The 221,522-nt window shown below is 68.6% G+C and carries 227 protein-coding genes and 1 pseudogene (2 of these 228 cut by a window edge); 109 read left to right on the top strand and 119 right to left on the bottom strand.

The window, feature by feature from the left end:
* The 5 genes from AB8M85_RS08665 to AB8M85_RS08645 all read right to left on the bottom strand — a co-directional run.
* Window positions 1-504, bottom strand: the 5' portion of a protein-coding gene (locus AB8M85_RS08665; RefSeq protein ID WP_372698374.1) for a TM0106 family RecB-like putative nuclease. 3,216 nt of this gene lie to the left of the window's left edge; 504 of the gene's 3,720 nt are visible here — the first part of the coding sequence; its start codon is at window positions 502-504; its stop codon lies beyond the left edge, outside the window.
* Window positions 505-728: 224 nt separating this feature from the next.
* Window positions 729-2,495 (bottom strand): MFS transporter, encoded by a 1,767-nt coding sequence (locus tag AB8M85_RS08660; protein ID WP_372698373.1) that lies wholly within the window; start codon window positions 2,493-2,495, stop codon window positions 729-731.
* The gene (locus AB8M85_RS08655) at window positions 2,492-2,995 is read right to left on the bottom strand and encodes a MarR family winged helix-turn-helix transcriptional regulator (protein WP_372698372.1); all 504 of its coding nucleotides are present in this window, start codon (window positions 2,993-2,995) and stop codon (window positions 2,492-2,494) included. The genes AB8M85_RS08660 and AB8M85_RS08655 overlap by 4 nt, the downstream gene beginning before the upstream one ends.
* 179 nt (window positions 2,996-3,174) lie before the next feature.
* Window positions 3,175-5,001: a glutaminase A gene (gene glsA / locus AB8M85_RS08650; protein WP_372698371.1), complete on the bottom strand. Its 1,827-nt coding sequence runs from the start codon at window positions 4,999-5,001 to the stop codon at window positions 3,175-3,177.
* 90 nt (window positions 5,002-5,091) lie between these two features.
* The gene (locus AB8M85_RS08645) at window positions 5,092-6,093 is read right to left on the bottom strand and encodes an iron-siderophore ABC transporter substrate-binding protein (protein WP_372698370.1); all 1,002 of its coding nucleotides are present in this window, start codon (window positions 6,091-6,093) and stop codon (window positions 5,092-5,094) included.
* Window positions 6,094-6,145: 52 nt separating this feature from the next.
* Here AB8M85_RS08645 and AB8M85_RS08640 point away from each other — a divergent pair, with 52 nt between their 5' ends.
* The 3 genes from AB8M85_RS08640 to AB8M85_RS08630 are packed head-to-tail and all read left to right on the top strand — an operon-like array spanning window position 6,146 to window position 9,134.
* Complete coding sequence (locus tag AB8M85_RS08640; RefSeq protein ID WP_372698369.1) at window positions 6,146-7,240, top strand: iron chelate uptake ABC transporter family permease subunit; 1,095 nt, start codon at window positions 6,146-6,148, stop codon at window positions 7,238-7,240.
* Complete coding sequence (locus tag AB8M85_RS08635) at window positions 7,237-8,289, top strand: FecCD family ABC transporter permease (RefSeq protein WP_372698368.1); 1,053 nt, start codon at window positions 7,237-7,239, stop codon at window positions 8,287-8,289. Before AB8M85_RS08640 ends, AB8M85_RS08635 begins: the two co-directional genes overlap by 4 nt.
* Entirely contained in the window at window positions 8,286-9,134 is an 849-nt protein-coding gene (locus AB8M85_RS08630; RefSeq protein ID WP_372698367.1) for an ABC transporter ATP-binding protein, read from the top strand. Before AB8M85_RS08635 ends, AB8M85_RS08630 begins: the two co-directional genes overlap by 4 nt.
* Before the next feature lie 12 nt (window positions 9,135-9,146).
* Here the strand turns inward: AB8M85_RS08630 and AB8M85_RS08625 are convergent, their stop codons facing one another.
* The 10 genes from AB8M85_RS08625 to AB8M85_RS08580 all read right to left on the bottom strand — a co-directional run bounded on the left by AB8M85_RS08625 (window position 9,147) and on the right by AB8M85_RS08580 (window position 19,236).
* Window positions 9,147-10,325: a serine hydrolase domain-containing protein gene (locus AB8M85_RS08625; RefSeq protein WP_372698366.1), complete on the bottom strand. Its 1,179-nt coding sequence runs from the start codon at window positions 10,323-10,325 to the stop codon at window positions 9,147-9,149.
* Between the two features lie 11 nt (window positions 10,326-10,336).
* On the bottom strand, window positions 10,337-12,061 hold the full coding sequence (locus AB8M85_RS08620; RefSeq protein ID WP_372698365.1) for an ABC transporter ATP-binding protein: 1,725 nt from the start codon (window positions 12,059-12,061) through the stop codon (window positions 10,337-10,339).
* 2 nt (window positions 12,062-12,063) lie between these two features.
* On the bottom strand, window positions 12,064-12,960 hold the full coding sequence (locus tag AB8M85_RS08615) for an ABC transporter permease (RefSeq protein ID WP_372698364.1): 897 nt from the start codon (window positions 12,958-12,960) through the stop codon (window positions 12,064-12,066).
* Window positions 12,957-13,916, bottom strand: a complete 960-nt coding sequence (locus AB8M85_RS08610) for an ABC transporter permease (RefSeq protein ID WP_372698363.1) — start codon at window positions 13,914-13,916, stop codon at window positions 12,957-12,959. The genes AB8M85_RS08615 and AB8M85_RS08610 overlap by 4 nt, the downstream gene beginning before the upstream one ends.
* The gene (locus tag AB8M85_RS08605) at window positions 13,913-15,427 is read right to left on the bottom strand and encodes an ABC transporter substrate-binding protein (protein WP_372698557.1); all 1,515 of its coding nucleotides are present in this window, start codon (window positions 15,425-15,427) and stop codon (window positions 13,913-13,915) included. The genes AB8M85_RS08610 and AB8M85_RS08605 overlap by 4 nt, the downstream gene beginning before the upstream one ends.
* A gap of 144 nt (window positions 15,428-15,571) precedes the next feature.
* Window positions 15,572-16,012, bottom strand: a complete 441-nt coding sequence (locus AB8M85_RS08600) for a thioesterase family protein (RefSeq protein WP_372698362.1) — start codon at window positions 16,010-16,012, stop codon at window positions 15,572-15,574.
* On the bottom strand, window positions 16,013-16,981 hold the full coding sequence (locus AB8M85_RS08595; RefSeq protein ID WP_372698361.1) for a 3-hydroxyacyl-CoA dehydrogenase NAD-binding domain-containing protein: 969 nt from the start codon (window positions 16,979-16,981) through the stop codon (window positions 16,013-16,015).
* Between the two features lie 3 nt (window positions 16,982-16,984).
* A complete protein-coding gene (locus AB8M85_RS08590) occupies window positions 16,985-17,872 on the bottom strand; it encodes a 3-keto-5-aminohexanoate cleavage protein (RefSeq protein ID WP_372698360.1) in 888 nt (295 codons plus the stop codon).
* A complete protein-coding gene (locus AB8M85_RS08585; RefSeq protein ID WP_372698359.1) occupies window positions 17,862-18,746 on the bottom strand; it encodes a TetR family transcriptional regulator C-terminal domain-containing protein in 885 nt (294 codons plus the stop codon). Before AB8M85_RS08585 ends, AB8M85_RS08590 begins: the two co-directional genes overlap by 11 nt.
* A 190-nt stretch (window positions 18,747-18,936) precedes the next feature.
* Window positions 18,937-19,236 carry a hypothetical protein gene (locus AB8M85_RS08580; RefSeq protein ID WP_372698358.1) on the bottom strand — a complete coding sequence of 100 codons (300 nt, stop codon included), beginning with the start codon at window positions 19,234-19,236 and terminating at the stop codon, window positions 18,937-18,939.
* 70 nt (window positions 19,237-19,306) lie between these two features.
* On the opposite strand from AB8M85_RS08580, the gene AB8M85_RS08575 reads away from it, so the two are divergent.
* Window positions 19,307-20,713 (top strand): sugar porter family MFS transporter, encoded by a 1,407-nt coding sequence (locus AB8M85_RS08575; RefSeq protein WP_372698357.1) that lies wholly within the window; start codon window positions 19,307-19,309, stop codon window positions 20,711-20,713.
* Window positions 20,714-20,802: 89 nt separating this feature from the next.
* Here AB8M85_RS08575 and AB8M85_RS08570 read toward each other — a convergent pair whose 3' ends face one another.
* Entirely contained in the window at window positions 20,803-21,594 is a 792-nt protein-coding gene (locus tag AB8M85_RS08570; protein ID WP_372698356.1) for an SGNH/GDSL hydrolase family protein, read from the bottom strand.
* Window positions 21,595-21,745: 151 nt separating this feature from the next.
* On the opposite strand from AB8M85_RS08570, the gene AB8M85_RS08565 reads away from it, so the two are divergent.
* The 3 genes from AB8M85_RS08565 to AB8M85_RS08555 all read left to right on the top strand — a co-directional run bounded on the left by AB8M85_RS08565 (window position 21,746) and on the right by AB8M85_RS08555 (window position 25,273).
* Entirely contained in the window at window positions 21,746-22,483 is a 738-nt protein-coding gene (locus AB8M85_RS08565; RefSeq protein ID WP_372698355.1) for a M50 family metallopeptidase, read from the top strand.
* Between the two features lie 100 nt (window positions 22,484-22,583).
* Window positions 22,584-24,113 (top strand): TIGR01777 family oxidoreductase, encoded by a 1,530-nt coding sequence (locus AB8M85_RS08560; RefSeq protein ID WP_372698354.1) that lies wholly within the window; start codon window positions 22,584-22,586, stop codon window positions 24,111-24,113.
* Window positions 24,114-24,538: 425 nt separating this feature from the next.
* Window positions 24,539-25,273: a transglycosylase family protein gene (locus AB8M85_RS08555; protein WP_372698353.1), complete on the top strand. Its 735-nt coding sequence runs from the start codon at window positions 24,539-24,541 to the stop codon at window positions 25,271-25,273.
* A gap of 243 nt (window positions 25,274-25,516) precedes the next feature.
* Here AB8M85_RS08555 and AB8M85_RS08550 read toward each other — a convergent pair whose 3' ends face one another.
* Genes AB8M85_RS08550 through kynA form a run of 3 tightly spaced genes read right to left on the bottom strand, consistent with a single transcriptional unit; the run spans window position 25,517 to window position 28,607 of the window.
* Window positions 25,517-26,380: a PaaX family transcriptional regulator C-terminal domain-containing protein gene (locus AB8M85_RS08550; RefSeq protein WP_372698352.1), complete on the bottom strand. Its 864-nt coding sequence runs from the start codon at window positions 26,378-26,380 to the stop codon at window positions 25,517-25,519.
* A complete protein-coding gene (locus AB8M85_RS08545) occupies window positions 26,377-27,630 on the bottom strand; it encodes a kynureninase (protein WP_372698351.1) in 1,254 nt (417 codons plus the stop codon). The genes AB8M85_RS08550 and AB8M85_RS08545 overlap by 4 nt, the downstream gene beginning before the upstream one ends.
* A 17-nt stretch (window positions 27,631-27,647) precedes the next feature.
* Window positions 27,648-28,607, bottom strand: a complete 960-nt coding sequence (gene kynA, locus AB8M85_RS08540) for a tryptophan 2,3-dioxygenase (protein WP_372698350.1) — start codon at window positions 28,605-28,607, stop codon at window positions 27,648-27,650.
* 102 nt (window positions 28,608-28,709) lie between these two features.
* On the opposite strand from kynA, the gene AB8M85_RS08535 reads away from it, so the two are divergent.
* The gene (locus AB8M85_RS08535) at window positions 28,710-29,258 is read left to right on the top strand and encodes a DUF488 family protein (RefSeq protein WP_372698349.1); all 549 of its coding nucleotides are present in this window, start codon (window positions 28,710-28,712) and stop codon (window positions 29,256-29,258) included.
* 5 nt (window positions 29,259-29,263) lie between these two features.
* Here the strand turns inward: AB8M85_RS08535 and AB8M85_RS08530 are convergent, their stop codons facing one another.
* Genes AB8M85_RS08530 through AB8M85_RS08515 form a run of 4 tightly spaced genes read right to left on the bottom strand, consistent with a single transcriptional unit; the run spans window position 29,264 to window position 32,631 of the window.
* Window positions 29,264-30,439, bottom strand: coding sequence for an FAD-dependent oxidoreductase (locus AB8M85_RS08530; RefSeq protein ID WP_372698348.1), 1,176 nt, complete (start codon window positions 30,437-30,439; stop codon window positions 29,264-29,266).
* Window positions 30,436-31,134, bottom strand: coding sequence for a class I SAM-dependent methyltransferase (locus AB8M85_RS08525; RefSeq protein ID WP_372698347.1), 699 nt, complete (start codon window positions 31,132-31,134; stop codon window positions 30,436-30,438). The genes AB8M85_RS08530 and AB8M85_RS08525 overlap by 4 nt, the downstream gene beginning before the upstream one ends.
* 8 nt (window positions 31,135-31,142) lie before the next feature.
* Entirely contained in the window at window positions 31,143-32,351 is a 1,209-nt protein-coding gene (locus AB8M85_RS08520; RefSeq protein ID WP_372698346.1) for a type III polyketide synthase, read from the bottom strand.
* Between the two features lie 52 nt (window positions 32,352-32,403).
* Window positions 32,404-32,631 carry a DUF4287 domain-containing protein gene (locus AB8M85_RS08515; RefSeq protein WP_372698345.1) on the bottom strand — a complete coding sequence of 76 codons (228 nt, stop codon included), beginning with the start codon at window positions 32,629-32,631 and terminating at the stop codon, window positions 32,404-32,406.
* A 193-nt stretch (window positions 32,632-32,824) separates the two neighbouring features.
* Between AB8M85_RS08515 and AB8M85_RS08510 the strand changes: the two genes are divergently transcribed.
* Window positions 32,825-33,925, top strand: coding sequence for an alanine--glyoxylate aminotransferase family protein (locus AB8M85_RS08510; protein WP_372698344.1), 1,101 nt, complete (start codon window positions 32,825-32,827; stop codon window positions 33,923-33,925).
* Window positions 33,926-33,983: 58 nt separating this feature from the next.
* Here the strand turns inward: AB8M85_RS08510 and AB8M85_RS08505 are convergent, their stop codons facing one another.
* The 4 genes from AB8M85_RS08505 to AB8M85_RS08490 all read right to left on the bottom strand — a co-directional run bounded on the left by AB8M85_RS08505 (window position 33,984) and on the right by AB8M85_RS08490 (window position 35,835).
* Window positions 33,984-34,199 (bottom strand): DUF2945 domain-containing protein, encoded by a 216-nt coding sequence (locus tag AB8M85_RS08505; RefSeq protein ID WP_372698343.1) that lies wholly within the window; start codon window positions 34,197-34,199, stop codon window positions 33,984-33,986.
* A gap of 75 nt (window positions 34,200-34,274) precedes the next feature.
* On the bottom strand, window positions 34,275-34,664 hold the full coding sequence (locus tag AB8M85_RS08500; RefSeq protein WP_372698342.1) for a CrcB family protein: 390 nt from the start codon (window positions 34,662-34,664) through the stop codon (window positions 34,275-34,277).
* Window positions 34,661-35,218: a CrcB family protein gene (locus AB8M85_RS08495; RefSeq protein WP_372698341.1), complete on the bottom strand. Its 558-nt coding sequence runs from the start codon at window positions 35,216-35,218 to the stop codon at window positions 34,661-34,663. Before AB8M85_RS08495 ends, AB8M85_RS08500 begins: the two co-directional genes overlap by 4 nt.
* Window positions 35,215-35,835: a DNA-3-methyladenine glycosylase I gene (locus tag AB8M85_RS08490; RefSeq protein ID WP_372698340.1), complete on the bottom strand. Its 621-nt coding sequence runs from the start codon at window positions 35,833-35,835 to the stop codon at window positions 35,215-35,217. Before AB8M85_RS08490 ends, AB8M85_RS08495 begins: the two co-directional genes overlap by 4 nt.
* A gap of 126 nt (window positions 35,836-35,961) precedes the next feature.
* On the opposite strand from AB8M85_RS08490, the gene AB8M85_RS08485 reads away from it, so the two are divergent.
* A complete protein-coding gene (locus AB8M85_RS08485) occupies window positions 35,962-36,477 on the top strand; it encodes a PGPGW domain-containing protein (RefSeq protein WP_372698339.1) in 516 nt (171 codons plus the stop codon).
* 175 nt (window positions 36,478-36,652) lie between these two features.
* Here the strand turns inward: AB8M85_RS08485 and AB8M85_RS08480 are convergent, their stop codons facing one another.
* The 4 genes from AB8M85_RS08480 to AB8M85_RS08465 all read right to left on the bottom strand — a co-directional run bounded on the left by AB8M85_RS08480 (window position 36,653) and on the right by AB8M85_RS08465 (window position 38,961).
* Window positions 36,653-37,555, bottom strand: coding sequence for a hypothetical protein (locus AB8M85_RS08480; RefSeq protein WP_372698338.1), 903 nt, complete (start codon window positions 37,553-37,555; stop codon window positions 36,653-36,655).
* A gap of 175 nt (window positions 37,556-37,730) precedes the next feature.
* The gene (locus AB8M85_RS08475; RefSeq protein WP_372698337.1) at window positions 37,731-38,195 is read right to left on the bottom strand and encodes a GatB/YqeY domain-containing protein; all 465 of its coding nucleotides are present in this window, start codon (window positions 38,193-38,195) and stop codon (window positions 37,731-37,733) included.
* 92 nt (window positions 38,196-38,287) lie between these two features.
* Window positions 38,288-38,575 (bottom strand): hypothetical protein, encoded by a 288-nt coding sequence (locus AB8M85_RS08470; protein WP_372698336.1) that lies wholly within the window; start codon window positions 38,573-38,575, stop codon window positions 38,288-38,290.
* Entirely contained in the window at window positions 38,572-38,961 is a 390-nt protein-coding gene (locus tag AB8M85_RS08465) for a DUF4190 domain-containing protein (RefSeq protein ID WP_372698335.1), read from the bottom strand. Before AB8M85_RS08465 ends, AB8M85_RS08470 begins: the two co-directional genes overlap by 4 nt.
* A gap of 211 nt (window positions 38,962-39,172) precedes the next feature.
* Between AB8M85_RS08465 and AB8M85_RS08460 the strand changes: the two genes are divergently transcribed.
* Together AB8M85_RS08460 and AB8M85_RS08455 are read left to right on the top strand one after the other, a co-directional pair.
* A complete protein-coding gene (locus AB8M85_RS08460; RefSeq protein WP_372698334.1) occupies window positions 39,173-39,784 on the top strand; it encodes a hypothetical protein in 612 nt (203 codons plus the stop codon).
* Between the two features lie 9 nt (window positions 39,785-39,793).
* Window positions 39,794-40,828 (top strand): HNH endonuclease family protein, encoded by a 1,035-nt coding sequence (locus AB8M85_RS08455; RefSeq protein ID WP_372698333.1) that lies wholly within the window; start codon window positions 39,794-39,796, stop codon window positions 40,826-40,828.
* Window positions 40,829-40,955: 127 nt separating this feature from the next.
* On the opposite strand, the gene AB8M85_RS08450 is transcribed toward AB8M85_RS08455, so the two are convergent.
* The 3 genes from AB8M85_RS08450 to AB8M85_RS08440 all read right to left on the bottom strand — a co-directional run bounded on the left by AB8M85_RS08450 (window position 40,956) and on the right by AB8M85_RS08440 (window position 44,404).
* Window positions 40,956-41,429, bottom strand: a complete 474-nt coding sequence (locus AB8M85_RS08450; protein ID WP_372698332.1) for a hypothetical protein — start codon at window positions 41,427-41,429, stop codon at window positions 40,956-40,958.
* A 282-nt stretch (window positions 41,430-41,711) separates the two neighbouring features.
* Entirely contained in the window at window positions 41,712-42,086 is a 375-nt protein-coding gene (locus tag AB8M85_RS08445; protein WP_372698331.1) for a nuclear transport factor 2 family protein, read from the bottom strand.
* The gene (locus AB8M85_RS08440; RefSeq protein WP_372698330.1) at window positions 42,083-44,404 is read right to left on the bottom strand and encodes an FdhF/YdeP family oxidoreductase; all 2,322 of its coding nucleotides are present in this window, start codon (window positions 44,402-44,404) and stop codon (window positions 42,083-42,085) included. Before AB8M85_RS08440 ends, AB8M85_RS08445 begins: the two co-directional genes overlap by 4 nt.
* A 237-nt stretch (window positions 44,405-44,641) precedes the next feature.
* Between AB8M85_RS08440 and AB8M85_RS08435 the strand changes: the two genes are divergently transcribed.
* The 5 genes from AB8M85_RS08435 (at window position 44,642) to AB8M85_RS08415 (ending at window position 48,647) form a co-directional block, all read left to right on the top strand.
* Window positions 44,642-44,929 (top strand): type II toxin-antitoxin system ParD family antitoxin, encoded by a 288-nt coding sequence (locus AB8M85_RS08435; RefSeq protein ID WP_372698329.1) that lies wholly within the window; start codon window positions 44,642-44,644, stop codon window positions 44,927-44,929.
* Window positions 44,929-45,288 carry a type II toxin-antitoxin system RelE/ParE family toxin gene (locus AB8M85_RS08430; RefSeq protein WP_372698328.1) on the top strand — a complete coding sequence of 120 codons (360 nt, stop codon included), beginning with the start codon at window positions 44,929-44,931 and terminating at the stop codon, window positions 45,286-45,288. The genes AB8M85_RS08435 and AB8M85_RS08430 overlap by 1 nt, the downstream gene beginning before the upstream one ends.
* A 118-nt stretch (window positions 45,289-45,406) precedes the next feature.
* On the top strand, window positions 45,407-47,905 hold the full coding sequence (locus AB8M85_RS08425; protein WP_372698556.1) for an ABC transporter: 2,499 nt from the start codon (window positions 45,407-45,409) through the stop codon (window positions 47,903-47,905).
* Between the two features lie 113 nt (window positions 47,906-48,018).
* Window positions 48,019-48,249, top strand: coding sequence for a hypothetical protein (locus AB8M85_RS08420; protein ID WP_372698327.1), 231 nt, complete (start codon window positions 48,019-48,021; stop codon window positions 48,247-48,249).
* On the top strand, window positions 48,246-48,647 hold the full coding sequence (locus tag AB8M85_RS08415) for a type II toxin-antitoxin system VapC family toxin (RefSeq protein WP_372698326.1): 402 nt from the start codon (window positions 48,246-48,248) through the stop codon (window positions 48,645-48,647). Before AB8M85_RS08420 ends, AB8M85_RS08415 begins: the two co-directional genes overlap by 4 nt.
* 67 nt (window positions 48,648-48,714) lie before the next feature.
* Here AB8M85_RS08415 and lgt read toward each other — a convergent pair whose 3' ends face one another.
* On the bottom strand, window positions 48,715-49,764 hold the full coding sequence (lgt, locus tag AB8M85_RS08410) for a prolipoprotein diacylglyceryl transferase (RefSeq protein ID WP_372698325.1): 1,050 nt from the start codon (window positions 49,762-49,764) through the stop codon (window positions 48,715-48,717).
* Window positions 49,765-49,855: 91 nt separating this feature from the next.
* On the opposite strand from lgt, the gene AB8M85_RS08405 reads away from it, so the two are divergent.
* Together AB8M85_RS08405 and hrpB are read left to right on the top strand one after the other, a co-directional pair.
* Window positions 49,856-50,794, top strand: a complete 939-nt coding sequence (locus tag AB8M85_RS08405; protein ID WP_372698324.1) for an NADP-dependent oxidoreductase — start codon at window positions 49,856-49,858, stop codon at window positions 50,792-50,794.
* Between the two features lie 31 nt (window positions 50,795-50,825).
* Window positions 50,826-53,486: an ATP-dependent helicase HrpB gene (gene hrpB, locus AB8M85_RS08400; protein ID WP_372698323.1), complete on the top strand. Its 2,661-nt coding sequence runs from the start codon at window positions 50,826-50,828 to the stop codon at window positions 53,484-53,486.
* Window positions 53,487-53,710: 224 nt separating this feature from the next.
* On the opposite strand, the gene AB8M85_RS08395 is transcribed toward hrpB, so the two are convergent.
* From AB8M85_RS08395 to AB8M85_RS08385, 3 genes are read right to left on the bottom strand one after another with little or no spacing between them, the layout of a single operon-like run.
* Window positions 53,711-54,685, bottom strand: a complete 975-nt coding sequence (locus AB8M85_RS08395) for a thiamine pyrophosphate-dependent enzyme (RefSeq protein WP_372698322.1) — start codon at window positions 54,683-54,685, stop codon at window positions 53,711-53,713.
* A gap of 9 nt (window positions 54,686-54,694) precedes the next feature.
* A complete protein-coding gene (locus tag AB8M85_RS08390) occupies window positions 54,695-55,183 on the bottom strand; it encodes a hypothetical protein (RefSeq protein ID WP_372698321.1) in 489 nt (162 codons plus the stop codon).
* Between the two features lie 47 nt (window positions 55,184-55,230).
* Window positions 55,231-55,554 carry a thiamine pyrophosphate-binding protein gene (locus AB8M85_RS08385; RefSeq protein ID WP_372698320.1) on the bottom strand — a complete coding sequence of 108 codons (324 nt, stop codon included), beginning with the start codon at window positions 55,552-55,554 and terminating at the stop codon, window positions 55,231-55,233.
* Window positions 55,555-55,908: 354 nt separating this feature from the next.
* Between AB8M85_RS08385 and AB8M85_RS08380 the strand changes: the two genes are divergently transcribed.
* Complete coding sequence (locus AB8M85_RS08380) at window positions 55,909-56,661, top strand: ANTAR domain-containing protein (RefSeq protein ID WP_372698319.1); 753 nt, start codon at window positions 55,909-55,911, stop codon at window positions 56,659-56,661.
* 329 nt (window positions 56,662-56,990) lie between these two features.
* Complete coding sequence (locus tag AB8M85_RS08375) at window positions 56,991-57,743, top strand: sulfite exporter TauE/SafE family protein (RefSeq protein WP_372698318.1); 753 nt, start codon at window positions 56,991-56,993, stop codon at window positions 57,741-57,743.
* Here AB8M85_RS08375 and AB8M85_RS08370 read toward each other — a convergent pair.
* Both AB8M85_RS08370 and AB8M85_RS08365 read right to left on the bottom strand, forming a co-directional pair.
* Window positions 57,740-58,429: a class I SAM-dependent methyltransferase gene (locus tag AB8M85_RS08370; protein WP_372698317.1), complete on the bottom strand. Its 690-nt coding sequence runs from the start codon at window positions 58,427-58,429 to the stop codon at window positions 57,740-57,742. The genes AB8M85_RS08375 and AB8M85_RS08370 overlap by 4 nt on opposite strands.
* Window positions 58,426-59,373: an NAD(P)/FAD-dependent oxidoreductase gene (locus tag AB8M85_RS08365; protein WP_372698316.1), complete on the bottom strand. Its 948-nt coding sequence runs from the start codon at window positions 59,371-59,373 to the stop codon at window positions 58,426-58,428. Before AB8M85_RS08365 ends, AB8M85_RS08370 begins: the two co-directional genes overlap by 4 nt.
* A gap of 71 nt (window positions 59,374-59,444) precedes the next feature.
* On the opposite strand from AB8M85_RS08365, the gene AB8M85_RS08360 reads away from it, so the two are divergent.
* The 11 genes from AB8M85_RS08360 to AB8M85_RS08310 all read left to right on the top strand — a co-directional run bounded on the left by AB8M85_RS08360 (window position 59,445) and on the right by AB8M85_RS08310 (window position 73,521).
* Window positions 59,445-60,008 (top strand): helix-turn-helix domain-containing protein, encoded by a 564-nt coding sequence (locus tag AB8M85_RS08360; RefSeq protein WP_372698315.1) that lies wholly within the window; start codon window positions 59,445-59,447, stop codon window positions 60,006-60,008.
* An 89-nt stretch (window positions 60,009-60,097) separates the two neighbouring features.
* Window positions 60,098-60,724: a phosphoribosylanthranilate isomerase gene (locus AB8M85_RS08355; protein ID WP_372698314.1), complete on the top strand. Its 627-nt coding sequence runs from the start codon at window positions 60,098-60,100 to the stop codon at window positions 60,722-60,724.
* An 87-nt stretch (window positions 60,725-60,811) separates the two neighbouring features.
* On the top strand, window positions 60,812-61,699 hold the full coding sequence (locus tag AB8M85_RS08350; RefSeq protein ID WP_372698313.1) for a Rieske 2Fe-2S domain-containing protein: 888 nt from the start codon (window positions 60,812-60,814) through the stop codon (window positions 61,697-61,699).
* Between the two features lie 272 nt (window positions 61,700-61,971).
* Entirely contained in the window at window positions 61,972-63,243 is a 1,272-nt protein-coding gene (locus AB8M85_RS08345) for a hypothetical protein (protein WP_372698312.1), read from the top strand.
* 195 nt (window positions 63,244-63,438) lie between these two features.
* Entirely contained in the window at window positions 63,439-64,632 is a 1,194-nt protein-coding gene (locus AB8M85_RS08340; protein WP_372698311.1) for an acyl-CoA dehydrogenase family protein, read from the top strand.
* Between the two features lie 45 nt (window positions 64,633-64,677).
* Window positions 64,678-66,807 carry a 3-hydroxyacyl-CoA dehydrogenase NAD-binding domain-containing protein gene (locus AB8M85_RS08335; protein WP_372698310.1) on the top strand — a complete coding sequence of 710 codons (2,130 nt, stop codon included), beginning with the start codon at window positions 64,678-64,680 and terminating at the stop codon, window positions 66,805-66,807.
* Window positions 66,804-67,460: a TetR/AcrR family transcriptional regulator gene (locus AB8M85_RS08330; RefSeq protein WP_372698309.1), complete on the top strand. Its 657-nt coding sequence runs from the start codon at window positions 66,804-66,806 to the stop codon at window positions 67,458-67,460. Before AB8M85_RS08335 ends, AB8M85_RS08330 begins: the two co-directional genes overlap by 4 nt.
* A complete protein-coding gene (locus AB8M85_RS08325) occupies window positions 67,457-68,995 on the top strand; it encodes a long-chain fatty acid--CoA ligase (protein ID WP_372698308.1) in 1,539 nt (512 codons plus the stop codon). Before AB8M85_RS08330 ends, AB8M85_RS08325 begins: the two co-directional genes overlap by 4 nt.
* 506 nt (window positions 68,996-69,501) lie before the next feature.
* Entirely contained in the window at window positions 69,502-70,332 is an 831-nt protein-coding gene (locus AB8M85_RS08320) for an ABC transporter ATP-binding protein (RefSeq protein ID WP_372698307.1), read from the top strand.
* A gap of 77 nt (window positions 70,333-70,409) precedes the next feature.
* Window positions 70,410-71,399 carry an iron-siderophore ABC transporter substrate-binding protein gene (locus tag AB8M85_RS08315; protein ID WP_372698306.1) on the top strand — a complete coding sequence of 330 codons (990 nt, stop codon included), beginning with the start codon at window positions 70,410-70,412 and terminating at the stop codon, window positions 71,397-71,399.
* Window positions 71,400-71,412: 13 nt separating this feature from the next.
* Entirely contained in the window at window positions 71,413-73,521 is a 2,109-nt protein-coding gene (locus AB8M85_RS08310; RefSeq protein ID WP_372698305.1) for an iron ABC transporter permease, read from the top strand.
* 22 nt (window positions 73,522-73,543) lie between these two features.
* On the opposite strand, the gene treS is transcribed toward AB8M85_RS08310, so the two are convergent.
* Together treS and AB8M85_RS08300 are read right to left on the bottom strand one after the other, a co-directional pair.
* Window positions 73,544-75,817 (bottom strand): maltose alpha-D-glucosyltransferase, encoded by a 2,274-nt coding sequence (gene treS, locus AB8M85_RS08305; protein ID WP_372698304.1) that lies wholly within the window; start codon window positions 75,815-75,817, stop codon window positions 73,544-73,546.
* A 113-nt stretch (window positions 75,818-75,930) separates the two neighbouring features.
* Window positions 75,931-77,043, bottom strand: a complete 1,113-nt coding sequence (locus tag AB8M85_RS08300; RefSeq protein WP_372698303.1) for a hypothetical protein — start codon at window positions 77,041-77,043, stop codon at window positions 75,931-75,933.
* A gap of 86 nt (window positions 77,044-77,129) precedes the next feature.
* On the opposite strand from AB8M85_RS08300, the gene AB8M85_RS08295 reads away from it, so the two are divergent.
* Window positions 77,130-77,564, top strand: coding sequence for a MarR family winged helix-turn-helix transcriptional regulator (locus AB8M85_RS08295; RefSeq protein WP_372698302.1), 435 nt, complete (start codon window positions 77,130-77,132; stop codon window positions 77,562-77,564).
* A gap of 1 nt (window position 77,565) precedes the next feature.
* Here the strand turns inward: AB8M85_RS08295 and AB8M85_RS08290 are convergent, their stop codons facing one another.
* Window positions 77,566-77,757, bottom strand: coding sequence for a hypothetical protein (locus tag AB8M85_RS08290; protein ID WP_372698301.1), 192 nt, complete (start codon window positions 77,755-77,757; stop codon window positions 77,566-77,568).
* Between the two features lie 282 nt (window positions 77,758-78,039).
* Between AB8M85_RS08290 and AB8M85_RS08285 the strand changes: the two genes are divergently transcribed.
* Window positions 78,040-79,254 carry an amidohydrolase gene (locus AB8M85_RS08285; protein ID WP_372698300.1) on the top strand — a complete coding sequence of 405 codons (1,215 nt, stop codon included), beginning with the start codon at window positions 78,040-78,042 and terminating at the stop codon, window positions 79,252-79,254.
* Window positions 79,255-79,266: 12 nt separating this feature from the next.
* Here AB8M85_RS08285 and AB8M85_RS08280 read toward each other — a convergent pair whose 3' ends face one another.
* From AB8M85_RS08280 to AB8M85_RS08270, 3 genes are all read right to left on the bottom strand, one after another.
* Window positions 79,267-80,010, bottom strand: coding sequence for a class F sortase (locus AB8M85_RS08280; RefSeq protein ID WP_372698299.1), 744 nt, complete (start codon window positions 80,008-80,010; stop codon window positions 79,267-79,269).
* A 32-nt stretch (window positions 80,011-80,042) separates the two neighbouring features.
* Entirely contained in the window at window positions 80,043-80,819 is a 777-nt protein-coding gene (locus AB8M85_RS08275) for a hypothetical protein (RefSeq protein ID WP_372698298.1), read from the bottom strand.
* Between the two features lie 174 nt (window positions 80,820-80,993).
* The gene (locus AB8M85_RS08270) at window positions 80,994-82,019 is read right to left on the bottom strand and encodes a copper resistance D family protein (protein WP_372698297.1); all 1,026 of its coding nucleotides are present in this window, start codon (window positions 82,017-82,019) and stop codon (window positions 80,994-80,996) included.
* 272 nt (window positions 82,020-82,291) lie between these two features.
* Here AB8M85_RS08270 and AB8M85_RS08265 point away from each other — a divergent pair, with 272 nt between their 5' ends.
* Window positions 82,292-83,131, top strand: coding sequence for an NAD-dependent epimerase/dehydratase family protein (locus tag AB8M85_RS08265; RefSeq protein ID WP_372698296.1), 840 nt, complete (start codon window positions 82,292-82,294; stop codon window positions 83,129-83,131).
* A gap of 107 nt (window positions 83,132-83,238) precedes the next feature.
* Here AB8M85_RS08265 and catA read toward each other — a convergent pair whose 3' ends face one another.
* The 5 genes from catA to AB8M85_RS08240 all read right to left on the bottom strand — a co-directional run bounded on the left by catA (window position 83,239) and on the right by AB8M85_RS08240 (window position 87,635).
* A complete protein-coding gene (catA, locus tag AB8M85_RS08260; RefSeq protein ID WP_372698295.1) occupies window positions 83,239-84,099 on the bottom strand; it encodes a catechol 1,2-dioxygenase in 861 nt (286 codons plus the stop codon).
* Between the two features lie 168 nt (window positions 84,100-84,267).
* Window positions 84,268-84,546, bottom strand: coding sequence for a muconolactone Delta-isomerase (catC, locus tag AB8M85_RS08255; protein WP_372698294.1), 279 nt, complete (start codon window positions 84,544-84,546; stop codon window positions 84,268-84,270).
* A gap of 64 nt (window positions 84,547-84,610) precedes the next feature.
* Entirely contained in the window at window positions 84,611-85,711 is a 1,101-nt protein-coding gene (locus tag AB8M85_RS08250) for an enolase C-terminal domain-like protein (protein WP_372698293.1), read from the bottom strand.
* Window positions 85,708-86,601 (bottom strand): LysR substrate-binding domain-containing protein, encoded by an 894-nt coding sequence (locus AB8M85_RS08245; protein ID WP_372698292.1) that lies wholly within the window; start codon window positions 86,599-86,601, stop codon window positions 85,708-85,710. Before AB8M85_RS08245 ends, AB8M85_RS08250 begins: the two co-directional genes overlap by 4 nt.
* A 95-nt stretch (window positions 86,602-86,696) precedes the next feature.
* Entirely contained in the window at window positions 86,697-87,635 is a 939-nt protein-coding gene (locus AB8M85_RS08240) for a LysR family transcriptional regulator (protein WP_372698291.1), read from the bottom strand.
* Between the two features lie 97 nt (window positions 87,636-87,732).
* Here AB8M85_RS08240 and AB8M85_RS08235 point away from each other — a divergent pair, with 97 nt between their 5' ends.
* Window positions 87,733-88,647: a DMT family transporter gene (locus tag AB8M85_RS08235; protein WP_372698290.1), complete on the top strand. Its 915-nt coding sequence runs from the start codon at window positions 87,733-87,735 to the stop codon at window positions 88,645-88,647.
* 40 nt (window positions 88,648-88,687) lie between these two features.
* Here AB8M85_RS08235 and AB8M85_RS08230 read toward each other — a convergent pair whose 3' ends face one another.
* The 5 genes from AB8M85_RS08230 to AB8M85_RS08210 all read right to left on the bottom strand — a co-directional run bounded on the left by AB8M85_RS08230 (window position 88,688) and on the right by AB8M85_RS08210 (window position 95,572).
* Complete coding sequence (locus tag AB8M85_RS08230; RefSeq protein WP_372698289.1) at window positions 88,688-90,553, bottom strand: glycerophosphoryl diester phosphodiesterase membrane domain-containing protein; 1,866 nt, start codon at window positions 90,551-90,553, stop codon at window positions 88,688-88,690.
* Window positions 90,554-90,803: 250 nt separating this feature from the next.
* Window positions 90,804-92,312: an amino acid permease gene (locus AB8M85_RS08225; protein WP_372698288.1), complete on the bottom strand. Its 1,509-nt coding sequence runs from the start codon at window positions 92,310-92,312 to the stop codon at window positions 90,804-90,806.
* 44 nt (window positions 92,313-92,356) lie between these two features.
* Window positions 92,357-93,769, bottom strand: coding sequence for an aspartate ammonia-lyase (locus AB8M85_RS08220; protein WP_372698287.1), 1,413 nt, complete (start codon window positions 93,767-93,769; stop codon window positions 92,357-92,359).
* Window positions 93,770-93,864: 95 nt separating this feature from the next.
* Complete coding sequence (locus AB8M85_RS08215; protein ID WP_372698286.1) at window positions 93,865-94,854, bottom strand: asparaginase; 990 nt, start codon at window positions 94,852-94,854, stop codon at window positions 93,865-93,867.
* 16 nt (window positions 94,855-94,870) lie between these two features.
* The gene (locus AB8M85_RS08210) at window positions 94,871-95,572 is read right to left on the bottom strand and encodes a FadR/GntR family transcriptional regulator (protein WP_372698285.1); all 702 of its coding nucleotides are present in this window, start codon (window positions 95,570-95,572) and stop codon (window positions 94,871-94,873) included.
* 433 nt (window positions 95,573-96,005) lie between these two features.
* On the opposite strand from AB8M85_RS08210, the gene AB8M85_RS08205 reads away from it, so the two are divergent.
* The gene (locus tag AB8M85_RS08205; protein WP_372698284.1) at window positions 96,006-96,350 is read left to right on the top strand and encodes a DUF2316 family protein; all 345 of its coding nucleotides are present in this window, start codon (window positions 96,006-96,008) and stop codon (window positions 96,348-96,350) included.
* 295 nt (window positions 96,351-96,645) lie between these two features.
* On the opposite strand, the gene AB8M85_RS08200 is transcribed toward AB8M85_RS08205, so the two are convergent.
* The gene (locus tag AB8M85_RS08200) at window positions 96,646-97,398 is read right to left on the bottom strand and encodes a hypothetical protein (RefSeq protein ID WP_372698283.1); all 753 of its coding nucleotides are present in this window, start codon (window positions 97,396-97,398) and stop codon (window positions 96,646-96,648) included.
* 67 nt (window positions 97,399-97,465) lie between these two features.
* Here AB8M85_RS08200 and AB8M85_RS08195 point away from each other — a divergent pair, with 67 nt between their 5' ends.
* Together AB8M85_RS08195 and AB8M85_RS08190 are read left to right on the top strand one after the other, a co-directional pair.
* Complete coding sequence (locus tag AB8M85_RS08195; protein WP_372698282.1) at window positions 97,466-98,164, top strand: histidine phosphatase family protein; 699 nt, start codon at window positions 97,466-97,468, stop codon at window positions 98,162-98,164.
* A 152-nt stretch (window positions 98,165-98,316) separates the two neighbouring features.
* Window positions 98,317-99,048 (top strand): PepSY domain-containing protein, encoded by a 732-nt coding sequence (locus AB8M85_RS08190; protein WP_372698281.1) that lies wholly within the window; start codon window positions 98,317-98,319, stop codon window positions 99,046-99,048.
* 400 nt (window positions 99,049-99,448) lie between these two features.
* On the opposite strand, the gene AB8M85_RS08185 is transcribed toward AB8M85_RS08190, so the two are convergent.
* The 4 genes from AB8M85_RS08185 to AB8M85_RS08170 all read right to left on the bottom strand — a co-directional run bounded on the left by AB8M85_RS08185 (window position 99,449) and on the right by AB8M85_RS08170 (window position 102,666).
* Complete coding sequence (locus AB8M85_RS08185; RefSeq protein ID WP_372698280.1) at window positions 99,449-100,579, bottom strand: PLP-dependent cysteine synthase family protein; 1,131 nt, start codon at window positions 100,577-100,579, stop codon at window positions 99,449-99,451.
* Window positions 100,576-101,274 (bottom strand): transcriptional regulator, encoded by a 699-nt coding sequence (locus AB8M85_RS08180; protein ID WP_372698279.1) that lies wholly within the window; start codon window positions 101,272-101,274, stop codon window positions 100,576-100,578. The genes AB8M85_RS08185 and AB8M85_RS08180 overlap by 4 nt, the downstream gene beginning before the upstream one ends.
* A gap of 142 nt (window positions 101,275-101,416) precedes the next feature.
* Window positions 101,417-102,010: an OmpA family protein gene (locus AB8M85_RS08175; protein ID WP_372698278.1), complete on the bottom strand. Its 594-nt coding sequence runs from the start codon at window positions 102,008-102,010 to the stop codon at window positions 101,417-101,419.
* Window positions 102,007-102,666 carry a hypothetical protein gene (locus AB8M85_RS08170; protein ID WP_372698277.1) on the bottom strand — a complete coding sequence of 220 codons (660 nt, stop codon included), beginning with the start codon at window positions 102,664-102,666 and terminating at the stop codon, window positions 102,007-102,009. Before AB8M85_RS08170 ends, AB8M85_RS08175 begins: the two co-directional genes overlap by 4 nt.
* 90 nt (window positions 102,667-102,756) lie before the next feature.
* Here AB8M85_RS08170 and AB8M85_RS08165 point away from each other — a divergent pair, with 90 nt between their 5' ends.
* Complete coding sequence (locus AB8M85_RS08165) at window positions 102,757-103,197, top strand: cytidine deaminase (RefSeq protein ID WP_372698276.1); 441 nt, start codon at window positions 102,757-102,759, stop codon at window positions 103,195-103,197.
* A gap of 92 nt (window positions 103,198-103,289) precedes the next feature.
* Here the strand turns inward: AB8M85_RS08165 and AB8M85_RS08160 are convergent, their stop codons facing one another.
* Window positions 103,290-104,174: a trans-aconitate 2-methyltransferase gene (locus tag AB8M85_RS08160; RefSeq protein ID WP_372698275.1), complete on the bottom strand. Its 885-nt coding sequence runs from the start codon at window positions 104,172-104,174 to the stop codon at window positions 103,290-103,292.
* 47 nt (window positions 104,175-104,221) lie between these two features.
* Here AB8M85_RS08160 and AB8M85_RS08155 point away from each other — a divergent pair, with 47 nt between their 5' ends.
* The 3 genes from AB8M85_RS08155 (at window position 104,222) to AB8M85_RS08145 (ending at window position 107,564) form a co-directional block, all read left to right on the top strand.
* Window positions 104,222-104,839: a helix-turn-helix domain-containing protein gene (locus tag AB8M85_RS08155; protein ID WP_372698274.1), complete on the top strand. Its 618-nt coding sequence runs from the start codon at window positions 104,222-104,224 to the stop codon at window positions 104,837-104,839.
* Window positions 104,840-104,987: 148 nt separating this feature from the next.
* Entirely contained in the window at window positions 104,988-106,415 is a 1,428-nt protein-coding gene (locus AB8M85_RS08150) for a rhodanese-like domain-containing protein (RefSeq protein WP_372698555.1), read from the top strand.
* A gap of 12 nt (window positions 106,416-106,427) precedes the next feature.
* A complete protein-coding gene (locus AB8M85_RS08145) occupies window positions 106,428-107,564 on the top strand; it encodes a sorbosone dehydrogenase family protein (RefSeq protein ID WP_372698273.1) in 1,137 nt (378 codons plus the stop codon).
* A 22-nt stretch (window positions 107,565-107,586) separates the two neighbouring features.
* Here AB8M85_RS08145 and AB8M85_RS08140 read toward each other — a convergent pair whose 3' ends face one another.
* A complete protein-coding gene (locus tag AB8M85_RS08140) occupies window positions 107,587-107,967 on the bottom strand; it encodes a type II toxin-antitoxin system VapC family toxin (RefSeq protein WP_372698272.1) in 381 nt (126 codons plus the stop codon).
* A complete protein-coding gene (locus tag AB8M85_RS08135) occupies window positions 107,964-108,257 on the bottom strand; it encodes a hypothetical protein (protein ID WP_372698271.1) in 294 nt (97 codons plus the stop codon). Before AB8M85_RS08135 ends, AB8M85_RS08140 begins: the two co-directional genes overlap by 4 nt.
* Window positions 108,258-108,306: 49 nt before the next feature.
* Here AB8M85_RS08135 and AB8M85_RS08130 point away from each other — a divergent pair, with 49 nt between their 5' ends.
* The 5 genes from AB8M85_RS08130 to AB8M85_RS08110 all read left to right on the top strand — a co-directional run bounded on the left by AB8M85_RS08130 (window position 108,307) and on the right by AB8M85_RS08110 (window position 111,694).
* Window positions 108,307-108,501 (top strand): hypothetical protein, encoded by a 195-nt coding sequence (locus AB8M85_RS08130; RefSeq protein WP_372698270.1) that lies wholly within the window; start codon window positions 108,307-108,309, stop codon window positions 108,499-108,501.
* Window positions 108,502-108,638: 137 nt separating this feature from the next.
* Window positions 108,639-109,382: a phosphatase PAP2 family protein gene (locus tag AB8M85_RS08125; protein WP_372698269.1), complete on the top strand. Its 744-nt coding sequence runs from the start codon at window positions 108,639-108,641 to the stop codon at window positions 109,380-109,382.
* Entirely contained in the window at window positions 109,375-109,977 is a 603-nt protein-coding gene (locus tag AB8M85_RS08120; RefSeq protein ID WP_372698268.1) for a VTT domain-containing protein, read from the top strand. The genes AB8M85_RS08125 and AB8M85_RS08120 overlap by 8 nt, the downstream gene beginning before the upstream one ends.
* Before the next feature lie 35 nt (window positions 109,978-110,012).
* Entirely contained in the window at window positions 110,013-110,699 is a 687-nt protein-coding gene (locus AB8M85_RS08115; RefSeq protein WP_372698267.1) for a response regulator transcription factor, read from the top strand.
* Window positions 110,696-111,694 (top strand): sensor histidine kinase, encoded by a 999-nt coding sequence (locus AB8M85_RS08110; RefSeq protein WP_372698266.1) that lies wholly within the window; start codon window positions 110,696-110,698, stop codon window positions 111,692-111,694. The genes AB8M85_RS08115 and AB8M85_RS08110 overlap by 4 nt, the downstream gene beginning before the upstream one ends.
* Here the strand turns inward: AB8M85_RS08110 and AB8M85_RS08105 are convergent.
* Window positions 111,691-112,464 carry an SDR family NAD(P)-dependent oxidoreductase gene (locus AB8M85_RS08105; protein WP_372698265.1) on the bottom strand — a complete coding sequence of 258 codons (774 nt, stop codon included), beginning with the start codon at window positions 112,462-112,464 and terminating at the stop codon, window positions 111,691-111,693. The genes AB8M85_RS08110 and AB8M85_RS08105 overlap by 4 nt on opposite strands.
* A gap of 222 nt (window positions 112,465-112,686) precedes the next feature.
* Here AB8M85_RS08105 and AB8M85_RS08100 point away from each other — a divergent pair, with 222 nt between their 5' ends.
* From AB8M85_RS08100 to AB8M85_RS08085, 4 genes are all read left to right on the top strand, one after another.
* Window positions 112,687-114,054 (top strand): MFS transporter, encoded by a 1,368-nt coding sequence (locus AB8M85_RS08100; protein WP_372698264.1) that lies wholly within the window; start codon window positions 112,687-112,689, stop codon window positions 114,052-114,054.
* Between the two features lie 9 nt (window positions 114,055-114,063).
* Complete coding sequence (locus AB8M85_RS08095; protein ID WP_372698263.1) at window positions 114,064-114,957, top strand: transketolase; 894 nt, start codon at window positions 114,064-114,066, stop codon at window positions 114,955-114,957.
* Window positions 114,954-115,946 carry a transketolase family protein gene (locus AB8M85_RS08090; protein ID WP_372698262.1) on the top strand — a complete coding sequence of 331 codons (993 nt, stop codon included), beginning with the start codon at window positions 114,954-114,956 and terminating at the stop codon, window positions 115,944-115,946. The genes AB8M85_RS08095 and AB8M85_RS08090 overlap by 4 nt, the downstream gene beginning before the upstream one ends.
* Before the next feature lie 108 nt (window positions 115,947-116,054).
* Window positions 116,055-116,717, top strand: coding sequence for a GntR family transcriptional regulator (locus AB8M85_RS08085; RefSeq protein ID WP_372698261.1), 663 nt, complete (start codon window positions 116,055-116,057; stop codon window positions 116,715-116,717).
* A gap of 77 nt (window positions 116,718-116,794) precedes the next feature.
* Here AB8M85_RS08085 and AB8M85_RS08080 read toward each other — a convergent pair whose 3' ends face one another.
* A complete protein-coding gene (locus AB8M85_RS08080) occupies window positions 116,795-117,025 on the bottom strand; it encodes a hypothetical protein (protein WP_372698260.1) in 231 nt (76 codons plus the stop codon).
* Window positions 117,026-117,143: 118 nt separating this feature from the next.
* Between AB8M85_RS08080 and AB8M85_RS08075 the strand changes: the two genes are divergently transcribed.
* The 4 genes from AB8M85_RS08075 (at window position 117,144) to AB8M85_RS08060 (ending at window position 120,530) form a co-directional block, all read left to right on the top strand.
* Window positions 117,144-117,518: a VOC family protein gene (locus AB8M85_RS08075; RefSeq protein WP_372698259.1), complete on the top strand. Its 375-nt coding sequence runs from the start codon at window positions 117,144-117,146 to the stop codon at window positions 117,516-117,518.
* 88 nt (window positions 117,519-117,606) lie between these two features.
* Entirely contained in the window at window positions 117,607-117,762 is a 156-nt protein-coding gene (locus AB8M85_RS08070) for a hypothetical protein (protein WP_372698258.1), read from the top strand.
* Between the two features lie 378 nt (window positions 117,763-118,140).
* Window positions 118,141-119,187 carry an MBL fold metallo-hydrolase gene (locus AB8M85_RS08065; protein ID WP_372698257.1) on the top strand — a complete coding sequence of 349 codons (1,047 nt, stop codon included), beginning with the start codon at window positions 118,141-118,143 and terminating at the stop codon, window positions 119,185-119,187.
* Window positions 119,184-120,530: an MFS transporter gene (locus AB8M85_RS08060; RefSeq protein WP_372698256.1), complete on the top strand. Its 1,347-nt coding sequence runs from the start codon at window positions 119,184-119,186 to the stop codon at window positions 120,528-120,530. The genes AB8M85_RS08065 and AB8M85_RS08060 overlap by 4 nt, the downstream gene beginning before the upstream one ends.
* A gap of 37 nt (window positions 120,531-120,567) precedes the next feature.
* Here the strand turns inward: AB8M85_RS08060 and AB8M85_RS08055 are convergent, their stop codons facing one another.
* From AB8M85_RS08055 to AB8M85_RS07990, 14 genes are all read right to left on the bottom strand, one after another.
* On the bottom strand, window positions 120,568-121,491 hold the full coding sequence (locus AB8M85_RS08055; RefSeq protein WP_372698255.1) for a LysR family transcriptional regulator: 924 nt from the start codon (window positions 121,489-121,491) through the stop codon (window positions 120,568-120,570).
* A 48-nt stretch (window positions 121,492-121,539) separates the two neighbouring features.
* The gene (locus AB8M85_RS08050) at window positions 121,540-122,238 is read right to left on the bottom strand and encodes a hypothetical protein (RefSeq protein ID WP_372698254.1); all 699 of its coding nucleotides are present in this window, start codon (window positions 122,236-122,238) and stop codon (window positions 121,540-121,542) included.
* 172 nt (window positions 122,239-122,410) lie between these two features.
* Window positions 122,411-123,688 carry an MFS transporter gene (locus AB8M85_RS08045; RefSeq protein ID WP_372698253.1) on the bottom strand — a complete coding sequence of 426 codons (1,278 nt, stop codon included), beginning with the start codon at window positions 123,686-123,688 and terminating at the stop codon, window positions 122,411-122,413.
* Between the two features lie 57 nt (window positions 123,689-123,745).
* Window positions 123,746-124,156, bottom strand: coding sequence for a hypothetical protein (locus tag AB8M85_RS08040; protein ID WP_372698252.1), 411 nt, complete (start codon window positions 124,154-124,156; stop codon window positions 123,746-123,748).
* A 2-nt stretch (window positions 124,157-124,158) separates the two neighbouring features.
* Window positions 124,159-124,491 carry a hypothetical protein gene (locus tag AB8M85_RS08035; protein WP_372698251.1) on the bottom strand — a complete coding sequence of 111 codons (333 nt, stop codon included), beginning with the start codon at window positions 124,489-124,491 and terminating at the stop codon, window positions 124,159-124,161.
* A gap of 268 nt (window positions 124,492-124,759) precedes the next feature.
* Window positions 124,760-125,230 carry a TetR/AcrR family transcriptional regulator gene (locus AB8M85_RS08030; RefSeq protein ID WP_372698250.1) on the bottom strand — a complete coding sequence of 157 codons (471 nt, stop codon included), beginning with the start codon at window positions 125,228-125,230 and terminating at the stop codon, window positions 124,760-124,762.
* A gap of 19 nt (window positions 125,231-125,249) precedes the next feature.
* The gene (locus AB8M85_RS08025; RefSeq protein ID WP_372698249.1) at window positions 125,250-125,564 is read right to left on the bottom strand and encodes a hypothetical protein; all 315 of its coding nucleotides are present in this window, start codon (window positions 125,562-125,564) and stop codon (window positions 125,250-125,252) included.
* A gap of 81 nt (window positions 125,565-125,645) precedes the next feature.
* Complete coding sequence (locus AB8M85_RS08020) at window positions 125,646-126,908, bottom strand: type II restriction endonuclease (protein WP_372698248.1); 1,263 nt, start codon at window positions 126,906-126,908, stop codon at window positions 125,646-125,648.
* A 54-nt stretch (window positions 126,909-126,962) separates the two neighbouring features.
* Window positions 126,963-128,204, bottom strand: a complete 1,242-nt coding sequence (dcm, locus tag AB8M85_RS08015; RefSeq protein ID WP_372698247.1) for a DNA (cytosine-5-)-methyltransferase — start codon at window positions 128,202-128,204, stop codon at window positions 126,963-126,965.
* A 185-nt stretch (window positions 128,205-128,389) separates the two neighbouring features.
* Window positions 128,390-129,583, bottom strand: a complete 1,194-nt coding sequence (locus AB8M85_RS08010; RefSeq protein ID WP_372698246.1) for an HNH endonuclease — start codon at window positions 129,581-129,583, stop codon at window positions 128,390-128,392.
* A gap of 138 nt (window positions 129,584-129,721) precedes the next feature.
* Complete coding sequence (locus AB8M85_RS08005; RefSeq protein ID WP_372698245.1) at window positions 129,722-130,477, bottom strand: DUF6339 family protein; 756 nt, start codon at window positions 130,475-130,477, stop codon at window positions 129,722-129,724.
* A 3-nt stretch (window positions 130,478-130,480) separates the two neighbouring features.
* A complete protein-coding gene (locus AB8M85_RS08000) occupies window positions 130,481-131,341 on the bottom strand; it encodes a hypothetical protein (RefSeq protein ID WP_372698244.1) in 861 nt (286 codons plus the stop codon).
* Window positions 131,338-133,221 carry a hypothetical protein gene (locus tag AB8M85_RS07995; protein ID WP_372698243.1) on the bottom strand — a complete coding sequence of 628 codons (1,884 nt, stop codon included), beginning with the start codon at window positions 133,219-133,221 and terminating at the stop codon, window positions 131,338-131,340. The genes AB8M85_RS08000 and AB8M85_RS07995 overlap by 4 nt, the downstream gene beginning before the upstream one ends.
* A gap of 684 nt (window positions 133,222-133,905) precedes the next feature.
* A complete protein-coding gene (locus AB8M85_RS07990) occupies window positions 133,906-135,096 on the bottom strand; it encodes an ROK family protein (RefSeq protein WP_372698554.1) in 1,191 nt (396 codons plus the stop codon).
* Window positions 135,097-135,343: 247 nt separating this feature from the next.
* Between AB8M85_RS07990 and AB8M85_RS07985 the strand changes: the two genes are divergently transcribed.
* The 7 genes from AB8M85_RS07985 to AB8M85_RS07955 all read left to right on the top strand — a co-directional run bounded on the left by AB8M85_RS07985 (window position 135,344) and on the right by AB8M85_RS07955 (window position 142,760).
* Window positions 135,344-136,147, top strand: a complete 804-nt coding sequence (locus AB8M85_RS07985; protein ID WP_372698242.1) for a sugar phosphate isomerase/epimerase family protein — start codon at window positions 135,344-135,346, stop codon at window positions 136,145-136,147.
* Window positions 136,144-137,253 carry a Gfo/Idh/MocA family protein gene (locus tag AB8M85_RS07980; RefSeq protein ID WP_372698241.1) on the top strand — a complete coding sequence of 370 codons (1,110 nt, stop codon included), beginning with the start codon at window positions 136,144-136,146 and terminating at the stop codon, window positions 137,251-137,253. Before AB8M85_RS07985 ends, AB8M85_RS07980 begins: the two co-directional genes overlap by 4 nt.
* A 94-nt stretch (window positions 137,254-137,347) precedes the next feature.
* The gene (locus AB8M85_RS07975; protein ID WP_372698240.1) at window positions 137,348-138,673 is read left to right on the top strand and encodes an ABC transporter substrate-binding protein; all 1,326 of its coding nucleotides are present in this window, start codon (window positions 137,348-137,350) and stop codon (window positions 138,671-138,673) included.
* Between the two features lie 41 nt (window positions 138,674-138,714).
* A complete protein-coding gene (locus AB8M85_RS07970; protein WP_372698239.1) occupies window positions 138,715-139,722 on the top strand; it encodes a carbohydrate ABC transporter permease in 1,008 nt (335 codons plus the stop codon).
* On the top strand, window positions 139,715-140,554 hold the full coding sequence (locus tag AB8M85_RS07965; protein WP_372698238.1) for a carbohydrate ABC transporter permease: 840 nt from the start codon (window positions 139,715-139,717) through the stop codon (window positions 140,552-140,554). The genes AB8M85_RS07970 and AB8M85_RS07965 overlap by 8 nt, the downstream gene beginning before the upstream one ends.
* A gap of 31 nt (window positions 140,555-140,585) precedes the next feature.
* Entirely contained in the window at window positions 140,586-141,707 is a 1,122-nt protein-coding gene (locus AB8M85_RS07960; protein WP_372698237.1) for a Gfo/Idh/MocA family protein, read from the top strand.
* 39 nt (window positions 141,708-141,746) lie between these two features.
* Window positions 141,747-142,760, top strand: a complete 1,014-nt coding sequence (locus AB8M85_RS07955; RefSeq protein ID WP_372698236.1) for a sugar phosphate isomerase/epimerase family protein — start codon at window positions 141,747-141,749, stop codon at window positions 142,758-142,760.
* Between the two features lie 850 nt (window positions 142,761-143,610).
* Here AB8M85_RS07955 and AB8M85_RS07950 read toward each other — a convergent pair.
* Window positions 143,611-144,132 (bottom strand): GNAT family N-acetyltransferase, encoded by a 522-nt coding sequence (locus tag AB8M85_RS07950; protein WP_372698235.1) that lies wholly within the window; start codon window positions 144,130-144,132, stop codon window positions 143,611-143,613.
* A 339-nt stretch (window positions 144,133-144,471) separates the two neighbouring features.
* Here AB8M85_RS07950 and AB8M85_RS07945 point away from each other — a divergent pair, with 339 nt between their 5' ends.
* Window positions 144,472-145,014: a PadR family transcriptional regulator gene (locus AB8M85_RS07945; RefSeq protein WP_372698234.1), complete on the top strand. Its 543-nt coding sequence runs from the start codon at window positions 144,472-144,474 to the stop codon at window positions 145,012-145,014.
* A 5-nt stretch (window positions 145,015-145,019) separates the two neighbouring features.
* Complete coding sequence (locus AB8M85_RS07940) at window positions 145,020-146,732, top strand: ABC1 kinase family protein (protein ID WP_372698233.1); 1,713 nt, start codon at window positions 145,020-145,022, stop codon at window positions 146,730-146,732.
* A 106-nt stretch (window positions 146,733-146,838) separates the two neighbouring features.
* Here AB8M85_RS07940 and AB8M85_RS07935 read toward each other — a convergent pair whose 3' ends face one another.
* Window positions 146,839-147,882 (bottom strand): NAD(P)-dependent alcohol dehydrogenase, encoded by a 1,044-nt coding sequence (locus tag AB8M85_RS07935; protein ID WP_372698232.1) that lies wholly within the window; start codon window positions 147,880-147,882, stop codon window positions 146,839-146,841.
* Window positions 147,883-147,977: 95 nt separating this feature from the next.
* On the opposite strand from AB8M85_RS07935, the gene AB8M85_RS07930 reads away from it, so the two are divergent.
* The gene (locus tag AB8M85_RS07930) at window positions 147,978-148,304 is read left to right on the top strand and encodes an ArsR/SmtB family transcription factor (RefSeq protein WP_372698231.1); all 327 of its coding nucleotides are present in this window, start codon (window positions 147,978-147,980) and stop codon (window positions 148,302-148,304) included.
* Window positions 148,305-148,437: 133 nt separating this feature from the next.
* Here the strand turns inward: AB8M85_RS07930 and fmdA are convergent, their stop codons facing one another.
* The 3 genes from fmdA to AB8M85_RS07915 all read right to left on the bottom strand — a co-directional run bounded on the left by fmdA (window position 148,438) and on the right by AB8M85_RS07915 (window position 150,770).
* Window positions 148,438-149,697: a formamidase gene (gene fmdA, locus AB8M85_RS07925; protein ID WP_372698230.1), complete on the bottom strand. Its 1,260-nt coding sequence runs from the start codon at window positions 149,695-149,697 to the stop codon at window positions 148,438-148,440.
* 53 nt (window positions 149,698-149,750) lie between these two features.
* Complete coding sequence (locus tag AB8M85_RS07920) at window positions 149,751-150,038, bottom strand: FmdB family zinc ribbon protein (protein WP_372698229.1); 288 nt, start codon at window positions 150,036-150,038, stop codon at window positions 149,751-149,753.
* Between the two features lie 99 nt (window positions 150,039-150,137).
* Window positions 150,138-150,770: an AmiS/UreI family transporter gene (locus tag AB8M85_RS07915; protein WP_372698228.1), complete on the bottom strand. Its 633-nt coding sequence runs from the start codon at window positions 150,768-150,770 to the stop codon at window positions 150,138-150,140.
* A 323-nt stretch (window positions 150,771-151,093) separates the two neighbouring features.
* Here AB8M85_RS07915 and AB8M85_RS07910 point away from each other — a divergent pair, with 323 nt between their 5' ends.
* A complete protein-coding gene (locus tag AB8M85_RS07910; protein ID WP_372698227.1) occupies window positions 151,094-151,501 on the top strand; it encodes a four-helix bundle copper-binding protein in 408 nt (135 codons plus the stop codon).
* Window positions 151,502-151,603: 102 nt separating this feature from the next.
* Here the strand turns inward: AB8M85_RS07910 and AB8M85_RS07905 are convergent, their stop codons facing one another.
* Complete coding sequence (locus AB8M85_RS07905; RefSeq protein WP_372698226.1) at window positions 151,604-151,993, bottom strand: VOC family protein; 390 nt, start codon at window positions 151,991-151,993, stop codon at window positions 151,604-151,606.
* 374 nt (window positions 151,994-152,367) lie between these two features.
* Between AB8M85_RS07905 and AB8M85_RS07900 the strand changes: the two genes are divergently transcribed.
* From AB8M85_RS07900 to AB8M85_RS07890, 3 genes are read left to right on the top strand one after another with little or no spacing between them, the layout of a single operon-like run.
* The gene (locus AB8M85_RS07900; RefSeq protein ID WP_372698225.1) at window positions 152,368-153,591 is read left to right on the top strand and encodes an outer membrane lipoprotein carrier protein LolA; all 1,224 of its coding nucleotides are present in this window, start codon (window positions 152,368-152,370) and stop codon (window positions 153,589-153,591) included.
* Window positions 153,588-154,649 (top strand): ABC transporter ATP-binding protein, encoded by a 1,062-nt coding sequence (locus AB8M85_RS07895; RefSeq protein WP_372698224.1) that lies wholly within the window; start codon window positions 153,588-153,590, stop codon window positions 154,647-154,649. The genes AB8M85_RS07900 and AB8M85_RS07895 overlap by 4 nt, the downstream gene beginning before the upstream one ends.
* Window positions 154,633-155,454, top strand: a complete 822-nt coding sequence (locus AB8M85_RS07890) for an ABC transporter permease (RefSeq protein ID WP_372698553.1) — start codon at window positions 154,633-154,635, stop codon at window positions 155,452-155,454. The genes AB8M85_RS07895 and AB8M85_RS07890 overlap by 17 nt, the downstream gene beginning before the upstream one ends.
* Before the next feature lie 57 nt (window positions 155,455-155,511).
* On the opposite strand, the gene AB8M85_RS07885 is transcribed toward AB8M85_RS07890, so the two are convergent.
* Window positions 155,512-155,880, bottom strand: coding sequence for a VOC family protein (locus tag AB8M85_RS07885; RefSeq protein WP_372698223.1), 369 nt, complete (start codon window positions 155,878-155,880; stop codon window positions 155,512-155,514).
* A gap of 138 nt (window positions 155,881-156,018) precedes the next feature.
* On the opposite strand from AB8M85_RS07885, the gene AB8M85_RS07880 reads away from it, so the two are divergent.
* A complete protein-coding gene (locus tag AB8M85_RS07880) occupies window positions 156,019-157,932 on the top strand; it encodes a DUF222 domain-containing protein (RefSeq protein WP_372698222.1) in 1,914 nt (637 codons plus the stop codon).
* A gap of 67 nt (window positions 157,933-157,999) precedes the next feature.
* On the opposite strand, the gene AB8M85_RS07875 is transcribed toward AB8M85_RS07880, so the two are convergent.
* The gene (locus AB8M85_RS07875) at window positions 158,000-158,407 is read right to left on the bottom strand and encodes a VOC family protein (protein WP_372698221.1); all 408 of its coding nucleotides are present in this window, start codon (window positions 158,405-158,407) and stop codon (window positions 158,000-158,002) included.
* 184 nt (window positions 158,408-158,591) lie between these two features.
* On the opposite strand from AB8M85_RS07875, the gene AB8M85_RS07870 reads away from it, so the two are divergent.
* Both AB8M85_RS07870 and AB8M85_RS07865 read left to right on the top strand, forming a co-directional pair.
* Entirely contained in the window at window positions 158,592-159,419 is an 828-nt protein-coding gene (locus tag AB8M85_RS07870; RefSeq protein ID WP_372698220.1) for an NRAMP family divalent metal transporter, read from the top strand.
* Window positions 159,420-159,446: 27 nt separating this feature from the next.
* Window positions 159,447-159,593, top strand: a complete 147-nt coding sequence (locus tag AB8M85_RS07865) for a hypothetical protein (protein ID WP_372698219.1) — start codon at window positions 159,447-159,449, stop codon at window positions 159,591-159,593.
* A gap of 462 nt (window positions 159,594-160,055) precedes the next feature.
* On the opposite strand, the gene AB8M85_RS07860 is transcribed toward AB8M85_RS07865, so the two are convergent.
* A complete protein-coding gene (locus tag AB8M85_RS07860) occupies window positions 160,056-161,531 on the bottom strand; it encodes an APC family permease (RefSeq protein ID WP_372698218.1) in 1,476 nt (491 codons plus the stop codon).
* Between the two features lie 227 nt (window positions 161,532-161,758).
* Between AB8M85_RS07860 and AB8M85_RS07855 the strand changes: the two genes are divergently transcribed.
* The 4 genes from AB8M85_RS07855 to AB8M85_RS07840 all read left to right on the top strand — a co-directional run bounded on the left by AB8M85_RS07855 (window position 161,759) and on the right by AB8M85_RS07840 (window position 165,062).
* A complete protein-coding gene (locus AB8M85_RS07855) occupies window positions 161,759-162,295 on the top strand; it encodes a hypothetical protein (RefSeq protein WP_372698217.1) in 537 nt (178 codons plus the stop codon).
* 9 nt (window positions 162,296-162,304) lie between these two features.
* Window positions 162,305-163,138, top strand: coding sequence for a glucose 1-dehydrogenase (locus AB8M85_RS07850; protein ID WP_372698216.1), 834 nt, complete (start codon window positions 162,305-162,307; stop codon window positions 163,136-163,138).
* A 1-nt stretch (window position 163,139) separates the two neighbouring features.
* On the top strand, window positions 163,140-163,871 hold the full coding sequence (locus AB8M85_RS07845) for an HAD family hydrolase (RefSeq protein ID WP_372698215.1): 732 nt from the start codon (window positions 163,140-163,142) through the stop codon (window positions 163,869-163,871).
* A 258-nt stretch (window positions 163,872-164,129) separates the two neighbouring features.
* A complete protein-coding gene (locus AB8M85_RS07840; RefSeq protein WP_372698214.1) occupies window positions 164,130-165,062 on the top strand; it encodes an NADP-dependent oxidoreductase in 933 nt (310 codons plus the stop codon).
* Between the two features lie 47 nt (window positions 165,063-165,109).
* On the opposite strand, the gene AB8M85_RS07835 is transcribed toward AB8M85_RS07840, so the two are convergent.
* Both AB8M85_RS07835 and AB8M85_RS07830 read right to left on the bottom strand, forming a co-directional pair.
* Window positions 165,110-165,601 carry an ASCH domain-containing protein gene (locus AB8M85_RS07835; RefSeq protein ID WP_372698213.1) on the bottom strand — a complete coding sequence of 164 codons (492 nt, stop codon included), beginning with the start codon at window positions 165,599-165,601 and terminating at the stop codon, window positions 165,110-165,112.
* Window positions 165,598-166,080, bottom strand: a complete 483-nt coding sequence (locus tag AB8M85_RS07830) for a very short patch repair endonuclease (RefSeq protein WP_372698212.1) — start codon at window positions 166,078-166,080, stop codon at window positions 165,598-165,600. Before AB8M85_RS07830 ends, AB8M85_RS07835 begins: the two co-directional genes overlap by 4 nt.
* A gap of 410 nt (window positions 166,081-166,490) precedes the next feature.
* On the opposite strand from AB8M85_RS07830, the gene AB8M85_RS07825 reads away from it, so the two are divergent.
* The 6 genes from AB8M85_RS07825 to AB8M85_RS07800 all read left to right on the top strand — a co-directional run bounded on the left by AB8M85_RS07825 (window position 166,491) and on the right by AB8M85_RS07800 (window position 173,228).
* Window positions 166,491-167,453, top strand: coding sequence for an ABC transporter permease (locus tag AB8M85_RS07825; RefSeq protein ID WP_372698211.1), 963 nt, complete (start codon window positions 166,491-166,493; stop codon window positions 167,451-167,453).
* Between the two features lie 9 nt (window positions 167,454-167,462).
* Window positions 167,463-168,386 carry an ABC transporter permease gene (locus tag AB8M85_RS07820; RefSeq protein WP_372698210.1) on the top strand — a complete coding sequence of 308 codons (924 nt, stop codon included), beginning with the start codon at window positions 167,463-167,465 and terminating at the stop codon, window positions 168,384-168,386.
* Complete coding sequence (locus AB8M85_RS07815; RefSeq protein WP_372698209.1) at window positions 168,383-170,485, top strand: dipeptide ABC transporter ATP-binding protein; 2,103 nt, start codon at window positions 168,383-168,385, stop codon at window positions 170,483-170,485. Before AB8M85_RS07820 ends, AB8M85_RS07815 begins: the two co-directional genes overlap by 4 nt.
* Before the next feature lie 45 nt (window positions 170,486-170,530).
* Window positions 170,531-172,246 (top strand): ABC transporter family substrate-binding protein, encoded by a 1,716-nt coding sequence (locus tag AB8M85_RS07810; RefSeq protein WP_372698208.1) that lies wholly within the window; start codon window positions 170,531-170,533, stop codon window positions 172,244-172,246.
* Between the two features lie 132 nt (window positions 172,247-172,378).
* Complete coding sequence (locus tag AB8M85_RS07805; RefSeq protein ID WP_372698207.1) at window positions 172,379-172,720, top strand: ArsR/SmtB family transcription factor; 342 nt, start codon at window positions 172,379-172,381, stop codon at window positions 172,718-172,720.
* A 4-nt stretch (window positions 172,721-172,724) separates the two neighbouring features.
* Entirely contained in the window at window positions 172,725-173,228 is a 504-nt protein-coding gene (locus AB8M85_RS07800; RefSeq protein ID WP_372698206.1) for an SRPBCC domain-containing protein, read from the top strand.
* A gap of 96 nt (window positions 173,229-173,324) precedes the next feature.
* Here the strand turns inward: AB8M85_RS07800 and AB8M85_RS07795 are convergent, their stop codons facing one another.
* Window positions 173,325-173,981, bottom strand: a complete 657-nt coding sequence (locus tag AB8M85_RS07795; protein WP_372698205.1) for a cation transporter — start codon at window positions 173,979-173,981, stop codon at window positions 173,325-173,327.
* On the opposite strand from AB8M85_RS07795, the gene AB8M85_RS07790 reads away from it, so the two are divergent.
* The 3 genes from AB8M85_RS07790 (at window position 173,981) to AB8M85_RS07780 (ending at window position 175,680) form a co-directional block, all read left to right on the top strand.
* Entirely contained in the window at window positions 173,981-174,157 is a 177-nt protein-coding gene (locus AB8M85_RS07790; RefSeq protein ID WP_372698204.1) for a hypothetical protein, read from the top strand. The two genes, AB8M85_RS07795 and AB8M85_RS07790, sit on opposite strands and share 1 nt — an antisense overlap.
* A 136-nt stretch (window positions 174,158-174,293) precedes the next feature.
* On the top strand, window positions 174,294-175,385 hold the full coding sequence (locus AB8M85_RS07785; RefSeq protein WP_372698203.1) for an iron-containing redox enzyme family protein: 1,092 nt from the start codon (window positions 174,294-174,296) through the stop codon (window positions 175,383-175,385).
* Window positions 175,386-175,431: 46 nt separating this feature from the next.
* Window positions 175,432-175,680 (top strand): CDGSH iron-sulfur domain-containing protein, encoded by a 249-nt coding sequence (locus tag AB8M85_RS07780; protein ID WP_372698202.1) that lies wholly within the window; start codon window positions 175,432-175,434, stop codon window positions 175,678-175,680.
* Window positions 175,681-175,805: 125 nt separating this feature from the next.
* Here the strand turns inward: AB8M85_RS07780 and AB8M85_RS07775 are convergent, their stop codons facing one another.
* Window positions 175,806-176,027 (bottom strand): hypothetical protein, encoded by a 222-nt coding sequence (locus AB8M85_RS07775; RefSeq protein WP_372698201.1) that lies wholly within the window; start codon window positions 176,025-176,027, stop codon window positions 175,806-175,808.
* Window positions 176,028-176,223: 196 nt separating this feature from the next.
* On the opposite strand from AB8M85_RS07775, the gene AB8M85_RS07770 reads away from it, so the two are divergent.
* From AB8M85_RS07770 to AB8M85_RS07735, 8 genes are all read left to right on the top strand, one after another.
* Window positions 176,224-176,832, top strand: coding sequence for a GAF domain-containing protein (locus AB8M85_RS07770; protein WP_372698200.1), 609 nt, complete (start codon window positions 176,224-176,226; stop codon window positions 176,830-176,832).
* Between the two features lie 234 nt (window positions 176,833-177,066).
* Window positions 177,067-178,551: an amidase gene (locus AB8M85_RS07765; RefSeq protein ID WP_372698199.1), complete on the top strand. Its 1,485-nt coding sequence runs from the start codon at window positions 177,067-177,069 to the stop codon at window positions 178,549-178,551.
* Between the two features lie 66 nt (window positions 178,552-178,617).
* Window positions 178,618-179,163: an RNA polymerase sigma factor gene (locus AB8M85_RS07760; protein WP_372698198.1), complete on the top strand. Its 546-nt coding sequence runs from the start codon at window positions 178,618-178,620 to the stop codon at window positions 179,161-179,163.
* Window positions 179,160-179,786: a methylated-DNA--[protein]-cysteine S-methyltransferase gene (locus tag AB8M85_RS07755; protein ID WP_372698197.1), complete on the top strand. Its 627-nt coding sequence runs from the start codon at window positions 179,160-179,162 to the stop codon at window positions 179,784-179,786. The genes AB8M85_RS07760 and AB8M85_RS07755 overlap by 4 nt, the downstream gene beginning before the upstream one ends.
* Window positions 179,783-180,457 carry an alpha-ketoglutarate-dependent dioxygenase AlkB gene (locus AB8M85_RS07750; protein ID WP_372698196.1) on the top strand — a complete coding sequence of 225 codons (675 nt, stop codon included), beginning with the start codon at window positions 179,783-179,785 and terminating at the stop codon, window positions 180,455-180,457. Before AB8M85_RS07755 ends, AB8M85_RS07750 begins: the two co-directional genes overlap by 4 nt.
* Before the next feature lie 56 nt (window positions 180,458-180,513).
* Window positions 180,514-180,753 (top strand): AbrB/MazE/SpoVT family DNA-binding domain-containing protein, encoded by a 240-nt coding sequence (locus AB8M85_RS07745; protein ID WP_372698195.1) that lies wholly within the window; start codon window positions 180,514-180,516, stop codon window positions 180,751-180,753.
* Window positions 180,750-181,190 (top strand): type II toxin-antitoxin system VapC family toxin, encoded by a 441-nt coding sequence (locus AB8M85_RS07740; RefSeq protein ID WP_372698194.1) that lies wholly within the window; start codon window positions 180,750-180,752, stop codon window positions 181,188-181,190. The genes AB8M85_RS07745 and AB8M85_RS07740 overlap by 4 nt, the downstream gene beginning before the upstream one ends.
* 74 nt (window positions 181,191-181,264) lie before the next feature.
* On the top strand, window positions 181,265-182,713 hold the full coding sequence (locus tag AB8M85_RS07735) for a plasmid pRiA4b ORF-3 family protein (RefSeq protein ID WP_372698193.1): 1,449 nt from the start codon (window positions 181,265-181,267) through the stop codon (window positions 182,711-182,713).
* A gap of 18 nt (window positions 182,714-182,731) precedes the next feature.
* On the opposite strand, the gene AB8M85_RS07730 is transcribed toward AB8M85_RS07735, so the two are convergent.
* A complete protein-coding gene (locus AB8M85_RS07730) occupies window positions 182,732-184,129 on the bottom strand; it encodes an NAD(P)/FAD-dependent oxidoreductase (RefSeq protein WP_372698192.1) in 1,398 nt (465 codons plus the stop codon).
* Between the two features lie 84 nt (window positions 184,130-184,213).
* Window positions 184,214-184,468, bottom strand: a complete 255-nt coding sequence (locus tag AB8M85_RS07725; protein WP_372698191.1) for a hypothetical protein — start codon at window positions 184,466-184,468, stop codon at window positions 184,214-184,216.
* A 76-nt stretch (window positions 184,469-184,544) separates the two neighbouring features.
* On the opposite strand from AB8M85_RS07725, the gene AB8M85_RS07720 reads away from it, so the two are divergent.
* Window positions 184,545-184,781, top strand: a complete 237-nt coding sequence (locus tag AB8M85_RS07720; RefSeq protein WP_372698190.1) for a DUF3072 domain-containing protein — start codon at window positions 184,545-184,547, stop codon at window positions 184,779-184,781.
* Between the two features lie 5 nt (window positions 184,782-184,786).
* Entirely contained in the window at window positions 184,787-185,548 is a 762-nt protein-coding gene (locus tag AB8M85_RS07715; protein WP_372698189.1) for a YggS family pyridoxal phosphate-dependent enzyme, read from the top strand.
* Window positions 185,549-185,582: 34 nt separating this feature from the next.
* On the opposite strand, the gene AB8M85_RS07710 is transcribed toward AB8M85_RS07715, so the two are convergent.
* Complete coding sequence (locus AB8M85_RS07710; protein WP_372698188.1) at window positions 185,583-186,200, bottom strand: helix-turn-helix domain-containing protein; 618 nt, start codon at window positions 186,198-186,200, stop codon at window positions 185,583-185,585.
* Between the two features lie 110 nt (window positions 186,201-186,310).
* Between AB8M85_RS07710 and AB8M85_RS07705 the strand changes: the two genes are divergently transcribed.
* The 3 genes from AB8M85_RS07705 (at window position 186,311) to AB8M85_RS07695 (ending at window position 188,835) form a co-directional block, all read left to right on the top strand.
* Window positions 186,311-187,510 carry an MFS transporter gene (locus AB8M85_RS07705; protein WP_372698187.1) on the top strand — a complete coding sequence of 400 codons (1,200 nt, stop codon included), beginning with the start codon at window positions 186,311-186,313 and terminating at the stop codon, window positions 187,508-187,510.
* A gap of 78 nt (window positions 187,511-187,588) precedes the next feature.
* Window positions 187,589-188,416, top strand: coding sequence for a hypothetical protein (locus AB8M85_RS07700; RefSeq protein WP_372698186.1), 828 nt, complete (start codon window positions 187,589-187,591; stop codon window positions 188,414-188,416).
* A 56-nt stretch (window positions 188,417-188,472) separates the two neighbouring features.
* Window positions 188,473-188,835: a VOC family protein gene (locus AB8M85_RS07695; RefSeq protein WP_372698185.1), complete on the top strand. Its 363-nt coding sequence runs from the start codon at window positions 188,473-188,475 to the stop codon at window positions 188,833-188,835.
* Between the two features lie 70 nt (window positions 188,836-188,905).
* Here AB8M85_RS07695 and AB8M85_RS07690 read toward each other — a convergent pair whose 3' ends face one another.
* From AB8M85_RS07690 to AB8M85_RS07645, 10 genes are all read right to left on the bottom strand, one after another.
* Window positions 188,906-189,154 carry a hypothetical protein gene (locus tag AB8M85_RS07690; protein WP_372698184.1) on the bottom strand — a complete coding sequence of 83 codons (249 nt, stop codon included), beginning with the start codon at window positions 189,152-189,154 and terminating at the stop codon, window positions 188,906-188,908.
* Window positions 189,151-189,456 carry a hypothetical protein gene (locus AB8M85_RS07685; protein WP_372698183.1) on the bottom strand — a complete coding sequence of 102 codons (306 nt, stop codon included), beginning with the start codon at window positions 189,454-189,456 and terminating at the stop codon, window positions 189,151-189,153. Before AB8M85_RS07685 ends, AB8M85_RS07690 begins: the two co-directional genes overlap by 4 nt.
* 88 nt (window positions 189,457-189,544) lie before the next feature.
* Window positions 189,545-190,870 carry a cytochrome P450 gene (locus AB8M85_RS07680; protein ID WP_372698182.1) on the bottom strand — a complete coding sequence of 442 codons (1,326 nt, stop codon included), beginning with the start codon at window positions 190,868-190,870 and terminating at the stop codon, window positions 189,545-189,547.
* Window positions 190,871-190,951: 81 nt separating this feature from the next.
* On the bottom strand, window positions 190,952-191,692 hold the full coding sequence (locus tag AB8M85_RS07675; protein ID WP_372698181.1) for a GAF and ANTAR domain-containing protein: 741 nt from the start codon (window positions 191,690-191,692) through the stop codon (window positions 190,952-190,954).
* 104 nt (window positions 191,693-191,796) lie between these two features.
* Window positions 191,797-192,297, bottom strand: a complete 501-nt coding sequence (locus AB8M85_RS07670; protein WP_372698180.1) for a GNAT family N-acetyltransferase — start codon at window positions 192,295-192,297, stop codon at window positions 191,797-191,799.
* 335 nt (window positions 192,298-192,632) lie between these two features.
* Entirely contained in the window at window positions 192,633-194,324 is a 1,692-nt protein-coding gene (locus AB8M85_RS07665; protein ID WP_372698179.1) for a glycoside hydrolase family 13 protein, read from the bottom strand.
* Window positions 194,290-195,843, bottom strand: a complete 1,554-nt coding sequence (locus AB8M85_RS07660; protein ID WP_372698552.1) for an alpha-amylase family glycosyl hydrolase — start codon at window positions 195,841-195,843, stop codon at window positions 194,290-194,292. Before AB8M85_RS07660 ends, AB8M85_RS07665 begins: the two co-directional genes overlap by 35 nt.
* A 193-nt stretch (window positions 195,844-196,036) precedes the next feature.
* Entirely contained in the window at window positions 196,037-196,951 is a 915-nt protein-coding gene (locus tag AB8M85_RS07655) for a glycosyltransferase family 2 protein (protein WP_372698178.1), read from the bottom strand.
* A 2-nt stretch (window positions 196,952-196,953) separates the two neighbouring features.
* Window positions 196,954-198,468, bottom strand: a complete 1,515-nt coding sequence (gene rfaE2, locus AB8M85_RS07650; protein WP_372698177.1) for a D-glycero-beta-D-manno-heptose 1-phosphate adenylyltransferase — start codon at window positions 198,466-198,468, stop codon at window positions 196,954-196,956.
* Window positions 198,465-199,868, bottom strand: a complete 1,404-nt coding sequence (locus tag AB8M85_RS07645; protein ID WP_372698176.1) for an aldehyde dehydrogenase — start codon at window positions 199,866-199,868, stop codon at window positions 198,465-198,467. Before AB8M85_RS07645 ends, rfaE2 begins: the two co-directional genes overlap by 4 nt.
* 275 nt (window positions 199,869-200,143) lie before the next feature.
* Here AB8M85_RS07645 and AB8M85_RS07640 point away from each other — a divergent pair, with 275 nt between their 5' ends.
* Window positions 200,144-201,307 (top strand): glycosyltransferase family 9 protein, encoded by a 1,164-nt coding sequence (locus AB8M85_RS07640; RefSeq protein ID WP_372698175.1) that lies wholly within the window; start codon window positions 200,144-200,146, stop codon window positions 201,305-201,307.
* A gap of 40 nt (window positions 201,308-201,347) precedes the next feature.
* On the opposite strand, the gene AB8M85_RS07635 is transcribed toward AB8M85_RS07640, so the two are convergent.
* The 7 genes from AB8M85_RS07635 to AB8M85_RS07605 form a co-directional block, all read right to left on the bottom strand.
* The gene (locus AB8M85_RS07635) at window positions 201,348-202,070 is read right to left on the bottom strand and encodes an SDR family oxidoreductase (protein ID WP_372698174.1); all 723 of its coding nucleotides are present in this window, start codon (window positions 202,068-202,070) and stop codon (window positions 201,348-201,350) included.
* Window positions 202,071-202,150: 80 nt separating this feature from the next.
* The gene (locus tag AB8M85_RS07630) at window positions 202,151-203,566 is read right to left on the bottom strand and encodes a PfkB family carbohydrate kinase (protein WP_372698173.1); all 1,416 of its coding nucleotides are present in this window, start codon (window positions 203,564-203,566) and stop codon (window positions 202,151-202,153) included.
* Window positions 203,563-204,186 carry an SIS domain-containing protein gene (locus AB8M85_RS07625; RefSeq protein WP_372698551.1) on the bottom strand — a complete coding sequence of 208 codons (624 nt, stop codon included), beginning with the start codon at window positions 204,184-204,186 and terminating at the stop codon, window positions 203,563-203,565. Before AB8M85_RS07625 ends, AB8M85_RS07630 begins: the two co-directional genes overlap by 4 nt.
* Window positions 204,187-204,275: 89 nt before the next feature.
* Entirely contained in the window at window positions 204,276-205,523 is a 1,248-nt protein-coding gene (locus AB8M85_RS07620) for a glycosyltransferase (RefSeq protein ID WP_372698172.1), read from the bottom strand.
* Window positions 205,520-206,524 carry a glycosyltransferase gene (locus tag AB8M85_RS07615; RefSeq protein WP_372698171.1) on the bottom strand — a complete coding sequence of 335 codons (1,005 nt, stop codon included), beginning with the start codon at window positions 206,522-206,524 and terminating at the stop codon, window positions 205,520-205,522. Before AB8M85_RS07615 ends, AB8M85_RS07620 begins: the two co-directional genes overlap by 4 nt.
* A 2-nt stretch (window positions 206,525-206,526) precedes the next feature.
* Window positions 206,527-207,618 (bottom strand): glycosyltransferase family 9 protein, encoded by a 1,092-nt coding sequence (locus AB8M85_RS07610; protein WP_372698170.1) that lies wholly within the window; start codon window positions 207,616-207,618, stop codon window positions 206,527-206,529.
* Window positions 207,615-208,205 (bottom strand): D-glycero-alpha-D-manno-heptose-1,7-bisphosphate 7-phosphatase, encoded by a 591-nt coding sequence (locus AB8M85_RS07605; protein ID WP_372698169.1) that lies wholly within the window; start codon window positions 208,203-208,205, stop codon window positions 207,615-207,617. Before AB8M85_RS07605 ends, AB8M85_RS07610 begins: the two co-directional genes overlap by 4 nt.
* Before the next feature lie 108 nt (window positions 208,206-208,313).
* On the opposite strand from AB8M85_RS07605, the gene AB8M85_RS07600 reads away from it, so the two are divergent.
* On the top strand, window positions 208,314-209,252 hold the full coding sequence (locus tag AB8M85_RS07600; protein WP_372698168.1) for a glycosyltransferase family 9 protein: 939 nt from the start codon (window positions 208,314-208,316) through the stop codon (window positions 209,250-209,252).
* Between the two features lie 12 nt (window positions 209,253-209,264).
* On the opposite strand, the gene AB8M85_RS07595 is transcribed toward AB8M85_RS07600, so the two are convergent.
* Complete coding sequence (locus AB8M85_RS07595) at window positions 209,265-210,050, bottom strand: sigma-70 family RNA polymerase sigma factor (RefSeq protein ID WP_372698167.1); 786 nt, start codon at window positions 210,048-210,050, stop codon at window positions 209,265-209,267.
* Window positions 210,051-210,383: 333 nt separating this feature from the next.
* On the opposite strand from AB8M85_RS07595, the gene AB8M85_RS07590 reads away from it, so the two are divergent.
* The 6 genes and pseudogenes from AB8M85_RS07590 (at window position 210,384) to AB8M85_RS07565 (ending at window position 215,315) form a co-directional block, all read left to right on the top strand.
* On the top strand, window positions 210,384-210,620 hold the full coding sequence (locus AB8M85_RS07590) for a DUF6480 family protein (protein ID WP_372698166.1): 237 nt from the start codon (window positions 210,384-210,386) through the stop codon (window positions 210,618-210,620).
* Window positions 210,621-211,364, top strand: a complete 744-nt coding sequence (locus AB8M85_RS07585; protein WP_372698165.1) for an MBL fold metallo-hydrolase — start codon at window positions 210,621-210,623, stop codon at window positions 211,362-211,364.
* A gap of 587 nt (window positions 211,365-211,951) precedes the next feature.
* Window positions 211,952-213,250, top strand: coding sequence for an acetyl-CoA carboxylase biotin carboxylase subunit family protein (locus AB8M85_RS07580; protein ID WP_372698164.1), 1,299 nt, complete (start codon window positions 211,952-211,954; stop codon window positions 213,248-213,250).
* 85 nt (window positions 213,251-213,335) lie between these two features.
* Window positions 213,336-214,190, top strand: a pseudogene (locus AB8M85_RS07575) (CocE/NonD family hydrolase).
* Window positions 214,142-214,423, top strand: coding sequence for a hypothetical protein (locus AB8M85_RS07570; RefSeq protein WP_372698163.1), 282 nt, complete (start codon window positions 214,142-214,144; stop codon window positions 214,421-214,423). The pseudogene AB8M85_RS07575 and the gene AB8M85_RS07570 overlap by 49 nt, the downstream one beginning before the upstream one ends.
* Window positions 214,424-214,541: 118 nt before the next feature.
* Window positions 214,542-215,315, top strand: coding sequence for a CocE/NonD family hydrolase C-terminal non-catalytic domain-containing protein (locus tag AB8M85_RS07565; protein ID WP_372698162.1), 774 nt, complete (start codon window positions 214,542-214,544; stop codon window positions 215,313-215,315).
* Between the two features lie 42 nt (window positions 215,316-215,357).
* Here the strand turns inward: AB8M85_RS07565 and AB8M85_RS07560 are convergent, their stop codons facing one another.
* The 5 genes from AB8M85_RS07560 to AB8M85_RS07540 form a co-directional block, all read right to left on the bottom strand.
* Window positions 215,358-216,788: a phytoene desaturase family protein gene (locus tag AB8M85_RS07560; protein ID WP_372698161.1), complete on the bottom strand. Its 1,431-nt coding sequence runs from the start codon at window positions 216,786-216,788 to the stop codon at window positions 215,358-215,360.
* Window positions 216,789-216,839: 51 nt separating this feature from the next.
* Window positions 216,840-217,349 (bottom strand): hypothetical protein, encoded by a 510-nt coding sequence (locus AB8M85_RS07555; RefSeq protein WP_372698160.1) that lies wholly within the window; start codon window positions 217,347-217,349, stop codon window positions 216,840-216,842.
* Window positions 217,350-217,388: 39 nt separating this feature from the next.
* A complete protein-coding gene (locus AB8M85_RS07550) occupies window positions 217,389-217,916 on the bottom strand; it encodes a hypothetical protein (RefSeq protein WP_372698159.1) in 528 nt (175 codons plus the stop codon).
* Between the two features lie 47 nt (window positions 217,917-217,963).
* The gene (locus tag AB8M85_RS07545) at window positions 217,964-218,215 is read right to left on the bottom strand and encodes a hypothetical protein (protein ID WP_372698158.1); all 252 of its coding nucleotides are present in this window, start codon (window positions 218,213-218,215) and stop codon (window positions 217,964-217,966) included.
* 238 nt (window positions 218,216-218,453) lie between these two features.
* Entirely contained in the window at window positions 218,454-218,855 is a 402-nt protein-coding gene (locus AB8M85_RS07540; RefSeq protein ID WP_372698157.1) for a GNAT family N-acetyltransferase, read from the bottom strand.
* Between the two features lie 300 nt (window positions 218,856-219,155).
* Between AB8M85_RS07540 and AB8M85_RS07535 the strand changes: the two genes are divergently transcribed.
* Both AB8M85_RS07535 and AB8M85_RS07530 read left to right on the top strand, forming a co-directional pair.
* Window positions 219,156-221,261, top strand: coding sequence for a catalase (locus tag AB8M85_RS07535; protein ID WP_372698156.1), 2,106 nt, complete (start codon window positions 219,156-219,158; stop codon window positions 221,259-221,261).
* Between the two features lie 159 nt (window positions 221,262-221,420).
* On the top strand, window positions 221,421-221,522 hold the 5' portion of the coding sequence (locus tag AB8M85_RS07530; RefSeq protein WP_372698155.1) for an alcohol dehydrogenase catalytic domain-containing protein. It continues 1,071 nt past the right edge of the window; the window shows 102 of its 1,173 coding nt (coding positions 1-102); the start codon lies at window positions 221,421-221,423; the stop codon falls past the right edge of the window.

Here is a 221,522-nt window from a genome sequence, read left to right as displayed (position 1 = left end):
GGCCAGTTGCAACAGCGCGGTGACCTTGGCATGGCGGGCCAGCTTCGAGTCCCAGACGGCGTAGCGGCCGTCGACATCGCGGACGATGAAGTCGGCGAAGCCCAGGAACTCGCCGTCGAAGAAGGTGGCTTGGAAGACGACGTCGGCCCCGAGCGTGAGTGCCTCGGTGGTTTCGTCGGCCAGCCGCTCGAGTCCGGCTCGGTCCATCTGCGGGGATGCCTTGTCGATCTGCCGGACGCCGGTGCCGCGCTTGCGGTCCCAGGGCCCGTGGGCCTCGAGCAGCTGGGCCAGGACGTGTTGTTCGTGGACGTCCCCGAGGTCGGCGGCGCGGGCTGCCATGGCGTCGTCCTCGAACCTGGGCTTCGGACGGCGCCCGAGTTTCACGTCCAGCCGGTACAGGCTCTGGTATTCGCACTCGCTGGCGATGACCAGGTCCGAGGCCGAAAAGACCAGCGGTCCGGCCTCCCCGGCCTCCCCGGTCTGCTCGCTGTCCAGCAGGAACATCACACCCCCTCCGCGCCCGGGAGGTTCCCGGCGTCGTTCCCCTCGAATCTAGCAGCGGGCCATGACAGATCGGTCCGCGTCCCGCCGTCCCCCGCCCGGCGTCCGCTCTCGGGTCCGCGCCGTGCGCGGTCGCGGCACCGGCCCGGAACGCCGGTGGTCCGGAACGCCGGCGGCCCGCAACGACACGGCGGTCGGTGCGGGCCGCGGGGCCGGAACGGGACCGGTCAGCTGCGCAGCGGCACGGTCGCCTCGGGCGTCACGATGCTCACGTCCGTGCGGGCTGTCCGCCAGATCTCCTGGGTCGCCGAGGCATCCATCAGGGCCGAGAGCCCGCCGTGCGTCGGGGCCCCGATGACCAGCGACCGGGCGTCGATCCGGTTCGCGTAGGAGGCCACGGCATGTCCGGCTCCGGCATGGTCGGCCGGACGTCCGGGGCCAGTGAACAGGATGAAACCGGCGGCGGGGACCCCGGCGGTGGCGAGGCGGTCGAGCTGGGCGGAGACCGCGGCCGCAGCGGCGCTGGCGTCTTCGCCGTCGAGGGCGGTGTCGCTGGCAACCGCGGATTCGAGGGCATGCACCACATGCACCTTCAGATGCTGGGCGGCGGCCACGCGCAAGGCCTTGTCCACGACGCGGTCGGCGGTTTCCGTCGAGTCGATGGCGGCGACCACCTCGCCCTCGACCGGGCCGTCGAGGGCCGCGGAGGCGGCATGGTCGACGGGGACGATGTCGCGTCCCGCCCGGGCGTCGGGTGCAGCCGGGGCATCGGAGCCCGCGGCGGCAGCGGTGTCCGCGGCCTGGGCCTCCTCGGCCTGGCGCAGCAGCTTGTGGCCGGAGGCGAGGATCGCCAGCCCGATCAGCAGGGCGCCGGCGCCGATGATGAACGGCACGTGCATGTTGTAGTGCTCGACGAGCTTGCCGGCGGCCAGAGGGGCCAGGCCGCCGCCGATGAAGCGCACGAACCCGTAGGCAGCCGAGGCGACGGGGCGTTCGACCGGGGAAACGGTCATGACGGCCTGGGTGGTGACCGTGTTGTTCACGCCGATGAAGATGCCGGTGGCGATGACCGCGGGGATCAGCACGGAGGGCTGGTGGACCCAGATGCCGATGACCAGGATGATGACGGTGAACAGCGCCAGGTTCAGGTACAGGGTGCCGGCGATGCCGAGCGTGCGCTGCAGCCACGGAGCGCCGAAGACGGAGAAGACGGCGACCAGCAGGCCCCAGCCGAAGAAGACGTAGCCCAGGTGGATCGCGTCCAGTCCCATCGGGAACGGCGCGTAGCCCAGGACGGTGAAGAACGCCCAGTTGTAGCACAGGGCCATCAGCGACATGGTCAGCAGGCCGCGGTGCTTCAGCGCCTTGAGTGGGTCCAGGATGCTGGTTTTCTTCACCGGTTTGGGTGTCGGGGCGACCATGGTGATGGTGGCGATCAGGGCGATCAGCATCAGCCCGGCGACGCCCAGGAACGGGCCGCGCCAGCTGATGTTCCCCAGCAGCCCGCCCAGCAGGGGCCCGGTGGCCATGCCCAGGCCCAGTGCGGCCTCGTAGAGCACGATCGCGCCGACGAAGCCGCCGGAGGCCGAGGCGACGATGACGGCCAGCGAAGTGGCGATGAACATGGCGTTGCCCACGCCCCAGCCGGCGCGGAATCCGACGATCCCGCCGATCGAGTCGGACAGGCCGGCCAGCGCGGAGAAGACGACGATGATCGACAGGCCGTAGATCAGCGTGCGCTTGGCGCCGATGTGGCTGGAGATCCAGCCGGTGAAGAGCATCGCGACGGCGGTGACCAGCAGGTAGCTGGTGAACAGCATGGTGACCTGGCTGGGCGAGGCGTCCAGGTCGGACGCGATCGCCGGCAGGATCGGGTCCACCAATCCGATGCCCATGAAGGACACGACGCAGGCGAAGGCCAGTGCGTACACGGCCTTGGGTTGTTTGAAGGGGCTGGCCGGCTTGGGGTGGCCGGTCCGTGGTGCTCCGCTCATTGGCGCTCCCATTTCAATGGTGTGGTTGGTTGGTTGCCCTGGGCGCCGGTGCGCCGGTCCGGGACGGCCTCGGCGAGTTTGCGCAAGGGGCCGGTCGCGGCGACGATCGCCTGCTGGTCCGCCGGGTCAAGCTGGGCCAGCAGGCCGGCGACGCGTTCGCCGCGGGTGCTGCGCCGTTCGGCCAGGGCGGCCCGGCCGGCCTCGGTGATGCTGATCAGCACCGCCCGGCCGTCGCGGGGGTCGGGGATCTGCTGGACGAGTCCGTCGCGCTTGAGCCGGCCGACGGCCTGGGTCATCGTGGGCTGGCTGACGCCCTCGTAGGCGGCCAGTTCGGTCAGCCGGGCGTCTCCGTGCCGGCTCAGCGAGGCCAGCGCGGAGTAGACCGTCAGCGAATAGGCACTGGTCGGGCTGATCCGGCGGGAGAGGCGGAACAGCTCCTCGAGCAGCCAGGCGACGTCGGAGTACTCCGCGTCGCCGGGCGTTCCTGTCGGGTTTTGCATAGGACATTTATATCAAAGTCCTATGTATATCCGGAACCTTTTGTGACCGAGGGAACGACGGCGGCGCAGGTGTCCGACTTTCTGCCGCAATCCAGTCCGGCAAGCGGCGGAAACTCGGACATCTGTACTCCGCTGCGCCGCGGGCCTGCGTCGACGGCCTGCGCCGACCGGGCGTGGACCTACTCGTCCAGGGTCTGGTCGCGTTCGCGGACCGCTGCCTCCCGGAAATTCTGCTCCACGCGCGTGTACGCATCCCGGGCGACGGCCTTCCAGAACGAGAGCGCCAGCTCCGGGGTGTCCTGCTCGAGCCGCTCGATGGCCTCGGCGGAAAGGACCTTGAGCTGGACCCGTCCATCGGCGGTCACGCGCAGCGACTGGCCGCGGTCGCCGCCGAGGGCGATCTCGCCGAACGTCATGCCCGCGCCCAGGGTCGCATGGCGGAAGCGGTGGCCGTGCTGGGTGCTGGTCGTGGCGACCTTGCCGGAGAGGATGAAGTAGATGCCGCCGAATTTCTGCCCCACGCGGCGGATGACCTGGCCGTCGTCGTAGCGGCGCTCCTCCATGAGCTCCTCGAGGGCGGCGACCTGGCCCGGCTCCAGCGGACCGACGGCCGGGAAATCCGGGATCTGCACGACGTCGGGGACCAGCCCCCTCGCGCCGTGGACGGCGATGAGCCACTCCTCGGCCCATTCGACGGCGTCGTTGCGGGTGCCGAAGACGGGGACGTCGTTGCGCCCGGTGGCCACGGCGTCGGCAATCGATCCCTCGGCCTCGATGAGCACCAGCCGGCGCCGGGCTGCGGCCAGCTCGTCGCGCAGCTCGCACAACATGGTCAGCGCGACGTCGCCGACCTCGTCGACCCGGCGCACGTCCAGGATGACGAGCTCGACCTCGTCGGGCAGAGCGCTGACGGCGCGGACCATCGACTCGGCGCCGGCGAAGAGCAGGTCCCCGTTCAGCTCGAGGATCTGGGCCCGGTGGCCGTGCTCGGCCAGGACCGCGGTGGCCTCGTCGTTGTGGCGCACGCCGGAGGGGGCCTCGGTGAGGTCGTAGCGTTCGCGGATCACGGACTTGCCCATGCGTGCTGCCCGCACGAAGTGCAGTTCCATGTCAGCGGCCATGCGCTCGGAGGCCGCGACGCCTCGCACGCTGGAGCCGTGGTCGTTCAGCGGAGGGGAGTAGACGGCCAATCCCAGCTGGCCCGGCAGGACAGCCAGCAGGCCGCCGCCGACCCCGGACTTGGCGGGCATGCCCACGGCGCTGGTCCACGACCCGGCGTCGTCATACATACCGCAGGTCATCATCACCGAGAGCACCCGTTGGATGGAGTCGATGCCCATGACCTCCTTGCCCGTCACCGGGTGGGTGCCGCCATTGGCCAGCGTGGCGGCCATCAGCGCCAGATCGCGGGCGTTGACCATGACCGAGCACTGCCGGAAGTAGTTGCGCAGTCCCTGCTCGGGGTCCCGTTCGATGACGTCGAAGCTGCGCAGCAGGTAGGCCAGGGCGCGGTTGCGGTGGCCGGTGCGCAGCTCGGAACGGTAGATCGACTCGCGCACAGCCAGCGGCCGTCCGGCGAAATCGGAGTAGAGCGAGAGGATCCTGTCGAAGCCCTTGCGGCCGCCGGAGCCCTTGATCAGCGAGGTCGCGGCGATGGCCCCGGCGTTGATCATGGCGTTGGCCGGCCGGCCGCTGCCGGCGGCCAGCGAGATCTCGTTGAAGGCGTCCCCGGAGGGTTCGACGTCGATCTTCTCGTCGACGGCCTCCGGGCCCAGGTCCTCCAGGGCCAGCCCGTACGTGAACGGCTTCGAGACGGATTGGATCGAGAACTCGGTGTCGGCGTCCCCGACCTCGTAGACGTACCCGTCGACCGTGGCCAGGCAGATCGCGAAGTCCTCCGGGTCGGCGCCGGCCATGGCGGGGATGCCCTGGTAGGGCCGGCCCGTGCGCAGCTCGGACAGCTCGGCGTGCAGGCGACGCAGGTAGCTCTCGATGGGGGATTGCATACTGCCACAGTAACGGCCGGGCGCCGGCGGCCGCCCCACCCCTGCCCGGCCAACCCCGGCCGAGCCCGACCGGCTGCGGCCGCTGCGGGGCTACGCGGCGGGCAGGGCCTTCTCGAGCAACGGGGTCAGGTGCTTGACCGTGTAGAGGGCCGCAAGGGTGGAGTTGATCGAATAAGCGGCGGAGAGGTCCCCGTCGATGACCACCGCATGCCCGGCCTGCACGGTGGAGAGCTTCTTCCACTGCGGGTCCTCGGTGATGGCGGTGGCCTCCAGGAAGATCGGGAACGCCACAATGAGGTCGGCATCCAGCACGTCGAGCTTCTCGCTGGAGATGTCAACGGAGAACCCGCCGGAGTTCACCGGCAGCGCGGCGATGGCCGGGTTCTGCTTGAAGCCCAGCCTCTCGAGGGTCTCCACCCGGCCGCCGCCGGCAATGTAGGCGCCCCAGCCCTCGCTGGTCTTGGTCGCCGCGGTGACCGTCTTGCCCTTCCACTCCGGGTGGGCATCGGCGGCCTTGGCGTAGGCGTCGTCGACCTGGCGCAGCAGGGCATCGCCCTCGTCCGGGACACCGAGGGCGGTGGAGATCATCTCGACCTGGTCCTCCATGTCCGTCAGGTAGTTTTCCCCGCCCTCGGGGATGCCCACCGTCGGGGCGATCTCGGCGAGCCGCTCGTGCCGGTCGTGGTCGCCGCTGCCGCGCACGTCGAGGATCAGGTCCGGCTTCAGGGCGGCGATCGCCTCGTAGGAGGGCTCCAGCGTGTCGATGATCTTCGGTGCCGTGTCATACATCCCCTCGGCCCAGGGCCCGACGCCCTCGCCGCCGAAGCCGAGCCAGTCCGAGGCGCCCACCGGTTGCACGCCGAGGGCCAGTGCGGTCTCGGCGTCGCCCCAGCCCAGGGCGACCACGCGTTGCGGGGCCCGGTCGATGGTCACGTCGCCGAAGGCCGTCTGGACGGTTTGGGGGAAGGTGCCCGAGGCCGCCGCCCCGGAGGGTTCCGGTCCCGTGGACGGGGCGTCCGAGCCCGACGAGCAGCCGGTCAGGGCCAGGACCACAGCCGCCAGGACTGCCAGGGACGTGCGGAACAACCTCATGGATCAACCTTTCGGGACGCAAAGTGAAGCAAGGACAGCCTAAACTAATTCGGTGACCCTCGATGCTGCTTCCCCCGCCCGCGGTGGACCGGAGGGGCCCCCGGGCCCCGGCGACCCCGCCGCCCTGGCAGCCGCGGCGCCGGCACGCACCGCCCCGGCCCGCCGGGCCACCGGCTTCGCCCTGGCCCTGGTGGGCCTGGCCGCCGTCGTGCTGTTGAGCCTTGCCATCGGCACCCGGGACATCGCACCGGCCACCGTCTGGGCGGCGGTCACCGGATCCGGCACCGGGGACGACGCCTCGGGGGTGCTCACGCTGCGCCTGCCGCGCACCGTGCTGGGCCTGTTCGTGGGCGCCGGGCTCGGCGTCGCCGGTGCCCTGATCCAGGCCGTGACCCGCAATCCGCTCGCCGACCCGGGCATCCTCGGGGTCAACGCCGGGGCGTCCTTCGCCGTCGCCCTGGGGGTCGGCGTGCTGGGCATCGCCTCGCAGCTGGGCTACCTGTGGTTCGCCTTCGCCGGCGCCCTGGCCACGACCGTGGTGGTCTACCTCATCGGCTCCGGCGCCCGGGGCTCGGTCAGCCCGGCGCGGATCACCCTGGCCGGGGTGGCGATCGGGGCCGTGCTGGCGGGCATCACCTCGGCGATGGTGCTGGCCAATCCGCGGGGGTACAACGCGATGCGCGCCTGGGAGGCGGGGTCGTTGGCGGACCGCGGCTGGGAACCGATCACGACGGCGGCGCCCTTCCTGGTCGCGGGGCTCGTCCTGGCCCTGCTGCTGGGCCGCTCGCTCAATGCGGTCGCGATGGGCGATGACCTGGCCCGCTCGCTCGGGGCGAAGGTGATGCGCACGCGCGTGCTGGCCCTGCTGGCGATCACCCTGCTGGCCGGGGCGGCGACCGCGATGGCCGGGCCGATCATGTTCGTGGGCTTGATGATCCCGCATGCCGCCCGGTGGATCGTGGGGCCGGACCAGCGCTGGATCATCGTCTACAGCGTGCTGCTCGCCCCGATCCTGGTGCTGGCCGCCGACGTGCTGGGGCGGGTGGTGATGCGTCCGGGCGAGCTGCAGGTCGGGATCGTCACCGCGGTGCTCGGCGCCCCGGTGCTGATCCTGCTGGTGCGCCGGGCCCGGGTGAGCCAGCTGTGAGGGCCCCATCCGCCGCGGCAGCCTCCGGCAGCGCCAGCCCGCACCGCCTGGTCCCCGCCTGGGGCCGGCTCGCCCGCCGGGCGCTGGTGGTCCCCGGGAGCCTGGCAGCCGCCGTGGTGCTGCTGGCATTGGTCGCGCTGGGCCTGGGGGACTACCCGATGAACCCGGGCCAGGTCATCGCGGCGTTGGGAGGGAACCAGGGCTTTGCCAGCACCATCGTGTTGGAATGGCGGCTGCCGCGGGTGCTCGCCGCCGTCGTGTTCGGGGCCGCATTGGCCGTCTCCGGGGCGCTCTTCCAGACCCTGACCCGCAACCCGCTGGGCTCCCCGGACATCATCGGCTTCTCCACCGGCGCCTACACCGGGGCGATCATCTCCATCACGCTGCTCGGCAGCCAGCTCGTCGCCGAGGCGGCCGGGGCGCTCATCGGCGGGCTGGCAACCGCCTTGGTGGTCTACCTGCTGGCGTGGCGCGGGGGCGTGCAGGGCTTCCGGCTCATCATCGTCGGCATCGCCATGACGGCGTTGCTGAACAGCGTGAACACGTATCTGCTGCTGCGTGCGCAGACCGAGGTCGCCATGGCCGCCTCGATCTGGGGCGCGGGGTCGATCTCCCTGGTGGGGTGGCCGGAGACCGCGTTCGCCCTCGTCCCGCTCGCGGTCCTGGGGCTGGCCACGGTCGTCGTCGTGCGTCCGCTGCGCCAGCTCGAGCTCGGCGACGACGCCGCCCGGGCCCACGGCGTGGCCGCCGAACCGGCCCGGCTGGCGATACTGGTCATCGGTGTGGGGCTAATCGCCACGGTCACCGCCATCGCCGGGCCGATCGCGTTCATTGCCCTGGCAGCGCCCCAAATCGCCCGGCGGCTGATCCGCGGGGCAGGAATCCCGCTAGGCGCCTCCGCGCTGACCGGGGCGCTGCTGCTGCTCGGGGCCGACCAGGTCGCCCAGCACCTGGTGCCCGGGGCGGTCCCGGTCGGCGTCGTCACGGTCGTCCTCGGCGGGATCTACCTCGTCGCCCTCCTCGTCCACGAAGCACGAAAGCACCTATGACCCGTCACGCAGACCATCCCGCCACAGCGGAGACCCACAGCGCCGCGCCCACCGGCCGGCTCGCCGCAGAAGCCGTCACGCTCGGCTACGACCGCCGCATCATCTCCACCGACCTGACGGTCACGATCCCGGAGAATTCGTTCACGGTGATCGTCGGGCCCAACGCCTGCGGCAAATCGACCCTGCTGCGCGCGCTCTCGCGGCTGCTGCGCCCCACAGCCGGCCAGGTGCTGCTCGACGGGAAGGCCATCTCGTCCTACAAGGCCAAGGAGGCGGCGCGGATCGTCGGGCTGCTTCCGCAGAGCTCCATCGCCCCGGACGGCATCACCGTCGTCGACCTCGTCGCGCGCGGGAGGTACCCGCACCAGGGACTCATTCGCCAGTGGAGCGCCGCCGACGAGGCCGCCGTCGAAGCGGCGATGGCCGCGACCGGGATCGCCGACCTGCGCGAGCGGCACGTCGACGAGCTCTCCGGCGGCCAGCGCCAGCGGGTGTGGGCGGCCATGGCGCTGGCCCAGGAAACGCCGATCCTGCTGCTCGACGAGCCCACGACGTTCCTGGACATCGCCCACCAGATCGACCTGCTGGATTTGTTCGCGGACCTGCACGAGGCCGGCAACACGCTGATCGCCGTGCTCCACGACCTCAACCACGCGGCCCGCTACGCCACGCACCTGATCGCCATGAAGGACGGCCAAGTCGTCGCCCAGGGGCCGCCGGACGAGATCGTGACCGCGGAGCTGGTGCACCGGGTGTTCGGCCTGGACTGCCTGGTCATCGACGACCCGGCCACCGGGACGCCGATGATCGTCCCGCGCGCCCGGCGGCGTCCTGGCGATGGCTAGCCCGGACGGTGGCTAGACGAGGTGCGCCAGCACCCCCAGAAGATCCTTGGCGCGCCGGTCCCGGTCCTCGGCGACCATTTCGTTGGTCAGGAAGGAGAAACCGATGTTCTTCCCCGGCCACGCCCCGTGGAGACCTCCGCCGGCGCCCGAATGCCCAAAGGCGGGGACGACCGGCCCGTAGGTGCCAAGGGGATCAGCGAGCTCGTAGCCCAGGCCGAAGCGCAGCGGGCGATCATTAACTGCGTCCACTCCCTCGCTCCACGTGGTGGTCGCGTCTGCCAGGGCGGTAGGGGAGACCAGCTGCTGCCCCGGTGCGACCAGGTGCGAGTACAGGGCGGCCATGGACTCGGCCGTGCCGATGGCCCCGCCGGCAGCCAGTTGGCCTCGTCGCATGGCCACCGAATTGAAGGCATCGCCGTCGCCGCTCAGGGACCCGGCGTACATGCGATCGACGATGCGACGCCGCTCGGGATCGGTCAGGAAGGTGCTGATGGCATAACCGTCGGCCCGGAAGATGGTCGCCAGTTCTTCGTCGAGTTCTGCTGGCAGACCGAGGTGGAGGTCCAGGCCCAGGGGCTCGGCGACGAGCTCGCGCAACAACTCGCCTACCTCCTGCCCGGTGATCCGCAGGAGCAGTTCGGACATGAGGTAGCCATATGTGATGGCGTGGTAGGCGACCCTCGTCCCGGGCGCCCAGAGGGGCCGCTGCCCTGCGAGGATCGAGGCGTTGAGCCGGTTGTCGTAGTAGGCGCCTTTCCCGTCCGGCTCGGGGTCGACGTAGACCAGGCCCAGCCCATGGGAGAGCAGGCACGAGACCGGGACGTCGTCTTTGCCGGCTGCGGCGAATTCCGGCCAGTAGTCGGCCACGGGACGACGCACGTCCAACTGCCCGCGGCCGGCCAGGATGGCCGCCAGCGTCGCCACCAGACCCTTGGTTCCCGAGAAGAGTACCGCGCGCGTGGCACCGGTCCAGGGACGGGCGGCCGGCAAGCCCGGCGCGGGGGGCCCCCCGCGCCGGACCGTGGTCCCGCCGTGGAATCTGGCCAACGGTTTCCCGTCACGGTAGACACAGAAGGACATGCCGCCGCCCGAAGAGGCCAGATGCCGGGCGAACACCTCCTGGAGCCGTTCGAAGTCCTCCGCGGCCAGCCCGGCGTCGTTGGAGGCCTCGTGGGGTGTTGGCGTGGACATGGGGCGGCTCCTTAGAAGGTGGGGACGTGGTCCAGCAGTTGCCGAGTGTAGTCATGCTGCGGGTCGTTGAGGACCTGGTCGGTGGGGCCGACGTCGACGATCTTCCCCCTCTGCAACACCGCCAGGCTCTGGGAGATGTGGCGGGCCAGGGCGATGTTGTGGGTCACGAAGAGCATGGCCATGCCGGTTTCCAGCTGCAGGGAGCGCAGCAGGTCGAGGATGGAGGCCTGGACTGAGACATCCAGTGCCGAAGTGATCTCGTCGCAGACCAACACGGAGGGCGCATTGACCAGTGCTCGGGCAATCGCCGCACGCTGCCTTTCGCCACCACTGAGTTCTCCGGGGCGGCGCTCCAGGTACGAGGCACCCAGCTTGACGTGGTCCAGCGCTTCGAGGACCAGTGCACGGCGTCGGCGCTTGTCGGACGTGCCGGCCATTTGCAGGGGCACCTCCACGGATTCGCGGATCGTCCGACGCGGGTTCAGCGACGAGAAGGGGCTCTGGAACACATACTGGATGGCCTGGCGCTGTTCAGGGGTCCGGCTGCGCGTGCCTGGGGCCAACTCGGTGCCGTGCAGGGCCACGGTGCCCTGGTAGTCGTCGTTCAGGCCCGCGATGCAGCGCGAGAGCGTCGTCTTGCCGGAGCCCGATTCGCCCAGGAGCATGAGGGATTCCCCCACACCGAGGTTGACGTCGATTCCGCCGAGCACGTTGGTCTTCCCATAGGAGAGTTCGAGTCCGGTGACCTCGAGCAAACCGGCGGATGGGCGAGCGCGCGCGTCCAGCGGGGCAGTGTCAGCCAAGGGGTTGACACCGGCCTCTCCGCGGCCGTGTGGGCCGGGAAAGACCAGGGGCTGCTCACCGGTGATCGCCTCCACCTCGCCCACACGGCGTTTGCCGGCCAGATCGGGCACGGCGTTGAGCAGCTTGCGCGTGTAGCGGTGTCCAGGGCGGTAGAGGACCTGCTCCGTGGTTCCCCGTTCGACGACTCCACCGGAAAGCATGACGAGGACCTCGTCGGCGACCGAGGCAACAACGGCCAGATCGTGCGTGATGTAGAGCCCGGCGACCTGATGGCGCTCGGCCATCTCGTCGATGGTCTGCAGGACCAGCGCCTGCGTGGTGACATCGAGGCCAGTGGTTGGCTCGTCCAGGACCATGACCGAGGGACGGCAGGCAAAAGCCATCGCAATGCCCACGCGTTGTTGTTGGCCACCGGAGAGCTGGTGGGGGTAGCGGCGCTGATAGGCATGGTCGTTGGCCAGCCCGACTTCCGCAAGGACCTCGGCGACGCGTTCGGCACGCTCGGCCCCCGAGGCCCCGAAACCATGGACGTGCAGCGTTTCCAGGATCTGCTCACCGATCCTCATCGCGGGATTCAGCGACAGGGCAGGGTCTTGGGGCACGTAGGAGATGGAACCGCCGCGAAGCAGCCGCAGGTCGGCCGGGGACAGGTCCAGCAGGTTGCCCGACTCCTCCTCGGCGCCCAGGTAGACGGATCCGGCTGTGAGTTTCAGACCCTGCCGGAAATGTCCCATGCAGGCCAGTCCCGCCGTCGTCTTGCCCGACCCGGATTCGCCGACCAAGGCCAGGATCTTTCCCGGGTGCAGGTCGAAGCTGACTCCATGCAGGATCTCCTTGCCGTCGAGGGTGCCCACACGGACGTCCTGTGCTCGGAGGGCGGGGGCGCCCAGGCCGGTCGCGTCGGTCGTGGCGTCGTTCACTGTCGTGTCCATGTTCACTTTCCCACGTTCAGGTTGGCGGAGGCCCTGGCTAATGCATCCGTCAGGAGGTTGGTCCCCACGGTCAGCAAGGCGATGGCCAGAACCGGGAGGATGACGCCCCACGGCTGGACCATCAGGGCGATGCGGTTCTCGTTGATCATCAGGCCCCAATCGGCCGTGGGCGGCTGCATACCCAACCCCAGGAAGGACAGGGCTGCGACGAATCCAATCGAGTAGGTCATGCGCAGCCCGAGCTCGACCATCAGGGGGCCGGTGATGTTCGGCAGGACGTCCTTGGCCAGGATCTTCCACCGGGGGACGGCATACATCTCGGCGGCCCGCACGTAGTCTTCGGTGATCACGGAGGCAGTGGCGGAACGGGTTACGCGGGCGATCCGGGGGGCGTGGGTGACACCGATGACCGTCACCAGGACCCACCCCTGCGGTCCCAGGACCGTGATGGCTAGCAGCGCAAAGACGAGCTGCGGCAAGGCCAGCAAGACATCGTTCGAGCGCATGACCAGGTTGTCGACCCACGGCTTCGAGTAGGCGGCCGACATGCCGATGATCGTACCCAGGACCATGCCCAGGGCGGTGGCCATGGCCGCATAGGCGAGCAACCGCAGGCCCCCGTCGAGGAACCGGCTCAGGATGTCGCGGCCGAGGTTGTCGGTGCCGAACACCCCGTCCGGCTGGAACGGGCGCCCGGAGAAGGCCGTCGATGTATAGCCGGTGGCCCACGGCAGCAGCAGCGGGCCGACGAGTGCGACGAGCAGCACGAGGCCGGTCAGCACGGCTCCGATCTTGGCCTGGCGTTGGCGCATCATGCGCCGGATCAGGCGCGGCGTTGCCCCGACCTCGTGGTCGATGTCCGTGGCGCCCATGTCAGTGGGGGTGGTGGAGGAACTCATCGGGTGGACTCCGTTCTGAGCTTCGGATTCGTGGCGATGCCGACCAGGTCGGCCAGAAGGTTGACCACGATGTAGGCTGCGGCGATCAGCATCGAGATGGCCTGGACCACCTGCACGTCGCGGTTGGCCACCGCATCGACCAGCGCCTGGCCGATCCCGGGGTAGCGGAAGAGGAATTCGATGACGACGACGCCGCCGGCCATCCAGGCGAGTTGGATGGCCACGACCTGGGCGACGGGCGCCAGGGCGTGCGGGACGGCATGGCGGAGGATCACGTGGCGCTCGGGGACACCCTTGAGGCGGGCCATCTCCACGAATCCGGAGTCCAAGACCTCGACCATGGTGGCGCGCATCATCCTGACGATGTAGGGCGTGACGACCAGGACCAGGGTCAGGGCTGGCAACACCAGCTGCAGCGGGTAGTCCCACACGTTCTCGCCTGGTGGTGCCATGGTCACGGACGGCAGGATCTTGAACACGGTGGTGGAGAACACCGTGATCAGGATGATGCCGACGACGAATTCCGGCAAGGAGGCCAGGACGAGGGAGGTGACAGTTGCGGTATGGTCGGCGGCCTTGTCGCGGCGCAGGGCGCTGTAGGTCCCGACGATGATGCCCACGGGGATGGCGATGACCGCTGCGATGCCCATGAGCACCAGGGAGGCGGTGATCCGCTCGCCGAGCAATTCCGCGACCGGCCCGGAGGTGGCAGCCGAGTAGCCGAAGTTGCCGGTGAAGAGGCCGCCGAGCCATGACAGGTAGCGCATGGCCACCGGGTCGTTGAGGTTCATCTGCTCGCGCAGGGCGGCCAGCCGCTCCGGGGTGGCCTGCTGGCCCAGCATCGCCTGGGCCGGATCCCCGGGCAGGAGCAGCGTGGCGACGAACACCATGACGGAAACGACCAGCAGGATCAGCACGCTGACCAGCAGACGTCGGGACACGAGTTTGACGATCATTTGGTGCCTCCCAGCCAGACACGGCGGAATTCGTAGCCGGACAACGCCAGTCCGGTCTTGTTCGGAACGAGTCCGGCAACATACTGCTGGTATGCGTCGGCTTGGTTCGGATGCCCCCAGATGATGTAGCCGCCTTCCTCCCAGAGCAGCCGTTGGGCCTCGGAGATGAGCTTGTTGCGGTGGGCCTCATTGAGTGTGGCCTTGGCCTGCCTCACCAACTTCACGAACCGTGGGTCGTCCCAGTGCGTTTCGTTGTATGGCGAATCCGCGAGCAGGCTGTTGTCCACCTGGGGCAGGAAGTTGCGTGTGTAGTAGAAGTCCTGGGCAAAGTCCCATTTGAGGTAGTCATCGCCGAAGAAGGTGGTGGCATCCACCCGGCGGATGGCGACCCGGATGCCGGCGGCCCCCGCCTGCTGGGCGAAGACCTGAGCCGCTTCGACGGCGCCTGATTGGATGGGAGCCGTCACCAGCTCGACGTCCAGGCCGTCCGGATAGCCGGCTTCGGCCAGCAGGGACCTGGCCCGTGCGATGTCCTGGGTGCGTTGTGGCAAACCGGAGGTTCCGGGGTCGAAGGGGGCGAAGACGTCGTTGCCGATCCTGCCCTGTCCGCTGAGCACCTGTTCGATCATCTGCTGCCGATCCACTGCCAGCCGGAAGGCCTGCCGCACCCGCACGTCGTCGAACGGCTTGCGGTCCACGCGCATGGTGAACGGCAACCACATGCCGGTCTCCGAGTTCAGGATTCCGATGCGCGGATCCGATCCGATGACTTCCGTCAGGGCCAACGGGATTTGGCCGATGGCGTCGACCTGGGTGGACAGCAACGCGTTGATGAGGGCATCGTCGTCATTGAAGTTGAGGATGACCAGTTCGTCCAGGTGTGGCTCGTTGTCGCGCCAGTAGCTGTCATTGCGCACGAAGACCGATTGGCGGCCCGGGGAGAAGCTCTTGGCCTTGAACGGGCCGGTGCCGATGGGATGGGCCGGATCATAATCGGCGGGGACGATGCCCAGGTTGTATTGGCCCAGGGAGTCATCGAAGGTCGCGGCCGGTGAGTTCAGGTGAAATTCCACTGTGTCGGCGGCGGTGGCCACTACGTCGTCGAGCATCGACAAGGCCGTCGCGCCGGACTTCGGGTTCTCCGGGTCGGTGATGCGTTTGAAGGTCGCGATCACATCGTCGGCCGTCAACGGGCGTCCGTCGTGAAAGGACACGTCGGGACGCAGCTTGACGGTCCAGACCTTCGCCGTATCGTCCGGGGTGGCACTCAGGGCCAACAGGGGCTGGAGGTCGTAGTTCTCGTCGCGGTAGAGCAGCGACTCGTAGAGGTTCACGACGCGGGCGATGTCCGTGGTGTTGACCGGGATGTGTGCATCCAGGGTGTCTGAGGCCCCACCACCGGCCAAGCCGACACGTAGTGTCCCGCCGGCTTGTGGCGGCCCCGTCGGGGCAGCGACCACATCCGGTTGCTGACCGCAGGCCGTGAGGGCCGCGCCCATGCCGAAGGCCATGCCGGCGCCGAGCAGGACGCGCCGACTCAGCGTGCCATTGGCCGGTTTCGCCGCGGAACGGTATGTGGGGGAGCCGGTTTCGGCCGCTCCGGGTTGGAAGGGTGGTGGGGATTGCACGGGGGGACTCCTGGGTTCAGCGGGCGGTTAGCAGGTGATGGATCGGCCGCTCCATTCCGGGGGGTCCTGCCGCCGAGCGGAGATCCCGGCGAGGAGTTCCCCGCCGAAGACGCAGGTACGTCCGGTGTCCTGGTTCACGTGCAGGCCGAGGATCTCCTCGGTGGCGATGAGCCTGCCCTGTGCGTACATCTCGTGGCAGAGGTGGAGCTTCTTGTCTCCGGATCCGGCCACGATCGTGTTGACTTTGAGGTCGGATCCGAGGCTTGTCTCAGCCAGGTAGCGCACGTGTGCCTCGACGGTATAGAGCGAGTTCGAGGTGGCCTGGCGGTAGGCGGGCCCCATGCCCAGCTCTTCCATCACGGCGTCTGTGGCAAAACCGAAGACGAGCACGTAGTAGGCCTCGGACATGTGGCCGTTGTAGTCGATCCATTCGGGAAGTACCGGCGTCGAATAGGTGGGCAGGATCATTTATGCCTCCCGGTCCGGGGCCGCCTTGATCTTCCCGATCACGCCACGTACGGCGATGATTGCGGCGTCGCGTTCGGCGACCAGATCGGCGAAGCCGCGATCGCCGGCCTCCTCGTCGCAGCCAGCAATGACGTCGGCGCGGAGCTGATCAGTCAGTTCGGGGGCGTCCAGCCGGGTCCACGGGGACTTCAATGACGGGCCGAAGTGGTCGAGCATGTGGGCCATCCCGCCGGGGCCGCCGGCGAGGTGGAAGGTGAGCATCGGGCCCTGGATGGGCCAGCGCAACCCGGGGCCGTCGGTGATGGCCAAATCGATTTGCTCGACGCTCGCCTCGCCGTTGTCGACCATGTGAAGGGCCTCGCGCCAAAGTGCCTCCTGCAGCCGGTTGGCGATGAAACCGGGGACCTCGCGGTCCATGGTGATGACCGACTTGCCGATGAATTCGTACCATTTCGAGGCCCACGCGACCGCCTCGGGATCCGTGCCTTCGCCGCCGGCTACCTCGACGAGCGGGATCAGGTACGGCGGGTTGAACGGGTGTCCGACCACCAGTCGTGCCGGACTGGCCGCCCGCCGGTTCATCTCGGACATGCCGTAGCCGGAGGTGGAGGAGCCGATGACGACGTCCGTCGCGGTGGCCGCATCGATCCGGGCCAGCAGGTCGGACTTCAGGTCCAGGTCCTCGGGGGCGCTTTCCTGGACGAACCCGACGCCGGCAACGGCGTCGGCCAGGTCGGCGTGGACCGACCAGTTGTCCGGGGAGGCGTGGGGGGCCAGACCCAGCTGGGTCAGGGCCGGCCAGGCTGCGTCGATGAGCCGGCGGAGCTTGTCGGCGGCATCGGGGGAGGGGTCCCAGGCCTGGACGCGGTAGCCGCGGGCCAGGAAATAGGCGGCCCAGCCGCCTCCGATGGTGCCGATGCCCACGCAGGCCACGGTGTCGACGTCGTGCATGTCAGGGTAGGTGCCCATGGATCAGGCCTTCCGCTCGAGCTGGAGGATCTCGCGGGCCTCGTCGGGTGTGGCGACGGAGGAGCCGAGGTCGTTGACGATGGAGATGGCGCGGCCGGTCAGCTGCGCATTGGTGGCCTTGACGCCCTTGGACAGGTAGAGGTTGTCCTCCAGTCCCACTCGGACGTGCCCCCCGAGCAGCACGGACTGGGCGACCCAGGGCAGCTGGTTGCGGCCGATGGCGAAAGAGGTCCACTGCGCGCCCTCGGGCAGCAGGTTGACCATCGCCTGGAGTAGGCCCGGGTCCACGGGCGCGCCGTAGGGGATGCCCATGCACAACTGGTAGAGCGGTGGCGGGGCGATGAGCCCCTCCTGGACCAGGACGTTGGCGAACCACAGGTTCCCGGTGTCGAAGATCTCCATCTCCGGCTTCACGCCGAGCTCCTTGATGCGCGCGGCGCCCTCGCGGAGCATGTCGGGGGTGGAGACATAGAGCTGGCTGCCCTCGCCGAAGTTCAGCGAGCCGCAGTCAATGGTGCAGATCTCGGGGCGCAGCTCCTCGACATGGGCCAGGCGCTCGAGGCCGGAGACCAGGTCGGTGCCGGGCAGCTGGACGGTGGGTTCGGAGGGGTCGACCACGAGGTCTCCGCCCATGCCGGCCGTGAGGTTGATGACGGGGTCGACGTCGGAGGCGCGGACCTGGCGCACGACCTCGCGGTAGAGGGCGACATCGCGCGAGCCCTGTCTGGTCTGCGGGTCGCGGACGTGGATGTGCACGACGGAGGCTCCGGCGCGGGCCGCGGCAATGGCGTCCGCGGCGATCTCGTCGGGGGTGACGGGGACGTGCTCGCTCTTGGAGGTGGTATCTCCGGCGCCGGTCAGGGCGCAGGTGACGATGACCTTACGGTTCATGGGTCGACTCCTTCGGGGTGACGATGGTGCGGTCAATGAAACTTTCGATTTGCTGATACATCTGATCAACAGTCAGCATGCCCGTGAGGACCTTGATACCCAGCCCGTCCATCATGGTCGTGATGTCCAGGGCCAGGGAGTCGGGGTCGCCGGGCCGCATGGAGCCGCTGCGCTGGCCATCGGCGACGAGGTCCAGCACGGTTTGGCGCCAGCGCCGGTAGCCGTGGGTGTGGTTGTCGCGCCCCTCCGGGTGGACCGCGACCTGGGCCCAGGTCTGGAGCCAGATGGACCATTCGGCGCGGCCGGCGTCACCGGCCGGCAGCTGGAGCTGGATGAGGCGCTTCAGGCGCAGCACCGGGTCGGTGACCGCGTGGAGCTCGGCGACCTGCCGGTCGAACGCCAGCTTGACGGAGTAGCGCAGGACCTCGGCGAAGATCTCGCGCTTGGCCGGGAAATAGTAGTGCACGGCCGCCGGGCTCATGCTGCACTCCCGCGCGATGTCGGCGATGCGGACGGTCTCGTATCCCTGTTCGGCAAAGAGCCACCAGGACTTCTCGATGATCGTGCGCCGCTTGAGCGCCATGTCCCGGTCCTCGCGGTGGACGGTGGGCAGCATCCTGGCCGGCGGCGGGGTGGTGGCCCCCGTCGTGGCGTCGGATCCGGAGATCAGCCAGTTCGCGGTGACGCCGGTGACGGTCGCCAGCTGGGTGATCTCCTCGGCGTTGAAGCGGCGGGTGCCCTTGAGCGATTTCGAGAGCTTCGACTCGTCCAGACCGATCAGTTCTGCGATGCGGCGCTGCGGAAGCCCGGAACCGCGGATGGCATCGCGGGCACGGTCTGGAAGCCGTCCCGGGGGCGTGGTGGCAGTGGGCATGGTGACCACAGTAAGAGATACTTGCGATTATGGCAAGCTAGTTGACTGTGATTCAGGAAATTGCGATCAGTTGCGTGCATCCCCGTCCACGAGCACCAGGGCCGGCTGCCGCTGTGGTCCGGACCGGAAACGCTCCGGGCCGCTTCGCTGCAAGCGGCCCGGCGCCCGACGTTGCCGGAAGCGGGAGCCGTTACCGGCGCCGGCCCAGCACCAGCGCGGTGAGCGCGGTGGCGCCGGCGACCGCACCGACGGCCGGCCACGCGCCGATCTTCTTGGCCAGCGGGTGTGATGCGCCGAAGCCCACCAGGTAGGTGAGGGCCACCGCAGAAGCCCGCCCCGCCCCGGCGTCGTGCTGGCAGGAGGCGAAGGCCGCGGCACAGGCGGCAGCCAGCACGACGCCGCCCAGCGGCCGGTTCCCGGTGGAACGGGCGGTCTGGAATCCGCCGATCAGGCCGGCGGTGGTCAGTGCTGCGGTGGCGATCGAGCTCATGGTTCTCCTTGGTCCGGGGTTCGCCAAAAGCCTACGCCCCGACCGCGGGACCGGGCGTACGATGGCCCACATGAGCGCCACGACGGAACATGATTCAACACCCACCAAAGTGGTGATGGTCTCCATCGTCGCCGCACTGGGCGGATTCCTCTTCGGGTTCGACAGCGCGGTGATCAATGGGGCGGTCGACGCCATCGCCGAACAATTCAGCCTCAGCGGGGTGGTGCTCGGGTTCACCGTCTCGTGCGCCCTGCTGGGGGCAATGGTCGGCGCCTGGTTCGCCGGCCCCTTCGCCGACAAGCAGGGCCGCGTCCGGGCGATGCTGGTCGCCGCCCTGCTCTTCACCGTGTCGGCCGCCGGCTCCGGGTTCGCCTTCGGCCCGGTGGACCTGATCATCTGGCGCAGCATCGGCGGACTGGGCGTGGGGATGGCCTCCGTCCTGGCCCCGGCCTACATCGCCGAGGTCGCCCCGGCACACAGCCGCGGACGGCTGGCCTCGCTGCAGCAGATGGCGATCGTGCTGGGCATCTTCGTCGCCCTGCTCTCCGACGCGTTCATCGCCACCGCCTCCGGCAGCGCCACCGCTGAGGGCTGGCTGGGCATCGAGGCGTGGCGCTGGATGTTCCTGACCGGGATCGTCCCGGCGGTGATCTACGGCGTGCTGGCTTGGCAGATCCCCGAGTCCCCGCGCTACCTGGTCGCCCGCGGCCAGCTGGCGCGCGCCGCGAAGGTCCTGCACGAGGTGGTGGGGCTGACCAGCCGCGACGAGGTGGACGAGAAGATAGCCTCCATCAAGTCCACCATCAGCGTCGAACGCAAACAGGGTCTGGCCAGCCTCGTGGGCGGCAAGGGCTGGCTGCTGCCGATCGTCTGGGTCGGCATCCTGCTCTCGGTTTTCCAGCAGTTCGTGGGCATCAACGTCATCTTCTACTACTCGACGAGCCTGTGGCTCTCGGTCGGGTTCACCGAGGCGGATTCGTTCACGATCACGGTGATCACCTCGGTCACCAACATCCTGGTCACGATTGTGGCGATCGCCCTGGTGGACAAGGTCGGGCGCAAGCCGCTGCTGCTCTGGGGCTCGGCCGGCATGACGATCGCTTTGGGCGTGATGGCCGTGGCGTTCAGCCAGTCCACCGGCACCGGCGAGGATGTCTCGCTGCCGCAGCCGTGGGGGGTCATCGCGCTGGTCGCCGCGAACCTGTTCGTCGTGGCCTTCGGCGCCACCTGGGGCCCGGTCGTCTGGGTCCTGCTCGGCGAGATGTTCTCCAACAAGATCCGCGCCGTGGCCCTCTCGGTCGCCGCCGCGGCCCAGTGGCTGGCGAACTTCCTGGTCACCACCACGTTCCCGTCGCTCTCGGAGGTCAGCCTGGTGCTGGCCTACGGGTTGTATGCGCTCTTCGCCCTGCTGTCCTTCTTCTTCGTCTTCCGGTTCGTTCGGGAAACCAAGGGCCGCGAACTCGAATCCATGCAGTAGCCGCGCCGGGCAGCCGGTCCGCACCATGGTGCAGGCCGGCGCCGCGGCCGATCGTCGCCCGAAGGCGGTCGACCCGGTCAGCCCTCCGGCTAGCGCAGGTCGATGGCGGTGTCCTGCGCGGTGGGCTGGGTGCCCAGGGCGGCAAGGACCGCCGCCCCGAGGATCCGGGCGCCCTCCGCGGAGGGGTGAACGCCGTCGTAGGTCAGGCCCTTCGCGTAGCGCCCGGGATGCGTGTCGTCGCGCAGTCCGCGCGAGCCGTCGATCCAGCCCCAGCCCTGCTCGCTCACGAAGCCGTGGAGCCACTCGTTGTAGGCCAGCGTGCGTTCGCGGAAGTCGTTGCGCGGGGGCACGGAGGAGACGATGACGCGAGCGGCATGGGCCTGGGCCACGATCGCCTGCAGGTTCCGGCCGATTTGCTCGAACGGCACCCCGGCATGGATGTCGTTGGTGCCGGCGATCATGACCAGCACGTCGGAATCCACGGGGGTGAACCCGGCGAGCATCTCGGCCGTGGTGGCCCCGCCACGGGCCCAGCCCCCGACGAACGCGGTCCCTGGTTCCTGGGCGAACGCCGCCCAGGACCGCGCGCCCACGATCCGCCGGGCCACCTGTTGCGGGTAGGCATGGTCGGCGGTGATGGAGTCCCCGACCACGGAGAACGTCAGGGCCTTCGCACCGGCGGCGGCCATCGGCTGGGCCATCGGGAACCCGTCGGAGGTCAACGGGGCCGGCTGCTCGTCCCCGCCGATGAAGGCGGCCCCGGCAGCCAGGGCGAGCACGGCCAGGGCGGCGACGGCCAGCGCGCGGGGCCGGCGGATGAGCGCGATGAAGCGCGAGGGGCGGGTGGTGGCGCCGTCGGTGGCGGCGGGGGATGCGGGCACGTGCTGCTCCTGGTCGGAAAGCTCCTGGTCGGAAACCTGTCACCTTCAAGCGTAGGGACCGCCGGGCGCACCCGGCGCCTCCCAACATGACAATCGTGTGACAATCCGCCGCGGCGCCCGCTTCACAGCGAGGTGGCCTACTCTCGAAGCCATGCTTGAACAGATTTCCGTCGATTCCTGGTGGCAGGCACTGCTGGTGGGTTTCCACCGCGGCCCGTCGTTGGAGGCCGAGGCCCTGACCCTGGTGCTGATCATCGCCGCAGCCATTGCCCTGTCCGTCCCCTGGGCGACCTGGCGCTGGTTCGGCCTCTACGTCACGTTCGTGCACGAGCTCGGGCACGCGCTGGCCGCCTTGATGACCGGCCGAGTGGTCCGCGGGATCCGGCTGAACCTGAATCACTCGGGCGAGACCGTGAGCGCCGGCCGGGGCCGCGGCGGGGCCGCCTGGTCGGGCTTCTGGGGCTATCCGGCACCGGCGGTGGCCGGGGCCGCCATGATCTGGGCGGCCTGTTCGGGATGGGCGACGGCGGCGCTGTCCGCCGGGGCGATCCTGCTGTTGGTGGCGTTGCTGTTCATCCGCAACCTCATCGGCGTGCTCATCGCCGTCGGCTGTGCGGTCCTGGCGCAGCTGCTGGTGCTGTACACGGCGCGCGAGTTCGCCGCCTACGTCGTCGTGTGCCTGGGGATCGCCCTGGTCGTCGGCGCGGTGAAGGACTGGTTCAAGGTCACCGCCGTCCACACGCGCCGGGGACGGCTGGACAGCTCCGATGCCTACATCCTGGCGCGCAGCACCGGCGTGCCGGCCGCCCTCTGGCTGGCCGGGTTCGCCGTGGTGATCGGCGGCTGCTCCTACTGGTCGCTCGCATCCCTGGGCGGCGCCGTCATCTGAGCCCCGCGGCCGCGGGCGCGCTCCGGCGGCTGCCGGCTCCTGGTCCCCGATGTGTGGCGCCGCGCCGTGCCGCCGCGTAGCCTCGGTGGCGGAGGTACACATGGCCCGTTTTGAATTCACCACCAGCCTGCCCTTTGCCCGCGAGGAGGTCTTCGACTGGTTCTCCCGCCCCGGCGCACTGCAGCGGCTGACCCCGCCCTTCTCCGGCAGCGTCCGCTCCGAGCCGGACGACGGACTGCAGGTCGGCTCGACGGCGATGCTGGGCATCGGCGCCCCCGGGGGCCTCGGGTTGGGGCTCGGCCCGGCCGTCGGATCCGTGGCCGGGACACTGCGCCTGCCCGGATGGGCCCGGGCGGAGATCCCGTGGCGGGCCCGCCACGTCGGGTTGGTTCCCGGGCGCTCCTTCACCGACGTGATGGACTCCGGCCCGCTGGACTCGTGGAGGCACGAGCACCTCTTCGAGGACGACGGCGGGGGAACCCTCATGCGCGACACGGTCACCTTCACCCTGCCCCTGGCCGGCACCGGCGGGAACGGCCCATGGCGCCGCATGGCGCACTGGGGCGAGGAACGCTTCACGGCCGAACTGCAGCGCATGTTCGAATACCGCGAACGCCAGCTCATCGGCGACCTGCTCTTCCATGCCCGCCATCGCGGGACCGGCGCGAACACCGGATCGGCCCGATCCGGAAGACCCGGTCCCTCCGGGCTGCGGATCGCGATCAGCGGATCGAGCGGCCTCATTGGCACGCAGCTGCGCGCCCTGTTGCAGGGAGGTGGCCACGACGTCATGCGGCTGGTCCGCCGCCCGGCGTCAGCAGCCGATGAGATCGGCTGGGATCCCGATGCCGGACGGATCGATGCGCAGGCGTTGGCCGGTTGCGATGCGGTGGTCCACCTCGCCGGGCATCCGATCGGCGGCCGGTTCACCCCGGCCACCAAGCAGCGCATCATGGCCTCGCGGACCGCGGGGACCTCTCTGCTGGCTCGCACCCTGGCCGACTTGTCCGCGGACGGACGCCGGCGCAGCCTCGTCTCGGGCTCGGCCATCGGCTACTACGGTGCCTCCCCGCAGGCCCGGCGGCCCGGCGTCCCCGATCTGCTGGTCGAGGACTGCCCACCGGGCACCGACTTCCTGGCCGATGTGTGCGCTGCATGGGAGGCCTCCACCGTGCCGGCGGCCCGCGCAGGCGTCCGCGTGGCCACCGTGCGCACCGGAATCGTGCAGAGCCCTGCCGGCGGTGCGCTGCAGAGGATGCTGCCGTTGTTCATGGCCGGATTGGGCGGTCCGCTGGCCGGTGCCGGGCAGCAGAGCTGGATCGGCGTCGATGACTGCGTGTCGATCTTCGCCCACGCCGTGCTCGACGGGCAGGTCGACGGGCCGGTCAACGCCGTGGCTCCCCATCCGGTGGACGGGGCGGAGTATGCCGCGACCCTGGCCCGGGTGCTCCACCGTCCGGCGGCCGTGCCGGTGCCGGGCATCGGGCCCGCGTTGCTGCTCGGGGCCCAGGGGGCACGGGAGATCGTCCAGGCGGACCAGCGGGTCTCGTCCCGCCGCATCCAATCGCTGGGATACGAGTTCCGCGAGGCCGAGCTGGAGCGGGTCCTGCGCCACGTCCTGGGCCGCTGACGCGCCGGGACTGGCACCATCCGAAGGTCACGAAACGAGACCTGGGAAACGGTCGCCGGGCGCGGTGAAGGTGGTCCGGGACACGCTTTTTCGAACCTGTGAGGGGCGTGCGGCAATACTCACAGGAAACCCATGGTGCGGCCATCCTGCCCCGGAATCCCGCGGTTGTTGGTTGTAAATTTTTTGTGGAAGAGCGGTCGGTCGGGCGGTTCAGTTTGACCCCTGCCCCCGCCGTGCGGTTACCGTTATCAAGTCACGTTTTGATAACACCCCGCTGTTCGGGGTGATGCAAGACGGCGTGCACCCGGGTACCTTTCGGATCGTCCACCCGGTTGCCCACAAATTTTGGAGTCGACATCGACGCCGGACGATCACGCAGTGAAGGCCGGGGACGGCCAGAGCGTACGGGTGGCCCCTGGAGAACTGTGATCCAGCAGCAGAACAAGAAGTTTTCGAAGATTTCCCGCATCGGCGCGTCCAGCGGTGTAGCAGCCCTGGCGATTGCCGGCGCAGCAGCAGGCGTGGGGGCCGCTCCCGCCTCCGCCGCCTCCACGAGCACCTGGGATGCCATCGCCCAGTGTGAGTCGGGTGGCAACTGGTCGATCAACACCGGCAACGGCTACTACGGTGGCCTGCAGTTCAGCCAGAGCACCTGGAACGCCTTCGGCGGATCGGGCAGCGCCTCGAACGCCAGCAAGTCGGAGCAGATCCGCGTTGCCGAGAAGGTCCTGGCCACCCAGGGCTGGGGCGCCTGGCCGGCCTGCTCCGCCAAGCTGGGCCTGTCCGGCAAGAGCGGTTCGATCTCCGCAGCGGCCGACAACGTCAAGGAGGTCAAGGAGAAGGCCCCGCAGCAGTCTTCCGAGAAGTCCTACGAGGCACCGAAGAAGACCTACAAGGCAGCCCCGAAGCACCGCTCCGAGGCCCCCGCCCAGAAGGCGGCCCCGCAGCAGTCGGCCAAGTCGACCGGCAAGCACGTTGCCACGGTCAAGGCCACCGACTCGGGCGAGAACTACACGGTCAAGTCCGGCGACACGCTGGCCAAGATCGCCAAGGCGCAGGGCCTGGACAGCTGGAAGGGCCTGTTCTCGTTGAACACCGACCAGGTGCAGAACCCCAACATGATCTTCGTGGGCCAGACCCTCGACGTGCCGACCAAGTAAACCGGTCGGTTTCCGGGCCACGCCCCGGATCCTGAACCGCGGGACACCGCTCCCGCCCTAGAGTCAGCGGCGGATTGCCTTTCCCCCCAATGGTGATCCGCCGCTGCTTCCGTTAACGGACCCCCTCCGTCGACAGGACCGTGCAGGACCTCCCACCGGCTGCCGTCCGCACACAGACCCCACCGGCACCGCACCGGCACCGCACCGGCACCGTGCCGGCAGCAGCCGGAATCCTGCGTCGCGTCAGTCGTGGTTCCCGGCCAGCGCGGGGTTGGCCTGCTCGCCCGTCACGGCGTGGACGAAGGCCAACGCCGCCGGGCGGTAGGCATCGCGCAGTTCCAGGAAGCGGACGCTGCTGGCGGCCCCGGGCCACCCCTCGGGCAGGCAGCCGGCCGGCAGGCCGGGGTCGACGTAGGGGATGATGCGCCAGCTGTCGATGCACCGGACATAGCTGGCGAAGGCCGCAGCCGCATCAGCCGGTGGCTGGTCGGGGACCCCACGTTGGGATTCCAGGAAGCCACGGTGCAACGTGGCCAGGTCGTCCAGGTCCCACCAGCCGGCGACGGCCTCCCGCAAGGGACCCTGCACCTGCGGGGTGCCGGTGGTGAAGAGGACGGCGGCGCCGCGCAGGCCCAGGTCCTCGAGGATCTCCCCGGCCTCTGCGCGCAGGTAGTCGGGGCAGATCCACAGTCCCGGACCGACGGTCCCGCAGCCGATCCAGTGCAGCCGCCGGCGCAGCTGGTGCCGCAGGCCGCGCTCGGACTCCGGGACGGTGAACGAGACCAGGCACCAGGGGTCCTCCGGGCCCATGGCCCGTGGCTGGTGGATGCGCCGGTCCCCGCGTTCGAGCATGTGCCGGGCGCGGGCGCCGACGGCATAGCCGGCGACGCCGTCGCGGGTCTCGGCGTCGAGCACGCCCTTCTTGCGCAGCCGGGTCAGCGAGGTGCGCGTCAGGGCGGCCGGGGTCCCGACCGCCTCCATCAGGTCCACCAGCCGGGCCGAGGACATCCAGCCCCCGGCCTCGCGCAGGTAGAGCCCGATGATGGTGCGCAGCAACGACGCGGTGCTCCCGGGGCGGGAGTCCATGTCATCGAGGACGGCACTCATTCCATCTCGGCCAGGGCGGCGGCGATCGCGTCGATGCCGGTCTCGAGCTCGGCGAAGCTGGTGCTCAGCGGGGACAGCCCGATGCGCAGCCCGTTCGGCGGCCGGAAGTCGGGGATGACGCCCTCGCCCCAAAGCCGGGTGGTGACCTCGGCGAAGTGGTCGTGGTCCACGGTGATGTGCGAACCGCGCCACGCCGGATCGCGCGGGCTGGCCAGCCGGGCGCCGAGCGGGACCAGGCGTTCCTCGCACAAGCGGATGGCGTGCTCGGTCAGCGCGATCGACTTGGCGCGCACCGCGTCCATGCCGGCCTCGGCGATCAGCTCGACCATATCCTTGAGCGGTTGCATGGCCAGGATCGGCGGCGTTCCGGTGATGAACCGGCGGATGCTGCCGGCCGGTTCGTAGGCGTCGGTCATGCCGAAGGGGTCCGCGGCTCCCATCCATCCCCAGATCGGCTGGCGCAGGCTCGATTGCAGGCCCGAGCGGACATAGGCCAGCGCGGGGGAGCCGGGACCGCCGTTGAGGTACTTGTAGGTGCAGCCCACGGCCAGGTCGACGCCCCAGTCGTCGAGGTGCAGCGGCACGGATCCCACCGAGTGGCACAGGTCCCAGACCATCAGGGCCCCAGAGTCCTTGACCTGCGCGGTGATCGCCGCGGCGTCGGCGAGGTAGCCCGAACGGTAGGCGACATGGCTCAAGAGAACGACGGCGGTGCTCCCCGACAAGACCTGCTCCAGGTCCGCGCTGGTCACCCCGGCTGCCGGATCGGGGGTGATCCAGCGCAACCGGGCCCCGCGCTCGGCGGCGATGCCCTCGACGATGAAGCGGTCGGTGGGGAAGTTGCCGGCGTCGATGACGATTTCGTTGCGGCCCGGGTCGACGGCCTGCTGGTGGTCCAGGGCCGCGCGCAGGGCCTTGTAAAGCAGGACCGACGTCGAATCGCCGACGAGCACCTGTCCGGGCCCGGCGCCGAGGACGACCTCGCCCAGCCGGTCGCCGAGGACGGTGGGCTCGTCCATCCACTGCTCGTCCCAGCTGCGGATCAGTCCGGCGCCCCACTCGGTGCGCACGAAGGTCGCCAGCCGGTCGGCGGTGGCGGCCAGCGGGCGGCCCAGGGAGTTGCCGTCCAGGTAGGCGGTCAGCGGATGGGCCGGGTCGTGCTCGGGGACCAGGAAGCGGTCGCGGTAACCGGCCAGCGGGTCGGCGGCGTCGAGGTCGGAGCTGGTCAGGGTGTCAGAGACGGTGTTCATGCAGGGGGCCTTTCGGGCTAGTTGCCGATTTCGGTGCGCACGGCGTAGAGCTCGGGGAAGAAGGTCAGGTCCAGCGCGCGCTTGAGGAAGTCGACCCCCGAGGACCCGCCGGTGCCGCGCTTGAAGCCGATGGTGCGCTGGACGGTGCGCAGGTGGCGGAAGCGCCAGGCCTGGAAGTTGTCCTCGAGGTCCACCAGGTCCTCACAGGCCTGGTAGAACATCCAGCGGGTGTCCTCGGATTCGTAGATGTCCCGGAAGACGGGGATGAGGGATTCGTGCAGCGTCCAGGGTTTCGAGAAGTCGCGGTGCAGGACCTCGTCGGGGATCGCGTAGCCGGCGCGGGCCAGTGCCGCCAGGAAGGCATCGTAGACAGTGGGTTCCTCGAGCAGCCGGCCGAGCATGGCGTGGGCCTCGGGGTGGGCTTCGAAGACCTTGAGCATGCCGCGGTGCTTATTGCCCAGGATGAACTCCACACCGCGGTACTGCCAGGACTGGAAGCCCGAGGCGGAGCCGAGCGAGCCGCGGAACTGGGCGTATTCACGCGGGGTCAGGGTGGCCAGCACGGACCACTGGTCGGTAAGGATCTTCTGGATGTGCTTGACGCGGGCCAGGCACTTCAGCGCCTTGCCCAGGTCGTCGGCATCCATGAGGCGCCGGGCCTCGGTGAGTTCGTGCAGGACCAGCTTGAGCCAGAGCTCGCTGGTCTGGTGCTGGATGATGAACAGCATCTCGTCGTGGTGTTCCGGGCTGCTGTGCGGGTGCTGGGCATGCAGGACGCGCTCGAGGTCGAGGTAGCCGCCGTAGGACATCTCGTTGCGGAAGTCCGTGTGGACGGTCTCCTCGATGTCGCGGATGCCGGCTTCGTCCGCAGGCGCGTGGTCCGCGGCGTGGTGGTCGACGTGGTGCGCGGTTCCGGGGCCGGTGCCGGGCCCGGTGCCGGGGGTGCCTGAGGGGTCTTGGGAATAGGGGCAGCTCATGCATCTAGAATATCCATATCGTGACGGCCGTCAAGAGTTTGAAACCGTGCGTGGCGGCGGAAGTGGTTTCGCACCGGGGTGTTTCCTTGGCATGCTGGGCCCATGGACGCCACGCCTTCTGCACCCCGGTCCGGCACCGTCTACACGGTCGGGCACTCCACGCATCCCATCGACGAGTTCGCCGAGCTGCTCAAGGCCCACGGCGTCCAGCGGATCGTCGACATCCGCACCGTGCCCAAGTCCCGGCACAATCCGCAGTTCGGCATCGACCAGCTGCCCGGCAGCCTCTCCGACCGCGGCATCGGATACCGGCGCATCGAGGAGTTGGGCGGCTTGCGGCACACCACCAAGGATTCGCCGAACATGGCCTGGCGCAACACCTCCTTCCGCGGCTACGCCGACTACATGCAGACCGAGTCCTTCGCCGGTGGAATGGACGAGCTGACCTCATGCGCCCGCGAGAAGACGGTGGCGATCATGTGTGCCGAGGCGGTTCCGTGGCGGTGCCACCGCTCGATGGTCGGCGACGCGCTGCTGGTGCGAGGCTTCGAGGTCCTGGACATCTTCAGCGAAAAACAGGCCAAACCCCACACGCTGACATCGTTCGCCCAGGTCGAGGGGACGGCCATTACCTATCCTGCGGAGGAGTAGGCGCCTCAGAAGCCGTGGCTCATCGTGAAGCGGCGCGCCACGGCGTCGTGCACCACGGAATGGCGCGCCAGCCCGGCCAGCACAGTGCGCCGCAGCCCATCGGGACGGCGGGCCAAGGGGCGGCCCAGCATCATGTTCAGATGCGCCTGGCGCCCTGCCCGTGCCGCCGCCCGCAGGCGTCGGTCAGAGAAGGCCGAGAACCGTTCGGCCGTGGCCCCGGCGCTCCAAGCGCCCGCGATCGCTTCGCCGAGCAGGGGTGCCAACGCCGCTGCATCCAGCAGGCCCAGGGCCATGCCCTGTCCGCCGATCGGGCTGACCTCATGTGCCGCGTCCCCGATCAGCACGACCCGGTCGGCCGCCATGCGTGGAACGCTGCGCCGTGAACAACGGAAGTCGCTGTTCATGGTCGCATCCGCTGCGGCGGCATGATGGCCGGTGCGCCCCAGGACCAGGGCCGACAGGTCGGCGGTCTCGTCCGGCCGCCGCCAGGCCACCCAGCGGCGCAGCCGTCCGGGCAGGGGAAAGGATTCGACGATGCCCTCGCGATGCAGGATCAGTGCCGCCGTCGAGCCGAATCCGGTGCCGTCGGGGTAGTCGCCCATGACGTAGTGGTCGCCATAGCGGCGGCCGATGAAGGGCAGCCCCAGCTGCCGGCGCACCGTCGAATCCACGCCGTCGGCGCCCACGAGGTACCGGGCGGACAGCGTCTTGCTGGCCCGAGGCCCGTCTAGCTGCCCGCCGGGGCCGCGTGTGTTCTCGGTGAGGCTGACCCGTACGCCGTCATCGAGGGGCGCGAACGAGTCCACTGCGGTACCGCGCAGCAACGCGTCCGGATCGACGGCGGACAGCCGCTCCTGGAGCAGCCGAACGGTGTGTGACTGGGGCAGCGACAGGACATATGGATGCGGACCGGACAACACGCCGAAGTCCATGGAAGCGACCGTATCGAGGCCGGCCAGGCCGATGCCACGTCGGATCGGGACCCCGGCGGCGACGGCGGCGGTCCCGACGCCGACGGCGTCGAGGACCTCGAGGGCCGGCGGGTGCAGGCCGATGGCCCGCGAATGGGTGCTGGGGGAGGGCCGGGGTTCGAGCACGCGCACGGTCATCCCCGATTGGGCCAGCAGCGTCGCCAGCGCCAACCCGCTGGGGCCGCCGCCGGCAATGAGGACGTCGATCACGGCAGCGCCCCCGGCCGGAAGACGACCAGGTTGCGGTAGGGCCGGCGACGGAGCACCTGCCACTGCGGGGGGACGAGGCCCCGCAATTCACCGGGCAGGTAGCTGCGCCGGATCGACGTCAACCCGTCCCGGCGGATGAACGAGCCGCGCGCCAGCGGCAGCGTCGCGGCACCGAACAGCAGCAATGCGGCGCGCGAGCGCACGATGTCGCTGTGGATGGCCACGCGCCCGGTCAACGCCTCGGTGTCGGACAGCAGCGCGGCCAGCTCGCCGGCCGTCAGGTGGTGCAGCACGTGGTTGGAGACGACGACGTCGAACCTCTCCCCGGCTGCCACGAGATCCCCGCTGGTGGCACGGCGGAAGACGACGGCGGTGTCCCGGCCCTGCGCTCGTGCCTCCGTCGCATAGCGGTGGGCCCGTTCGTCGGGATCAATGCCCGTGACGTGGAGGTCGAAGCCGTCGCGCCGTGCCTGCCGCGCCAAGGCCACGCTGATGTCGCCTCCGCCGCAGCCGATGTCGAGCAGGGTGGACGGGCGGTCCCGGGGCAACGCCGGGCGGATCACCTCCCGGTACAGCCGGCCCCAACCCGAGACGGCGGCGTTGACCAGCGGGAACTGCGCGTAGGTCCGGCGCAGCAGGCCCGGATCGCAGTCGGGCCGGTCCATCTCCTCGAGCGACGTTTCATCGCGCAGCACGGCCGGGCCTACCGGGTGGGCCCTGCCGCCACCGGGGCGGCCGCCTCCCGGGCGTCGTCCTCCGCCGCCGCTGCCGGTCCGGCCGGCACCACGGTCATCAGGGCCGTCTCGACCGTCAACCCCGGGCCGAACGCCATCGAGCACACGCGCTGGCCGCCGGCGTCCGGCTCGCTGCCGGCGCCCTCGAGGATGTCCTTGAGCACGAACAGCACCGTGGCGCTGGACATGTTGCCGTAGTCGTGGAGGACGCGCCGGGCGGGGGCCAGCTGGTCCTCGCGCAGCCCGAGGCGTTTTTCGACCCGGTCCAGGATGGCCCGGCCGCCCGGATGGATGCCCCAGTGCTCGATCTCCGCGTAGGTGCCCTCGAACTTGGGGTCGTTGGCCAGCAGCGGGTCGAGGGCACCGACGATGTGGTCGTCGATGATGTGCGGCACGTAGCTGCCCAGCACCATCTCGAAACCCTCGTCGCCGATGTTCCAGGCCATGGCGTCCTCGCCCACGGGGGTCAGCACGGTCTCGAAGAAGTCCAGCTGCAGCCCGGGTTGTGCCTCCGGTCCGGCGGGACGGGCGGTGACCAGGGCGGCCGCCGCCCCGTCGGCGAAGAGGGCCGAGCCCATGATGGTGTCGGGGTCGTTGGAGCTGCGCACATGCAGCGAGCAGAGCTCGGCGCAGACCACCAGGACGACGGCGTCGGGTTCAGCCTCGCAGAAGCTCTTGGCCGCGCGCACTGCCGGGAACGCGGCGTAGCAGCCCATGAACCCGAAGTGCGAGCGTTTGGTCGACGGATTCAGGCCCAGGGCCCGGACGATCTGGTAGTCCGGCCCGGGGTTGTAGAAGCCGGTGCAGGACACCGTGATGACATGGGTGACATCCGCAGCCGTGAGATCCGGGGTGGCCTCCAGGGCCTTTCGGGCCGACTCGATGAACATGGGGCCCGCCTCGCGGGCGAAGACCTCGTTGCGGACCTTGGTGCTTGGGCTGAACAGCTGGCGGGTTTCGGCGTCGAAGAACACCGGGTCCTCCACCGTCGCATCCAGGGACATCTCCGGCATGGCGGTGCGCCGCGTGGCGATGGCCGACGAGTTGAAGGACGTTGCGATCAACCGCTGCCCCAGCCGGGTCAGGCCCGGTTGGGCGGCGAAGACATCACGCGCCTGGTCCTGGTACAGGATGGTGGGTGGAACGGCTGTCTGGATGGTCCTGATCATTACCGGCATGGGGCGAGCGTAACCCGGGCCGAAACGGCGGTAAAGGAATCGCGGTTTCGGCCTAGCTCTCGTGCTCCTGCCGGTAGACGTGGACCAGGGCGTTGGCGTGGCCGTGTCCGAAACCGTGTTCCTGCTTGAGCCAGGCCACCTGTTCCAAGTGCTTCTGCCCCCGGACGTCATCCAGCGCCGTTATCCAATGGTCGATGGGGTGGCCGTAGGCGGCCTCGATGGAGGGGAAATACGACCTGGGTCCCGTGGCTGGCCCGTTCGGGGCTGCTGGCTTGTTCATGGCTTGATCACAGCACGGGTGGGCCGGGTCGGCAAGGGATCGCCCCTGCCGTTCCGCCAGTCGAGGCTGACCCGTGAAACATGGATTCCACTGTGCGACATTTCGTGCCTATGGTGGGGGTGAACGCCATCACGTGCGGCCGCATCCGCGCGTCGAAGGCCACCGAGCCTGCCACCGATACCAGGGAGCCACCATGCAACAGATCGTCCCCACCCGCCACCTCTTCGGCCCCGGGCCGTGCAACCCGTACCCCGAGGCCACCGCCGCCCTGGGCCTGCCGCTGCTGGGCCACCTGGATCCGGAGTTCATCGCCCGCATGGACCGCACCTGCGATGGCCTGCGCACCCTGTGGGGGACGGAGAACGCGCGGACCCTGCCGCTGAGCGCCACCGGTTCCGCCGGCATGGAGGCCTCCTTCGTCAACACGATCACCCCCGGCGACGTGGCCGTGGTCGCGGTCAACGGCCTCTTCGGGGAGCGCATGTGCGAGGTCGCCTCCCGTGTCGGTGCCGAGGTCGTGCGCGTGGACCACGACTACGGGACCCCGGTCGACGCCGAGCGTGTCGCCGCCGCCCATCCGAACCCGACGGTCATCGCGGCGGTCCACGCGGAGACGAGCACCGGCGTCGTCTCCGACATGGCGGCCCTGGGCGCCATCAAGGGCGACGCCCTGCTGATCGCCGACGCGGTCACCTCGATCGGCGGCATGCCGGTGCTGGCCGACGAATGGGGGATCGACGTCGGCTACGCCGGCACGCAGAAGTGCATCGGCGTCGCCCCGGGCCTGGCCCCGTTCACCATCTCCGACCGGGCGTTCGAGCGCCGGGTGCAGAAGCCGCAGTCCTGGTACCTGGACCTGGGGCTGCTCGGCGGGTACACCACCGGTGCGGCCGGCGGCCAGCGGACCTACCACCACACCGCCCCGGTCGGCATGGTCGCCTCGCTGGAGGCAGGCATCGACCGCATCCTGGCCGAGGGGCTCGACGCCGTGACCGCACGCCACCAGGCCGCCGGCGCCGCGCTGCAGGAGGGCCTGCAGGAGATGGGCCTGGAGCTCTTCGCCGCCGAGGGACACCGGTTACCACAGCTGACCACCGTCAAGGTGCCCGAGGGCGTCGACTCGGCGGCGGTGCGCAAGTACCTGCTGGAGCGCTACAACATCGAGATCGGCGGCGGCGTCGGCCAGTACGCGGCGACGGTCTGGCGGATCGGCCTGATGGGCCCGAACGCGAACCGGGACTCCGTGGCCCTGATCCTCGCCGCGCTGAAGGACGCCATCGCCGCCACCAGCTGACGGCGACGGCAATGCACGACGGCGTTGGCCGGGCCGGGCGCTAGCTCTTCAGCGGGCGCTACTTCTTCAGCTTGGTCAACGCCGAGCCCTTGTGCATGGCGACGTGGTCGGTCTTGTCGCTGCGGATCTCGTACTGCGGGTCGTCCGGGCTGCAGCGGCGCATGTGCCCCTTGTATTCGACGTCCTGCGTGTGCTTGGCGACGATGACACCGGAGACGCGTCCGGCCTCCGAATTCCAGGAGACGTGGTCTCCGGTGGAGAAAGTCGTTGGCATGATGCCCTCCCTCAGGGTGGTGGTACGGCCGGTTCCGCAGTTCCCCAGAGCCTACCGCGACGCCGGTTGGCGGGATCAGGCCAGGTTGCCGATCCAGTAGCCACCCCAGTAGCCCAGCCCGGCAGCCCCCACGCACAGCACGGCCATGCCCAGCCCGTTGGCCAGCGAGGCCAGGTACCGGCGTTCCTGCAGCAGGCGCACCGATTCGAAGCTGGCGGTGCTGAACGTCGTGTAGCCGCCGAGGAAGCCGGTTCCGGCCACCAGGTAGATCGCGTTTGACGTGATGAAGGCGAGGGTGGTTCCGGCCAGCAGGCCGAGCAGCAGGGACCCGGAGACGTTGATGATCCAGGTGCCGACCGGGAACGCCGCGCGGGTGTGGGCCTTGACGACCCCGTCGACGACGAAGCGCAGTGCGGCGCCGAGGCCGCCGGCCACCGACAGGCAGATGAACAGCAGCGGGCTCACCGCCGTGCCTCCCGTCGGTGCAGCAGGCTGGCCAGGGCGATGCCGGCCCAGGAGGCCGCCGCGCCGACCAGCACGGTGGCCAGCACCAGCAGGACCCCTGCACCCGGACCGGCGCCCGAGCCCCAGCCCGCACCGCCCCCGAGCATCATCGCGTCCACGGCAAACGTGCTGTAGGTCGTGAACCCGCCCAGGAACCCCGTGCCCAACATCAGGCGCAACGTCCGCCGGGCACCGGCGTCGTCCCCGGCGCGCAGCAGCGACTCCAGCAGCAGCCCGAGCAGGAAGGCCCCGACGATGTTGACCGCCAGGATCGTGGTCGGCAGCCCGTTGATGCCCGGGACGGCGAGGGTGAGCCCCTCGCGGGAAGCGGTGCCGAAGAACCCGCCGAGCAGCACCAGGCCCACGTGGGGCGCGCTCAGGTGCAGCGGGCGGTCCGATGGCCGGGGATGCAGGGTCTGGCCGGGCAGCCGGCGGCGTGTGGTGCGCGGTGGGATCTCGAGCGCGTCGGTGTCGGCGTCGACCGGCAACTCGGGGTGGGGATCGGGGCCGCTCACGTCCAGACCCCGGAGCTGCCGCGCCGGTGGCTGTCCACGAGGTGGGTGTCGACGATGCCGACGGCTTCCATGAGCGCGAACATGGTCGTGGGCCCGACGAAGCTGAACCCCTTCTTGCGCAGCGCCTTGGACAGGGCGATGGACTCAGGGGAGGTGGTGGGGACCTCGGCCATGGTCGACGGTGTCGGCGTCACCTCCGGTTGGAAGGACCAGATGAAGTCCGGCAGGCCGCCCTCGGCGCGCAGCTCGAGGGTGGCGGCGGCGTTGTTGATGGTCGCGCGGATCTTCGCCCGGTTGCGGATGATCCCCGCATCGCCCAGCAGGCGCTCGACGTCGTCCTCGCCGAAGGCGGCGACCGTCTCCGGGTCGAACCCGGCGAAAGCGGCCCGGAAGTTCTCTCGTTTGCGCAGGATGGTCGCCCAGGACAGGCCGGATTGGAATGCCTCGAGGCTGAGCCGTTCGAACAGGCCCTGCTCGTCCCGGACCGGCAGGCCCCATTCGGTGTCGTAGTACTCGCGCATCAGGCCTTCGGCGGCCCAGACCGGGCGCAGCAGGCCGTCGTCGCCCCGCACGACGCCGGGGGGAGGCGTGCCTTCAGCAGTGTTCGTCTCTGCCATGTGCTGGCCCTTCCCTCGTGCTGTCGACCTTCCCCCAGATTACCGTCCCGCCGCCGGCCGCCCCGGAGTGGTGACCTCACGTAGTGTCGCGCGGAGGGCCGCAGGTCTCCGGTATGCTGCGGCCAAATGGTTTCCACGTTCGTGCACGTCTGGCTCAAGCCCCTGGCGATCAACATCGCGGGTTGGCTGCTGCTTGTCATCGGTGTGCTGGCTCTGGTGCTGCCCGGGCCTGGTTTGCTGTGCATCGTGGCCGGCTTGGCCGTGCTCTCGACGCGGTACCGCTGGGCCGAGAATCTCATGCATCCGGTTAAGGCGCGGGCCTACCGCCTGGCCGCCGAGGGCGTGAAGACGAGGGCCCGGATCGTGATGAGTTCGATTGGCGCGGCCTTGCTGTTCACCTGCGGGCTGGTGTGGGGCCTGCGTCCACCGGTCCCGGGCTGGTGGCGCTGGCCCGAGGACTGGTGGTTGCTCGGCGGATGGGGGACCGCGATCTCGATCATGGGCTCGGCCGGGTTTGCCATCGGGTTGATCATCTACAGCCACCGCAGGTTCGGGCTGCCGATGAAGGCCCGCCGCACCGCCGAACTCCGGATCCGGCACAAACGGGCCGGCCTTCGGAAAACCGAGCGCGAGGACCGATAGGCCGGCCCCGGACCGGTGTCCTAGGCCAGGCGTTCCTTGACCAGCGTGCTCGTGGTCTTGCCGTCGAACCGCCCGGCTACTTCGAGGATCGCACTACAGACTTGGGTCCTCGGCGATCCTGAGTCGGACCTGTCCGGCGTCGTGCCGCCACTCTTCAGGTCTATGTCTCGTCCGGCTAGTAGCCCCAGTCTTCCCTTTTCGCGACGCCAGATTCTTCCTCACCGTCAACGACGACGGTCAGGGTTTCAACTTGCTCCGTGGTGAATGCCTTCTTGTTGATTTTGATGATCATGTTCCCGGCGACAAAGTCCACGCCGCGCATCGAGTCGGTGTCGTAGGTGTTGCCCTGCCAGGGGCCGGGGCTGAGGGTGACAAGGAGTTCACCTTCTGCTGGGGCTTCGACGGATTCAACGTAGGCGTGAGGATCCGCGGGAAGGCAGTTGCGGTAGTCTTCCAACTTTTCGATTGTGGTTCCGCAAAAGGACTCATAGGCATCGTTCATGGCGTCCAGCCATTGCACGTATTTTTCGTCGGCCCAAGCATCCAGATCAGATGGGTCTGCCCCCGTTCGGGAACGGGAAAACGAACCGGTACGTGTCCCGTCCTCGGTCGTCACGGTCACGGTTTCAAGCTCGGGCGAGTCGTCCCCAATGCTTTCAAACATGATGAGGCCCATGATTCTGAGCTCGTCGCGGGCCGTTTCGTAGCGTTGGGCCGTTCCGTCCTTATTGAACTGGTACGAGTTGTCTATGACGAGTCGGATATGCCCGGACTCGGGCGAGTTCCAGGAATTGATGAGGTTGAAGGGGTAGAGGAAACCCTTAACGGACTTGACGCTCGAGTTCTCGACCCACGCATTGACCTTTTCGTCGGCCCATTCTTGTCCAGCGGGGATTGGGCTGGTAGTCGCGGCATTCGTCTGGGCCAGCGGAGTCCTTGAGCTCGGCGCGGTTGTGTTTTCTGCTGCGGCTACTGCAGTACTGGCATGTTCCACGTCCCCACCCTCGGCCGAGGCCACCGAGCAACCGGACAGTGCGAGTGCAGCAAGAGCTGCAGTGAATATGTAGCGCGTGCGCATGAAACCCTTCGAAAACCTGGTGGGCATCGGCCCGGGGGCTGTCCTCGGACTGACGGCGTATGAGATGGACCTGACTCACACAACCCTATGCCCGCAATAGAATCCTGCCCTTTGGCTTCCTTCACGCGGGACGGCTGAAGGCCTTGCCACCTGCAGCTGAACGATGCTCTGGCGGTTAGGCCAGGCGTTCCTTGACCAGCATGCTCGTGGTCTTGCCATCGAACCGCCCGGCTACTTCGGCGTTGACGGTCTTCATGACCTGCCCCATCTGGCGCATGCCCGGCTTCGTTCCGTCCACGGTGTGCTCGGCGATGGCCCGGTCAACGATCGAAACGACGTCGTCCTCGGTCAGCGGTGCGGGCAGGTACGACTCGATGAACTCCGCCTCGGCGGTCTCCTGCCCGGCCCGTTCGTCCTGGCCGGCATCGGCGTAGGTCTGAGCGGTCTCGCGCCGTCGGGCCGCTTCCTTCTGCAACAGGGCGGTGACCTGCTGGTCGTCCAGGTCCACGGGGGTCTTGCCGCCCTTTTCGCGGGTGTTGATCTCGCCGAGGACATTGCGCAGGGTCATCAGGGCGAGCTTGTTGCCCGACTTCATGTGCGCGGTCATGTCGGTGCGGAGTTGTTCCTTCAGCGTGCTCATTCTGCGGCCTTTCGTGGCGGTGGTGCCCCAGCGGGTGCTCCGCCCATTATCGCGCATCGTCGCAGCCCGCCGGGTACGAGCCGGGGCTCGGCTCAGCGTGGCGCCTGTCCTGCCGCGATGCTCCCCAGCACGTCGACAGTGCTGGCCAGCCGGTGCACGCCGATGATGACCGCGATCCAGCCGGCCAGCACCAGCACCCCGCCGGCGGCGAAGAGCAGCAGCGTTCCGGTACCCGGGCCCTGGAGCAGGCCGTAGTAACTAGCGGTGAGGCTGGTCGCCGACAGGGCCAGGGCCGCCAGGATCGCCGCCGGCCCGAGGAGCAGTGCGGCGATCAGTCCCCGGACCAGCAGCGGGGCCGACCGGCGCGGCCGCTCGGTCACGCGCTGACGCCGCTCTGCTGCACGGCAGCGTAGAGCCCGCCGGCGATGATGACGGCGAAAACCAGGACCAGGGCCCACCCCAGCAACATGACGCCGTTCAGGATCAGACCGGCGATGGACATGCCGCGTCCGGCCGGTTCGCGTTGCAGGCCCAGGAAGCCGAAGACCAGGCCGACGATCGGCACGAGCAGCGTAAATCCGGTCAGGATGGAGGCCAGTCCGAGCACCAGCGAGGTGATGCTCATGCCGCGCGGCGGCGGGGCGTATGGCTGTCCGTAGGCACCGGGCGGGCCCGCCGGGTAGCCCCCTGTGTGCGGTTGCTGTCCGTACTGCTGGTGCCCCTGCTGCGGCTGGTGGTTCTGCAGGTAGGGATTCGGCTCCGTCATGGGTCCTCCGTCGGGCTGGGGTGGGTTGCCTTCCGTTCCCCACCGTAGGCGAGCGCCGGGCCCGCCACCAAGGGGCGCGCACTGCCGGTGGCCGCCGCGGACGCACCGGCGGCCACAGCGCCCTTTTGCTTGAAGGTCGTATAGAATTCCGCCTAGAAGGTGGGCCACCAGGGGTCCATCGGGCGGCCTGCCGCCCTATGGGGGGAAAGACATGAAGAAGATCCTGCGCGGATTCTCCGCGCTCGCACTGGCTGCCTCGCTGGCGCTCTCCGGCGGCCAGATCGCCGCCGTGACGCAGGCGCAGCCCGCCACGGCCGCCGTGGCGGTCGCGGCCAAGAAGGCCGCACCGGCGGTGACGATCCGCAAGATCCCGAACAAGACGGTCTACGGGTCGGCGAAGGTGAAGATCAAGCCGCTGGTCTCGGTCAGGAAGGGCACCAAGGCCACGTCCAAGCGCCTCAAGGTCGTCCAGGGCCGCAAGATCCTCACCCGCAGCGCCACCTCGATCTCGTTGAAGGCCGGCACCTACAAGGTCACCACCACCGTGAAGTACAAGGTCGGCAAGGCCAAGCAGCGCACGATCAGCAAGGCCCAGACCCTGGTCGTGAAGAAGAAGGCCAAGAAGGCCCCGGTCTCCAGCACGCGCATCAAGGGCAAGGACTGCCCATCCGGGTACCCGGTGAAGGGCAACCGCACCGGCAGCAACAAGGAATGGAAGTACCACGTCAAGGGCCAGCGGTTCTACACGACCACCGTGCCCGAGGAGTGCTTCAAGACCACCGCGGCGGCCCGCCAGGCCGGCTACCGCGCCTCCAAGATCTAGCAGGCCGGCATGAAGCACACGAAACGGGGGGTGGTCCGTGCCCTGTTCGCCGCCATCCTGGCCGCCATTCTTGCCGCCGCAGTCGTCGTCCCGACGCTTGTCGACGGCACGACGGCGGAGCAGGCTCCCGCGGGTGCCGTCACCGCCTCGGAGGCGACGGCGGCAGCCGCGCCTGCGCCGTCCACGCCCGGGCTGGAGTCGCAGCGCACCGCCGTCGTGCTTCCGGCAGGAACCCGCCCGGGCAAGGTCAAACCCGGCGCCAAGCTGGCCGGATCCCCGGCCCGCAGCGTGCTGAACGCGCTGCCGGTCAAGGGCAAGGCCACCGCCACCGGGTACAACCGCAACGCCAAGTTCGGCAACGGGTTCAAGGACTTCAACCGCAACAAGTGCGACGAACGCCAGGACACCCTCAAGCGCGACATGTCGCGGGTGAAGTACAAGGACCGCAAGCGCTGCCAGGTCGCCTCGGGACGACTGGACGACGCCTACACCGGCCGGGCGGTGAACTGGAAGGTCAAGGCCGGGTCGGTCGACATCGACCACGTCGTCGCGCTGAAGAACGCGTGGATCTCCGGGGCACAGCGTCTCTCGCAGTCCCAACGCCAGGCGCTGGCGAACGACCCGCTGAACCTGATGGCCTCCTCGGCGTCGGCCAACCGGTCCAAGGGGGACCGCAATGCCGCCGAATGGCTGCCGTCGAACAAACGGTTCCGCTGCCAGTACGTGGCAACCCAGATCAGCGTGAAGCGCAAGTACGCGCTCTCGGTGACGCCGACCGAGAAGTCGGCGATGGCCAGGGTCCTGAAGACCTGCCCGAAGCAGCGGGCCGCGAAGGTCACCCCGCTCAAGGCGGCCGGGGCCGTCGCGAAGAAGCCGACCACGAAGCAGCCGGCACCGAAGAAGGCCGTGAAGACCATCACGAAGAAGGTTTCGCCGGGGGCGTTCTGCTCCCCGCGTGGGGCCAAGGGCGTGGGGAAGTCCAACGGCAAGATCTACACCTGCAAGGCCAGTGCCACTGATACCCGCGCGCGCTGGCGGCGGTAGGGGCGCACGCTCGCCCCTCGGGGCAGACCGGGGAGGTTTCACGGGCAGTAGCGACGGGGGTGCGCCGGTCGCGACGCGCTTCGTCACGGGCGGCGGCGGTGACCTCCGCTGGAGTGAAGGCTCGATCCTATTCCGGGTAAACCCCGACGTCGCCTTTCGACGCCCGTGCCTTCTGCGGCACTGGATGCCCCGTGAGCAGAAGGTAGATGGCGACGACCAAGATCAGGTGGACGGCCGGATTCGTCCCGCCTGCCATTACCCATCCCTCGACCCAGCGTGGCTGCGGCTCGTTGAGATTCGGAACCACTGGTCCTTGGGCGAGTAAGGCGGCGCCGACCGCGACCTGGATCAGTGCGGCTGCCACGAAGCCCGCACGAAACGCGGTGCGGGTGTCCTGAGGCCGATACTGCATGGCCACGGCCAGCACTGCGATGGATGCGCTGGCAACCGCTACCGTGGCCAGCATGTGGAGGAAGCCGGGGCTGGGTTCAGTGACGCTGACGAGCTGATTGTCGATACCGAAGACCGCGCCGCCGCGGAGCCCCTCGATGCGGATGGCCAGGAAACCGATGAGGAGCACGGTGATGGCGCTGAAGAGCAACCCACCTGCGAACCACAATGCCTTCTTGATGTCATGCTCCTTCGTGATGTGCCCCTGCCGAGAGCCAGGCGCGTGACCGCAAGCCCTTCGCGCCACAGGCACGTCGTCGCAGGTTCCGAGCCGCGTGCCTCATATGAAGGGCTCCGATCGCCGAACTCGATGCTTCTCCCGTCTACTTGATCATGATCTGCACACGAACGGAGCCCAGTCCGGACATAAGTTACCGATTCTCTACGTTGGCACCCGTCAGATGAAGGCAGACGAGACCCGGGGCGGTGTCGGTCAATGCGTGAGGGTGGTCTGCTGGTACAGCGCCAGGCGGGGGACGCCCTCGACCAGCCGGTAGATGCTCGACATCAGCGCCACGAAGGGCCCGGCATCACCGTCGCGCCGGGCCCGGGCGCGGTAGACCAATGCGGTGCTGTCGGTGCCGACCGGCACCGTCCGCGCTTCGGCCAGCTCGAAGGAATCCCAGGGCGGCGCGTCGTCCAGTCCTGCGATGACCGCCGAGCGGTCCAGGACCATGCCGTTGACCAGGACCATCAGCGCTTCCGGGAGCATCAGCTGCCCGTAGAAGGCGCTGCCGCGGGAAGCGCAGAGCGCGGACCAGCCGGCCTCCTCGAGCTCCAGCAATGGCCCGAGCTCCAGGCGGTTCACGGCGCGGCGGCTGGCTGGGGCGCCTCGACCTTCTCCAAGCGGACCAGGACGGCCTTGGACACCGGGGTGTTGCTGCCCTCGGCGACCAGGGACAGCGGCACCAGCACGTTCGCCTCGGGGTAGTAGGCGGCGACGCACCCGCGGGGGGTCGGGTACTCGACCAGCCGGCACCGGCGCATGACCCGGGGAACGCCGTCGTCGTGCACTCCGTGGACATCGGCGTAGTCACCGTTCTTCAGGCCCAGTTCGGCCAGGTCGGTGGCGTTGACGAAGACCACGTCGCGGCCCTTGTGGATGCCGCGGTAGCGGTCGTTGTAGGAGTAGATGGTGGTGTTGAACTGGTCGTGCGAGCGCAGCGACTGCAGGATCAGCGTGCCGGCCGGACGCTCGAGGTATTCGAGCTCGTTGACCGTGAGCAGGGCCTTGCCGGAGGGGGTGGGGAAGGTGCGGGTGTCGCGCGGACCATGGGCCAGGATGAACCCGCCTTCGCGGCGGACCCGCTGGTTGTAGTTCGCGCAGCCGGGCACGACGCGCGAGATGTGGTCGCGGATCAGGTCGTAGTCCTTCTCGAATCCGGCCCAGTCGACGTCGACCTTGTCGCCCAGGGTGGCCCGGGCGATCCGGCAGACGATCGCCGTCTCGGAGAGCAGGTGGTGCGAGACCGGCTCGACGTTGCCCCAGGAGGGGTGGACGGCACAGGCCGTGTCCTCCACGGTGACGAACTGCTCGCCGGACTCCTGGATGTCGATTTCCGTGCGGCCCATGGTCGGCAGGATCAGCGCCGCCGCCCCGGTGACGGTGTGGGACCGGTTGAGCTTGGTGGAGATCTGCACGGTCAGGTCGGTGCCCTCCATGCCCGCGTGGGCGACCCCGGTGTCGGAGACGGCGGAGACGAGGTTGCCGCCGAGGGCGGTGAAGACCTTGATCTTGCCCTCGCGCATGGCCTCGAACATCTGCACGGCATCGTAGCCGTGTGCGCGTGGCGGGTTGAAGCCGAACTCCGCTTCCAGGGCGTCGAGGAACGAATCGGGCATCTGCTCCCAGATCCCCATGGTGCGGTCGCCCTGGACGTTGGAGTGGCCGCGGATGGGGGAGGCCCCGGCGCCGGCCTTGCCCATGTTCCCGCGCAGCAGCAACAGGTTGATGATCTCCTTGATGGCCGCCACGCCCTTTTTCTGCTGCGTGATGCCCATGGCCCAGGTGACGATGACCTTGTCGGCGGCCAGGTAGCGGGCGGTGAGCTCGTCGATCTCGGCGCTGGTCAGCCCCGTCGCCTCCAGGACGGTCTCCTCGCGCAGGTGGCTGAGGTGTTCGCGCAGCTCGGGCAGGCCTTGGCAGTGGCGGTCGAGGAAGTCGTGGTCCAGCACCGTCCCGGGGTTGCGGTCCTCGGCCTCGAGGACCCGCTTGGACACGGCCTGCATCAGGGCCATGTCGCCGCTGAGCCGGATCTGCAGGTACTGGTCGGCGATGTCCGTGCCGTGCCCGATGATCCCGCGGACCTTCTGCGGGTTCTTGTAGCGGCGCAGCCCGGCCTCGGGCAGCGGGTTGATCGCCACGATGTGCCCGCCGTTGCGCTTGCAGCTCTCCAGTTCGGTGAGCATCCGCGGGTGGTTGGTGCCCGGGTTCTGGCCCATGATGATGATCAGGTCGGCCTGGGCGTAGTCCTCGAAGTTCACCGTGGACTTGCCCACCCCGATGGTCTCGCCCATGGCCCAGCCGGAGGACTCGTGGCACATGTTCGAGCAGTCCGGCAGGTTGTTGGTCCCGTAGCCGCGCGCGAACAGCTGGTAGGCGAACGCCGCCTCGTTGGAGGTGCGGCCGCTGGTGTAGAACGCGGCCTGGTCGGGGGAGTCCAGCGAGTTCAGCTTGTCAGCCAGGATGCCGATGGCCTCGTTCCAGGACACGGGCCGGTAGTGGTCCTCGCCTTCGGGCTTGTAGACCGGCTCGGTCAGCCGGCCCTGCTGGCCCAGCCAGTATTCGCTGCGTCCGCGCAGGTCGGAGACGGAGTGTTCGGCCCAGAACCCCGAGTCGATGACGAGGGGGGTGGCCTCCCAGGTGACCGCCTTGGCGCCGTTCTCGCAGAACTCGAAGGCCTTGCGGTGGTGGGGGTCCGGCCAGGCACAGCTGGGGCAGTCGAAGCCGTCCTTCTGGTTCATCTTCATGATCGTCCGGCCGGTGCGCGCGACACCCATCGCCGTCATCGCAGGCTCCATGGAATGCACGACGCCGGGTACGCCTGCCGCCCAGTCCTTGGGGCCGGGCCCGACTTCCAGGTCGGACTCCGCCGGTTCGCTGACTTCCTCGACGTGCTTGGCCACGGTGACCCACCTTTCCGGCCCGTCGGCGGGGCGTCCGCCATCGTGGGCATTCACCCTCAGGCCTATCAGTGGGACCGCGCCACCGCAAGGGTCCCCGCCCCGAGACGACCTCCGCAGCCCGTCGTGCAGCCCGTCGCGCCGTCGACCATGATTCGGTACATTTCCCATGGACGTCCTTCGCCCAAGGCTTTCAACCACTGCCCCTAGTGGCATAAAATGCCACTGGAGGTGGTGTGCATGGCTACGAGAAACGTCGTCCTGAGTCAGCACCAGCACGAGTTCGTTGAGTCGCTCGTCCAGTCCGGGCGATACCAAAACGCGAGTGAGGTGCTGCGCGAAGGCCTTCGGATCCTCGAACGGCGGGAAGAAGGCGCGGCAGCGAAGCTGATGGCACTCCGCCGTGCAGCGGAGCAGGGCTGGTCCGATGTCGAATCCGGGCGATTCGACGACATCGACGATAGGGATCTGGACGATTTCATCGGGGAGTTGGGTCTTCGTGCCACCCACGCCAAGCGAAGCGGCTGATGGCGGACTACCGCGTCAGCCGTGCCGCGCAGGCCGACATCGCTTCGATCCTGGGGTGGTCCAACGAGCAGTTCGGAGAAGAAGCACGACAACGCTACGAGAAGTTGATCGTTGCCGCCATCCGTGATGCGGCCCGGACTCCGGACAACGTCGGACACCTGGCCCGCCCGGAGTTGGGGCGCTGTGTGTTCTTCTGGCACCTGTGCCGGAGTCGGGCCACGTCAACCGGCGGAAGAGTCCGGCAGCCACGCCACTTCCTGTTGTGCCGTCGTGACGACGACCTGCTGGTCGTGGGTCGCGTACTCCACGAGGCCATGGACCCACAGCGACACCTGCAGGCGGAGCGCACGTGGGAGTAGCCGTCGCAGCGTCCCTGGCGCGCACCCAGGTGGCCCGCGGTCCAGGGGCTGCTACGGTCGACCAGTGAGCAACTCAACGGCACCAACTGCACCGCAGGCAGCCCCCGGCCAGGGGACGATGGACGGCTTCGTCAAGGTCCGCGGGGCCCGGGAGCACAACCTGGTCGATGTCGACGTGGACATCCCGCGCGATGCCATCGTCGCGTTCACCGGCGTCTCCGGCTCGGGGAAGTCCTCGCTGGCCTTCGGCACGGTCTTCGCCGAGGCGCAGCGCCGCTTCCTGGAATCGGTGGCCCCGTACGCCCGCCGCCTCATCCAGCAGGGCAACACCCCGCAGGTCGAGTCCATTACCGGGCTCCCGCCGGCCGTGGCCCTGCAGCAACGCCGCGGCACCCCGAGCTCGCGTTCCAGCGTCGGAACCCTGACCACGCTGTCGAACTCGCTGCGCATGCTGTACTCGCGGGCGGGAAGCTACCCCGACGGCGCCACCCGGTTGGACTCGGACGCGTTCTCGCCGAACACCGCCGTCGGCGCCTGCCCGGTCTGCCATGGCCTCGGCATCTCCCACACGGTCACCGAGCAGACCCTCGTCCCGAACCCGGAGCTGAGCATCCGCGAGGGCGCCATCGCCGCGTGGCCCGGTGCCTGGCAAGGCAAGAACCTGCGCGACGTCTCGATCGAACTTGGGTACGACGTCGATGCCCCCTGGCACACGCTGCCCCGGAAGGACCGGGACTGGCTGTTGTTCACCGACGAGCAGCCCGTCGTCCAGGTCCGGCCGCAACGCGACCGGATCGAAAAGCCCTACAAGGGGCGGTTCTGGAGCGCCAAGAGCCACGTCATGCACACGCTGGCCGAATCCAAGTCCGCCACCATGCGCGACCGGGTCCTGGGGTTCATGGTCTCCGGCCCCTGCCGGGAGTGCGCGGGCACCGGGCTGACAAGGGACGCGCTCACCGTCACCTTCGCCGGCCAGACCATCGCCGAGGCGAACCGGCTGCCGCTGGGCGCGCTCGCGGAACTGCTCCAGCCGACCGCGGCATTGACCGAGGCCGACTACGAAGCCGGCGCCACGCCGTCGTCCGGTTCCGCGGGCGAACGCAGTGGCGTGGCCGCGACCATTGCCGCCGACCTGGTCGAGCGGATCGGCGTGCTCATCGACCTGGGCCTGGGCTACCTGAGCCTGGATCGCGGGACCACCACGCTCTCGCCCGGGGAGATGCAGCGGCTCCGGATCGCCACCCAGCTGCGCTCGGGCCTGTTCGGGGTGGTGTACGTCCTGGACGAGCCCTCCGCCGGCCTGCACCCGGCCGATGCCGAGCCGCTGCTGGCCGTGCTGGAGGAGCTGAAATCCGCCGGCAACTCGGTCTACGTCGTCGAGCACAACATGGACGTGGTCCGGCAGGCCGACTGGATCGTTGATGTCGGGCCACGCGCCGGCGAGGGCGGGGGAGAGGTCCTGTATTCGGGCCCGGTCGGAGGGCTGGCCGGGGTCGCCGCCTCGCAGACCCGGCCGTTCCTGTTCGACGACGGCGACCGCCCGCGGCTGGCCTCCACCGGCAGGACCCCGTCCGGGCAGCTGGAACTCGAGGGCATCACGATGCACAACCTCGAGGGCCTCGACGTGCGGATCCCGCTGGGAGTGCTCACCGCCGTCACCGGTGTCTCCGGTTCGGGCAAGTCGACCCTGGTCAGCCGTGTGCTGGCCGACGCCGTTGGCGCCCTGGTCCGCACCCCCGCGCCGGAACCGCTCCCGGACGCCGAGGACGACGGCGATGCCCCCATCGCTGAGCAGTCACCACGGGTGCGCGCCATCCACGGCGCCGAGGGCATCGGCCGGCTGGTGAAGGTCGACCAGAAGCCGATCGGGAGGACACCGCGCTCCAATCTGGCCACCTACACGGGCCTGTTCGACGCGGTGCGCAAGACGTTCGCGGCCACCGCCGAGGCCAGGGCCCGCGGCTACGGGGCCGGCCGGTTCTCCTTCAACGTGCCTGGAGGCCGCTGCGAGAACTGCCAGGGCGAGGGGTTCATCGCCGTCGAGCTCTTGTTCCTGCCCGGCAGCTACGGGCCGTGCCCGGTCTGCCATGGCAGCCGCTACAACCCCGAGACGCTCGAGGTCACGTACGATGGCCGCAATATCGCCGAGGTGCTGGCCCTGAGCGTCGACGAGGCCGCGGGTTTCCTGTCCGAGGTGCCCGCGGCGGCCAGGAGCCTGGAGACGTTGCGGCAGGTCGGGCTCGGCTACCTGCGTCTGGGCCAGCCGGCCACCGAGCTTTCGGGGGGCGAGGCCCAGCGGATCAAGCTGGCCACGGAGCTGCAGCGTGCCCGGCGCGGACACACGCTCTACCTGCTCGATGAACCGACCACCGGCCTGCATCCGGCCGACGTCCAGCTGCTGCTGGCCCAGCTGAACCGGCTGGTGGACGCGGGGAACACGGTGGTGGTCGTCGAGCACGAGATGGACGTGGTGGCTGCGGCCGATTGGGTGGTGGACCTCGGTCCCTCGGGCGGCGACGAGGGCGGTCGGATCATGGCCGAGGGGACGCCGGAGCAGGTGGCCCACTCGACCGACAGCCGGACCGCGCCCTATTTGCGGGCGAGGCTGGACAGCTGACTTGGTGATCGGCTGGGCCTGCCGTCAGCGGTCCGGCGGTCATGGATGGGCCGTGGTGGCACTCTCGGTGCTCCGCGCTGGCACTTGCGCGGCATTGGTGCCATCATGGCACCATGAAGCGGATGAACCTGCGCGACGTCCCTGATGACGTCTACGCCGCACTTGTTGCGGCGGCCGAGGACAGCCGCCAGTCGCTGAGCGCGTTCGTCGTCGACCGGCTAGCGGAGGTGGCGCAGGCAGTGCGTGTCGCTGAATACGTTGCTGCCTACTCGCCACCTCGCGGGACAGGGGTTACGGCCGAGGAAGCGGTGGCAGCGGTGCGGGAGGTGCGCGAGGCGTCGTGAGCCTGGCGGTTGTTGATGCTTCAGTCCTCGCCGTGTTCTATGCCGCTGACGACCCACGTAACTCCCTCGTTGCCGAACGCCTGAAAGTGGGCGACGCGCTGTTCGCGCCTGCCCACCTGGATGCGGAGATCGTGTCCGCCCTCCGTGGCATGGCCCGGGGCAACCAAGGACTCGAGCAGCTTGTTCCCAACGCCCTGGCGCATCTGGCGGGTTTTCCGATCAGGCGGGTGCCTCTGCCTCCGTTGCTGGAACGCATGTGGGAACTCCGTCACAACATCACGGCCGACGACGCCGCCTACGTGGCCTTGGCAGAGCGGCTTGATGTGGTATTGATCACCTGCGATGCCAGGCTTGCTGCCGCGAGCGGACCCAGCTGCAAATTCGACAAAATCACCTGAGCAGTGGGATCCGCTGCGGTGTCGCGGCACAAGCCAAGCGATCATCGCCCTGCCGCGCCCCGTTGGCCTACTGCCCGGTGCGTTTGGTCTCCGTGGGGCCCGCGTCGGGGCCGGGTTCCGCCGTCGTGCTGGGGTCGGTGGCGTCTTCCGCCGCAGCGTCGTCATCAGCCGGGGCCTCGGACGAACTCTCGGCGGCGCCCCCGTCGGCCGTCTCATCGTCCTTCGGCTCGAACCCGGCGCGGTAGACGGAGGTCTCCGGTTCCCGGTGCCGGATGCCCTGGACGATGAAGATGGCCAGTCCCAGGGCGATCGCGGCGAACGAGGTCCACATGTTCGCGGGGATGCCCAGGAAGCCGTCGGAGGTGGGGTCGATGCGGATGGCCTCGAGCCAGCTGCGGCCCAGGCCGTACCAGATGAAGTACAGGCCCAGGGTGCGGCCCCAGCGGGCGCGGATCTTGCGCTCGAGGAGCAGGATGATGGCCACGCCGATGAGGTTCCAGATGATCTCGTACAGGAACAGCGGATGGAACAGGGTGCCGATGGGCGCATCGGCGGGGAACTTCGGGTTCGACGACTCGATCTCCAACCCCCACGGCAGGGTGGTGGGCAGGCCGAAGAGCTCGTGGTTGAACCAGTTGCCCAGGCGCCCGATCGCCTGGGCCACCAGCAGGCCAGGGACCAGGGCGTCGGCGAAGGACAGGAACCGGACCCCCGCGCGACGGCAACCGATGTAGACACCCAGCGCCCCACCGAGCAGGGACCCGTACAACGCGTTGCCGCCGTCCCAGATCTTGATGATGTCCCACGGATCCGCACCGGGGTAGAAGTAGTCGCTGACGTGCGTGAAGACGTGGTAGAACCGGGCCCCCACCAGGCCCAGCGGAACGCACCACAAGACGACGTCGAGCACGACCTCCGGATTCCCGCCGCGCCGGGCCAGGCGCTTCTGGGTGATCACGATGGCGGCGGCGATCCCGGCCAGGATGCACAAGGCATAGGTGTGGATCGTCAACGGCCCCAGATGCAGCTGGGACAAGACGGGATCGGGGCTGGGAATGCTGGCGGGAAGGTACATCGGGACCCTACGTGTCAGGGGGTGGTTGTCAGGTTCGATCATGCCATTCTTTGGGCCGCCGGGCGGAATGGCGGAAGAGACGCGGCTCACGGGTGGCAGGAATAGGCGGACCGGGGTCGTGGTTGTCGCCGTCATGAAGGTCATCGGAGTCACAGAGTTCGGAGGGCCGGACGCCCTCGCCATCCATGAGGTTCCGGAGCCGCACGCCGGACCGGGGCAGGTGCGGATCAAGGTCCGCGCCGTCGCCGTGAGCCCGACGGACACCGTCGTGCGCTCCGGCGGCAACAAACAGGTCGCAAAGGCCAAGTCGTCACCCTACGTTCCCGGCATGGATGCCGCCGGCATCGTCGACGAGGTCGGCGAGGGCGCGCCGTTCGAGGTGGGCGACGAGGTCATGGCCATCGCCCTGCCCGCCGGCGAACATGGGGGTGCCTACGTCTCCTACCTGGTGGCCGACGCTGACTCCGTCGCCTACACCCCGGCTGGGGCGGAATTGGAGACGGCCTCCACGCTGCCGATGAACGGGCTGACCGCGCTGCAGACGCTGCGCCGGCTCGACCTGCAACCCGGACAGGTCCTGGCCGTCACCGGAGCCGCCGGAACGCTCGGCGGCTACACGGTCCAATTGGCCAAGCACGCCGGGCTGACCGTGATCGCGGACTTCGCCGAGAAGGACCGCCGCATCGTCGAGGCGCTGGGCCCGGACCACATGGTCCCGCGGGGTGAGAGCGTCGCGAAGCACATCCGCCGTCTCTTCCCGGAGGGCGTGGACGGCATGCTCGACGGCGCCGTGCAGAACGAGCTGGGTCTGCCGGCGGTCAAGGACGGCGGCGGATTCGCCACCGTGCGTTACTGGGAGGGGCCCAGCGAACGCGGCATCACGATCCACCGGGTGGCGGTCGCCGAGGACTACCACGCCGACGGCAAGCTGGACCAGCTGCGCCGGTTTGTGGAGGACGGGGTGCTGACCCCGAACGTCGCCGCCATCCTGCCGGCCGATCGCGCAGCAGAGGCCCACACGACGTTGGAGGGCGGCGGTGTCCGGGGGCGCCTGGTGCTGACCTTCGACTAGGTCGGCGCGCCCCACCGGGCACAATGGAGGGGTGAATCCCCAGTCCTCCGGCCCGTCCAGTACGGCCGACCGGCCGTTCGATCTGGCAGCCATCGGCACCGGGCTCGTCTTTGCCGAATCCCTGGCGGACCTCGAAGCCGCGCTGGCCGAGCATGCCCCGGCGGGGACCGCCGTGGTGCAGGCACCGCCGGGGACGGGCAAGACCACCCTGGTCCCTCCGCTGGTGGCGAACCTCGCCGGACGCGTCATCGTGACCCAACCGCGCCGCGTGGCCGCCCGCGCGGCGGCCCGCCGGCTGGCCCAGCTCGACGGCAGCCGGATGGGCGACCGTGTCGGCTACACGGTCCGCGGCGAACACGTGGCCGGGCCGGGAACGCTGGTGGAGTTCGTGACCCCGGGGATCCTGCTGCGCCGGCTGCTTGCGGACCCCGGGCTCGACGGCATCGCGGCGGTCATCATCGACGAGGTGCACGAACGGGCCCTGGACACCGACCTGCTGGTCGGCCTGCTCGCCGAGGTCCACGAATTGCGTGGCGACCTGGCCTTCCTGGCCATGTCAGCGACCCTGGACGCCCCGCGGTTCGCGGCCCTGATCGGGCAGTACGACGGCGAGGGGCCGGCCCCCGTCATCGACTGCCCCTCCGCGCTGCACCCCCTGGCCACCCGGTGGGAGCCTGCACCCGGGCCCCGGCTGGACGAACGCGGAGTGACCCGCTCCTTCCTCGACCACGTGGCCGCCACCGCCGCCGCGGCACAACGGAAGGCGCTCGCCGAGGACCCGGGCATCGACGCGCTCGTGTTCGTGCCCGGCGCGTGGGAAGTCGGCCAGGTTGCAACCACCCTGCGCCGCCGGCTGGCCGGGTCGGCCACCGAAGTGCTCGAGCTGCATGGCCAGGCCGACGCCGCCACCCAGGACCGGGCGGTCTCCGGCCGCCGGCCCGGAGACCCGCCGCGCGTGGTCGTCTCGACCTCGCTGGCCGAATCCTCGCTCACGGTCCCCGGCGTCCGCCTGGTCATCGACTCCGGACTGTCCCGTGAACCCCGCCGCGACGCCACCCGGGGCATGACCGGCCTGGTCACCGTCTCCGCCTCCCGCGCCTCCTGCGACCAGCGGGCCGGTCGTGCCGCCCGCCAGGGACCCGGAACGGTGGTGCGCTGCTTCGACCAGAAGACCTTCGGCGCGGGGCCGGCACATCCGACCCCGGAGATCGCCGTCGCCGAACTGGACGGTGCCGCCCTGACGCTGGCCTGTTGGGGCGCACCCGGCGGGCGCGGCCTGAAGCTGCCGGACCCACCACCTGCCGCCGCGTTGCGCGAGGCCCTCGAGGTGTTGGCCGAACTCGGGGCCATCGACCCCGACGGCCTGGCCACCGGCCTGGGGCGCACCCTGACCGGCATCCCCGCCGAACCGCGCCTGGCTCGCGCACTCATCGAGGGGACCACCTGGCTCGCATCCGCCCCCGGCAGCAGCCGGAAGAAGGCCGCCCGGACGGTGGCGGAGATCGTCGCGATGGTCGCCGGCGACGCCCGCGCCTCCGGGGCGGACCTGACCCGGCTCCTGGCCTCCCTGCGTGGCGGCTCCGAACCGGCGTCCCGTGCCTGGAAGCGCGAGTCCACCAGGTTGGAGGGGATCGCCATGTCGTCCCGCGCCCCCTCGACGGGAGGCCCCGCCGCCGGACGACCGGCGGTTGGCCCACACGGCGAGCCGGGCCTCGTGGTGGCCCTGGCCTATCCTGACCGGGTCGCGCGCCGGGTCACCGGCGGCGCCGGGCAGAGCTACCTGCTGGCCTCGGGCACCCGCGCCGGACTTCCCACGGGTTCGCCGTTGGCCGGGCACGAGTGGCTGGCCATCGCCGAGGTCTCCCGTGCCGCGGGCCGCGCGGCCGCCGGGACCGGAGCCGTCATCCGTTCCGCCGCACCGCTCGATCCGGAGACGGCCGCGGCCGCTGCCACCCACCTGCTGACCGACCGGGTGGAGGCACGTTTCGAGTCGGGCCGGGTGGTGGCCCGCCGCGAACGTCGACTCGGAGGCATCGTCCTGGGCACGACGCCGGTGCGCGCCTCGGTGGAGGACGCCCGGTCCGCGGTGGCGAAGGCACTCGAGCGTGACGGCTTGCAGGTCATCGGATTCTCGACGGCGGCCGAGGCGCTGCGCCGTCGCCTGGCCCTGCTCCATCGTGAACTGGGTGATCCGTGGCCCGACATGTCGGAGGAGGCACTGCTGGGGCGGTTGCACGAATGGCTGGCCCCTGAGCTGAACGCGCTGGCGGGCGGGGCGAGCGTGAAAACCATTGACCTGGCCGAACCGCTGCGCCGGCTGCTGCCGTGGCCCGAAGCCTCGCGGTTCGGTGAACTGGCCCCGGAGCGGCTGCAGGTCCCCAGCGGCTCGAACGTCAGGATCACCTACCCGGACATCGACGAGGACGACGGACGGCCCGTGGTCGCGGTGAAGCTGCAGGAGTGCTTTGGGTGGGCCGAGACGCCGCGGCTGGCAGGGGGACGCGTGCCGGTGCTCTTCCACCTGTTGTCGCCCGCCGGTCGGCCGCTGGCGGTGACGGACGACCTGGCTTCCTTCTGGTCGGGCCCCTATGCCCAGGTGCGCGCCGAGATGCGTGGCAGGTATCCGAAGCACCCGTGGCCGGAGGACCCGTGGAGCGCCCCGGCGACGGCCAGGACCAAACGCAGGGTGTAGGGCATCGCCGTGTCAGGCCACGGGCCGGGCATCACCGTCGCGGTCCGCGCGGCACGCCGCATCAATCCGCTTCCCCCTCGCGCTCCGAACGAGGGGTGCAGCACGGATGAATCGTGGACTCCGTGACCGCCGCGCGTGGACGCCACCGCCGGATGGCACAGCCGCATCACCTCATCCGCCGTCCTGTGCCCCGCTGGGGGAGGTACAGTGCGGGGCTGCCCCGGCTACTTCTTCCCGTCCTCGTCCTTCTCTTCGTGGCCCAGGTGCAGCGCCCCCTTGACCCGTGCCACGCCCTCGGTGACCACCGACTTCGCGGTGTCGCGGATGACCCCGGTCGCGTCCGGATCGCCCTTGAGCAGTGCCATGCCCGTGTTCTTGGCGAACTCGAAGGTCACCTTGGGCGGCAGCGGCGGGACGTTCTTGCTCGTGTACGCGTCGATGACGGTGATGCCGCGATGCGCGAAGGCCGCATCCCACGCCGCGGCGACGTCGTCGTCGCTCTTGACCCGGATGCCGGTGAAGCCGAGAAGCTCCGCGTAGCCGGCGTAGTCGATCGACTCCACGTCCTGCGAGGTCGACCACACGGGGTTGGCGTCCTCGGTGCGCTTCTCCCAGGAAACCTGGGTGAGGTCGTCGTTGTGCAGGATCATGATGATCAGCTGCGGGTTCTCCCACCGCTGCATGTACTTCTTGATGGTGATGAGCTCGTTCATGCCCAGCATCTGGAAGGCACCGTCGCCGATGGTGCAGATCACCGGGCGCTCGGGATGGGCGAACTTCGCCGCCGTGGCGTACGGCATGGCCGCCAACATGCTGGCCAGGCGTCCGGAGAGATCGCCCAGCATGCCGTCGCGCAGCCGGATGTGATGGCCGTACCAGTCGGCCGTCGACCCGGCGTCGGCGGTCACGATGGCGCGCGGGGGAAGCCGCTTGTTGAGCTCGTGGTAGACCCGGCGCGGGTTCACGCCGTCGTCGTAGGAGACCATCGCCTCGGCCTCCATCTCCGATTCCCACTCCTTCATGGACTCGACGATGCCCTGCTGCCAGGACTTGTCCGTCTTGTCCTCGAGGTGCGGGATCAGGGCGGCCAGCGTTTCCTTGACGTCGCCCCAGAGGTTCAGCTCGGTGGGGTAGCGCAGGCCCATCTGCTCCGGTTTGAGATCGACCTGGATGCCCCGCGCTTGTCCGGACTGCGGCATGAACTGGGCTTAGGGGTAGTTGGTCCCCAACAGGACCAGGGTGTCGCAGCCGGCGATCTGGTCCATGCTGGGGCGCGACCCCAGCAACCCGAGCTGCTGGGTGTGGAAAGCCACGTCGGAGGAGACGACCTGCTTGGCGCGTAGCGCGGTGATGATCCCGGCGCCGCACAGCTCGGCGGCCTTGACGACCTCGTCGGTCGCGCCGTTGGAGCCGTGGCCGACCAGGAAGGTCACCCGCGACCCGGCATTGATGATCTCGGCCGCCTTGAGGATGTCGTCGCGCGGGGGCGCGATGCTGGTCGAGGGGGCCACGGCGCTGGAGCGGGACACCCAGTTCTCCGGGGCGAGTTCGGGCATCTCCATGCTTTGGACGTCGTGGGGGAGGATGACGACGGCGGGGCCGAGCCGGACGCGCGCCATGCGGAAGGCGGTGTCCACCACGGCCTGGGCCTGTTTGGGCGAGACCACCGTCTGCGTGTAGACCGCGACGTCGGACACGGCGCGTTCGAGGTTGCTCTCCTGCTGCGTGAAGGTGCCCAGGGAGCTCAGGCCCTGCTGCCCACGATGGCGACCACGGGCTGGTTGTCCATCTTGGCGTCGTACAGGCCGTTGAGCATGTGGAACGCGCCGGGGGAGGACGTCGCCGCGCACACCCCGACCTCCCCCGTGAACTTGGCGTACGCCGTGGCCATCAGCGCGCAGATCTCCTCATGCGTGGGGCGGATGTACTCCAGTCCCTCGCCGTCGCGTTCGGCTTTGCCCAGGGCCCCGTCGAAGGCTCCGATTCCGTCGCCGGGGAAACCGAAAATACGGCTGACGCCCCATTCCCGGACGCGCTCGATGACGAAGTCGCTGACGGTGGTTGCCATGGAATGTTCCTCCTCAGGATCGCTGTCGGTGGTCCGCCGGCCCGGCGCAGGCACCTCTTGCCAGCTTGCTCGCCCCCGTTGGATTCGACAAGGCTCCGTGCAAGGCAGCCCGCCGAGGCGACGGGAGACGGCGACGACAATGCGGTTCTGACGTGCGCCGGGAGCCGCGATTGCGGGGTAGCGGCGGAAGTGCGCGCAGCAAGTTGGATGTGGATAGAATGATCCCCGATGGTTTAGCAGCAAGCCGTTCACCCGCTCTCCGGTTCAATGTCGGACCCGCGTTTCCAAGGACCCCCAGGGGCCAGGCCATGCCGGGATCGAAGCACCGGATGACTCACGGAACGGCATGGCCCCTTGGCATTGGAAACGCTCGAATCTGCGAACTACCCTGATCCCTCGCTCTGGGGCCACATTCATGCCCTCTTGCTGGAGGAAAGCGACCTTACTGATTTTCTGAACGAGCTCGCCCGGCACGCCGCGGCGTCCTTCCCCCATGACGGCGCGCAGATCCTGGCCGGGATCACGCTGCTGCGTGGGCGCAAGGCGGCGACCGTCGCCAGCAGTTCCGAGCGGGCACGGCGGCTGGACGAGATCCAATACGATTTCGGGGACGGCCCCTGCCTGACGGCCGCCCGGGAGCACCAACTGGTCTCCGTTCCCGATGTCGGAGCTGAGTGCCGCTGGCCCGAGTTCTCCCAGGCGTTGCTGCGGGAAGGCATCCACTCGGTGCTCGGCGTCCCGTTCGAGCTCGGAGCCGACGGCCAGGCGGCGCTGAACCTGTATTCGACGACGTCCCACTGTTTCGGCGAGGACACCCTCGCGGAGGTGCAGGCGTACGTCGCCCAAAGTTCGAAGGCGCTGCGGATGGGCATGCGCTTCTCGCACTACGTGGACTCGGCAGCCGACCTCCGCGCGGCCCTGGAATCGCGGACGACGATCGATATCGCCATCGGGATCATCATGGCGGAAAACCGGTGCCCGCAGGCCGAGGCCTTCGAGATCCTCCGGGCGGCCTCCAGCAGCCGGAACAGCAAGCTGCGTGAGGTGGCCGCGGAAATCGTCCGGGCCATCGGCCAGCCCGATCCCTCGACGCATTTCGACGCATAATCCAGCGGCGCCAGCTGCCGAGGGAATCGAAGGGCACCCACGCACGGTGGTGCCCGGGAAGCAGTAAACGCGGGAACGGGGTGAGCGGACGGCCTTGGTCCGACGAGACCGTGCGGCCGCTACTCGATGTACTCCAGTGGGATCGAAGACGAGAACTACCTGCGCGGCGTGCAGATCGCCGACAGCTCCGGGACCGTGAAGTACACCGGCATCTTCCCGGCCCGCCATGCGGGACGTTGGCCACACGTCTACGTCGAGGTCTACCCGGGCCGACCCGCGGAGCCCGGCGGCTGGCAGCCCTCCCCATCGAACGCCGTTAGGCTAGCTCGGTGGATCCCCAAATCGTTGTCATCGCTGCCGGACTGGTGCTGCTCGGCGCCGTGGCCCAACGGGTCGCCGGCCTGGGGTTCGCCATGCTGTCCTCACCGTTCCTGGTCCTGCTGCTGGGGCCGCACGAGGGGGTCCTGCTGGTGAACATCTGCGGTGTCGTGTCCTCCCTGTTGATCACCCCGCGGGTCTGGAAGGACATCAACTGGACGGCCTTCCGCTGGCTGACCGCCTTCAGCATCGTGGGGTCGGTCGTCGGTGCCCTGATTGCGACCCGTTTGGATTCCGCAGTGCTCTCACTGACCGTGGGCGTCATCGTCTTGATCGCCCTGCTGCTTTCGGTGGGGCTCTCGCGGGCCAACGTGGCCGTGGGCGGCTCCTCCCTCCGTGCGGCCGCGGGCGCGCTGTCCGGGCTGACGAACTCCATGGCCGGTGTGGGTGGGCCGGCGGTGAGCGCCTATGCGGTGCTCACCCGTTGGGACCAGCGCACCTTCGCCGCCACCGTGCAGCCGTTCTTCGCCGTCATCGGGACCGTGGCCGTGGTCTCGAAGGTGCTCATCGCCCCCGACCAGCAGCTGGTGCTGCCCTGGTGGGACTGGGGGCTGTTCGTGCTGGCGATCGCCGTGGGCATCTTCGGCGGGGAGCGGCTGCAGCGCTTTGTCCGGGACCACCACGCGCGTGCGTTCATCCTGGCCATCGCCTTCGGCGGTGCCCTGGCCGCCGTCGCGAAGGGCTGGGTGGGGCTGGCCGCCTAACGGCGCTGGACGACGACGACGGTGTCCTCAAGGGTGGCGCGCTCGCCGTCCGGACCGTTGGCCTCCCGCTTCCTGGTTTCCGCCGTCGTGATCTCCCACATGTCCGCGTCCAGGTCCAGGGCCGCCAGTTCCTCCTCCGGCGTGGGGAAGTCCCGGGGGCCGTGGTGGTGGTTGCCGGCCCACGGGGGAGCGCTGGCATGCGAGACGAGGACGAGCATGCCGCCGGGCGCGACCGCCGCCACCGCACGACGCAGGATCTCGGTCCGGGGCAGGGGGATCTGCGAGGCCAGGAAGCAGGCGGAGACCAGATCGTACGTCCCGGCCGGGAAGTCCCGGGCGAGATCGACTTGGATCCATTCGACCTCGTCTTCGCCCATTCCCCGGGCGGCGGATTCCTCCCGGGCGCGGGCCAGCGCGGTCTCCGAGATGTCGACGCCGGTGACCATCCACCCCGTCTCGGCCAGCCAGAGCGAATCGCCGCCTTCGCCGCACCCCAGATCCAGGGCCGAGCCCGGCTGGACCCCGGTGACGACGTCCACCAGCGCCCGGTTGGCTGCCCCGCTCCAGATCCTCTCGCGCTCGCCGTAGCGGGCATCCCAGAACGCCTGGGCGTCCGCCGGTGACCCGGCGTCGCCGTCGTGGTGGGTGTGGTGGTGGTCCATCGTGTCCTCGATCCGTTCGCTCATGCTGCGTCGATCCGTTCGGTGGCGAGGTCGAAGTCCTCGGTCACCAGGTCCATGTTGACCATGCTGCCAGCCATCGTGCCCGCCGACATGCTGATCGGCACATTGGCCATCGGGCTGGTGATGTTCCCTGCGGCAAAGACGCGGGCGTTGCTGGTCTTGCCGGTGAAGTCGGCGCGGATGAAGCTGCCGAACGGCATCTCGTCGCGTTCCAGTGCCAAACCGTCCAGGTAGGCATCGTTCGGGTGCAGCTCGCCGGCGGTGAAGATGGCATCGAGCGGGACGTTCTGCCCTCCCTCGAGCCGCGCCCCGGTGAGGGCACCGGCGTCGTTCCGAGTCACCTCGACCACGCGCCGCGGTTCGATCACGACGCCGCGAGATCCGAGGGTACGGGCGACCGCGTCGTCGACCGGACCGGCGTCGGCGCTGAGGAACACCACGTCCTCGCTCCACTGCCGGATGAGGTGGGCCTGGTGCACCGCCATCGGGGAGGTGGCGAGCACACCGAGCCTGCTGCCCCTGACCTCCCAGCCATGGCAGTACGGGCAGTGCAGCACATCGCGGCCCCAGCCCTCGGCCAGCCCGGGGATGGGTGGGAGCTCGTCCCGGACGCCGGTGGCGGCGATGAGCCGGCGGGCGGTGAGCGTGGTGCCGTCGGTGGTGGTCACGGCCATGCCGGTGGCCGTTTCGGCGACGGTGGAGGCGCCGACGGCGCGGAACTGCACGCCGTAGGCCTCCGCCTCGGCGCGGCCGCGGGCCAGGAACTCGAGCGGGTCCGCGCCGTCGCCGCCCAGGATGCCGTGCATGTGGGCGGCGAAGCGGTTGCGGGGGCTGGCCGTGTCGAGCACCAGGACGCTGCGCAGGGAGCGGCCGAGCATTTGTGCGGCGCTGAGCCCGGCAGCGCCGGCGCCGATGATGATGACGTCGAAGTCGTTCGTGGTTTCCATGCTTCAACTGTCGACCACGGGATGCTAAACTCGCAACTATCTTTGCGGAAATAGCAAGTTGGGAGTGTGGGATGAAGGACGCGGTGCTCGAGCAGATCGGACCCCGGCTGCGGGCGGCCCGGCTGAAGCAGGACAGGACGCTGGAGGACCTGGCCACGAAGGCCGGCATGTCGGTCTCCACGCTGTCACGGCTGGAATCGGGCAAGCGCCAAGTGAGCCTGGAACTGCTCCTGCCCCTGACCCGGGAGCTGCGCATCACCATCGACGACCTCATCCCGGCGGAGGTTCCCGACCCGCGGATCCGCCCGGTCCGGACCACGCACCATGGCATCAAGACCTTGCGCCTGTCCCCGCCGAATTCGCCGACCCAGACGTTCCGGATGACGTATCCCGGCCGCAAAGCCCTGCCGGAGCAGCGCGTGCACGACGGCTACGACTGGGTGTATGTGCTCTCGGGCCAGCTGCGGCTGCTGCTCGGCGACCGCGACCTGGTGCTGGGAGCCGGCGAGGCCGCCGAGTTCGACACGCGGGTCCCGCATGCCATGGGCTCGGCCGACGGCAAACCGGTCGACGTGCTGAGCATCTTCGGGGCGGACGGCGAGCGCATCCACACCCGGACAACCGACGGGGACTGACCGGTGGGCAGGGCCGCCGGGCATGCGGGAGAATGGACGGAGGCGCCCGGTGGCCGGGCGCAACGACGACACGAGGCGGGAGCCGGCAGATGGCCGAACGGTACGTGAAGATCTGCGGCCTGCGCACCCCCGACATGGTGGCCGAGGCGGTGGACGCCGGGGCCGACGCGATCGGGTTCGTCTTCGCCCCGGGCAGCGCCCGGACCGTGGACGCGGCAACTGTGCGCGACCTGGTGGCCGCGGTGCCCGACACCGTCGAAACCGTAGCCGTCTTTCGCAACCAGCCCCTCGCCGTCGTGCTGGAAACCGCCAGGGCCGCCGGGGTGAGCACCGTGCAATTGCATGGCGACGAATCGCTGGAGGACATCCGGCAGGTCCAGGCCGCCGGCTTCCGCACGCTGCGGGCCTTCTCCGCGCAGGCCTTCGGCGCGATGCCGGCCACCGAACGGGCCAAGTGGGCGGGGGAGCGGATCCTGCTCGACGCCGTCGAGCCCGGGGCCGGGCAGGCCTTCGACGCCTCGGTGCTCGAGGGCCGGGCCCCCGAGGGGTTCTGGCTGCTGGCCGGCGGGCTGACGCCGTCGAACGTCGGCGCCCTGCTGGAGGGCTCCGGAGCCGGTGGGGCCGATGTCTCCAGCGGCGTCGAGTCGAGCCGGGGCACCAAGGACGCGGGGTTGGTCCGCGCGTTCATCCTGGCGGCACGCGCCCCCGGCGCCTGAGCGCGGCGCGGAGGGCGCACCCGGCCACGCGTTCCCTAGCGCCGACCCCTGGCGATGGCTACGCTCGGGAGCGTCAAAGGAGGACCGATGAAACGCCTACCCGGACTGAAGGTCATGGACCGGCTGGAGAACTTCTCGGCGCTGGATCCGCTGGTCAACACCGCCCGATCGCTCGTTGAGCGCGCACTGGGTCCGCGCTGGCTGCGCGACGTGCTGCACGGCGTGCCGCTGGGCCACCCCGTGCACCCGCTGGCCGTCCAGGTCCCGCTCGGGGCGTGGGTTTCGGGCGGCGTCCTGGACCTGGTCCCCGGCACCGAGCGCCCCGCCCGCATCCTGGTGGGCACCGGCCTGCTCGGCGCCCTCCCGTCGGCCGCCGCAGGCTATGCGGACTGGTCGAAGCTGCACGAACAGCAGCTGCGCGTCGGGATCGTGCACTCCGCCTCGAACGTGCTGGCCACCGGCCTCTATGCCGCGTCGCTGGTCCAGCGCTGCCGGGGACGGCACGGATCCGGGAAGGCGCTGTCCTACACGGGCCTGCTGCTCGCCGGTGCCGGAGGCTATCTCGGTGGACACCTGGCCTACCGCCAGGCGGCGGGAGCCAACCACACCGAGGACATACCCCATCGCTTCCCGACCGGATGGCAGCATCTGGCTCCGCTGGATGAGCTCGACGAGGGAACGCTGGGGCAGCGGGTCGTCTCCGGCGTGCCGCTGCTGGTCCACCGGCGCGGAGAGCAGGTCGACGTCCTGGCCGACACCTGCAGCCACCTCTCCGCCCCGCTGCATGAGGGACGGCTGCTGGATGGAAGCGGGGACGGCCCGGGGGATGCCTGCGTGGAGTGCCCGTGGCACCAGAGCGTCTTCGCCCTCGGCACCGGCGAAGTCGTCCACGGGCCGGCCACTGCCGGCCAGCCGAGGTTCGAGACGCGCATCGTCGGCGAGGCGGTGGAGGTCCGGCTGCCCCACGCCGGGTAGGGACGGTCTTCCCTCCGTCGGTACCGGGTCGGCGGGGGCGGACCGTCACGGTGCCTTCCGAGGGCAGCCGTTGGAGCGCCCGGAAGCGGGGCATGACCGCCCTCACGCCGGTTTGCGGCCATCCGGCCCGTCCGGTTAACGTCGGGGTGACAAGACTGTTGGATCGTTGGAACTCCGGGCTACCACCGCACGGGCCTTCGGCCGCCGGCACCCCCTCACGGACGGCTTCCCTGCCGGTGCCGGCCCGCCCCTCACGGAAAACCCAGGTGCCCATGAAGAACCTCACTGTCGGCGTCGCCGCCGACCCCGGATTGCCATTGTCCCTGGCACATCGGCTGCGCGAACGGCTCGCCCGCGGATTGCGCGAACACGTCGACGACGGCCTCGAATGGCGCGTTGAGGTCGAGGAGCTGTCCTTGCCGCTCGACGCGGATGGCAGCGTCGAATTGACCGCCAACTCCGAGTTGGTGCGCAACGAGCACGGGTGGGACTACATCCTCTACGTCACCGACCTGCCCAAGTACGTGAGCGGCGAACCCCTGGTCTCCGCGGTGAATTCCGGCTACGGCTCCGCCTTGGTGGTGCTGCCTTCCCTCGGGCTGGTGCACCCACGCCGCCTCGGCCGGGTCCTGGTGGGCGTGACCCGTGCCCTGCATGAGGCGGAGACCCATCCCGGGCGCGACGACGACGAGGACGAATCGCTGGTTCGCCGGACCTTCTCGGTGGACGACGGACCCGACGATTCGGCGCCGCGCCACACGTTCGCAACGGTCAAGGGCTTGTTCGGGCGCGTGGCCATGCAGGTGGGCATGGTGCGCAGCAACCAACCGTTCCGCTTGGTTCCCAAGCTGTCCTCGGCGATGGCCGCAGCTTCGGCCACGGGGGCATTCGGCATCTTCTACACCAGCATCTGGTCCATGGCCGACTACCTGAGCACCCCGCGGTTGCTGGGAATCAGCCTGTTGTCCGTCGTCGTGATGACAGCGTGGCTGATCGGTTCCCACGGATTGCTGGAACGGCCACAGGGGGCCAAATGGCGCGAACGCCGGGTGACCTACAACATGGCCACCCTGCTCACGGTCTCGCTGGCTGTGGCCACCATGTTCGTCTTCCTGTTCGTGTTCATTCTGATCGGCGGCCTGGTGGTGATCAACGTCGACTACATGGCCGACCAGCTGGGCCACGACGCCGGCTTACCCGAGTACCTGAACGTGGCCTGGTTGTCCGCGTCGATGGGCATCATCGCCGGCGCCGTGGGGTCCGGCCTCTCGGATGCCGACGCGGTGCGCAAGGCAACGTTCAGCAACCGCGAATACCTCCGACGGCAGATCTCGCTCGCCGACGGGCATACCCGGTCCGCGCGTGCCGGGGCGGAGGCCGCTGCCGGGGCCGCCGATGCCGCCGATGCGGCGGCCACGTCCGCTACGGATGACGCCCAGGCCACGGCGGAGGCCGCGCAGGAAGCGGACGCGGCGGCCCAGGAGGCGGTCGAAGCGAAGGAAGAGGCAACGGGCGAGGTCCCGAAGACCAACGGACGCCAGTAGCTCCTGCCGGTTCCCTGCCCGGGGCTTGCCCACGAAAACAAATTGCAGCTAGTATGCAATTTGTTCCGGACGGTGTGGGCCGCGTCACGGTGGGGGGCCGTCCTCGACCCGCAACCGCCCGGAACGCGGCAGCAGCACGGTGCCCACACGGCAACGGACCGGCGGGCCCGCACCACCACATGACGGGACGACAGCGTGGCACCCACCGGCACGGTCAACAGCGACTACTTCCTGCTCGACGAGGAGCTCACCGACGAGGAGACCGCCCTGCGCGACAGGATCCGTGCCTACGTCGACACGGACATCCTGCCGGTCATCAACGAGTACTGGGAACGCGCCGAGTTCCCGCACCAGCTCCGCCCCGGCCTGGCCGCCCTCGGCATCATCGGCAGCACGATCGAGGGGTACGGCTGTCCGGGACTGAGCCGCCGCGCCGCCGGCATCGCCGCCCGCGAGATCGCCCGCGGCGACGGCTCCATCAACACCTACATCGGCGTGCACTCCTCGCTGTGCATGGGCACCATCGCCATGCTCGGCTCCGAGGAACAGAAGCAGCGCTGGCTGCCGAACATGGCAACCCTGGAACGCACCGGCGCCTTCGCCCTCACCGAGCCCGACCACGGATCGGACTCCGTGGCCCTGGAAACCATCGCCCGTCGCGACGGCGGCGACTGGGTCCTGACCGGGCACAAACGCTGGATCGGCAACGGGGACGCCGCCGACGTCGTCGTCATCTTCGCCCGCGACCAGGCCGACGGCCACGTCAAGGGCTTCGTGATGGAAAAGGACGACGACGGTGCCCACCCCCGCGGGTACGAACCCACCGTGATCACCGGGAAGATGGGCAAGCGCGCCATCCTGCAATCCGACATCGTCATCGAGGACCTGCGCATCCCGGAGGCCAACCGGCTGGTGGGCTGCAACTCCTTCCACGACGTCTCGAAGGTGCTCACCGCCACCCGCGGCGGTGCCGCCTGGGAAGCCGTCGGCCACGCCATGGCCGCCTACGAGATCGCCGCCTCCTACGCGGCCGAACGCCGGCAGTTCGGCAAGCCGATCGCCAGCTTCCAACTGGTGCAGCACAAGCTGGCGAACATGCTCGCCGAACTCACCGCCATGCAGCTGATGTGCACCCGCATGGCCGAGCTCGCCGACTCCGGACGGCTGACCGGGCCCATGGCATCGATGGTCAAGATGTCCACCGCCCAGAAGGCCAAGTGGATCTGCAGCGAGGCCCGCGACATGCTGGCCGGCAACGGCGTGCTGCTCGAACGGCACGTCGCCCGGCACCTGACCGACATGGATATCGTCAGCACCTACGAGGGCACTGACTCCATCCAGTCGTTGCTCGTCGGCCGCGACATCACCGGCATCTCGGCCTTCAGATAGCGCGCACCGCACCCGCCACGGACCCCGGACCACAGGAAGGCCCCCATGCCCGCCACCCCACGCGCCGCCCCGAAAGCCACCATCACCCTCCACGGGGCCGTCGCCCTGGTCTCCCTCGAGGCCCCGCCGGTGAACGCCCTGGGCCAGGCCGTCCGCCAGCTGCTGGCCAACGCGTTCGAGGAGATCCGGGCACACCCCGGCATCCGCGCCGTGGTCCTCACCGGCACCGACCGGGCGTTCTCCGCCGGGGCCGACATCACCGAATTCGGCGGCACCACCGAGGGCATCACGCTGCCCGAACTCGTCGACCGCATCGAGGACTTCCCGCTGCCGGTCACCGCGGCCATCGCCGGCGTCGCCCTCGGCGGTGGACTGGAACTGGCCCTGGCGGCCCACACCCGCATCGCCCATCCCGAGGCCACGCTGGGCCTGCCGGAAATCACGCTGGGCATCATCCCCGGCGCCGGGGGAACCGGACGGCTTCCACGGGTGGTCGGGGCCGACCGGGCGGTGGACATGATCCTGTCCGGCCGGCGCATCGATGCCGGCACGGCCGCGGAGGCCGGACTCGTGGACGCGGTGCTCGACGGCGGGGACTTCCCCAGTGCCGCCGTCGCCTGGGCCACCTCCCGGCTCCCCGCTGCGGCCGGGGAACCGGCCACGCCGATGAGGACCCGGGACCGCACCGAACGGCTCGCCGCCGGCGACACCACCGCTGGCACCGTCGAACGCCTGGCGGCCACGGCCCTGCGCAAGGCCAAGGACCCCTTCGCCGCCCGCGCCGCCGTGGAGGCGATCGCCGCCGGCCTGGAGCAGGGGTTCGAGGCCGGCGCGGCCACCGAACGCCGCCTCTTCCTCGAACGCGTGGCCAGCCCCGAGTCGGCGGCCCAACGCCACCTCTTCGCCGCGGAGCGCGCCAGCCGCAAGCCCCGCGCCCTCGACACCGCCCAGGGACCCGCCGCCGGCCGCCACGTCGGACAGGCCGGCGTCATCGGCGCCGGCACCATGGGCGGGGGCATCGCCCTGGCACTGGCGACCGTCGGCGTGCCGGTGACCGTCGTCGACACCGGACAGGAGGCCCTGGACCGCGGACTGGCCCAGGTACGCCGGAACCTGGATGTCTCGGTCTCCCACGGCAGCCGGACCCCTGCCCAGGCGGACGAGCAGTTCGCCCGCATCACCGGAACCATCGACTACGCCGACCTGGCCGACGCCGACCTGGTCATCGAGGCCGCGTTCGAGGACCTGGAGGTCAAGCAGGGGATCTTCGCGGCCCTCGACGCGAACACGCGCCCCGATGCCGTGCTGGCCACCAACACCTCCTACCTGGACGTCGATGCGATCGCCGCCACCGTCGCCGATCCGTCCCGGGTGCTCGGCATGCACTTCTTCAGCCCCGCCAACGTCATGGAACTGGTCGAGGTCGTCCGCGGTGCCCGCACCGCACCGGACGTCCTGGCGACCGCGGTCGCCCTGGCCCGGCGGCTGGGCAAGTGCCCGGTCGTCGTCGGCGTCTGCCACGGCTTCGTCGGCAACCGCATGCTCGAAGTCCGCGGCCGCCAGGCCGAGGCCCTGCTGCTCGAAGGCGCCCTGCCCGGACAGGTCGACGACGTCCTGACCGCCTTCGGCTTCCGCATGGGCCCCTTCGCCATGGCCGACATGGCGGGCCTGGACATCGGCTGGCGCAACCGCCAAGCCCAGGGGACCAGCGCCCCGGTGTCCGACGCGCTCTGCGAAGCCGGGCGCTACGGGCAGAAGACCGGTGCCGGGTTCTTCGCCTACGGCGGGCGCGAACGCACCAATGACCCCGCGACCACACGGATCATCGAACTCGCCAGCGCCGAGCAGGGCATCGAACGCCGCGACATCGGCGACGAGGAGATCCTCGAACGGCTGCTCTACCCAATGGTCAACGAGGGCGCCCGGATCCTCGCCGAGGGCATCGCCGAGCGCCCCGGGGACATCGACCTCATCTGGATCAAGGGCTACAACTGGCCCGCCTACCGGGGAGGTCCGATGTGGTACGCCGACCAGGTCGGCCGCGATCGGATCGCCGCCCGGCTCGAACACCATGCCCGGGCCACCGGGGACCAGACGCTGCGCCCAGTCGCCTGGTTGACCGGGGACGGCACCGGAGCCGATGCCGTGGGCGGTTCCGGAGCCGGTACGCCGTGACCGAGGCCGACGGGCGCACCGCCCGCGCGGAACGCACCAGGGCGCTCATCGTCGATGCGCACCTGGCGCTGATCGCCGACGGCGAGCTCAAGCCGACGGCGCGGCAGGTCACCGAGCGGGCCGGGGTCTCGCCGCGGACGCTGTGGGACCACTTTGCCGACATGGAAGCGGTCATGGCCGCCTCCTCCCGCCGCCAGCTAGAGGGCCAGGACGCGGACGCCGTGCCGATCGATCCGGGCCAGCCGCTGGCCCGGCGGTTGGCGGACTACGCGCGACATCGGGCCGGGGTGCTCGAGGCCCTGGCGCCGTTGGCGCGCGCCGCCGACGTGCAGCGGCCCTTCTCCCCGGTGCTCCAGCAAAACCTGCGCGGCAACCTGGCCCGCATCCGCGCCGAGGCCGAACGCGTCTTCGCCCCCGAACTCGACCGGTTCGCGCCGGCCGCGCGGGAGCGGGCGGTCCTGGCACTCACCGTCGCCGCCGACTGGGCCAGCTGGCAGCTGCTGCGCCAGTACCTGGACCGCCCGGTCGCCGAGGCGACGGCCGTGCTGCAGTCCGCGATCGCCGGCATCCTCTCGGAGACCGGAACCGCCAGCCCGGAAGCCACCGGCCCGGACCCCGCCACCCCGGACCCTCCGAAGGGAAACCCCGCATGACCACCCTGTCGCTCGCCGCCATCCTCGAGGGATCGGCCCGCAAATACCCCCACAAGACCGCAGTGATCAGCGGCGGGACCTCCTACACCTACGCCGAACTCTGGCAGCAGGCCCTTGGCCAGGCGGCGGAACTGCAGGCCGCCGGCATCGGACCCGGCGACGTGGTGGCGATCATGAGTCCGAACACCGTGGACTTCCCGCGTTCCTACTTCGCTGTGCTGGCCGCCGGAGCCGTCGTGGTGCCGGTGCACCTGCTGCTCACCGCCGAGGAGGTCGTGCACGTGCTGCGCGACAGCGGAGCCAAGCTGCTCATCTGCCACCCTTCGTTCGCCGAGGTTGGAGGGGCGGCGGCCGGGGAACTGGACCTGCCGGTGCTCACCAGCACCCGCGACGGCGAAACGGCAGGGGCGCCAGAGCCCCTGCCCACCTACGTCACGCGCCAGGCCGAGGATCCCGCCGTCGTCTTCTACACCTCGGGGACCACCGGCAAGCCCAAGGGTGCCATCCTGACCCACGTGAACATGGTCATGAACGCCACGGTCTCCGCGGTCGACGCCAACGACGTCCACCACGAGGACATCGCCCTGGGCTGCCTGCCGCTGTTCCACGTCTTCGGGCAAACCGCCAGCATGAACGCCGTCTTCCGGCTCGGGGCCACCCTGGTGCTGCTGCCGCGGTTCTCCGGCGAAGCGGCGCTCGAGCTGATCCGCGAGCACCACGTCGACGTCTTCCACGGCGTGCCCACCATGTACCACCAGCTGCTCGCCGCCGCGACCGACCAGGGCGGCCAGGCCGATCTGCCCAGGCTGCGGCTGTGCGTCTCCGGCGGCGCCGCACTGCCGCAGGCGGTGATGGAGCGCTTCAACGCGGCGTTCGACATGACCATCTACGAGGGCTACGGCCTCTCGGAGACCTCACCGGTCGTCTCCACCAACAACCCGCACTCCGGGGTCAAACCCGGCACGGTCGGCCCGGCGATCTGGGGCGTGGACGTGCTCGTCAACGACCGCAACACACCCGGCACGCTGAACCCGGTCCCGCACGGGGAACTCGGCGAGATCCTGGTGCGCGGGCACAACGTCTTCGCCGGCTACCTCGGCAACGAGGAGGCCACTGCGGAGGCCATGATCGAGGGCTGGTTCCGCACCGGGGATCTGGGCACCCTGGACGACGACGGCTTCCTCACCATCGTGGACCGCACCAAGGATGTCATCATCCGCGGCGGCTTCAACGTCTACCCGCGCGAGGTCGAGGAGGTCCTGATCCGCTGCCCGGGCATCGCGCAGGTCGCGGTGATCGGGATCCCCGACGACGAGCGCGGCGAGGAGGTCTGCGCCGTCGTCATCCGCGACACCGGGCACGACGGCGGGGAGGTCACGGAGGAGGGCATCATCGCCTGGGCACTGGAGCGGCTGGCCAAGCACAAGTACCCGCGCATCGTCCGCTTCGTCGACGAGTTCCCGCTGGGTCCCAGCCACAAGGTGCTCAAGCGCGAGCTGCGCCGGAACGTCTCCGAGGGGGAGAATAGGAGGTAGAACAGTACCCAGAAAAATGCCTTGGACAATCGACGGTTTCGGACGTTCGGCGAGGAGCGGATCGTGAAAACGGATACCAGGAACATCGTGAGCGTGACCACCTTTGCCCAGAATGTCTCCACCTACGTCAGGAACGCCGAGGACGGCGAACCGAAGGTCATCATGCGGAACAACGAGCCGGATCGACGAGTTGGAAGACGATGTGAGGCTCCTGACGGCCGCCATGGTGCGAATCGTCACCGACAACGGGAGCCGGCATCGCCTGTCCGACGTTGCCGGGGAATTCGGCATCGACCTGAACGACCTGTTCACGGACTGAGGCCTCCGAAGTCGGATGTCTTCCTGGCGGATGATGCCAAGGACGATCTCGCCCAGGGGCACGACCGGCAACCGATCCACCCACGGGCAAGGTCAGCAGAGGCAGCTATTGGGTGGAACCGGAGGGTCGTGGGAGGCCGTCGCGACACATCTTCTGCATTTAGGTAACCCTCAGCTAATATCGAACCGTGAATGATCGCAAATCACCTGCCTCCCTGGACGCGCGGGGACTGGACCTGCACTATGGCGGCACCGCCGTCGTCCACGGCGCCAACCTGCGTCTGGAGCCCGGCCGCATCCTGGCCCTGGTCGGCCCCAACGGCAGCGGCAAGTCGACGCTGCTGCGGGCCCTGGCCCGCCTGCATGAGCCCGCCGGCGGCACGCTGGAACTGGACGACGGCGTCACCGCCCCCGGCGATGCCCTGGCACTCAAGCGCAGCGAGTTCGCCCAACGGGTCACCCTGCTCTCGCAGTCCCGCCCGGTGCCCAACGGACTGAGCGTGCGCGACGTCGTGGAGTTCGGCCGCCACCCCTACCGCGGGCGCTGGCGCGCGGCGGACCCCGACGGCGCCTCCGCCGTGGCCCACGCCATGGAGCTGACCGGCATCGTCGACTTGGCTGGCCGCGGCGTCCACGAGCTCTCCGGCGGCCAGCTCCAGCGGGTCTGGCTGGCCAGCTGCCTGGCCCAGGACACCTCCGTCCTGCTGCTGGACGAACCCACCAACCATCTGGACCTGCGCTACAAGGTGGAGCTCTTCGACCTGGTCCACGATCTCGCCCGGGAGCATCAGGTGGCCATCGGCGTCGTGCTCCACGACCTCGACGAGGCCGCCGACATCGCCGATACCGTGGCCGTCCTCTCCGAAGGACGCGTGGTCGCGAGCGGGCCGGCCCACGAGGCGCTCGAGGCCGACCTGCTCAGCCGCGTCTATTCGATCGGGATCGTGACCCACGCCGATCCGATCACCGGCCGGCTGCGCACCCGCGCCGTCGGCAAACGCAGTTCCGCGCTCGTCTGAACCGCCCTGAACCGCCCTGAACTCCGGCGGCAGGGAACCCTCCCCGCCGCCACCACCCCCTGGACACAAGGAATCCCATGAAAGCACTCCGCCCCCTGGCCGCCCTCGCAACCGCTGCCCTCCTGCTCACCGGATGCGGCACCACCGAGGCGCCGACCTCCGGGACCGGGAGCGACGCCTCCGCCTCCACCGCAGCCGAGCCCATCTCCCTGACCGACGCGCGCGGCAAGACCGTCGAACTCGACGGCCCGGCAACCCGCGTCGTCGGCACCGAATGGGGCGCGGTGGAGAACCTGGTGACCCTCGGTGTCATGCCCGTTGGAGTGGCCGACGTGAAGGGCTACGGCGCCTGGGTGAAGTCCGAGCCGCTGGACGACTCGGTCACGGACATCGGCACGCGCGGGGAACCCAGCTTCGACACCATCGCGTCGCTGGACGCGGACCTGATCGTCGCCACGAATGACCTCTCGGAGAACGTCATCCAGCAGCTGGAGGACCTGGCGCCGGTCATGGTGGTCAAGTCCGCCGATGCCAGCCACCAGATCCAGCAGGCCGAGGACAACCTGGAGCTGGTCGCCGAGGCCACCGGCACCGAGGACCAGGCCGAGGAGGCCATCGCCGAATACGATGCGGCAGTCGCCGAGGGCAAGAAGGCACTCGCGGACGCAGGGCTGGCCGGGACCCGCGTGGCCTTCGCCGACGGCTGGGTCGCCGACGGGCAGGTCTCCATCCGGCCGTACGCCAAGGGCTCGCTGCTGACAGATATCAACACCGAACTCGGCCTCGTCAACGCCTGGACCCTGAAGGGCGATCCGGCCTACGGCCTGGCACAAACGGACGTGGAGGGCCTGACGAAGATCGATGCCGACCGGTTCGTCTACATAGCCAACGACGTCGACGCGGACTTCACCGAGGCCCTGGAGGACAACGCCGTCTGGAAGTCGCTGCCCTTCGTGAAGTCGGGCAACGTCTACCGCCTGAAAGACGGCATCTGGATGTTCGGCGGCCCGTCGTCCATGACCCAGTACGTGAAGTCGCTCGTCGCGTCCCTGACGGCGAAGTCCTAGGGAGCCGGAGCGCGTGAGCGTCACCACCGGCAGGCCCGCCACCGCGGCCCCCGCCGCACCGCAGGAGCCCCCGGGCAGGCCCGACGTGGGACTCTGGGTCGTCGTCGCAGGCGGTCTGGCGCTCCTGGCCGTCTTCGGGCTGGTGCATGTCACCCAGGGCACCGCCGCCGTCGGGCCGCGCGAGTTGCTCGGCTTGCTGTTCGGGAACGGCAACGACCAGCAGGCCGCCGTCCTGGTCGCCTCCCGGATTCCGCGATTGGTGGCGGGCCTGCTGGTCGGTGTGGCCCTGGGCCTGGCCGGAGCCGCCCTGCAGTCGGCCACGCGCAATGTGCTGGCCTCCCCGGACACGCTCGCCGTCGATGCCGGGGCCCACCTGGCCATCGTCGCCGTCGCCGCGTTGGGGATCTCCCTGCCCTCACTGCTCTCCGGCGGGCTGGCCTTCGCCGGCGGCCTGGCCGCCGCAGGCCTGGTCATAGCCCTCTCCGGTGCCGGGGCAAACGGCAGCGGCGGGCCGATGCGCCTGGTCCTGGCGGGGTCGGCCATCGCCCTGGGCCTGGCCTCGGTGACCTCGGCACTGTTGCTGCTCTTCAGCCAGGAAACCACCGGGCTGCTGGCCTGGGGCAGTGGCAGCATCGGGCATACCAGCAGTTCGGACCTGCGCGAGTTCGCGCCGGTCATCCTGCTGGGCGGGGCCGGCCTGCTCCTGATCGCCCGCCGTCTCGACCTGCTGTCCCTCGGAGATGATGCCTCCCGGCTGGCAGGAGCGGACCCCCGCGTGGCCCGTGTCGCCGCCGTTGTACTGGCCGTCCTGCTGGCCGCCTCCTCGGTGGCACTCGCCGGGCCCATCGGCTTCGTCGGGCTCTGTGCCCCCGCGATCGTGCGGCTGCTCGCCTCGAAGATCCGCGGCCTGGGCCGGCACCGGACGCTGCTGCCGGTCTCGGCACTCAGCGGTGCGGTGGTGGTGATCGGCTCCGACGTCGTCGTCCGCGCGGTCCTCGGTGCGCGCGCCGGCGTGGAGGTTCCGACCGGAGCAGTCACGACGGTCTTCGGCGCCGTGTTCCTCGTGGTGCTCGCCTACCGGATGACCGATGCCGGAACCAGCTCGCTGGGGGACACTCTGGCACGGCTGCGGCCACGCGTCGTCTACCTCGGCGTCCTGCTGGGGCTGGCGGTGCTTTTGGTGGCGCTGGTGTGTGCCGGTGCCCTGCTCGGCGACGCCAAACTCCTGCTGGGCGATGTGTACAACTGGGCGACCCAGCACTCCGGGCCCATGGTCACCGCGATCCTGAACACCCGGATGCCCCGGGTCATGGCGGCCCTCCTGGCAGGGGCCGCACTGGCCCTCGCCGGGGCGCTGATCCAATCCGTCTCGCGGAACGCGCTGGCCGAACCGGGAATCATCGGCGTCTCCGGCGGTGGCGGCCTCGGAGCCATCCTGGTGATCACCACGATTCCCGCCGCAGGTGCGTGGCTGGTCACCGGAACGTCCCTGGCCGGCGCGGCCCTGACCGCAGTGCTCGTGTTCGGGCTGGCCTTCCGCGGGGGGCTGCAGCAGAACCGGCTGGTGCTCATCGGCATCGGTGTTTCCGCCGCGTTGATGGCGCTCATCGCGGTGCTCTTGGTCTCCACGGACCCCTATAACCAAACCAAGGCGTTGACCTGGCTCTCCGGATCTACTTATGGACGCACGCTTGAATCGGTCATCCCCCCGCTGGCCGCCCTGGTCATGTCCGTGCCCGTGTTGGCCGGGCTGCGCCGCGACCTTGACCTGATCGCCGTCGACGATGACTCCCCGCGTGTGCTGGGCATCCGGTTGACCGCCTCGCGGCTGGTCCTCTTGGCGACAGCGGTGCTGCTGACGGCCGGGGCCGTCGCCTCGGTCGGGGTGGTCGCCTTCGTCGGCCTGGTCGCCCCGCATGCAGCCCGGAGCCTGGTCGGTGCCCGGCATTCCCGGGTCCTCCCGGTTGCCGCGCTGCTGGGGTCCTGCACAGTGGTTCTGGCGGACCTGGTCGGCCGCACGGTGATCGCGCCGGCCCAGATCCCGGCGGGCATCATGACCGCGCTGGTCGGCACTCCCTACTTCGTCTACCTGTTGTGGCGGTCGAAGGCCGTCAGGGGGTGAGCCCGTCCTGCAGGACGCGGGCTCAGCCCTCGTCCGCGGGCTCGCCGGGCGGCGGGGCATCCACGAGCAAGGCCGTTCCCTCGTAGGGGCCCAGCTGCAGGTGGAAGCTGAACAGGTCGTCAACCGTGCCGATGTCCTCCCCGTTGAAGGCGTCCGTGACCGTCGACTCGGGGACCAGCACCTTGGACCGCACCGTGCCGGCGATCTCCTGGTCGGAGAAGTTCAGCACCGTCACCTCCTGCCGGCCGGAATCGAGCAGGTGCACCATCACCAGCATGCCGCGGTGGGAGACATCGGGGACGTCGACGAGGGCGCTCCGGGCGATGCGGTATTGCTCGCGTACCTCCAGGATGCGGGAGAGCTGGCGGGCGAAGGAGGATTCGTCCTCCAGCTGTTCGGGAAGGGTGCCGTAGAGGGCCTGGGCTTTCGGCATCCCGGAGGAGGACGAGTCCGCTTCCGGGTTGAACCGCATCAGGTCGTGGGCGCCGCGGTGGATCCACCGGGTGTCGCCGCGGGAGACCAGGCTCGAGACCTTCTCGCGGGGTAACGGCAGCGCGCCGCACAGGTCCCATCCGGACAACGCGAAGACGCCCGGCTGCAGGGCGTTGTACATCGCCAGCAGCAAGTGCACCTTGCGGACCTCGGCGACCTGCTCGGCAGTGATCGCCTCCAGGTCGGTGATGCCCAGGACGGCGGTGATCACGCTGGCCGTCGTGCAGGCGATGCCGTTGGAGGTGAAGACGAGGTTGTAGGGTGCCGCCGTGCCGGTGATCCCGTCGCGCAGGGTCTGCTGCACGTGTGCGGCCAATTCGGCACCGGTGAGCTGCTGGCCCTCCAGCTCGAACACGTCGTCCTTGTGCGCACTGGTGAAGTGCACCAGCTCGTAGGTCAGTTCGTCGTGGTTCTGCAGCGCGTGCACCAGGGAGGCCTGGTCCACGCCGATCTCCTGGGCCAGCCGCAGCGTCAGGCGCAGGAATTCGGTATCGGCGGTTACCAGGGCGTGGTGGTACGCCGGGCGGGTGACGAAGTCGTAGGACAGGTCGGGGCCGGCCGCGGAGGTGGCCTTGATGTCGTCGATGCCCAGGTTCAGCTCCTGGAAGGTGAAGCCGCCGACCTTGCGCACCATGCTGCCGATGATCTGGTTGGCGGCGGCCGAGAGGGGGTGCCCCTCGGACCAGCCGGGGGTCTCCTCGGCGCTTTTCTCGACGCCGAGGAAGCCGTTGGCGTCCAGCCGCAGGGCGCCGGTGCCCAGGTCGACCAGTGAATGCAGCGCATCCCCCATGACCAGGCGCATCCCGGAGAAGGTGGGGTCGAGCCAGTTGATGGAGGGCTGGCCCTCCTTGAAGTAGTGCAGGTACACCCAGCGGCGGTAGGTGCCATCGATATCCAGGACCGGGGGAGTGGCGCTCCAGTTCGTCTCCTTCACGCCCGGCTCGTAGAAGATGACGCGTTGCAGCTCGCCGATGATGTAGCCGGCCTGCTGTAGGGCCCGTTCGGTCGCGACGTCGATGTTCACCGCGTCATGGCCCTCCGGGACGTCCGGCAGCAGGTCCCAATCCGCCTCGGGGATGTCGATCATGTGGTAGATCCCCGGGTAGTCGCGGAAGTTCATTTCGGCCAGTCGGAAGTCGGCCCCCTTGCCGGTGTGGCCGGGGACGATGTCGTCCAGGATCGTGCCGTCGTGGTCGGCTGCGGTGGCGCACATGGCGCGGAATTCGTCCTCGGTGCCGAACAATGGGTCGATCGCCATGCTGATCCGGTCGAAATGCCCGTCGACGCTGGGGGTGTGGTCCCAACCGGTGACGCCGCCGGCCACCTTGACCGGCCCGATGTGGATGCCCTTGATGCCGATGCGCTGGAACGCGGTCCACAGGTCGGCGTCGCCCAGGGCCGCCAGGAAGCTTTGCGCGGGCCGGGTCACCAGGGACAGCGGATAGGCGGTGAACCAGACGGAGGCCTTTTCCACGGCGGCCCGGGGATTGGGATGGGCGTACGGGTTCTGCCACATGCTTGCCTGCCCGGACAGCTGGCGCGTGAGCGTCTTGGCATCGCCGAGCATGGACTGGTTGCGCAGCCATTCGACGTAGACGCGGTTGCGGGCGTCGGGGGCGAACGGCGGACGGTCGGCGGTGAAATGCCGGCGCCGTGCCCGGGGTCGCAGCGTCCGGGGCCGGGCCGGATAGAACTGCTCGTCGAAGTTGAGGTCCCCGGCCGCTGCCTCCTCGGCGGCGTCGACCTCGGCGTCGGGCATCTGGAGGTCGACCGCAGGTTCGTGCTGGGGTACCGAGTCGGTCATGGTGCACTCTCCTCGAGGACTGGACTGTGGGGATTATCCGTTCCGGCTGTTCCCCACACTGCCAGAGAACGACGGGCTTCCACTAGTCCCCGGGACATCGAGGCGGTGCAGCACTACGCTGCGCCGGCCTCGTCCAGCTCGCTGAGCGCGGCGTTCTCGTCGGCGAGCCGGGTCTTGCGGACGCTCCACCGGTGCGTGAGCACGACCAGCAGGGCACCGGGCACCAGCCACAGGGCCAGCCGCAGGAGATCCCAGCCGATCGGTTGCCCGGCAAAGTAGGCCAGGGTCTGCACGGCGTGCAGCCAGGCCTCGCCGTTCCAGAAGGTGGACAGCCCGGCGAACAGCCCCGGCTGGACCTCCGGCACGAAGATCCCGCCGGAGCTGGTGAAGTTCAGGGCGACGAAGAGCAAGGTGAGCACCGGCGTCGTCCAGTGTTTGAGCATCGGGTGAAGGCCCATGCCCAGCAGCACGATCGCGGTGACGTAGAGCCAGGAGATGAGCCAGGAGCCCCAGATCGCGGTCTGGACGATGTGGTAGATCGGCCCGGCGATGACCATGCCGATGCCGGCGACGATGGCCCCGGCGGCCGCGGCGAGGCCGAAGCGACCGGCCAGGCGGAAGCGTCCCATGTGCCCCGAGATCGGGATGGCGCTGGCATAGCCGCCGATGCTCAGGGCCACGAGCAGGAAGAACAGGCCCTGGCCGGTGGTGTCGTGCTCGCCGGCGGGGACGACGTCCTCGATCTGCAGGGGCAGGTGCGCCTCGTAGGCGACCGGAAGGAAGACCTTCTGGGCGATGTTGGCCGTCGTTTCCGACGCGGCGCTGGAGACGAAGAGGGTGGCCGTGTCCTGGCCCGGGGCGTAGGCGGCATAGATCTCGCGGTCCTCGATCAGCTGCCGGGCGGTGTCCGCACTGGTGACGGTGCGCACGTCGAGAGCCTCGCCCGTGTCGTTCTTCAGCGTCTGGGCGAAGACCAGCGTCCCGGCCGATTCGCCGACGACGGCGACCGGCAGGTGGTGCGGTTCGGGCTGGTGGAACGCGCCGAGGTAGGCCAGTCCCATCACGGTGGCCAGGAAGAACGGGATGAGCATGGTCAGGCCGAGGTTCCTCCAGACACCCTCGGACCGGGGGCGGCGCGGCTGCGTCTGGCTGTGTCGGGACTCGGGTGGATCGACGATGTCATCGACGGGGACAGTGGGGCGCTCGGAGGCAGTTTGCAAAGTCATGTAGGGACCAGAATACGCTTATGTTGCATAATGCAACAAACAGAAGGCCTGCCGGACCCGGACCGCAGGCGTGCCTAGGATGGGGCATGGCCCATTCCCCGCGCGAAGCCGACATCCGCCAGGCCTACGAGCAGATCCAGGAGCTCTCCCGGCGCATCAACGACCGGTCCCGGCGGCTGGGCGAGCCGTTGAGCTTCGTCGAGCACTCGCTGTTGCGCTTCATCGCCAACACCCCCGGGGCGCGGGCCACCGACATTGCCTCGGCCTTTTCGCTGAACCGCTCGACCGTCTCGCGGCAGCTTGCCGGGCTGGTCTCGATGGGGCTCGTCACCGAGCTCGGGCACGACGCCGGGGCGCCCGGTCGCGGCCGGGTCCTCGCCTTGACCGGGGAGGGGGAGGCGAAGCTGGCGCAGGCTGCCGCCGCCCAGCAAGAGAGCCTGCGCGGACGGCTGTCTTCGTGGAGCGATGCGCAAGTCCACGACTTCGCCACGGCGCTGGCCCGCTACAACCACCCGGAGTGAATCAACCCAGGAGCAATGCCGCATGGTCGTGCGCGTACCGGCGGGCGTGGAGCACCTGGCGCGCCACCAGGGGTAGGAAGACCAGCACGATCACGATGAGCAGTGCCAGCATGATGGCGCCGAAAACGCCTCCCTCGTGGTCCAGGACCGACCGGGCGAACTGCGTGGCGAGCGAGGCGTAGAGATAGGCCATGCTTGACCAGCGCCGGCGAGGCACCGGGTGCCAGCTGGCCGACTGCCAGCGTGCCGAACAGGACCGCCAGGGTTCCGCCGATCGTGCTGGCCAGGAACTCGGCGACTTTCATGGTGGGTTGCTCCCGATGGGGCCGGTGACGACGTCTTCGCTCGTCCGTCCACCGTATCCCCACCGGATGGACGCCGGTAGGACACGTGGGGCCCGGAGGACAGCCGTGTGGGAATGCGACAAAGCCGCTTTCCGCTATCGGTGCGAGGCTCCCGGTTCTAGGCTTCCGGCATGGCCATCGATCTCGAAGAGCTCTACCGCGACCTGCACGAACACCCCGAACTCTCGTTCCGGGAACACCGGAAGGCGGCGATCGTCGCCGGCCACCTGCTCGGGCTGGGACTCGCCGTCCACGAGGGCATCGGGGGCACCGGCGTCGTCGGGGTCCTGGAGAACGGGCCGGGTCCCACGGTCCTGCTGCGTGCCGACATGGACGGGCTGCCGGTGCAGGAGGAGACCGGGCTGCCCTACGCCAGCCGCGTCCGCGCCACGGGCCCGGACGGCAACGACGTGCCCGTCATGCACGCCTGCGGCCACGACGTCCACGTCACCGCTCTGCTCGGCGCAGTGGAGGTGCTGGCGGGGGACCGCAACGCCTGGAGCGGCACGCTGGTGGCCGTCTTCCAGCCCGCCGAGGAGCGCGGCGGCGGTGCCCAGGCAATGGTCGAGGACGGCCTGTTCCAGCGCGTGCCGGTCCCCGACGTCGTCCTGGGCCAGCACGTGGCACCCTTCCCCGTCGGCTGGGTGGGCCTGCACGCCGGCGTGGCCATGGCCTCGCCCGACGCGTTGACCGTCACCCTGCACGGGGTCGGCGGGCACGGCTCGCGCCCCGAAACCACGATCGACCCGGTCACGATGGCCGCCGCCACGACCCTGCGGCTGAACTCCATCGTCTCGCGCGAGCTGGCGGCCACGTCGCCGGCGGTCCTCACGGTCGGCCAGCTGCACGCCGGCACGAAGCACAACGTCATCCCCGAGCGGGCGACCCTGGGCATCAGCGTGCGCTCGTTCGACGAGTCGGTGCGCTCCACGGTCCTCGCGGCGATCGGGCGGGTCGTCCGTGGCGAGGCCGCGGCCTCCGGTGCCGTGCGCGAGCCGGACATCGTGCAGGAGGACCATTTCCCGGTGACCGTGAACGACGCCGATGCCACCGAACGCACGCGGGTGGCACTGCGTGGGGCCTTCGGTGGTCAGCACGTCATCGACCCGGGGCATATCTCCGGCAGCGAGGACGTGGGCAACCTGGCCACCGCCGCCGGTGCGCCGCTGGTCTTCTGGTTCCTCGGCGGCGCGGATCCGCAGCTCTTCGCCGGGGCGTCGAATCCGATGGCCGTGGCCGCCGCGCTGCCGTCCAACCACTCGCCGCGGTTCGCCCCCGTCATCCAGCCCACGCTGACGCACGGCGTCGATGCCCTGGTGGCCGCAGCCCGCGAGTGGCTCGCGTAGGCCCTGTGGGGGCTAGGCGGCGTGGTGTGAGGTGAGCTTGGCATGGACGATGATGTTGTCGGCGTGCCGCCCGACGCTCTTGTTGAACTCGCCGCCGCAGGTGATCAGCCGCAGTTCTGCGCCCTCGGTGTTCCCGTAGGTGTCCATGCTGGAGAAGTCCGGCTTGGGGACCTGGACGATGCGGGTGACGGTGAAGACGGCCACCTGTCCATCGGCCCTGGTGACGGAGATCTTGTCGTTTTTGCGCAGCGCGCCGAGCTTGAAGAAGACTGCGGGGCCCTCCTGGCTGATCGCGGTGACGTGTCCGAGGATGACCGCCGGCCCCTTTTCGCCGGGAGTGGGGCCGCGGTCGTACCAGCCGGCCGGGGAGTCCGGGCCCAGCGGGGGGACGCCGATGCTGCCGTCGGCCTGGAGTCCGACGTCCATCAGGGGGGTGTCGACGTCGATCGCGGGGACGGTCAGCCGGACGGGGTGGGACTTCTTCATGACCATTTCCTTGGCTTTGGTTGGCCGCGGAGCCGGTGTGGAGGTCTTTGGTGTGGCCTTCTTGCTGGAGGGGGCCGAGGTGCTGGGGCTGGGCGAGGCTGCTTCCGGGGACGGCATGGCCGCGGCGGCAGCGGAAGCCGGAGGTGAAGGGGGAGGAGCCTCCCCCTTCACCCCGACGCCGACCAATACCGTGCCGACAAGTCCGATCGCGACGACGGCAGCCCACGTGGTGGTGCGGGCCGTGCCTGCCCTGTTTCCGACGTGCCTCATGGGTATCGGTCCTTTCCCTGGTGGTGGTGTGCCTAGTGCTGTTCGGCCTGGCGGCGGCGGACCATGTAGACCCCGGCGCCTGCGGCGACCAGCACCAGACCGCCACCCAGGGCGATCATGCCGGTGTCCATGCCGGCCGTGCTCCCGCCACCGGTTTCCGGATTGCCGATCGGCATGTCCATCTGCGATGCCGCGAGCGTCCCGCACAGGGCGGGCGAGGTGGCCGCCAGCGGCAGCTCCGGGACGAGGTTGGACTTGGCGTTCGCCGCTTCCTTGCCCAGGGTCGCCGGATCCAGTCCATGCACGACGACCGAGGCATTGCCTGCTTCGATCGCCTTCAGGGTCTTCTCGTTCATCGTGAAGGTGCGCTCGTAGGTGTAGCTGCCACCCATCCCGGCCACCTTGAGGTCCGTTGCGGCCTTGGCACTGGTGTCGCCCTTGGTGGAGAGGGTGGTGCCGATCTTCCCGTAGGACGGCATGCCCTCCACTGTGTCGACGATCCCATCGCCGTTCTGGTCCGCCTCCGGCGTCGGGCAAACACCCTGCGAATCGACGGTCAGGTGCACGTGCTGGACGTGCGGGTAGGGGTCGCCGTTGAACTTCTCGGCCAGTCCGCTGACCTTCTCGGTGACGGTGGCCTGGTCACCGTCGATGCTGACCATCACCGTCCCCGTCGCGTCGCTTCCGTTGAGTGCCTCGAGCTCGGCCTGATAGGAGTGGGTCCCCTCGTGGGCGGAGGCACCGGCGGCGGTTGCCGCCACCATTCCCAACGCCATGACCGGAACGGCCATCATGTGTAGCTTCTTCATCGGTTCTTTCCTTCCTCGGTGGTGCCGTCCCGGGTGGGCGGCACGTGAGTTCGTGAATCAGAACTGTGTTGCACCTCACGTTCGGAACGAGGGGCGGGGTCGGATTGGTCCGCAGCGCGACATTTTCCGGGGGCCTTGAGGCCGCCAGTGGTGCCAGGCGGGCGACGGGGTCGGTCAGGCCGCCGGGGGAGCCGTGCGGCCCAGGACGACGGCCAAGGCGATCGTGCCGCCCATGACCAGGATCTCCAGGGCGATCAGCCGCCAGGCCGGCGCTGAGGGGCCCGAGCCGGACGCCGTGGCGGAGGTGATCCAGCGCCGGTGCCGGAAGCCGATCACACCCAGCCCGAGCATGGCCGCGGTCTTGGCCAGGACGAGGCCCCCATACGGGGTGGCCAGGGCAGCGGGGGATCCGATGCGCAGGGCAGCAGTGGCCACGCCCGTGGCGAAGACGAGCGCGTAGGCGATGCCGGCGAGCCGCGAGAAGCGCCGGAAGGTATCCAGTACGACCCCCGGATGTGCCCGCCCCGGGCGCAGCAGGTCGGCCACCAGCCCCAGCACGACCACCCCGCCGACCCACGCGGCCACCCCGAGCACGTGCCCGGCCAGCAGCACGGGGGCCAGCGAATTGTGGGACGAGAGCGCATGGCCGTCCTGCGACAGCGGAACCACCGTCGAGGCAGCCAACGTGAGGGCCACGAGCTGGGCATCACCGCGCCAGTGCGAGAGCAGCAGGACCACGAGCGCGACGGCGAGCACCACAACACGGGCGCGCCCCGGCGTCGTGCCCCAGGCATAGATCCCGAATTCGCCCCACGGGATCCCCCCGTCCAACGGGTGGCCGATGGTGTCGGCGAAGGTGAGGACCAGGACCGCTGCCGCCGCCGCAGCCCAGATTGCCGCCGCACGGCCGGCGATGACCACGAGTCGGGCGCGCAGCCCCTCGTTGTCGGGTCCGAGGGCCAGGATGCCCCGCGTGAAGGCCAGCGCCCCCACCACCACCGAGAGCGAAACGTGGTGGAGGGCCAGTGCCGCCGGCAGGCCCCAGCGGACCAGGGCCCCGGGATCGCCCAGGACGCGCGGGGCTGCGTTCCCCGACATCAACAGGGCCAGGAGGAGGGCCAGGGCCGTGACGACCACACCGGCCACGGTCCAGCGGACAGGGACGGCGGCCGATGGTCGGCGGGGGTCAGAGGTGGTCATGGCCTCGTCCTTGCTGTGCGGAGGTGGTGTGCGGTCCCGGAGGCCCACCCCTTGTTCGGAGCCGAGGCTCCCCGTGGATGGGATGCGGTGCCGGGCTGGACGACGGCGGCCTCCTGCCGTGGGCCCGGGAGGGGCGCGCTGCGGACGCCCGTTCGCGCTCGACTGCTGGGGCGACGACGCGCGACTGCCTCGTGACCGCCGGGGGAGAATGGGAAGCGGAACAAGCGGCTGCCGATAGGTGCAGGCCGGGACCGGAAGGGAAGGATGCGCATATGGCCGTGGTGATCGTCGGGTGCGGAGATGTGGGGACGGAAGCCGGACTGCGGTTCGCCGCCGCGGGCCATCGCGTCGAGGGCTGGCGCCGCTCTGCGCAGGTGCTGCCCGCGGCCATCAAGCCCGTGGTGGCGGACCTGGCCGGCGAGCTGCCGCGCTTCCCGGCCGATACCGAGGTCGTGGTGCACGCCCCGGCCGCGGGAGGGCGCAGCGTGCAGGCCTACCGGCGCGTCTACCTGGACGGCCTGGCCGGCGTCCTGCGGGCCTTGGAGCGCGACCGCGTGATCCCGCGCCGCATCGTCCTGGTCTCCTCGACGGCGGTGTACGCCGATACCGAGGGCGCGTGGGTCGACGAGACCACTCCCGCCGACCCGCCCACCGAAACCTCCATCATCCTGCGCGACGCCGAGGAACTGCTGGCCGCCCGCGCGCCCCAGGGTGTCGTCCTGCGGCTGGCCGGGATCTACGGGCCGGGGCGCATGCGGCTGGTCGACAAGGCCCGCGCCGGAGCCGCCGAGCCGGGATGGGACCGCTTCACCAACCGCATCCACCGCGACGATGCGGCAGCCGCCATCGTCCACCTGGCCACCGGCGTGGCCGATCCGGCGGCGGTCTACAACGGCGTGGACCGGGAACCGGCCGTGCTCGGCGAGGTCCTGGACTTCCTGGCGGACCGGCTGGACGTCGACCGCCCGCTGCGGGACGGGGCAGGGGCGCCGTCGACGGGCAAGCGCATCAGCGGTGAGCTGCTGCGGTCGACTGGTTTCGAATTCGCCTACCCGTCGTACCGCGAGGGCTATGCCGCGGTCCTGGCCGGCGAGGGGACCCGGCACCCGTAGGGACCAGGCGCGTCCCGGGCCGGACACCGGCTTAGACAACGGCCCGCGGATACGCCGACGGCCGGCCCACCCCCGGTGGGCCGGCCGTCAACGCCGGCGGGTTGCGGCTACTTCTGCACCGGGTCCAGCACGAAGTCGTAGTCGACCTCGACGCCGGTGCCGGACGCGGCCGGCTTCGGGTCCAGCAGCAGCTCGGGCTTCACGGCAGTGGCGATGTCGTCGTCGTTGTGCGGGTCGCCCGGGAAGTACAGCTGGGCAGTCAGCAGCTCGTACCCGGGGGCCGAGACCTTCAGGTGCAGGTGGGCCGGGCGCCAGGCGTGCCACCCGGCGGCGGCGATCAGCTGGCCGCAGGCGCCGTCGGTCGGGATCTGGTACGGCGCGGGCTGCATCGTGTTGATCTGGAAGTTGCCCTCGGCGTCGGCGATGAACGTGCCACGCAGGTTCCACTCCGGCAGGCCCGGGGCGAACTGCGAGTAGAAGCCCGCCGAGTCGGCGTGCCACAGCTCGACCTTGGCGTTCGGCAGCGCCGAGCCGTCGGTGGAGCGGACCTGGCCCTGGAAGAGCAGCGGGGTCCCGTCCTCGTCCTCGCGCATGGAGATCGTCGCCGGGGAATCCTGGCTGGGGGCGTCCGGGATGTAGTAGGGGCCTTCGATCGAGCCCTTGTTGCCCTCGCGGTGGTCGGTGGCGACCTCCTCGACGGAGTGCTCCAGCCACACGTCCAGGAACAGCGGCCATTCGCCGTCCTCGCCGACCTTGATCAGCCAGGCCTTCAGGGCGTTGAACTCGTCGTAGCTGACGCGCTCCTCGAGGACGATGTCGTTCGCGGCCTGGATGAGCTTTCCCGCGAGCATGCTGACGCGCTCGACCGAAACCTCCGCGGTACTGGTCTTGCCTGATTCGCGGAAGCGGTCGGTGGCGGCACTGCCGGACTTGGCGGCGGTGGCATCTGCTGTGGTTTCGATGGACATGGTGGCTCCTTTGCCGATCTGGGACGCCGGTAGACGGGCTGGATCACCCGGGTTGGTGATGGACGTCATGGTGTGCTGTTGGGGATCAATCTAGGCCCTCTGATTGAGCCAACGGAAATACCCATTTCGTCGTAATTCAGATGAATCGCATATCAATGCTGGCCGGGACTACCGGATCGAGTTCGGGTGCTGGGCCAGCGGGGTGACCTTGATGGACATGTACGGGTACATCGGGAAGCCGGAGAGGATGCCGTGCAGTTCGTCGTTGCTCTCGACGTCGAACAGCGAGTGGTTCGCGTACTCGCCGACGATCCTCCAGATGCCGGCCATCTTGCCGGACTCCTGCAGGTGGCGTGAATAGGCCTTCTCGCGGACCTGGAAGTCGGCGATCTGCTCGGCGGTCAGGTGGTCGGGAAAGCGCACGTCCATGCGGGCGAGGAACATCATGGTGGTCTCCTGTCGGTGGTGGGGTATCGGTGGCGGGGTATGAGGGCGGTGACCCGCCCCGTGGTCAGTCCTGGCGGTAGTGGGCGAGCTTGTCCTCGTCGACGGCAGCGCCGACCCCGGGGACCTCGCGGACGCGGATGCGCCCATCGCGGATCGCCAGCGGCTCGGCCAGCAGGTCATCGGCCATGTCCAGGAAGTTGGACAGTTCGCCGGCCCGGCGGCTGGAGGCCTCGTGGGCGGCGCCGAAGGTGACGGTGGCCAGGGAGCCGATCTGCGTGTCGATCTGGTTGCCCATGGTCACGTCGACCCCGAGACCCGTGCACAACCCGAGGATCTCGGTCGCCTCGGTGAAGCCGGAACGGGCGGTCTTGATGCAGATGGCGTTGGAGCCGCCGGAGAGCAGTTCGCGCGAGACGTCGCCAGCGGTGGGCACCGACTCGTCGCCGACGATCGGGATCGGGGATTTCTCCACGAGGCGGCGCCGGGACATGGCCTCCTTGGCGTCGCAGGGTTCCTCCAGCATCGTCAGTCCCAGGCCCTCGGTGCGTTGGAGTACCTGCATCGCCTCGTTGGCCGTCCACCCGCGGTTGGCGTCCAGGTAGAGCTCCACGTCCTCGCCCAGGCCCTCGCGCAGGACGTGGCAGGCCTCGATGTCCAGGGCGAGCGGACGGCGGCCGACCTTGAGCTTGAAGGTGGTGATCCCGTAGTCCTGGCCGAAGCGCAGCGCCTCCTCGAGCAGCTCCTGGGCGGGCTTGAAGCCGAGCATGTGGGACACGCGCATCGACTCGGTGTAGCCGCCGAGCAGCTTGTGCACCTGTGTGGCGGTGGCCTGGCCGATGAGGTCCCACAAGGCGATGTCGAGTGCGCCCTTGGCGACCTGGTTGTGGATGGTGCGGCGCAGCACCTCGTGGATGCGTTCGCGGTCGAACGGGTCCAGCCCGAGCAGCTGCGGGGCGAAGACATCCTCGGTGATCGTGCGGATGGACTGCTGGGTCTCCCCGTAGGTGTAGGGCCGCGGCGGTGCGTCGGCCGTGCCGACCAGGCCGTCGTCGGTGTGCACGCGGATCAGGACATGGTCCGCCGTCGCCACCTCGCCGGAGGCGAAGCGCAGCGGGTGCGTGTAGGGGATGGCGTAGGGGATCGCTTCGATCCGCTCGATCTTCACGGGGCGTTTCCTTCCGGAGGGGGCGGTGGGGTGCACACTTCCAGGAAGTTGCGCAGCAGCGGGGCATCGTTGCCGGTCTTCCAGGCCAGGGCCAGGTCGACGGCGGGGGCATGGCGCAGCGGTCGGAACGTGATCCGCTGGCTGGAGGGCAGGCGTGCCGTGGTCGGCAGCAGGGCGACGCCGAGCCCGGCGTCGACGAAGGTGAGCAGCGTCGAGGTCTCCCGGGCCACCTGGACCACGCGGGGGACGAAGCCGACCCGCCGACAGGCCTCGTGGAAGATCAGGTTCACCGCCGAGGTGGCCGGATAGCAGATGAAGGGTTCGTCGGCCAGATCGGAGAGGTCCAGTTCCGCACGCGCGGCGAGCCGGTGGTTCTCCGGCAGGGCCACGCTGAGTCGGTCCTGTTCCAGGAACTTCAGCTCCACGGCGTCGGAGCGCACCGGCGGACGCAGGACCGCGACGTCGAGGCGTCCCTCCACCAGCGCCTCCTCCATTTCCGGGGTGAGCATCTCACCCTGGACGTTCAGCTGCAGCCCGGGCATGCGTTCGCGGGCCGAGGCCACGATGCCGGGCATCAGGCGGTAGGTGGCCGTGCCGGTGAAGCCAACGCGCAGCACGCCGGTGGCACCCTCGCCGACGGTCCGCACGTCCTGGGCCAGCTGCTCGAGCTCGGCCAGCAGGGTGCGGGCCCGACCCAGGAACATCTCGCCGGCCGGGGTCAGGTCGACCCGGCGGGTGGTGCGGGTGAGCAACGGGGTGCCGAGTTGTTCCTCGAGCTGCTTGATCTGCTGGGAGAGCGGGGGCTGGGCCATGTGCAGGCGCGCGGCGGCGCGGCCGAAGTGGCGTTCTTCGGCGACGGCGACGAAGTAGCGCAGGTGTCTGGTTTCCATGGGGCTCCGATGATCCGGTCCGGGCGGTGGCCACGGTGGCGTCTCGTCAGAACTCTAGGCGGTGCCGCTCGGAGGGGGAAATACCTATTAGACGTCTATTCAGAGTCTACGCGTCCTAATGCCATAGCGCCTGCTGCCAGCCGGTCGAGGACCAGCGCGAGCGCCGGCCAGGCGCTGCGTCCGCGGCGCGTCCGCGCGAAGGCGCGAAGGCGGACCTCGGGGTCGTGCAGCGGCAGGATGGTGATGCCCTTCCGCTCGGGTCGGTTTCCGGGCAGGAGCCCGATGCCCATTCCGGCGAGGATGAGGTCCTCGACCAGGTCCAGGCTGTCCGATTGGTGCCGCAGGCGCGGGGTGAACCCGGCCATTGCGGAGATCATGCGCAGCACCGTCTCGTCGGCGATGTTGCGGGAGTTCCCGATCCAGTCGTGGTCCTCGAAGGCCGCGAAGACGGTCGCGGCATCGGGCCCGCTGGTCCCGCGCCGTGCCGCCGCGAACCGCCGGGCGTCCGCGGTCGGCACGCCGAGCCCCCACGGGGTGCTCCAGAGCGGAAGCGTGTCCAGGCCCGGACCGGCCGGGTCCGGGGCCAGGTTGTAGTCGTAGGTCAGGGCCAGGTCGATGGCGTCGACGGCAAGCTGCTTCTGCGCCTCGGCTGGCTCGTGCTCGAGCACCACGATCCCGACCTTCGGGTGGTGCCGGGCCAAATCGTCGATGATGGGCATGAGCGTGCTGCGGATCGCCGTGGCGAAGCCGGCCACCCGCAAGGTGCCGGACGGTTCGGCCCCGGGATCCAGGTCGAGCCGGGCCGCGTCGACGGCGGCCAGGATGTCCTCGGCATGGTCGGCCAGCCGGAGGCCTGCCGGGGTCAGGCGCACTCCGCGCCCGTCGGGCTCGAGCAGCCGGGCCCCGGTCTCCCGGGCCAGCAGGGCGATCTGCTGGGAGACGGTCGACGTCGTCGTGCCCAGCAAGTCGGCGACGCCGCGCATCGACCCCATGCGGGAGAGCTCGTACAGATACTGCAGGCGACGGGTTTCCATGGGTCCCATTGTGCGCCAAAACCGTACGTGAATGCCGAATGGTTTGTTGTCGATTGTCACGTGGACGTGGATGGATCCCGTGCTGTCCAATGGGGGCATGACTTCCTCACCGCGCGTGGCGCGCAACTCCGCGGGGGCCGGATCGCTCATGGCGCTGGCTTCGATGACCTGCGTGCAGCTGGGCCTGGCCGTCTCCGTCGGCCTGATCGGCGTCCTCGGGCCGGAAGGGGTGGCCTGGCTGCGGCTGGCCTGGGCTGCCGTCATCCTCGTGGCCATCGGACGGCCTTGGCGGGTGCACTTCGGCCGCGCCGCGCTGCTGGCCAGCGTCATGCTGGGCGTGGTCACCGGCGGGGTCACCATCTTCTTCATGCTCGCCGTCGAACGCATCCCGCTGGGAACCGCCAGCGCGCTGGAATTCCTGGGCCCGCTGTCGGTGGCGGTCGTCCAGGGTCGGGGTGCCGCGCGGTGGTGGGCGCTGGTCGCCGCTGCCGGGGTGCTCGGCCTGACCGAGCCGTGGACCGCGGCCACCGACCTCGTGGGGATCCTGTTCGCGCTGGCCGCCGCCGCCTGCTGGGCCGGCTATGTGCTCTTCACGCAGAAGGCCGGCGACACGGCCTCCGGGATCAGCGCGCTGGGCATCTCGATGCCGGTCGCGGCGATCGCCGCGACCCTGGTGGTCGGCCCCTCGATCCTCGGGCGGCTGGACTGGCAGGTGCTCCTGATCGGCTTCGGGTTGGCCCTGCTGCTGCCGGTCATCCCCTTCAGCCTGGAAATGCTCGCCCTGCGCAAGCTCACCACCGCCGCCTTTGGGACGCTGATGTGCCTGGAACCGGCGATCGCGGTGCTGATCGGCTTCACGATCCTGCACCAGGTACCGCGTCCGGCCGCCCTGGTCGGGATCGTCCTGGTCGTCGCCGCGGGCATCGGCGCCACGCGGACGGGGCAGCGCCGGGTGGCGGTGCCCGCCGGGGTGCCGGTCGGCGAAGGGACGACGGCGGACGCCCGCCCCTGAGGCGATGCCCCCGGTCTGCGGTCGGGGGCCGGCAGAACCGTCAGGGCGCCGCGGGAGCCACCGTCGGGGCGAACCACGACCACACCGGTGCCGGGACAAAGGTGCCCAGCATCCGCATCGCATCGCGCAGCGGCACCGAGGCATGGGGTGCGGTGGCCATTTCGGAGCGGATCCGGCGGGCCAGGTTCGGGTGGTCGGTGACGACCCCGTCCACGCCGTCGTAGAGGTAGCCGCGGATGCGTTCGGGGCGGTTGACGGTCCAGACGTAGACGGGCATGCCGGCGGCGCGGGCCTGGCGCAGGAACTCCCGCGAGTAGGAGGACTGCTCGACGACCAGGAAGTCGCAGTCCACGTCCGGGATGCCGCCGAGGGTCATCGCGATCGTGTAGCCGACCTGCAGGTCGGGACGCCGCGCCTTCAGCGACTCGACGAGTCCGGCGTCAAGGGAGTGGTAGATGTTGGCATCCAGCGGCCCCACCGATTCCAGTTCGCTGATGAACCGGTCGAGGTAGTCGGCCGTTTCGTGGTGGTGGACCTTGGGCTCGATGAGCAGCTTGACCTCCAGCTCCTGGGCCCGGCGCACGTAGTCCACCATCGAGGGGATGGTGTCGGAGAAGCCCCGCGCACTCACGGTCACCTGTTCGGCCTCGGCCAGCGTCAGGTCGTACGTGTTCACGTTGCGGCCCGACAACAGCAGCAGGTTCGTGTCGTGGCTGGCGATGAAGTGCCCGTCCTTGGTCTGCTGGACGTCGACCTCCACGATGTCGGGATGCTGGGTGGCTGCGGCCTCCAGGGCTCCGATGGTGTTCTCGACCCCGCCCCAGACATGGCCCCGGTGCGCGATGACCAGCGGATCGGCGGTTGTCGGGCTGCCGGCCGCCATGGCCGGGGCACCGGCCACGGCGATGGCGACGACGCCGGCGCCAGCTCCGGCGCGCAGGGCCAGCCGTGGGCGACGGACGGGCCGTCGGCCCGCCTCCGGCTGACCATCGGCGTCGGCCGGGCCGGGGGAGTCCACCCGGGCCAGCAGCAGGTCGATGACCGCCACGGTGGCCACGCCCACCACGATGAAGGCCACCACCCGGGTGGCATCGAGCCCCAGCGCGGCGACGAAGCGTGAATTGGTGTCCAGCAGGGCGCCGGGGAGGGTCGCGCACCAGGCCAGCAGCCGGTCCGGCAGGCCGTAGGCCAGCACGACGGCACCCACCGGGGCACATGCGATCAACGGCAGGCGCAGGCGCCGGGTGCGGGTGGCGTCCCAGCTGGCCAGCATGGCACGCAGCGGGGTCATCCGCCGCGCCACGAGCAGGGGCAGGGTCGCGACCAGGCGGAAGTTCAGGTACACCACCGCGCCGATCGCCGACACGTAGATGCCCAGGCTCAACGGCTTCTTCAGGTACTCGGCGGTGACAAACGGCGGGACGCCGATGTCCCGCGTCAGCGGCGAAAGCACACCCAGCCCGCTCAGCGGCAGGACCAGGAAGAGGTAGGCGGCCAGCAGCGGGACCTGCACCGACAGGGCCCACCAGCCGGCGCGCGTCCGGCGGCCCGGTGGCGCATCCCGCCCGTGCGTCCCGGCCCGTTGCCGCCTGGACGCAGCGATGACCACCAGGTATTGGAGGCAGAGGGCGACCAGGGCGATCGCGCCGGCGGCCGCCAGCAGGACCACCGAGACCGGCCGGTCCAGCAAGTGCCAGAAGTTGCGGTCGGTCAGGTTCGCCATCCCGGCCACGTCCAGTGCGTGGGTGAAGAGGGACCGGACCACCGGCAGGACCAGGACCAGGGTGGCCGCCTGGCAGAGGATGAGCAGGCCGAACGGGGTCCCCAACCCCTGCAGGGACCGCCGGCGGGGGAGGTCGGATGCAGCCGGGTGCGGCGGCGGTGTCGTGGCGTGCTGGTGGTTCACGATGGCGCTACCCCGCGTCCTTTCCGGCCGGTTCGACAAGAGGTCGACTCCCGAGTTTACCGGAACCCGCACGTCGATCGTGGACCGCCGCCGGGCAGTCTACGCACCATTGGCGGGCCTCGGAGGTCGGGCCAGGGAGGCCGGGCCAGGGAGGCCGGACCACGGAGGGCGGGCCACGGAGGCCGCACCACGGACGACGGCGCCGCGCACCGTGCGCGACGCCGTCACCGGGCCCCATCGGGAGTCGGGGTCAGTGGATGTCGACCGGTTCGCGCTCGTCGCCGCCGGGCAGCAGTCCCGCCTCGGCCTGGGCGGCGATCTGCCGGACCCTGCCGCGGCAGGCGTACCAGCCGATCACCAGCGCCGGGATGATGACCACGATCGAGGCGACCGTCCAGGTGCCCACGGGGGAGTCGAAGGCCATCAGCACCACGACGCACAGCAGGAACGCCAGGGTGAGGTAGCCGCTCCACGGGGCGAAGACCATGTGGAATTTCGGGCGGACCGCTTCGCCGCGCCGGGTCAGCCGGTGGAACGCCAGCTGGCAGAGGATGATCATCGCCCAGCAGGAGATGATGCCCAGCGAGGCGATGTTCAGCACGATCTCGAAGGCCTTCGCCGGAACCACGGCGTTGAGCAGCACGCCCAGGCAGGCGACGACGGCGGTGAGCATGATGCCGCCGTAGGGCACCCCGGCACGGTTCATCTTCGAGGCGAACTTCGGCGCGGACCCGGCCAGCGACATGCTGCGCATGATCCGCCCGGTCGAATACAGGCCCGCGTTCAGCGAGGACAGCGCGGCGGTGAGGACCACCAGGTTCATGATCGAGTCCATGCCGGCGACGCCGATCGACCCGAAGAAGGTCACGAACGGGCTGACCCCGGCCTGGTAGTCGGTGAAGGGCAGCAGCAGCGAGAGCAGCGTCAGCGATCCGACGTAGAACACGGCGATGCGGATGACCACGGTGTTGATTGCCTTGGGCATGATCTTCTCCGGGTTCTCGGTTTCGCCGGCGGCGGTGCCCAGCAGCTCGATCGAGGCGTAGGAGAACACCACGCCCTGCATGACCACCAGCACCGGCAGCAGGCCGTGGGGCAGGATGCCGCCGTTGTTGGCCAGCAGCGAGAAGCCGACCTCGTGCCCCTCGATGGGCGTGCCGAAGAGGACGAAGTAGATGCCGACGGCCAGGAAGCCCACCAGGGCCACGACCTTGATCAGGGCGAACCAGAACTCCAGCTCGCCGAAGACCTTTACCGAGACCAGGTTGGCCGAGAGGACCACCAGCAGGGCGGCCAGCGCCCACATCCACTGCGGCACCCCGCCGATCCACGGGACGTACTTGGCGAAGAAGTGCATGTAGAGCGCGACGGCGGTGATGTCCACGATCGCGGTCATCGACCAGTTCAGCCAATACAGCCAGCCGGTGACGAAGGCTGCCTTCTCGCCGAAGAACTCGCGGGCGTAGGAGACGAAGGAGCCGGTGGTCGGGCGGTGCAGCACCAGTTCGCCCAGCGCGCGCAGGATCAGGAAGGCGAAGAACCCGCAGACCGCGAAGGCGATGACCAGGCCCGGCCCGGCCTCGGCCAGGCGTCCCCCGGCCCCCATGAACAGGCCGGTGCCGATGGCCCCGCCGATCGCGATCATCTGGATCTGCCGGTTGTGCAGGCCCTTCTGGTAGTCGCCGTCGCCGACGGTCAGGGCGGCCTCGGAGGCGTGGCGGGTGGCCGGGTGGCCGGGGGCTTTCGTGCTCGGGGTCATGCGGGGGTGTCCTTTGGTCGGGAGCGGACGGTGCGGGACGTCGGTCAGTCGGAGAGGTTTGCCAGGCGCTCGGGGCGCAGCAGTTCGTCGAGCTCGGCGCGGGAGAGCAGGTCCTGCTCGAGGACCAGGTCGGCGATGCCGCGGCCCGAATGCAGGGCCTCGAGCGCAATGGCCGTGGAGGCGGCGTAGCCCAGCTGCGGGGTCAGCGCGGTGACCAGCCCGATCGAGTTCTCCACGTTGCGGCGCAGCTGCTCGGCGTTGGCGGTGATCCCGGAGACGCAGTTGCGGGCCAGGGTCTGGCAGGCGGCCTCGAGGTGGCGCATGGACATCGACAGCGAATGCACGATCACCGGTTCGAAGGCGTTCAGCTGCAGCTGCCCGCCCTCGGCGGCCATCGAGATCGTCACGTCGTGGCCGATCACCTGGTAGGCGACCTGGTTGACGACCTCGGGGATCACCGGGTTGACCTTGCCGGGCATGATCGAGGAGCCGGCCTGCACGGCGGGCAGGTTGATCTCGTTGAATCCCACGCGCGGGCCGGAGGAGAGCAGGCGCAGGTCGTTGCAGATCTTCGAGAGCTTCACGGCCACGCGCTTGAGCACCCCGGACAGGTGCACGAACGCGCCCACGTCCTGGGTCGCCTCGATGAGGTCCGGCGAGGTGGTCAGCGGCAGCCCGGTCAGCTCGACCAGGTGGCGGCAGGCGGCCTCGGTGTAGCCGGCCGGGGCGTTGAGCGAGGTGCCGATCGCGGTGGCGCCGAGGTTGATCTCGTGCACCAGTTCCAGCGATTCGGCCAGCCGGTCGCGGTCCTCGCGGATGGTCACCGCGTAGGTGCCGAATTCCTGGCCGAGGGTCATCGGCACGGCGTCCTGCAGCTGGGTGCGGCCCATCTTCACCACGGTCCGGAATTCCAGCGCCTTGCGCGCGAACGCGCCCTCGAGTTCCTCGATCGCCGCCAGCAGCGGGACCGCGGTGAAGGAGGTCGCGACGTTGACCGCGGTGGGGTAGACGTCATTGGTGGACTGGGAGAGGTTCACGTGGTCGTTGGGGTGCAGGTGCCGGTAGTCCCCGCGCTGGTGGCCCAGGATCTCCAGCGCCCGGTTGGCGATGACCTCGTTGGCGTTCATGTTGGTGCTGGTCCCGGCACCGCCCTGGATGACGTCGACGATGAACTGCTCGTGCAGGGCCCCGTTGGCGATCTCCGCGCAGGCCGCCTCGATCGCGTCGGCGCGGGTGGCATCGAGCAGCCCGAGTTCGCGGTTGGCCCGGGCGGCGGCCTGCTTGACGAGGGCGAGCGCGCGGATCAGGTGCGGGTTGGAGGCCAGGCGCTGCCCGGTGATCGGGAAGTTCTCCGCAGCGCGGAGCGTGTGCACGCCCCAGTAGGCGTCGGTGGGGACCTCGCGGTCGCCGATCAGGTCGTGCTCGAGGCGGGTGGCGGCCGGGCTGGTGCTGGGCATGACGGGGTGTTCTCCTGTGGTGGGTGTTCCGGTGGGGCAGTGGTGGTCCTGCCGCGGGGGTGGTGCGGAGGTATCCGGGGTGGGGCAGGGGTGGATCAGTGCACGACGCCGGATAGCTCGCCCACGCGCTGTCCTCCACCGAGGGCGGGGACGGACAGCAGGGGGTGCAGTGCCGCGGCCAGGGCCGCGTCGCCGAGCATGCTGCCGGCGGCGGCCGGCAGGGTGCGGCCGGACAGGGCCGCGGCGGCGACGGGCATCCGGGCCCGGTCCCCGCCGTCGGAGATCTTCACGGCCAGTCCGGTGCCGTCGGGCAGGCCGATGGCCTGGATGCCCTCGAAGCCGTCCTTGGCGACCAGGCCGGGCACCGCGCGCATGACGGCGGTGACGTCGCGGCCCTCGCCGGCGACGAGGTCGGGGTGCGCGCGCATCGCGTCGGCGACCTGGCGTTCGGCGGTCCCTTCAGCGGCGGAAGCCAGCAGGGCGAACGCGCGGGCGAGCCCGGCCAGGGTGATCGTGTAGACCGGGGTGCCGCAGCCGTCGGTGCTGGTGGCCCCGACCGGTTCACCGGCCAGATCCTCGACTGAGGTGCGCAGCAGTTCGTTCACCGGGTGCCCAACGTCCAGGTAGCCCTCCACCGGCCAGCCGCGCTGCACGCACAACGCCAGCAGGGCGGCGTGCTTGCCGGAGCAGTTCTGCGCCTGGCGGGTGGGGCCGTGGCCGGCGGCCAGCCACGCGGCGCGCTCGGACGGACCGTAGGGAAGGTCGGCGCTGTTGGCCAGCGCGGCATCGTCCAGCCCGGCACCTGCCAGCGTGGAGGCTGCGACCTCCTGGTGGCGGGCCGATCCGTTGTGGCTGGCGGAGGCCAGTGCGAGCTGTTCCGGACTCACGCGCAGGCCGGCGCGGAGCATGCCCACGGCGAAGAGCGGCTTCAGGGCCGAGCGGGGGTAGAAGCGGGCGGTCGCGTCACCGAGGGAGCCGAGCACCGACCCGTCGGGGGAGGTCGCCACGAGCGAGCCGTAGTGGATGGATTCGACGGCGTCGCCACGGGTGGCAACGGCCAGGGGTGCGTGGGAGGGAAGGTTCATGGCTATCCGTTCCTGACTATCCGTTGCTGACGAGGTGGGCGACGGCGCCGCGGACGGCCCCGAGGTGGTTCTGCATGGCACGTTCGGCCGCTTTCGGGTCGCGGGCCTCGATGGCCGCGACGATGTCCTGGTGCTCGGCGTCGGAGGGACGGCGCCGTCCGGAGACCAGGTTCAGCGTCTCGGATTGGCGGGCCATGGCGTCGCGGATGTCGCCGACGACCTTGAGGAAGACGCCGTTGCCGCTGGCGGCGGCGATGGCGAGGTGGAAGGCGGCATCGAGCTCCACCCAGGCACCGGCGTCGTCCTCGGTGCGCATGGTCTCCATCAGCGAGGTGAGCCGCTCGAGGTCCTCGGCGCTGCGGCGCTCGGCCGCCAGGCGGGCGGCGGGGGCCTCGATGTGGGGGCGGGCCTCGAGCAGGTCGGACGAGGAGAAGCTGCCCAGGAGCAGGTCCTGCTGGGGGGCCTCGGCGATGACGAAGGTGCCGCGGCCGGTCTCGGTGCGGGTCAGGCCCAGGGCGGCGCAGGAGCGCAGGGCCTCGCGCACCACCGAGCGGCTGACACCGAACTGGCTGCCGAGGGTGGCCTCGGAGCTGAGCCGGGTGCCGACGGCCAGCTCGCCCGACGCGATGGCGTCCCGGAGTGAACGGAAGACGGCCTCGGAGGCGCTCGTGCGCTCGATCCGAGGTTGTTCTGCTGTCCAGCTGTCTGACAGGTTCATGCTCAGTACTATGGCACTGCTCACAGGCTGTGGTCAAAACGGGGGCGGGGCGTACACGCCTTGTTGCCGAAAGGGATATAGCGCTATTCTTAATGGCGCAGACCCCCCGCACATGTGGATCAGGGGGTCTAGCTGTTTAATCTCTCAAATGAACTTCCTGATCAGATCGGCCCCGCTAGATTCCCGCGGAACACGTCGAGGATCCCGCTCTGACAGGTAGTCGTCGTACCAATTCCAGGCAAACCCGGTTCGGGGATACTGCTCTAGGGTGGCTCCCCAGTGTGCAACTACAGGCCGGGTTGATCTCCCCGCGGGCGCCCGCCCGTTAAGGAGCAGTCTGGCGTAGGGTGCAAGGGGACGGACACCAGCGGCGTCGGGGCCGCCCGCAGGTCCTGCCAGCGGCTGCCCTGATGCCACCAGCGAAGGAGCCACCATGACGTTGAAACCCGCGGAGCGCCAGGCCACCAGCGAGCAGCTCACCGCCAACCTCGAACTCTCCGGCCTTGCCCGCCAGCAGGTGTGCGAGGACCTCGACTTCAGCGACGACGAGCTCCAGGCCTCGCTGGAACTGCGCGAACTCGTCGACCCGGTCGACGTGTGGGTGCTGCGCGACTATCTGGAACTGGCGGTGCGCCAGGCCGGTGCCGAGCCGGTGGACTACACGGTGCTCACCGAGGAGGCGCGGACCGAGGCCTACAAGTGGTACGTGCTGCGCGACGCGCCGCAACCCGGGACCGGCACGTCTGCCGACGCCCCCGAAAGCGCCGACGTCGACTGAGCCGCGGGTCGGGTGGGCCGGCGTCGCCTATCCGCCGGTCCCGGCGAGCAGGCGACGCCGCTGCTCCGGATCGGCAGCCGCGGCACGATTTCTCCGAAGTCCGCGACCTGGAGTTGGAGCTGGCCCGCCGCAGCCCGGACTGCACGGTCGTCTCGCGGCAGGCGACGGTCCGGCACTACAAGCGCTCGGGACGCCTGCTCGACGCGCAGGGCCGCTCGTGCGGGAGCGTGCCCATGCCGTTATGGCAGGCCGCGCGGGTGGGTTGAATGCCTCTGGTGGTATGCAACCGGCCCGGTCATTCGGAGGGCATCGCCGCGTACTCGCGGGCAAACCGCGCACCGGCCCTCTCCTGCCTGGCGTAGTGCACGGTGACCAGGACCAGGGCGACGGCGAGCGCCACCCCGATGAGCTGCGTGGAGACCGAGGGGCTCGCCACGCCCGGCTCGAGCCGCTGCACTGCGGTGGAGAGGAAGATCAGCGGAATGTAGAGCATGTTGAAGAACGACAGGTAGGGGATCGCCACGGCATAGCGGACCGCTTGGCGGCGCAGCTCGTCCTCCGGCGGCCTTCCGGCACCCTTGCAGACCACCCGGTGCAACAGGCGGACATGGTCGGGGTTCACCCGCGCATCGTGCAGGGTTCGGTCGCGGAACTGGATGCCAGCGGCCAAGGCGGCGACGCCGGTGCCGAACAAGGCCAGCTGGATGCCGGCCACCAGGGCAATGCCACTGCCCAGGACGACGGCGGCACCGGCCAGGGGCGCGCCGGCCACCGCGGGAGGGACCAGGGCCAGGACCGCAGCGTAGCCGGCGACCACCAGGCCCGCCCGGCGCCACCAGTGACCCTGTGGCGCCCCTGGGGTTCCAGCACCCAGGAACCGCCCGGTGCCCAGGAGCCACGCGGCCGAGACGAACGCGGTCGGTGCCTGGGCCATCAGCAGGACGACCGCCGGCGACAGGTCGGACACCCCGGTGAGCAGCCAGGCCACCAGCCCGACGGCATAGGCCAGTCCCGCGAGCAGGGCCTCCAGATAGAGGAGGACTTTCAATTCGTGGGTTCCCTCGGTTGTCGGTAGCGTGAGACCAACGTATTACACGGAGGCAGGGAGCGGTTCGATGCGGTTGTATCTGGTGCGGCACGGTCAGACAGCATCAAATGTCGGGGGATACCTCGACACCACTGTCCCCGGGGCGCCGTTGAACGAGCTCGGCCAGGACCAGGCACGTCTGTTGGTCCGGACCCTGGACGGGCTGCCCCTTGAGGCCCTCTACGCCTCCACGCAGCGCCGAGCCCAGCAGACCGCTGCCCCGCTCGCTGCGGACCGGGGACTCGAGGTCGCCGTCCGCGATGGCCTGCGGGAGATCGCGGCCGGCGAGCTGGAAATGCGCAACGACGAGGACGCCGTGCGCGCCTACTTCATGGCCTTCGGCGCCTTTGCCGCGGGCGACCTGCAGGCCCGCATGCCCGGAGGGGAAACGGGGGCCCAGGTCCTGGGCAGGTTCGACGAGGTCGTGGAGGAGATCTCCGCCAGTGGGGTCGAGGCCGCGGCCATCGTCAGCCACGGCGCCATGTTGCGCACCTGGACCGGCTATCGGTGCGTAAACCTCGACGCCGAGTACGTGCTGCGCAACCCGCTGACCAATACCGGCGTCATCGCCGTTGACGGCAGTCCATCCTCCGGTTGGCTGGCCGACACCTGGATCGGCGAACCGGTCGCCGCCCCGGAGGAAGAAGCGGGGCCCACGGGAGAGTCCGTCGACGACGCCGTCGAGGACGCCGGGGACCGCGAAGACCGCAGCGACCGCGGCTTCTGACGGCACGGGCCGCGCGACCAGGGCCCGGCGCCGGCAGCGGGCTCGGCGGCGCACGAAGTCCGATGCCGCTGGGTGCCGGAATCCTTAGACACCGCCGAGCGGCGCCACGTAGATTGGCAAGTCCGACACCGACGTTGCGAAGGAGCGGATCCATGGGCACGAACATGCAGCCACGACAGGATGCGAGGCCCCGGGACGGGGTCATCGGGCCACACCCGACGAGCCAGCGCCGATTTGCCCCGGTGCTCGCCGTGTCGGCCTCGGCCCTCCTGGCGCTGTCGGCTTGTTCCGGTTCGGGAGGAACAGGGGAGTCCGCGCCGGCGATGTCCCCGTCCAGCAGCAGCGGGACATCGTCGATGGCCTCCGAATCATCGACCGGCACTACCGGATCGACGGCTTCCGCGTCGGCAAGCTCGACAGCAGGTTCGTCGACACCGGCAGGGGGCAGGACGTCGCTGGAAGACGCAGCCCAGACGGCATTGGATGAGGTTCCCGGGAGCACGCTGACCTCCATCGAGACCGAATCCGACGGCGATGCCTGGGAAGTCCAGGTGGTCACCGATGACGGGACCGAACATGAGATCGACATTTCCATGTCCGACGGAACCGTCATCGGCCAGCCGGTGACGAAGAACGAGGACGCCCAGGACAAGAAGAAACACCAGGACCGCGTGGCCGCAGCCAAACTGGACTACAAGGAAGCGGCCGAAAAGCTCAGGGACGCCGTCCCGAACGCCCGGATCGTGGAGCTGAACCTCGACACCGAACGTGGAACCACGGTGTGGGAGGGCGACCTGGTGGACGACGGCGGCACCAAGCATGCGGTGGCCGTCGATGCCGCCAGCGGCAAGGTCGTGAAGAACGCCGTGGACTCCGACGACTGACCCGCGCAGAGACTTGTCGGCGATGCGGGGGAGCGGGCTTGTTGTAGGGCCGATCGCCCTGCGGTGAAGCCGGGCGCGCTGGCCACAAAGCCGACGATTTTGAGCACGCGCTTGACCGCGGTCAGGTCGCCCGACAGCGAGCGGATGGCGGCCACGGCATTGAGCGTGCGCTGCTGGGCCGCGGCCTGCGCCGGCTCGAGGGCGGCGGCATCACCAACTTTGCCGACGTGCAGCAGCGTCCCCTCGGCGAGGGGCAGCTGGCCAGGGGTATGGATGTACGTCCCGGACTGGACGGCTGGTACTGCTGGTACCTAGGCAGCGACCGTTGCCGCAACCTCGGGGATGCGCAGTCCCGCCGTTCCAGCCGTTCTTCCGGGTGGCCAGGGGTGAGCGGTCGTGTTCAGGACAGCTTTCCGGTGCGCATGAAGTCTTCGAGGCGCTGCCGGTAGGGAGTGATGTCGATGCCGTTCTCGGCCAGCCAATTGTCCGAATAGTACTTGTCGAGGTAGCGCTCGCCCGGGTCGCAGATCAGCGAGACGATGCTCCCGCGCTTTCCTGCGGCGACCATCTCGGAGACGAGGCGCAGCGCGGCCCACAAGCTCGTGCCGGTGGAGGCTCCGGTCCGGCGTCCGAGAAGCTGCTCCAGGAGCAGTATCGAGGCGATGGCCGCGGCATCGGGTACGCGCATCATGCGGTCGATGCTCGAGACGATGAAGCTGGCCTCGACGCGCTGGCGGCCGATGCCCTCGATCCGTGAGCCGACCTGCGTCGTGACGGTTCCGTCATGGTCGCGCCAGCCGGGGAAGAACGCGGAATTCTCCGGGTCGGCAACGCAGATTCCCGTTTCCCGGCCCGTGTACCTGACGTAGCGGGCCAGGGTCGCCGATGTTCCGCCGGTGCCGGCGGTGGCAACGATCCACGTGGGTTCCGGATGCTGTTCCATGGACATCTGTTCGAAGATGGATTCGGCGATGTTGTTGTTTCCGCGCCAGTCCGTTGCCCGCTCGGCGTAGGTGAACTGGTCCATATAGTGCCCGCCGGTCTTCTCAGCCAACCCGGAGGCGACGTCGTAGACCTCGTTGGCATTGTCTACGAAATGGCAGGTGCCGCCGTGGAACTTGATGAGGTCCACTTTCTGGGCGCTCGTGGACCGGGCCATGACCGCGATGAAGGGCACGCCGATCAGGCTGGCGAAGTAGGCCTCCGAAACGGCGGTCGAACCGCTGGAGGCCTCGATGACCGGCCGGCCCGGCCGGATCCATCCATTGCACAGGGCATGGAGGAACAGTGAACGGGCCAGGCGGTGCTTCAGGGAGCCGGTGGGATGGCTCGACTCGTCCTTGAGGTAGAGGTCCACGCCCCAGGCCAACGGCAACGGAACCTGGAACAAATGGGTGTCGGAGGAGCGGTTCGCATCCGCCTGGACCTTCCTCACGGCATCGGTAAGCCACCTGCGGTACTCCGGATCGTACCTGTTGATGTCCTCCTCGTCGGAGACGAGCGGACCCACCTGCTTTGCGGGAGCGGTCATGAGATTCCTTCCAGCGATCGATCCTGAAGTTCATTAAGGTAGTTGTAGATGGTGAAGCGGGTGACATCCAGGGCGGAAGCCACGTCCTCCACCGCTTCCTTGACCTGGAACACCCCGCGTTCGTTCAAGGCGGCCACGACGTCGATTTTGTGTGACTTCTTCATCAGCTCGACCGGGATCCCCGTGCTGTCGATCACCTCTTTCATCATCTGGGTGGTGAGCTCGGCGACCGTCCGGGGGAAGGCCTCGCTGGGCGTTTCCGGAACTGGGAGAACCATCGACTCCGGATCGCCGCCCAGCAGGGAACCGAGAAGGCGGTGTGCCTGGCGCACGTTCGTGACGTCGATGTTCAGGCACAGGGCGGCGACCGCGGAATCGTCGACCGGGTCCCGCACGATGATCGTGCTGGAGCGGCCCTCCCTGCCGCCGGGCAGCTTCGTCGCGTAGCCGATGATGTTGCTCTTCGCCCCACCGAGAACATGCTGCAGCAGCAAGTCGGTGGGAGGCGATCCCACGCGCCGGCCGGTGACGCCACCCCCGATGGCGTAGATCGAGTTCTCCAGATTCGTGAGGTCGTGGACGACCACCTCGCACCCTTCGCCCAGTGCGACGGCGAGCGGTTCGACCACCTGCGAGAGAAGGTCGAGGATCTTCCGTGCCCTGTCCCGGTCCGCGATCGACCGATCATTTTCCACGGGGGCCTCCGAGCTTGGGGGAATTCCATTCAACTTCTCGTTGAAGTCTTGCACACCAGTGCCTCTCCCAGGCATTCGGCGGCGGTCGTCGGCACATCCTGCGGGGTGGTCGGCTTAAAGCGCACGCACCCCACGCCGGCGGCTACTGCACCACGGTGACCTCGACCCGGCGGTTCAGCTTCCGGCCGGCCTCGGTCTTGTTGTCGGCGATCGGCTCGTCCTGGCCCCTGCCAGCCGTGGAGATTTCCACGTCCGAACCCAGGGCCTTGCCCAATGCCTTGCCGATGGTCGAGGCACGCCGCTCGGAGAGCTTCTGGTTGTGCGCCTTGCCCTGCACGTTGTCGGTGTGTCCGACCACGGTGATCTTCCGTGCCCCCTTGTCCTGGACGTCCCGGACCAGGCGCTCAAGTTCGGCGTCCGCCGAGCCCGACAGCGTGTGCATGTTCGGCTCGAACAGCACCTCGCCGGCAAGGGTGATCTTGGGTCCCTCCTCCTTCACGGCACCATTCTGGCTCGCGGAGCCGAAGACGAGCTCCTCGGTGCCGAACTGCAGGTCCTCGACGATGAAGGTGGTATCCTCCACCGGGTAGCTGATGCCGCCGCTGGCGCCGCCACTCTCCGGCGCCTCCACGGTGTCGGCCGCAGCAGCTCCGGCGAGCAAGGTGCAGGTCACCACTGCGGCCAGGCCGGAGGCGAGGATCCGCAGGCCGCCGGCGCCCGGCGTTGCCGCGCTCATCGGCGCACCAAGGCCACGTTCTCGAAGGCCCCCGCCGTCGGGATGTGCACGTCGACGCTCTTGACGTCGGCCGGCGGCGCGGCGAAGACGGCAGAGAACGTCATGGTCTGCCCTTCATTGACGAAGGTGCCGGCAAGGCTCGACGAGCAGGCGCAGACCTGGTTCTCGCCGCGCCCGACCAGGTAGCGCTTCTTCTCCGGCGTGATGACGTACACGCCGTCGACGCTGAAGGCGTCGGCCTGGCGGACGTCGTTGCCTCCGGCCTCCTCGTCCGTTTCATTGATGCCGTTGGCGAACAGGTCGGAGACCTGCACGTTGCCCTTCTCCTTGTTGTTGGTCAGGCTGAAATTGACCGTCATGGTGCCTGCGTCGGCACTGACGCTGTTCAAGGTGATCACGGTGTCCTTGTCGTCCCCGCCGGGGCGCTCGCCCAGGTTGCCCAGGTCCGCAGCCGGTGCGGCCGTGGTGATCGAGTCCGTGGTCTGCGCAGCCCCGGCGTCGGAACCCGTCGCACCGGCTTCGGATGCGGCACTTCCGCCGGGCTGCGGCGTCTCTGCGGGATCTTGACCAGCGGATGAGCATCCGGTGAGCAGGAGCGCTACGGCCAGCACCGTCGTCGTGATCCAGGGGCGGGTCCGGCGGTGTTCAAGAGTCATGTCCACGTCCTCACAAGGTATTTTCGAATGATCCTTGATCCTCCCATGAGCGCGAAGGCGTCGTGGAACCCTGCATGGCACACTGGCGGCATGGACACTCACCAAGCACTCGTCAATGCGGCGATTGAACAGCTCAAGTTGCGGTGGCCCGGAGGGGAAGGCGCGGTGGCGGCAGCCGTGCTCCTGGACGACGGCGTGATCCTCACCAGCATCGGGCTCGACAACGTCAACGCGGCGGTGAACTTGTGCGCCGAAACGGGGGCGCTCTGCCAGGCCTTCACCCTCGATCGAACCGTGGTCGCCTCGGCATGCGTGGCGCGCGCCGCCGAGGGCGTTACCGTCCTGGCGCCGTGCGGGGTGTGCCAGGAGCGGCTGGCCCTGTGGGGCCCGCGGGTGGAGGTCGTCGTAGCCGATCCCGAGGCACCCGCCGGTTGGGCGATGCGGACATTGGAGGAACTGAACCCCTACTACTGGGCGACGCAATGCACCGAGGACGGAAAGTGGCCGACCACCGCGGAACACAGCGGCTGAGAGCGATCGTCCGGAGGGCCCGGAGGGCGACGGCTCCGGACCGCTGACGCCCCGCCGGCGCCGGAATGCAGCCGGCCCGCGCACGTTGATGGCTAGGCCCTGCGCGCCAACCAGGCGGTCCGGGTGCCGGAGAGCTTCAGGTCCGTGCGGTGCCTCAATCCTGCCTCGTCCTGCGGGTCGAGCAAGCGATCCAGCGTGGCCAGGTCGTCGGCGTCGAGGTGGTCCGCGAGGAACGTGCGGATTCGTGAAAGGTAGGCCGCCGCGTAGTCCCCAGTGCCTTCCGGCGCCGGGTCCTGGGCGGTGTCGAACTGGCGCTGGGCGACCACGTCGTACCCCGCGCTGCGCAACGGCCCCGCCCAGTCCGGGTGGTGGTTCCACCCCCGGGCCGCAATGACCTCGTGGCAGCGGTCCTCCAGGCCCGGGCGTCCGATGCCGAGGTCCTGTGGCAGGTAGCGGGGGAGCGCATCCATTTCGACGACGGCCAGCAGGCCCTGCGGGGCCAGGGCATCGCGGATCTCGCGCAACGCCCGCTTCGGGTCGGCGAATTCGTGCAACGACGAGGCAGCCCAGACCAGGTCGGCGGCGGGCAGCTCAGGCCAGGCCTCGTCCAGGTTCGCGTGGACCGGGCGGATGCGGGCGTCGAGGCCGTGGGCCCTGGCCTTGGCGTCGACGCGCTCGAGCATGGCCGGGGACTGGTCGACGGCGTGGACGGTGGCCGTGGGGAAGCAGCGAGCCAGGGCGAGGCTGCCCGTGCCGGTGCCGGCGCCGACATCGATGATGGTCCGGGTGTCCTCCGGTGCGTGGTCGGCGACCCATCCGGTCAGCGTCACCAGGTAGTCCTTGAGGATCGCGCCGTCCAGCTCCAGCAGGCCGGCGAGGTCCTCGCCCTGGTCGTGTCCGCCGTGGTGGCCGTGCTCGTGTCCGCCATGACCGGGGTGGTGGTCGTGGTCGTGGTGTCCGGTTCCGTGCTGTGTCATGGTCCAAGGTTAGGCCGATCGTGCCTTTGGCGCATACTATCTTGCCCATGACGCAAGAACTCGAGGTGGACACCCTCATCCGGCTGCGGATCCGTGGATTGCGGCAGGCCCGCGGCTGGTCATTGGACGCACTGGCCGCCCGCTGCCACCTCAGCCCCTCAACCCTGAGCCGCATCGAAACCGGCCAGCGGCGGATCGCCGTGGACCAGCTGGTGGCCATTGCCCGCTGCCTGGACACGACACTCGACCAGCTTGTGGAATCGGCCGACGACGGCGACGTGGTGATCCGCCCCGAACCAGAACACACCCAGGGGCTCACCCTCTGGCTGCTCTCGCGTGAGGGCACCACCGCCGGGGTGAGCGTGGCCAAGATGCGCATCACCGCCGACCGCCCCGCGGGACCGGGCAGCCAGGGGGTGCACCCGGGCCGCGAGTGGTTCACCGTCCTGTCCGGCACCGCACACCTGCAGCTGGGCGACCGGCTGCTGGTGGTCCGGGAGGGCGAGGCGGCCGAGTTCTCCACCATGGTTCCGCACCTGGTCACCGCCGCCGACGGCCCCGTCGAACTGCTCGTCATCCTGGACCGCGACGGCCAACGCGCCCACCTGCACGAGGACCACGCCCACCACGCGCCGGCGGCAGGGGAGAGCGGCTCCGGCGGCTGACCGAATGCCGGCCGTCGTACCGGTGCGCTTTCGCCGGACTCGGCCCATACTGGACGAAGAGGCCGCCGCCGGAGGGGCTGGCTGCAGCGGTCCGACCAACGTGGTCCGCCGCGCCGTGGCCACGACCCAGCCAGCCGGGAGCCCCGCCATGTACTTCGAGCGCATCTACGATACGGACCTCGCCCACGCCAGCTACCTCATCGGCTGCCAGGCCACCGGCGAGGCAGTGGTGGTCGATCCCCGCCGCGACATCGCGATCTACCAGCGCACTGCCCAGGCCAACGGGCTGCGCATCACCGCGGTCACCGAGACGCACGTGCACGCCGACTACGTCTCCGGTACACGCGAACTCGCCGCAGCCACCGGTGCCGCCCTCCACGTCTCCGGAGAGGGCGGCCCCGGCTGGCAGTACGCCTTCGAGGCAGGGCAACTGCACGACGGCGACACCATCGCCTTGGGGAACATCACCCTCACCGCCGTGCACACCCCGGGCCACACCCCCGAGCACCTCTCCTTCCTGGTCACCGATGGCGCCTTCGCCGACGAGCCGGGGTACCTGCTCAGCGGTGACTTCGTCTTCTGCGGGGACCTGGGTCGGCCGGACCTGCTCGACGAGGCCGCCGGCGGGAAGGACACGCGCTTCGCCGGGGCCCGGCAGATGTTCGCCAGCCTGCGGGACACCTTCCTGGCCCTGCCGGACCACGTCCAGGTGCATCCCGCCCACGGGGCCGGAAGCGCCTGCGGCAAGGCCCTCGGCGCCGTACCGTCGACCACCGTCGGGTACGAGCGCCTGCACGCCTGGTGGGGGACCTACCTGGCGGCGAACGACGAGGACGGGTTCATCACCGAACTCCTTGAGGGCCAACCCGACGCCCCGGCGTACTTCGGGCGGATGAAGCGCCAGAACCTCGCCGGTCCGCCCCTGCTCGGCGAGCGCGGGCCCCTGCACGAACTGGCCCCGCAGGAGGTCGCCCGCGACCTGGCCGCCGCCGCCGTCGTCTTCGTGGACACGCGCGCCCAGGCCGACGTCCATGCGGGCACCGTCGCCGGGGCCCTGAACCTCCCGGCGACCGGCGCCCTGGCCGGCCAGGCCGCGTGGGTCATCGATCCCGAACGCGAAACCCGGCCGCTGGTCCTGCTGGCCACGGGGCCGGAGGCCGCGGCCGGCCTGCGGGAGCGCCTGCTGCGCGTGGGCATCGACGACGTCGCCGGGTACACGACGACGCTCGAGGGCCTGCCAACGGCCGTCCCGCAGCTGGTGAGGGTGGACGAGCTGGCCGGATGCGGGGCGGCGCTGCTGCTCGACGTCCGGGCCGCCGGCGAACACTCCGCCGGGAACATCCCCGGATCGCAGCAGCTGCACGGCGGTCGGGTCCTGTGGAACCTGGACCGGCTCCCGGAGGACGGAACGATCGTCACCTACTGCCAATCCGGGGTGCGCAGTTCCGTCGTGGCCAGCGCCCTGCGCCGCGCGGGGTACGACGTAGCCGAACTCGAGGGCAGCTACGCGGCCTGGGCTACCGCCCACCCCGCTGGCGCCGAGGTGGTGCCGGGCCCGGAACCGGCCATTCCGTAGGGAGGGGACAGCATGCAGCGCCACTGGGGGTCCACCGCCGTCGCCACGCTGGCGGTCGCAGCGCTCACCGCGTGCGCATCGGGCCAGACCGACCCCGGGGGAGCGGCCAGCGCGCCGACCCCTACCAGCGCGGCGCCCTCGTCCGGCGCCGTGGGGCCGGCGGGCGAACCACGGTCGCACCCACCCATGCGCGGCGAACCCGAGGCCGTGGTCCAGGGGCTGGAGGCCCCGTGGTCGATCGTCTTCCGCGGCGACACCGCACTGGTCAGCGAGCGCGACAGCGGGCGCATCCTCGAACTCACGGACGACGGCGGAACCAGGGACATCGGGGTCGTCCCCGAAGTGGTCCACGGCGGCGAAGGCGGGCTGCTGGGCTTGGCGCTGCAGGACGGCGACTGGCTCTACGCCTACTCGACGGGGAAGGGCGGCAACCGGATCCAGCGGTTCGAGCTCTCCGGTACGGCCGGGTCACTGGCCCTGGGGAAGGGAACGACCCTGCTGGAGGGCATCCCCGCCGGACCCAACCACAACGGAGGCCGGCTGGCCTTCGGCCCCGACGGCATGCTCTATGCCACCACCGGCGACGCCGGCGAGCGGTCCCATGCCCAGGACCTGGACAGCCTGGCCGGGAAGATCCTGCGGATGACGCCGGACGGCAAGATCCCGGAGGACAACCCGTTCCCCGGTTCGTACGTCTACAGCTACGGGCACCGCAACCCGCAGGGGCTGGGGTGGACACTGGACGAGCGGATGTACGCCACCGAATTCGGGCAGAACACCTGGGACGAACTGAACGTCATCACCGCGGGGGCCAACTACGGCTGGCCCACCGTCGAGGGGATCGCCAACCGGGACGGATTCGTCGACCCCGTGCAGCAATGGGAGCCCGCTGCGGCCAGCCCGAGCGGGATGGCGCTCGCCGGGGGGACGATCTTCATCGCGAACCTGCGCGGCGCGGCCCTGCGGACGGTCCCGCTCGCCGACACGAGCGTGTCCACCGAGCACTACGTCGGCGAGTTCGGCAGGCTGCGCGACGCGGTGATCGCCCCGGACGGCGACCTGTGGTTCCTGACCAACAACACCGACGGCCGCGGCAGCCCCGGCCCGGACGACGACATGATCTACAGGGTCGACCTGGCGGATCGATGATGGAATCCCGACGCCGCGCGAGCTAGGCCAGGACCATCACCGGGCAGGAGACTCCCGCGGCATGGGCGAGCCGGCAATCCGTGGTCAACAATTCTGTGGCACCGGCCATCTCCGCGAGCGCGACGTAGGTGGCGTCGTACGCGGTGAGGTGGTCGCGGAGTTCCCACAGACGATCTCTCAGCCAATCGGCGGGATACCGGGTCAACGCCAGCTGCCCGAAGCCGTCCAGGGCAGCTTGCCCTTGTTCCTGGCTCAACGCTCCGCGGCGCACCAATCTCCGCAGCACATCGGGGACCTCGCTGTCGAGCAAGTGGGGCGCCGCGAGTTCTTCATCGCCGAGCCGCTCGGGGTCCAGGTGGCCGCAGAACAATTCCACCACCACCCCGGCGTCCACGACCCTCATTCCGTGCGGCCGTCATGCAGTTCCTTGAGGATGGCTTTCCGGTCGAGGTTTCCCCTGACCTGATCTTGCGTGCGGCGGATGACTTCGACGTTATGCCGCACCAGGTGTTCGCGCTCGGCAATCTGCTTCAGCTCGCGTTGCACGTACCGTGTGAGCGAGACTCCCTGCGACTGCGCGGCACGGGTCAATCCGGCGTGGACTGCATCGGGAACATCCCGGATGTGGATGACTTTTGTGGGTGCACTATGCACCCACTTGATGCCGGGGCACTTGCCCGCCGCTCTGGCCATCGCCGGATGTCGGGGGGATGATCGGGGGACCACCCACCAGGAGGCAATCGTGGAATCCAGCCGAAAGACCGTGGACCCTCCGGCGATCACCACTGTCACCGCCGGATCCGGCCCCTTCGCGGCGACGCGTCCGCGCGAGGAGCCACCGGTGCTGCGGGCCGGGACTGCCGCCGCGCTGCTGTTCGGCGGGCAAGCCAGCTGGCAGTGCTTCACGGCAGTGCCCGACGACGGCGACGGCGACTGAATCCGTGTCCGGAACGGGAGCCGCCAGCGTGGACCGGTCAGCGGTGTCGCCTGCCCGCGGCGCCGACGATTCTTAAAGGATTCTGACAGGGCACGGCGCACACTGGTTCCCGACCACCCTTGACGAATCGGAGAACCATGGCCGACCTTGCCCGCACCACGTCCACCGCCTCCCCGCCTGGCCCCGTCACCGGCGTGACCCGGCGCTGGTGGCCGGTGGCCGCCGTCGTGCTCTATGTCCTGGCGCTGCTCCTGGGCCTGTGGGCCAAGGGCGCGGGCCGTTTCAGCCCCGAACTCGGGTGGGACGTCGCCCTCAGCCACGATCGGATCGGCGTGTTCTCGGCCCTGGCGTTGTGGATCAACACGGTCCTGCAGCCGCTCGGCGGGGTGGTGATCCTGGCGGCGGCCTGCCTGCTGCTGTGGTCCCGCCGTGGCCTGACCACAGCCCTGGCTTTCGGGAGCACCGTGTGCGCGGGGTGGCTGCCTGCGGCCGTGGGCAAGGCGCTGGTCGACCGGGCGCGCCCGCCGCTGACCGCGACCCACGCCCTGGTGCCCGAGCTGGGGACCGACAGCTTTCCCAGTGGCCACACCGAACTGGCCGCCGCACTGGTGCTGGCCGGCGTGCTGGTCATCGCCCGCACCCGCAGGACCCGCCGGCTGGTCGGCATCGTCGGCGGTGTGTTCGCCCTGGTGGTCGCCGCCTCGCGGCTCTACCTGGGCGTGCACTATCCCAGCGATGTGCTCGGCTCGCTGCTGGTCGCCACCGCCGGGGCGCTGCTGTGGACGTGGCTGTGGCGCGGGTGGATCGACCCGTGGCTGGGTGCACGGTTCGGGCACCTTTTCGGGGCGCCGGGTACGACGACGGGAGGCCGCCATGTTTGATCCCTCAGCGGTGCTGGTGGGTGCCGGGCCCTGGGTGGCCGCGGTCGTCTTCGTCATCGTCTTCATCGAGTCCGGGTGCCTGTTCCCGTTCCTGCCCGGGGACTCGCTGCTCTTCGCCGTCGGCATGATCCACCACCAGCTCGGGCTGCCGCTGCCGGTCCTGATCGCCGTGGCAGCGGTGGCGGCGATCGGCGGGGATAGCGTCGGCTACCTGATCGGCAGCAAGGTCGGACGGCGCTGGTTCAGCACTGACGCCAAGATCCTCAAGACGCGCTACCTCGAGCAGACCGAGGACTTCTTCGCCCGGCACGGGGGAGCGGCCCTGGTGCTGGCACGGTTCGTGCCGATCGTGCGCACGTTCACCCCGTTGGCCGCCGGTGCCGCGCACTACCGGTACCGCAAGTTCCTGGCCTGGAACGTCTCCGGCGGCATCCTCTGGTCCGTGGGGGTGGTCCTGCTGGGCATATGGCTCGGCGGGCTCCCCGTGGTGGCCAACCACATCGATGCGTGGATGATGGCGGTGGTCGTGGTCTCGATGCTGCCCCCGGTCATCACGTTCCTGCGCCACCGCAGGCGCTCCGCGACGGGCGCCTGACACGCCGGGGTGCGGCTCTGGAACAATGAGGTCCCATGAGCCCTGCCACCGCCCCGCGCCTGCTGCTGGTCGAGGACGATCCCGCGTTGGGACCGCTGCTCGTGGAGCTGTTGGCCGACGGGTTCGCAGCCGAACTCGCCGTGGACGGGCCGTCCGGACTGCAACAGGGGCTGACCGGGCAATGGGACGTGATGGTCATCGACCGCGGCCTGCCCGGGATCGACGGCATCCGGCTGGTCTCCGCCCTGCGCGGCCACGGCATCGATACGCCGATCCTCATCCTCACCGCCCTCGGGGCCGTCGCCGACAAGGTGGAGGGCCTCGACGCCGGCGCCAACGACTACCTGGTCAAGCCCTTCGACATCGACGAACTCTCCGCCCGATTACGCGCCCTGACCCGCAACGGGAAGCCTGGGGCATCCCGCAAACCAGCAGGACCGCTGGCGGTCGGCTCCTGGGAACTGGCGGAGGCATCACGCGTGCTGACCTCCCCCTACGGTGACCGCGTCGAACTCTCCCCGGCGGAGACCCGGCTGCTGGCGATCCTGGCCGCCGAACCCGGGCGGGTCTTCACCCGGGCCGAACTCCTGGAGCTGGCGTTCGCCGCCGAGGACGGGCCGGGCATCGTCGACACCTACGTCCACCACCTGCGCAAGAAGACCGCGCGATCGGTCATCCGCACCGTCCACGGCACCGGCTACCACCTCGGAGGACTCGAATGAGCAGGACCAGCACCGGCGGCCCCGGGGCCTGGGAAGCCAGCGCCATGCGCCACGCCGCACTGCGGGTGGGGTGGCAGCTGGCGACCGTCACCGCCGCCGTCGTGCTGGTGGTCCTGGTGATCGGCGGGACCTACATCGCCCTGCACGCCGGGACGTCCCCGGGTGGGGACGGCGAGCCGCAGGTACGCATCTCCCTGGAAGTGGTCGATCTGCTCCAGCTGCTGGTCCTGGGCGGGGTCGCCGGCATCGTGCTCTCCGGGATCGTCGGGATGCTCAGCGCCCGTCGCGCGGTCAGGCCGTTGGGCGCAACACTGGAGGTCCAGCGCCGCTTCGCCCAGGATGTCAGCCACGAACTGCGCACCCCGCTGACCGTGCTCGACACGCGGCTGCAGCTGCTCCAGCGCCGGGCGGGCGCCGGCCATGAGTTCGCCGGGGAACTGGATACCCTGCGCCGCGACTCCGCCCACCTCGCGCGGGTGATCGACGACCTGCTCTCCACCGTCGACGGCGGAACCGGGCTCCGGACGGTTCACCCGGCGGACCTGGACGACCTCGCCGCGGAGGCGGTCCGCGAGCTCGGCGTGCTCGCCGGGCCGCGCGGGGTCGAGCTGCGTCATGTCCCCGCGGAGGGGCCGTTGCCGGTGCCGCTGGGCGAGGTCGCCATCCGGCGGATCCTGACCGGGCTCATCGACAACGCCACGAAGTACACGCCGTCCGGCGGAACGGTCACAGTCATCACGGAGCGCCACGGGAGCACGGCCCACCTGACGGTCACCGACACCGGTAGCGGGATCTCCGGGATCGAACCGCAGCGCATCTTCGACCGCCACGCACATGGTGCGGCAGGCCGGTCGGGCACCCCGCGCAGCACGGGCATCGGGCTGTCCCTCGCCCGCGAGATGGTGGTGCGTGCCGGCGGGACGATCGGCGTGCTGGCCACAGGTGACGGCGGGACCAGCCTGCGCGTGGAGTTGCCGATGCACCCGTGGTCTTAGTGCAGGTGGCTGCCGCCGTTGATGTCGATGGTCCCCCCGGTGAGGTAGGAGGCGTCCTCGCTGGCGAGAAAGGACACGACGGCTGCGATTTCTTCGGTGGTTGCGGTGCGGCCCAGCGGGATGCCGCCGGTGATGGCCGCTTCGCTTTCGGCAGTCGATCCGACGCGGATGTTGGTGTCGACAGCACCGGGGGCGACGGCGTTGATGGTGACGCCGCTGTCCTCCAGCTCCCGGGCCAGGGCCTTGGTGAAGCCCAGGATGGCGGCCTTGGCCGAGGAGTAGGGGACCTTGCCGAAGACGCCGCCGCCGCGTTGGGCGGAGACCGAGGACATGTTCACGATGCGTCCCCAGCCGTTGTCCATCATGTCCGGCAGGAAGGCCTTTGTTACCAGGTAGGTGCCGGTGGCGTTCACGGCCATGACCTGGTCCCAGAGCTGGCGGGTGGTCTCCAGGAAGGGGACGGGGGAGGTGATGCCGGCGATATTGGCCACTGCCCCCACGGCGGGCAGGTCGTCGTGGCCGACCGCGGTCCGCACTGCCTGCAGGGCGGCATCCACGGATGCCTCGTCCGCGACGTCGACGGCATGTCCGAGTGAGGGCACCCCGTGTTCACGGGAGAGGTCGGCTGCTACGGCCTTGGCCTTGCCTGCGTCCAAATCCAGGACGACGACGCCCCAGCCATCACGGGCGAAGCGAGTGGCCACGGCCTTGCCGATGCCCCTGTCGGAGGTGGCGCCGGTGACGACGGCGGTGCGTTGCGTTGAGTTCATGTGATTCCTCCGGAATCGGCCGACGGTGGTTTTCCGCCGCTGGTTCGGTTGTGACGAGGACCACCGTAATCCCGTTAACTGTCAACAGTCAACAGCTTGAATTTAATTGCAGTTGACTGTTGACAGTGCGAGGCGGCGCCGCTCACACTGATTGGCATACCCTGTTGACTGTCAACACTGCCGGATGCGAACTCGCTTCGGACAGGAGATTGGAAGGACACCATGAGCGCTCAACGCCTCGAGATGCGCGGCCCCATACGCGGCACGAAGGACGCCCGTCGCGTCGCCGTCGGTTCCAGCGTCGGAGCCGTTATCGAAACCTACGATTTCATCGGTTTCGGCACAGCCGCGGCCCTGTATTTCGGCCACGCTTTCTTTCCCGGCGCGGACCCGGTGACGGGCACGTTGGCTTCCTTCGCCACCCTCGGCGTGGGGTTCGCTGCCCGTCCACTGGGCGGGATCCTCGGGGGCCACCTGGGCGACCGGCTCGGCCGCAAGCCCGTCCTGGTCGGATCCCTGGTCCTGATGGGTCTGGCGACCTTCGCGATTGGGCTGCTGCCCACCTACGCAACCGTCGGCCTGCTGGCACCGGCACTGCTGGTCTTCGTCCGGATCGTCCAGGGCCTGGCCTTCGGCGCCGAATGGGGCGGGGCCATCCTGATGAGCTACGAGCACGCTCCGTGGCGTCGGAAGGGCAAGTTCACCGGCATCGTGCAGGCCGGTTTCCCGGTCGGGCTCCTGTTGGCCAACATCGTCTTCCTGTACAGCGTCCACCTGCCCGGTTCCTGGGCCTGGCGGGTCCCCTTCCTGGCCAGCATCCTCCTGGTCGCGGTGGGCCTGATCATCCGCTCGAAGGTCCCGGAGTCCCCGGTCTTCCAGGACGTGAAGTCCTCCGGCGACATCGCCAGGAACCCGATCGTCGACGTCATCCGCTCCGACTGGCGCAACATCGTCCGCGGTATCGGCCTGCGCATTGCCGAGACAGCGGGCTATGCCGTCTCCATCACGTACATGATCTCGTACCTGCATACCACCGGGTTGGCGGAGAAATCCGAAACCCTCGTCGCACTCTGCATCGCCTCGGCCATCGGCATCTTTGCGACCATGGGCTGGGGTGCGCTCACCGACAAGGTGGGCCGGCGGCCGGTGTACATCGCCTCCACGGCCTTTGCCGTCCTGTTCGGCATCCCCATGTTCCTGATGGTGAACTCGGGAATGTTCCTGTTCGTCATTGCCACCGTCGTCATCTCCTACGCCGTGTGCCAGAATTCGCTGGCCGGTGCCCAGGGAGCCTGGTTCCCCGAGCTGTTCCAAGCGCGGACCCGCTCCTCCGGCGCCTCGCTGGCCTACCAGATCTCGGCCATGGTTTCCGGTTTCACGCCCTTCATCACCACCTTGCTGTTCATGTGGCTCGGCTGGATGGGCCCGGCCCTGCTGTTCAGCGCCTACGGGGCCATCGGACTCTGGGCCGCTTTGGTGACCCGCGAGACCTGGGGCCTCACGGAGCGCCGCCTCGCCGCTGAAGCCGAAGCCTCAGCATCTGACGACATGGCGCACTGCACCGACACCACCACTTCCCTGACGAAATAGAGGTACACCATGACCACCGCCACCACCGCTACCACGCCCACGTCGGCGTCTGCCCGGACCGAGAGGGTCCGCCACGTCCAAGGTTTCGCCTACCGAATGCGCCACCACATCCTCGACATGGGCGAGGTGCAGGGGCAGGGCTACGTTGGCCAGGCACTCGGGGCATCCGAGATGTTCGCCGCCGTCTACGCCGACCAGCTCTCGTTCCGGGCCGCGGACCCCGACTGGGCCGGCAGGGACCGCTTCCTGCTCTCCACCGGCCACTACGCGATCGGCCACTACGCTGCCTTGGCCGAAGCCGGCATCATCCCGCTCGCCGAGCTGGAAACCTACGGATCGGATGACTCCCGGCTGCCGATGTCCGGCATGGCGACCTACACCCCGGGCATGGAGATCTCCGGAGGCTCCCTGGGCCATGGCCTCGGCGTTGCCGTGGGCACCGCCCTGGGCCTGCGCCACCAGGGATCCAACGCCCGGGTCATCAACTTCATGTCCGATGGCGAACTCGATGAAGGCTCGACCTGGGAGGCGGCCATGGGCGCGCACCACCACGGCCTCGACAACCTCACCGTCCTGGTGGACGTCAACGCCCTGCAGGCCGACGGCAAGACCGATACCGTGCTGCGCACCGAGCCCGTCGCCGACAAATGGGCTGCCTCGTGCTGGTTCACCCAGCGCGTGGACGGCAATGACGCCGACGCCCTGCTGGCCGCCTTCCACGCGGCGGCCGATCCGGGACAGCGGCAGGGACGGCCCGCCGTCATCCTGTGCGACACCCGCATCGGGCGCGGCGTGCCGATGTTGGAAACCCGGGAAAAGGCGCACTTCATGCGCATCGAGGAACACGAATGGCAGCTGTGCCGAGACCAGCTCGCTGCCGGAAACGAAGGGCTGAACCGATGACCACCACCCCCACCACGAAGCGGCTGAAGACCTCGGCCATGATCGCCTCCATTGCGGAGGATGGCCAGAAGACCACCGCAGCGCCCTTCGGCCATGCACTCGCCCGCGCGGCCGAGGCGAATCCCGCCATCGTTGGACTGACCGCCGACCTGGGCAAGTACACGGACATGCACGTCTTCGCCCAGGCGCACCCGGAGCGGTTCTTCCAGATGGGCATGGCCGAACAGCTGCTGCTCGGCGCTGCGGCCGGCATGGCGCAGACCGGACTGGTTCCGTTTGCCTCGACGTACTCGGTGTTCGCTGCCCGGCGCGCCTACGACTTCCTGTGCTTGGACATTGCCGAACCCAATCTGAACGTCAACGTCGTCGGCGGCTTGCCCGGCCTGACCACCGGCTACGGCCCCAGCCATCAGGCGACCGAGGACATGGCCATCTTCCGGGGCATGCCGAACCTGACGATCGTGGATCCCTGCGACTCGGTGGACATCGAACAGTCGGTCCCGCAGCTGGCGGACAGCGATGGGCCGACCTACCTGCGCCTGCTGCGCGGCAAGGTCCCCACGGTTCTGGACGAATACGACTACACCTTCGAACTGGGCAAGGCCAAGGTTCTGCGCGGGGGAGCGGACGTCGTGTTGGTTTCGAGCGGTTTGATGACCATGCGCGCCCTCGACGCCGCGAGGGACCTGGCCCAGCACCACGTCGACGTCGCGGTCGTTCACACGCCCACCATCAAGCCGTTTGACGAGGAAACCGTGCTGCGTGAGGTCGACGGCGACCGACTGGTGCTCACCCTGGAGAACCATACGGTGATCGGCGGGTTGTTCGAGACTGTGGCATCCGCCGTCGTGCGCGCCGGGCTGGGCCAACGGATCGTTCCGGTGGCGCTGCCCGATGAGTTCTTGGATGCAGGGGCCCTGCCCACGCTCCACGACCGCTACGGCCTATCGATCAAGTCCATCGTGGCGAAGGTCCTCGCCGAGCTCTAAACCGGCCGTTCGCCCGGGCCTTCCCAAGGACGGGTCCGGGCGGGCGTAAGGTGGACGCCAACGGCAATTGTTAACGGTTGACGACAGGCACAAGGGAGTTGGACGACAATGACGACGGAAACGCTCGCACTCGGCGGTCTCCAGAAGACGAGTTTGCGGCAGCAGGCCCTGTCGGCACTGCGCAAGGCCATCACCACCGGTGAGCTGCCTCCGGGCAAGCACCTGGTCGAGACGGAACTGTCGGAGATGCTGCAGATCAGCCGCGGAACCCTGCGCGAGGCACTGCGGCAGCTCCAACAGGAGGGACTGGTGTCCATCGGTGCCCGCGGGCGCCTCTCGGTGCGCAGCCTCGACACCGGTGAGATCCGGGACATCTTCGCCGTTCGGGCAGCCTTGGAAGTGCTGGCGGCGCAAACCCTGTGCCACGTGGAGGACCGCACGGATGCCCTGGCATCCCTGCGCGCATCGCTCGGCGCCATGGAGGCAGCGGCCAAGAGGGGACTCGACGAGGGGGTCGAAGCGGACTTGGAATTCCACCGGGCCCTCTGCCGACTCAGCGGCAACCAGTCCCTGGTGCACGCCTGGGAGCAGCTGGAGGGGAGCATCCGGATGTCGATCATGTGGGCGGGCAAGGACCGCGGCCTGAAGAACATGGACGCCGGGCGGCACGCGGACATCGTCGACGCCGTCGAATCCGGGGATGCGGACCTCGTGGGTCGGGTCATCCGGAGGCACATGGACACGGCTGCGGACGTACTCGTCCGGGGCTGAGGTCCGCGATCGGTGCGGGTTCCGGGTGGATTCCGGCGGTTCGATGCGTACGGTGTCCCGGCAGGAGAGAGCCGCGCCTAGTCGCGGTCGTGTTCCTCCTCGTCGCCCGGAACCGGTAGGGACTGTTCGGCGACGTCTGCCTCGTCGGATTCCAGACCCACCAGATCGGAATACAACGGCATCGCCGAACCGGCGGAATCCTGCGGTTCCTCGTCCAGGACGGCTTCCTTGTCCACGTCGTCCGGGTGGGACCTGTCCTCGGCATCGGTCTCGCGACGTGCTTCGTCGTCTGGCGCGTTCGGATCCATTGTGCCCTCCTGGACGGTCGTGGGGATGCTGCCCTTCCCATTGTTCCGCTCGAACCGATTGACGCAAGACACTGGCATCGGTTCCGTGCCGGCGGCCCGTCTGCCTACCATGGCGTGCATGGCACTGCGATTAAGCGAACTCATCCTGGAAAGCACGTCGCCCGAAGAACTTGCCCGCTTCTGGTGCGGGGCCCTGGATCTGGTCATCCTGAGCCGGGAGGACGACGGATCCGTGGAGATCGGACCCGAATCCGGCTTCGGTGGTGTCCAGCCGACCATCGTGTTCTCGACCTGCGCCGAACCCTCTGCGCACCGGGGCCGGCTGCACCTGGACGTCAACCCGGTCGCCTCGACGCGGAGCGACGAGGTCGAACGGCTTCGCGGGCTGGGAGCCCGGGAGGCGGACATCGGGCAGACCGGCGAGGAGCCGTGGACCGTGTTGCAGGACCCGGAAGGCAATGTCTTCTGCGTCCTGGATACGCCCCTGCAGTAGAGCCGCTCACGCGCATCGGAAAACCACACTCCTGGTGGGCGCACCCGAAGCGTCGACAGGAACCCGCCGGAGGGCTAGCGTCAACGGCATGGGACTAGTACTGACGTTAATCATCATCGGAGTCATCCTGCTCATCCTGGGCATCGCAGTGAAGGCTGCGATGTTCCTCCTCTGGATAGGCATCATCCTGCTGATCATCGGCGCGGTGATGTGGATCCTGCGCGGAGTGCGCAACAGAGTCTGATCCCCGGAGGCGAGCGGCAGCTTCACGGCGTAGCTGCTGCGGGGCGGGAATGCTTTCCCCGCTCACCGCCCCGCCGTGCGTCCCGACCCCGTCGCGATCGCATGGCGGGGTCGCATCCGGATCCCGACATGCCGACACGAGGATGGCCCCACCGAATGGTGGGGCCATCCTCGTGTCTGTGGGGTGCCGATCAGGCGCGGCCAGGATTACCGTTACCCGGACCGCACATGCTGCGTCATTCGCCGACCGTGTGGTCTGGGGCGCTGCCAATCATAAGCAATACCTCGGAAGATCACCGCTAAAAACAGTTTTACGTATGCGGCTTGTCGGCCCATGCTGGAACGTGAGTCACATCATAGGTCCCAGCAAGGAGAAGTCATGCCGAACAAGCCGTTGAACCCCCGCGTCGTCACGCTGGGAACCGCCGGCGGGCCGCGGTGGTGGACCGGGGAGAATGCCGGGCGCCGCTCGGGAATCGCCACAGCCGTCGTCGTCGGCGATGCGGTCTACCTGGTCGATGCCGGTACCGGGGTCGGCAACCAGCTGATGAAGGCCGGATTCAGCACGGGTAACCTCCGCGGCATCTTCCTCACCCACCTGCATTCCGACCACACCATCGACCTGGCGTCGCTGGCCATCTTCGGGTTGTTCACCCTCAAACCCGGACAGGAGCCGATCCAGATCATCGGTCCCGGCGATCGCGGGGCCCTGCCCCCGGTATCGCCGCGCGCCCACACCCCTCCTCAGCCGCTGTATCCGGCCAACCCGACGCCGGGAACGGCCGGCATGTTCAGCCACCTGATGCAGGCCTATGCCACGGACCTGAACGACCGCGTCATCGACGCCCTCCGGCCCTCCCCGCTGGACCACTTCACGGCCACGGACATCCAGATTCCCGACGGAACCGGTTACCACCCGAACGAGAACCCGACGCCGGATGGCTTCGCCCGGTTCGAGATCTACCGGGACGAGCTGGTCACCGTCACCGCCACCCTGGTCGAGCACCCGCCGATCGCCCCGGCCTTCGCGTTCCGTTTCGACACCGTCGAGGGGTCGGTGACCATCTCCGGCGACACCGCCCCCTGCGAGAATCTGGTCACGCTGGCGCAGGACACCGACCTGCTGCTGCACGAGGCCATCGACTTCGATTGGGTCCAGCGCATGTACGGCTCGGTCGGAACCGAGGCCGCCGAGGCGTCGATGGACCACCACCGCCGGTCCCACACGTCCCCCGCACAGGCCATCGACCTGGCCGAACGCGCCGGGGCCCACAGCCTCGCCCTGCACCACCTGGTGCCGGGCACCACCCCGCTCTCCGTCTGGCTCTCCCATGCCGACGGCTTCTCCGGAACGTTCCTGGTCCCGGAGGACCTCGATACCATCTCCTTTGCACGCCTTCCCCTTGAAATGGCAGCCACCCGATGAAAACCACCACTGACACCGAGACCCCGGCAGCGAACGACCCGCTGGTCGTACCCTCCCTGAACACACCGCAAATGCGGCGGATCCTCGCATCCTCCTTCATGGGCAGCGCCATCGAGTTCTACGACTTCATCCTCTACGCGACCGCGGCTTCACTGGTCTTCAATAAGGTCTTCTTCGTGGGCCTGACACCATCGGTGGCCATCTTCGCCTCCTTCGCGACCCTGGCTGTCGGCTACCTCGCCCGGCCGATGGGGGCCATTGTGTTGGGGCACTTTGGTGACAAGCTGGGGCGCAAGGGCGTGCTGATCACTTCCATGTCGATCATGGGCGCGGCCTCGATGCTCATTGGCTTGCTCCCCACGACGGCGCAAGTCGGCATGATCGCCCCCATCGCCTTGGTCTTGCTGCGTATTGCCCAGGGCCTGGCCGTCGGCGGTGAATGGGGCGGTGCCATGCTGATGGCCCTGGAGCACGCCCCCAAGGAACGCCGCGGATTCGCCGCCAGCTTCGCCAACATGGGAGGTCCCGCAGGAGCGGTGCTGGCCACGCTTGCCGTCTCGGCGGTCTCCACGATGCCCAACGACCAGTTCCTGTCCTGGGGATGGCGGGTCCCCTTCATCGCCAGCATTGCGCTGGTGGCCGTCGGGCTGGTGATCCGCCTGAAGGTCGCCGAGTCCCCGCTCTTCCTCGCGCTGGAGGACAAGGCGGAGGAGAAACGGCTGCCGATACTGGAGGTGCTGACCAAGTACCCGAAGTCCGTCATCAGCGGCACGCTGGTGGGCATGAGCTCCTACACCGTGCAGGGACTCATGACGGTCTGGGCGATCTCCTACGTCGTGGATTCGGTTGGCATGGACCGCACCTCCGTGCTGAACATCAAGGCCATCGGTGCCACATTGACCATCGTCGGCGTGTTCTTCGCCGCCCGCTTCTCCGACCGCCTCGGACGCCGGCCGGTGATGATGATCGGCATCATCGCAGGTGCCGTGCTCGCCCTGCCGATGATGTTCATGCTGCAGCTGGGCCAGCTCTGGCTCTTCGCGATCGCCCTGTTCATCGCCAATGGCCTGGTCCAGGCGTTCATCTTCGGCCCGTTCGGTGCTTTCACCGCCGAGCTGTTCCCCACCCGGATGCGCTACACCGGCGCCTCGCTGGTCTACCAGGCTTCCTCCACTTTAGGCGCCGGTTTCACCCCGATGATCGTGGCCGGTCTGGTGGTCCTCGGCGGCGGTTCGCTCTGGATCGCCGGGGCCGCCTGGGCCGCAGCGTTCCTGGTCGCCGCCCTGGCCATGCGCACCGTGAAGGAAGGCAAGGACGCGGACCTCACCGCCGACGAGATGTAGGCCGAGCACCTTCCGGCCCGAAGAGGCAGGCGTCGAGCTACTGGACGCCTGCCTCTTCGTCGCGTTCGGCACCGACCAACTGGCAAAAGTCGACGAAGGCCTTCAGCCGCAGGCTCGGACGCTCGGTGGCCGTATAGGCCAAGCAGATGTCGCTGGTACCCACTGGGCCGTCGATCTCCACGACGGCCAGGGGCAGCCCGTCATAGCTCAGGTTGCTGGGGGGACGCTGGACCAGGACCGTATAGCCCAGCCCCCTGGCCACCATTCCGCGCACGGTCTCGATGCTGGTGGAGCTCCACGCGATCTTCGGATCCAGGCCGGACATGCGCAGGTTCACCAGCTGGTTGTCGCGCACGGTTGGAATGTCCAAGGACACGAAGTCCTCGTCGGCCAGATCGGCCAGCTTCACACGTGGGTATTTGGCCAGTGGGTGGTCGGCGGCCAGGAGCACGTAGGGCCGGCCCCGCATGAGGGTGGTCGACTGGACGCGGGGGAGCAGATGCCGGGTATGCGTGATCACGGCATCGAGATAACCAGCGAGCATGCGCTCCTGCAGGTCCCCACCATCGCCTTCGATGATCGTTACATCCAGACCGGTATTGGGTTTAGCGAACTGCTCGCAGATCACCGGCAGCCAGAAGGGCGACAGGCTGGTGTAGCAGCCGATGACCAGCGGACCCGACAGCGTGCTGTTGCGTTCGCCGATCCGGCTCTGGACCTCTTCGGCATGGCGCATGAGTTGGCGCGCATCGTGGAGGAACTGGGTGCCGACGGCCGTGAGGACCACGCCGCGTGCACGGTGCCGAACCAATAGCTGGGAGCCGACGACGCGTTCGAGCTCGCTGATGGCCTGGGACATGGCGGCTTGCGAGATGTGGCAGGCTGCTGCCGCGCCGGAAAGGGAGCCGCTGTCGGCCACGGCCACGAAATATTGGAGCTGCCTGAAGGTGTAGTTGACCACGCTTCCAGATTAGGGGAACGAAGCCATGCCGGAGGGCGATGGCCCGACTTACTGCTTGACGAAGTCCTCGCAGGCCTTGACCTCGAAGAACTGGCCCTTGCGCAGTGTGACGACCGCCTGCCCGTTAACGATGTTGTTGTCGAGGATGTCGGCATCCGATTCGGAGGATGAGAGCCACGCGTAATAGCAGCCAACGGGATTGGCGCCGTCCGGTCCAGAAGTCTTGTACTTCCCGGCCTTCACATCGACGCCAACCTCGTAGAGTCCGGGGCCGATGGTGTTGGCTTCACGGTCCGCGACCGCACCGTCAAACTCCTTCTGGTCCTGGGCGAGTTGCTTTTCGGCAGCTGCGACGGCTGTCTCCCGCTCCTTCAGCTTTCCTTCCGTGGCCTTCTGCGCATCCTTGTACTCCGCGATGGTCGTCTCGGCATTGGTTTTCGCCTCAGCAGCCAGTTCTTGTTGCTCCTGGATGGCCGCCGCGTGCCCCTCGGCGTCGGACAGCAGAGCGGAATTCTGCTCACTGAGGGTGCTGATGGACGCCTGTTGAGTGGCGATCTGTTGTTCCAGATCGGACAGGGGAGACGCGCCAATGAGCCCGCCGACCAATCCGCCTATGAGCAGACCGGCACCCGCGGCGATGCCGACCGGAACATACAGGGCCCGTTTCATCCGGACCTTCTTTGGCTTGGAACTGCCATCCGGCGTGACCGGGCCTGGGCCCAACGGTGACTGCGCCTTGTTGTCCATGTCTATTCCCCCTGATGATGCCGTCCCCCATTGGTCACGGCCAGTACCGTGATCCTAAAGGCGTGGTCCGTCGATTTGGGGTACACCAGCAAACTGTTATTCAGTCGTGCTGGCGGCCACGGATTCTAGGAATTTGATCCGTCCGTTAGCGCGACCTGCCGCGCATGGGGAACTAGGGCGACGAAACGTTGTGACGACCGCCAGGGTCCCGGCGAGGCAATGCTGCGGAACAGGCGAGGACCAGGACACCCGCCAGCGGGACGACCAGCAGCCCGGTGGCCAGGCTGGTCCGGTCGGCGACGGCCCCCACAATCGGCGGCGAGAAGAGGAACCCCAGGCGCATGAGCCAGCTCAGGACGGTCAGCCCTGTTCCTGGGCGCAGGCCCGGTAGTTCGTCGGCGGTGTGCATGGCGGCGGGGACCAGCGTCGCCACTCCGAAACCCGCGAGGCCGAAACCCACGATGGTTCCCGGCACGCTGGGAAACGCGAGGGCCAGCCCCATGGCCACGACGACGATGGCTCCGCCGGTCTGCGCGACCGCTCGTTGCCCGAAGCGGTCCACGAGCCCGTCGCCGATCATCCGGCCGACGAATTGGCAACCAACCAGCGCGACAAAGCCCAGGGCCGCGACGGGGGCAATGGCACCGAGGGAACCCTTGAGGTAGATGGCTGCCCAGGAGCTGCCGGCATCCTCGACCAGGGTGCCGCCGATGCCCACCAGGACCAGTGCGGCAAGCAACGCCGCGATGCGCAATCGGGAGATGCGCACGGGGGTGGCATCGACGTCGTGCCGGGTCCCTTCGGAGGTGGCCGTCCCGGCTTCGGTTGTGACCACGGTGCTGCGCCGTGGCTCGGCACCGGGCAGGAGCAGGGGCAGGGCGACGAGGGCGACGGCGCCGAACAGGACCAGCGAGATCGCCAGATGGATGCCGCGGGGGATGTCGAGCCCGGCGGCGGCGCCGCCGAGCAGGCCGCCGAGCATCGCGCCGACGCTCCAGACGGCGTGGAAGGAGTTCAGGATCGAGCGGCCGTAGGCGCGTTGGACGCGCAGGCCGTGGGCGTTCTGGGCGACGTCGGTGATCGCATCCATCGCCCCGCCGAGGAAGAGTGCGGCGGCCAGCATGGCCCAGTTCGGCGCGAGGCCGGCGAGCAGGACTCCCGTGCCCGTGAGGATCGTGCCGGCGACGGCGACCCGGGAGGAATGGAAGCGGCGGATCAGCGACGCGGCGGCGAGCCCGGCGATCAGCGCGCCGAGCGGGAACGCCGCGACGGCGGCGCCAAAGGCCGCGTTGGACAGGTCGAGCCCGTCCTTGATCGCCGGATAGCGGGGGAGCAGGTTCGCGAACAGGGCACCGTTGGTGAGGAACAGCAGGGACACGGCGAGCCGCGCCCGGCGGTTGGTCCGGGTGGGGCCTGTCTCGGCTGCGGCATTCGAGGGGGTGGGCGTCACTGTCCTACCGTATGTGGCCCCACCGGCCGGCGCAGCCACGACGGGCCGTCGGATGCGCTAGGGCCACCAGACCGCGCCGAGCAGGCCGATCCCCGCGACGGCCAACAGGGCGATGGCGATGCAGTAGCTGCGGTACGCGCCGGTGGGATAGGCGCACCCGTCCAGGTCGGCGACGCCGCGGTCGTCGGGCAGGCCGCCGGTCTTCTGCTCCCGGGCGAGGTGGAACTGTGCGGAGAGGTAGCCGATGTAGGCGCGGCCCAGGCATACAGCGGAGAGCACGACGGCGGTGATGAGCGCCGCATGGAGCCACCGCGGGGCCTGGGCGATGGAGGTGCCGTTCAGCCCGACGATGACGAGCACGCCGCCGATGCCGCCGCCGATGTAGGTGCAAACCTTCTGGATCCGTTCGTAGCGCAGGAACCGGACGGCAATGGTGTCCTGGCCGGGGTCGTTGACCTCCGTGGGCATGGCTATTTGTCGAACAAGCCGTTTACGATGCGACGCAAGACATCGCCGAGCGACAACATGTCTGCGGAGTCCATCGGTGGTTCACCAGTAGTTGAACGACAAATGGCTCCCACCGCGGTCAACTCTGCGGCATAGCCTGCCACAACTGCTCCAACTGAATGTGGAGGATGGCCGCCGAATAGGTTCAAGGCCAGGTCGACACTTTCCCGGACCACTGATTCGTCATGCGATTCAAGCGCAGAGCGGATGGCATCCGAAGCCGCAAGCCGGTCGTGGGCCGCGCTGATGGCTCGTGAAGCGCCGTCGCCGCTATCTTCGATGGCGTATCCGTCCATGACAGGTTCCTTCCAAAGGCCTGGGTCCACGACGTTGTGGGTGCAGACAGCTTGGCATCTGTCGGGGTGGGTGACAAGGCGGAATGGCTTGAGGATCAGGCGTGTTCGTATGTGAGGCAGTCTGCGTTGTCGGTGCCGTTCTAGTATTGGGCACCTAGGAATCCGGCCCATTGGTGGGCCAGGCCACGCAGGGCGAATTCTTCCCGCTCTGCGTGGCCCCTGATGTAGATGAAATAGAAGTTGCGCTCCAATCCCACCAAAAGCGTTGTCAGGTAGGTTTGCCACGCCGTGCGATCGTCACCGTCCAGGTCCGGCACAACCGGTCTGCGAGTCGGGAACTGATCCGTCGATGCAGCCCGAGCCACTCATCCAGGACCTCGTCATCGGTCGTCGTGGCTCGGTTGATCGCATCGAATTCTGCACTGTGGCTGCGCCACATGTCCTTGCCCGTCGACCGCAGCCAATCCAGCATGTTGTCCGTCGTGAAGGCCTCCAGATCACCAAGTTCGTTATACATGGACGTGGCGCTGGGCTCGATGGACTTCATCCGGTCGAGCACGATCTGCGTCTTGGACGTGAAGTGCAGATACAGATTGGGGCGGCTGGTCTCTGCCTGACGGGCGATGTGGGACATCGTCGTGGCCTCATAGCCGTGCTCACGGAAAAGCGTGAAGGCGGCGTCCACGATCCGCTGCTGAGTGGCAGTCTTGGACGCTGCCCGTTGCGTGGGGGCAGTCATGCACGCTCTTTGGATCCGCTCATTCCATCGACTCTATAGGACGGCGCCTTGGGGGTGGCGGGCATCGTCGAATGCGGGCAATTTCTCCGGTCATCCGGCATGAGGAACTTCCTTGGAGAACAGGAAACATGGTGCTCTGGGCCTTGTTGATTATGTCGATCCAGTGGTCGCCGCGGCTCCATCCGTCCTTGGGGTTCATGGCGAAACCCTCAATGTATATGGTCCCGTCGCCGACCCTGCTGGCTTCGAAGACTGATCTCAGAGCCCTAGCCAAGGCCCGGGCATCGGTGACACTGTCTATGTCGAATTCGAGGGCAATCTTCTTCTGTGACATGGGCTGAACTTACCTTCTCTTTGAGCGGTATCGGAGTATCCGTGCAATGTGTATCGGCGTGACGCAGGTTTTGAGCCGAGGTCAGAAGATATTAGACGAAGGACCGTGCTGATCCCGAGCTTTGGCTAGTTCGGTGAACGCGGCGACGTCCATCAGCCACGATTGTTGCTCCTGCTTGTAAGGGGAATGAAGGGGCTTGGGGATCACCAGTTGCAGTTTCTGGGTCTGCATTTCCTTTGTCTGTCCCAGACTGATGGGGCTCTCGAGAGTGAGTAGATGCTTTTGCCCGATGCGTTCTGCTTCGCTGAGGACCTGGCGCCAGCGATCCTTGCAAGTGGTTTTCGCCCCCAGGACCGTCAGCTGTGAGGCCGGGACGGCGGGGTCATGATAGTCCTCGATGCTGGGGAAGATGAAGTCGGGTCGGACATCGTTTTCGGTTGCTTTGTCGAAGGAATGCCGGATTTCAAGGGCATTGAAGATTGCGATGAGATGGTGCTCCAAGCTTTTGCCGGCCCGGCTTTTGCGTCGGTTGTGGATGCGCAGGGATTCGGCGACGAACTGGTCCACGTCGACCTGGCCTCTAATGTAGATGGCATTGAGGGTGTCTGTGACCAAATGGTGTTCCAGAGTGCGGAAAAGGAGTTCCTCGCGTTCTAACCAAGCCATCAGCACGCCGTCAGGGTCTTCTCGGGCATCTAGATCTGGGAGGGTGGAGCGTGCGAAGGCCCCGAATTCGGCAGTCGGCGGAAACTTTGAACCGAACTTATTAATGAGTTGTTCGAGCCAACTCTCGCCAGCAGGCTCGATGATGGGCTCTACGACGATGCCGAGCATGTCCAGCAGATACAGGGCCGGAAGCCCAAGCTCGTCCCGGTTCTCATTCAGGTTGCTGCGTACGGAGTATTCGTGGCGCTCGAGGGCGTCGGTGCCGAAAAGCCAGTCCAGTTGCGCAGCTACGCTCGAGCCGCTTGGCGCGACGATGAGAAGCACCGACCCGTCCTTTTGGCGTGCGATGAAAACGACGTCGCCGGGCTGGGCATTCTTCATCGCCTCCACATGAGCTGGGTAGTAAAGGCGGAATTCGGCACCTCGGTGTGGGTTGGCGGCGCGGGCGTCGTAGTAAGTGAGAGTCCCCTCCTCGACAACCGGCTCATCTGTTTCATCTGTGGCCCATATGAATCTGGTGGACAGCGGCACACTACCGGCCGGCGCTCCGAATAGCTCCCGGAATGCTCGAGTTCCGGCGAGTTCATGTTGGTGGGATCCATGCCCGACCGTCTCGACGCGGCTGAGGACCTTGGCGGCCACGCCGTCGAAATGGTCGGCCAGATGGCCGAGTTCCACGAATTCTCCTTGGTGTCGAGCATTATCTACGGGGTAGGCCTGTCAGGTGTCGGCCTAGGCCACCAGCGGGTTCTCCTGCCGGGCCAGGATGGTTTGGACGTGGGGGGTCATGATGCGAGCGATCTCTGCCATGACCGGGGCCACGACACTGTTGCCGAATTGCCGGTAAGCCTGGGTGTCGCTGACGGGGATCCGGTAGCTGTCATCGAAGCCCATCAGCCTAGCGCACTCACGAGGGGTCAGGCGTCGAGGCCGGCCCGCGCCTTGGGCGACGAGGATCTCGGAACCATCCTTGTAGTAGCGGGCGGAGAGGGTGCGGGAGGTTCCAGAGGGATGGACCAACCCGAACCCGAACCCATTGCCGGCGGCCTTGTGTTTGGCGGCGTAGGCCTGCAGGTAGGCCCACAGTTTCGGTGTCAAAGTGTACTTCGGCTGCACGGACGCGTTGTCGTGGTCGAAGAATCGATCCCCGTCCCATTCCAAGACCGGTTCCGTGCCGTCGGTGCGGTGAAGGATGGTTTCTAGCTTCGGACCAACTGGTGGCAATTCCAAGTCGTCCCAGCTGAAATCGGTCGGCTCGCGGAAACCGACAATGATGATGCGTTCGCGGTGCTGCGGGGTGAAGCTGATTCCGTCGATCACCTTGGTGTGGACCTGGTAGCCCAGTTCCTCTTCCAGGGTGGCCATGATGACTGCGAAGGTGCGGCCCTTGTCGTGGGAGCGTAGGTTCTTCACGTTCTCCAGCATGAACGCGGCGGGGCGTTTTTCATCGATGATCCGGGCCACGTCGAAGAACAGGGTGCCTTGGGTGGCGTCCTCGAAGCCGTGAGCCCGGCCTAAGGCGTTCTTCTTGCTCACGCCGGCTATGGAGAAGGGCTGGCAGGGGAACCCCGCAAGCAACACGTCGTGGTCGGCGACCTCGGCGGCAGGGAGGGGCTGGATGTCGCCGATGAAAACGTGCTCGGGATCATTCTCATCGGGGAAGTTGGTCAGGTAGGTCTTCTTCGCCCAATCGTTCCACTCACTGGTGAACACGCACCGCCCCCCATGGGACTCAAATCCCTTGCGGATCCCGCCGATGCCGGCGAATAGGTCGATAAACCGGAACTCAGCATCCTCTGCGGCCGGTTTCATGCCCAGTAGCTCACGCAAGGCAGGCGCCAGCATGGTCGGCAAGGGGGTCTCGCCGTGTTCCCACCGGGCGATTGTTCGGCCGGTAACTCCGAGTTGCTCGGAGAGCTGACGCTGTGTGTAGCGTGCACGGGCGAGGGCAAGAAGTTCAGTCGACGTTTCCACGGCATCCTATCTGGGTTAACTACATGACATCATGTCGCATTTCGAGGCGAATCGGTAAATGCCACGCCGTACGGAACACCGCCGGGGGAAAACTTCCCCTTGATGTCTAGTTGGGATGGCTAGCATCGCAGCCGCCACCGACAAGTCGTCAGTCGGGGGCGTGGTGTGATGGGTCGTGGGACGACTTAACTCTTGCCCGTGCGGTGTTCCTCCCAGTGCTCGGTCAGCCAGCTCAGCTGTCGTCCTCTCAATTCCACGTGCAGCGGTTTGCCTTCCATCTCGCCGTAGTGTGGATACCCGGCGAGGGTCTTCGAGACGCTAATAGTTTGGTTGGCCGGATTGATGGCGATCAGACCGAGGTCGAAAAGGCGGTGTAGGTCACGACGCATCAACAGACCACCATGCTCGTGGTGTTCACCGACCGTTGCGAAACTGTAGAGGTGGGCAGCTTCCAAGGCCTGGGCCGGCGTGGGACCGGTGAAGGCACAGATGTTTCCCCTAGAGGCCAGCAGATCGTGACGGAAGGACCCTTGCCCAACTCGCACGCGAACGTTGGCGGTCCGGTGTCCGCCGGCAATGGTTCGCTTCGAGGCCTCCAAAACTGTCATCAGTTCCGGTCCGCTGGCTGCTGACACGGCATCGTGGAACTTCTGCCAATTAAGGTTCCGTATGCTGAGCTGGGCTCTTGGATGTATGCATGATGCCCGTAGCGTGGCACCGTCGAGCAGCCCTTCGAGGCCGACCCACGATGTCTGGTATTGGGCGGTATATTCGAGGACATCCTTGCGTTTGCTCACCGGCTGGTCGAAGTCTTTGCCACACTTGAAGCACCGATATCGGGGCTGCTTGGTCTTGCGTTCCTTGAAGGAGGCCTTGCCACAGTTCGGGCAGCTGTACACTCGCTTGTTTCCATGCTGGGTTTCGATCGATTCGATGACTGAAGCCCCAATACTGGCCTTCTTGTCCCAGAGCACCACCGCGTCCCCCACGTTGATATGGCCGTGATTGCCGACGGTGTCATCCCACCTGTAGTGGGTCGTGGGCTTGTCGTCGTAGCCGTCGTTGCTGCCGAAGGCTCGCCCCCCGGATACTGCCAGCAACAACCATGCCCTAGTTCCCACGACCTCAGTCGGATTGTCGGTAACCGGGGAAAAGACAGGGGAGGGGATGACCGGTGATTGTCGACCGCCATTGCCCACACTGCGGGCATAGGCAGCCAGATCGCTTTCCTGAACATTCCATCGGTTGCCGTGGATCTGGTGGCCAAGAAGGACTCCGTCGCGTAGTTTCTGGCGCAACGTCTTTGGATCAAGCCCCAGTCGTACGGCCGCTTCTGTGGCAGTTAATCCACTTGGCGCGACATTCTTTTCGGTGTCCATGTGGTCTCTCCAGCTCTCGGCGCAAAAAATTCGCTGCATGGTGTTGCGTGGCATTTTGCTTTTCTTGTGAATCCATAGGCCCATGTCCGCCTGTGATGGCGCAGTGGTACCCGCACCGTCTAGAACGGCTTGCCATGTTCATTTGCCTGCAGGAACGGGGGGTGCGGATTCGGCGACGAGGGAACGCAAGCCATCTGCATCCAAATAGGAGATGTCGCGGTATCCGTAGACAAGCGTCATTTCCTTCATTATGACTTGGAGGTGCTTGTCTGTGGCCTGCGGGCCGCCTTGGGTTGCGTATTCGAGGACGCTGCGGACTAGGTCGGGCAGAGCTCCGGCCTCCCGATCGAATAGGGCATTGAGCCGGTCCTCATTCTTGAAGGCCTCGCGTGTATAGGCGAAGGGGTCGCCCGCGGCTTGTGCTAGGGGATGCTTCGTTTGGGGGTCGTAGGTCAGGGAGGACACCCACCAGAGACGAGCAATGCCGTGCCTGATCAGCCGCCCTCGGGTGGAGTTGCCCATAAGCCAGCGGTCTCGAACACGGCCTTTCCAATTGCGTACTTCGGCCAGTGGCCAGCGGTTTTCCATGTATTCGCGGTACGTCGAAAATGCGAGGAAGGTCCATAGCCGTCGGTCCGAGGCGTTGGCGCGGTCCAAAGCTCCTAGATACTCATACACGAGGGGGGCATTCTGTACGTCGCGTCCAGCGACTTTCGTGGCGTCCAGATGCTCTGGGGCCCCTAGCTCCACCGGCAATTCCAGCTGGTTCTCCTCACGGTGAACGATCGTGTCCGCGTGGGCCAAGAAGTCTTCGTAGGTATTGGCGGCGTCGAGCGCGGATTGGAGCTCGACCAAGGCCTGGTGGGTGAGTGAGCGGGCGCGGTTATCTTCCATTGTTTAGTCCCCCAAATCGTCGAAGGTGGTGAGAGATGTGTCCAAGGGGTTACCGAGGATTTCCTGTGCCATCTCGAATGGGCGCATGTCGCTGGAACGTGATGCTTGCATTAGCCGGGTTATGGCGGTGTACCAATGCCTGTCGGTCAGATTTTCGTCTTCGTCGCCGGACGTTTCATTAGCCTTGATGAAGGAGATAGTTTCCATCAGGGCGGGGAGGACGACGAGACTGATTTGCAGGTCTTGACGGTTGCGGAGCATGCCGAACCCGTGCAGAACTTCTACGGGGAAGGTCACGAGAATGTGCTCGTCGTCGTCGAACCTGACCCGCAAGCCGCGCTTCATGTTGGAATCGGCAACGAATTTGAAGCACGACCCGAGGGGCGGGTTGAGCGGGTCGTAGAGCTTCTCAGCCTCGAATTCGAGGACGCCTGCATCTGCGAGAATGTCGCCGGGCAGGAGGTGAAAGTCCGCGTCGCCGTAGTCGGGGTGCTGGTTTTCCGGCCGGTAATTCCCGATGGGCTTGGTGGCGATGACTCTCATTTCGATTCTGACCGTGCCGCTGATCGATTGCTGGTCGATCCATCCGACGTAGCCGGTGCTGTCGGCATGATACATGTTGATCTCGGCACCTAGTTCCTCGTTGGCAAGGGTGGCAGTGCAGGACCACCGGAAGCTGTAACGAGCCGACCCCTCGTCGATGAGGACCTGGATCCGCGGCTCGGTCATGCGCACTTGGAACTTGATTTCGACGTCATCGACGCTCGGGGCGAACGATGCGTTGAAGACCTCGATTTCGGCATCGACGTCGTCCGAATCGTCGAGTACGGGGTGCGGGTACGAGCCGCGGGTGGTGCTGCTCATTTGATCCCCAGACGGTAGCGGTGATTGGACGAAAGCTTGAGTCGGACCTGAGATGTGGTCCCGGCCTTGAGTTCCAGTTGGGCCAAAATATTTCCCTTGTGCTTGAGCGGGGTAGTAACCCCTGCGGTAATGATGGAGGCGTTGTCGATCGGCAGCTCGTAGTCCTCCTCGACGCTCCCGCCCGGTCCGAGCGCGAGAAGCTGCACGTCACCGGAAATGTCTTCTGGGGAGGTCAGTGCGAGGCAGACGTCACCGGTGGTGGCATCGGACCAGCTCCGGAATCGGATGTCACCGGCGCTGATGCGGCCCGTTCCATCACCTTCCGTGCCACCGCCCGCGATGTTCCCACCCTTGTTGTTGCGCTTCTTGCCTCCGCCCGCATCCTTCCCCTTTTCGGCAGGGGACGAGCCCTCGCCGCCGGCCGAGGTCTTCACCCGGACGCTGACGGCCTTTCGACCGCTGGCGGAGGCGGACATGTCCTCTCCTGCGCGGCCTTGGACCGTGCTGGACTCCCTAGTGGTTCCTGACCCTGTGCCCGGGGTGCCTGCGGGCGCGGCTTCGGTCAGAGTCCTCTCTTCGAACAACTCGTCCGGAAGGTATTTGGATAGGCCTTTGACGTGGACCTGTTCTCCGATTTGCTCCTTGACCCGACTCTTGAGACCGTTGCGGACGAAAGTCTTGAGGTCGCTGATGATTTTCCCGCCCCCAGGTGACCGCCCGGCATCCCACTTGTGGTGCTGGGGTGGCTCGAGCTTGCGCAAGAGGGTGTTGCCCTTCTCATCGGAGCACTCCAGCACAGCTGCGTACTTCACTGGAATCGAGGTGTGTTTGAAGGTGTCGATTTTCATGAGCGGTTTCCGGACGGCGATGGTATGCAGCGATTTCGATAGGGAGTCGTCGACGTTGATGTACAGGCTGATTTGGCCGAGCATATCGTGGGTTCCGAGGATCGGATTTGGGTCCGTGATCGCGCGGTAGAAAGCCGCGGTTTCCTGGTCTTCGGCCACGTGGGTCTTGAGCTTTTCGGCATCCAGACGCCATGTTCCTATTGGGGTCTTTCCCTCGACGACGAGTTCGCCTCTGTGGATGGCCATGAGGAAATTCCTCATGAAGGCGACCTTGATGTGCTGAAGGGTGGGGTCCTCTTCGGCTTTGCGGTATCCAAGGATGTAAAGGTCGGTCCCGGCGTCCGTTCGTTTTGGGAATGGCCCGATGGGTTCGGGGTCACGCAAGTAGCGGAAGTCTTCTGCGTGAGCTCGGTCCGTGAAGAAACCGTCCCCCACTCGCCAGATCCCCTCGGTGTCACGGTGGGAAGCCAGGCAGCTGTAACCGGCGAAGACCACTTCGTTGCCGCCCAAGGGGAGGGATGTGTAGAGGACGGTGCTCATGTCCGAGGCCATAGGTCCTACGGCCGAACCGATTCCGAAGGAACCGCCGCGGGATCCGTCGTCAGCGGAGATTCCCGCGCCCCTCGTCAGGGCGCTGAGCGGGGACTTGGGGTCATTGATGGACTCTGTGCCGGCCAGGCCTTTGGTGCCATAGTCACTGATGCGCAGCACCGGAATCGACGTTCGCAGTGACGTCTCATTCGCCAACTCCATGTTGTCGTGCCCTTGGGAACCCCGTGTCTGCTCTTCCACCTGTGCCAGATGGGTTCGCAAACCAGCGATTCCTGGAATGTCGTCTGTGGGCATGTCGGCCAATTCGAAAACTATTTTCACGGCGCCGGCGCCGGCATCGATGGAGTTTTGTCCCGTCTCGCGGACCAAGGACGTTTCAGCCCGTGAGCCTTCGAAGAACTGTGCGGCAGGAGAAATTGCGCCTTGGGTGGCTGCCTTGCCGGCGGCTTCGAAGTAGAAGCCGAAGTTCTGATCGGTCATTCGAATGACACCTTTCTTTCGGAGGGAGATGCGGGATCGAAGAGGGCACGCACCTCTTGGAGCTCGACCTCTATGGGGCGAAAAAGAGCTTCCACCTCATCGGACGTGTACTCGTAGTTCTTTCGGTTGGCTAGGTTGCCCAGTAAGGAAATCTCTCGAATAAGTCGATCCCCTCGAGTGGAAGCCAACCGGCGAAATCTATCGTTTCGAGACTCGTCCAGCTTACGTTCGGAGAATTTATCGGACATATATTGACTATATATCGGAAATGAAGGGTGTCAATGCCTTTGGATTGACGATTTCGGGAGACCACTTTCCGTCCACCGAGCAATCAATGGCGCAATTTCGTGTGGTCTAAATGCAGCGTGCGGTTGGCGCGAGAATCCCCCTCATCGTGGCGTATGCGCGCGAAACAATGCGTTCTGGTGATAGACCGGCGTCGGACATCGCTTCGCCGTGTCCGGTGATGTGGGCCGTATATTTGCTGACCGGCACCTGTATTTAGTGGGGGGCAGGGGCATCGCGTTGAATGGAATCGGACTTGCCCGGGAGCCTGTTTTGCTGCGTCCATCGTCGGTCGGAATGGCAACCATGCCTGATTACGTCCCCATGTCGACGAGTTGAGGGGTCCTCGTAGAAACGAGGTTCTGATCGCTGAAGATGCTGGTGAGCAGCCTTCAGTTGCTAGCAGCGTGTCGTTTCAATCGCGCTGGCTGAGAGGGCAAAATCGGTAGCCAGTGCCACGGCCCCCAGGACGCCTGCATGCGAGCCAGCCGTAGACGCGATAATCCGCAGATGTTTCGTCGCCAGTGGCAGTGACCGCTGGTAGACGACTTCACGTATTCCCGCTAAAAGGTGCTCACCGACCTGGGCCAGCGAACCACCGACGACGATCACCGACGGATTCAGCATGCTGACGCAGGTTGCGAGAACACTGCCTAGGTCCCTCCCGGCCTGGCGGACTGCTGCGATCACCTCCGCGTCGCCATCGCGGACTCGTTGCGCGACCAACGAGGGGATGTTTTGACCGGGCTCGGCTGCGAGGCCGAGCTTCTTGGCTATGGCCGGGCCACTGGCAACGGCCTCCAAGCAGCCAACGTTGCCGCAAGTGCACAACGTATCTGGCCCGCCGGGAACACGAACGTGCCCCAGGTCGCCAGCGGTACCTTGGGCGCCGCGCATCAATTGCCCGTGGGCCACGAGACCTGCACCAATGCCGGTGGCGACCTTGACGAATAGTATGTCCTGGTCGTTGGGCAGGTTCGCTTTGTACTCGCCAAGGGCCATGATGTTCACGTCGTTGTCGACGAGTACCGGAACGTCGTATTCCCTGTGGAGCCGTGCTGGCAGGTCATACCCATCCCACCCCGGCATGATCGGCGGGCTCACGGGACGGCCTGTCTGGAATTCGACGGGGCCAGGAAGGCCGACGCCGATGGCGGCCAAGTCGGAAGCGGTGCATTCCGCCTCCTCGAGCAACCTACCGATGGTTTGAGCCAGCCATCCGACGACTTTCTCTGGTCCGTCCGCAATGGGCAGGGGCTCCCAGAACTCTGCCTTCACTTCACCGGCTAGGTTCGCCAATACGGCCCGCGCGTGCGTCGCTCCGAGGTCTGCGCCGATGACGACGCGAGCGTTCGGATTTAAGGCGAAGAGTGAGGGTGGGCGTCCACCGGTTGACGTCGAATCACCCACGGGGGAGACATAACCCAGCTGCAGAAGCGTCTCGACGCGTGAGGCAATGGTCGACCTTGCCATGCCGGTCACCTGCGCCAACTCGGCGCGCGTGCGGGGCCGTCCGTCGCGGAGCAGTTGGAGGAACTCCCCGGCCTTGGCCAGGTCGGCGGTGCCGTTCTCGGCCGTCTCGATGGCCATCATTCCTCGTTTCGTGGTCCCCAGTTGTCAGGTGCTTGCAGTGATCATGCCATCGGCCGCCCTCATTCCCGAGTTGTTGCGGGAAGTTGTTGCCGATCGACCTTCTGAGTATATTCCTACAGCTTTTGCTTGACGTTCGTCAAAAGTACTCGTACGCTCAATTTCAACGCCGATGTGACAGCGCTCACGCTGATTGCCGCAGCGGCCGATGAACCGCCCGACAGCGCACTCCAGAGGAGCTCATTTCATGACAACGTCCGGCCCCACCATTCGGCGCTCACCGCAGCCGAAACCCACCGACGCGCAGGGCGCCTCGGTCAGACCCGGCCTCTCCGTCCAGCTCTACACGGTTCGCGGCCACCTCGCCGAAGACCTCCCCGGAACGCTCGAGAAGATCGCCGGCATCGGCTTCACCAACGTCGAGCCCTACGCCTTCGTTGAGCGTGCCGCCGAATACCAGGAGCACTTGTCCCGGCTCGGCCTCGCCGCCCCGACCGCCCACGTAAAGCTGATCGACGGCGACCTCGACGCCATCTTCGCAGCTGCAAAGCAGCTCGGCATCTCCACCATCATCGACCCACACATCGACGAGTCCCGCTGGACCACCCGCGACTCCGTCGCCGGCATCGCCCGCGACCTGAAGGACATCGCCGCCCAGGCAGCCGACCATGGACTGGCCGTCGGCTACCACAACCACGCCTTCGAGCTGGAGAACCGCATCGACGGCACCGCAGCCCTGGAGATCTTCGCCGACGAGGTCGGTACCGCCGTCGCCCTCGAGGTCGACACCTACTGGGCCGAAGTCGGCGGCGAGGACGCCCCGGCCCTGCTGGCCCGCCTCGGCGACAAGGTCAAGGCCCTCCACGTCAAGGACGGCCCCAAGAACAAGAACGACAAGGAACAGGTCGCCGTCGGCACCGGCTCCATGCCGGTGGCCAAGATCCTCGCCGCCGCCCCGAATGCATTGCGCGTCGTCGAGCTCGATGACCACGACGGCGACGTCCTGCAGGCAGTGGCCGACTCCTACGCCTTCCTGGCAGGCACCAAGTGAGCGCCGCGACGACTGGCGTCGGCATCGTCGGCGCCGGAACCATCAGCGACCAGTACCTGGGCAACCTCACCCAGTTCCCCGACCTGAAGGTCGTCTTCATCGCCGACATCGACGAGGAGCGCGCCGCATCCCAGGCCGAGAAATGGGGCGTCTCGAACTCGGGCTCCTACGAGCAGCTGCTCGCCACCGACGACGTCGAAATCGTCGTGAACCTGACCATCCCCGCCGTCCACGTCGAGGTCGCCCTGCAGGCAGTCGCCGCCGGCAAGCACGTCTGGGGCGAAAAGCCCTATGCGCTGGACCGTGAATCCGGCCGCCAGCTCATGGAGGCCGCCCAGGAGGCGGGCGTCCGCGTCGCCGTCGCTCCCGACACGTTCCTTGGTGCCGGCCTGCAGACCGCGCTGCGTGAGGTCCGCGACGGGGCCATCGGCCAGCCGCTGACCGCGCTGACCCTCTTCCAGGTCCCCGGCCCCGAGTCCTGGCACCCGAGCCCGGAATTCCTGTTCGCGAAGGGCGCCGGCCCGCTGTTCGACGTCGGCCCCTACTACCTGACCACACTGATCCAGGTCTTCGGCCCGATCCGCCGCGTCGCCGCCCTGTCCTCCCAGGCCCGCAGCTCCCGCACCATCGGCTCCGGTCCCAAGGCCGGTACCGACTTCGTCGTCGAGGTCCCCACCCACGTCAGCGCGCTGATCGACTTCGAATCCGGGGCCAGCGCGCAATCCGTGTTCAGTTTCGACTCCAAGCTCCCGCGCGCCGGGTTCGTCGAGATCTCCGGAGCCGAGGGCACCGCGGTGTTCCCGGACCCCAACATGTTCGACGGCGAGACCACCATCCACACCGGCGAGGGCGAGCCGCGCGTCGTCGAGGCCACCGGCTCGTTCTTCACCCGGGGGACCGGTGTCGCCGAACTGGCGCAGGCCATCCGCGAGGACCGCCCCGAACGCGTCCCCGGCGAACTGGCCTTCCACGTCCTGGACGTCATGGCCTCCCTCGTCGAGGCCGCCGATTCCGGCACGTTCGTCGACGTTTCCTCCACCGTGCAGATCTCCGCCCCGCTCGACGCGGACTGGGATCCCTCCCGGGCCAGCAACCCGGTCTCCTGAGCACCCGCACCACCTCCATCACCGCACCACCTCCATCACCGCACCACCTCCATCACCGCTCCATCTCACTCACAGCAGAGAAATGAGAACCGTCATGAAACGCACCATGAAATGGGCTGCCGTCCTCTCCATCGGCGCCATGTCCTTGGGTCTGTCGGCCTGCGGCAACAACGGATCCGCCGACAGCGGGGACGCCAAGGCCGGCGGCACCATCACCTACTGGGCCTCGAACCAGGGCACGTCGGTCACCGACGACGAGCGCGTGCTGAAGAAGTCGATCGAGCGCTACACCGAGGAGACCGGCACCAAGGTCGAACTCGAGGTCATCCCGTGGAGCGACCTCTACAACCGCATCCTCACCGCCGTCTCCTCCGGCGACGGCCCCGACGTGCTGAACATCGGCAACACCTGGGCGGTGTCCCTGCAGGCCTCCGGCGCGTTCATGCCGTGGGAGGGCGAGCCTCTGGAGAAGATCGGCGGGCAGGACCGCTTCGTGCAGACCAGCTGGGCGACCGGCGGCGCCGAGGGCCAGGCCCCGACCTCCGTCCCGCTCTACGGGCTGAGCTACTCCATGTACTACAACACCAAGATGTTCAAGGAGGCCGGGATCGACGCACCGCCGGCCACCTGGGATGAGTTCGTCGCCGACGCCAAGAAGCTGACCAAGGACACGAACAAGGACGGCAAGACCGACCAGTGGGGCGTCTCCCTCGCCGGATCCTCGGTGACCAACAACGCCCACGCCGCCTTCATCCGCGGCCTGCAGAACGGCTCGGCCCTCTACGACGACCAGGGCAACCCGCAGTTCGCCTCCGACGGCGTCGTCAAGGGCGTGAACCAGTGGGTCCAGCTCATGGGCGAGGACGGCGTGGTCAACCCGTCGATGGCCGAGGCCCAGAACGGCTCGGACATGGTGGAGGACTTCGCCGCCGGCAAGTCCGCCATGTTCTTCGACCAGGCTCCCGGCAAGACGCTGAATGCACGGGACATGAAGGACTGGAAGGCCGCACCGGTCCCGATGATGACCGCCGACGCCACCGGGCTGGAAGGCACGCAGTCCCACGTAGCCGGCATCAACGTCTCCGTCTTCGACAACTCCGACAACAAGGAGGCAGCCGTCGACTTCGTCAAGCACCTGACCAGCGATTCCGAGCAGAAGTACCTGAACAAGGAATTCACTGCCCTGCCCGTGGTCACCGCCGCCTACGACGACCCGGCCTTCAAGTCCGAGGAGATCTCGCTGAAGAAGGACATCCTGGCCAACCACGCCCAGCCGATGCCGCTCTACCCCTCCGAGAGCCAGATGGAGACCCTGGTCGGCACCGCGGTGAAGAACCTCTTCGCCCAGATCGCCCAAGGTGAGAAGGTCACCGAGGCCGACGTGAAGAAGGCGCTCGAAAACGCGAATTCGCAGATGTGAGCACGCCCGCCCCACCCGCCTCGAAACGGCCGAAAGGACAGATGATGGCTCCCACCCTTGAAGCCGGGAACCGCCGCCGTGTAGAGCCGGATCCGGCCGCCCCCACCCAGGGGCGGCCGGTACCCCCGGCCCCGCAACGCAAGCGCAAGAAGGACCTGTTCCCGTATCTGCTGATCGCCCCGGCGACCATCATGGAGCTGCTGATCCACATCATCCCCATGATCCTCGGGGTCTGGATCGCGTTCATCGCGCTGACCCAGCTGAGCATCGGGAACTGGGTGAAGGCCAAGTTCATCGGGTTCGAGAACTTCGTGGCCGGGCTCAGCCCCTCGAGCCCGATCGGCACCCAGTTCTACGGGGCGCTGGGGCGGACCCTGCTGTTCACGGTCATCGTGGTGGCCCTGGCCTGGGCGCTGGGCATGTTCGCCGCGGTCCTGCTCTCCTCGAGCTTCCGGGGGCGTGGGCTGCTGCGGACGCTGTTCCTGGTGCCGTACGCCCTGCCCAGCTACGTGGGCACCATTGCCTGGGCGTTCATGTTCAACCAGCGCGACGGCGTCATCAACCGCTTCCTGGTCGACGACCTCGGGTTGCTGGACCACCGGCCGTTCTGGCTGTTGGGGTCCAATGCCTTCTGGGTGATGGTCATCGTGACGGTGTGGCAGTTCTGGCCCTTCGCCTTCCTGATGCTGCTGGCGGCACTGCAGAACATCCCCGGTGAAGTGTACGAGGCCGCCGCGCTGGATGGGGCCAGCCTGTGGAAGCAGTTCACCAACATCACCCTGCCCATGATCGGGCAGGCCAACTCGGTGCTGTTGCTGATGCTCTCGCTGTGGATCTTCAACCAGTTCAACGTCCCGTACGTGTTGTTTGGGCCGGCCTCCCCACCGGAGGCGACACTGATCTCGCCGCTGATCTACCAACAGTCCTTCAGCAACTGGAACTTCGGCGTCGGCGGCGCCATGAGCGTCCTGCTCCTGGTCGTGCTGCTGATCGCCTCGGCGTTCTACATCCGACTCGTCATGCCCAAGGGAAAGGGACCCAATGCTTGAGACCCGTGGATTCCGCATCCTGCGCACGTTCGGGCTGCTGGGCCTGTCGATCATCGTCATCCTGCCGCTCTACGTCGTGCTCGTCACCAGCGTCAAACCGCTCGAGGACGTGCGCGGGCTGTTCACCTGGTGGCCCAGCACCATCACCCTGCAGCCGTACCTGGACATCTGGAAGACCGTGCCGCTGGCCGACTACTTCGTCAACAGCCTCATCGTCACCGTCAGCGCCACGTTCTTCTCGGTGGTGCTGGCCGTCATGGCCGCCTACGCCCTCTCCCGTTTCCAGTTCAAGGGCGCGCGGACGTTCTCCCTGGTGGTCCTCTCGACCCAGATGTTCCCGGGCATCCTGTTCCTGCTGCCGCTGTTCCTGATCTTCACGCAGATCGAACGCACGGTCGGACTGCAGCTCTCGGGAACCTACCTCGGGTTGATCCTGACGTACCTGACGTTCTCGTTGCCGTTCGCCATCTGGATGCTCACCGGCTTCCTGGCCTCGATCCCGCGCGAACTCGAAGAGGCGGCGATGATCGACGGCACCGGTCGGATGGGCGCCTTGATCCGCGTGGTGCTGCCGGTCGCCAGGCCGGGGATCATCGCCGTGGCCGTCTACTCCTTCATCACGGCCTGGGGCGAGGTCCTCTTCGCCTCGGTGCTGACCAACTCCGACACCCGCACCCTGGCGATCGGCCTGCGGTCCTACGCCTCGCAGACCGACGTGTACTGGAACCAGCTGATGGCCGCCTCGGTGGTCGTCTCGCTGCCCGTGCTCATCGGATTCATGTTCGTCCAGCGCCATCTCGTGGCCGGCCTGTCCGCGGGTTCCGTGAAATGACCCGCTCCGAACCCACCCGAAGGAGGACCTTGTGAGCCACCCATCCACTGCACCGCTGAAGGTCGGCATCATCGGCGGCGGCTTCATGGCCCGGATCCACGCCCAGGCCGCGCGCGCCGCCGGCGCCGACGTCGTCTCGGTGCTCTCCTCCCGTCCCGAGCGCTCCGTACGGGCCGCCGCCGACCTGGGGATAGCCCATGCGGCGGCCACCCTGGACGAGCTGCTGGCACGCGTCGATGTCGTGCACGTCTGCTCGCCGAATGCCACGCATGCCGGGCACGCCCGCGCGGTGTTGGAGGCCGGCAAGCACGTCGTGTGCGAAAAGCCGCTGGCCATCGCCCCCGAGGAGGCCTCGGCGCTGGCCGAACTCGCGACCCGGGCCGGAGTCACCGCGACCGTCCCGTTCATCTACCGGTTCCATCCGATGGCCCGCCAGGCGCGCCACGAGGCGGCGGGCGGGGGCATCGGGCGCTTGCTCACCGTGCGCGGGAACTACCTGCAGGATTGGATGCTGCAGGAGGATGACACCGATTGGCGCGTCGATCCCGCCGCGGGCGGCCCGTCCCGGGCCTTCGCCGACGTCGGTTCCCACCTGGTGGACCTGCTCGAATTCATCGCGGGGGAGCAGATCGTGCGCATCAACGCCCGGCTCGGGATCGCCCACCCCACCCGTCGCGGGCAACCCGTCGACACCGAGGACGCCGCCGTGTGCCTGGTGGAGATGGAAGGCGGCGCCATCGGCAGCCTGATGGTCTCGCAGGTCAACGCCGGACGGAAGAACGCGTTGAGCCTGGAACTCGGGGGGACCAGCGGATCGGTCGCCTTCGACCAGGAGCACCCCGACGAACTCTGGCTGGGCGGACGTGCGGGATCCACCACCCTGGCCCGCGACGCCCCGTCGCTGGTCGACGACGCAGCCCGGCTTTCGGTGGTTCCGGCCGGTCACCCGATGGGCTATCTTGATGCCTTCAACGCCTTCGTTCTCGACACCTATGCGGCCATCGCCGGGGGAGCCCCCGCCGGACTGCCGACGTTCGCCGACGGGCTCCGCGCGGCCATCCTCACCTCGGCCGTCCTGGAGTCCTCCCGCAGCAACTCGTGGGTGGACGTCAGCACGGTCTCGGACCGCGCAGACGTCCAGCACATCCTCTAACCCCAGAGCCGACGACCACCCCTTCGAGGAGGACCTTGCATGACCGAGAATCCGCAGCCCGTCACCTTGTTCACCGGCCAATGGGCCGACATGCCGTTCGAGGAACTGGCCCGCCGCGCCGCCGACTGGGGCTATGACGGACTGGAGATCGCAGCCTCCGGTGACCATTTGGACCTGCAGCGTGCCGACGAGGACGACGCCTACCTCGCCTCCCGGCTGGAGATCCTCGACAAATACGGACTCAAGGTCTGGGCCATCTCCAACCACCTCGGCGGCCAGGCGGTCTGCGATGACCCCATCGACTTCCGCCACCAGGGCATCCTGCGCCCCTACGTCTGGGGCGACGGCGAACCCGAGGGCGTGCGCCAACGAGCCAGCGATGACATGAAACGCTCCGCCCGCGTGGCCCGCAAGCTCGGTGCCGACGTGGTCGTCGGGTTCACCGGATCCAAGATCTGGCAGTACGTGGCCATGTTCCCGCCGGTGCCCGGCGAGGTGATCGACGCCGGCTACCAGGACTTCGCCGACCGCTGGAACCCCATCATGGATGTGTTCGACGACGAAGGGGTCAAGTTTGCTCTCGAGGTGCATCCGTCGGAAATTGCCTACGACTACTGGACCACCGTGCGCACCCTGGAGGCCATCGACCACCGGGAATCGTTCGGGCTGAACTGGGACCCCAGCCACATGTTCTGGCAGGGGATCGACACCGTCGGCTTCATCACCGACTTCGCCGACCGGATCTACCACGTGGACTGCAAGGACACCCGGCTACGCCCGCCGATGGGCCGCAACGGCATCCTGGGGTCCCATCTGCCGTGGGGAGACCCTCGCCGCCGCTGGGACTTCGTGTCCACCGGCCACGGCGACATCCCGTGGGAGGACGCCTTCCGCGCCCTGGCGCATATCGGCTACGACGGCCCCATCTCGGTCGAGTGGGAAGACGCCGGCATGGACCGCCTGCATGGTGCGGCCGAGGCCGTCGGGAAGATCCGCGAGCTGCTGTGGAAGCGGCCGGAGGCATCGTTCGACGCGGCGTTCTCGAACCAGTAGCCGCATGGGGCCGATTCTTCCCTGAACTAGCCTTTGTCAGTCCGTTGTGCGTATGCCTTGCTGCCGGGCTCGTCCTTCGGCAATTCCGGATGAATACGGCACAATTCGTGGAGTTCCACCTTGAGGGAAAGTCTGAGGTCATGAATGAGGGCGCGATAGTTCTGGGAATCATGACGACTGTTGTGGAGGTACTCGTTGCAGTGCATGGACATCTGGTCGAGGAGCGTGTGCACCTCTGAATCAACATCGTCTCGAGCGGCTAATCGCGCCTCGTCAATGGCCCGACGTACGTCTAAAACGGAACTAGAAACACCGTCAAATCTGCATGACCGTCACGAGCTTTCCAGACTCGAGTGAGTGACTTCGGTTCTACGGGCGCTCGCTTCCGAGCCAATTCGCCGATCAGTCGGCGGAGGCCCGAGATCTCTCGCTTCATTCGTTCTTTGCGATAACTCCGACGGCCAAGAAACACAGCAATAGCAGCTGTGGCGACGGCCACGATTGCGCCGACAATTAGATCCGACGGGAATGTCGCGAACATGACGTCACTCTAATCAATCCCAGCCTGGGCGAGGGCCAACATGCGGCTGGAATTTCATACGCTACAAGGGATGGGCATGCTTCCGTCCGGCGCGGCCGGAGGAGTTCCCGGATGTGACCGCCCTGGGCGATTCATTGCGCGAAAAGGACGACTTCGATGTCTTCCGCGGGCAGGTGGAGGCCCTGCTCTCCACGATGGAAGCGGCGTTGCCGCGAACGTAGGGCGACCCCGGCCCGTGGGGGCCGGGGTCGCTTGCGCAGCATGACTTTCGCGCCGCCGTCGTGCTCTGGTGTTGCCGTGAAGCGGTGGCTAGCTGTCCACCGGTTGCTGTTCGGGATCTTGCAGCTGGGCCAGGGCCGCGGGGTCCTGCAGATGGGTCAGGGAGAGGGGGCCGGTGTCGCCGTTGATGTACTGGTCGACGTCGGGCGAACCCAACGTCGTGTCCAGATGCTGTGCACGTCGCGAGCCCGTCAGCCGGACGAAGTCGAGCGGGATGTTGGCGTCCGCATCGGCCTTGTGGTGGGCGGGGGAGGGGATGCGCTCTTGCCATTCCGCGGTGACGAGGAAGGCGTACTCCCGATGCTCCGCGATGAAGGCGCGTACGGCCGGGCAGAACGGCAGGAGCGCCAATCGGCTGGTGTGCGCGTCCGTCAGGACGTGGTGGATGAGCATGTCGATCAGCAGCGCCGACTTGAACTGGCGCTTCATGGAGGTATGCAGGACCCACATGTCGGCACCGTCCATGCTGTACTGCACGAATCCCGCCAGTTCGCCCGCCTTGAAGATCTGGTACTGGAACTGTTCGCGGTTGTTTTCGATCGCAATCGGCATGCGCTACGCCACCTCCGTCACGACACTGGAAACGGTCCAAGGAGCGACATGGCGTTGGTGCGGGGGGAGGAAAAGGTTCAGGGGGATCACGTTGGCTCCTGTGCAGAACTGGCGGCCCTCTGCTGAACCGGTAACAGCATAGGCAGACAGCAGTAGTGGTTGGCAACTCAGCGGCACAGCCGGTAGCGGGGAACCGACGCCCCAGGGTGTGGTCAGCGATGCCAGGGAACGTGTACCCGAGGACGTATTGGCCAGCTTTCGACCCTAGGCGCGACCGCGTCAGCGATATATCGTTGAGTATCGCTACCCGATCGGTGGCGAACCACGGAGGAGACCACGATGAACACTTCACATTCGGCCGGAGGGTTCGGCGGAGCCAGCTTCGATGGCGTCTGGCAGGCCGTCGAGGACCTGCGCTCACGGTTCGAGAAGCGCACGGGCACCCGTGCGGGACGCGGCGAGGTGCGTTCGGCGGTGCTGGCGCTGCTCGGCGAACGCCCGATGTACGGCTACCAGATCATCCGCGAGATCGAGGAGCGCAGCGGTGGCAACTGGAAACCCAGCGCAGGGTCCGTCTACCCGACCCTGCAGCTGCTGGCCGACGAGGGGTTTATCAGCGCCGAGGAATCGAATGGGCGCAAGATCTACTCCCTGACCGAAGCCGGCCGGGAGGAGCTGGCGGCTGCGGAGGGCCCGGCCCCCTGGGAGCCGGCGGAATCGGAGCGAGGCGGCACATTTGCGGCCCTGCCCAAGGCAGGTTTCGAACTCGCCCAGGCAGCCTCCCAGGTGGGCCGCACCGGCTCACCGGAACAAGTGCAGGAAGCCGTCGCGGTGCTCGATGAAGCGCGCCGGCGGTTGTACTCGATCCTCGCCCAGGGCTGACCTGGGTGACATCACGTGGCCGGGGCCCGGCACGCCCGGCATCGGGGGCCGGAAGCACCCGCGCCCGCTACCGCCGGATCCTGCGGTTCGCCGCCTGGCATCTGGCGGTCATCTGGTGGTTCGAGCTGTTCCTGCCCCGCATCGGCCTGGCCAGGCTCGCCGAACGCTCGCGGGCTCGGCGGATGCGCCGCTTCGCGCAACGCTTCCACGCCCTGGCGGTGGAACTCGGTGGGCTGATGATCAAGGTCGGGCAATTCCTCTCCTCCCGGCTCGACGTGCTCCCGCCCGAGATCACCGCGGAACTGGAGGGTCTGCAGGACGAAGTGCCCCCGGTCCCGTTTGCCGACGTGAGGGCCCTGGCCGAGGCCGAACTGGGCGCGCCGCTGGATCGCGTCTTCGCATGGGTGGATGAGACGCCCGTCGCGGCGGCATCCCTGGGCCAGGCGCACCGGGCGCAGCTGCTGCCCGAAGCTGCCGCCGACGTCGCGTTCGCGGGCGTCATCGTGAAGATCCAACGCCCGGGCATTGAGGCGATCGTCGACGTGGACCTCGCGGCGCTGCGCAAGGTCGGCGGCTGGCTCAGCCACATCCGGTTGGTGTCCCGTCGCGCCGACATGCCGGCGCTGGTCGAGGAGTTCGCCCACACCAGCCTGGAGGAGATCGACTACCTGCACGAGGCCGCGCAAGCAGAACGCTTCGCCGACGAATTGGCCCACAACGACGCCGTTGCCGTGCCCCGGATTGTCTGGGAACGGACCAGCCGACGCGTGCTGGCGCTCGAGGACGTCACGGCCATCAAAATCACCGACCTGGAGGGGCTGCGCGCGGCGGGCATCGACCCGGCGGAGGTCGCCCCCGCCTTCGGCGCGGTCATGTTCGAGCAGCTGTTTGGCAGCGGCTTCTTCCACGCAGATCCGCACCCGGGCAACATCTTCGTCACGCCCACCGCCGAGCCGGCGGAGGGGCGGCCGTGGAAGCTGACGTTCATCGACTTCGGCATGATGGGGGAGGTGCCGGCGGGCACCCGCCGCGGGTTGCGCAAACTGCTGATCGCCGCCGCGTCGCGCGATGGCAGGGGGCTGGTCGCCGCCATCGGCGAGGTGGGGGTGCTGCTGCCCACCGCCGATACCGCCGAACTCGAGCGGGCCATGACGCACCTCTTCGCCCGCTTCGGCGGGATGGGATTCGCCGAATTGCGCGAGGTCGACCCGCGCGAATTCCGGGATTTCGCCGCCGAATTCGGGGACGTGGTCCGGTCCCTGCCGTTCCAGCTGCCGGAGAACTTCCTGCTCATCATCCGCGCGATGTCGCTGACCTCCGGGGTGTGCAGTTCCCTGGATCCGAAGTTCAACCTCTGGGACACCGTGGAGCCCTACGCGGCGCAACTGCTACGCGAGGAGCGCGGAAACCTCGTCCAGGACGTGGCCCAACATGCACTCGACGCGGTGACGACGGCGGTGCGTCTGCCCGGGCGACTGGACGGGGTGGTCACCCGTCTGGAGGACGGAGAGCTAGCGGTGGCCACGCCGCGTCTGGAACGACAGGTGGCACGACTGGAGCGTACGGCGCGACGGGCCATTTCAGCGCTGGTCTTCGCGGCACTGATCATTGCCGGAGCGCTGGTCCGGCCGGATGACCAGGTGCTGGGTACCGTGCTGATGGGCGTGTCGGTGCTGCCCCTTCTGCACGGCCTGCTGGCGGGCCGCCGCAGGCTTTGAGGGCGCCTTGTGCCCTGGACGCCCGTCCGCCGGGGCCATAGCCCCCCTAACCCGCCGACGGCGGCGCAACGTGTGCGCCGCCGTCGTTCTCAGGGGTCCTGCAGGGTCAGCCGAGCGTCGAGGTGTCGATGACGGCGCGGTAGCGGACCTTGGAGGTCATGACGCGCTCGTACGCCTCGTTGATCTGGTCGGCCCCGATGAGCTCGGTGGCCGCGTTGATGCCGTGCTCGGCGCAGAAGTCGAGCATCTCCTGGGTCTCCCGGATGCCGCCGATCAGCGAACCGGCGAAGGAGCGGCGGGCGCCGATCAGGGTGAACGGGGTGACGGGCAGGGCCGCCGGCGGGGCGCCGACGTTGACCATGGTGCCGTCCACGTCCAACAGGGACAGGTAGGCGTTGAGGTCGATCTCGGCACTGACCGTGTTCAGGATGAAGTCGAACGAGCTGGCCAGCTGGGTGAAGGTCTCCGGGTCGCTGGTCGCGAAGTAGTGGTCGGCGCCGAAGCGCTTGCCGTCCTCCTGCTTCGAGAGCGTCTGCGACAGGACGGTGACCTCGGCGCCCATCGCGTGGGCGATCTGCACGCCCATGTGTCCCAGGCCCCCCATGCCCACGACGGCGACGCGGGAGCCCGCACCCACCTTCCAGTGGCGCAGCGGGGAGTATGTGGTGATGCCCGCGCACAGCAGCGGGGCGGCGGAGGCGAAGTCCAGGGCCTCGGGGACGCGCAGCACGAAGCCGGCGTCGACGACCACATGGGTGGAGTAGCCGCCCTGGGTGATGGTGCCGTCGCGGTCCACCGCCCCGTAGGTGCCGATGTTGCCCTGGACGCAGAACTGCTCCTCGCCGCGGCGGCACTGCGCGCACTCACCACAGGAATTGACCATGCAGCCGACGCCGACACGGTCACCGACCTGGTGGGTGGTGACGTCGGAACCGACCTCGGTCACGAAGCCGACGATCTCGTGGCCGGGGACCAGCGGGTACTGCTGGGGACCCCAGTCGCCCTGGACGGTGTGGATGTCGGAGTGGCAGATGCCGGCGTACTTGATGTCGATCAACACGTCGTTCGGGCCGACGTCGCGGCGTTCGATGGTGGTGGGGACCAGGGGTTCCCCGGCCGCGGGTGCTGCATAGGCGTTGACGGTCAGCATGGTGTCCTTCGGGGTGGGGGACGGAAAGTACGATGGACAGCGTAGTACGATGATCATCGTCGTAGCGAATCCCGCCCCGTACCGAAGATGGACTGATGAGCATCCCCCGCACCCTGGAGCACCCCGACGTCGTGGAGCTGTCCCTGGACGCCGTGCTGTCGGCGCTGGCCGATCCGATGCGCCGGCGGATCGTGGTGCAGCTGGCGAACGGCTGCCACGACCAGGCCTGCATCGCCTTCGAGCTGCCGGTCAGCCGGTCCACGGCCACCCACCATTTTCGCGTGCTGCGCCTGGCCGGCATCATCGAACAGCGCTACCGGGGCACCGCCATCCTGAACACCCTGCGGAGCTCGTGCCTGGAGGAGCGCTTCCCCGGCCTGCTGGCCGCGATCGTCGGGGCCGAGGCGCCGTCCAGTTCGTGATGTAGGGTGTCGCCGCGGAATGGCTTGTTTTGCCAGGTGCGCGATCGGTTCCTCCGCACGTGCAGCCGGACGGCGCAAGGCTGCGCCGTCCGGCCGGTGGGCGTTCCCCAGGACGCCCGGCGTGTGTCCCGGGTCAGCCGTTGTTGGCCGCCCGGGGTGCGCCGATGCCGGCGTCGATCTGGTGCGGGCCATTTGCCGATGGCCGGATGTCGAAGTTGAACATCGCGGTGGGCAGGTAGATCGTCGAACACGAGTTCGGGATGTCGACCACCCCGGAGAGCCGTCCTTCCACGGGCGCCGCACCGAGGAGCAGGTAGGCCTGCTCCGGGGCGTAGCCGAACTTGGCCAGGTAGTCGATGGCGTGCAGGCAGGCGCGCTGGTAGGACAGATGCGAATCCAGGTAGCGCTGCTCGCCGTCGAGGGTCACCGAGGTGCCCGAGAAGGCCAGCCATTCACTGAACTGGGGTTCGACCCGGCCGGGCATGAAGATGGCGTTCTCGCTGACGCCGTAGGTTTCCATGCCACCGCGGATCAGGTCGACCCGCAGATCGATGAAGCCGCCCATTTCGATGCCGCCACAGAAGGTGATCTCGCCATCGCCCTGGGAGAAGTGGAGGTCGCCCACCGAGAGGTTGGCCCCGTCGACGAACACCGGGTAGAAGACGCGGGTTCCCTTGGACAGGTTCTTGATGTCCTGGTTGCCACCGTTCTCGCGCGGGGGAGCGGTGCGCGCCGCCTCGCCGCCGACCCTGCCCCATTGGTCGCGGGGCAGGCCGCCCAGCACCGCGTGTTCTGCCTCCGGGGGCAGCGCCAGCGGCGGCACCCGGTGTGGATCAGTGGCGATCAGATCGCCCTCGCGCTTGTTCCACTTGGCCAGCAGTTCGGCGGACGGCGCCGTGCCCATCAGGCCGGGGTGGATGAGGCCCTCGAAGGAGACCTCAGGGACGTGCCGCGAGGTGGCAACCTGGCCCTGGAAGTCCCAGACCGCCTTGTAGGCGTCGGGGAACTGGTCGACCAGGAAGCTGCCGCCGTTGTTCTTGGAGAAGATCCCGGTGTACCCCCAACCTTGGCCGGCCAGGGGACCGGAGTCCTCTTGCGGGATGGGGCCGACGTCGAGGATGTCCACGATCAGCAGGTCGCCGGGTTTGGCACCTTCCACGGCGAACGGCCCGCTGAGCGTGTGGACGGTGAGCAATGGGGCGTCGAGGATGTCCTGGGCGGAGTCGTCGTTGACGATGGCCCCATCGAACCATTCCCGGCAGTCGACGCGGAACACGTCGCCCGGTTTGACGGTGGCCACCGGCGGGATCTCGGGGTGCCACCGGTTGTGCCCCAGCTTTTCCTGGTCCTTGAACTTCTTGTTCGAGTCGAGCGAAAACAGCACTTCAGGCATGTCATTTTCCCTAACTGTGAGTCCGGTCCGGGGACCGGGTGGCCCGCGCCGAATCAGGATCGCGGGAGTTTCTGGTGCAGCGGATTGCTGGTGTATCCGCCGCCGGCCCGCCGTGGGGCGGACGGAAGCGCCGAGACGACCTCGGGCTCATGGGCGCTGCGGCGCGTCGAGTCGATCAACCCGAAGGCCGCACTGCCGGCTATCGAAAGACGAGGGGCAGGCATCCGCCTCCGGGATGGATTCCCGCAGACGGGGCAGGAGACCTCATCGGGCCGCGAGTCCATGGGATGGGTCTGTTCGAAGACGTCGCCGTCGGTGCAGCGGAATTCATAGAGGGGCACAGTTGCTCCTGGATCGTGTTGAAGCGGTTCCCGGTCGGCAGGGACTGACCGCCTGCCCGGGAACCCGGAGGGCCGGTGGTCGTTCACAAGCAGGATGGTTCAGGCCGCCACCTCCGCCGGCATGCCGGGCGACGCCGTCGGTCGCCAGGTCCTCCGGGCCATGACGAAGGCAACCGCTAGCGAGATCACACCGCCGGCAGCGACGGCCCAGGCCGCAGCAGCGGTCGGCGCGTAGGCCCCGGCCAGGAGGAAGAGTGCGGGGATGGTGCCGGTGACGTGCGCGACGATGGCTGTGAACCATCCGGTGAAGATGGTCAGGTGTTCCTTGTTGAGGCCGAGGACCAGAAAGAACAGGAACCAGAGGACGGCCCACAGCAGCCAGATGACCCCGAACACCGGGTCGCCCACGGCGGTGAATTGCAGGACGGCAAAGACCACGGCGCAGAAGGCGACGAAGAGCGAGAACCAGCCCAGGCCCTCCCCGGGAAGGTCGAAGACCTGGTTGAAGCCCACGTAGAGGTAGGTGAATCCGAAGAGGTAGAGCCCCGAAGCCCCGAGGATCACTGCGGTGTCGCCGGCGGCCTGCGACAGGACGATGGTGGGGAAGACGACCTGCATGGCCCCCACGAAGAAGTTCAGGATGGCCGCGGACTTTCCCGGGATGACGCCGATGAGCAGGAGCCCATTGACGAAGAGAACCGCTCCGACGTAAAGCAATCCAACGTTTGTCACGATCATCACGCTCCGCGCCCAGACCTGTGGTGAGGCAGGTATATATTGACCCAATCCAAGTAAATCGCTTGTCAATTGAGATGTGGATCTCAACTTAGGCCAGCGTGTGGGGAAGGTCAAGACCCTTCCGGTTCTCCGCATGTAGTGGTCTCATTCCAGGGCGTTCAGGGCCGGCTCCTCCCGTGTGCAGGCCCTGCCCGTTCCGGCATCCACTCCGGGGCGACGATGAGCGTCGACACCCGCCGGCGCCGGACCTAGCGTGGGGAGGGAGGCGCAAGGCACCTCCGCGTCTCGGACCGACCGACGCCTGAGGGAGAGAACCCATGACACACATCAGCTCGATGCTCGACGCCTACCCCCGCGATCTGGGGGACATCGACCGCGACAAGCTCGCCGAGTGCATCGCGGCCTGCTTCGAGTGTGCGCCGACCTGCACCTCCTGCGCCGACTCGTGCCTCAGCGAGGACATGGTCGCGGAGCTGGGCAAGTGCATCCGCACCAACCTGGACTGCGCCGACCTCTGCCTCACCACGGGCAACGTGCTCTCCCGCCACACCGGCTACGACGCCAACCTCACCCGCGCGGTGCTCACGGCCTGCGAAACCGCCTGCCGCAGCTGCGCGGAGGAGTGCGAGAAGCACGCTGACATGCACGAGCACTGCCGGATCTGCGCCGAGATGTGCCGGCGCTGCGAGACGGCTTGCCGCGATCTGGCGGCGTCCCTGGGATAGGCGGCACGCCCGCGAACGACGGGGCGGGCGGGGGCACCGGCGTCGTACTTGGCCTGTGTCCTGCGGAATTCAATGGCCTGCGGACATCACGTCCTGCTGGAATCAGCCGGCGATCGTGGAGATCTGGATGAGGTTGCCGCAGGTGTCGTCGAGGACCGCCGTGGTGACCGGCCCCATCTCGGTCGGTGCCTGGGTGAACTCCACGCCGAGGGCGGTGAGCCGCTCGTATTCGGCCTGGACGTCCTCGACCGCGAACGAGGTGAACGGGATCCCGTCGGCAACCAGGGCATCCTTGAACGGCTTGGCGGCGGGATGGCTGCTGGGCTCGAGCAGCAGCTCCATGCCCTCGGGGTCCTCGGGGGAGACCACCGTCAGCCAGCGGTCGGTGCCGACCGGGATGTCGTGCTTGACGACGAAGCCGAGCTTGCCGACATAGAACGCCTCGGCCGCGGCCTGGTCGTCGACGAGAACGCTCATCAGGTGCATCTTCATGTCGGTCTCCCGTGTCGTGCGCTGTTTCGGCTGGTGTCTGGTCCGATGGTGGGTTCCGCTGGTGGGTTCCACCCGGGTCCGTTGGACGCGGAACACTTCACCATGCCACACGGGGTGCCCGCGACCATGGAATGTCGCTGGTCAATTTCGCTGGTTGGTGTCGCTGGTCATGGGCGACGCACGCTGCCCGCGATCGCTGGTGCGGGGAGGGCCGGCCGTGCCGCGTCGCCCGCCGCCGAAGAGCCGGGCGAGCAGGCCGGGCCGAGCCGGTGCGGAGGCAGCTGCTGCCGGTGGAAGCACAGGTGGGACGCCTCGCCTCGGCGACGTTCCCGGCGTACCGTGGAGACAGGGATCATTCCAACCGGGAAAGTGCCATGAAACCTGCAGTGAAGAAGTGGATGCCCGCCGCGGCCATCCCCGCAGTCATCGCCGCGATGGGCGTGGGCGTCGGGATCTCCTCCTCCGCCACGCCGCAGCTCGAGCCCAAGACGCCCGAGCAGGTGATCGAGCTGATGGCCGGATCCGACGTCGAGGCCTTCTCGGGAACGTTCCGCACCTCGACCGAGCTGGGCATCCCCGCACTGCCCGACGCCGGTGCACCTGCCTCGTTCGGACCTCCCCGGGATGCCGCCTCGTCCGACGGCCCCGGCGCCGGACCGCAGGGCGAGGGCGCCACGGACGACGACGGCAGCGACGCGGCATCACCCTCGACGGCCCGGGACGCCGGCCTGGCCGAGGTGCTCAATCTGGTCTCCGGCTCCCACGAGGTACGGGTCTACGTGGACGGCACGGACCCGGAGCAGCCCCAAGCCCGGCTCCAGGTCATGGAGGACCTGGGGGAGAAGGACGTCATCCGCAACGGGACCAGCCTGTGGACCTACGACTCGGAGGCCAATGAGGCCGTCCACACCACGCTGCCGCAGGACCGCCAGCACCCGCAGGACGCCCGGTCCGCGCACGACGTCCCGACCCCGGCTCAGCTGGCCGACCGTCTCCTGGCCGCCGCCGACCCCACCACCGAGGTGTCAGTCGACGCCGGCTCCACGGTCGCCGGCCGGGACGCCTACAACCTGGTCCTGACCCCGAAGACCGACCAGACGCTCGTCGAGGACGTGACCATCGGCGTCGACGCCGCAACCGGTGTCCCGTTGGCCGTCAGCGTCGACGCGGTCGGCCAGGACGCTCCGGCCCTGTCCGCCGAGTTCACCTCGTTCACCCCCGGGGCCCCGGACGCGAAACTGTTCGACTTCACCCCGCCGGCCGACGCCACGGTCCACGAACGGCCGTTCCCGGACCGGTCCGACGGGGCGCACGACAAGGCCGGGAAGGACCACCACCCGGCCCAGGACCACGCCACCGGAAAGGACCATGGGGACTGGCTGACCGGCAGCGGGTGGGACGCCGTCGCCACGATCCCAGCCGGCCAATTGCCCGCCGAGCTCGCGAAGTCCCCGCTGGTCGCCCAGATGGCCACCGACGTGGACGGCGGCAAGCTGCTGCACACCTCGCTGGTCAACATCCTGCTGGCCGACGACGGCCGCGTCCTCGTGGGGGCCGTGCCCGTCGACCGGCTGCAGGCCGCGGCCGACGCGGGGTGAGCGTGGCGCCCGGCGGGGCCGGCCTCGCGATCGAGACCAGCCGGCTGAGCAAGTCCTTCGGCGCACGCCGCGCCGTGAACCAGCTGGACCTCGCCGTCCCGCACGGGTCGGTCTTCGGCTTCCTGGGGCCCAACGGCTCCGGCAAAACCACCACCATCCGCATGCTCTTGGGTCTGGCCGCGCCCAGCAGCGGCTCGATCAGCGTGCTCGGCCGCCCCATGCCCGCCGCCGGGCGCGACGTGCTGCCCCGCGTCGGCGCCCTGGTGGAAGGCCCGGCGTTCTACCCCTTCCTCTCCGGCCGGGCGAACCTGCTGCGCCTGGACGCCGCGAACGCCCGCGCCGACGCCGCCGACCGCGGCCGGCGCGTGGACCGGGCGCTGGACACCGTCGGGCTGGGCAAGGCCGCCACGCTGGCCGTGCGCGCCTACTCGCTGGGCATGAAGCAGCGCCTGGGCATCGCCAACGCCCTGGCCACCGACCACGAACTGCTCATCCTGGACGAACCCACCAACGGCCTGGACCCGCAGGGCACCCGCGAGGTCCGCCACCTCATCGCCTCCCTGGCCGGGGCGGGCACCACCGTGTTCATCTCCAGCCACCTGCTCAGCGAGATCGAGCAGGTGTGCACCCACGCCGCGGTGATGAGCAACGGCAACCGCGTCGCCCAAGGGACCCTGACCGAACTGCGCGCCGGTGGCAGCGGCTCCGTGGTCATCAACACCCCGGACGACGGCGGTGCCCGGGCCGTGCTCTCCCTGCTCGGCCTGGTCCCCGGTGGCGGTGTCCCCGGCAGCGACGTCCCCAGTGGCGCTGACCCCGATGGCGGTGCATCCGTGGGGGAGCTGCACCGGGCCGAGGTGGCAGCGGCAGGAGGTCCCGCCGTCGTGCGTGCCCTGCTGCCGGACGACGGCCCGGCACCGGAGGCGATCGTCGCTGCCCTGGTGGAGGCCGGGGTGCGGGTACGCGGATTTGCGCTTGAGCGGCCGAGCTTGGAGGACCGGTTCGTCGCGTTGACGGGGGAGGGGTTCGACATTGACCACCATGCACCGGGGCGGTAGCGCGTTGCTGGTCTCCGAGCTGGCCCTGGTGTTCCGACGGCGCCGGACCTGGGCGATGCTGGCTGCCCTCGGCGCCGTTCCGGTGCTGGTGGCCGTGGCCGTGCGGCTGACGGCCGGGCCGCCATCGGGACGCGGCCCGGCGTTCCTGGACCGGGTGGCCGGCAACGGGCTGTTCGTAGCGATCGTGGGGATGTTCCTGTGCATCCCGCTGTTCCTGCCGCTAACGATCGCGGTGGTCTCCGGGGACACGATTGCGGGGGAGGCAGGCCTCGGGACGCTGCGCTATTTGCTGATCGCCCCGGTGTCGCGCGCGAAGCTGCTGGTGGTGAAGTACCTGGGGGCGGTGGCGTTCTGCCTGGCGGCGGCGCTGGTGGTGGCCCTGTGCGGGATCGGCATCGGGCTGGCCTTGTTCCCGACCGGGCCGGTCACGCTGCTGTCCGGGGACACGATCGGGCTGGGCGAGTCGTTCGGCCGGATCGCGCTGATTGCCGCCTACGTGGCCGTCTCGCTGTGCGGGCTGGCGGCCATCGGGCTGTTCATCTCCACGCTGACCGATGTCCCGGTCGGTGCCATGGCGGCGACCGCAGTGCTCTCGGTGGCCGCGCAGATCCTCGGCCAGCTCCCGCAGCTGGACTGGCTGCACCCCTGGCTGTTCACGCACCATTGGTTCGGGTTCGCCGACCTGCTGCGCGAGCCGATCCTCTGGACGTCCTTCGGGCAGAATGCGCTGCTGCAGGCCGGGTACGTGCTGGTGTTTGGCGCGTTGGCCCACGGGCGGTTGGGCACCAAGGACGTGCTGTCCTGACCGTGCCGTCCTGACCGTGCCGTCCTGGGCGGGGATCGGCCCTCCTGGGTGCGCCGATCAGCGGAGCAGCTGCTGCAGTGCCCAGGAGTTGCCGTCCGGGTCGTTGAGGTAGGCGAACTTGACGCCGCCCATATCGGCGACGTCGCTGACATCCGCTCCCCGGGCGACCAGCTCGTCGCGGGCAGCCGCGATGTCCGACACGATCAGGTGCAGGCCGTTGACCGTGCCGTCCTCCGGCTTGTTGCCCATTCCCGTGCCGAAGGCGATGGAGCAGGCCGATCCGGGAGGGGTGAGCTGGACGATCCTCATCCCGTTACCGGGCTGGACGTCGTGGTCCAGGGTGAATCCCATGACGTCGACGTAGAAGTCCTTGCTGCGGTCGACGTCGGCTACGGGCAAGGGGACGAGCTCGAGTTTCATGTCCATGGGGATCATTCCTTTGAAGGGGGCGGGGGTGCACGCTGCGTGGTCGACTTTCCCCTCACAGGACTGGGGGAGGACAGGTTGTCCCCAGCGAGCGGACCCTGCCTGTTGGGCCTCTTACGGTACTGGCAGAGTCGGTGTATGGAACAGATCACGAGCGAGGTGGACGTCGACGGGTGGGATATCGCCCGTGCGGCTGGCCTCCCCGCGGATGGTTCCACCCGGCTCAAGGCCGCCGAGGCGCTGATGCGTTTCGCCGAGGCGGAGAAGTTCCGCGCAGCGGCCATGCTCCATGCCGAAGCCCAGCGGACGGTCCCGTCGCTGCTGGATGAACTGGACGAGGACCCGGGGATGGATATCTCGGTTCGCAGCGGACGGATGTCTTCCTTTGCCGCCGCGGAGTGCGCCGCCATGGAGATCGCGCTCGTCTGCGGCATTTCCCCGGGGCAGGGGCTGCGGATCCTGGACCAGGCGGACACGCTGGTGGGGCAAACCCCGGAAGTCATCGAATCCTTATCCGCCGGGCGGATCGGCACCGGCCATGTCCAGAAGATCCTCGAACAGGTTAAGCACATCCTGCCGGAGCCGGTTCCCCTGCCACCGCGGGGTGCCGATGAGGCTACCCAGGAGGAGTGGCGGCGCGAGACGGCCAAGGCGGCGGAGAAGGCCGAAGCGGCTCGCCGTGACTTCGGTGCCGACATGTTGGCAGCAGCTCCGGGCAAATCCCCGGCACAGCTGCGCACCCGTGGGCGTCAACTCCTGGAGAAGTTCTACGAGATCTCCTATACCAAGCGTTCGCGCACCGCCTTGCGAGACCGCCACATCATGGTCGATGAAGCAGCCGATGGGATGTCCTGGTTCTCCGGGCTGTTGCCCACCGCTGGCTGCCAGGCCATCTATTCCAAAATCGATGCCTTGGCCAGGATCCTGAAGGCAGACCCCGGGTCGCCATCAGCGCCGGCGAACCCGGAGGGGGCCGTAGCCGAGGAGAGCACCGACGGTGCCGGCAAGGCGATAGCGGAACCGGCCGACGACCCTGCGGAGGAGCGGACGCTGGAGCAGCTGCGGGCCGACGTGTTCATGGACGTGTTGCTCGATGGGCCCACCGGTCGGGGGTTGGGCGCGGTCCAACCAGAAGTTTTCGTGGCGATCCCGGCGACCATGCTCCCCGGGATGCCCGGCGGGCCAACCGGCAGTGACCACACCGCCATTGACGGCGGGGAAACGGCCATCGATGGCGGCGATACGCCGTCAGGCGACGAAGCCCTCCGCGTCGGCAACGCCGAGCTCGCTCCCGGGGCGCTGGTACCGACGCTGCTGGGCAGCGGCCCCATCGACCAGGAATCGGCAGCTGCCTTCATGGCCTCCGCGAAAACCTGGAGGCGGGTCGTGACCGATCCGCTCACCGGGGCAATCGTGACATTCGGCCAAAACAGGTACCGGCCCACCGCTGCCCAACGTGCCGCTCTGCGCTTCCGCGATGGAGGCTGTTCCACGCCCGGATGCAATGGACGCGTGGAGCATTGCGATGCCGATCATGTGCAGGAGTGGCAGGAAGGCGGTGGCACGGACCTGGCGAACCTTCGTCTTCGGTGTCGACGCTGTCACCGACTAAAGTCCCTGGGCCTACTGACCTTCGATGAAGGCAGCGATGGGCGCATCGTTGTGACCAGTCTGTTTGGAACCCAAGTGTCCACTACTCCCGTTCCCCCGTGGGCGTGGGGCGCCCCCTCCACGGGCCATGGCGTCAAGGCGCAGGACAGTGTCGAAGGCAACTCCGGGAACGCAGACGTCGAAGCGGCACCGCGGGAGACGACCGGGAGCGAAGCCCCTGCGTCGGGCGAATGGGGGAGGATCCAAGACGTTCCCGACCCGTCCTGCGAAAATCCGGAGTACGGCCGCTACGCCAAGACCGGCCACGCCCGAGCGGCCCGCAAACGCCGGATCAAGCGCAATGCCGGGGGATATGGTCCCCGAAAGCCCAAGCCGGCCCCCGTTGACCGGTGGGAGATCAGGCCCGGCCAGCCCGGCGACGCGGACGACATCCCGTTCTGAGCTGGGCATGGTGCCAGGCGACATTGCCGGTCGGCCCAGTCAGCCGAACACGTCATCTCCCGAACCGTTACGCATCGCTCTTGCGGTTCAGGACCTCGCCCTCCAAGCCATCGGGGTCGCGGAAGAAGATGCTGAATTCCTTGCCGAAGTCATTGACCTTCCCGTCGCTGGCGCCCGCATCGATGAGCCGGGTGCGGATTGCCTCGAACGCCTCGTCGGACGCCGCTGCCAGGCCCAGGTGGTCGATCCGGCCCCGTCCCCACATGGGGGTCTGCCGATCCGCCTCCGCGTTGCCCTCGATCACGAACACGTTGAGCTCGGTGGCCGAACCGATCTTGATGCTCGTCATCGTTTCGCCCGGACCGTGGTCACGTGTCGGGCCGACGACCGCGTCGAAGACGGTTTCGTAGAAGCGGCCCAGCCGTTCGACATCGTGTGAGAGCAGTGCGATGTGGTTGATTCCATCGAGAAGCATGCGATCCAGCCTTTGTGTTCTTCCTCGGTTGTCCCTCCCACGCTAGCCACGGGAGGTCCCCGGAGCCATGGCCTGCGTGTTCAGCTCCGGGCGGGCTGGCCGACGTTCGCGGCGGACTTCTTCAAGACCTCGGGCCTCGCCAGCGGTTCACTGGGGTCATAACCACTCCACGAAAGGACCAGCCATGAGCACTCAGGGCGCGATCAAGAAGCATCGGGGCCGTCCCGTTGGCTACCTTGCCGGCTTCGGGGTCTTCTTCATTACCCTCATGTTCTCGGTCGGCAACGCCGTTGGCTCCGGTCTCGGCCTGTCGATGATCGTTGGCGGTTCCCCGGTGGTCTGGACGGTGATGTGTACGATCGCCGTCGGTTTCGTGCTGGCGTTCAAGAACGTCTACGGCATCATCGAGCGGATCCTGCTGGGCATCGTCGCACTGATGGGCATCGCGTTCATAGCCAGCGCCGTGCTGGCCCAGCCCGACTGGTACCAAGCGCTGGAGGGCATGGCGCCGACGTTGCCAGCGGGCAGTGAGATTCTCGTGGTCGCACTGGTCGGCACCAACTTCTCGATCAACGCGGCGTTCTACAACTCCTATGGAATCCGTGAACACCGCAGGACCCGCGCTGACTACCGAGACATCACTCTGGTGGACACGATTCCGGGGATCGTTGCCCCGGGCATCATGACCATCCTGGTCATCATCGTCGCGGCTTCGGTGCTGGGCAAGACCGGTCAAGAGGCAACGACCATCAATGCCCTGGCCTCAGTTTTCGCGCCATTGGCCGGGTCGGTCGGCTCGACGGTCTTCGCCCTGGGTCTTTCCGGCGCGGCGTTTTCCTCGATGATCGCCAATGCCACGGCTGGCGGCACCATGCTGTCGGACGCGCTCGGCAGGGGAGGGACGGGCGGATCCGTCACCGGCCGAGTGGTCACGGGTGTGATCTTGGCGTTCGGACTGGTCGTCACGCTCGCGTTCCAAGGTTCACCTGTGGGTCTGATTGTCATCGCCTAGTCCCTGACCGTTTTGGTCTCCCCGTTGTTGAGTGCCTTGCTGGTCATCATGAGCAACCGGCGCTCGCTCATGGGAGACCTCCGCAACCGGTGGTGGCACAACACCGTCGCCGCGCTGGGGATGATCGCCATCTTGGCCACCTCGGTTCGATTGTTGACGACGTTGCTCGGCTGATCGTCTTGCCAGCTGCGGTCCCGGAGGTTGATTCTTCGGGACCGCATTACGCGTTTGCCCGCCTCCTCGTCTGTCGATTCCACCGGCACCGGGTGCCATGGCCAGAGTGCCAGACCACAGACTGACACATGATCCGGATGACATGTCAATCATCGACAAGGGCCAAGTGGCACCCCGACGACCAGCGACATCCTGAACGAAGCCCTTGAACTGCTCGGCTCCACGACCACCGAGGAATCCAGTACGGAGACGGGTGGCCTGCACGCCCACGCCCGGGTGCCGGCCGTGGTCGAAAAGGCGCGTGAAGCTGCCCCAGCACGAGGCGAACAGCACATTGCCAACTTTCTGATGATCCCCCGCTCGAAAAGAAGGACTCCAACCAGCCCTCATCGAGGCCCGGAAACTCCTCTGCGAAAGCGATACCGACGTCGACGACTTTTTGAAGGCCATCGACGATGCCGCCTAATTCAAGTCTCGGCTCCTGTTGGAGCGCTCAATGAATCGCTTCGCGAGCTCCTCCTCGGCGCCCGGGCCCGCCTTGATGCCGCCGGGGATGCGGAAGAAGAACGCCGCCCCAACCACCCACCACAGGCCGAACAGGATCCACGGGGCCGCGTCCAGCGAGGCCGGCATGCCCGGCAGATACAGGCTGGTCAGGGCCAGGCAGAGCACGGCGGCCAACACGCCGATGACCAGGCCGCCCTGGCCTCGGCCGCCCACACGCAAGGGCCGGTCCATGGCCGGTTCACGCCGGCGCAGCAGCAGGAAGGACACCGCCACCAGGAAGTAGGCGATCACGATGCTCGGCGAGCCGGAATCGACCAGCCAGCCGAGCATAGCCTCACCGAAGAAGGGAGCTGCCACCGACAGCGCGCCGATGAACAGCAGGGCATTGGTCGGTGTCCGGAATTTCGGGTGCAGGCGCCCGAACCACGTCGGGAGCATCTTCGACCGGCCCATCGCGAAGATCAACCGCGAGGCGCCGATGAGGAAGGAGTTCCACGAGGTCACGATGCCTGCGATGCCGCCGGCGACCAGAACCTTGGCCATGATGTCGGTGCCCCACAGGGCGCCCATGCCGTCCGCCGTCGCCAGCTCCGAGCCGACCAGGTCCTTCACGCCCATCGACGAGGCCGTCGTCAGGACCACCATGATGTACCAGATGGCGGCCATGATCACGGAGACGACAACGAGCTTGCCCACCTGCCGTGGAGGGATCTTGACCTCCTCGGCCGACTGCGGGATCACATCGAAGCCGACGAACAGGAACGGCACGACCACGAGCACGGTCACGAACCCCGAAACGCCACCGGAGAAGAGCGGCTTCAGGTTCCCCGTCTCACCGCCAACGAAGGAACCGGACACCAGCAACAGCCCGACGATGAGCAGGAAGACGACGGCGAAGGTCTGCGCTGCGCTGGCCAGCTTGATGCCCACAATGTTCAGCACCGTCAGGATCAACGCCGCACCGGCACCCACCAATGCCCAGCTGAGGAAGACCTCGGAACCGGCGACCTCCCAAAGCTTCACCGATTTCAGCCCTGGGAACAGGTAGAGGGCCGTCCGGGGCAGGGCCACTGCCTCGAACGCGACGATGGTGATGTACCCGCCGGTGATCGCCCACGAGCAGATGAAGGCCCAGCGGGCCCCCATGCCCCGGATGACGTAATTGTGCTCACCGCCAGCCAACGGCATGGCGGCGACCAGTTCGGAATACGTCAGGCCCACCAACGCCATGATCACCCCGCCGGCGGCAAAGGCCAACACCGCGCCCATGGTGCCGGCGGACTCGAGCCAGCCGCCGGTCAGGACGACCCAGCCGAAGCCGATCATCGCCCCGAACCCGATGGCAAGGGTGTCCCAACTGCCCAACGCCTTGATCAGTGAGGTGGATTCGACCGGTTTTCCGTGTTGGTCGACGTCGGTCGCCTCTGGCATGGTGCCTCCTTCTGGACGGTACGTGTCGGCAGCTTACGGCGTGACGTGCATCATTGGCGAGGGGCGGGGTCGACCCGCGCCCCGGGGGGTACACGTTTGCTAGTGGCTTGCGGTCTTCCGTCCTAGGCTGGCCGCAGGGACATCGCCAGACCGCAAGATCCCGCCGGAAGTGGGAGCTGAGCAGTGGTCGGAACGTCCCGTCCCAAACCGTCTGGAGGAGTCAGATCATGTCAGGAAACCTCATCGCCCGGTCTGTCCACGACCTATCGGCAGCCGCCTGGTTCGGCGGCTCGCTCATGGGAGCGATCGGTCTCAACGGGGCCACCGGCAAGGCCATGGAGCGGACCGACCGCACGCGGCTGTCCAGTCTGGGCTGGAAGAAGTGGGCCCCGGTGCAAACCGCAGCCTTCGGAAGCCACATCGTGGCCGGCCTGGTGCTGATCCAGGCGAACAAGGGCAGGCTGGGCACCCAGCACGGAGTAGCGCGGCTGACCACCTACAAGACCATCGTCACGCTGACCGGCGCCGCGGTGACCCTGTATGCGGGCATGCAGGGCAAGAAGGTCGAGAAGCTTTACGGGCAGGGCGCCCGTGGGGCGACGGAGCCCGGGAGCGGCGCGTCGTCCAAACTGCGCGACGCCCAGAAGCGCCTGAAGAAGCTGCAGTGGGCCATCCCGGTCTTTGCCGGCTGGGTCATCGTCCTCGGCGCCAAGGAAGGCGAGATGCAGCGTCCGACCAATGTGGTCAAGGGACTGGGCCGGTAGGCCATGTCCATGCCCGAACAGCAGCAGACGCCTCCGGGAACCACCGGCGAGATGGACCCGGCGCCCGACCACGGCGAGCAGAGCTACCGCGGCTCGGGACGCTTGCAGGACAAGGTCGCCGTCATCACCGGCGGGGACAGCGGCATCGGCCGCGCCGTGGCCATCGCCTACGCGAGGGAAGGCGCCGACGTCGTCATCTCCTACCTCAAGGAGGACGAGGACGCCGCCGAGACCGCCTCCTGGGTGGAGAAGGCCGGGCGCCGCGTCCTCACCATCGCCGGTGATGTCGCCGAGCCCGCCCACTGCCGGGACATCATCGCTCGGACCGTGGAGGAATTCGGCAGGGTCGACATCCTGGTCAGCAATGCCGCGTTCCAGATGAGCCGCGACTCCCTGGCCGACATCCCCGACGAGGAATGGGACCGCACCCTGGCCACCAACCTCAGCGCGTTCTTCCACCTGGCCAAGGCCGCGGTGCCGCACATGCCCCGCGGCGGGTCCATCATCGGCACGAGCTCGATCAACTCGGACACCCCGCCCCCGGCGCTGCTGCCCTACAGTGCGACCAAGGCCGGCATCGCCAACATGACGGCGGCCATGGCCCAGATGCTGGCGTCGAAGGGCATCCGCGCCAACAGCGTCGCCCCCGGCCCGATCTGGACGCCGTTGATCCCCTCGACCATGCCTCCCGAACAGGTCACGGCGTTCGGGCAGGACGTGCCGATGGGCCGGCCGGGACAGCCGGCCGAGTTGGCGGCGCCGTTCGTGATGCTCGCCTCGGACGAGGCCAGCTACATCTCCGGAGCGCGGATACCGGTCACCGGCGGCAAACCGGTGCTTTAGCATGAGCGAGCCCATGGTTCCCACACCGACACATGCCGTGCTGTTCGACGTCGATGGCACCCTGGTCGATTCGACCTACCTCCATACGGTGGCCTGGTGGCTCGCGTTCCGGAAGGCAGGGCACACCGTTCCGCAGTCCACGATCCACCGGTCGATCGGCATGGGAGGCGACAAGCTGGTGGCCCGCGCCCTGGGCCGCGACGTCCCGACCGACGAGGAACAGGAGCTCAAGGACGGCCACGATGCGATCTTCTCCACCTTCTGGCCCCACCTGGTCCGGTTCGACGGGGCGCGCGAACTCCTGGAACGCTGCCACGCTTCAGGCGTCGCAGTCGTGCTGGCCTCCTCGGCGAAGCAGCAGGAACTGGACGTCCTGCGTCGAGCGCTCGACGCCGATGCCTGGATCACCGCAGCGACCAGCTCCTCCGACGCCGAGCAGAGCAAACCGGCGCCGGACATCGTCGAGGCCGCGCTCGCGTCGGCCGGCGTTTCCGCCGACCACGCGGTCTTCGTGGGGGACGCCGTCTGGGACGTGCAGGCCTGTGCCCGGCTGTCGATTCCCGTGATCGGCGTGGCCTGCGGAGGCACCAGCGAGGCGGAACTGCAGGCAGCCGGGGCACTGGAAACCCACCCCGGCATCCCGGAGCTGCTCGACGCACTGGCCACCAGCGCCCTGGGATGCCTCCTCAGCGAAGCGCGGGCCGCCAGAGCGGGACACCGGGACGGCGCCTGAACGCCGGGGTCCGGCATCGCATCCCTGGCATCGCATCCCCGGCAGAACTTCCCCGGCAACGTACGGGGACTTCGCCCTAGGGGCAGGACCGAGCCAGCATGGCAGCAGTGATGGAGTCATGCCGATCAGCCGTCCCGAGGCGTCCCCCTGAGGGGTGGCTCCGGGAGGTTGGCCGGACGCCACCGGCCGTGGCAGTGTAGGGAAGCACAGTGCGGGGCCGTGGGCCACCGCGGCGTGACGACCCCGGGAGAGCAGCGCATGACCGCCATCCAGATCACCCAGTACGGCCCGCTCGACCAGCTCGTCGTCGCCGAGACCAGCGGTCCCACGGGCGTCGGCGAGGGACAGCTGTTGGTGCGCGTGGCCGCGGCGAGCATCAACCCGGTCGACGCCGGAATCGCCGAGGGGGCCATGGCCGACGCCGTTCAGCTGGAGCTGCCCTTCACCCTCGGCGGCGACTATTCCGGAATCGTGGAGAAGATTGGCCCCGGCGTGGAGGGCTTCGCAGTGGGCGACGCGGTTATCGGCCAGGCCAGCGTGGTGTTGGGCGGCACCGGCAGCTTCGCCGACCGGGTCGTCGCCCCGTCGATGTTCGCCGCCCACGCCCCGCGCACCGTCCCGCTCATCGAGGCCGCGTCCCTGCCCCTGGTGGGCGCCAGCGCCGTGCAGGCCCTGGGCACGCTGGCCCCCGCCGCGGGCCACACGGTGTTGGTACTCGGTGGGGGCGGCTCCATTGGCAGCATCGCGGTCCAGCTCGCCCGGGCAGCCGGAGCCCGCGTCATCGCCAGCGCCGCGGCCGCCGACCTCGACTTCGTCACTTCGATGGGTGCCGACGAGGTCCACGACTACGCCAACGACTCCTGGCTCGACGGACTGTCGGGCATCGACGCGATCCTCGACGCCTCACCGGGGGTCGAACCGACCCTCTACTACCCGGTCCTGCGCCCGGGCGGGGCCATGGTCTCGCTGCTGACCCAGCACGACGCCGGTGCCTCCTCTGCTGCGGGCGTCGCCGCCACCACCCAGATGACCATGCCCATCCCCGAGACGCTCGGGCGCCTGGTCCAGGCGGTCGACGCCGGGCAGGTCACGCTGCGCATCGCCGCCACAGTGCCCCTGGAGCGGGCTGCGGAAGGGTTCGAGATCGACGTGACCACCGCGGGCAAGGTCCTGCTGGTCGCCCAGAAGTAGCCGGGCGGGTACGGGAACGCGCGGATGGACGTCCGCCACCGGCCGATTCAGGACACGGGGCGCGGCCACACCACCTCGAAATGCTCGAAGACAATCTCCGATGTTCCCGTAAATTCGAACCCGCTGGCAGCGGCGACGCGTTGCCAATAGCGGCGATGGGAGGCGAGCCAGGACTCCAGCGACCCGTCGTCCTCGCCCTCGGCACGGGCGAAGTCCTCATCGGCGTCGGCGATGGTCCCCAGGCGCAGGGCCGTCGAGCGCAGCACGAGGCGCGCGGTTCCGGTGCCATCGCAGGCGATCCAGTGGTCCCCGATGCGCGGAAGCGGCTCGTTCTCCACAGTGAATTCAAGCGATAGCGTGGCCGTGGCCCGCTTGCGGCCGGAGACGACCAGGCCCAGCAGCTCATCAGCCAGCGCGGGGTGATCGCCGAAGTACTCGACGGGAGGCATCGCCTCGTCGCGGACCAGATCGGGACGGGCCGCCCGGTAGTTGTCCCACAGGTGACGGGCGGCGCCCAGGTCGGGGGCAGGGAGGGTCATGGTTTCGCCGGGCCCTTGAGGAAGGCATCGAGCTGGTCAAGCACGACGGCGGGGTCCTTCAAGGTGCACTCCCAGAGGTCCAGGACCTGCCAGCCGATCGCCTGCAGCGCTGCATGGTTCCGGGCATCCCGCTCGACGGTCCGACGCCGCTTCTCTTCCCAGAATTCCACGTTGGTTCCCGGTGCGTGCCGGCCGACGGGGCAGTCATGCTGGTGCCAGAAGCAGCCGTTGACGAAGACCACCTTGTGCCGAGAGGCGAAGACGAGGTCCGGGCGGCCCGGAAGCTTGCCGCCGCGGAACGCGACCTCGGGTGCCCGGCGCGAGGCCGCCGCGCGGGCCGCAGCCGAGACCTGGCCATGCAGGCGGAAACGGAAACCGGCGCGGTGGGCCACCTGGCGCACCAGCAGCTCCGGCTTGGTGTTCGTTCCCCGAATGCGCGACATCTGGGCCGAGCGTTCCTCGGGGGTCAGGCGGTCCATGCGTTCAGGATCCCACACCCGGCTACCGGGGCGGGGTGCAGGGGCGGGGTGCCGGAGAAGGGGCGGTGCACGTCTCCGGAGACGTGCCGGCGGTCCCACAGGGCGCCACGGCAGCTCGTCGTTGGCTTGTAACCCGTCGTCCACACAAAAAATGACAAACATTACCGTCCCCTTCGGCGGCGATTCTCAAATTTTTACAGGCGATACCTTTTTGGAAGAGAAATTCCCGGCTAGTCAACGCAATTGCCGCTTTCAGGCATGACAAGCGAAATCCCGTTATGAAATCGTTGCTTCAGAATCAGTGACATGGATTACCGGGATTTGGCAGAGTGGCGTCATCCCAGTGCAGGGTTCCGGGCGTCAACGACGACGCGCGGACCAACGGCCGCCTAGTTCCAGAGGAAGCACGCTTGCTGAAATTCATCGTCCGAAGATTCTGCTCCTATGCGGTCATGTTGTTCCTGGCCACTAGCGGCGTCTACTTTCTCGCCTCATGGTTCCTCGATCCACGCTCCAACTATCTCGCCCTCCGGCCGAAACCACCCATCGAGTCCATCAACGCCTCGCTCGACTACGCCAACATCAACGACCAGGTCCCGCTGCTGGAGCGTTACTGGAACTGGTTGACCGACATCGTCCTGCATTGGAACTGGGGGTACAGCCCCGTGGGGGAGCCGGTCAGCGAGATCATCTGGGACCGGGCCTGGGTCAGCGTCCAGCTCGTCGCCATCTCCACAGCCCTGGCCGTTGTCATCGGCATCGCCATCGGCGTCCGCTCGGCCATCCGGAAGTACGGCGTCTTCGACCACGTCAGCAATTCGGTGAGCGTGGTCTTCCTCGTCATGCCCTCCTTCGTCCTGGCACTGCTGGTCGTTCTCGTCTACCTGAACCTGCAGCAGCGGTTCGACCTGCATTGGTTCGCCGTCACCGGCCTTGGAGATGGCAGTTTCCTGGGCTATGTCCAGCACCTGTTCTTGCCGACCTTGGTCTTGACACTGATCGGTTACGTGGGTTTCCACCTCACGCAGCGCACCTACCTGTTGGACACGATGAACGCCGACTACGTGCGGACGGCGCGGGCCAAGGGCGTTCCGCGCACCCTGGCTATCCGGCGCCACGCGCTAAGGACCTCGATGATCCCGACCGCTTACGGAGTGGCGTTCTCCATCACCGGGACGGTGACCGGTGCCGTTTTCGTGGAGCAGATCTTCGCCATTCACGGGGCCGGGCTGTATTTCATCGAGACCCTGGCGAAGAACGACATCAACGGGGCCGTCTCCGTCGCCTTCCTCGGCGGTGTCGCCACCTGCGCGGGGCTGCTCCTCGCCGACATTTTCGTTGCCTTCCTGGATCCACGGATCCGGATCTCATAGGGAGAAGCCATGACTACCAACGCGACCATCGAAGCCGCCAACCGCGATGGCGAGGACCGCATCACGGTCAAGCGCACGTCGAAGCACCGCTTGATATTGCGCCGTTTCTGCCGGAACAAGCAGGCCGTTGTGGGCGTCTTCATCGTGCTGCTGATGATCTTGTACGCTGTGTTCGCCAAGTACTTGACCGAGTGGGACTACGACGAGCCCGACTTCCTGAGCCTCAAGGACGCGCCCAGCGCCGAGCACTGGCTGGGAACGGACGTGGTGGGCGGCGACCTGTTCGTGCTCACTGCCCGCGGGCTGGGCCGGTCGTTGATGATCGGCTTCATCGCCTCGATCGGCATCACCGTCATCGCCGCGTTCGTCGGCGCCGCCATCGCCTACTTCGAGGGCTGGGCCGAGAAGGTCGGCACGTGGCTGCTGGACATGCTCCTGGTGGTCCCCACGTTCTTCCTGCTGGCGATCATGGTCTCAACGTCCACCGGCACCAGCGGCTGGATCTGGTTGACCTTCGCCCTGATGATCTTCGGGTGGATCGGCTATGCCCGCGTGCTGCGCTCCATCGCCCAGTCCTTGCGCGATCGCGAATACATTGCCGCAGCCCGCTACATGGGCGTGAAGCCACTGACGATCCTCTGGCGCCACATGATCCCCAACCTGGGCTCGATCCTGATCATCCACACCGTGCTTGGCGTCGTGTACGCAGTGGAGGCGGAGACCGGGCTGTCGTTCATCGGATTCGGCATTACCCCTCCGGACACCTCGCTCGGCGTCCTGATCAAGGCCGGTGCCTCGACGCTGCAAACGGCTCCGTGGATGTTCCTCACCCCCGCACTGCTGCTCCTGGCACTGTGCTACAGCATGACCAAGATCGGTGACGGCCTGCGGGACGCGCTCGACCCCTCATCGGAATCCGGAGGCAAGGCATGACCGCCATTGACATCAACCACGTCGGCGATTCACCCGCCTCCGCCCAACAGGCCGTTCTGTCGGTACGGGACCTGACGGTGTCCTACGGCAGCGAGGCAGGGCCGGTCCGGGCCGTCAGGGGACTGTCCTTCGACCTGCTCCCCGGCAAGACCCTGGCCATTGCCGGGGAATCGGGGTCCGGGAAATCCGCTACCTCCCTGGCGGTCATGGGCCTCCTCCCGGAATCCGCCGTCGTGGGCGGTTCCGTCCAGTTGTCCGGGCGAGAACTCCTGGGGCTGGATGACGGCGCCATGTCCTCGGTCCGCGGCCGGGAGATGAGCATGATCTTCCAGGACCCGCTCTCGGCACTGACCCCGGTGTTCACCATCGGCCAGCAATTGGCGGAAGCGCTGGACACGCACCAGGACCTCAGCCGTGACCAGGTTCGCAAACGCTCCATGGAACTGCTGGATCTGGTGGGGATATCGGACCCGGAAAAGCGGCTCCGGTCCTACCCGCACCAATTTTCCGGGGGCATGAGACAACGGGTGATGATTGCCATTGCCATCGCCAACGACCCGCAGGTCATCATTGCCGACGAACCGACCACGGCGTTGGACGTCACCATCCAGGCCCAGGTTCTCGACGTGCTCAAGCTCGCGCAGCGGGAAACCGGCGCCGGCGTCGTGATGATCACCCACGATCTGGGCGTCGTCGCCAACGTGGCCGATGACGTCCTGGTCATGTATGCGGGAAAGCCCGTGGAACGCGGCGTCGTGGACGATCTCTTCGAGTCGCCACAAATGCCCTACACCATGGGACTGCTCGCCGCCGTTCCACGTCCCGACCGGAGCACGTCGGGACCATTGGTCCCCATCGAGGGAAATCCACCCTCGCCGGTCGTGATTCCCCCCGGCTGCCCGTTCGCCCCGCGTTGTCCCATCGCCATCGATGCCTGCACGACGACGGAACCACCCCTGGTGGGCCACGGTGGCCCCCATCCGCACGACGCGGCCTGCATCCGGGCCGGGGAAATCGTGGACGAGGGACGCAAGTACACCGATGTGTTCCCCATCCCCGAACTTCCGCCACGTGAGGTGATGGCCCCGCGCCAAGAACGCGAAAAGGTCCTGGCCGTCGACGGGCTCAAGCGCTACTTCGAACTCTCGAGCGGGATGCTGCGGCGGAAGGTCGGCACCGTCCGGGCAGTCGACGGAGTCACCTTCGACATCCGGCGCGGTGAAACACTGGCGCTGGTCGGCGAGTCGGGCTGCGGAAAGACGAGCACGCTGCTGGAGATCATGCAGCTCAAGCGGCCCATGGACGGGCGCATCGTGCTCATGGGCCGCGACGTCTCCGAACTCGACTCGCAGGAACGCCGGTTGCTCCGTGCCGATCTGCAGATCGTATTCCAGGACCCGATGGCCGCGCTCGACCCGCGAATGCCCGTCTACGACGTCATCGCCGAACCGCTGCATGCCCAGGGCTGGAGCAAAAAGGAGATCAACTCCCGAGTCGGTGAGCTCATGGATCTGGTCGGCCTCAACCCAGACCACGTGGACCGCTTCCCGGAACAGTTCTCCGGTGGCCAGCGTCAACGCATCGGGATCGCCCGAGCGTTGGCCATTGAACCGGCCCTGGTCGTTCTCGATGAACCGGTCTCGGCCCTGGATGTCTCCATCCAGGCGGGCGTGATCAACCTGCTCGAATCGCTGCAGGCCAAGCTCGGTGTGTCGTTCCTCTTCGTAGCCCACGACCTCTCCGTCGTCCGGCATGTCGCCGACCGCGTTGCGGTCATGTACCTGGGCCGCGTGGTCGAGGTCGGCGACGTGGAGAACATCTACAACCATCCACGTCACCCGTACACTGCAGCCCTCCTATCCGCCGCCCCGGTCCCCGACCCACAAGTGGAGCGACAGCGACAGCGGATTCTCCTTTCCGGCGACATGCCGAGCTCCACCGAGCGGATCTCCGGATGCCGGTTCCGGACCAGATGCCCCACCTACAGCATGCTTCCGAACGGCGATCGCGCCGTTTGTGATGCCGACGAGCCCGACTTGGTCAGAGAGGGGGAGATCGACCAGCAACGTGCCTGCCACTTTCCGATGGAAAGGCCCTGACATCCCGGTCCCGTATGGACCAAGAGACTCCTGGAGTTCACTCGAATGAAAATCAACAAGTACTTGGCCGTCGCCGTCACGGCCTCTGCCCTGGCCCTTACCGGCTGCGGCGGACCCAGCGGCGGCGGAACCGAAGGCGGGGAGAGCTCGACCGCCACCCAGCCGCCCCAGGGCGTTGCCCCCGACACCTCGCCAATGCCCATGCCGGAGGTCGGCCAGCTCTACAACAATCCGCAGAAACGTGAAAACGTCAAGGACGGCGGGACGCTGACCTTGCCCATCGGTGAGATCCCGCCAAACTTCAACGGGTTCAACATCGACGGAAATTCGGTGTATACGCGCTACATCGACGAGTGGAGCTCGCCCAACCTGTGGAACTTCACCGAAGGCGGAGAGGCCTCGCCCGACAAGGACTACCTGCTCTCGGCCGAACTGGTCAGCGAAGACCCCGAGACCATCAAATACGTGCTGAACCCGGATGCGAAGTGGAACAACGGGGACCCGATCACCTGGAAGTCCTTCGAGACAACGTGGAAGACCCAGAGCGGTGCATCGGACAAGTACAACCCGTCATCCACCGATGGCTACGAGAACATCGAATCCGTGAAGATGGGTGAGAACGAGAAGGAAGCCATCGTGACCTTCAAGACCCTGTTCTATCCGTACCAGACTCTCTTCTCGAACCTCGAGCACCCCAAGAACCTCGATCCGGAATTCTACAAGACCGGTTGGGTGAACGACCCGCACAATGAGCTGCGGGCCGGACCCTACAAGATCAGCGGGCACTCCAAGACGCAGCTGACCCTGGTGCCGAATCCGGATTGGTGGGGCGAGAAGCCCAAGCTGGACAAGATCGTCTACAAGCAGATGGAGTCCACCGCTTCGATCAACGCCTTCCAAAACGGCGAGATTGACGCGACGGCAGTCGGCACCGCGGATCGCCTGGCGCAGATCAAGGACATGGAAGATGTCCAGGTCCGCCGAGGCTTCGACAACAGCGTCGGCGTCTACACCTTCGGCCAGGACAGCGACTTGTTCAAGAACGACTATGCCCGCAAGGCCTTCGCCCTGTCGACGGACCGCGAGCAGCTGCAGAAGATCGAGTTCGAAGGAATGGACTGGAAGGAGCCGCTGCCCGGATCCGAGGTGCTCTACCCGTGGATGCCGACCTACAAGGACAACTTGGAGGGTTTCTCCTACGATGTCGAAGCAGCCAAGAAGCTCATGGAGGACAACGGCTGGACCATGGGGGAGGACGGCTACTACACCAAGGACGGAAAGGTCGCCGAATTCAACTACGTGAACTTCGGGGACAACCCCATCTCGGCAGCCCGTGCCCGCGCCCAGCAGGCAATGTCCAAGGAGGCCGGCCTGAAGCTGAACATCGAAAACAAGAAGAGCGCCGACTTCTCCAAGACGATCACCAGCGGGGCCTTTGACGTCGTCATCATGGCCTGGTCCCAGAGCGATCCCTACGGTTATGCCTGGGCCTGCCAGCTCTACTGCTCCGATTCGGAAAGCAATTTCTCGGGCGTGGGCAGCGAGGAGGTCGACAAGATGATGAAGAAGGTCACCACTGTCGCGGATCCGAAGGAGGCCATCAAGCTCGCCAACGAGGCCGAGGCCAAAGCGCTCGGCTTGTTCGGAACGTTGCCGCTGAGCAACGGTCCCGAGATGACGGCGGTCAAGGCCGGCCTGGCCAACTATGGCCCCTCCGGCTGGCTGGTTGAGGAACCGGAGAACATCGGCTGGGTGAAGTAGCTCTTCCAGGCCACCAGGGGCAGCCGATCCGCTCGCGGATCGGCTGCCCGTTCTTTTGTCCGGCGGCATGACCCTCAGAAAACTACCGCGGGCTCTTGTGCACCGTCGTCGTTCCGGATAATTTACAACCAAATGGTTGTACATGAAGCGAGCGACGTCGAGATCGACCGCATCTTCCAGGCCCTGGCGGATGCGACCCGACGCGACATCATCCGGCGCGTGATGCGGACCGAACAGTCCGTCTCCACGCTGGCCGGGAACTACCAGATGAGCTTCGCGGCCGTGCAGAAGCACATCGCGGTGCTAGAGAGGGCATCGCTGGTCGTCAAGCAGCGACGCGGGAGGGAGCAGATCGTGCAGGGCAACCCCGAGGCCCTGCACCGGGTGGCCAGCCTGCTCGAGGCCTACGGGGACATCTGGCGCCAACGCGCCGAACGGATCGAGGACATCCTCTCCGAATCACCGAAGGAGTAGCACCATGACCGTCATCAACCACCAGCAGGACGTCCAGAACCTCACGTTGACCTTCGTCGTCCAATTCGACGCCGACATCGAGCGGGTCTGGCAGATCTGGGAAGACCCGCGCCAGCTCGAACGCTGGTGGGGACCGCCCACCTGGCCGGCCACGTTCGTGCGGCACGAGATGGTCCCCGGCGGTGAATCCCGTTACTACATGACTGGACCGGGCGGCGAGAAGTCAGCCGGCTGGTGGAAGACCACCGCCGTCAGCGCCCCGACCCGCTTCGCCTTCGAGGACGGCTTCGCCGGGGAGGACGGCGAACCCAGTGGCTTCCTGGGCAGCACTTCGTGCACGGTCACCCTCGAGGACCTGGGCGGGCGGACGCGCATGACGACCGTCACGCACTTCGAGAACGTCGAACAGCTCCAGGAAATGGTCAAGATGGGGATGGAGGAGGGCATGGCCCAGGCGATGGGCCAGATCGACGGCATCCTCGCCGAACCGGCACCGCAGGCTGGCTGAATCCTGTCCCTCCACTCCGGTGGCGCGGAGGCTCCGAGCTCCACGCCGCCGGAGTCCTGCCGGGGCGGTGCCGGGCAGGACGCCGGGACAGGAAACCTAGGCGCGCTTGTCGCGTGAGCTCGTCTGGTCCAGGTCGGAAGACACCTCGTCGACCGGGACGATTACGATGTCCTGGATCTTCCAGTCGATCTGGGCGCAGGCATCGTGGGCCTCCCGGAGCTGGTGGATGTCAACACCGCCGGTGGCCGGGACCAAGAACGATTCGACGTGGAAGACATGACCCATGTCCCGGACACGTGAGTGGGCTTCGGCCACCCAGTCGAGGCCCTTGAGCACGTCGTCGATGTCGCGGATGAGAGGATGGGGGCTTTTCAAATCGAAGGTCGTGGCACTGTGGTCCATCAGGTCCAGTACCGCGGCGCTGGTGTTCTTGATGCCGTCCGGGAGGATGCCCGCGGCGATGACCAGCGCGGCGACCGCGTCCATCCACCACCACGCGATGCCGACTCCGGCCACGCCGACAATGGAGGCGACGTTGGTCTGCCAGTCCGCCTTGCTCATGTCCGCGTCCGCGAAGAGCAGCTTGTTGTGCAGCGGCTCGGCGCATTTCATCTTCAACCTGCCGAAGACGACCGGAGGCACGGCGATGATCGCCATGACCGCCATCATCAGCCAGCCGAGCCAGATGGTGGTGCCGAACAACTCGACGGTGCCGATGGTCGGATGCTCGGCTTTCAGCAAGAAGGAAACCATTGACGGACCACGAGATGGCTGGATTGCGGCGTCGGCAAACCGAACTCGTCCAGGCGCTGGCGGTGGAATCGTCCAGCGCGGAATTGGCGCGGCTGCGTAGCGAACTCGAAGAGGTCTCGCGCCGCCTCGAGAACGCGCCGGGCCAGGGACCGGGCGAGGAGCCGGGCACGGAATAGCCCCGGGACGCTCTGCGGCCAGCCGCCCCCACCCGGCAGCGGGCAGCCGCCGGCCCGACGACGCAAACACGTGCTCTCCGTGCCGCGGTATGCCTATGCTGGCGGCAATCCAGCCCCCTGCCGGAAGGTCGTCATTGTGAAACCGCCTGCTGCGCGTGGCCCGGCCAGTGCCACGCTGTTACAACTCCTGCCGACCGCGCCTGCAGAGGCCCGTCCCGGCTTGGTGCAGTTCGAGCATGCCGTGCGTTCGGCACTCGGGGGCGCCGATTCCGTGGTGGCCGACGAGGACCTGCAATTGGCGTTGTTCTGCCTTTACGAACTCCATTACGGGGGCATCGACGAAGCCGACCCGGAGTGGGAATGGGAACCAGGCCTGCTGGCGATACGGGCGATGATCGAGCGGCCGTTCGAGGCCGAGTTGCGCCGTATGGCCGATGGGGTGGACATCGACTCCGAACTGGCCGGGCAACCCGGAGGCGGCTCGGCCCCGGATGCCGAGGCCGTGGCGCAGACGCTCTTCGCCCTGGTGGCAGCAGACGAGGCGCCGAGCGTCTCGCGCTACATCGGGGGCAAGGCCTCCGGATGGCAACTCCAGGAGTTCCTGGTCCACAAGTCGGTGTACCAGCTCAAGGAGGCCGACCCGCACACCTGGGCGATCCCACGGCTGCACGGCCGAGCCAAGGCGGCCATGGTCGAGATCCAGGCCGACGAATATGGCGGGGGCCGGGCGAGCCGGATGCACAGCGCGCTCTTTGCCCGCACGATGCGGGCCGCAGGCTTGGACGACACCTTCGGCGCCTACCTGGACTACGTTCCCTCCCACACCCTGGCCGGCGTCAACATGATGTCGCTCTTCGGGCTGCACCGTCGGCTCCGCGGGGCCATCTGCGGGCATTTGGCCGTCTACGAGATGAGCTCCTCGATCCCGAACAAGCACTACGCCCGCGGCTTCCGCAAGCACGGTTACGACGACGCCGCCGTCGACTACTTCGACGAACACGTCGAAGCCGACGCGGTGCACGAGCAGATCGCCGGACGCGATTTGGCCGGTGGCCTCGTGGAATCAGAACCGGCACTGTTCGACGACGTCCTCTTCGGGGCCCGGGCAGCACTGGCCGTCGACGGGCGCCAGGGACGAATGCTCCTGGAGGCCTGGCAGGACGGGCGGTCATCGCTGTTGGCTCAGCTGTCCAACGGGGAGGCCGCAGTCGTGGCGGCCGCCGGATGACCCCCGGCGTGGGCGATGCGGTGGAGCAACTGGAGGGAGGAACCCGATGAACACGGATGACGAGACGGGCCAGTCGGCCGAGCGCCGGAGCGGGCAGGATGATGTGGACCAGCAGATCGTGCTGTGCCCCGACGGGCCCCTGCTGGTCCGCGGCGACTTCGAGATCCGCGACGCCCGCGGGCAGACCGTCGCACCGCATCGGCAGACCGTCGCGCTGTGCCGCTGCGGTGGCTCGGGAATCAAGCCGTTCTGCGACGGCACGCACAAGGTCAACGGCTTCCGCACCGAGCCGTAGCCCTTGGAGGCCTTGGAGGTGGCTTCCAAAGAGGCGTTCGTGCTCCGCGGCCGGCTACCTGAGGCGTGTGCGGCGACGCCCACCGCCGGGCCTGACAGGAACCGGGCACACTGATGGACCGCAGACTAGACGTCCAGCGCGTCCCGACAGGCACACTCGAGAACCAGATGGTCGAGCGGGGACAGGGTTCCCACGCCGTGGAGATAGGCATCGAGGGTGAAGGCATCGGCTTCCCCGCCGAGGCCGACGCAGGCAATCCAGACGTCCTGGAGACTCACCTCGCCGGACCGCAGGGCGGACCGCAAACGGGGAAGCGGATCATTGCGGGAGAAGTGGTGGGATGGCATGGGGCGGCGCCTCAGGCGTTGTCGAACCTGTCGATCGAGGTGGGTACGTCGGCGGAAGCCGACGCGGATCGTCATTCCATTACCCCCGGTGCCGCCCCCAGCAGTCAAGGCAATGGGTCGAAGCGGCGGCACGGATGCCGAGGTGGCGGCCAAGCCGGGGAAGAAGAGGCTTGGGGGAAATTGCAAGAAACATGGCATGGACCCAGCCTGGAACGACCAGACACTTGCCGCCGACCATTCCGTCGACGGCCCCGCGGTGGACGGACTCGCCTGGAGGATGGGCGAATTCGCCCAGCAGCTCCACCAGGAACGCACCGAAGCCGACGTCCTCGCGCGCCTGGCCCAAACCGCCGTCGACATGATCCCCGGAGCCCAGGAAGCGTCGATCAGCAGCATGGTCCGGCAGGCGATGGAACCGCAGTGCGCTTCGGGTCCGCTGGCACGCCGGGCAGATGAGCTGCAGGTCCGACTTGGACAGGGCCCGTGCTTCTACGTCGTCGCCGACGACCCGGTCGTCCATGTCCCCGATGTCGCCACCGAAGCACGCTGGCCGGAATTCATCGCCAGAGCCCGCGACGTGGGGGTGGGCAGCATGCTGTCGATCCGGCTGTTCGTCGCGTCCGACGTCCTCGGGACGCTGAACCTCTACAGCACCGACACCGATGCCTTCGACGAGGACGCGGTGGACGTCGGCGTGCTGGTCGCCGCGCACGCTGCCGTCGTCCTGGTGGAGACGCGGGAGAGCGACCAACTCCGGGATGCCGCCTCATCGCGGATGTCATCGGGCAGGCCAAGGGGATCCTGATGGAACGCTTCAAGATCACCGCCGCCCCGCCTTCGTCCTGTTGGCGCATGTCAGTTCCGAAACCAACACCAAGCTCGTCCGCGTCGCCGCCCAGCTGGCCCGCACCGGGGAACTGCCCCGCAAGCGGTGACGCGGAAGCGTCACACTGCTGCGCTGCGCCGACCGGTCGGGGCATACTCGGTGCTGTCGACGGATGGCCGCGCATGACGAACTCGAGGAATGGGGAATGAACCGGTGACGGACGAGATCCAGCAGATGGCGGCCACCGAGATCGTGGCGGCGATCCGCCGTCGTGCAGTGTCTGCACGCGAGGTGGTCCAGTCCCACCTCGACCGGATCGCCGCAGTCAACCCGGCCATCAACGCCGTCGTCACGCTCGATGCGGAGGCCGCCCTCGCCGGCGCCGAGGCGGCCGACCGGTTGACCGCCTCCGGGGCCGAGCTGCCCCTGCTGCACGGGCTGCCGATGACCCACAAGGACACGCACGACGTCGCCGGCATGCGCAGCACCCAGGGCTCGCCGATCTTCGCCGACCACGTCCCGGACGCGGACTCGCCGATCGTGGCCCGGCTGAAGGCCGCCGGGGTGGTGAGCACCGGGAAGACGAACGTCCCCGAATTCGCCGCCGGATCGCACACCTTCAACCCCGTCTTCGGCACCACCACCAACCCGTACGACCCCACCCGTAGCGCCGGCGGCTCCTCCGGAGGCGTGGCCGCGGCCATCGCGGCGGGCATCCAGTCCCTGGGCGACGGCTCCGACATGGGCGGATCGCTGCGCATCCCGGCCTCCTTCTGCAATGTGGTGGGCTTCCGGCCCTCCTACGGCGTGATCCCCCTGCCGGCGGCCGCCAACGACTGGGCGTGGCTGGGCCGGACCGGCCCGATGGCCCGCGAGGTCGCCGACATCGCCCTGTTCATGCAGGCGGTGGCCGGGCCGTCGGAGCGCGTGTTGCCCCCGGCGCCGGTGGCCGGCACGGACTTCGCCGGCCTCTTCGCCGGCCGCGAGGGCCGCGACCCCGGGGACCTGCGCGGGGTGCGGATCGGCTGGAGCCCGGACTTCGGGCTCGGCGTGCCGGTCCAGGCCGAGGTGCTGGAGGTCCTGCGCGCCCAACTGCACCACTTCGAGGACGCCGGAGCCATCGTGGAGGAAGCCACGATCGACTTCTGCGGCGCCGACCTGGTCTTCGAGCGGACCCGGGCCACGGACTTCGCGGCCAACCTCGGTCCGCTGGTGGACGCACACCGCTCGCTCATCAAACCCGAGGTCATCTGGAACGTCGAACTGGGGCTGGGGCTGAGCGCGGCCGAGCTGATCGAGGCGACGGCCGCCCGCACCCGGCTGGCCGCCGCCGTGCGTGGCTTCTTCTCCCGGCACGACCTCTTCCTGGCCCCGGGCGCCCAGGTGCTGCCCTTCGACGCCACGCAGCGGTACCCGGGCGCGATCAACGGGGTCGAATCGACGTCGTACCTGGACTGGATGCGCTCGGCCTGCCTGCTCTCGGCGACCGGCCTGCCCGTGGTGGCGATGCCCGCCGGGTTCACCGCCGCGGGCCTGCCTGTCGGCTTCCAGCTCGCGGCCAACCACTACCGCGACGCGGGCCTGCTGCGCCATGCCCGCGCGTTCGAGGACCGCACGCGCTGCGTGGACCGGCGCCCCGACCTCGCTGCAGGTTCCGGGCAGGCAACCCGTCCCGTCGTCACCGTGGCCGCCGGCTGACGTAGCTGCTGCAGCGCAGCCCGGAAGCGACCTCACACTTTCCGCCCGCCACGCGTCTACAGGTTGATGAAGAACACCCCAGCATTCGAAACGGTCGTGGAACGCCACGGCACCACGGTGCTGCGCGTCTGCCGCGCGGTGCTCGGCGCCGGGGCCGATGCGGACGACGCCTGGTCCGAGACGTTCCTCGCCGCGCTGAAGGCCTGGCCCGGGATCGACCCGGACACCAACCTCCAGGCCTGGCTGGTCACCGTCGCCCACCGCAAGGCCCTCGACATCACCCGCGCCCGCGCCCGCCACCCCGTCCCCGCAGGACAGGCCGGTGATCCCGGATGGCCCCCGGGAACGACGGCGGAACGCGGCACCGCGGGCACCTCACCCCGGGGAATCCCGGGGGAGGGCGAGCCCGACCTCTGGGCCGCCGTCGCGCTCCTGCCCGAGCGCCAACGCCTCGCCATTGCCTACCACTACCTGGGCGGACTGCCACACGCCCGGACGGCCGAGCTGATCGGCGGGACACCCGAGGCCGTCCGCCGCGCCGCCGCCGACGGGCTGAAGACCCTCCGCCGGACCTACGGGCCCGACGCCCCCTGGGAAGGACCCACGCCATGAGTACCGAGAACCCCCGGGCCGCTGCGGCATCCGCCGCGGCCCCCCAGGCCACCGCCGCCGAAGCCACGCACCTGGACGCACTGCGCTCCGCGCTGGCCGAACGCGCCGAAACAGCCGGCCTGCTCGAGGTGGCCTACCGCACCGTGGACTCCCCGGTGGGTCCGCTCCTCGTGGCGGCCACCGAGCGCGGCCTGGTCCGCGTCGCCTACGAGCGCGAGGACTTCGACGCGGTGTTGGCCAGCCTCGCCGAGCGTATCGGCCCCCGCATCCTGCGCGGGAACTCCAGGCTCGATGCCGCAGCCCGACAGCTCGACGAATACTTCACCCACCGCCGCACTGCCTTCGATCTGGAGCTGGACCACCGGCTGTCCTCCGGTTTCCGGCAGGCCGTCCAGGCCTACCTGCCGCAGATCGGCTACGGGCACACCGCCACCTACCAGCAGGTCGCCGGCTCCGTGGGCAACCCGAACGCCGTGCGCGCGGTCGGCACCGCCTGCGCCACCAATCCGCTTCCCGTCGTCGTGCCCTGCCACCGGGTGGTGCGCTCCGACGGAGGCCTGGGCGGCTACGTCGGCGGACTCCAGGCCAAAACGACCCTGCTGCATCTCGAGGCGGCTGCATGAACGGCGAGCCCCTGTTCGGCGACGACCTGCTCGTCCGCCCCCGCCGGGAACTGGCGTCCGGGGCCACGTGGGTGCCGGGCTGGCTGGACCTGGCCCGGCAGCGGTGGCTGGTCGACCGGTTCCACGAGTGGGCGCACGGGCCCGTCCCGCTGCGCTCCGCGAAGATCGGCGGACACGAGATGAGCGTGAAGACCGTCTGCCTGGGCTGGCACTGGAGGCCCTACGAATACACCCGCGAGGCCGTCGACGTGAACGGCAACCGCGTGCTCGAGGTCCCCGACTGGATGGTCCGGCTCGGCCGCACGGCCGTCACCGAAGCCACCGGCGACTCGGCCGCGGGGGCGGCCTACACCCCGGACACCGCGCTGGTGAACTACTACGACGACGCCGCCCACATGGGCATGCACCAGGACCGGGACGAACGCTCCCGGGCTCCGGTCGTCTCCCTGTCGATCGGGGACACCTGCCGGTTCCGATTCGGCAACACGGAGCACCGGAACAAGCCGTACGAGGACATCGAGCTGGCCTCGGGCGACCTGTTCGTCTTTGGGGGAGCGTCGCGGCTGGCCTACCACGGGGTCACCAAGGTCTATCCGGGAACGGCACCGGCCGGCTGCGGGCTGGCCACGGGGCGGATCAACATCACGCTGCGGGAGACTGGGCTGGGCTAGCCCGGGGCCCAGTGGCTTCCCAGCTGGGCATGGGATTCCGGTGGTAACATGTTCCCATGGAAGCAACCATTGATTCGGGGGGGCGGCTACTCCTGCCGAAGGTGCTTCGTGACGCATTGGGCCTGGCACCCGGTTCGACAGTGGATATATCGCCCTATGGCAGCGGTGTACAAATTACCCCCGGCGGACGCACCGCCCGTTTGGAGCGGGACGCCGATGGCCGCCTGGTCTCCCGCGCAGAGACCGTCATCACCGATGGCGTCATGTTCGCGCTGATCGATGCGGGCCGGCGTTGACGGTTGAACCTCCGTGTGCCGTCGATACGAGTGTCGCCATCGCGCTACTGGTCGCATCGCATGAAGCGCACGACGTCGTCAGGTCCTGGGCCACGGGGCGCTCGCTGGTATTGAGCGGGCATGCCCTCGCGGAAACGTATTCCGTGCTGACCCGACTGCCGGGGAATGCACGGGTGAGCCCCGCCGATGCAGTACTGCTGATCGACGACAACTTTGCCGATCCCCTGCTGCTCTCGCCCGAGGCGGCGGCCGGCGTTCACCGCGAGTTCGCGCGCTGCGGTGTCTCTGGCGGGGCGACCTACGACGCATTGGTCGCCCTGGCTGCCCGGGAGCACGGGGTCGTGCTGGCCACGAGGGATGCACGGGCGCGGCCCACCTATGAGGCTGTCGGGGCCCGAGTCGACGTCGTGGCCGGTCCATCAAGCGGGGGCGACTGACGTCTCCGGGCTCCTCGCACGCACGGGAGAGCCGTGGTGCGCGCGGGAAGCGGCGGGCGGTGCAGAATGGGGTTGTGACTTCCGATGCACCCCTGCTGACCCTGTCCGTTTCCCTCATCGGCACCGAACCGGAAATCTGGCGCAGACTCGAAGTCGATGGCTCGATGCCGCTGCCCCGATTCCACGAGGTGCTGCAGTCCGCGATGGGCTGGACCAATTCCCACCTCCATTCCTTTGCCGACCGCAATCCGTTCGAGGCCCGTCGCGGGACCTTGGCCATCGTTGCCCGGAATTGGTTCGACGCCGACAGCCTCGACGAAGGGCTCGAGGGCTTCGACGAGGCCGAGGAGACGGTGGCAGGGGCGCTGGGGTACGGCGACGGGAAGCTCTGGTACGAGTACGACTTCGGTGACAGGTGGATGCACGTCATCACCGAGCTGTCTCGCCGACCGCGTAGCGCGGGAGACCCCGAGGCCCGCGTCCTGGGTGGTCTACGTCGCGCGCCGCTGGAGGACTGCGGTGGCATCGGCGGTTGGGCAGAGGTGTTGCGCGTCTGGGCGGACCGGCACGACATCCGAACCAGGGCCGCCCTTGACGGTAAGGATGAGGATGTCGACGGCCCCGCTTTCCGCCTGGCCTGGATCGAGGGGATGACCGCCTTCGGCGAGGACTTCGACCCGGAAGACTTCGACGTCGATACCGCGAACGTCGACCTGCGCTTGTGGCATCCGGGCACACCGGGCGCCGTGGTAGCAACTCACCGGGCCGGGCGGTGGATCGCGGACCTGGACGACTGGGGCCGTCACGACTTCGGCCGGGCCCTGCACCGGGCCGGCATCGATCCCTTCGGCCAACGCCTCCCGGCCGGTCTTCCCACTGCCGGCGCCGGCGTCGTGGCCCCCTACCAATGGCTCATCCGCACCTGCCAGGAGCAGGAAGGCCTATCGCTGACACCCAACGGCAACCTGACCGAGGCCGGCGTCGCCCGCGTTCTGGATGAACTCGGCTGGCGGGACCACGACACGGTGTGGCGCGGTGGTAAGCGGGAGAACACCGCCCGCATCGTGGCCATGCTGCGTGAATCGGCCCTGGGTGCCGGCTTGGTCCGCAAGGCCGGGCGCATCCTCGTGGCGACCGCCGCCGGCCGCAAGGAGGCCGACCGGCCCGGGGCGCTTTGGCAGCGCCTGGCCGACCGGGTCCTGCCCGGACGCCTGGCACAGGACCGGGTGGATGTGGGCATGCTGGACCTGCTCGTGACCGTTGTGGATCCGGAGGCGCCGCAGGATGACCTGCTGAAGGCCATCGCCCGCGGCATGGACATGCTCGGCTACGCCGGTCCCGGGGGCGGGCCGTTGGAGCATTTCCGCTTCATCCGCTATGTCGAACAGCTCTACGCCACCCGGACGGTCCTCGAGACCACCGTGACCGAGGGCGGCGCCGGCCACGCGCTCCATCGTGGCTGGGGAAGCCCGGAACGTCGTGCCCTTCGGTTGGACTTCGCCCGGGCGGCACTGCAAGCCTGACCTGCCGTAGGGCGGCGGCTACGCCTCGAACAGGTCCAGTGCCGCCAGGTAGGCCTCGTGGAAGGTCGGGAACTGGGCGACCTGGTCACGCAGTGTCTCCAGCGGGATGCCGGCGCGGATGGCCAGCGCCGCATGGTGGATCCATTCGCCGGCCTCGTCGCCCACGGCCCAGGCGCCGACGAGCACGCCGCGATCCGTATCGGCCAGCAGGCCCAGCTGCCCCTCCGGATCCCGCTCCTGGGTCCACGGCCTGGCGAGCGCCTGGGCCAGGTCCAGCTCGACCGACTGCGTCGACAGACCCCGGACATCGGCCTGGGCCCGGGTCAGGCCGACGCAGGCGATGTCCGGGATGCCGAAGACCACCCGGGGAACGCCGTCGTAGTGGGCGGTACGCGGCGTGCCGAGGATCGCGTCGGCGACGATCCGGCCCTGGTACTTGGCCACGTGGGTGAAGGGCATGACCGCGTTGACATCGCCGATCGCCCACACGCCCTCGCCCGCGCGGCAGGAGTCGTCGACGCCGATGGCGCCGTGGTCGTCCGGCTCGATGCCGATCGAGTCCAGTCCCAGGTCCGCTGTGCGAGGCGTCCTGCCGGTGGCGAAGACGACGACGTCGGCGCGCACCTCGAACACGGCGGCCGGATCGGTCGAGTCGGTGTCCCGGTCCGCGGTTTCGAGCACCAGCACGCTTGAGTCCCCGTCGCGCCGGGCCCGGGTGGGGGAGGCGCCGAGGACGACGTGGACGCCAGCCTCCTCGAGGTGTTGCCGGGCCAGTTCGCCGACGCGTGGCTCCTCGCGCGAGAGCAGCGACGCCCCGCGCTGGACCAGGGTCACCTCGACCCCGAACCCGGCCAGGAACGTCGCCGTTTCCACGCCCACGGCGCTGCCGCCGACCACCACCGCCCGGGCCGGCAGCTCGCGGGCCGTATAGGTCTCGCGGTTGGTCCAGACGGTGATGTCCTCGAGCCCGGGCAGCTGGGGGAGCATCGGCGTCGTGCCCGTGGCAATGACCAGGTGTTCGGCGCGCAGCTCGTCGTCGCCGACCTGCACCCGCAGCAGCCCCGCCTCGCGCCCGAGGATCCGGCCGGCGCCCTGGAGCACGGTCGCCCCGCGCTTGCGGTACCCCTCGACCTGGGCGGAGTCGTCCAGATGGCGGATCATCGTGTCCCGGTAGTCGCTGGCGTCGGCCCAGTCCAGCGTGGTGCCGGTGATGCCGGCCGCCCCGTTGGCCGCGGCGAGCAGGCGTGGCGGGTGCAGCAGCGTCTTGGAGGGGATGCACGCCCAGTAGGCGCATTCCCCGCCGATCAGTTCCCGTTCGATGACGGCGACGCGGCGGCCGGCGTCCAACAGCTTCCCGGCGGCGACCTCGCCGCCGGGGCCCATGCCCAGGATGATCACGTCAACGGTGGAGTCCATGTCCCCACGGTCCCACAGTGCACGACGGCGGAACAGGGCTGGTGCGCGGTGCCTCGACGATCGCCGAGCCGTCCACGCCGATCATCAGCCCCTCCGCTGGTCCAGGTTCTCGTCGCGTTCGCGTCGGGCTTCCCCGAGCACCTCGAGGGTCGGGCCCGGGCCCCGTTCCAAGCGTCGGGCCGCGCGCTCGAGGACCTGCGCCGCCGTGGGACGCGCGACCTCACGGGCAATGAGCTTCAACAGGTAGGTGTTCAGGGATTCCCCTTGTTCGGCCGCGCGTGCCTTCAGGACCCGGAGTTCGTCGTCCGGCACATTCCTGATCTGCAACAAGGAACCCATGGATCAAGGCTACCCGGCCGGGAGTCGCCCGACGGGAACGCTTCGCTGCCGCAGGCGCCCGTTCTACGCTGTGCTTATGAGTGATGATGCCGCAACGCTGGGAAGCCCGACCCCCGAATCGAACGACGACGTGAACCGGGACCCCGAGGAGTGGGTCACCGGGGACGAACCCATGACCGCCGCACAGCGCAGCTACCTGGACACGTTGGCCCGTGAGGCGGGCGAGGAGATCCCCGCCGACCTGACCAAGGCCCAAGCCTCGGAGCACATCGACCGGCTGCAGGAACGCAGCAAGCGGCTGGGCGAAGACTGACGACGATGGACTACCGTACGGCCGATGACGTGGCCGGCTTCCAGCGGAACCTCGCCGCGGTGCAAGAGCGGATCGCTGCGGCCGCGGCTCGAAGTCCGTACGGGCAACAGGTGCGGTTGCTGCCGGTGAGCAAGACGGTCCCCGAGGAGCGGATTCGGCAGGCCATTGCCGCCGGCTGCACCGAACTGGGGGAGAACAAGGTCCAGGAAGCCCACCGCAAGTGGCAGGCCCTGGGTGACGAGGACGTGTCCTGGTCGGTCATCGGGCACCTGCAACGCAACAAGGCCAAACTGGTGGCCGAATTCGCTGCGGAATTCCAGGCCCTGGACAGCCTGCGCCTGGCCGAGGCGCTGGATCGGCGCCTGCAGGCAGCGGGCCGCTCCCTGGACGTGTTCGTCCAGGTCAATACCTCCGCCGAGGAGAGCAAGTATGGCCTGGCCCCCGAGGAGGTCGCCGGGTTCCTGCAGGCGGTGCCGGACTACACGTCGTTGCGGGTGCGCGGGCTGATGACGCTGGCGGTCTTCAGCGAGGACACCGCACGCGTGCGGGGCTGCTTCGGCCGGCTGCGGACCCTGCGCGACCGGCTGCGCCAGGACGTCCCGGACGGCGTGGGGCTCGACGAGCTGTCGATGGGCATGTCCGGGGATTTCGAGACGGCCATCGAGGAAGGTGCGACCACCGTGCGCGTGGGCCAGGCCATCTTCGGTCCCCGTGGGCTGCCCGACAGCCACTACTGGCCCGGGGCGGGAACCGGGGCCGGCGGGTAGGCGAACGGGCGCGGGTCCCGCCGTCCCCGCCACCTCATCGTGTCGAGTGGCCCGGCTGGTCGGTGCCCGCATGGTCGAGGGCCGCGGCCGCTGGATAGTGCACGACGACGGAGAACACCGCCGCCGATCGTCCCTCGTTGGCGTAGCTGTGCTCGACGTCCCCGGCGTGCGAGGCCGAATCGCCGGCGGCCAGCACCTCGCTGGATTCGCTGACGCCCAGGGTCACCTTCCCCGAGTGGACCGAGAGCAGTTCTCGGGTTCCCGGCGGATGCGGGGCACTGTGGTGGACCTCGCCGGGGAGCATGCGCCACTCCCAGAGTTCGGAGACATTGGACCCGCCCAGGCTTCCGGCGAGGTGGGCAGTGCCGCCGTCGTCCCCCTCCCAGAGCAGCGGTCCCTCGCCGGAGCGGCGGACCTGGAGCGCCTCGGTCTCGCCCGAGCCGACCAGTGCGGCGAACGCGATGCCCAGCGCGTCGGAGATGCCCGAGAGCACGGCGATCGAGGGGTTGGCCTGGCCCTGTTCGATGGCCACCAGGGTGCGCCGGCTGACGCCCGAGCGGGTGGCAACCTCGTCGAGGGACCACTGGCGGGAGGTGCGGCGGGCGCGGATGCGCTGGCCGATCAGCGCGGCGATGTCCTGGTGTCCGGTCACGAGGTCTTCCTTCCGTGGGTCGAAGACCATCCTACGGCAGCCGGGCCCCGTCGCCGTATAGTGATGCACTACATAGTGCAGTATCGTGCACTATTGGTTACGATGGATGCATGACTTCCTACCGTGATCTTTTCCGTGCCCCCGGCGTGTTCCGCGTCGTGGTCTCGCAACTGGTCGCGCGCTTCCCCGCGGGGATGCTGTCGCTGGCCGCGTTGATCCACGTCGAGCGCGTCCACGACTCCTACACAGCCGCCGGCCTGGTGCTCGCCGCGTTGGCGATCGGCCAGGCCATCGCCGGGCCCCTGAGCAGCCGAATCTTCGGCCGCTTCGGAATGCACCGCGTCCTGCTGGCCACGATCGTGCTCTCCGGCTTCGCGATCCTGGCCCTGGCGCTGCCCGGGCTCTCCGTGGCCGCCTATGCAGCCATCGCGCTGGTCTGCGGGCTGAGCACCCCGCCGGTGCAGCAGGCCGCCCGGTCGATCTACCCGTCGCTGGTGGCCCCCGGCGCCCGTGGGGCGCTGTTCTCCTTCGATGCCTCCCTGCAGGAGGTCATCTGGATCCTCGGGCCGGTGCTTACCACCTTCGTTTCGCTGTCGATCAACTCCTCGCTGGGCATCATCATGGCGGCGGCGTTCCTCATCGGCGGCGGCATCTGGTTCATCACCACCGAACAGATCTCCCGGGCCGTGGCGGTCCCGCCGACCGGACGCCTGGGCTCCGTGCTGCGCTCGCCGGCCCTGCGCCTGGCCGCGGTCATCGGCTTCCTGATCTGCGCGTGCATCGCCATGGTCGAGGCCTCGATCGTGGCGACCTTCGGCCACGGCGGCGCCACGTCGGGAATCATCCTGGGCGTCTTCTGCGTTGGTTCGCTGGCCGCCGGGCTCTACCTGGGGCGCAAGCGCATCACCCGCTGGAGCACCGCCCGCCGCATGGCCGTGGTCTGCCTCGGCCTGGCCCTGGCGACCCTGGGCACCGGCTTCTGGTGGCTCACCGTGACGGTGTTCCTGGCCGGCCTCGGGGTCGCCCCCGTGATCGCCGCACTGACGCAGATGACCTCCTCCGGCGTCCCCGCAGCCGACGTGGCCGAGGCCTTTGGGTGGACGACGACGGCGCAGCTGATCGGCGTCGCCCTGGGTTCGGCCGTTGCCGGGGCCCTCATCGACGGCCTGGGCACCCAGGCCACGCTGGCCGGTGCCACGGCGGTCGCGGTGGTGACGTGCGTGGTGGCCCTGGTGGTCCGGCGCGGCCAGCCCGGGGCGCCGACCACCGTCGATGAACTCCTGGAAGCCGGCTACACCCGCGCGGCCTGAACCCGCCGTGCCGCGCCGCCGGCCAGGAGGGGACTTCTCCCCATCGCGCTTCGGCCATCGGGTGGGCAAAATAGGACCATGGACCTCGACAGCGACAGCAGAGCCAAGGACCTCCTGGGAAGCTGGGAGCGGCCATCGCGCCACTTCATCATCGGGCAGTCCTGCTGCGCAGCCGTGGTGGTCGCCGTCCTCGTGGGGATCTGGGCGGCCACGGTCGATCCCGCAGCGGACATCCGCGCCGAGTGGCTCGCCGCCTGCTGCATCCTGGCGGCCGCCTGGGGACTGCTGCAGACGCTGTTCTGGCTGTATTTCGGGCGCGGCGTGCCGTGGCGGCGCCGCTGGGGACTCGGCGGCCTCTACCTGCGGGCGTGGCCGTGGATGGCCCTCAGCTCCGCGGCGACCGTCCTGGCCGGCAACGTGCTCGCTGCCCTGCTGATCCTGCCCACTGGCTATTACAGCGACGATCTCGAGGGCGGCCGGTGGCTGTACGCCATTGTCGCGTCGCTGCTATCGATGGGCGCGGGGCTGGCCGGGTGCCTCGTGGTGGCCGTGGCCATCCTGCCGCTGACCTGGTTCCTGTCGGTCCTTTTCCCGGCGCGGTCCCCGCCGCCGGATGCCCCGTATGCCAACGACCTCGAGATGATGTGGCCGGGGGAGCGGCTGGCCGGGGCCGTGTCGCTGCTGGCCGTCGCCGCGGCCCTGGTGGCAGCGGTGTTTGCCGCACTGGCGGGCCACGACGGGATGCCGCTGTGGTGCGTGGCCACGTGGGTGGTTTCGGGTGTGGTGTTGATCGGCTGCGTGGTGGCCAACAACCGGACCGTCACCCGGCGCAAGGCCTCGGGGGAGAGGACGCCCTTCGACGACGGCCTGCCCGCCCCGGGCTGGGTGTTTTGGCTGAACCGGTGACCGTTCCACGGCCCCGAGCCCTTTTCCGGCCGCCGCGCCCGGTGTAGCGTGCGGGCATGGCCATCGCACGCTACCCCAGCTTCGTCATCGACTGCCCCGACCCGGCAGCGCTCGCAACGTTCTACGCCGGGCTGCTCGGCTGGAGGGTCAACGAGGATGAGGACGACTGGTTCGACATCCGTCCCGACGACGGGTCGAACTGCATCTCCTTCCAGCGGGTCGCCGACTACCGCGCACCCGAATGGCCCGGCCAGACGGTCCCCCAGCAGATCCACCCCGACCTGATGGTCCAGGACCTCGACGCGGGTGAACGCGAGGTCCTGCGCCTGGGCGGCACCCTGGCCACCGAACAGCCCGGAACGACGTTCCGGGTCTTCCTGGACCCTGCCGGCCACCCCTTCTGCCTCTGCGTGTCCTGACAGCCGGTCCGCCCGCCGGTTCTGGAGGCGACCACGGCGACCCCTGCGAGACCGGGCGCCCGGGGACTACTCAGCTCCCGTCGTCGTGCCCTGTTCCGGGGGCGGGATGCTGTCCCGCGTCGTCACGGCCATCGGAGATAGTGCCGTCCGGATCGTCGACCGGGCGGCCATCGCGTTCGCCTTCCAGATGCCGCTGGAGCTTCGCCTCAGCATCCTGGCGCCGGCGCATCATGTTCCGGAATTCGTCGCTGTCCTGGTCCACTTCGGCGGAGTGGCGGGATTCCGCGCGCTGAAGCGGCGTCCGGCGCCTGTCGCTCACGGGAAATCCAGGGGCCGTTGCAGGCGCGCGGCCTCCTCGCGGCGGGGATCGGTTTCCGGCTCGGGTGGAACGACGATCGGGTCGATGGCCGGTTCCGGCCAGGGTTCGGCCGGCGGCTCCGGGGAGGTCGGCGGATCGGTGGTCGGCACGGTGCTCGGGCTGGGCTGGGGCTCCGTGGGCGGGGAGGTTGGCGGCTGGGTGGGATCAGGGGGCAGATCCGGACGCGGCTCGCCCGGGGGCTCGGTCCCCGGCTCACCCGGAATCGAGGCCGTGGGTCCGGATAGCGGTTCGTCGGTGCTCATGGTCATCCTCCACAACAACTCGGGACGGCGGCGCGGAAGGTCCGGCCCGGCGTCCTGCCTGCAGTCAACCGCGCCGTCCCCGTAGAGGTCAATGCTTCGGGTGGGGGCCGGCCGGCCGGGACGGACGTGCACCGGGGATGAAATCCGGGCCGACCCGGTGTCCCTCCAGCGAGGTGGAGGAGGGCCCCGGGCCGGGGGAGGGGAACCGGGCAACGACCCGGCTGGCCGGCAAGGCCGGCATCCGGCGCATGTTGACGCTGAGGTCCTGCGCCGGCAGGTGGACGTTGGCCCGGGACAGCAGGACGATGGAGCGTTCGAGCAGCGCCAGGGTCAGGTCCTCGCCGGGACACCGATGGCTGGTGTGGACATCGCCGCCGCCTTGTGGGACGAGGTGGTTCGCGACTCCGTTCTGGCCAGGGAAGCGCCGGGGATCGAAGTGCCGCGGTGCCGGCCACAAGCGCGGATCCATATCGGTGCCGTACAAATCGGCGACCGTCCGCGTTCCCGCAGGCACCGTCGTCCCGTCCCACGTGAACTCGCGGTCCGCCACTCCGGCGATGGCCGGGAAGAACGGGGTGGTCCGGCGGATCTCCTGGGCGAAATGGTGCACCGCGGTATCGTCGCCGGCGCGGAACCGCTCCTGCCATGCCGGATCCCGGTCGAGCTCCACGGCGGCAAAGTCGATGAACCGGGCGACGGCCACGATCGGGCGCAGCAGGTTCAGCACCTCGACGGCGGCAGTCGCCTCGTCCAGCAACTGGCCTGATTCGTCGCGGTGGTGGGCGATCGCGCCTACGGGGGTTCCGTCGTCTTGCCCGTTGCGGAGGTCCCGCACCACGCGTCGGGACCAGCGTTCCGTGCCCGCCCTGCGGATCCGGGCGAGCCAGTTCGCCGGTCCGACCGACCCGGCCTGCTCGATCATGGCACCCAGGTCGCGGGCCCGTCGTTCCGCGTCGGGGTGGGTGGGGAGCCCGGCCCATTCCTGGGCTGCGAGGCCGAGCAGGACGACCAGCTCGTCATGCAGGCGGATGCCGTCCGACTGCTTCCAGCGGGCCAGGGCCGCGGCGAAGTACCGCTCGAAAACATCGGCCAGCCGCTCGGCCTGATCGGCAGATCCCAGGCGGACGAGCAGGTCCTTGCGGTGCCGGTGCGCTTGACCTTCGAGCCGCTGGACGCTGCCGCGGTCCTGCAACAACGCGACGGCCGAGGCGGGGAGGCCGCCGGCCCGCGGGAAGGCGCCGGGGGCATACAGCAGTTCGACCCCCAGAGGCCCGCGCAGGAAGAGCGTTCTGCGGCCGAGCAGCCGACCGTAAAACGCATCTGTCCCGAGCCGGTCGCACCGGGCACCGATGAAGGAATACCCCTCACGCAGGAAGGCGAAGGACTGGTCGGGGGATCGGAGGGTGGGGATCACGGTGTTCCTTTCCTCGGGGAACCTGCGCGATGTTCCGGACACTCCTGCCCGGGACCACGGCCAGGGCGCGCGGGCGCTGGGTCAGCTGTCGAAGTGGGTCACCACGTCTTCAGCGGCGATGGAACCGACCACTTTCGCTGCCACGTCGCGGAGCTTGAGGTTCCGGGTGCTCGAAGCACGTTGGAGGATTGCGAAGGCCTGATTCTGGCTGCAGCGGTTCTGCGCCATGACGACGCCGACGGCGACATCGATGACCGTGCGCGAGGCCATGGCCGCCTTGAGGTCCTCCAGCGTGTCCATCTGCTGCGCAATCCGCACCGCCAAACGGATGCTGTCGGCGGCCTGTGCCGCATAGGCCAGGGCCTGGGCCCTGGTCGAGTCGTCGAAGGAGTGGACCGCCTCGGCATAGAAGTTCAGGGCGCCCAGGGCTTCGCCGGCCAAATCCATCGGGACCGCCATGATGGAACGGATCCCCGCGTCCTGGATCTCCTGGAGGTATTCCGGCCACCGGGTCTCGACTGCCAGATCCGGGGCGTGGAATTCCACGCCGTCGCGCGCTGCACTGAGGCAGGGCCCCTCGTCGTACTTGTACTGCACCTCGTCCATGCGCTGCGCCTCGGGACTGCTGCTGGCTGCCGTCGCGGCACGGCGTTCGCGCAGCAGGGTGACGCCGCAGTGGATGAGTGCGCCGTTGCGGGAGAGCGCTCCCGAGGCGTGGACGGCCAACCGGCCCAGGAAATCCAGGGTCTGTTCGCTGTCGAGGATGAACTTCTGCAGGTGCCCGGCCACCGTCTCGGTGTCGAGGTGCTGGTTCTCCGTCACGGTTCCTCCCGATCGGCTTGGATCGTTGCCTTCAAACCCACGCGCTGGTCGTGGTGCTGGTTGTGGTGTTGGTCTGCTGCGTGCGTCGGCCCCGGAATTTCAGGCTATCCCCCGGACCGCTGGGCGGCGACGCCGGGAGCCCCCGGGTCCGTTTCCGGGACCTGAACGGGTATGCTTCCCGTGTATTCGGCGACATCGGGAGAGTCCAAGGTGGTTTCCTGAAGCCGTGACCGGCGGGAGCCCGTCAGGCGCACGAAGTCCAAGGATGCCTTCATCTCGCCGCCGGGCGTGGCATGGGCCAGCGCGGGGACACGCTGCTGCCACTCGGCCGGGACAAGGTTCGCGAACTCCGGATGTTCGGCGATGAACGTGCGCAGGGCCGGGCAGAACGGCAGGACGGCCAAGCGGCTGCTATGGGCGTCCGAGAGCACGTGGTGCATGAGGATGTCAGCGAGCACGGCTGATTTGAAGTGTCGTTTCATGGACGTGTACAAGACCCACATGTCGCTGCCGGACATGCTGTACTGCACGAATCCAGCCAGGTCGCCGGCCTTGAAGATCTGGTACTGGAGCTGCTCGCGGTTGTTCTCGATGACGATGGTCATGGCTCAGGCCATCTCCCCTCGGTCCGAAGCGACGGACAGGTCGGCACTCAACAGATGGCCTGTTGCACGGAAGGTGGTCTTGGGGGGAAAGATGCAGCGCAAGGAGGCTCCAATCATCGATCGGGTGGCCCTCTGCTGAACCGATTCCCACCTAACCAGATGGTTCAGTCCTTGGCAACAGGCTCCTGATCGGGCCCGGCGCCGCCGACCGGCCTTAGACCTTGCACCGCAATATGACGGTGCGGCGCGCGGCCGAGGCGATCGCCGAGATGGCTGCGGCCGGGCGCCGTAGCCGATGGGCTGGGCACGACGGTTGCTGTGGCAGGACGTTGTCCCTAGTGCCGGAGCCAGACCGTTGTGGACGCGGGAAGCGTCCCGTCGCCGGGCAGCTCGGAGCTGGCCATGAGCACCTCGCCATTCGGCAGCGGGACGCCGCCGTCCTGGCGGAAATTGGTGAGGCAATGCCAGCCGCCGGGCCGGACGAAGTCCACGATGCCCGCCTGGGTGTGCTCGGGCCAGAAGATGTCCTCGGCGCCCTGCAGCTCGCGGCGCAGCCGCAACGCCTGGCGGTAGAACTCCAAGTTCGAGCCATCCTGCCCGCTCTGCGACTCGACAGCATGGTCGGCGAACCACTCCGGCTGGGGCAGGTGGGACCCGCCCGGTCCGAAGCCCAGTGATTCGCCATCCGTGGTCCAGGGCAGCGGCACGCGGCACCCGTCGCGGCCCTTGCGCTGGTGGTCGGAGCGCTGCCAGATCGGATCCTCGAGCGCATTGGCCGGCAGGTCGGCGACCTCGAACAGGCCCAACTCCTCGCCTTGGTACAGATAAGCCGATCCCGGCAGGGCGAGCATCAGCAAGGTGGCGGCACGGGCCTTGCGCAACCCCGTCTCCGGGTCAGGTACGGGATCGGTCCCGTCGGTGAGCAACCAGGCATCGAGATCGGTGCGCGCAGGCACGGCGTAGCGGCTGGGGTGGCGTACGACGTCGTGGTTGGAGAAGACCCAGGTCGAGGACGTTCCGGCGACCCGCGCCTGGGTGAGGTTCTCGGCGATGGTGGATCGGAACTGGCTCGCGTCCCAGTCCGCGACGAGCAGGTCGAAGTTGAAGGCCTGGCCCAGGCCCTCGGGTTCGGCGTAGATCAGGCGCTTCTCGGCCGGCACCCAGGCCTCGGCCACGGCGCTGCGCGGCGGATCGTATTCGTTGAAGACCTCCCGCCAGTGGCGATAGATCTCCTGGATCTCCTCCCGGTCGAAGGTCGGGGACTTGCCTTCCTCCGGGGTGAGGTCGTCAACCGCCCCCGACTGGCTCTTCAAGGGCTCGCTCATGTCCTTGGCCGGCAGGTTCGCCACATCCACCCGGAAGCCGTCGACTCCGCGGTCGGCCCAGAAGCGCAGGGTGCGCAGGAAGTCCTGGCGGACCTCCTGGTTCTGCCAGTTCCAGTCCGGCTGCTCCCGGGAGAACAGGTGCAGGTACCACTGTCCCGGTTCGCCGGAGGGCTCGGTCACGCGCGTCCAGGCACTGCCGCCGAAGTGGGAGGACCAGTTCGACGGCGGGGAGTCGCCGGTCGGCCCGGTGCCGTCGCGGAAGAGGTAGCGGTCCCGCTCCGGGGAACCCGGTCCGGCAGCCAGCGCGTCCTGGAACCAGGGATGCTCGTCCGAGGAGTGGTTCGGGACGATGTCGACAATCAGCTTCAGACCGGCGTCGTGCACTGCGGTGGCGAGGTCATCGAAGTCCTCCAGCGTGCCCAGACGTGGATCGACGTCGCGGTAATCGGCCACGTCGTAGCCGCCGTCGGCCAGCGGGGAGGGATAGAAGGGGCTGAACCAGACGGCATCGACGCCCAGTTCCGCCAGGTAGGGGATGCGCGAGGTGGCCCCGCGCAGGTCACCGAGGCCATCGCCGTCGTGGTCGGCGAAGCTGCGCGGGTAGATCTGGTAGACGACGGACTGCCGCCACCAATCCGGATCGTGGGCGGGGGAGGAGGGCATGGCGTCATTCCTTTCTGCGCGGGACAGCCGTGGAGACATCTGGCAGCAGCCCTTCCCGGGGTTCGGGACGGTGGATGCGTCGCCAGGTGAAGCCATAGGCGGGCAGGTCGATCGTTGCGTTGCGGTGGTCATTGAGGCAGGTGCGCTCGCCGGTGAACAGGTCCACCAGTTCCGTCCCCGGTGCCTCGTGTTGCAGTGAAATCGGCACGATGGCGGGTTGGTCGCCAAGGTGGTGGGCCAACAGGATGCTCGAGCCCTCCCACGTGCAGCTGTGCAGCAGTACCGAGGGCACCGGCTGTTCCAGGACCTCGAGGCTGCCCCAGGCCAACTCGGGGCATTCGCGGTAGAGCCGGGTCAGCGCGGTCACGAATTTCAGCAGCGACTCCGGCTCGCGCTTGGAGTCTTCGACGTTGGTGTTCTCCGGGCCGAACTCGCCCTGGACGATGGCGTCGGGCAGCTGGTCCGGGTCGGCCTCGGAGAATCCGCCGTTGCGCCCGTCCGACCACTGCATCGGAGTGCGCACGGCCATGCGGCGGTCCGCGTCGAGGTCCTCGCCCATCCCGATCTCCTCGCCGTAGTAGAGCGCCGGGGTGCCCGGCAGCGAGAAGACCAGCGAGTAGACCATCTTGATCCGCCGCAGGTCCCCCGAGAGCATGGGTGGCAGGCGCCGCTTGATGCCGCGGCCGTAGACCTGCATCCGCTTCTCGGGGCCGAAGGCCGCGAAGACCTCCTCGCGCTCATCCTCCGAGAGCTGGTCCAGGGTCAACTCGTCGTGGTTGCGGGCAAAACACACCCATTGGGAATCGTCGGGAATGGGCGGGCGCCGCCGCAGCGTTGCCGCCACCTCGCCGGCATCCTGGCGGGCGAGGGCGAGGTACATGTGCTGCATGAGCTCGAAGTCGAACATCATCGTCAGTCCCAAGGCATCGTCGCCGCCGAAGAGCTGGAGCTGTTCGGTGTAAGGCAGGTTCACCTCGCCCAGGAGCATCGAGCGGCCGTTGCGGCGGTTCATGAACCGCCGCAGGGAGCGCAGGAACCCCAGCGGGTCCGTGAAGCCGCGCTTGTTCTCGATCCGGTCCTGCAGCCCGGCGGTCAGCAATTGCGGGACGGCGTCGACGCGGAGCCCGTCGAAGCCCAGCTCGAGCCAGAAGCCGATGATCTTGGCGATCTCGTCGCGGACCTTCTCGTTGGCCAGGTTCAGGTCCGGCTGGTGGGCGTAGAAGCGGTGCAGGTACCACTGCTCCGTGGCGCCGTCGTGCTCCCAGATCGAGTCCTCCTCGTGGTGGAAGACCACCATGTCCGAGGTGTCCGGCGGTTCGGTGTCGCGCCAGATGTAGTAGTCGCGGAAATCGTTGTCCAAACTGGCCCCGGAAGCCTGGAACCAGGGGTGCTGGTCGGAGGTGTGGTTGATCACCAGGTCGGCAATGACCTTCAGGCCCCGGTGGTGGGCGACGTGGAGCAGCTCGACGAGGTCGCCCAGGCTGCCCAGCCGGGAGTCGACGCCATAGAAGTCCGTGATGTCATAGCCGTCGTCGCAGCGACGAACTCGGCCATCCAGCAGCCTTTAGCGAGTACATCAACCTCTCCTGGCTCTCTGCTTCGCTGGGCACCCTCGCCGGCGCTGTCGGTTCGAGCTTCGACGACGAGCAGGCGGTGCGCCATGCGACCTTCAGCAGCCGCGAATTCGAGCGGCGGCATATTTCCTTGGAACGGGACGAGGACGATGAGAAGCCGACGGAGCCCAGCGAATCCTAGGCACCGGCAGGGCCGAGCCGGCCAGGTGGATCGGCCGGGACATCGGCAGACGGCAGGACGACCTCGGCCGCCTCGGTGCTGCGGTCGGTCACGGTGGTGTCCGATTCGAGGTGGACCGCCCCGGACGGGATGATGCCCGCGCCGCCGTATTCCTCCATGACCCGCATCTGGGCCACCATGTCCTCCCCGGCGTGGCCCGTCGGCAGCTCGTCCCAGAAATCGAAGCCACCGCAGGCCAGCAGCTTGGCCCGGTCGAACAACACGCAGCCTCCGACCCAGGCCACCTTGTAGGCCCTCCACGTGCCCGGGGCTAGCCGTAGCCGTTGGCCCACGTGGACGAGGTTGGCGGCATTATGCAGGGTCCAGCGACCGAATTCCGGGGTGTCGGGGCGCACCCTTTCCGGGCGTGGCGGCGCGTCCCAGAACTCGAGGGGCCCCTGTTCGTGCGGCCTGACGTCCTCGAGGAAGGATAGTCCTTGGACCGCGGAGCCCATGAAGCCGCATCGGCCCCACGTCAGGGCCTCGTCGAGGCGCTGCAGCGTCAGCGGTTCGAGCCAGACGTCGTTGTCCAGGAACAGCACGCGTTCTGCCGTGGAGCAGCCCAGCAGGAAGCTGCGCTGCTGGGCCATCCCGCGCCGGGGGAGGTTCCGCTCGACCCGGACCGGATGTCCCCGGAAGCGCAGGATGCGGATCATCGCCCGCACCGCCGGTTCCTCCAGGCAGGGGCGCTCTTCCGATTGGTCGGAGACGACGATGCCGAACCCCGGCCCCTGTTGTGCAGCCAGGCCAGCCAAGGTCACGGCCAGCTCCGCCTCACGTCCGTAGGTGGGGATCAGGACGTCGATGCGCGGTGCAGGGCCCGGCGCGCTGGTGTCGTCGGGACCCTCGGGTGGACCAGTTCGAGGGGCCACGCTCAGCTCCCAGATTCCGCCGGGGAGGCGTTGGGGCCACGCATGCGACGCAGCACCTCGGTGGTGGAGTGGTCCGCCACGTAGTCCACGATCCGCACCACGCCGCCGACCTCGTGGACCGCCGCGGACTCGTCGAGCATCTGCTCGGTATAGTCCCCGCCCTTGGCATAGACGTCGGGCCGCAGCGACCGGATCAGGGGGATCGGCGTGTCGGTCTTGAAGACGGTCACGTAGTCCACGCAACTCAGGGCGCCGATGACCGCGGCCCGGTCCGGGAGCGGGTTGATGGGCCGGCCCTCGCCCTTGAGCCGGTGGACGGAATCGTCGCTGTTCAACGCGACGATGAGCACGTCGCCTAGTTCCTTGGCCTGTTCCAGGTAGCGGGTATGCCCGCGGTGCAGCACGTCGAAGCAGCCGTTGGTCAGCACGATGCTCTCCCCGGCCTCCCGGTGGCGCTCCACGGCGGCGGCCAGGGCCGCGGCGTCGACATGGCCCGGGTGCCTGCCACCCAGATGCGCCGCGAGGTCCGCGGCGCTGCAGACCGAGGTCCCCGGCCGGTGCACGACGACGGTTGCCGCCGCCTGGGCCAGCTCCAGGGCAACATCCGGTGCCAGCCCCGACGCCGTGGCCACGGCCAGGCAGGCCACGAACGTGTCACCGGCACCGGAGGCCTGCTTCTCTGTCACCGGGCGGGCCCACGTGCGGTGTTCCGGGCCGGTGGCCGGCAGGAAGACGGTCCCGTCCTGGTCCAGGGTGACCACCACCGATTTGGCCCCCGTCTCCGCCAGCAGCCGGTCCCGGTGCTCCCGGAACACGGCCGCCCGGTCGGGTGCCCGCTCGGCGCCCAGCCCCAGCAAGTCCAGGGCCTCGGCGGCGTTCGGCGTGGCCAGGTCGGGACCCAGGCCGGCCCAGGGGCGGGGGTCATGGGCGTCGACGACCACCAGCTGGCTGGCCTCGCGTCCGGCCAGGGCCGCGCGGAGGGCCTGGTGGACGGGGCCGGTGAGCATGCCCGACCCGTAGTCGCACACGACCACGACGTCTGCGCCCGCCACCGCGCCGGGGATGCGGGCCGCCAACTCGTCCAGGGCGGCGGCTGGGGCCGTGGGGGCCTGGTCATCGAGGCGGAAGAGGATCTGATCGCCGCCGATGATGCGGTCCTTCGTCGTCGTCGCCGCCTCTGCGTGGTGCAACAGGGCGGTGGTGGCGACGCCCGCCTCCTCCAGCAGGCCGGTGAGACGGTCCCCGGCGGCATCCTGCCCGACCAGGCCCACCAGGGAGACGCGCCCGCCCAGTCGGGCTGCGTTGACGGCGGTGTTGGCACCGCCACCGGGCGCGTACTGGCGGCTGGTCACCTCGACGACGGGGGCCGGGGCTTCCCGGCAAAAGCGTTCGATGTCCCCGTGCCACCAGCCATCGAGCATGACGTCGCCGACGACGACCACCCGTGGGGCGGCCTGGACGAGCAGATCGGGGATGTCGGGGGTCAGGGCCTGCCGGCCGCCCGGCTGCGCGCTCATGGTGCCACCGCGCGGGGTTCGGCGACGTGGACGACCTTCACGAACGTGAACTCGTCGAGCAGCTCGGGGCCGTAGCCGAAGCCGTCACCGCTGGCCCCGCGTGGCTGGGCGGCGCCGCCCGGGGCACCGCCGAAGACGTTGTTGACCTTCACCGTGCCCACCGGCAGGGTGGCAATTGCCTCCTGGGCGTGCGTCAGGTTGCCGGTCAGCACGGTCGCGGCCAGCCCGTAGCGCCCGGCCGATGCGGCGCGCAACCCGGAGGCGAAGTCGTCGACCACGGTCACCGGGGCCACCGGGCCGAAGGTCTCCTCCTGCATGATGCGCATGCTCGAGGTGCAGTCGAGCAGCACCGTGGCCGGGTAGCGGGCCCCGGCCCCCTCCGGGATGGAACCGCCCTCGGCGGCCCGCGCACCATGCTCCAGCGCCTCGGTGACCTGGTCGTGGACCTCCTGGCGCATGCGTTCATCCACCAGCGGTGCCAGCTCACCGGAGGCATTGAGTGCACGGGCGCGCTCGGTGAGTTCCCGGCAGAATGCCTCGGCGATGGAGCGGTGGACGTAGATGCGTTCCACCGAGGTGCAGATCTGGCCGGCATTGGCGAAGGATCCCAGCGCGGCCTGGTCGGCGGCCCACGCCGGATCGATGCCCTCGTCGATGAGCAGCGGGTCGTTCCCACCGTTCTCGCGGAGCAGGTGGGCGCCGGTCAGCGCCGCGAGCCGGGCGAGCCGCTCGCCGGTGGCGGTGGAGCCGACGTGCCCGATGACATCGGTTTCCGGGGCCTCCACGAGTGCCTGGCCGGTGTCGGGTCCGCCGGTGACCGTGACCACGACGTCCTGTGGGAACACCTCGGCCAGCAGCCGTCCCATGAGCCGCCCCACATGGGGGCAGCGTTCGCTGGGCTTGTGCACGACGACGTTGCCCGTCGCCAGGGCGGCACCGATGAGGCCGCAGGCCACGGCGACCGGGTCGTTCCACGGGGTGAGCAGCACGGCCACCCCGCGCGGGACCGTGACCGTGTAATCCATGGCCTGCTGGCCACCGCGCAGGCTGTGCCCGCGGTGCAAGGGGCCCAGTTCGGCATATTGGCGCAGCGTGGCGGCCCCGGCCTGCACCCCTCCCAGCGCATCGGCGTGGGGTTTGCCGGTTTCGCGCTGGTTCAGCTCGGCCAGCTCGGCGGCCGCGTCCTCAAGGGCGCGGGCCGCGGCATGGAGCAGCTCGCCGCGTTCGGCCGGCGCCGTCGCCGCCCAGCCGGCGGACGCCTTCCGGGCCCGGCCCAGGGCGTACCTGGCCTGCTCGGCACTGGCGGATTCAAGGGTGCCGACCGGGACACCGGTGGCTGGGTCGAGGATGGTGATGGATCCCTGGGCGGTCTCGGGTGGGTGCGCCGGGGCGGTGGGCATCGTCTTCCTCCTGGTGGTCTGGTGATCCGTGTCGGCCGGCGGTCTGAACCGGCCCTCACTGTTCCTAGTACCCGCTGGCCGCGCTTTCAGACAGGACGGTGTCGGGGAAGTTGCCGGGCGCCTTTTTGCTTCCACCAGCCGGTGAACCGTTTATAGGGTGGTGGGACATCGGGACCCGCCGATCGCTGTCATCGCGGCCCGGAACCATGACCGGAAAACATGACCGGACAACACGACCCGAAAACACGACCTGTGGAAGGGGAGGAGAGCCACCCATGCTGCCCACCGCCGTCGGACCCGTTGCAGAGCAGTTCGCCGCCGTGGAGCGCATCGCCGTGCTGCGCGGGGGAGGGCTGGGGGACCTGTTCTTCGCCATGCCGGCGATCACCGCCCTGGCCGAGACCTACCCCGGCGCCCATATCACGCTGCTGGGCACCCCCATCCATGCCGCCTTGCTGGCCGGCCGGCCCGGTCCGGTGGACGAGGTCGTGGTGCTGCCCCACGCGGAGGGCGTCAGGCCGCGTCCGGCGGACCAGGAGCACGACGACGCCGGGGAGATCGCGCGGTTCCAGGAACGGATGCGGGCCAGGTCCTTCGACCTCGCCGTGCAGGTGCACGGGGGCGGACGCTATTCCAACGGCTTCCTGCTCGAACTCGGGGCGCGCCACACCATCGGCACGGCCACCGAGGACGCACCGCAGCTCGAACGCACCGTGCCCTACCACTACTACCAACACGAGGTGCTCCGCGCCCTGGAGGTCGTCGGCCTGGCGGGTGCGGCCACCACCGCACTGGCCCCCGTCCTGGAGGTTACCGAGTCCGACCGCGCCGAGGCGCGGGCGGCCACCGCCGCCGTCGGGGCCGACCCGGCCGCGCCCTGGCTGGTGGTGCACCCCGGGGCCACGGACGGGCGCAGGAAGTGGCCGGCGTCGTCCTTCGCGCCATTGGTCGGGCAGGCGGCAGCCGACGGCTACGAGGTGTTCCTGGTCGGCGACGAATCCGAGGCCGGGTTAGCGCGGCAGATCCGCTCATTGGTGGGTGCCGACGCCCCCGACGCCGCCGAGCGGGTCCACGTCCTCGCCGGTTCCTTGGGGCTGGGCGGGCTGGCCGGCCTGCTGGCCTCGTGCACGGTGATGGTCGGCAACGACAGCGGCCCACGCCATCTTGCGCAGGCCGTCGGGGCGCCCACCGTGGGCATCTTCTGGGTCGGGAACCTGATCATGGCCGCCCCGTTCGAGCGCAGCCGGCACCGCGTGCACCTCGGCTGGGTGACACGGTGCCCGCAGTGCGGCGTCGACGTCACGCAGGTGGGCTGGAACGCCCCGCGCTGCGAGCACGTCTTCCCGCTCACCGCCGAGGTGGATGTGGCCGCTGTCTACGCGGACGTCCAGGACCTCACGCATCTGTCCCGGAAGACCGCCACACCGGCTGCCGGGTAACGGCGACACGGGCGGGTGCCGCCGTCAGCTGGAACGGGGTTTACGGCCAGGAGTCCTCGCCCTCGTGGCAGATGAGCAGCTCGCGCACCTCGCACCCGGCGGGCTGCGACAGGGCGAAGAGGATCGAGGCCGCCACGCGCGAGGGGTCGTTCAGCTGCGAATTGTCCGCCGGCCGGTACTGCTCGGTCCGGTCGTCGAAGAAGTGCGTGTCCATGCCGCCGGGGATGATGGTGGTCACCCCCAGCTGCCCCGCCGTTTCCGCGGCCAGGGCGCGGCTGAAACCGAGCACGCCGAACTTCGAGGCGCAATAGGCCGTCGCGTCGGAGACCCCGCGCAGCGCCAGCGTCGAGGCGATCGTCACCAGCCGGCCATGGCTGTCCTTCAAGTGCGGCAACGCGGCCCGGGCCGCCGAGACGGTGCCCAGCAGGTTCACCCCGAGCACAAGCTCCCACTGGTCGGCGGGGACCTCGTCCAGCTTGCCGCACCGGTCGATGCCCGCTGCCGTGACGACGGCGTCCAGGCCGCCCTGCTCGGTGGCGGCCTGCTCGATGGCGGCGGCGACCGCCTCCCGGTCGGTCACGTCGACCTGGATGAAGGCCGTGGCGCCGTCGGCGGGCGGCTGCAGGTCGATCACCACCGGTGTTCCACCGGCGTCGGCCACCGCCTGTACGACGGCGGCGCCGAGCCCGGAACTGCCGCCGGTCACCAGGACCCGGCCGGGGTTGTACTGCTGGGGTGCGTTCGTCTGCGGTGCGTTCGTCATCAATGCTCCTGACGTGGTCGTTGGAATGGGTGTGCTGTCCCCGGGCGGGGCGCTCGGGGGAGTGTGAAGGGGCCGGCGGGTCAGCCGACTTTGGCCAGCGCGGCGGCCAGCGACGTCGTGGAACGGGCCACGTGGTAGGGCACGATCACCGACCGGCCGCCCCAGGAGGCGATCAGCGGGGTCTCGGGCAGCTCGGCCGCCTCGTAGTCCCCACCCTTGACCCAGATGTCCGGGCGGACCTGTTCCAGGGCGTTCACGGGCGTGTCGTCCTCGAACAGCAGGACCGCGTCGACGCAGCCGAGGGCGGAGAGCAGCTCGGAGCGGTCGTGGGCGGAGATGATCGGCCGGCCGGCCCCCTTGAGCCGGCGGACCGAGTCGTCCGAATTCAGCAGCACGACCAGGCAGTCGCCCAGGGCCCGGGCCGCCTGCAGCGTCCTGGCATGCCCGGCGTGGATCAGGTCGAAGCAGCCGCCCGTGGCCACCACGGTGCCCCCCGCCGCCCTGACCTGCGCCAGCGTCTCCCAGACGTCCGCGGCACCGGTGCCGCCGGGACCCTGGGTACCGCCCGGGCCGGGAGTGCCGGCATCGTGGGGAGCGGAGGGCGTGGCGCTGCCGGCATCGGTGACCACCGGGAACTGCCGGTGCAGGGCCGAGACCCCGCCATCGGCCAGGAACCGGGCCGCGACCTGGACGGCCTCCTGCGCCGCATCCTGCAGGGCGGCCCCGGTGGCGAGGCCGACGGCCAGCGATGCCACGAAGCGGTCGCCGGCGCCGCACGGGTCGGTGGTGCCGATCACCGGGGCCGGGATCCGCTGCCCGGACCCGGTGCCGTGGTGCAGCAGGGCCCCGTGCCGGCCGAGGGTCACTACGACCGGGCACCCCCACCGGCCGGCCAGTTCCGTGGCGGCGCCCGCGGCATCGCCGGCGGAGCCGAAGGCCAGGGCCTCGGCCTGGTTCGGGGTGGCAGCGGCCAGGCCGCGGACCGGCGCGGCGCCGGAGGGGTGCGGATCCCAGACCACCGGCACCCGGGTGGCCGCGGCCTCGAGGGCGTCGCGGACGTCGTCGTTCTCGAGCAGCCGGCGGCCGTAATCGGCGACGACCACCGCGTCGGCGGAAGCGATGGCCTCGAGCATCCGGGGTGTCGCGCCGGGGACGCCGGGTCGGGCGCAGCCCTCGTCGACGCGCACCACCGCCTGGCCCGACGCGCGGATCCGCGTCTTGACCGGGGTGGGCGCCCCGGAGGGCCCGGTGGCCAGCCGGATGCCCCGTAGCGCCTCCCGCAGCCGCCCGGCCGGGGCGTCGTCGCCGGTCACGCCGACCAGCACCACGTCGTGGCCGTCGGCGGCGAGCATGCGCGCCACCAGGCCCGCCCCGCCGGCGCGGTAGGTGGAGTCGTCGACGTCGACCACCGGCACGGGGGCGTCCGGGCTGAGCCGGGTCGCCTCGCCGACGAGGTCATGGTCGAGGAGCAGATCCCCGACGACGGCGATCGTCATGCCGGCCACCCCCCGTCGCCGGTCATGGAGCGCACCTCGGCATCAAAGACCCGGCAGAGCGCATGCACGGCCATCAGGTGGCACTCCTGCACGTTCGCCGAGGGGCCGTCGATGGCAACCAGGTCGTCACAGAGCCTGGCCAGCTCGCAGTCCGCAGTGCCCAGCAGCGCCCAGGTCTCCAGACCACAGGACCGGGCGGTCCGTGCGGCGTGGAGCAGGTTCGCGCTGGTCCCGCTGGTGCTCAGCAGCAGCAGCACGTCGCCGTCGCGGCCGTGGGCGCGGACCTGCCGGGAGAAGGCCTTCTCATAGCCGTAGTCGTTGGAGATGGCGGTCAACGCGGAGGTCTCGGCATGCAGCGAGATCGCCGAATACGCCCCGCGCTCGCCGTCGAACCGGCCCACCAGTTCGGCGGTGAGGTGCTGGGCCTCGGCCGCCGAACCGCCGTTGCCGGCCACCAGCAGCCGGTGCCCGGCGCTGAGCTTCGCGGCCAGGACGGCCCCCCAACGGGCCAGGGTGCCGGCGGAGGAACGCAGCGATTCCAGAGCCGGGACCACCTCGTCCAGGTGGGCCAAGACGGTGGCCCGGGTTCCGCCGTCGTACGGCTCGACGCGCGGTGACATCGGCGCCACCGACGAAGGAGTCGAGGGACGGGACGCGGGGGACGGGGGCGCCGTCGTGGCGTCCAGGACAGGGGTGCGGGGGTTCTTCATCATGCACGTCCAATCACTTGGCTGAGCTGGGGTGCGCTCGCGGAGCGGGCCAGCTGCCGGTACACCTTCTCGGTGTCGGCGGCGATCCGGTCCCAGGAGTAGCGGGCGGTGGCGCGTTGGCAGCCGGCCGCGCCGAAGCGGGTGGCGGTCTCGGGGTCGGCGAGCAGCTGCGCCAGGGCATCGGCCAGGGCTGCCTCGTCGCGTGGGGGCACATGCAGGCCGGTCACCCCATCCAGCACGGTGTCGATGAGGCCGCCGACGCTGCTGGCCACGACCGGCACCGAGCAGGCCATGGCCTCCAGTGGCACGATCCCGAAGGGTTCGTACCAGGGGGTGCAGACCACCGCATCGCAGCTGCGCAGCATCGCGGGCATGTCCTCGCGGGGCAGCTGGCCGCGGAAGACGACCTGGTCGGCGACGCCCAGCTCGGCGGCCAGGGCGCGCAGCCGGGCGACCTCGGGGTCGTCGTCCAGCGAATCGGCGGCGCCGGATCCGCCGACCACCAGCAGTTCGACGTCGGAGACCCCGCGCTCGCGCAGGCAGTGCAGGGCCCGGATGGACAGGTCCACTCCCTTGCGCGGGACCAGCCGGCCGATGGCCGCGACCCGGTGCGCCTGGCCGCGGTCCTCGCGGGGCCCGTCGGCGGTGAACAGCGAGAGATCCACGCCGCAGGGGGCCACGGAGATGCGCGATCCCTCGGCACCGAGGGCCTTGAGTTCGAACACCTCGTCGGAGCAGGTGGCCACGATCGCGTCGACCGAGCGGGCCACGGAGGCCTCGAGCCAGGCACGTTCGACGGGGCTGGTGTCCCCGGCACCCTGGTGGCGGCGCTTGACGGTCCCCAGCGCATGGAATGTCTGCACCACGGCGATGTCCCGGGCCCCGGCCCGGGCGGCCTCGAGCGCGGCTACCCCGGACATCCAGAAGTGCGCGTGGATGACATCGGGCGGATCGGCGGCCCAATCTGCGGCGGCCCCCTGGGCCAGGTCGGACATGTACGGAAGGATCAGGTCCTTGGACATGCTGCATGCCGGACCGGCGTTCACGTGCACGACCTCGAATCCCTCGCAGACCGGCACACGCTCGGGCAGCTGCGGATCGTCGCGGCGCGTGTAGACCGTGACCTGGTGGCCGCGGCGGGCCAGGGCGGTGGACAGGGCGGCAACGTGCACGTTCTGCCCTCCGGCGTCGACCCCGCCGATGGCGGCCAGCGGGCTGGCGTGTTCGGAGATCATCGCGATTTTCATGGTGTCGATCCTTCCGTCAGGAATTCCGCCTCGTGGACGTCGGAGATGTCGGTGAGCAGCTGGTCCCAGGCGTCCAGGAACGGCTGCAGCCCGTAGTGCCGCAGGGCGAACTCGCGGGCGGCCAGGCCCCGGGCCCTGGCTTCTTCGGGTTCGTGCACCAGCCGCCTGGCCATCGCGGCGAGCTCCTCCACGTCGGAGGACACGGCCCCGGCCTCCGGCGGGACGGCGCGGAAGGCCTCGGTGGCGCCGAGCACGATGACGGGCATGCCCAGGTGCATGGCCTCGAGCAGGGCCAGGCCCAGCGAGGTCCAGCGGAAGGGGTGGAGGTAGGCCCGCGAGCGGGGCAGCCGGCGACGCAGCTCCCCGGGCGGGACGTCACCGCCGATGAGCAGGCGGTCGGCGGCGATGTCCACCGCGCCGGGCAGCTGCTCGACGCCGATGCCGAAGACCTCCAGCGGGGCCACTTGGGCAAACCGGGGCAGCAGGTCGGTGCCGGTGACCCGCCACCGGCGGACCGGTTCGTTGATGGCCAGGCCCAGCGTCGCGGTCTCGCCGGTGTACTGCAGTCCCGGGTCCACGATGCCGTGTTCGATGACCTCGGTCCGGCTGGTCCCGCAGTCCCAATACAGACGGTTGAAATGGGTCACGTGCACGATCGGGATGTCCCGGCGTCCGGCCAGCGGGTGCACCGAGTTGGGCACGTGGCCCGACTTGGGCGTGTTGTGCTCGAGGTAGATGGCCGGCAGGTCGCGCCCGGGCACGCGTCCGGTGAGCCGCTCGACTTCGTCGAGCTCCTCGGGGCGTTGGAGGACGACGACATCCAGGGGCTGGTCTGCCAGGTCGCCGGGGGCGACTTCGACGGCGGAGGACGGCCAGTCCCGACCGCCCCGGCCCAGGCCCCAACCGTCGCGTGCGTCGGTGGTCGGCAGCAGGTACTGGTGCCCGCCCTGCACGAACGAGTCCATCCACCCGCCGTGGACATGCCAGATGAGTATCCTCACGATCAATTCCCTTCGTCCAGGTCGTCGCCGAATGATGCCGCCGCGTTCACCGCATCGAGCCGGGGCGGCGGCGGGTGGACGCGCGCCTCGAGCCGGTCGATCGCCGCCAGGACCTCCTCCGGGGCCACATCGGCCAGGCACGGGTGGCCCGGGACGGGGCAGTCCCTGGCCCGGGTGAGCCGGCAAGCGGCGAACTGGTCGCCGAGCAGCTCCAGGGGGACCTTGTAGGGGGCCCAGCGGATGGCCGGGACCACGGGGGAGAACAAGCTGACCACCGGCGTGCCGACGGCCGCGGCCAGATGCGCCGGCCCGGTGTTCCCGGTGACCACCACCTCGGCCTGTTTCAGGACGCCGGCCAGCGTGCGGAAGTCGGTCTGACCGCCCAGGTCCACCCCGTCGACGCCGGCGACCGTGGCCGTGAGCTGGCGTTCTGCCGGGCCGCCGGTCACCACGACCCGACGCGAGATCCCGGCCAGCAGCTCGACCAGGGCAGCATGGTGCAGCGGGGGCCAGGCGCGGGCGGGGACGGCCGCCCCCGGGTGGACGACCACGTAGGGTTCCTCGCCCACCAGGTCGGTCACGTCCGGGGGACGCCGCACCGCGAGGGCGCCGTCGTCGCCGGCCGGCAAGGCATAGCCGGCGGCTTCGGCGATCTGCAGGGCACGGACGGCCTCGGGCTGGTCTTCCGGGAAGTCCTCTCCGGGTTTGAGGCGGACGTCGAGCAGAGAGCCGGCGAAGTCGACCGAGGCGGCGGTGATCCGGGGGCATCCGGCCAGACGAAGCAGCAGGGCCAACGGCAGTGGGGACTGGTGGAACGAGGTGAGGATGATGGCCTCGTCGAAGCGCCGGTCCGCCAGGAAGGAGGTGAGGGCGTCCAGATGGCCGGGCGTGGCCGCGGGGGCCGGGGCGGTGATCCACGGGCTGGCCCAGCTGAAGATCTCCGAGACACCGGGCAGCGACTGGGCGGCGGCCCGGCCCTGGGGCGAGCACAAATAGGTGACCTCGGCGGGATGCTGGGCCACCGCGCGGACCGCCGGCCCGCTCAGCAGCACATCACCGGCGGAGTCCAGCCGGACGACGAGGACCTGTTTCATGACCGGCTCCCCACACTCGGGTTGCCGGCACCTTCGTTCATGTCGACGGGGATCCCGGGCAGGTCGCCCAGCAGCGCCAGCGCCGCAGGGAGGTCGGGCGCCACTAGCGTAGCGGCGGCGATTTCCTCACGGCGGGTGATGGGTGTGGGAACCAACACGCCCCGGGCCCCGGCGGCGGCAGCGGCGCCCAGGTCCGCCCCGATGTCGCCGATGACGGCCGCATCGGCGGGGTCGACACCGAGCTGCCGGCAGGCCTGCAGCACCAATCCGGGAGCCGGCTTGCGGCACTGGCAGCCATCCTCGGGTCCGTGTGGGCAGACCATCCAGGCGTCGAAGGGGCCCAGCAGTTCGTCCACGCGCCGGTTGACCGCGTCGACTTGGTTGCGGGTGAGCAGGCCGCGGGCGATGCCCGACTGGTTGCTGACTACCGCGCAGGGGATCCCCGCTTCGCGGAGGCGGGCGACCACCTGCGCAGCATGGGGCATGGGACGCACCCGTCGCGGGTCGTCGTTGTACGGGACGTCCTCGATGAGGGTGCCGTCGCGGTCGAAGAGGACCACGGAGGGGAAATCCGTCAATGTGCCCATACCGGAGAAGTACCCGTGGCACCGCTGCCTAATCACTTCGCCGGGAACTTCTTCTCCTGCCGGCGTGATCCGTGGCGCCCTGCCCGCTGGACACGCAAGGATGGGGGAATGGAAGCACACGTCCCCGAGGTCCTGGTCCTGCGTGCCCTGAAGCTGGGCGATCTGCTGGTCGCCGTCCCGGCACTGAAGGCACTGCGACGCGCCTTTCCCGACCACCGCATTACCTATGCGGCCCAGTCATGGCTGGCCCCCGTCGTCGAACTCGTGGGCGGCATCGGACTGCTCGAAACGCACGGTCTCGACGAGCCGATTGCCAGGCGGCCCGGGGACGTGGATGTGGCGGTGAACCTCCACGGCAATGGCGCGGAGAGCAGGGCCAGGATCGAGGCGCTGGATGCGCGCCGGTTGATTGCCTATGGTGCCGTCGACCGGCCGGGACCTGCGTGGGATGCCTCCGAGCACGAACGGGTGCGCTGGTGCCGGCTGCTGCAATGGCACGGGATCGCCGCAGATCCCACGGACCTTTCCCTGCGGCGTCCACCCCAGCCCACCGTGCATCCCGGCACAGCGATCGTGCATCCCGGGGCCGCGTATGCCAGCAGGCACTGGCCCGTGGAGCGGTTCGCCGCAGTGGTCCGCGAACTGGGGGGCGCAGGCCACGAGGTGAGGCTGACCGGAAGCGCTGCCGAACGGGAACGGGCGCTCGCCGTGGCCCGGGCCGCCGGACTGGATACGTCCCACGTGCTCGCGGGGCGGTTGCCGCTGGGCGATTTCGCCGCCCTGGTGGCCGACGCCTGCTGCGTCGTTTCGGCGGACACGGGCGCGGCCCACCTGGCCTCCGCCTACGGCGTGCCGTCGGTGGTGTTGTTCGGACCGGCGCCTCCCGAGTCCTGGGGTCCACCGGAGGGCCCCCACCGGGTGCTGACCCGGGCGGAGCTCCGCGTGGGGGACACCTTCGCCACAACCCCCGATCCGGCACTGCTGGCGGTCACCACCGATGACGTGCTGGAGGCCCTGTCCGGGCTCGGCCTGCTGGCCAGGGCTTAATGCTGCGCGCGCTCAGGCGGCGGAGCGGCCGGATGCTGCGCCCCGGCCCGGGAAACGGTTGAGCATCTGGCGCTGCAGCCGCACCAGGATGCGGGCCAGTGCGCGGGAGACCTGGACCTGGCTCATCTGCAGTTCCTCCCCGATGCTCTGCTGGCTCTGTTCCTCGAAGAACCGCAGGTGAAGCAGCCGCTTTTCCACGGGATCCAGGGTGCGCAGTGCCTGGGCCAGGGACAGTTCGTCGTCCAGGGCGCCGAAGACCTCCGCGTCGACGGCCGGGACATGGTCCTCGGTGGGCAGGTCGCCGCAGAGCACGTCGAGGGAATCGGGCTGGAGGCTGTTGAGCGAGGTGATGGCCTCGGCGACCAACGACGGCTCCTCGCCCAGATGGCCGGCCAGTTCATCCAGCGTCGGCTCGCGCCCCAGGGACTGGCAGAGCACGGGATGCGCCCGGGAGATCCCGGTGTGCAGGTCCTGGATGCCGCGCGGTGGCTGGACCATCCAGACAGCATCGCGGAGGTAGCGCTTGATCTCGCCCGAGATCGTCGGGCGGGCATAGGCGTCGAAGTGCGGGTTGACTGCCGGGTCGAAGCGACGGGCGGCTTTGACCAGGGCCATCCGGGCCACCTGGACCATGTCCTCCACGTCGTGCCCGCCACGGGAATACTTACGGGCCATCGCATCGGCCAGGGGGAGGTGGTCGAGGACCATCTGTTCCTCCAGCGCAGCCCGCAACGCCCCCCGCGGTGCTTTCCCTGCGGCGGGGGAGCACGCATCGTGTGTTGGATCTGTCGCTGACATGACTACTACTCCCTTACCGTGTAGCGGGCGAACGCGGCGTTCGTCGGGCGGCCGCCGGCAGTTGCCGTGCCGGAGCGTCCGAGCGGGTTCCCGGTCGGCCCGGTTCGGAACCGGCCGGCTGGCGGCCACGTCGTTGTTGGACGTTTCGAGGTGCAGGCCGAGGGGCCCACTGCTGCTCAAGCTAGCAGCGGGCCCCACTGCTGTCAGTACTTTGCGTGGAGCCACCGAAACCCTTGTCCACCGATGCCGGTCTTCCTAAGCTGGTCCCGTCTCGACCGACCCGGCCGCCTCCCGCGGTCCCGGTTCGTTGCGGTCGGGCAGGAGGTGGACACCATGGGGTCGTCACAGGAACGGGACCGGGACAAGGTTCGGACTGGCGAACAGCGGGACGCGGATGACGCGGCACAGCGCAAGCAACAAGAACCCGTGTCGGAACGCCAAGGCGCCGATGCCAATCCGGACCCGGAGACGCAGAATCTCACGGGGCTGGACGCGGGAGGAAGCGTCCTGCCCGGCGAGACACCGCCGGCATCGGACCAAACAGGTGGCGACGAGGGGAAGGGCGCCTAGGTGTTCCGCCCCGAGGTCGCCCCGGGGATCCACCTGGTCGAATACGCGGACGTGAACTGCTACCTCGTTGACGATGGCGATCGGCTCCTGCTCGTGGACGCCGGCCTGCCGGCCGGCTGGAAGGCCATCGTGGCCGCCCTGCGTGAGCTGGGGCGCCGGCCGGGTGAGCTGGAAGCGGTGGTCCTGACCCACGGCCACTTCGACCACATCGGGACGGTGGCCCGCATTCAGCGCGACTTCGGGCTACCGGTCCACATTTCCCCCGGCGACACATACATTGCCGCGCACCCCTACCGTTACCAGCACGAGAAGAACAGACTGTCCTACCCGCTGAAATACCCCCGAAGCCTTCCCGTCCTGGTCAAGATGACCCTCGCCGGGGCGTTGAACGTCCGGGGCGTGAGCGGGCTGCAGCCGCTTTCCGTGGAGCAGGCGCCAACGCTTCCGGGCCAGCCGGTGCTGGTCCCTACTCCCGGCCACACGGCAGGGCATTGTGCCTTGCACTTCCCCGGGCGGGATACCGTCATCAGCGGGGACGCGCTGGTGACCCTGGATCCGTATACGGGCAGGAGCGGACCCCAGACGGTTTCCGCGGCCGCCACCGGGGACAGCAGACAGGCCGTCGCGTCACTGGATGCACTCGAGGCAACAGGAGCGCAGGTCCTTCTGCCCGGCCATGGACTGCCCTTCACCGGTGGCGCAGCCGCCGCGGCCCAACAGGCCCGGCAACGCGGGACGACCTAGTCGCCCCGGAATACCGGAGCGTGCTGCGTTCGCCGGGATCTGCCGCAGCGGTGCGTTCGGAGCTCTCCACGGCATTCCGCCGCCTCCCGGCGCCGACCCAGCGGGCAATGAAGTCCAACACCTGCGCGATAGCCAGCAGTATGCCGGCCCGCAGCCGGGTCGCCGCCTCCTGCTGGAGCAGCAAGAGGAGGCAGCAGGCCAGAGTCAGGCAGGGGATGACGATCGGAACCGGGAAGTGCCGGTCTCCTACATGGGCCTTGCGCAAGACGAGCACCGCGGTGTTGGTGCTAATGAACACGACCGGAAAGCAACAGCACCACGGTCTTGGCCAGCGCTTCCAAGGCACCGATAGCCGTGAGCGCCATGGCCGCCAGAGTCGTCACCAGGGTCGCCGCCCACGGAGTACCCCGGCCACTTCTCTGGAGTGTGTGGGCTTCGTCGACGGGGCGGGATTGGAGGCATCCACGCCCACGCCATAGGGGAGCGTGATCGCTCGACGCTCCCCAAGGTGCATGGTTGTCTCGAATGGACGTTCCAATTACTCCAACGACATTCCGGCCCGTCGGGCCCGGACAGCGAGGAGCAGCATGAAGAACATTTTCGTCCTTGGACTGACGGATTTCCAGGCGGGGGAGTTGGAAACAGTCAGGGGAGCGCGGGACTACCGCTTCCACTCACTGCTGGACTATGACGAACTGGTCAAGACCGAAGACCTCGACTTCACGGCACTGCTGCAAGCAGCCCGGGAGCAGTTGCGCTCCTTTGACGGGACGATCGACGCCATCATTTCGCACTGGGATTTCCCCACGAGCGTGATCGGCCCGATCCTTGCCCGTGAACACGGCATCCCCGCGCCGTCGCTGGAAAGCGTGCTCAAATGCGAGCACAAGTACTGGAGCCGCCTCGAGCAGCAGGCAGCCATCCCCGAGTGCGTTCCCCGGTTCGCTGCGTTCGATCCGTTCGACGACGATGCCCTGGCCGGGATCGACGTGGATTTCTCCTTCTGGGTCAAGCCGGTGAAGGCCCATTCGTCCAACCTCGGTTTCGAGATCCGGAACGCGGAGGAGTTCCGGGAGGCGATCACGGAGATCCGAGGCGAAATCGAGCAGGTGGGCGACGCCTTCAACACCGTCTTGGAGATGGTGGACCTGCCCGCCAAGCTGGGGGACGCCGGAGGCAACACCTGCCTGGCCGAACAATTCGTCAGCGGCATCCAGGCAGCTCCCGAGGGCAGCATGTTCCAGGGCAAGTACCACGCCCACGGGGTCTTCGACATGCACAAGGACGACGCCGGCACCAGCTTCGAGCGCCTCGACTACCCCGCCGGGAGCATCCCCGAATCCGTGCAACAGCGGATGATCGACCTGTCCGAGCGGTACCTGCGGCACGTGGGCTATGACAACGGCTGCTTCAACGCCGCGTTCATGTGGGACGAACAGGAAGTCAAGCTCTGGATCATCGAGGTGAACACCCGCATATCCCAGTCCCACAGCGACCTCTTCGCCAAGGTCGACGGCGTGTCCAACCACGAGGTCGCCATCGACATCGCCCTTGGCGTCGGTCCCCAGCTGCCCGACGCGAAGGGGTCTTTTGCCGTCGCATCGCAGTGCATGGTCTTCCACGACGAGGACGCCGTTGTCACGCGAGTGCCCGGGGAGGAGGACATCGAGCGCCTGGCCCAGGACATTCCCGGGGCCGAACTCACCGTCCAGGTCAAGGTCGGGGACCGCCTCTCCGATACGCCCAACCAGGACAGCTACCGGTACATCGTGGGCATCCTCTACCTGGGCGCGCAGGACCGGGACGAACTGGTTGAACGATACAACGCGGCAGTGGCCAGCCTGCCCTTCGAATTTGAACCGGTTCCCCAGGAAGCGGCCAGCTAGAACCCGTATCAGAGAGGAGCTGCCAGTGAGGACCGTCGAGGAATTCCCGCACGAGATCCGCAGCATCGAGAACGTCTTCATCCCCATGCGCGACGGGGCACAGCTCGCCGCGCGGCTGTGGATGCCGGTCGACGCCGAGGAACACCCCGTTCCGGCGGTCCTGGAATACATTCCCTATCGCAAGCGCGACAACTCGCGGGCCCGCGACGAACTGAACCACCCATACCTGGCCGGCCACGGCTACATCGGCGTGCGGGTCGACCTGCGCGGCAGCGGCGACTCCGACGGTGTCATGGTGGACGAGTACCGGCCCCAGGAACACGAGGACGCCGAGGACGTCATCGCCTGGCTGGCCGAGTAGCCGTGGTGCGACGGCAACGTGGGGATGATGGGAATCTCCTGGGGAGGCTTCAACAGCCTGCAGATGGCGGCGCGTCGGCCACCGGCGCTCAAGGCGATCATCAGCGCCTCGGCCACCGATGACCTCTATGTGGACAACATGCACTACATGGGCGGCTGCCTGCTCGCGGACAACCTGTCCGAGGCCACCGTGATGTTCGCCTTCAACAGCCTGCCCCCGGATCCGGAGATCGTCGGGGACCGCTGGCGCGAGATGTGGCACGAGCGACTGGAAGGCAGCGGGCTCTGGCTCGAAACCTGGCTCGAACACCAGCGCCGGGACGACTACTGGAAGCCGGCGTCCGTCTGCGAGGACTACTCGGACGTCGACATTCCGGTGATGGCCGTCGGCGGCTGGGCCGATGGCTACACCAACTCCATCTTCCGGCTCATGGACAACCTCGATGTCCCCCGTCGCGGCCTCATCGGCCCGTGGGGGCACAAATATCCGCACCTGGGCGTCCCCGGGCCGGCGATCGGATCCTGCAGGAGATGGTGCGCTGGTGGGACCACTGGCTCAAGGGCAAGGACACCGGGGTGATGGACGAGCCCATGGTCAGGGCGTGGATGCAGGAATCGGTCTCGCTCGAGCCGTCCTACAACGACCGCCCCGGCCGGTGGGTTGCCGAACCCGGGTGGCCGTCGCCGAAAATCCGGATGGAGACCTGGAAGCTGGGCCGCTACCGGCTGCTGCCCGACGGGGCGGAAGTACAAACCGGCCCCGACGTCGAACTCCTCTCGCCGCTGAGCGTGGGCATGTTCGCGGGCAAGTAGGCCTCCTACGCGGCCCTGCCCGACCTGCCTTATGACCAGCGGGAGGAAGACGGCGGTGCCCTGGTGTACGAGACGGAGAGGTTGGAGGAACGGCTCGAGGTCTTCGGCCGGCCGGCCGGTGGCGACCTTCGAGATTTCCGCCGACAAGCCCGTGGCGCAGCTCGCCGTCCGGCTCTCCGACGTGGCCCGGGATGGGGAATCCACCCGGGTGACCTACGGGCTCATGAACCTCACGCACCGCGACAGCAGCGCCAATCCGGAGCCGCTGGAACCGGGCAGGCGCTACACGGTGGAGGTGCCACTGAACGGGCTGGCCCAAGCCTTCCCGGCGGGGCACCGCCTGCGGTTGTCGGTCTCGACGTCGTATTGGCCCCTGGTCTGGCCCGCGTCGGAAGCCGCGACCGTGGCGATCCACAGCGGGGGCAAGCTCGAGCTCCCCGTTCGGGCGCCGCGGGCCGACGACGGGGAGCTCAGGCCGTTCGACGAGCCGGAAGCGGCGCCCGAGCTGGAAACGACCCTGCTGGAACCGGGCACGCATGGCTGGCGGATGATCCGCGATCTGGAATCAAACGTGTCGACGGTGGAGATCATCAACGACCAGGGCACCTTCCGGATCGCTGAAACGGGAACGGAGATCCACCGGATCTCCAACGAGTGGTACAGCTTCCGCTGGAACGAGGTGAATTCCGTCCGCGGCGAGACGCAGACCGTGCGCCGCTATGAACGCGGGGACTGGCGGACGGAAGTGGATACCCGCACGGTGTTGACCTCCACGCCCATGGAATTCGTCATCAATGCGCAGCTGGACGCCTATGAACTGGATGACCAGCATGGCAATCGCCGGGTCTATTCCCAGAACTGGCAGCGGAGCATCCCGCGGGATCTGGTCTGAGAGAGGTGGTCGTTGGAGCGGCGCCGCCGGTCGCCGGGTCCGTCAGCGCCGTTCCCGCTCCCAGTCCTTGAAGACCGCTTCGGCTGCATGCCACCCGGCCATGCCATGCACGCCGCCACCCGGAGGGGCTGACGACGAGCAGATGTACAAGCCGGTTTGGCTTGTGTTGTAGGGCCTGAGGGTGGGTACTGGGCGCAGGATCTGCTGCGTCCCCCGCAGGGACCCGCCGCCGATGTCGCCCCCTACCAGGTTCGGGTTCCAGGACTGCAAGGCGTCCGGTGGCGTTTCGATCCGTTCGACGATGCGGTCCCGGAAACCCGGGGCGAAGCGTTCGATCTGGGCATCGATGAGCGGGCCGACCTCGGCCTGGCAGCCGTTGGGCACGTGGGCATAGCTCCAGAGGACCTGCCGGCCGCCGGAGACGCGGCTCGGATCGGCCATCGACTGCTGGGCGGCCATGACGAATGGACGGTCCGGGAGGCGTCCTTTCCCGGTCAGGTGCTCGGCATGGACGAGCTCCTCGAAACTGCCCACGACGTGGACCGTTCCCGCGTGCGCGGTCCGCTCATCCGTCCAGGGCACCGGTCCGTCCAGGAGATAGTCGACCTTGAAGGCGCCGGTGCCGTACTTCCAGCGGCGCAGCCACCCGCGGTAGCGTCCGGACAGCTGCGTGCCGGCCAGGTCCAGGATCTGCCGGGGGGTGAGGTCGAGCAACACGGCATCCGCGGCGGGCAGATCGCGTAGATCGGTGACCGGGGCGCCGGTCTTGACGTGCACGCCGTTTGAGCGCAGGACCGCCAGGAGGGCTTCGATGATCTGGCCCGTTCCGCCCCGGGCAACCGGCCATCCCGACGTCTGGCCCAGTCCTCCGAACACGACGCCAAAGGCGGCGCTGAACGGGTGGCCCAGCGGCAGCATGGAGTGTGCCGCAGATCCGCCGAACAATGCACGGGCTTCGGCAGTCTTGAAGAAGCCCCGGGCCAGTGCGGCAGCGGGCCACAGGGCGCGCATGCCGAAAGAAGCCATGGGCTGCAAATGCGGCGGTGGCCGCAGCAGCGGGCCCGTGATGTTCTCCAACGTCTGCAACGGTTGCGCGGTCACCGGACGATGGACGCGCAGCCAAGCGGCGGCGTCAGCGCCAAATTGTGTCGCCGTCGCCGCGGCATCGCGGTGCAGGATCGCGGAATCCTGTCCGGACAGGGGATGGGCCATGGGATAACGCGGATGCACCCACTCCAGCCCGTGCTCTTCCAGGCCCAGCGCGCGGAAGGCCGGGCTCCCAACGCCGAACGGGTGCGCCGCGGCGCCCAGATCCGTGATCATGCCCGTTCCGAGCGGTTCGCCCGAACGGGCGCCGCCGCCAGGCTCGGCGGCCTGTTCGTAGACTGTCACCTCAACGCCGCGACTGGCCAGCAGGCCGGCGGCGGCCAAGCCGTTGGGGCCGGACCCGACGACGATGGCGCTACGGTTCATGTCAATGCCTCTCTATTGCGGCGTGGGGACCACATTGCTTGCCGGGAACCCCTATTGGATGGGGAAGAACCGTTTCTCCCAGGTGCGCGAAATGATGTCGCGCATCTGGTCGAGCTGGTGGTCGGCGCGCTGGTCCAGATCCTGCAGGAGGGGAACGTCCAGACGGCCGTCCCGGGTGGCCACGAGCATGAGCGTGCCCCACATCGCCTTCTTGGCGCGGAGCATGCCCATGAGGATGTCCAGTTCAACTTGCGTCATTGCCGCGTCCCGCTTGCGCAGGAAGTTCACCGGATTGAGCCTACCTGCCAATCTCACCCCGTGGGTGAGTGCCTGCTTGAGGGGGTGCGGCCGGTAGCCCAGGGTGCGGATGATCCTTTCCAGGTCCGCATGGTCGTCCGTGACCTGGCGAACCATCGCCGTGAACAGGGGTTCGACCGGTGTGCCCGTCCACGTGCTCACGGCGGCCTTGAAGGCGTTCATGCCGCCTTCCGATCCGAGAAGGTGCTCGTTGAGGTAGGCGGCGTACATGACGTGGTCGATGGTGCCGGGATTGTTCTCCATGTTGGTTCTCCTGGGTCTGTGGCCACCGTCTTGGCATGGTCATGGCCCGCCGCCGGGGCGGCCGGTGGCCAGCGCCGTCCTTCCGGGGGGACGGCGGTGGCCGGCGTGCAACTGTGGCCGCAGCAAGGTGGGACTGGCGGCGTGCTTGATCCGGGTCTTGATCCACGCGAGTTGCTTGCCTGTTTCGCTGGAACAGTGGTCAATGACGCGGACGAAATCGCGGTCTTCCAACCCGCGGCCGGCTTGCATCAGGACCGTCCAGCCCACATCCACCAGGCAGGCCGAGAGGTAGAGGTCCTGGAATTGGAGGAACCGGGTGGGCCGGCTGCCTTCGTCCGGCGGGGATGGCCCCGTGCCTGCGGGGCCGGGCATGGGACCTGACGGACCGCCGTAGCGCTCCAGAAGCGCGTCGAGGGCGTTGGCATGTTCGCGCCCTTGGTTCGCCAAGGCCAGGAAGAGCGTCCTGTCGGAGTGGCCACCGGATGGGGAACCGGCGACACGGGCGTAGGAATCTGCCAGCCCCAGTTCCGCCTGCTGGAGGCTGAGCAAATATTCTGGAAGGTCCACGGTCGTCCTCCGATCGGATCCATTGCCCGTGCGGGCAGCATCTCGGTCTAGGTGCTGCCGGCCCTCCAGGTGGCGGGAAGGCTGGCGGCGAGATGGCCGAAAAAGCCATCGCATTGGCTGCACCAATAGGTCACATCCCAGCCGCCGGTCCCTCCCGGCAGGATGCTGGGCTGGATGTTGTCCGGGACCAGGTACTCGTCGGTCCCGCAGTGGGCGCAGGTGCACGGCTGTACTTCGTCGGAGCGCAGGGGACGGAGGAAGTTGTCGGGCACCGGTCGAAGGTGGTAGGAAATGCTCACGGCGGGCTCCTGGCAGGTGAGGGTGCCGGGAAGAACCTTCCCATGGCACGGCTGGCGGTGCACCCCCGCTGCTTGAAGGTGGCGTCCGCGCCGGCGTTCGGCTGGCAAGCAGCCGGAACGAGCGGCGTCCGGTACTGTCCATCGTTTGCCGCCCTCGAATCGGAAGTCAAGGGCTTTTGCCCTCACGCCCGACCTGCAGACACGCGGTCTGCGAGGGCGGCAACTCGGACACATTCGGCTAGCCGGCCACTGGAACCCGCATCCGTGCCCGACGCGACCCGGTCAAGCGCACGTAGTCCAAGGGGGCGACGGGCTCGGGGTGGCCCTCGGCGTGGGGCGGCTCGCCCAGCCGGGCATGCCAGGCTGGCGGAACAAGACCGAGATACTGCCGGTTGCTCGCCAGGAAGGCACGCAGCGCGGGGCAGAACGGTACGACGGCAACACGGCTGAAATGGGCATCCTCGAGGACGCGGCGCAGGAGCGCCGTGACCAGGTCCGGTGACTTGTAGTTGCGGGCGAGACTGGAATGCAGGATCCACATCTCGTTCCCCGACATGCGGTACTGGACGTAACCGGCGAGTTCGCCGGCCTCGAAGAGCTGGTACTGGAATTCTTCGCGATTGTTTTCGATGACGGGCATGTTGTGTACCCTCCCCGTCACGGCGGGCAGTAAGCGGGCCGTGACTTACTTCTGTCGAAGAGTTTTTTACGGCCCGCTGCTGAACCGTGACTTCAGCTTACGGATAAAGAGGAGAAGTGACAATGTTTGGAAATTGTGAGTTCTCCTCGAGTTCCCTGACAGGTCCGACCGGGACGCAAAGCCTTGACTCCCCGGGCGGATCCCGGCCTACCGTGGCTTGGACGGACACTCCGGGGTGTGACATGGCGCCCTGTCTCCGGTGTCCACACGGCAGCGCAGTTGTCCGACGGAGGAACCAGCATGACCAATCCCAGCCCAGAACCCCACACCCGCGCGAAGGCCAACGGCAATACGGAACCGGACCACCCCCAAGGCAGGACGCTGACCACCAGCCAGGGAACCCCGGTGGGGGACACCGATCATTCGCTGAAGGCCGGACCACGCGGACCGGTGCTGCTGCAGGACCACCATCTGCGCGAGAAGATCACCCATTTCGACCACGAACGGATCCCTGAACGCGTCGTCCACGCCCGCGGAGCCGGCGCGCATGGCCGGTTCGTCAGCTATGGGACCGGCGCCAAGCTCACGCAGGCGTCCTTTCTGGCTGAAGGCGTGGAAACGCCGGTGTTCGTGCGCTTCTCCACGGTGGCCGGTTCCCGGGGCTCAGCCGATACGGTCCGCGATACCCGCGGCTTTGCCACCAAGTTCTATACGGAAGACGGGGTCTACGACCTCGTCGGCAACAACATCCCGGTCTTCTTCATCCAGGACGGCATCAAGTTTCCCGATGTCGTCCATGCCGTCAAACCGCATCCCGATCTTGAGATTCCGCAGGCCCAATCAGCACATGACACGTTCTGGGACTTCGTCTCCCTGCACACCGAAGCGCAGAACCACACCATGTGGTTCATGGCGGACCGCGGGATTCCCCGGTCCTTCCGGATGATGGAGGGTTTCGGGGTCCACACGTTCAAGCTCATCGCCGCGGACGGCACGACATCGCTGGTGAAGTTCCACTGGAAGCCCAAGCTCGGCGTGCACTCCCTGGTCTGGGAGGAAGCACTGCTCACGAACGGAAACGACCCCGACTTCCACCGGCGTGATCTGGCCATGGCCATCGATGCCGGTGCGTTCCCGGAATGGGAACTCGGCGTGCAGGTCTTCCCCGACACGGAGGAGCAGATGTTTGAGGGCATCGACCTGTTGGATCCGACGAAGTTCGTCCCCGAGGAACTGGCTCCGGTGCAGATGCTGGGGAAGATGACGTTGGATCGGAACCCGTCGAACTACTTCGCAGAGACCGAACAGGTCGCCTTCCACCCCGGCCACCTGGTGCGGGGGATCGATGTCACCAATGACCCGCTGCTGCAGGGCCGCCTCTTCTCCTACATCGACACGCAGATCACCCGGCTGGGAGGCCCCAATTTCTCCCAGCTGCCCATCAACCTCCCCCACGCGCAGGTCAATGATATGTTGCGGGACGGCATGCACCAGACCTACATCCACGAGGGCATCGCCCCGTACCACCCGAACTCGCTTGATGGCGGCTGCCCGTTCATGGCCGGCGAGGGCGATTCGACGCGGCTGCCGTTCATCGACGTCCCGGAACACATCGCCGAGTCGGTGAAGGAACGCCGCAACCCGGCCACCTTCGAGGACCACTTCAGCCAGCCGAAGTTGTTCTACCGCAGCCTGTCCCGGCAGGAACAGCTGCACGTGCAGCAGGCCTATTCGTTCGAGCTGGGAAAGTGCACCAGCGAGGAGGTCCGGAAGAACCAGCTGCAAGCCCTGGCGAACATCGACGCGCAGCTGTGCGCCGAGGTCTCCACGGCGCTGGGGCTTCCGGCTCCGGAACCCGACACCGAGGTCGAGGACCGCGCCCCGAGCCCGGCCGTTTCGCAGGTGGGCAAGACCTGGCCGGTAGACGGGCGGGTCATCGGCATCGTCGCGGACCACGCCACGGAAGGCCGTGTCATCGAGACCCTGCTGGCCGCCACACACGCGGCAGGCATGACGCCGCTGCTGATCGCGCCGACCGGTGGACGCCTGGCGGATGGATCGCCGGTGGACCGGACCTTCTTGACGGGGCGCTCGATGGAATACGACGCGTTGATCCTCGCTGCCGCCCCGGCAGCCGGGCCGGACGCGCAGACCGACCTAGACACCAAGGCCGGGGCCGTTGTGCCGCCGCAGGCCGGCGACCTGGACCCGAGGTTGGTGCTCCTGCTCCAGGAGGTCTACCGCCAGGCCAAAGCCATCATCCTAGCCGGCCCGGGAGCGGGGGTCATGGCCGGCTCCGGGTTGCCCGTCGAGTCGCCCGGCGTGCGCGAGGCGGCACCGGACCAGGCAGTCGAGGCAGCGGCCGAGTTGCTGGCATCGCACCGTGTCTGGGAGCGATTCGCCTGACGGCCGTTGCGGTGAGGGCGGCCCCGTCCGGCTCCCCAGGCCGGCCGGGGCCGCCACCCGTTCATTCCGGGGGCATAGAGCACAACCGGTTCACAGGCGTCGCCGCCGGTGCTTGACTGGCCCTGACCGCCGCAGACGTTCCAACACTATGGAGGAACCATGAAGGCCTTGACCTGGCAGGCGAAACGGACGATCGAATACTCCGACGTCCCGGACCCGCGCATCGAGGAAGCCGACGACATCATCATCCAGGTCACCTCG

Origin of the sequence: Arthrobacter sp. JSM 101049 (assembly GCF_041679245.1) — a bacterium.
Lineage (GTDB): Bacteria > Actinomycetota > Actinomycetes > Actinomycetales > Micrococcaceae > Arthrobacter_H.
Note: the sequence above shows the minus strand (reverse complement) of the source record. Positions and strands in the feature narration are given on the sequence as shown.

Coding starts and splice junctions, on each gene's coding strand:
- AB8M85_RS08660 (WP_372698373.1), bottom strand. CDS start 2,495: ATGAGCGGAGCACCACGGACCGGCCACCCCAAGCCGGCCAGCCCCTTC.
- AB8M85_RS08655 (WP_372698372.1), bottom strand. CDS start 2,995: ATGCAAAACCCGACAGGAACGCCCGGCGACGCGGAGTACTCCGACGTC.
- glsA (WP_372698371.1), bottom strand. CDS start 5,001: ATGCAATCCCCCATCGAGAGCTACCTGCGTCGCCTGCACGCCGAGCTG.
- AB8M85_RS08645 (WP_372698370.1), bottom strand. CDS start 6,093: ATGAGGTTGTTCCGCACGTCCCTGGCAGTCCTGGCGGCTGTGGTCCTG.
- AB8M85_RS08630 (WP_372698367.1), top strand. CDS start 8,286: ATGACCCGTCACGCAGACCATCCCGCCACAGCGGAGACCCACAGCGCC.
- AB8M85_RS08625 (WP_372698366.1), bottom strand. CDS start 10,325: ATGTCCACGCCAACACCCCACGAGGCCTCCAACGACGCCGGGCTGGCC.
- AB8M85_RS08620 (WP_372698365.1), bottom strand. CDS start 12,061: ATGGACACGACAGTGAACGACGCCACGACCGACGCGACCGGCCTGGGC.
- AB8M85_RS08615 (WP_372698364.1), bottom strand. CDS start 12,960: ATGAGTTCCTCCACCACCCCCACTGACATGGGCGCCACGGACATCGAC.
- AB8M85_RS08610 (WP_372698363.1), bottom strand. CDS start 13,916: ATGATCGTCAAACTCGTGTCCCGACGTCTGCTGGTCAGCGTGCTGATC.
- AB8M85_RS08605 (WP_372698557.1), bottom strand. CDS start 15,427: ATGGCCTTCGGCATGGGCGCGGCCCTCACGGCCTGCGGTCAGCAACCG.
- AB8M85_RS08600 (WP_372698362.1), bottom strand. CDS start 16,012: ATGATCCTGCCCACCTATTCGACGCCGGTACTTCCCGAATGGATCGAC.
- AB8M85_RS08595 (WP_372698361.1), bottom strand. CDS start 16,981: ATGGGCACCTACCCTGACATGCACGACGTCGACACCGTGGCCTGCGTG.
- AB8M85_RS08590 (WP_372698360.1), bottom strand. CDS start 17,872: ATGAACCGTAAGGTCATCGTCACCTGCGCCCTGACCGGCGCCGGAGAT.
- AB8M85_RS08585 (WP_372698359.1), bottom strand. CDS start 18,746: ATGCCCACTGCCACCACGCCCCCGGGACGGCTTCCAGACCGTGCCCGC.
- AB8M85_RS08580 (WP_372698358.1), bottom strand. CDS start 19,236: ATGAGCTCGATCGCCACCGCAGCACTGACCACCGCCGGCCTGATCGGC.
- AB8M85_RS08575 (WP_372698357.1), top strand. CDS start 19,307: ATGAGCGCCACGACGGAACATGATTCAACACCCACCAAAGTGGTGATG.
- AB8M85_RS08565 (WP_372698355.1), top strand. CDS start 21,746: ATGCTTGAACAGATTTCCGTCGATTCCTGGTGGCAGGCACTGCTGGTG.
- AB8M85_RS08560 (WP_372698354.1), top strand. CDS start 22,584: ATGGCCCGTTTTGAATTCACCACCAGCCTGCCCTTTGCCCGCGAGGAG.
- AB8M85_RS08550 (WP_372698352.1), bottom strand. CDS start 26,380: ATGAGTGCCGTCCTCGATGACATGGACTCCCGCCCCGGGAGCACCGCG.
- AB8M85_RS08545 (WP_372698351.1), bottom strand. CDS start 27,630: ATGAACACCGTCTCTGACACCCTGACCAGCTCCGACCTCGACGCCGCC.
- kynA (WP_372698350.1), bottom strand. CDS start 28,607: ATGAGCTGCCCCTATTCCCAAGACCCCTCAGGCACCCCCGGCACCGGG.
- AB8M85_RS08535 (WP_372698349.1), top strand. CDS start 28,710: ATGGACGCCACGCCTTCTGCACCCCGGTCCGGCACCGTCTACACGGTC.
- AB8M85_RS08520 (WP_372698346.1), bottom strand. CDS start 32,351: ATGCCGGTAATGATCAGGACCATCCAGACAGCCGTTCCACCCACCATC.
- AB8M85_RS08515 (WP_372698345.1), bottom strand. CDS start 32,631: ATGAACAAGCCAGCAGCCCCGAACGGGCCAGCCACGGGACCCAGGTCG.
- AB8M85_RS08510 (WP_372698344.1), top strand. CDS start 32,825: ATGCAACAGATCGTCCCCACCCGCCACCTCTTCGGCCCCGGGCCGTGC.
- AB8M85_RS08505 (WP_372698343.1), bottom strand. CDS start 34,199: ATGCCAACGACTTTCTCCACCGGAGACCACGTCTCCTGGAATTCGGAG.
- AB8M85_RS08490 (WP_372698340.1), bottom strand. CDS start 35,835: ATGGCAGAGACGAACACTGCTGAAGGCACGCCTCCCCCCGGCGTCGTG.
- AB8M85_RS08485 (WP_372698339.1), top strand. CDS start 35,962: ATGGTTTCCACGTTCGTGCACGTCTGGCTCAAGCCCCTGGCGATCAAC.
- AB8M85_RS08480 (WP_372698338.1), bottom strand. CDS start 37,555: ATGCGCACGCGCTACATATTCACTGCAGCTCTTGCTGCACTCGCACTG.
- AB8M85_RS08475 (WP_372698337.1), bottom strand. CDS start 38,195: ATGAGCACGCTGAAGGAACAACTCCGCACCGACATGACCGCGCACATG.
- AB8M85_RS08465 (WP_372698335.1), bottom strand. CDS start 38,961: ATGACGGAGCCGAATCCCTACCTGCAGAACCACCAGCCGCAGCAGGGG.
- AB8M85_RS08460 (WP_372698334.1), top strand. CDS start 39,173: ATGAAGAAGATCCTGCGCGGATTCTCCGCGCTCGCACTGGCTGCCTCG.
- AB8M85_RS08455 (WP_372698333.1), top strand. CDS start 39,794: ATGAAGCACACGAAACGGGGGGTGGTCCGTGCCCTGTTCGCCGCCATC.
- AB8M85_RS08435 (WP_372698329.1), top strand. CDS start 44,642: ATGGCTACGAGAAACGTCGTCCTGAGTCAGCACCAGCACGAGTTCGTT.
- AB8M85_RS08430 (WP_372698328.1), top strand. CDS start 44,929: ATGGCGGACTACCGCGTCAGCCGTGCCGCGCAGGCCGACATCGCTTCG.
- AB8M85_RS08425 (WP_372698556.1), top strand. CDS start 45,407: ATGGACGGCTTCGTCAAGGTCCGCGGGGCCCGGGAGCACAACCTGGTC.
- AB8M85_RS08420 (WP_372698327.1), top strand. CDS start 48,019: ATGAAGCGGATGAACCTGCGCGACGTCCCTGATGACGTCTACGCCGCA.
- lgt (WP_372698325.1), bottom strand. CDS start 49,764: ATGATCGAACCTGACAACCACCCCCTGACACGTAGGGTCCCGATGTAC.
- AB8M85_RS08405 (WP_372698324.1), top strand. CDS start 49,856: ATGAAGGTCATCGGAGTCACAGAGTTCGGAGGGCCGGACGCCCTCGCC.
- AB8M85_RS08395 (WP_372698322.1), bottom strand. CDS start 54,685: ATGCCGCAGTCCGGACAAGCGCGGGGCATCCAGGTCGATCTCAAACCG.
- AB8M85_RS08385 (WP_372698320.1), bottom strand. CDS start 55,554: ATGGCAACCACCGTCAGCGACTTCGTCATCGAGCGCGTCCGGGAATGG.
- AB8M85_RS08370 (WP_372698317.1), bottom strand. CDS start 58,429: ATGAGCGAACGGATCGAGGACACGATGGACCACCACCACACCCACCAC.
- AB8M85_RS08365 (WP_372698316.1), bottom strand. CDS start 59,373: ATGGAAACCACGAACGACTTCGACGTCATCATCATCGGCGCCGGCGCT.
- AB8M85_RS08360 (WP_372698315.1), top strand. CDS start 59,445: ATGAAGGACGCGGTGCTCGAGCAGATCGGACCCCGGCTGCGGGCGGCC.
- AB8M85_RS08355 (WP_372698314.1), top strand. CDS start 60,098: ATGGCCGAACGGTACGTGAAGATCTGCGGCCTGCGCACCCCCGACATG.
- AB8M85_RS08350 (WP_372698313.1), top strand. CDS start 60,812: ATGAAACGCCTACCCGGACTGAAGGTCATGGACCGGCTGGAGAACTTC.
- AB8M85_RS08345 (WP_372698312.1), top strand. CDS start 61,972: ATGAAGAACCTCACTGTCGGCGTCGCCGCCGACCCCGGATTGCCATTG.
- AB8M85_RS08335 (WP_372698310.1), top strand. CDS start 64,678: ATGCCCGCCACCCCACGCGCCGCCCCGAAAGCCACCATCACCCTCCAC.
- AB8M85_RS08325 (WP_372698308.1), top strand. CDS start 67,457: ATGACCACCCTGTCGCTCGCCGCCATCCTCGAGGGATCGGCCCGCAAA.
- AB8M85_RS08315 (WP_372698306.1), top strand. CDS start 70,410: ATGAAAGCACTCCGCCCCCTGGCCGCCCTCGCAACCGCTGCCCTCCTG.
- treS (WP_372698304.1), bottom strand. CDS start 75,817: ATGACCGACTCGGTACCCCAGCACGAACCTGCGGTCGACCTCCAGATG.
- AB8M85_RS08300 (WP_372698303.1), bottom strand. CDS start 77,043: ATGACTTTGCAAACTGCCTCCGAGCGCCCCACTGTCCCCGTCGATGAC.
- AB8M85_RS08295 (WP_372698302.1), top strand. CDS start 77,130: ATGGCCCATTCCCCGCGCGAAGCCGACATCCGCCAGGCCTACGAGCAG.
- AB8M85_RS08290 (WP_372698301.1), bottom strand. CDS start 77,757: ATGGCCTATCTCTACGCCTCGCTCGCCACGCAGTTCGCCCGGTCGGTC.
- AB8M85_RS08285 (WP_372698300.1), top strand. CDS start 78,040: ATGGCCATCGATCTCGAAGAGCTCTACCGCGACCTGCACGAACACCCC.
- AB8M85_RS08280 (WP_372698299.1), bottom strand. CDS start 80,010: ATGAGGCACGTCGGAAACAGGGCAGGCACGGCCCGCACCACCACGTGG.
- AB8M85_RS08275 (WP_372698298.1), bottom strand. CDS start 80,819: ATGAAGAAGCTACACATGATGGCCGTTCCGGTCATGGCGTTGGGAATG.
- AB8M85_RS08270 (WP_372698297.1), bottom strand. CDS start 82,019: ATGACCACCTCTGACCCCCGCCGACCATCGGCCGCCGTCCCTGTCCGC.
- AB8M85_RS08265 (WP_372698296.1), top strand. CDS start 82,292: ATGGCCGTGGTGATCGTCGGGTGCGGAGATGTGGGGACGGAAGCCGGA.
- catA (WP_372698295.1), bottom strand. CDS start 84,099: ATGTCCATCGAAACCACAGCAGATGCCACCGCCGCCAAGTCCGGCAGT.
- catC (WP_372698294.1), bottom strand. CDS start 84,546: ATGATGTTCCTCGCCCGCATGGACGTGCGCTTTCCCGACCACCTGACC.
- AB8M85_RS08245 (WP_372698292.1), bottom strand. CDS start 86,601: ATGGAAACCAGACACCTGCGCTACTTCGTCGCCGTCGCCGAAGAACGC.
- AB8M85_RS08240 (WP_372698291.1), bottom strand. CDS start 87,635: ATGGAAACCCGTCGCCTGCAGTATCTGTACGAGCTCTCCCGCATGGGG.
- AB8M85_RS08235 (WP_372698290.1), top strand. CDS start 87,733: ATGACTTCCTCACCGCGCGTGGCGCGCAACTCCGCGGGGGCCGGATCG.
- AB8M85_RS08225 (WP_372698288.1), bottom strand. CDS start 92,312: ATGACCCCGAGCACGAAAGCCCCCGGCCACCCGGCCACCCGCCACGCC.
- AB8M85_RS08220 (WP_372698287.1), bottom strand. CDS start 93,769: ATGCCCAGCACCAGCCCGGCCGCCACCCGCCTCGAGCACGACCTGATC.
- AB8M85_RS08215 (WP_372698286.1), bottom strand. CDS start 94,854: ATGAACCTTCCCTCCCACGCACCCCTGGCCGTTGCCACCCGTGGCGAC.
- AB8M85_RS08210 (WP_372698285.1), bottom strand. CDS start 95,572: ATGAACCTGTCAGACAGCTGGACAGCAGAACAACCTCGGATCGAGCGC.
- AB8M85_RS08205 (WP_372698284.1), top strand. CDS start 96,006: ATGACGTTGAAACCCGCGGAGCGCCAGGCCACCAGCGAGCAGCTCACC.
- AB8M85_RS08195 (WP_372698282.1), top strand. CDS start 97,466: ATGCGGTTGTATCTGGTGCGGCACGGTCAGACAGCATCAAATGTCGGG.
- AB8M85_RS08190 (WP_372698281.1), top strand. CDS start 98,317: ATGGGCACGAACATGCAGCCACGACAGGATGCGAGGCCCCGGGACGGG.
- AB8M85_RS08185 (WP_372698280.1), bottom strand. CDS start 100,579: ATGACCGCTCCCGCAAAGCAGGTGGGTCCGCTCGTCTCCGACGAGGAG.
- AB8M85_RS08175 (WP_372698278.1), bottom strand. CDS start 102,010: ATGAGCGCGGCAACGCCGGGCGCCGGCGGCCTGCGGATCCTCGCCTCC.
- AB8M85_RS08170 (WP_372698277.1), bottom strand. CDS start 102,666: ATGACTCTTGAACACCGCCGGACCCGCCCCTGGATCACGACGACGGTG.
- AB8M85_RS08165 (WP_372698276.1), top strand. CDS start 102,757: ATGGACACTCACCAAGCACTCGTCAATGCGGCGATTGAACAGCTCAAG.
- AB8M85_RS08160 (WP_372698275.1), bottom strand. CDS start 104,174: ATGACACAGCACGGAACCGGACACCACGACCACGACCACCACCCCGGT.
- AB8M85_RS08155 (WP_372698274.1), top strand. CDS start 104,222: ATGACGCAAGAACTCGAGGTGGACACCCTCATCCGGCTGCGGATCCGT.
- AB8M85_RS08150 (WP_372698555.1), top strand. CDS start 104,988: ATGTACTTCGAGCGCATCTACGATACGGACCTCGCCCACGCCAGCTAC.
- AB8M85_RS08145 (WP_372698273.1), top strand. CDS start 106,428: ATGCAGCGCCACTGGGGGTCCACCGCCGTCGCCACGCTGGCGGTCGCA.
- AB8M85_RS08140 (WP_372698272.1), bottom strand. CDS start 107,967: ATGAGGGTCGTGGACGCCGGGGTGGTGGTGGAATTGTTCTGCGGCCAC.
- AB8M85_RS08135 (WP_372698271.1), bottom strand. CDS start 108,257: ATGGCCAGAGCGGCGGGCAAGTGCCCCGGCATCAAGTGGGTGCATAGT.
- AB8M85_RS08125 (WP_372698269.1), top strand. CDS start 108,639: ATGGCCGACCTTGCCCGCACCACGTCCACCGCCTCCCCGCCTGGCCCC.
- AB8M85_RS08120 (WP_372698268.1), top strand. CDS start 109,375: ATGTTTGATCCCTCAGCGGTGCTGGTGGGTGCCGGGCCCTGGGTGGCC.
- AB8M85_RS08115 (WP_372698267.1), top strand. CDS start 110,013: ATGAGCCCTGCCACCGCCCCGCGCCTGCTGCTGGTCGAGGACGATCCC.
- AB8M85_RS08110 (WP_372698266.1), top strand. CDS start 110,696: ATGAGCAGGACCAGCACCGGCGGCCCCGGGGCCTGGGAAGCCAGCGCC.
- AB8M85_RS08105 (WP_372698265.1), bottom strand. CDS start 112,464: ATGAACTCAACGCAACGCACCGCCGTCGTCACCGGCGCCACCTCCGAC.
- AB8M85_RS08100 (WP_372698264.1), top strand. CDS start 112,687: ATGAGCGCTCAACGCCTCGAGATGCGCGGCCCCATACGCGGCACGAAG.
- AB8M85_RS08095 (WP_372698263.1), top strand. CDS start 114,064: ATGACCACCGCCACCACCGCTACCACGCCCACGTCGGCGTCTGCCCGG.
- AB8M85_RS08090 (WP_372698262.1), top strand. CDS start 114,954: ATGACCACCACCCCCACCACGAAGCGGCTGAAGACCTCGGCCATGATC.
- AB8M85_RS08085 (WP_372698261.1), top strand. CDS start 116,055: ATGACGACGGAAACGCTCGCACTCGGCGGTCTCCAGAAGACGAGTTTG.
- AB8M85_RS08080 (WP_372698260.1), bottom strand. CDS start 117,025: ATGGATCCGAACGCGCCAGACGACGAAGCACGTCGCGAGACCGATGCC.
- AB8M85_RS08075 (WP_372698259.1), top strand. CDS start 117,144: ATGGCACTGCGATTAAGCGAACTCATCCTGGAAAGCACGTCGCCCGAA.
- AB8M85_RS08070 (WP_372698258.1), top strand. CDS start 117,607: ATGGGACTAGTACTGACGTTAATCATCATCGGAGTCATCCTGCTCATC.
- AB8M85_RS08065 (WP_372698257.1), top strand. CDS start 118,141: ATGCCGAACAAGCCGTTGAACCCCCGCGTCGTCACGCTGGGAACCGCC.
- AB8M85_RS08060 (WP_372698256.1), top strand. CDS start 119,184: ATGAAAACCACCACTGACACCGAGACCCCGGCAGCGAACGACCCGCTG.
- AB8M85_RS08050 (WP_372698254.1), bottom strand. CDS start 122,238: ATGGACAACAAGGCGCAGTCACCGTTGGGCCCAGGCCCGGTCACGCCG.
- AB8M85_RS08040 (WP_372698252.1), bottom strand. CDS start 124,156: ATGCCCACGGAGGTCAACGACCCCGGCCAGGACACCATTGCCGTCCGG.
- AB8M85_RS08035 (WP_372698251.1), bottom strand. CDS start 124,491: ATGGACGGATACGCCATCGAAGATAGCGGCGACGGCGCTTCACGAGCC.
- AB8M85_RS08030 (WP_372698250.1), bottom strand. CDS start 125,230: ATGACTGCCCCCACGCAACGGGCAGCGTCCAAGACTGCCACTCAGCAG.
- AB8M85_RS08025 (WP_372698249.1), bottom strand. CDS start 125,564: ATGTCACAGAAGAAGATTGCCCTCGAATTCGACATAGACAGTGTCACC.
- AB8M85_RS08010 (WP_372698246.1), bottom strand. CDS start 129,583: ATGGACACCGAAAAGAATGTCGCGCCAAGTGGATTAACTGCCACAGAA.
- AB8M85_RS08005 (WP_372698245.1), bottom strand. CDS start 130,477: ATGGAAGATAACCGCGCCCGCTCACTCACCCACCAGGCCTTGGTCGAG.
- AB8M85_RS08000 (WP_372698244.1), bottom strand. CDS start 131,341: ATGAGCAGCACCACCCGCGGCTCGTACCCGCACCCCGTACTCGACGAT.
- AB8M85_RS07995 (WP_372698243.1), bottom strand. CDS start 133,221: ATGACCGATCAGAACTTCGGCTTCTACTTCGAAGCCGCCGGCAAGGCA.
- AB8M85_RS07990 (WP_372698554.1), bottom strand. CDS start 135,096: ATGGCCATCGAGACGGCCGAGAACGGCACCGCCGACCTGGCCAAGGCC.
- AB8M85_RS07985 (WP_372698242.1), top strand. CDS start 135,344: ATGACAACGTCCGGCCCCACCATTCGGCGCTCACCGCAGCCGAAACCC.
- AB8M85_RS07975 (WP_372698240.1), top strand. CDS start 137,348: ATGAAACGCACCATGAAATGGGCTGCCGTCCTCTCCATCGGCGCCATG.
- AB8M85_RS07970 (WP_372698239.1), top strand. CDS start 138,715: ATGATGGCTCCCACCCTTGAAGCCGGGAACCGCCGCCGTGTAGAGCCG.
- AB8M85_RS07965 (WP_372698238.1), top strand. CDS start 139,715: ATGCTTGAGACCCGTGGATTCCGCATCCTGCGCACGTTCGGGCTGCTG.
- AB8M85_RS07955 (WP_372698236.1), top strand. CDS start 141,747: ATGACCGAGAATCCGCAGCCCGTCACCTTGTTCACCGGCCAATGGGCC.
- AB8M85_RS07950 (WP_372698235.1), bottom strand. CDS start 144,132: ATGCCGATTGCGATCGAAAACAACCGCGAACAGTTCCAGTACCAGATC.
- AB8M85_RS07945 (WP_372698234.1), top strand. CDS start 144,472: ATGAACACTTCACATTCGGCCGGAGGGTTCGGCGGAGCCAGCTTCGAT.
- AB8M85_RS07935 (WP_372698232.1), bottom strand. CDS start 147,882: ATGCTGACCGTCAACGCCTATGCAGCACCCGCGGCCGGGGAACCCCTG.
- AB8M85_RS07930 (WP_372698231.1), top strand. CDS start 147,978: ATGAGCATCCCCCGCACCCTGGAGCACCCCGACGTCGTGGAGCTGTCC.
- fmdA (WP_372698230.1), bottom strand. CDS start 149,697: ATGCCTGAAGTGCTGTTTTCGCTCGACTCGAACAAGAAGTTCAAGGAC.
- AB8M85_RS07910 (WP_372698227.1), top strand. CDS start 151,094: ATGACACACATCAGCTCGATGCTCGACGCCTACCCCCGCGATCTGGGG.
- AB8M85_RS07905 (WP_372698226.1), bottom strand. CDS start 151,993: ATGAAGATGCACCTGATGAGCGTTCTCGTCGACGACCAGGCCGCGGCC.
- AB8M85_RS07900 (WP_372698225.1), top strand. CDS start 152,368: ATGAAACCTGCAGTGAAGAAGTGGATGCCCGCCGCGGCCATCCCCGCA.
- AB8M85_RS07890 (WP_372698553.1), top strand. CDS start 154,633: ATGCACCGGGGCGGTAGCGCGTTGCTGGTCTCCGAGCTGGCCCTGGTG.
- AB8M85_RS07885 (WP_372698223.1), bottom strand. CDS start 155,880: ATGGACATGAAACTCGAGCTCGTCCCCTTGCCCGTAGCCGACGTCGAC.
- AB8M85_RS07880 (WP_372698222.1), top strand. CDS start 156,019: ATGGAACAGATCACGAGCGAGGTGGACGTCGACGGGTGGGATATCGCC.
- AB8M85_RS07875 (WP_372698221.1), bottom strand. CDS start 158,407: ATGCTTCTCGATGGAATCAACCACATCGCACTGCTCTCACACGATGTC.
- AB8M85_RS07870 (WP_372698220.1), top strand. CDS start 158,592: ATGAGCACTCAGGGCGCGATCAAGAAGCATCGGGGCCGTCCCGTTGGC.
- AB8M85_RS07860 (WP_372698218.1), bottom strand. CDS start 161,531: ATGCCAGAGGCGACCGACGTCGACCAACACGGAAAACCGGTCGAATCC.
- AB8M85_RS07855 (WP_372698217.1), top strand. CDS start 161,759: ATGTCAGGAAACCTCATCGCCCGGTCTGTCCACGACCTATCGGCAGCC.
- AB8M85_RS07850 (WP_372698216.1), top strand. CDS start 162,305: ATGCCCGAACAGCAGCAGACGCCTCCGGGAACCACCGGCGAGATGGAC.
- AB8M85_RS07845 (WP_372698215.1), top strand. CDS start 163,140: ATGAGCGAGCCCATGGTTCCCACACCGACACATGCCGTGCTGTTCGAC.
- AB8M85_RS07840 (WP_372698214.1), top strand. CDS start 164,130: ATGACCGCCATCCAGATCACCCAGTACGGCCCGCTCGACCAGCTCGTC.
- AB8M85_RS07835 (WP_372698213.1), bottom strand. CDS start 165,601: ATGACCCTCCCTGCCCCCGACCTGGGCGCCGCCCGTCACCTGTGGGAC.
- AB8M85_RS07830 (WP_372698212.1), bottom strand. CDS start 166,080: ATGGACCGCCTGACCCCCGAGGAACGCTCGGCCCAGATGTCGCGCATT.
- AB8M85_RS07820 (WP_372698210.1), top strand. CDS start 167,463: ATGACTACCAACGCGACCATCGAAGCCGCCAACCGCGATGGCGAGGAC.
- AB8M85_RS07815 (WP_372698209.1), top strand. CDS start 168,383: ATGACCGCCATTGACATCAACCACGTCGGCGATTCACCCGCCTCCGCC.
- AB8M85_RS07810 (WP_372698208.1), top strand. CDS start 170,531: ATGAAAATCAACAAGTACTTGGCCGTCGCCGTCACGGCCTCTGCCCTG.
- AB8M85_RS07805 (WP_372698207.1), top strand. CDS start 172,379: ATGGTTGTACATGAAGCGAGCGACGTCGAGATCGACCGCATCTTCCAG.
- AB8M85_RS07800 (WP_372698206.1), top strand. CDS start 172,725: ATGACCGTCATCAACCACCAGCAGGACGTCCAGAACCTCACGTTGACC.
- AB8M85_RS07795 (WP_372698205.1), bottom strand. CDS start 173,981: ATGGTTTCCTTCTTGCTGAAAGCCGAGCATCCGACCATCGGCACCGTC.
- AB8M85_RS07780 (WP_372698202.1), top strand. CDS start 175,432: ATGAACACGGATGACGAGACGGGCCAGTCGGCCGAGCGCCGGAGCGGG.
- AB8M85_RS07775 (WP_372698201.1), bottom strand. CDS start 176,027: ATGCCATCCCACCACTTCTCCCGCAATGATCCGCTTCCCCGTTTGCGG.
- AB8M85_RS07770 (WP_372698200.1), top strand. CDS start 176,224: ATGGACCCAGCCTGGAACGACCAGACACTTGCCGCCGACCATTCCGTC.
- AB8M85_RS07760 (WP_372698198.1), top strand. CDS start 178,618: ATGAAGAACACCCCAGCATTCGAAACGGTCGTGGAACGCCACGGCACC.
- AB8M85_RS07755 (WP_372698197.1), top strand. CDS start 179,160: ATGAGTACCGAGAACCCCCGGGCCGCTGCGGCATCCGCCGCGGCCCCC.
- AB8M85_RS07750 (WP_372698196.1), top strand. CDS start 179,783: ATGAACGGCGAGCCCCTGTTCGGCGACGACCTGCTCGTCCGCCCCCGC.
- AB8M85_RS07745 (WP_372698195.1), top strand. CDS start 180,514: ATGGAAGCAACCATTGATTCGGGGGGGCGGCTACTCCTGCCGAAGGTG.
- AB8M85_RS07730 (WP_372698192.1), bottom strand. CDS start 184,129: ATGGACTCCACCGTTGACGTGATCATCCTGGGCATGGGCCCCGGCGGC.
- AB8M85_RS07725 (WP_372698191.1), bottom strand. CDS start 184,468: ATGGGTTCCTTGTTGCAGATCAGGAATGTGCCGGACGACGAACTCCGG.
- AB8M85_RS07720 (WP_372698190.1), top strand. CDS start 184,545: ATGAGTGATGATGCCGCAACGCTGGGAAGCCCGACCCCCGAATCGAAC.
- AB8M85_RS07715 (WP_372698189.1), top strand. CDS start 184,787: ATGGACTACCGTACGGCCGATGACGTGGCCGGCTTCCAGCGGAACCTC.
- AB8M85_RS07705 (WP_372698187.1), top strand. CDS start 186,311: ATGACTTCCTACCGTGATCTTTTCCGTGCCCCCGGCGTGTTCCGCGTC.
- AB8M85_RS07700 (WP_372698186.1), top strand. CDS start 187,589: ATGGACCTCGACAGCGACAGCAGAGCCAAGGACCTCCTGGGAAGCTGG.
- AB8M85_RS07695 (WP_372698185.1), top strand. CDS start 188,473: ATGGCCATCGCACGCTACCCCAGCTTCGTCATCGACTGCCCCGACCCG.
- AB8M85_RS07685 (WP_372698183.1), bottom strand. CDS start 189,456: ATGAGCACCGACGAACCGCTATCCGGACCCACGGCCTCGATTCCGGGT.
- AB8M85_RS07670 (WP_372698180.1), bottom strand. CDS start 192,297: ATGACCATCGTCATCGAGAACAACCGCGAGCAGCTCCAGTACCAGATC.
- AB8M85_RS07665 (WP_372698179.1), bottom strand. CDS start 194,324: ATGTCTCCACGGCTGTCCCGCGCAGAAAGGAATGACGCCATGCCCTCC.
- rfaE2 (WP_372698177.1), bottom strand. CDS start 198,468: ATGAGCGCGCAGCCGGGCGGCCGGCAGGCCCTGACCCCCGACATCCCC.
- AB8M85_RS07645 (WP_372698176.1), bottom strand. CDS start 199,868: ATGCCCACCGCCCCGGCGCACCCACCCGAGACCGCCCAGGGATCCATC.
- AB8M85_RS07640 (WP_372698175.1), top strand. CDS start 200,144: ATGCTGCCCACCGCCGTCGGACCCGTTGCAGAGCAGTTCGCCGCCGTG.
- AB8M85_RS07635 (WP_372698174.1), bottom strand. CDS start 202,070: ATGACGAACGCACCGCAGACGAACGCACCCCAGCAGTACAACCCCGGC.
- AB8M85_RS07630 (WP_372698173.1), bottom strand. CDS start 203,566: ATGACGATCGCCGTCGTCGGGGATCTGCTCCTCGACCATGACCTCGTC.
- AB8M85_RS07625 (WP_372698551.1), bottom strand. CDS start 204,186: ATGTCACCGCGCGTCGAGCCGTACGACGGCGGAACCCGGGCCACCGTC.
- AB8M85_RS07620 (WP_372698172.1), bottom strand. CDS start 205,523: ATGAAAATCGCGATGATCTCCGAACACGCCAGCCCGCTGGCCGCCATC.
- AB8M85_RS07610 (WP_372698170.1), bottom strand. CDS start 207,618: ATGAAACAGGTCCTCGTCGTCCGGCTGGACTCCGCCGGTGATGTGCTG.
- AB8M85_RS07605 (WP_372698169.1), bottom strand. CDS start 208,205: ATGGGCACATTGACGGATTTCCCCTCCGTGGTCCTCTTCGACCGCGAC.
- AB8M85_RS07600 (WP_372698168.1), top strand. CDS start 208,314: ATGGAAGCACACGTCCCCGAGGTCCTGGTCCTGCGTGCCCTGAAGCTG.
- AB8M85_RS07595 (WP_372698167.1), bottom strand. CDS start 210,050: ATGTCAGCGACAGATCCAACACACGATGCGTGCTCCCCCGCCGCAGGG.
- AB8M85_RS07590 (WP_372698166.1), top strand. CDS start 210,384: ATGGGGTCGTCACAGGAACGGGACCGGGACAAGGTTCGGACTGGCGAA.
- AB8M85_RS07580 (WP_372698164.1), top strand. CDS start 211,952: ATGAAGAACATTTTCGTCCTTGGACTGACGGATTTCCAGGCGGGGGAG.
- AB8M85_RS07570 (WP_372698163.1), top strand. CDS start 214,142: ATGGTGCGCTGGTGGGACCACTGGCTCAAGGGCAAGGACACCGGGGTG.
- AB8M85_RS07560 (WP_372698161.1), bottom strand. CDS start 216,788: ATGAACCGTAGCGCCATCGTCGTCGGGTCCGGCCCCAACGGCTTGGCC.
- AB8M85_RS07555 (WP_372698160.1), bottom strand. CDS start 217,349: ATGGAGAACAATCCCGGCACCATCGACCACGTCATGTACGCCGCCTAC.
- AB8M85_RS07540 (WP_372698157.1), bottom strand. CDS start 218,855: ATGCCCGTCATCGAAAACAATCGCGAAGAATTCCAGTACCAGCTCTTC.
- AB8M85_RS07535 (WP_372698156.1), top strand. CDS start 219,156: ATGACCAATCCCAGCCCAGAACCCCACACCCGCGCGAAGGCCAACGGC.